Annotated in this window: 218 protein-coding genes, 7 tRNA genes, 3 rRNA genes, 2 pseudogenes, 1 riboswitch and 1 other annotated feature (2 of these 232 only partly in view); of the genes and pseudogenes, 21 read left to right on the top strand and 209 right to left on the bottom strand. The window is 40.1% G+C overall.

Annotated features, from left to right (window positions below; translation table 11 throughout):
• From BPR_RS03435 to acgA, 28 genes are all read right to left on the bottom strand, one after another.
• Positions 1 to 230, bottom strand: the 5' portion of a protein-coding gene (locus BPR_RS03435; protein ID WP_013280067.1) for an ABC transporter permease. 571 nt of this gene lie to the left of the window's left edge; 230 of the gene's 801 nt are visible here — the first part of the coding sequence; the start codon lies at positions 228 to 230; its stop codon lies beyond the left edge, outside the window.
• 42 nt (positions 231 to 272) lie between these two features.
• The gene (locus tag BPR_RS03430; protein WP_013280066.1) at positions 273 to 1,061 is read right to left on the bottom strand and encodes an ABC transporter permease; all 789 of its coding nucleotides are present in this window, start codon (positions 1,059 to 1,061) and stop codon (positions 273 to 275) included.
• Positions 1,062 to 1,128: 67 nt separating this feature from the next.
• Positions 1,129 to 2,094 (bottom strand): ABC transporter ATP-binding protein, encoded by a 966-nt coding sequence (locus tag BPR_RS03425; protein WP_013280065.1) that lies wholly within the window; start codon positions 2,092 to 2,094, stop codon positions 1,129 to 1,131.
• Positions 2,095 to 2,124: 30 nt separating this feature from the next.
• The gene (locus tag BPR_RS03420; protein WP_052301785.1) at positions 2,125 to 2,919 is read right to left on the bottom strand and encodes a class I SAM-dependent methyltransferase; all 795 of its coding nucleotides are present in this window, start codon (positions 2,917 to 2,919) and stop codon (positions 2,125 to 2,127) included.
• A gap of 65 nt (positions 2,920 to 2,984) precedes the next feature.
• Positions 2,985 to 3,617, bottom strand: coding sequence for a methylated-DNA--[protein]-cysteine S-methyltransferase (locus BPR_RS03415; protein ID WP_013280063.1), 633 nt, complete (start codon positions 3,615 to 3,617; stop codon positions 2,985 to 2,987).
• Positions 3,618 to 3,778: 161 nt separating this feature from the next.
• Positions 3,779 to 3,901, bottom strand: a complete 123-nt coding sequence (locus BPR_RS21440; protein WP_275450175.1) for a hypothetical protein — start codon at positions 3,899 to 3,901, stop codon at positions 3,779 to 3,781.
• Positions 3,898 to 4,098: a hypothetical protein gene (locus BPR_RS03410; protein ID WP_013280062.1), complete on the bottom strand. Its 201-nt coding sequence runs from the start codon at positions 4,096 to 4,098 to the stop codon at positions 3,898 to 3,900. The genes BPR_RS21440 and BPR_RS03410 overlap by 4 nt, the downstream gene beginning before the upstream one ends.
• Before the next feature lie 331 nt (positions 4,099 to 4,429).
• On the bottom strand, positions 4,430 to 4,888 hold the full coding sequence (locus BPR_RS03405) for an NUDIX domain-containing protein (RefSeq protein ID WP_013280061.1): 459 nt from the start codon (positions 4,886 to 4,888) through the stop codon (positions 4,430 to 4,432).
• A gap of 27 nt (positions 4,889 to 4,915) precedes the next feature.
• On the bottom strand, positions 4,916 to 5,149 hold the full coding sequence (locus BPR_RS03400) for a hypothetical protein (RefSeq protein WP_013280060.1): 234 nt from the start codon (positions 5,147 to 5,149) through the stop codon (positions 4,916 to 4,918).
• Complete coding sequence (locus BPR_RS03395; protein WP_013280059.1) at positions 5,133 to 5,684, bottom strand: flavodoxin domain-containing protein; 552 nt, start codon at positions 5,682 to 5,684, stop codon at positions 5,133 to 5,135. The genes BPR_RS03400 and BPR_RS03395 overlap by 17 nt, the downstream gene beginning before the upstream one ends.
• A complete protein-coding gene (locus BPR_RS03390; protein WP_013280058.1) occupies positions 5,681 to 6,160 on the bottom strand; it encodes a MarR family winged helix-turn-helix transcriptional regulator in 480 nt (159 codons plus the stop codon). Before BPR_RS03390 ends, BPR_RS03395 begins: the two co-directional genes overlap by 4 nt.
• Before the next feature lie 100 nt (positions 6,161 to 6,260).
• Entirely contained in the window at positions 6,261 to 6,815 is a 555-nt protein-coding gene (locus BPR_RS03385) for a GNAT family N-acetyltransferase (protein WP_013280057.1), read from the bottom strand.
• Positions 6,816 to 7,051: 236 nt separating this feature from the next.
• Positions 7,052 to 7,174, bottom strand: coding sequence for a hypothetical protein (locus BPR_RS21435; protein ID WP_275450174.1), 123 nt, complete (start codon positions 7,172 to 7,174; stop codon positions 7,052 to 7,054).
• A 21-nt stretch (positions 7,175 to 7,195) separates the two neighbouring features.
• Positions 7,196 to 8,260, bottom strand: coding sequence for a DUF3795 domain-containing protein (locus BPR_RS21560; RefSeq protein ID WP_013280056.1), 1,065 nt, complete (start codon positions 8,258 to 8,260; stop codon positions 7,196 to 7,198).
• Between the two features lie 92 nt (positions 8,261 to 8,352).
• On the bottom strand, positions 8,353 to 9,702 hold the full coding sequence (locus tag BPR_RS03375; RefSeq protein WP_013280055.1) for an MATE family efflux transporter: 1,350 nt from the start codon (positions 9,700 to 9,702) through the stop codon (positions 8,353 to 8,355).
• A gap of 61 nt (positions 9,703 to 9,763) precedes the next feature.
• A complete protein-coding gene (locus tag BPR_RS03370; RefSeq protein WP_143754261.1) occupies positions 9,764 to 10,552 on the bottom strand; it encodes a hypothetical protein in 789 nt (262 codons plus the stop codon).
• A complete protein-coding gene (locus BPR_RS19565) occupies positions 10,473 to 11,024 on the bottom strand; it encodes a GNAT family N-acetyltransferase (protein ID WP_013280053.1) in 552 nt (183 codons plus the stop codon). The genes BPR_RS03370 and BPR_RS19565 overlap by 80 nt, the downstream gene beginning before the upstream one ends.
• A 31-nt stretch (positions 11,025 to 11,055) precedes the next feature.
• Positions 11,056 to 11,571, bottom strand: coding sequence for a DUF2441 domain-containing protein (locus BPR_RS03360; RefSeq protein WP_013280052.1), 516 nt, complete (start codon positions 11,569 to 11,571; stop codon positions 11,056 to 11,058).
• Between the two features lie 416 nt (positions 11,572 to 11,987).
• Positions 11,988 to 12,320: a GNAT family N-acetyltransferase gene (locus BPR_RS03355; RefSeq protein WP_042256446.1), complete on the bottom strand. Its 333-nt coding sequence runs from the start codon at positions 12,318 to 12,320 to the stop codon at positions 11,988 to 11,990.
• A 32-nt stretch (positions 12,321 to 12,352) separates the two neighbouring features.
• A complete protein-coding gene (locus BPR_RS03350; protein ID WP_013280050.1) occupies positions 12,353 to 12,985 on the bottom strand; it encodes a helix-turn-helix domain-containing protein in 633 nt (210 codons plus the stop codon).
• Positions 12,986 to 13,314: 329 nt separating this feature from the next.
• The gene (locus BPR_RS03345) at positions 13,315 to 14,136 is read right to left on the bottom strand and encodes a helix-turn-helix domain-containing protein (protein WP_013280049.1); all 822 of its coding nucleotides are present in this window, start codon (positions 14,134 to 14,136) and stop codon (positions 13,315 to 13,317) included.
• Positions 14,137 to 14,433: 297 nt separating this feature from the next.
• Positions 14,434 to 16,062, bottom strand: a complete 1,629-nt coding sequence (locus BPR_RS03340) for an IS1182 family transposase (RefSeq protein WP_042257490.1) — start codon at positions 16,060 to 16,062, stop codon at positions 14,434 to 14,436.
• A gap of 580 nt (positions 16,063 to 16,642) precedes the next feature.
• A complete protein-coding gene (locus tag BPR_RS03335) occupies positions 16,643 to 17,140 on the bottom strand; it encodes a DUF6680 family protein (RefSeq protein WP_013280047.1) in 498 nt (165 codons plus the stop codon).
• A 27-nt stretch (positions 17,141 to 17,167) separates the two neighbouring features.
• Positions 17,168 to 18,562, bottom strand: coding sequence for an ATP-binding protein (locus BPR_RS03330; RefSeq protein ID WP_013280046.1), 1,395 nt, complete (start codon positions 18,560 to 18,562; stop codon positions 17,168 to 17,170).
• Between the two features lie 255 nt (positions 18,563 to 18,817).
• Positions 18,818 to 19,288: an IS200/IS605 family transposase gene (gene tnpA / locus BPR_RS03325; RefSeq protein WP_013279565.1), complete on the bottom strand. Its 471-nt coding sequence runs from the start codon at positions 19,286 to 19,288 to the stop codon at positions 18,818 to 18,820.
• Positions 19,289 to 19,666: 378 nt separating this feature from the next.
• A complete protein-coding gene (locus BPR_RS03320; protein WP_013280045.1) occupies positions 19,667 to 20,638 on the bottom strand; it encodes an alcohol dehydrogenase catalytic domain-containing protein in 972 nt (323 codons plus the stop codon).
• 18 nt (positions 20,639 to 20,656) lie between these two features.
• On the bottom strand, positions 20,657 to 21,709 hold the full coding sequence (gene acgM / locus BPR_RS03315) for a radical SAM/SPASM domain protein, ACGX system (protein ID WP_013280044.1): 1,053 nt from the start codon (positions 21,707 to 21,709) through the stop codon (positions 20,657 to 20,659).
• A 106-nt stretch (positions 21,710 to 21,815) separates the two neighbouring features.
• Positions 21,816 to 22,007: an ACGX-repeat peptide gene (acgA, locus tag BPR_RS03310; protein WP_013280043.1), complete on the bottom strand. Its 192-nt coding sequence runs from the start codon at positions 22,005 to 22,007 to the stop codon at positions 21,816 to 21,818.
• Positions 22,008 to 22,232: 225 nt separating this feature from the next.
• Between acgA and BPR_RS03305 the strand changes: the two genes are divergently transcribed.
• Positions 22,233 to 22,559, top strand: coding sequence for a winged helix-turn-helix transcriptional regulator (locus BPR_RS03305; RefSeq protein WP_013280042.1), 327 nt, complete (start codon positions 22,233 to 22,235; stop codon positions 22,557 to 22,559).
• A gap of 201 nt (positions 22,560 to 22,760) precedes the next feature.
• Here BPR_RS03305 and BPR_RS03300 read toward each other — a convergent pair whose 3' ends face one another.
• Entirely contained in the window at positions 22,761 to 23,840 is a 1,080-nt protein-coding gene (locus tag BPR_RS03300) for a plasmid recombination protein (protein WP_013280041.1), read from the bottom strand.
• Between the two features lie 207 nt (positions 23,841 to 24,047).
• A pseudogene (locus BPR_RS21595) lies at positions 24,048 to 24,164 on the bottom strand (complexin-2); the annotation flags it as partial.
• Positions 24,165 to 24,270: 106 nt separating this feature from the next.
• Here BPR_RS21595 and BPR_RS03295 point away from each other — a divergent pair.
• Positions 24,271 to 25,389 (top strand): IS110 family RNA-guided transposase, encoded by a 1,119-nt coding sequence (locus tag BPR_RS03295; RefSeq protein WP_013280040.1) that lies wholly within the window; start codon positions 24,271 to 24,273, stop codon positions 25,387 to 25,389.
• Positions 25,390 to 25,776: 387 nt separating this feature from the next.
• On the opposite strand, the gene BPR_RS20940 is transcribed toward BPR_RS03295, so the two are convergent.
• From BPR_RS20940 to BPR_RS03280, 3 genes are all read right to left on the bottom strand, one after another.
• Positions 25,777 to 25,929 carry a hypothetical protein gene (locus BPR_RS20940; RefSeq protein ID WP_167531139.1) on the bottom strand — a complete coding sequence of 51 codons (153 nt, stop codon included), beginning with the start codon at positions 25,927 to 25,929 and terminating at the stop codon, positions 25,777 to 25,779.
• Between the two features lie 107 nt (positions 25,930 to 26,036).
• On the bottom strand, positions 26,037 to 27,011 hold the full coding sequence (locus BPR_RS03285) for an AAA family ATPase (protein ID WP_013280039.1): 975 nt from the start codon (positions 27,009 to 27,011) through the stop codon (positions 26,037 to 26,039).
• Between the two features lie 130 nt (positions 27,012 to 27,141).
• On the bottom strand, positions 27,142 to 27,378 hold the full coding sequence (locus BPR_RS03280) for a hypothetical protein (RefSeq protein ID WP_013280038.1): 237 nt from the start codon (positions 27,376 to 27,378) through the stop codon (positions 27,142 to 27,144).
• Positions 27,379 to 27,540: 162 nt separating this feature from the next.
• Between BPR_RS03280 and BPR_RS03275 the strand changes: the two genes are divergently transcribed.
• From BPR_RS03275 to BPR_RS03265, 3 genes are all read left to right on the top strand, one after another.
• A complete protein-coding gene (locus BPR_RS03275; protein WP_013280037.1) occupies positions 27,541 to 28,065 on the top strand; it encodes a helix-turn-helix domain-containing protein in 525 nt (174 codons plus the stop codon).
• Between the two features lie 84 nt (positions 28,066 to 28,149).
• Positions 28,150 to 28,359 (top strand): hypothetical protein, encoded by a 210-nt coding sequence (locus BPR_RS21205; RefSeq protein ID WP_013280036.1) that lies wholly within the window; start codon positions 28,150 to 28,152, stop codon positions 28,357 to 28,359.
• Positions 28,337 to 29,173 carry a tyrosine-type recombinase/integrase gene (locus tag BPR_RS03265; RefSeq protein WP_013280035.1) on the top strand — a complete coding sequence of 279 codons (837 nt, stop codon included), beginning with the start codon at positions 28,337 to 28,339 and terminating at the stop codon, positions 29,171 to 29,173. Before BPR_RS21205 ends, BPR_RS03265 begins: the two co-directional genes overlap by 23 nt.
• Before the next feature lie 156 nt (positions 29,174 to 29,329).
• Here the strand turns inward: BPR_RS03265 and rpsI are convergent, their stop codons facing one another.
• The 6 genes from rpsI to BPR_RS03235 form a co-directional block, all read right to left on the bottom strand.
• The gene (gene rpsI, locus BPR_RS03260; RefSeq protein ID WP_042256441.1) at positions 29,330 to 29,728 is read right to left on the bottom strand and encodes a 30S ribosomal protein S9; all 399 of its coding nucleotides are present in this window, start codon (positions 29,726 to 29,728) and stop codon (positions 29,330 to 29,332) included.
• A 26-nt stretch (positions 29,729 to 29,754) separates the two neighbouring features.
• Complete coding sequence (gene rplM / locus BPR_RS03255; RefSeq protein ID WP_013280033.1) at positions 29,755 to 30,183, bottom strand: 50S ribosomal protein L13; 429 nt, start codon at positions 30,181 to 30,183, stop codon at positions 29,755 to 29,757.
• Between the two features lie 317 nt (positions 30,184 to 30,500).
• Positions 30,501 to 31,289 carry a tRNA pseudouridine(38-40) synthase TruA gene (truA, locus tag BPR_RS03250; RefSeq protein WP_013280032.1) on the bottom strand — a complete coding sequence of 263 codons (789 nt, stop codon included), beginning with the start codon at positions 31,287 to 31,289 and terminating at the stop codon, positions 30,501 to 30,503.
• A 70-nt stretch (positions 31,290 to 31,359) separates the two neighbouring features.
• Entirely contained in the window at positions 31,360 to 32,163 is an 804-nt protein-coding gene (locus tag BPR_RS03245) for an energy-coupling factor transporter transmembrane component T family protein (protein WP_013280031.1), read from the bottom strand.
• Positions 32,157 to 33,008: an energy-coupling factor transporter ATPase gene (locus BPR_RS03240; protein ID WP_013280030.1), complete on the bottom strand. Its 852-nt coding sequence runs from the start codon at positions 33,006 to 33,008 to the stop codon at positions 32,157 to 32,159. The genes BPR_RS03245 and BPR_RS03240 overlap by 7 nt, the downstream gene beginning before the upstream one ends.
• Positions 33,009 to 33,023: 15 nt before the next feature.
• Positions 33,024 to 33,881 carry an energy-coupling factor transporter ATPase gene (locus BPR_RS03235; protein ID WP_013280029.1) on the bottom strand — a complete coding sequence of 286 codons (858 nt, stop codon included), beginning with the start codon at positions 33,879 to 33,881 and terminating at the stop codon, positions 33,024 to 33,026.
• A 178-nt stretch (positions 33,882 to 34,059) separates the two neighbouring features.
• On the opposite strand from BPR_RS03235, the gene BPR_RS03230 reads away from it, so the two are divergent.
• A complete protein-coding gene (locus BPR_RS03230; protein WP_013280028.1) occupies positions 34,060 to 34,953 on the top strand; it encodes a M15 family metallopeptidase in 894 nt (297 codons plus the stop codon).
• Positions 34,954 to 35,055: 102 nt separating this feature from the next.
• On the opposite strand, the gene BPR_RS03225 is transcribed toward BPR_RS03230, so the two are convergent.
• The 7 genes from BPR_RS03225 to BPR_RS03195 form a co-directional block, all read right to left on the bottom strand.
• On the bottom strand, positions 35,056 to 35,592 hold the full coding sequence (locus BPR_RS03225) for a bL17 family ribosomal protein (RefSeq protein WP_013280027.1): 537 nt from the start codon (positions 35,590 to 35,592) through the stop codon (positions 35,056 to 35,058).
• A 202-nt stretch (positions 35,593 to 35,794) separates the two neighbouring features.
• A complete protein-coding gene (locus BPR_RS03220; RefSeq protein ID WP_013280026.1) occupies positions 35,795 to 36,754 on the bottom strand; it encodes a DNA-directed RNA polymerase subunit alpha in 960 nt (319 codons plus the stop codon).
• A gap of 188 nt (positions 36,755 to 36,942) precedes the next feature.
• Positions 36,943 to 37,536, bottom strand: a complete 594-nt coding sequence (gene rpsD / locus BPR_RS03215; protein ID WP_026662976.1) for a 30S ribosomal protein S4 — start codon at positions 37,534 to 37,536, stop codon at positions 36,943 to 36,945.
• 309 nt (positions 37,537 to 37,845) lie between these two features.
• Complete coding sequence (gene rpsK, locus BPR_RS03210; RefSeq protein ID WP_013280024.1) at positions 37,846 to 38,253, bottom strand: 30S ribosomal protein S11; 408 nt, start codon at positions 38,251 to 38,253, stop codon at positions 37,846 to 37,848.
• Between the two features lie 104 nt (positions 38,254 to 38,357).
• Positions 38,358 to 38,726, bottom strand: coding sequence for a 30S ribosomal protein S13 (gene rpsM / locus BPR_RS03205; RefSeq protein WP_026662977.1), 369 nt, complete (start codon positions 38,724 to 38,726; stop codon positions 38,358 to 38,360).
• Between the two features lie 193 nt (positions 38,727 to 38,919).
• On the bottom strand, positions 38,920 to 39,033 hold the full coding sequence (gene rpmJ, locus BPR_RS03200; protein WP_013280022.1) for a 50S ribosomal protein L36: 114 nt from the start codon (positions 39,031 to 39,033) through the stop codon (positions 38,920 to 38,922).
• 134 nt (positions 39,034 to 39,167) lie between these two features.
• Positions 39,168 to 40,475 (bottom strand): transglutaminase domain-containing protein, encoded by a 1,308-nt coding sequence (locus BPR_RS03195; protein WP_013280021.1) that lies wholly within the window; start codon positions 40,473 to 40,475, stop codon positions 39,168 to 39,170.
• A gap of 307 nt (positions 40,476 to 40,782) precedes the next feature.
• Here BPR_RS03195 and mgrA point away from each other — a divergent pair, with 307 nt between their 5' ends.
• On the top strand, positions 40,783 to 41,781 hold the full coding sequence (gene mgrA / locus BPR_RS03190) for an L-glyceraldehyde 3-phosphate reductase (RefSeq protein WP_042256439.1): 999 nt from the start codon (positions 40,783 to 40,785) through the stop codon (positions 41,779 to 41,781).
• A 101-nt stretch (positions 41,782 to 41,882) separates the two neighbouring features.
• Here the strand turns inward: mgrA and infA are convergent, their stop codons facing one another.
• From infA to rpsJ, 25 genes are all read right to left on the bottom strand, one after another.
• Positions 41,883 to 42,101 carry a translation initiation factor IF-1 gene (infA, locus tag BPR_RS03185; protein ID WP_013280019.1) on the bottom strand — a complete coding sequence of 73 codons (219 nt, stop codon included), beginning with the start codon at positions 42,099 to 42,101 and terminating at the stop codon, positions 41,883 to 41,885.
• A 15-nt stretch (positions 42,102 to 42,116) separates the two neighbouring features.
• Positions 42,117 to 42,875: a type I methionyl aminopeptidase gene (map, locus tag BPR_RS03180; protein WP_013280018.1), complete on the bottom strand. Its 759-nt coding sequence runs from the start codon at positions 42,873 to 42,875 to the stop codon at positions 42,117 to 42,119.
• 17 nt (positions 42,876 to 42,892) lie between these two features.
• The gene (locus BPR_RS03175) at positions 42,893 to 43,537 is read right to left on the bottom strand and encodes an adenylate kinase (RefSeq protein ID WP_013280017.1); all 645 of its coding nucleotides are present in this window, start codon (positions 43,535 to 43,537) and stop codon (positions 42,893 to 42,895) included.
• Between the two features lie 177 nt (positions 43,538 to 43,714).
• Positions 43,715 to 45,034, bottom strand: coding sequence for a preprotein translocase subunit SecY (secY, locus tag BPR_RS03170; RefSeq protein ID WP_013280016.1), 1,320 nt, complete (start codon positions 45,032 to 45,034; stop codon positions 43,715 to 43,717).
• Positions 45,034 to 45,474: a 50S ribosomal protein L15 gene (rplO, locus tag BPR_RS03165; RefSeq protein WP_013280015.1), complete on the bottom strand. Its 441-nt coding sequence runs from the start codon at positions 45,472 to 45,474 to the stop codon at positions 45,034 to 45,036. Before rplO ends, secY begins: the two co-directional genes overlap by 1 nt.
• A gap of 119 nt (positions 45,475 to 45,593) precedes the next feature.
• Positions 45,594 to 45,779, bottom strand: coding sequence for a 50S ribosomal protein L30 (gene rpmD, locus BPR_RS03160; RefSeq protein WP_013280014.1), 186 nt, complete (start codon positions 45,777 to 45,779; stop codon positions 45,594 to 45,596).
• Positions 45,780 to 45,795: 16 nt separating this feature from the next.
• Complete coding sequence (rpsE, locus tag BPR_RS03155; RefSeq protein WP_013280013.1) at positions 45,796 to 46,305, bottom strand: 30S ribosomal protein S5; 510 nt, start codon at positions 46,303 to 46,305, stop codon at positions 45,796 to 45,798.
• 18 nt (positions 46,306 to 46,323) lie between these two features.
• Entirely contained in the window at positions 46,324 to 46,692 is a 369-nt protein-coding gene (gene rplR, locus BPR_RS03150; RefSeq protein WP_013280012.1) for a 50S ribosomal protein L18, read from the bottom strand.
• Positions 46,693 to 46,711: 19 nt separating this feature from the next.
• Positions 46,712 to 47,251 carry a 50S ribosomal protein L6 gene (rplF, locus tag BPR_RS03145; protein ID WP_013280011.1) on the bottom strand — a complete coding sequence of 180 codons (540 nt, stop codon included), beginning with the start codon at positions 47,249 to 47,251 and terminating at the stop codon, positions 46,712 to 46,714.
• A 15-nt stretch (positions 47,252 to 47,266) separates the two neighbouring features.
• Positions 47,267 to 47,668: a 30S ribosomal protein S8 gene (gene rpsH / locus BPR_RS03140; protein WP_013280010.1), complete on the bottom strand. Its 402-nt coding sequence runs from the start codon at positions 47,666 to 47,668 to the stop codon at positions 47,267 to 47,269.
• A 244-nt stretch (positions 47,669 to 47,912) separates the two neighbouring features.
• Positions 47,913 to 48,098, bottom strand: a complete 186-nt coding sequence (locus BPR_RS03135; protein ID WP_013280009.1) for a type Z 30S ribosomal protein S14 — start codon at positions 48,096 to 48,098, stop codon at positions 47,913 to 47,915.
• 21 nt (positions 48,099 to 48,119) lie between these two features.
• A complete protein-coding gene (rplE, locus tag BPR_RS03130; protein ID WP_013280008.1) occupies positions 48,120 to 48,659 on the bottom strand; it encodes a 50S ribosomal protein L5 in 540 nt (179 codons plus the stop codon).
• A 22-nt stretch (positions 48,660 to 48,681) separates the two neighbouring features.
• A complete protein-coding gene (rplX, locus tag BPR_RS03125) occupies positions 48,682 to 49,011 on the bottom strand; it encodes a 50S ribosomal protein L24 (protein ID WP_013280007.1) in 330 nt (109 codons plus the stop codon).
• A 12-nt stretch (positions 49,012 to 49,023) separates the two neighbouring features.
• The gene (gene rplN, locus BPR_RS03120) at positions 49,024 to 49,392 is read right to left on the bottom strand and encodes a 50S ribosomal protein L14 (protein WP_013280006.1); all 369 of its coding nucleotides are present in this window, start codon (positions 49,390 to 49,392) and stop codon (positions 49,024 to 49,026) included.
• A gap of 24 nt (positions 49,393 to 49,416) precedes the next feature.
• Entirely contained in the window at positions 49,417 to 49,671 is a 255-nt protein-coding gene (gene rpsQ / locus BPR_RS03115; protein WP_013280005.1) for a 30S ribosomal protein S17, read from the bottom strand.
• A 28-nt stretch (positions 49,672 to 49,699) separates the two neighbouring features.
• Positions 49,700 to 49,909, bottom strand: coding sequence for a 50S ribosomal protein L29 (rpmC, locus tag BPR_RS03110; RefSeq protein WP_013280004.1), 210 nt, complete (start codon positions 49,907 to 49,909; stop codon positions 49,700 to 49,702).
• Complete coding sequence (gene rplP / locus BPR_RS03105) at positions 49,899 to 50,336, bottom strand: 50S ribosomal protein L16 (RefSeq protein WP_013280003.1); 438 nt, start codon at positions 50,334 to 50,336, stop codon at positions 49,899 to 49,901. The genes rpmC and rplP overlap by 11 nt, the downstream gene beginning before the upstream one ends.
• Positions 50,336 to 51,007, bottom strand: coding sequence for a 30S ribosomal protein S3 (gene rpsC, locus BPR_RS03100; protein WP_013280002.1), 672 nt, complete (start codon positions 51,005 to 51,007; stop codon positions 50,336 to 50,338). The genes rplP and rpsC overlap by 1 nt, the downstream gene beginning before the upstream one ends.
• A gap of 19 nt (positions 51,008 to 51,026) precedes the next feature.
• The gene (gene rplV / locus BPR_RS03095) at positions 51,027 to 51,422 is read right to left on the bottom strand and encodes a 50S ribosomal protein L22 (protein ID WP_013280001.1); all 396 of its coding nucleotides are present in this window, start codon (positions 51,420 to 51,422) and stop codon (positions 51,027 to 51,029) included.
• Positions 51,423 to 51,452: 30 nt separating this feature from the next.
• Positions 51,453 to 51,743: a 30S ribosomal protein S19 gene (gene rpsS / locus BPR_RS03090; protein WP_013280000.1), complete on the bottom strand. Its 291-nt coding sequence runs from the start codon at positions 51,741 to 51,743 to the stop codon at positions 51,453 to 51,455.
• A gap of 11 nt (positions 51,744 to 51,754) precedes the next feature.
• Positions 51,755 to 52,597 (bottom strand): 50S ribosomal protein L2, encoded by an 843-nt coding sequence (gene rplB, locus BPR_RS03085; RefSeq protein WP_013279999.1) that lies wholly within the window; start codon positions 52,595 to 52,597, stop codon positions 51,755 to 51,757.
• Positions 52,598 to 52,692: 95 nt separating this feature from the next.
• On the bottom strand, positions 52,693 to 52,992 hold the full coding sequence (gene rplW, locus BPR_RS03080) for a 50S ribosomal protein L23 (RefSeq protein WP_013279998.1): 300 nt from the start codon (positions 52,990 to 52,992) through the stop codon (positions 52,693 to 52,695).
• Positions 52,992 to 53,615 (bottom strand): 50S ribosomal protein L4, encoded by a 624-nt coding sequence (rplD, locus tag BPR_RS03075; protein ID WP_013279997.1) that lies wholly within the window; start codon positions 53,613 to 53,615, stop codon positions 52,992 to 52,994. The genes rplW and rplD overlap by 1 nt, the downstream gene beginning before the upstream one ends.
• 27 nt (positions 53,616 to 53,642) lie before the next feature.
• Positions 53,643 to 54,326, bottom strand: coding sequence for a 50S ribosomal protein L3 (gene rplC / locus BPR_RS03070; protein ID WP_013279996.1), 684 nt, complete (start codon positions 54,324 to 54,326; stop codon positions 53,643 to 53,645).
• A 169-nt stretch (positions 54,327 to 54,495) separates the two neighbouring features.
• Positions 54,496 to 54,807 (bottom strand): 30S ribosomal protein S10, encoded by a 312-nt coding sequence (gene rpsJ, locus BPR_RS03065; protein ID WP_013279995.1) that lies wholly within the window; start codon positions 54,805 to 54,807, stop codon positions 54,496 to 54,498.
• Positions 54,808 to 55,438: 631 nt separating this feature from the next.
• Between rpsJ and BPR_RS03060 the strand changes: the two genes are divergently transcribed.
• Positions 55,439 to 56,305 carry a class I SAM-dependent methyltransferase gene (locus tag BPR_RS03060; protein WP_013279994.1) on the top strand — a complete coding sequence of 289 codons (867 nt, stop codon included), beginning with the start codon at positions 55,439 to 55,441 and terminating at the stop codon, positions 56,303 to 56,305.
• A 196-nt stretch (positions 56,306 to 56,501) separates the two neighbouring features.
• Here BPR_RS03060 and BPR_RS03055 read toward each other — a convergent pair whose 3' ends face one another.
• The 4 genes from BPR_RS03055 to BPR_RS03040 form a co-directional block, all read right to left on the bottom strand.
• Complete coding sequence (locus BPR_RS03055; RefSeq protein WP_013279993.1) at positions 56,502 to 57,266, bottom strand: GTP pyrophosphokinase; 765 nt, start codon at positions 57,264 to 57,266, stop codon at positions 56,502 to 56,504.
• A gap of 174 nt (positions 57,267 to 57,440) precedes the next feature.
• Positions 57,441 to 58,676 (bottom strand): AfsR/SARP family transcriptional regulator, encoded by a 1,236-nt coding sequence (locus BPR_RS03050; RefSeq protein ID WP_013279992.1) that lies wholly within the window; start codon positions 58,674 to 58,676, stop codon positions 57,441 to 57,443.
• A gap of 31 nt (positions 58,677 to 58,707) precedes the next feature.
• Positions 58,708 to 58,983 carry a hypothetical protein gene (locus BPR_RS03045; protein ID WP_013279991.1) on the bottom strand — a complete coding sequence of 92 codons (276 nt, stop codon included), beginning with the start codon at positions 58,981 to 58,983 and terminating at the stop codon, positions 58,708 to 58,710.
• Positions 58,984 to 59,087: 104 nt separating this feature from the next.
• A complete protein-coding gene (locus tag BPR_RS03040; RefSeq protein WP_013279990.1) occupies positions 59,088 to 60,824 on the bottom strand; it encodes a GGDEF domain-containing protein in 1,737 nt (578 codons plus the stop codon).
• 275 nt (positions 60,825 to 61,099) lie between these two features.
• On the opposite strand from BPR_RS03040, the gene BPR_RS03035 reads away from it, so the two are divergent.
• Positions 61,100 to 62,860 carry a glycosyl hydrolase family 28-related protein gene (locus BPR_RS03035; protein WP_013279989.1) on the top strand — a complete coding sequence of 587 codons (1,761 nt, stop codon included), beginning with the start codon at positions 61,100 to 61,102 and terminating at the stop codon, positions 62,858 to 62,860.
• Here BPR_RS03035 and BPR_RS03030 read toward each other — a convergent pair.
• From BPR_RS03030 to BPR_RS02880, 31 genes are all read right to left on the bottom strand, one after another.
• Positions 62,836 to 63,435, bottom strand: a complete 600-nt coding sequence (locus tag BPR_RS03030; protein WP_013279988.1) for a DUF402 domain-containing protein — start codon at positions 63,433 to 63,435, stop codon at positions 62,836 to 62,838. The two genes, BPR_RS03035 and BPR_RS03030, sit on opposite strands and share 25 nt — an antisense overlap.
• Before the next feature lie 44 nt (positions 63,436 to 63,479).
• Positions 63,480 to 65,240, bottom strand: coding sequence for a threonine--tRNA ligase (thrS, locus tag BPR_RS03025; protein WP_042256433.1), 1,761 nt, complete (start codon positions 65,238 to 65,240; stop codon positions 63,480 to 63,482).
• 97 nt (positions 65,241 to 65,337) lie between these two features.
• Positions 65,338 to 65,551, bottom strand: a binding site (T-box leader).
• Positions 65,552 to 65,621: 70 nt separating this feature from the next.
• Complete coding sequence (locus tag BPR_RS03020) at positions 65,622 to 66,008, bottom strand: NUDIX hydrolase (RefSeq protein ID WP_013279986.1); 387 nt, start codon at positions 66,006 to 66,008, stop codon at positions 65,622 to 65,624.
• A 2-nt stretch (positions 66,009 to 66,010) separates the two neighbouring features.
• The gene (locus BPR_RS03015; protein ID WP_143754259.1) at positions 66,011 to 67,201 is read right to left on the bottom strand and encodes a MerR family transcriptional regulator; all 1,191 of its coding nucleotides are present in this window, start codon (positions 67,199 to 67,201) and stop codon (positions 66,011 to 66,013) included.
• A 113-nt stretch (positions 67,202 to 67,314) separates the two neighbouring features.
• A complete protein-coding gene (locus BPR_RS03010; protein ID WP_042256431.1) occupies positions 67,315 to 67,794 on the bottom strand; it encodes a DNA-deoxyinosine glycosylase in 480 nt (159 codons plus the stop codon).
• A 294-nt stretch (positions 67,795 to 68,088) separates the two neighbouring features.
• The gene (locus BPR_RS03005; protein ID WP_013279983.1) at positions 68,089 to 68,583 is read right to left on the bottom strand and encodes an NUDIX domain-containing protein; all 495 of its coding nucleotides are present in this window, start codon (positions 68,581 to 68,583) and stop codon (positions 68,089 to 68,091) included.
• Positions 68,584 to 68,608: 25 nt separating this feature from the next.
• Positions 68,609 to 69,199 carry an HD domain-containing protein gene (locus BPR_RS03000; RefSeq protein WP_026509781.1) on the bottom strand — a complete coding sequence of 197 codons (591 nt, stop codon included), beginning with the start codon at positions 69,197 to 69,199 and terminating at the stop codon, positions 68,609 to 68,611.
• Positions 69,200 to 69,239: 40 nt separating this feature from the next.
• Entirely contained in the window at positions 69,240 to 70,049 is an 810-nt protein-coding gene (locus tag BPR_RS02995) for an SDR family oxidoreductase (protein WP_013279981.1), read from the bottom strand.
• Between the two features lie 104 nt (positions 70,050 to 70,153).
• The gene (locus BPR_RS19560) at positions 70,154 to 70,753 is read right to left on the bottom strand and encodes a GNAT family N-acetyltransferase (protein WP_013279980.1); all 600 of its coding nucleotides are present in this window, start codon (positions 70,751 to 70,753) and stop codon (positions 70,154 to 70,156) included.
• Positions 70,754 to 70,785: 32 nt separating this feature from the next.
• Complete coding sequence (locus BPR_RS02985; protein ID WP_042256423.1) at positions 70,786 to 71,544, bottom strand: class I SAM-dependent methyltransferase; 759 nt, start codon at positions 71,542 to 71,544, stop codon at positions 70,786 to 70,788.
• Positions 71,545 to 71,590: 46 nt separating this feature from the next.
• Positions 71,591 to 72,232 (bottom strand): HAD family hydrolase, encoded by a 642-nt coding sequence (locus BPR_RS02980; protein ID WP_013279978.1) that lies wholly within the window; start codon positions 72,230 to 72,232, stop codon positions 71,591 to 71,593.
• Positions 72,229 to 72,759, bottom strand: coding sequence for a cysteine hydrolase family protein (locus tag BPR_RS02975; RefSeq protein ID WP_013279977.1), 531 nt, complete (start codon positions 72,757 to 72,759; stop codon positions 72,229 to 72,231). Before BPR_RS02975 ends, BPR_RS02980 begins: the two co-directional genes overlap by 4 nt.
• Positions 72,760 to 72,913: 154 nt before the next feature.
• Positions 72,914 to 72,999: transfer RNA gene (locus BPR_RS02970), tRNA-Leu, on the bottom strand.
• A 57-nt stretch (positions 73,000 to 73,056) separates the two neighbouring features.
• Positions 73,057 to 73,129: transfer RNA gene (locus BPR_RS02965), tRNA-Val, on the bottom strand.
• A gap of 36 nt (positions 73,130 to 73,165) precedes the next feature.
• Positions 73,166 to 73,239 (bottom strand) — tRNA-Ile (locus BPR_RS02960).
• A 5-nt stretch (positions 73,240 to 73,244) separates the two neighbouring features.
• Positions 73,245 to 73,316: transfer RNA gene (locus BPR_RS02955), tRNA-Glu, on the bottom strand.
• A 41-nt stretch (positions 73,317 to 73,357) separates the two neighbouring features.
• Positions 73,358 to 73,430: transfer RNA gene (locus tag BPR_RS02950), tRNA-Asn, on the bottom strand.
• Between the two features lie 78 nt (positions 73,431 to 73,508).
• Positions 73,509 to 76,369 (bottom strand): 23S ribosomal RNA (locus BPR_RS02945).
• A 258-nt stretch (positions 76,370 to 76,627) separates the two neighbouring features.
• Positions 76,628 to 76,745 (bottom strand): 5S ribosomal RNA (gene rrf, locus BPR_RS02940).
• Between the two features lie 69 nt (positions 76,746 to 76,814).
• Positions 76,815 to 78,359: ribosomal RNA gene (locus BPR_RS02935) — 16S ribosomal RNA — on the bottom strand.
• The 16S, 23S and 5S rRNA genes sit together here with 7 tRNA genes alongside, the layout of an rRNA operon.
• 158 nt (positions 78,360 to 78,517) lie before the next feature.
• Positions 78,518 to 78,606: transfer RNA gene (locus tag BPR_RS02930), tRNA-Ser, on the bottom strand.
• A 59-nt stretch (positions 78,607 to 78,665) separates the two neighbouring features.
• Positions 78,666 to 78,751, bottom strand: a tRNA-Ser gene (locus BPR_RS02925).
• Between the two features lie 134 nt (positions 78,752 to 78,885).
• Complete coding sequence (locus BPR_RS02920) at positions 78,886 to 79,359, bottom strand: acyltransferase (protein WP_042257468.1); 474 nt, start codon at positions 79,357 to 79,359, stop codon at positions 78,886 to 78,888.
• Between the two features lie 111 nt (positions 79,360 to 79,470).
• Positions 79,471 to 80,574, bottom strand: a complete 1,104-nt coding sequence (locus tag BPR_RS02915) for a glycosyltransferase family 4 protein (RefSeq protein ID WP_013279975.1) — start codon at positions 80,572 to 80,574, stop codon at positions 79,471 to 79,473.
• 1 nt (position 80,575) lies between these two features.
• Positions 80,576 to 81,283 (bottom strand): 2-C-methyl-D-erythritol 4-phosphate cytidylyltransferase, encoded by a 708-nt coding sequence (ispD, locus tag BPR_RS02910; protein WP_013279974.1) that lies wholly within the window; start codon positions 81,281 to 81,283, stop codon positions 80,576 to 80,578.
• An 85-nt stretch (positions 81,284 to 81,368) separates the two neighbouring features.
• Positions 81,369 to 82,469, bottom strand: a complete 1,101-nt coding sequence (gene tsaD / locus BPR_RS02905) for a tRNA (adenosine(37)-N6)-threonylcarbamoyltransferase complex transferase subunit TsaD (RefSeq protein WP_042257465.1) — start codon at positions 82,467 to 82,469, stop codon at positions 81,369 to 81,371.
• A gap of 43 nt (positions 82,470 to 82,512) precedes the next feature.
• Complete coding sequence (locus tag BPR_RS02900) at positions 82,513 to 83,088, bottom strand: DUF6715 family protein (protein ID WP_013279972.1); 576 nt, start codon at positions 83,086 to 83,088, stop codon at positions 82,513 to 82,515.
• Between the two features lie 70 nt (positions 83,089 to 83,158).
• Positions 83,159 to 84,079, bottom strand: coding sequence for a ribonuclease Z (locus BPR_RS02895; protein ID WP_013279971.1), 921 nt, complete (start codon positions 84,077 to 84,079; stop codon positions 83,159 to 83,161).
• 30 nt (positions 84,080 to 84,109) lie between these two features.
• Positions 84,110 to 85,351 carry a bifunctional tRNA (adenosine(37)-N6)-threonylcarbamoyltransferase complex dimerization subunit type 1 TsaB/ribosomal protein alanine acetyltransferase RimI gene (locus BPR_RS20935; protein ID WP_013279970.1) on the bottom strand — a complete coding sequence of 414 codons (1,242 nt, stop codon included), beginning with the start codon at positions 85,349 to 85,351 and terminating at the stop codon, positions 84,110 to 84,112.
• Positions 85,352 to 85,371: 20 nt separating this feature from the next.
• Entirely contained in the window at positions 85,372 to 85,809 is a 438-nt protein-coding gene (gene tsaE / locus BPR_RS02885) for a tRNA (adenosine(37)-N6)-threonylcarbamoyltransferase complex ATPase subunit type 1 TsaE (RefSeq protein WP_013279969.1), read from the bottom strand.
• A 155-nt stretch (positions 85,810 to 85,964) separates the two neighbouring features.
• Positions 85,965 to 86,747, bottom strand: a complete 783-nt coding sequence (locus BPR_RS02880; protein ID WP_013279968.1) for an ECF transporter S component — start codon at positions 86,745 to 86,747, stop codon at positions 85,965 to 85,967.
• 101 nt (positions 86,748 to 86,848) lie between these two features.
• Positions 86,849 to 86,966, bottom strand: a riboswitch (FMN riboswitch).
• Between the two features lie 112 nt (positions 86,967 to 87,078).
• Here BPR_RS02880 and BPR_RS02875 point away from each other — a divergent pair.
• Positions 87,079 to 88,158 carry an HD-GYP domain-containing protein gene (locus tag BPR_RS02875; protein ID WP_013279967.1) on the top strand — a complete coding sequence of 360 codons (1,080 nt, stop codon included), beginning with the start codon at positions 87,079 to 87,081 and terminating at the stop codon, positions 88,156 to 88,158.
• 53 nt (positions 88,159 to 88,211) lie between these two features.
• Here the strand turns inward: BPR_RS02875 and BPR_RS02870 are convergent, their stop codons facing one another.
• From BPR_RS02870 to BPR_RS02700, 36 genes are all read right to left on the bottom strand, one after another.
• Positions 88,212 to 89,501, bottom strand: coding sequence for a UDP-N-acetylglucosamine 1-carboxyvinyltransferase (locus BPR_RS02870; protein WP_013279966.1), 1,290 nt, complete (start codon positions 89,499 to 89,501; stop codon positions 88,212 to 88,214).
• 123 nt (positions 89,502 to 89,624) lie between these two features.
• Positions 89,625 to 91,214 carry a M23 family metallopeptidase gene (locus BPR_RS02865; RefSeq protein WP_013279965.1) on the bottom strand — a complete coding sequence of 530 codons (1,590 nt, stop codon included), beginning with the start codon at positions 91,212 to 91,214 and terminating at the stop codon, positions 89,625 to 89,627.
• A gap of 46 nt (positions 91,215 to 91,260) precedes the next feature.
• Positions 91,261 to 91,758 carry a hypothetical protein gene (locus BPR_RS02860; RefSeq protein WP_143754258.1) on the bottom strand — a complete coding sequence of 166 codons (498 nt, stop codon included), beginning with the start codon at positions 91,756 to 91,758 and terminating at the stop codon, positions 91,261 to 91,263.
• Positions 91,759 to 92,254: 496 nt separating this feature from the next.
• Positions 92,255 to 92,905: a GTP pyrophosphokinase gene (locus BPR_RS02855; protein ID WP_013279963.1), complete on the bottom strand. Its 651-nt coding sequence runs from the start codon at positions 92,903 to 92,905 to the stop codon at positions 92,255 to 92,257.
• A gap of 33 nt (positions 92,906 to 92,938) precedes the next feature.
• Positions 92,939 to 93,868 carry a glycosyltransferase family 2 protein gene (locus BPR_RS02850; protein WP_013279962.1) on the bottom strand — a complete coding sequence of 310 codons (930 nt, stop codon included), beginning with the start codon at positions 93,866 to 93,868 and terminating at the stop codon, positions 92,939 to 92,941.
• 90 nt (positions 93,869 to 93,958) lie between these two features.
• Entirely contained in the window at positions 93,959 to 95,353 is a 1,395-nt protein-coding gene (locus BPR_RS02845) for an LCP family protein (RefSeq protein WP_013279961.1), read from the bottom strand.
• 172 nt (positions 95,354 to 95,525) lie between these two features.
• The gene (locus tag BPR_RS02840) at positions 95,526 to 96,932 is read right to left on the bottom strand and encodes an undecaprenyl-phosphate glucose phosphotransferase (RefSeq protein ID WP_013279960.1); all 1,407 of its coding nucleotides are present in this window, start codon (positions 96,930 to 96,932) and stop codon (positions 95,526 to 95,528) included.
• A gap of 22 nt (positions 96,933 to 96,954) precedes the next feature.
• Positions 96,955 to 97,914: a glycosyltransferase family 2 protein gene (locus tag BPR_RS02835; protein ID WP_042256415.1), complete on the bottom strand. Its 960-nt coding sequence runs from the start codon at positions 97,912 to 97,914 to the stop codon at positions 96,955 to 96,957.
• Positions 97,914 to 99,365: a glycosyltransferase gene (locus tag BPR_RS02830; RefSeq protein WP_013279958.1), complete on the bottom strand. Its 1,452-nt coding sequence runs from the start codon at positions 99,363 to 99,365 to the stop codon at positions 97,914 to 97,916. The genes BPR_RS02835 and BPR_RS02830 overlap by 1 nt, the downstream gene beginning before the upstream one ends.
• Before the next feature lie 30 nt (positions 99,366 to 99,395).
• On the bottom strand, positions 99,396 to 101,135 hold the full coding sequence (locus tag BPR_RS02825) for a phospho-sugar mutase (RefSeq protein WP_034475636.1): 1,740 nt from the start codon (positions 101,133 to 101,135) through the stop codon (positions 99,396 to 99,398).
• Between the two features lie 219 nt (positions 101,136 to 101,354).
• Positions 101,355 to 103,403, bottom strand: a complete 2,049-nt coding sequence (locus BPR_RS02820) for a glycosyltransferase family 2 protein (RefSeq protein ID WP_013279956.1) — start codon at positions 103,401 to 103,403, stop codon at positions 101,355 to 101,357.
• Positions 103,404 to 103,426: 23 nt separating this feature from the next.
• The gene (locus BPR_RS02815; protein WP_013279955.1) at positions 103,427 to 105,541 is read right to left on the bottom strand and encodes a glycosyltransferase family 2 protein; all 2,115 of its coding nucleotides are present in this window, start codon (positions 105,539 to 105,541) and stop codon (positions 103,427 to 103,429) included.
• An 11-nt stretch (positions 105,542 to 105,552) separates the two neighbouring features.
• Entirely contained in the window at positions 105,553 to 107,712 is a 2,160-nt protein-coding gene (locus BPR_RS20280) for an SAM-dependent methyltransferase (protein WP_013279954.1), read from the bottom strand.
• A gap of 35 nt (positions 107,713 to 107,747) precedes the next feature.
• Positions 107,748 to 109,118 (bottom strand): ABC transporter ATP-binding protein, encoded by a 1,371-nt coding sequence (locus tag BPR_RS02805; RefSeq protein WP_013279953.1) that lies wholly within the window; start codon positions 109,116 to 109,118, stop codon positions 107,748 to 107,750.
• A gap of 54 nt (positions 109,119 to 109,172) precedes the next feature.
• On the bottom strand, positions 109,173 to 110,174 hold the full coding sequence (locus BPR_RS02800) for an ABC transporter permease (protein WP_242662188.1): 1,002 nt from the start codon (positions 110,172 to 110,174) through the stop codon (positions 109,173 to 109,175).
• Entirely contained in the window at positions 110,171 to 110,716 is a 546-nt protein-coding gene (gene rfbC / locus BPR_RS02795) for a dTDP-4-dehydrorhamnose 3,5-epimerase (protein ID WP_013279951.1), read from the bottom strand. The genes BPR_RS02800 and rfbC overlap by 4 nt, the downstream gene beginning before the upstream one ends.
• Positions 110,717 to 110,740: 24 nt before the next feature.
• Positions 110,741 to 111,280 carry a hypothetical protein gene (locus tag BPR_RS02790; protein WP_013279950.1) on the bottom strand — a complete coding sequence of 180 codons (540 nt, stop codon included), beginning with the start codon at positions 111,278 to 111,280 and terminating at the stop codon, positions 110,741 to 110,743.
• Between the two features lie 29 nt (positions 111,281 to 111,309).
• Positions 111,310 to 112,179 (bottom strand): glucose-1-phosphate thymidylyltransferase RfbA, encoded by an 870-nt coding sequence (rfbA, locus tag BPR_RS02785; protein WP_013279949.1) that lies wholly within the window; start codon positions 112,177 to 112,179, stop codon positions 111,310 to 111,312.
• 12 nt (positions 112,180 to 112,191) lie between these two features.
• Entirely contained in the window at positions 112,192 to 113,277 is a 1,086-nt protein-coding gene (gene rfbB / locus BPR_RS02780) for a dTDP-glucose 4,6-dehydratase (RefSeq protein WP_013279948.1), read from the bottom strand.
• A gap of 89 nt (positions 113,278 to 113,366) precedes the next feature.
• Positions 113,367 to 117,044, bottom strand: a complete 3,678-nt coding sequence (locus tag BPR_RS19550; RefSeq protein WP_013279947.1) for a GH25 family lysozyme — start codon at positions 117,042 to 117,044, stop codon at positions 113,367 to 113,369.
• 376 nt (positions 117,045 to 117,420) lie between these two features.
• Complete coding sequence (locus BPR_RS02770) at positions 117,421 to 117,762, bottom strand: DMT family transporter (protein ID WP_013279946.1); 342 nt, start codon at positions 117,760 to 117,762, stop codon at positions 117,421 to 117,423.
• Positions 117,755 to 118,210 carry a DMT family transporter gene (locus tag BPR_RS02765; RefSeq protein ID WP_013279945.1) on the bottom strand — a complete coding sequence of 152 codons (456 nt, stop codon included), beginning with the start codon at positions 118,208 to 118,210 and terminating at the stop codon, positions 117,755 to 117,757. The genes BPR_RS02770 and BPR_RS02765 overlap by 8 nt, the downstream gene beginning before the upstream one ends.
• Before the next feature lie 84 nt (positions 118,211 to 118,294).
• Complete coding sequence (locus BPR_RS20695) at positions 118,295 to 118,465, bottom strand: hypothetical protein (protein ID WP_013279944.1); 171 nt, start codon at positions 118,463 to 118,465, stop codon at positions 118,295 to 118,297.
• Positions 118,462 to 119,262 carry a hypothetical protein gene (locus BPR_RS02760; RefSeq protein WP_013279943.1) on the bottom strand — a complete coding sequence of 267 codons (801 nt, stop codon included), beginning with the start codon at positions 119,260 to 119,262 and terminating at the stop codon, positions 118,462 to 118,464. The genes BPR_RS20695 and BPR_RS02760 overlap by 4 nt, the downstream gene beginning before the upstream one ends.
• A gap of 6 nt (positions 119,263 to 119,268) precedes the next feature.
• Positions 119,269 to 120,414, bottom strand: coding sequence for a hypothetical protein (locus BPR_RS02755; RefSeq protein ID WP_013279942.1), 1,146 nt, complete (start codon positions 120,412 to 120,414; stop codon positions 119,269 to 119,271).
• A gap of 45 nt (positions 120,415 to 120,459) precedes the next feature.
• Complete coding sequence (locus BPR_RS02750; RefSeq protein WP_207636489.1) at positions 120,460 to 121,791, bottom strand: MBOAT family O-acyltransferase; 1,332 nt, start codon at positions 121,789 to 121,791, stop codon at positions 120,460 to 120,462.
• A gap of 249 nt (positions 121,792 to 122,040) precedes the next feature.
• Entirely contained in the window at positions 122,041 to 123,006 is a 966-nt protein-coding gene (locus tag BPR_RS02745; protein ID WP_013279940.1) for an ornithine cyclodeaminase, read from the bottom strand.
• 7 nt (positions 123,007 to 123,013) lie between these two features.
• The gene (locus BPR_RS02740; protein WP_013279939.1) at positions 123,014 to 124,825 is read right to left on the bottom strand and encodes an aminotransferase class I/II-fold pyridoxal phosphate-dependent enzyme; all 1,812 of its coding nucleotides are present in this window, start codon (positions 124,823 to 124,825) and stop codon (positions 123,014 to 123,016) included.
• Positions 124,825 to 125,619, bottom strand: coding sequence for a LicD family protein (locus BPR_RS19545; RefSeq protein WP_013279938.1), 795 nt, complete (start codon positions 125,617 to 125,619; stop codon positions 124,825 to 124,827). The genes BPR_RS02740 and BPR_RS19545 overlap by 1 nt, the downstream gene beginning before the upstream one ends.
• A 73-nt stretch (positions 125,620 to 125,692) precedes the next feature.
• Positions 125,693 to 126,484, bottom strand: a complete 792-nt coding sequence (locus BPR_RS02730) for a hypothetical protein (RefSeq protein ID WP_013279937.1) — start codon at positions 126,482 to 126,484, stop codon at positions 125,693 to 125,695.
• A 58-nt stretch (positions 126,485 to 126,542) separates the two neighbouring features.
• The gene (locus BPR_RS02725; protein ID WP_013279936.1) at positions 126,543 to 127,799 is read right to left on the bottom strand and encodes a DUF6077 domain-containing protein; all 1,257 of its coding nucleotides are present in this window, start codon (positions 127,797 to 127,799) and stop codon (positions 126,543 to 126,545) included.
• Between the two features lie 27 nt (positions 127,800 to 127,826).
• On the bottom strand, positions 127,827 to 128,459 hold the full coding sequence (gene udk, locus BPR_RS02720) for a uridine kinase (protein ID WP_013279935.1): 633 nt from the start codon (positions 128,457 to 128,459) through the stop codon (positions 127,827 to 127,829).
• Between the two features lie 90 nt (positions 128,460 to 128,549).
• Positions 128,550 to 130,043: a hypothetical protein gene (locus BPR_RS02715; protein WP_013279934.1), complete on the bottom strand. Its 1,494-nt coding sequence runs from the start codon at positions 130,041 to 130,043 to the stop codon at positions 128,550 to 128,552.
• Between the two features lie 12 nt (positions 130,044 to 130,055).
• Complete coding sequence (locus BPR_RS02710) at positions 130,056 to 131,531, bottom strand: MBOAT family O-acyltransferase (protein ID WP_013279933.1); 1,476 nt, start codon at positions 131,529 to 131,531, stop codon at positions 130,056 to 130,058.
• Positions 131,532 to 131,546: 15 nt separating this feature from the next.
• On the bottom strand, positions 131,547 to 132,485 hold the full coding sequence (locus BPR_RS02705; RefSeq protein ID WP_013279932.1) for a glycosyltransferase family 2 protein: 939 nt from the start codon (positions 132,483 to 132,485) through the stop codon (positions 131,547 to 131,549).
• Positions 132,486 to 132,603: 118 nt separating this feature from the next.
• Complete coding sequence (locus tag BPR_RS02700; protein ID WP_042256409.1) at positions 132,604 to 134,184, bottom strand: NAD(P)/FAD-dependent oxidoreductase; 1,581 nt, start codon at positions 134,182 to 134,184, stop codon at positions 132,604 to 132,606.
• 200 nt (positions 134,185 to 134,384) lie between these two features.
• Between BPR_RS02700 and BPR_RS02695 the strand changes: the two genes are divergently transcribed.
• Positions 134,385 to 135,626: an SGNH/GDSL hydrolase family protein gene (locus BPR_RS02695; protein WP_013279930.1), complete on the top strand. Its 1,242-nt coding sequence runs from the start codon at positions 134,385 to 134,387 to the stop codon at positions 135,624 to 135,626.
• A gap of 182 nt (positions 135,627 to 135,808) precedes the next feature.
• On the opposite strand, the gene BPR_RS19540 is transcribed toward BPR_RS02695, so the two are convergent.
• The 14 genes from BPR_RS19540 to BPR_RS02625 form a co-directional block, all read right to left on the bottom strand.
• Positions 135,809 to 137,011 carry a lipopolysaccharide biosynthesis protein gene (locus tag BPR_RS19540; protein ID WP_013279929.1) on the bottom strand — a complete coding sequence of 401 codons (1,203 nt, stop codon included), beginning with the start codon at positions 137,009 to 137,011 and terminating at the stop codon, positions 135,809 to 135,811.
• Entirely contained in the window at positions 137,004 to 137,945 is a 942-nt protein-coding gene (locus BPR_RS02685) for a glycosyltransferase family 2 protein (RefSeq protein WP_042256408.1), read from the bottom strand. The genes BPR_RS19540 and BPR_RS02685 overlap by 8 nt, the downstream gene beginning before the upstream one ends.
• Positions 137,946 to 137,967: 22 nt before the next feature.
• Positions 137,968 to 138,987 (bottom strand): radical SAM/SPASM domain-containing protein, encoded by a 1,020-nt coding sequence (locus BPR_RS02680; protein WP_013279927.1) that lies wholly within the window; start codon positions 138,985 to 138,987, stop codon positions 137,968 to 137,970.
• Between the two features lie 21 nt (positions 138,988 to 139,008).
• Positions 139,009 to 140,571, bottom strand: coding sequence for a glycosyltransferase family 39 protein (locus BPR_RS02675; RefSeq protein WP_013279926.1), 1,563 nt, complete (start codon positions 140,569 to 140,571; stop codon positions 139,009 to 139,011).
• A 3-nt stretch (positions 140,572 to 140,574) separates the two neighbouring features.
• Positions 140,575 to 142,116: a DUF6056 family protein gene (locus tag BPR_RS02670; RefSeq protein ID WP_013279925.1), complete on the bottom strand. Its 1,542-nt coding sequence runs from the start codon at positions 142,114 to 142,116 to the stop codon at positions 140,575 to 140,577.
• A 28-nt stretch (positions 142,117 to 142,144) separates the two neighbouring features.
• Complete coding sequence (locus BPR_RS02665) at positions 142,145 to 143,239, bottom strand: DegT/DnrJ/EryC1/StrS family aminotransferase (protein WP_013279924.1); 1,095 nt, start codon at positions 143,237 to 143,239, stop codon at positions 142,145 to 142,147.
• A gap of 79 nt (positions 143,240 to 143,318) precedes the next feature.
• Positions 143,319 to 144,059, bottom strand: a complete 741-nt coding sequence (locus BPR_RS02660; RefSeq protein WP_013279923.1) for a glycosyltransferase — start codon at positions 144,057 to 144,059, stop codon at positions 143,319 to 143,321.
• Positions 144,060 to 144,068: 9 nt separating this feature from the next.
• Entirely contained in the window at positions 144,069 to 145,007 is a 939-nt protein-coding gene (locus tag BPR_RS02655) for a glycosyltransferase (RefSeq protein WP_013279922.1), read from the bottom strand.
• A gap of 78 nt (positions 145,008 to 145,085) precedes the next feature.
• The gene (locus BPR_RS02650) at positions 145,086 to 146,222 is read right to left on the bottom strand and encodes an FAD-dependent oxidoreductase (RefSeq protein WP_013279921.1); all 1,137 of its coding nucleotides are present in this window, start codon (positions 146,220 to 146,222) and stop codon (positions 145,086 to 145,088) included.
• Complete coding sequence (locus BPR_RS02645) at positions 146,215 to 147,342, bottom strand: NAD-dependent epimerase/dehydratase family protein (RefSeq protein WP_013279920.1); 1,128 nt, start codon at positions 147,340 to 147,342, stop codon at positions 146,215 to 146,217. Before BPR_RS02645 ends, BPR_RS02650 begins: the two co-directional genes overlap by 8 nt.
• Before the next feature lie 41 nt (positions 147,343 to 147,383).
• Positions 147,384 to 148,811 (bottom strand): sugar transferase, encoded by a 1,428-nt coding sequence (locus tag BPR_RS02640; protein WP_013279919.1) that lies wholly within the window; start codon positions 148,809 to 148,811, stop codon positions 147,384 to 147,386.
• Positions 148,808 to 150,286: a polysaccharide biosynthesis protein gene (locus BPR_RS02635; RefSeq protein ID WP_013279918.1), complete on the bottom strand. Its 1,479-nt coding sequence runs from the start codon at positions 150,284 to 150,286 to the stop codon at positions 148,808 to 148,810. Before BPR_RS02635 ends, BPR_RS02640 begins: the two co-directional genes overlap by 4 nt.
• A 139-nt stretch (positions 150,287 to 150,425) precedes the next feature.
• Positions 150,426 to 151,838 (bottom strand): WecB/TagA/CpsF family glycosyltransferase, encoded by a 1,413-nt coding sequence (locus BPR_RS21200; RefSeq protein WP_242662186.1) that lies wholly within the window; start codon positions 151,836 to 151,838, stop codon positions 150,426 to 150,428.
• Positions 151,839 to 151,843: 5 nt separating this feature from the next.
• The gene (locus BPR_RS02625; RefSeq protein WP_013279916.1) at positions 151,844 to 152,941 is read right to left on the bottom strand and encodes a radical SAM protein; all 1,098 of its coding nucleotides are present in this window, start codon (positions 152,939 to 152,941) and stop codon (positions 151,844 to 151,846) included.
• A gap of 258 nt (positions 152,942 to 153,199) precedes the next feature.
• Here BPR_RS02625 and BPR_RS02620 point away from each other — a divergent pair, with 258 nt between their 5' ends.
• Entirely contained in the window at positions 153,200 to 154,297 is a 1,098-nt protein-coding gene (locus BPR_RS02620) for an ATP-binding protein (RefSeq protein WP_013279915.1), read from the top strand.
• A 52-nt stretch (positions 154,298 to 154,349) separates the two neighbouring features.
• On the opposite strand, the gene BPR_RS02615 is transcribed toward BPR_RS02620, so the two are convergent.
• Positions 154,350 to 156,431, bottom strand: a complete 2,082-nt coding sequence (locus BPR_RS02615) for a LicD family protein (protein ID WP_013279914.1) — start codon at positions 156,429 to 156,431, stop codon at positions 154,350 to 154,352.
• A gap of 6 nt (positions 156,432 to 156,437) precedes the next feature.
• Complete coding sequence (locus BPR_RS02610; RefSeq protein WP_013279913.1) at positions 156,438 to 157,163, bottom strand: ribulose-phosphate 3-epimerase; 726 nt, start codon at positions 157,161 to 157,163, stop codon at positions 156,438 to 156,440.
• A gap of 149 nt (positions 157,164 to 157,312) precedes the next feature.
• Between BPR_RS02610 and BPR_RS02605 the strand changes: the two genes are divergently transcribed.
• Positions 157,313 to 158,239, top strand: a complete 927-nt coding sequence (locus tag BPR_RS02605) for a LicD family protein (protein WP_013279912.1) — start codon at positions 157,313 to 157,315, stop codon at positions 158,237 to 158,239.
• A 12-nt stretch (positions 158,240 to 158,251) separates the two neighbouring features.
• Here BPR_RS02605 and BPR_RS02600 read toward each other — a convergent pair whose 3' ends face one another.
• Genes BPR_RS02600 through BPR_RS19535 form a run of 3 tightly spaced genes read right to left on the bottom strand, consistent with a single transcriptional unit; the run spans position 158,252 to position 162,463 of the window.
• Positions 158,252 to 160,213, bottom strand: a complete 1,962-nt coding sequence (locus BPR_RS02600) for a LicD family protein (RefSeq protein ID WP_013279911.1) — start codon at positions 160,211 to 160,213, stop codon at positions 158,252 to 158,254.
• Positions 160,214 to 160,242: 29 nt separating this feature from the next.
• Positions 160,243 to 161,394: a CgeB family protein gene (locus BPR_RS02595; RefSeq protein WP_013279910.1), complete on the bottom strand. Its 1,152-nt coding sequence runs from the start codon at positions 161,392 to 161,394 to the stop codon at positions 160,243 to 160,245.
• Between the two features lie 49 nt (positions 161,395 to 161,443).
• A complete protein-coding gene (locus tag BPR_RS19535; RefSeq protein ID WP_013279909.1) occupies positions 161,444 to 162,463 on the bottom strand; it encodes a glycosyltransferase family 2 protein in 1,020 nt (339 codons plus the stop codon).
• Between the two features lie 152 nt (positions 162,464 to 162,615).
• Here BPR_RS19535 and BPR_RS02585 point away from each other — a divergent pair, with 152 nt between their 5' ends.
• The 3 genes from BPR_RS02585 to BPR_RS02575 are packed head-to-tail and all read left to right on the top strand — an operon-like array spanning position 162,616 to position 165,454.
• Positions 162,616 to 163,389: a class I SAM-dependent methyltransferase gene (locus BPR_RS02585; protein ID WP_013279908.1), complete on the top strand. Its 774-nt coding sequence runs from the start codon at positions 162,616 to 162,618 to the stop codon at positions 163,387 to 163,389.
• A 7-nt stretch (positions 163,390 to 163,396) separates the two neighbouring features.
• Positions 163,397 to 164,467 carry a glycosyltransferase domain-containing protein gene (locus tag BPR_RS02580; RefSeq protein WP_013279907.1) on the top strand — a complete coding sequence of 357 codons (1,071 nt, stop codon included), beginning with the start codon at positions 163,397 to 163,399 and terminating at the stop codon, positions 164,465 to 164,467.
• A gap of 33 nt (positions 164,468 to 164,500) precedes the next feature.
• Entirely contained in the window at positions 164,501 to 165,454 is a 954-nt protein-coding gene (locus BPR_RS02575) for a hypothetical protein (protein ID WP_013279906.1), read from the top strand.
• Here the strand turns inward: BPR_RS02575 and BPR_RS02570 are convergent, their stop codons facing one another.
• The 6 genes and pseudogenes from BPR_RS02570 to BPR_RS19520 form a co-directional block, all read right to left on the bottom strand.
• A complete protein-coding gene (locus BPR_RS02570; RefSeq protein WP_013279905.1) occupies positions 165,455 to 166,345 on the bottom strand; it encodes a hypothetical protein in 891 nt (296 codons plus the stop codon).
• Positions 166,346 to 166,886: 541 nt separating this feature from the next.
• Positions 166,887 to 167,061: pseudogene (locus tag BPR_RS21620) on the bottom strand (DapH/DapD/GlmU-related protein); the annotation flags it as partial.
• A 320-nt stretch (positions 167,062 to 167,381) separates the two neighbouring features.
• Entirely contained in the window at positions 167,382 to 168,404 is a 1,023-nt protein-coding gene (locus BPR_RS19525) for a glycosyltransferase family 2 protein (protein WP_052301783.1), read from the bottom strand.
• Positions 168,405 to 168,414: 10 nt separating this feature from the next.
• Positions 168,415 to 170,199, bottom strand: a complete 1,785-nt coding sequence (locus BPR_RS02555) for a glycosyltransferase (RefSeq protein ID WP_013279902.1) — start codon at positions 170,197 to 170,199, stop codon at positions 168,415 to 168,417.
• 9 nt (positions 170,200 to 170,208) lie between these two features.
• Positions 170,209 to 171,012, bottom strand: coding sequence for an alpha-1,2-fucosyltransferase (locus BPR_RS02550; RefSeq protein WP_013279901.1), 804 nt, complete (start codon positions 171,010 to 171,012; stop codon positions 170,209 to 170,211).
• On the bottom strand, positions 171,009 to 172,097 hold the full coding sequence (locus BPR_RS19520) for a DUF268 domain-containing protein (protein WP_013279900.1): 1,089 nt from the start codon (positions 172,095 to 172,097) through the stop codon (positions 171,009 to 171,011). Before BPR_RS19520 ends, BPR_RS02550 begins: the two co-directional genes overlap by 4 nt.
• 91 nt (positions 172,098 to 172,188) lie before the next feature.
• On the opposite strand from BPR_RS19520, the gene BPR_RS02540 reads away from it, so the two are divergent.
• Complete coding sequence (locus BPR_RS02540) at positions 172,189 to 173,646, top strand: glycosyltransferase family 2 protein (RefSeq protein WP_042256406.1); 1,458 nt, start codon at positions 172,189 to 172,191, stop codon at positions 173,644 to 173,646.
• Positions 173,647 to 173,656: 10 nt separating this feature from the next.
• Here BPR_RS02540 and BPR_RS19515 read toward each other — a convergent pair whose 3' ends face one another.
• Genes BPR_RS19515 through BPR_RS02520 form a run of 4 tightly spaced genes read right to left on the bottom strand, consistent with a single transcriptional unit; the run spans position 173,657 to position 179,248 of the window.
• Positions 173,657 to 174,637, bottom strand: coding sequence for a glycosyltransferase family protein (locus tag BPR_RS19515; protein WP_013279898.1), 981 nt, complete (start codon positions 174,635 to 174,637; stop codon positions 173,657 to 173,659).
• Positions 174,634 to 176,865, bottom strand: coding sequence for a glycosyltransferase family 2 protein (locus tag BPR_RS02530; protein ID WP_013279897.1), 2,232 nt, complete (start codon positions 176,863 to 176,865; stop codon positions 174,634 to 174,636). Before BPR_RS02530 ends, BPR_RS19515 begins: the two co-directional genes overlap by 4 nt.
• 35 nt (positions 176,866 to 176,900) lie before the next feature.
• Positions 176,901 to 178,082 carry a CgeB family protein gene (locus tag BPR_RS02525; protein ID WP_013279896.1) on the bottom strand — a complete coding sequence of 394 codons (1,182 nt, stop codon included), beginning with the start codon at positions 178,080 to 178,082 and terminating at the stop codon, positions 176,901 to 176,903.
• Positions 178,079 to 179,248 (bottom strand): CgeB family protein, encoded by a 1,170-nt coding sequence (locus BPR_RS02520; RefSeq protein WP_042256404.1) that lies wholly within the window; start codon positions 179,246 to 179,248, stop codon positions 178,079 to 178,081. The genes BPR_RS02525 and BPR_RS02520 overlap by 4 nt, the downstream gene beginning before the upstream one ends.
• A 76-nt stretch (positions 179,249 to 179,324) precedes the next feature.
• On the opposite strand from BPR_RS02520, the gene BPR_RS02515 reads away from it, so the two are divergent.
• The gene (locus tag BPR_RS02515) at positions 179,325 to 180,503 is read left to right on the top strand and encodes a glycosyltransferase family protein (RefSeq protein ID WP_013279894.1); all 1,179 of its coding nucleotides are present in this window, start codon (positions 179,325 to 179,327) and stop codon (positions 180,501 to 180,503) included.
• A 196-nt stretch (positions 180,504 to 180,699) separates the two neighbouring features.
• Here the strand turns inward: BPR_RS02515 and BPR_RS02510 are convergent, their stop codons facing one another.
• From BPR_RS02510 to BPR_RS02415, 20 genes are all read right to left on the bottom strand, one after another.
• Positions 180,700 to 181,524, bottom strand: a complete 825-nt coding sequence (locus tag BPR_RS02510; protein ID WP_042256403.1) for a flagellin N-terminal helical domain-containing protein — start codon at positions 181,522 to 181,524, stop codon at positions 180,700 to 180,702.
• A 260-nt stretch (positions 181,525 to 181,784) separates the two neighbouring features.
• Positions 181,785 to 182,651 (bottom strand): flagellin N-terminal helical domain-containing protein, encoded by an 867-nt coding sequence (locus BPR_RS02505; protein WP_013279892.1) that lies wholly within the window; start codon positions 182,649 to 182,651, stop codon positions 181,785 to 181,787.
• Positions 182,652 to 183,025: 374 nt separating this feature from the next.
• Complete coding sequence (locus BPR_RS02500; protein ID WP_013279891.1) at positions 183,026 to 183,505, bottom strand: hypothetical protein; 480 nt, start codon at positions 183,503 to 183,505, stop codon at positions 183,026 to 183,028.
• A gap of 69 nt (positions 183,506 to 183,574) precedes the next feature.
• The gene (fliS, locus tag BPR_RS02495; RefSeq protein WP_013279890.1) at positions 183,575 to 184,012 is read right to left on the bottom strand and encodes a flagellar export chaperone FliS; all 438 of its coding nucleotides are present in this window, start codon (positions 184,010 to 184,012) and stop codon (positions 183,575 to 183,577) included.
• Positions 184,013 to 184,072: 60 nt separating this feature from the next.
• The gene (gene fliD, locus BPR_RS19510; protein ID WP_013279889.1) at positions 184,073 to 185,617 is read right to left on the bottom strand and encodes a flagellar filament capping protein FliD; all 1,545 of its coding nucleotides are present in this window, start codon (positions 185,615 to 185,617) and stop codon (positions 184,073 to 184,075) included.
• 108 nt (positions 185,618 to 185,725) lie between these two features.
• Entirely contained in the window at positions 185,726 to 186,205 is a 480-nt protein-coding gene (locus BPR_RS02485; protein WP_013279888.1) for a flagellar protein FlaG, read from the bottom strand.
• A gap of 247 nt (positions 186,206 to 186,452) precedes the next feature.
• Entirely contained in the window at positions 186,453 to 186,752 is a 300-nt protein-coding gene (locus BPR_RS02480) for a hypothetical protein (RefSeq protein WP_013279887.1), read from the bottom strand.
• A 91-nt stretch (positions 186,753 to 186,843) separates the two neighbouring features.
• Entirely contained in the window at positions 186,844 to 188,055 is a 1,212-nt protein-coding gene (locus BPR_RS02475; RefSeq protein ID WP_013279886.1) for a glycosyltransferase family protein, read from the bottom strand.
• Between the two features lie 82 nt (positions 188,056 to 188,137).
• Positions 188,138 to 188,356: a carbon storage regulator CsrA gene (gene csrA / locus BPR_RS02470; RefSeq protein ID WP_013279885.1), complete on the bottom strand. Its 219-nt coding sequence runs from the start codon at positions 188,354 to 188,356 to the stop codon at positions 188,138 to 188,140.
• A gap of 70 nt (positions 188,357 to 188,426) precedes the next feature.
• A complete protein-coding gene (gene fliW, locus BPR_RS02465) occupies positions 188,427 to 188,885 on the bottom strand; it encodes a flagellar assembly protein FliW (RefSeq protein ID WP_013279884.1) in 459 nt (152 codons plus the stop codon).
• Positions 188,886 to 189,032: 147 nt separating this feature from the next.
• Positions 189,033 to 191,144 carry a flagellin N-terminal helical domain-containing protein gene (locus BPR_RS19505; RefSeq protein ID WP_013279883.1) on the bottom strand — a complete coding sequence of 704 codons (2,112 nt, stop codon included), beginning with the start codon at positions 191,142 to 191,144 and terminating at the stop codon, positions 189,033 to 189,035.
• 13 nt (positions 191,145 to 191,157) lie between these two features.
• A complete protein-coding gene (locus BPR_RS19500; protein WP_013279882.1) occupies positions 191,158 to 193,005 on the bottom strand; it encodes a flagellar hook-associated protein FlgK in 1,848 nt (615 codons plus the stop codon).
• Between the two features lie 323 nt (positions 193,006 to 193,328).
• On the bottom strand, positions 193,329 to 195,002 hold the full coding sequence (gene flgK, locus BPR_RS02450; protein ID WP_013279881.1) for a flagellar hook-associated protein FlgK: 1,674 nt from the start codon (positions 195,000 to 195,002) through the stop codon (positions 193,329 to 193,331).
• Between the two features lie 152 nt (positions 195,003 to 195,154).
• On the bottom strand, positions 195,155 to 195,673 hold the full coding sequence (locus BPR_RS02445) for a flagellar protein FlgN (RefSeq protein ID WP_143754254.1): 519 nt from the start codon (positions 195,671 to 195,673) through the stop codon (positions 195,155 to 195,157).
• A gap of 143 nt (positions 195,674 to 195,816) precedes the next feature.
• Positions 195,817 to 196,101, bottom strand: a complete 285-nt coding sequence (gene flgM / locus BPR_RS02440; RefSeq protein ID WP_013279879.1) for a flagellar biosynthesis anti-sigma factor FlgM — start codon at positions 196,099 to 196,101, stop codon at positions 195,817 to 195,819.
• A gap of 837 nt (positions 196,102 to 196,938) precedes the next feature.
• Complete coding sequence (locus tag BPR_RS02435; RefSeq protein WP_143754253.1) at positions 196,939 to 198,231, bottom strand: hypothetical protein; 1,293 nt, start codon at positions 198,229 to 198,231, stop codon at positions 196,939 to 196,941.
• Positions 198,232 to 198,589: 358 nt separating this feature from the next.
• Positions 198,590 to 200,128 carry an ArnT family glycosyltransferase gene (locus BPR_RS02430; protein ID WP_143754252.1) on the bottom strand — a complete coding sequence of 513 codons (1,539 nt, stop codon included), beginning with the start codon at positions 200,126 to 200,128 and terminating at the stop codon, positions 198,590 to 198,592.
• 122 nt (positions 200,129 to 200,250) lie between these two features.
• Positions 200,251 to 200,862: a thymidine kinase gene (locus BPR_RS02425; RefSeq protein ID WP_042256399.1), complete on the bottom strand. Its 612-nt coding sequence runs from the start codon at positions 200,860 to 200,862 to the stop codon at positions 200,251 to 200,253.
• Between the two features lie 47 nt (positions 200,863 to 200,909).
• Positions 200,910 to 201,692, bottom strand: a complete 783-nt coding sequence (locus BPR_RS02420; protein WP_013279875.1) for a mechanosensitive ion channel family protein — start codon at positions 201,690 to 201,692, stop codon at positions 200,910 to 200,912.
• A 54-nt stretch (positions 201,693 to 201,746) separates the two neighbouring features.
• Entirely contained in the window at positions 201,747 to 203,120 is a 1,374-nt protein-coding gene (locus tag BPR_RS02415; RefSeq protein WP_242662183.1) for an MBOAT family O-acyltransferase, read from the bottom strand.
• Between the two features lie 419 nt (positions 203,121 to 203,539).
• Here BPR_RS02415 and BPR_RS02410 point away from each other — a divergent pair, with 419 nt between their 5' ends.
• On the top strand, positions 203,540 to 204,031 hold the full coding sequence (locus tag BPR_RS02410) for an Hsp20/alpha crystallin family protein (protein WP_013279873.1): 492 nt from the start codon (positions 203,540 to 203,542) through the stop codon (positions 204,029 to 204,031).
• A gap of 391 nt (positions 204,032 to 204,422) precedes the next feature.
• Positions 204,423 to 205,040, top strand: coding sequence for a superoxide dismutase (locus BPR_RS02405; RefSeq protein ID WP_042256398.1), 618 nt, complete (start codon positions 204,423 to 204,425; stop codon positions 205,038 to 205,040).
• Positions 205,041 to 205,144: 104 nt separating this feature from the next.
• Here the strand turns inward: BPR_RS02405 and BPR_RS02400 are convergent, their stop codons facing one another.
• From BPR_RS02400 to BPR_RS02360, 9 genes are all read right to left on the bottom strand, one after another.
• Positions 205,145 to 205,351 carry a hypothetical protein gene (locus tag BPR_RS02400; RefSeq protein WP_042256396.1) on the bottom strand — a complete coding sequence of 69 codons (207 nt, stop codon included), beginning with the start codon at positions 205,349 to 205,351 and terminating at the stop codon, positions 205,145 to 205,147.
• An 88-nt stretch (positions 205,352 to 205,439) separates the two neighbouring features.
• Positions 205,440 to 206,567, bottom strand: coding sequence for a bifunctional glycosyltransferase family 2/GtrA family protein (locus tag BPR_RS02395; RefSeq protein ID WP_013279870.1), 1,128 nt, complete (start codon positions 206,565 to 206,567; stop codon positions 205,440 to 205,442).
• Positions 206,564 to 208,012: a DUF6020 family protein gene (locus tag BPR_RS02390; RefSeq protein WP_013279869.1), complete on the bottom strand. Its 1,449-nt coding sequence runs from the start codon at positions 208,010 to 208,012 to the stop codon at positions 206,564 to 206,566. Before BPR_RS02390 ends, BPR_RS02395 begins: the two co-directional genes overlap by 4 nt.
• Before the next feature lie 105 nt (positions 208,013 to 208,117).
• The gene (locus BPR_RS19495) at positions 208,118 to 210,244 is read right to left on the bottom strand and encodes an adenylyltransferase/cytidyltransferase family protein (RefSeq protein WP_013279868.1); all 2,127 of its coding nucleotides are present in this window, start codon (positions 210,242 to 210,244) and stop codon (positions 208,118 to 208,120) included.
• A gap of 8 nt (positions 210,245 to 210,252) precedes the next feature.
• Complete coding sequence (locus BPR_RS02380) at positions 210,253 to 211,749, bottom strand: hypothetical protein (protein ID WP_013279867.1); 1,497 nt, start codon at positions 211,747 to 211,749, stop codon at positions 210,253 to 210,255.
• Entirely contained in the window at positions 211,750 to 213,048 is a 1,299-nt protein-coding gene (locus BPR_RS02375) for a hypothetical protein (protein WP_013279866.1), read from the bottom strand.
• Positions 213,045 to 214,064 (bottom strand): hypothetical protein, encoded by a 1,020-nt coding sequence (locus BPR_RS02370; RefSeq protein ID WP_013279865.1) that lies wholly within the window; start codon positions 214,062 to 214,064, stop codon positions 213,045 to 213,047. Before BPR_RS02370 ends, BPR_RS02375 begins: the two co-directional genes overlap by 4 nt.
• 11 nt (positions 214,065 to 214,075) lie before the next feature.
• Positions 214,076 to 215,398 (bottom strand): MBOAT family O-acyltransferase, encoded by a 1,323-nt coding sequence (locus BPR_RS19490; RefSeq protein WP_207636487.1) that lies wholly within the window; start codon positions 215,396 to 215,398, stop codon positions 214,076 to 214,078.
• Between the two features lie 74 nt (positions 215,399 to 215,472).
• A complete protein-coding gene (locus BPR_RS02360; protein ID WP_143754251.1) occupies positions 215,473 to 217,920 on the bottom strand; it encodes a glycosyltransferase family protein in 2,448 nt (815 codons plus the stop codon).
• Between the two features lie 160 nt (positions 217,921 to 218,080).
• Between BPR_RS02360 and BPR_RS02355 the strand changes: the two genes are divergently transcribed.
• A complete protein-coding gene (locus BPR_RS02355) occupies positions 218,081 to 219,979 on the top strand; it encodes a DUF6020 family protein (protein ID WP_013279862.1) in 1,899 nt (632 codons plus the stop codon).
• A gap of 50 nt (positions 219,980 to 220,029) precedes the next feature.
• Here the strand turns inward: BPR_RS02355 and BPR_RS02350 are convergent, their stop codons facing one another.
• From BPR_RS02350 to BPR_RS02310, 9 genes are all read right to left on the bottom strand, one after another.
• Complete coding sequence (locus BPR_RS02350) at positions 220,030 to 221,010, bottom strand: glycosyltransferase family 2 protein (protein WP_013279861.1); 981 nt, start codon at positions 221,008 to 221,010, stop codon at positions 220,030 to 220,032.
• Positions 221,011 to 221,073: 63 nt separating this feature from the next.
• Positions 221,074 to 222,198, bottom strand: a complete 1,125-nt coding sequence (locus tag BPR_RS19485) for a glycosyltransferase family 4 protein (RefSeq protein ID WP_013279860.1) — start codon at positions 222,196 to 222,198, stop codon at positions 221,074 to 221,076.
• 70 nt (positions 222,199 to 222,268) lie between these two features.
• Complete coding sequence (locus BPR_RS02340; RefSeq protein WP_013279859.1) at positions 222,269 to 223,231, bottom strand: glycosyltransferase family 2 protein; 963 nt, start codon at positions 223,229 to 223,231, stop codon at positions 222,269 to 222,271.
• Positions 223,232 to 223,237: 6 nt separating this feature from the next.
• Complete coding sequence (locus tag BPR_RS02335; RefSeq protein WP_013279858.1) at positions 223,238 to 223,939, bottom strand: PIG-L deacetylase family protein; 702 nt, start codon at positions 223,937 to 223,939, stop codon at positions 223,238 to 223,240.
• A 59-nt stretch (positions 223,940 to 223,998) separates the two neighbouring features.
• Positions 223,999 to 226,461 (bottom strand): CotH kinase family protein, encoded by a 2,463-nt coding sequence (locus BPR_RS02330; RefSeq protein ID WP_013279857.1) that lies wholly within the window; start codon positions 226,459 to 226,461, stop codon positions 223,999 to 224,001.
• Complete coding sequence (locus BPR_RS02325; protein WP_013279856.1) at positions 226,462 to 227,139, bottom strand: DUF4956 domain-containing protein; 678 nt, start codon at positions 227,137 to 227,139, stop codon at positions 226,462 to 226,464.
• Between the two features lie 2 nt (positions 227,140 to 227,141).
• A complete protein-coding gene (locus BPR_RS02320; RefSeq protein ID WP_013279855.1) occupies positions 227,142 to 227,837 on the bottom strand; it encodes a polyphosphate polymerase domain-containing protein in 696 nt (231 codons plus the stop codon).
• 25 nt (positions 227,838 to 227,862) lie between these two features.
• The gene (locus BPR_RS02315; protein WP_013279854.1) at positions 227,863 to 229,407 is read right to left on the bottom strand and encodes a glucosyltransferase domain-containing protein; all 1,545 of its coding nucleotides are present in this window, start codon (positions 229,405 to 229,407) and stop codon (positions 227,863 to 227,865) included.
• 12 nt (positions 229,408 to 229,419) lie between these two features.
• On the bottom strand, positions 229,420 to 230,686 hold the 3' portion of the coding sequence (locus tag BPR_RS02310; RefSeq protein ID WP_042256392.1) for a hypothetical protein. The gene runs 635 nt beyond the window's last position; 1,267 of the gene's 1,902 nt are visible here — the last part of the coding sequence; the start codon falls outside the window, past its right edge; its stop codon occupies positions 229,420 to 229,422.

Genomic DNA, 230,686 nt, shown 5'->3' with positions numbered 1-230,686 from the left:
AGCTCCGTGAGATAAAAAGATACTGACATTATTCCGAAAAAGAAATACAGATTTCCACCGCTCCATCCCTTCAAACTCTCGAATCTGTCGACAATAAGAATAACCACCATCATCTCACCGCCTTCCATAACAAGCTGTGCGAGAGTCTGCATGATAAAAGAGCTTGGATACTGAAGGTGGCTTTTTAACAGCATTCCTATTGACTTAAAATATAATCTCAAAGTATTCATATATCTTCCTTTTTACTATCTATGTGCTCGCCACGACTTTCTTTAGCCACCCTGAACAATCATCCGTCTCTTGTTGGCGTTCCACATTGCTACGCCAAGCGCAATAAGAATTACTACCCAAAAAGCCTGCAAGGCATAAATCCTGAATGCCTCGTAAGGTAAATATCCGCCCGTATACAGTCTGATGGGGGCATCAAGAAGCTGTGCATAGGGTAAAAAAGTAATAACCTTCTGCCAACTTTCAGGAAAAAGAGTCAGTGGGAAAAGATTTCCTGAAAAAGTCATCATCAAAAGATTAAGAAGTCCCTGCATTCCTCTTGGATCAAGGGTTTTCATGGTAAATGCCACAGTGATATTTTCAAGAGCGCAGACGCACAATAGTCCAAGCAACAGAGCGGGTATCGCATATAATAATCCAGGCAGTGATGCAGGCAGGTTCATTCCCCACCCTTTTGGCAAAAGAAATGCCATTACCAGCATCGGCACTGCCCGCATGAGACTTCCCATGAACTTCTGCGCCATTATCCTGGCATAGTAAAAGCCGTACATATCCACAGGGCGGCACATATCATAAGCTATATCTCCTGATCTTATCTTGTCCACAAGTTCTGAATCAGATGCCAGCATCATCCGGAAAAAAGCCTGTTGCAGCCAGACATAGGTAGCTACACTTTCAATTGGAAGTGTCTGAGGCTTACCTGCATAAAGCGCCCTGTAAAGAGCTACCAGAATAAGGCCAAAGAACATCTGACAGGCAATTCCTCCAATCATTGCCCCTCTATATTGGAGCTCCATTCGAAGCCTCATTTTAAAAACTGTAAAGTATGACATATTATTCCTCTTTTTTGGGCCTGGGGAAGGGGGTTGCGGTCTATTTTTACCACAGTATGATTATCCTTCATAAATCCAGTTCTTTGTACATGGCTGCAATCATATGATCAGTATTCTCAGGCTGCAGGGTAAGCTCACTGATATTCCCCGCTTCCTGTAATAATCCCAAAAGCTTCGAAGTAGAAAGCTTAGATGGATCATAGCTAAGTTCTATCCCATCTTCTGTGCGCCTGAAGCTGGTCCCCTCAGGAAGTCTTAAATCACTTATTTCTCCGTCATATTTAATATTTACATTGCGAACTGTATCATAACGCTCAAGAAGATCCTGAAGCTTTCCGTCAAAGAGTTTCTTGCCATGACCAAGTACCATAACTCTAGAACAAAGTGCCTCGATATCTTCCATATCATGTGTTGTTAGCATGATTGTTGTGCCATACTCATTGTTTTCCCACTTAAGGAACTCCCTGAGAGCAAGCTTACTTACCGCATCAAGTCCGATGGTTGGCTCATCCAGAAACAATAGCTCCGGCCTGTGGAGAAGTGATCCGCACAGCTCTGCTCTCATTCTTTGCCCAAGGCTGAGAAGCCTTAAAGGCGTCCTCATGAGAGGCTCAAGCTGGAGTGCGCCAGCCAGCTCTTTTAACCTGTCTTCATAATCTCCCTTGGTAATTCTGTAGATGTCCCTAAGAAGCGAGTAGCTGTCGACTATGGGAACATCCCACCAGAGCTGGCTTCGCTGACCAAACACTACTCCGATGTTCTTAACATGCCTTTTTCTCTCTTTCCATGGCACTATGCCTCCAACTGTTACTTCTCCGCTATCCGGCGTCAGAATTCCTGAAAGGACCTTGACTGTAGTTGACTTACCTGCCCCATTAGGGCCGATATATCCTACAAGTTCTCCCTTTTCAACAGAAAAAGAAACTCCTTTAAGGGCATTCACGATTTCTTTTTCCCTCAAAAGTTTCCCTTTTTCATGTTTCTTTTTTACAATAAAATCCTTCTTTAAATTATTAACTTCAATATAGCTCATAAATGCTCCTTGCTGTTTAGACTATTGCTATTACTTAACTCCGCGAGCTATAAATGTTCCATATTCCTTCTGCAGATTGATGACGCCATTTTCTTCATGGGCTGACAACATCCTCAGTATCTCATCTCTTCCCATAGTTCCGATTCCGTGAAGGGCCTTGAGACTCTGAAGGTAATCCGCAAGGTCATCCACATTAGTCACATGAAGAGAATCCTCGTAGCGACGCACCTCTATTTCTGCAAACTCTTTTCCCAGAACATCTCCTCCATTCTGAAGGGTAAAGAGATGGTTAGGATCATAGCTCTCACCAATAAGGCCAAACCACTCAGCTATAATATCGTTGAAATTGTGCTCGCCGTATGTAGCGCTGTAGAATACGCCATCGTCCCTAAGGACTCTTCTGATCTCGCTGATTGCCTTACCTATATCCGGCACGTGATAGAGCATCATATTAGCAATTACTATGTCAAAAGAATTATCTTCGAGAGGTATATTCTGAACGTCAATCTGCTTGTATTCTACGTTTGCACGCTCTCCAATATTCTTTCTGGCTGTATCAAGCATTCCTTCGGAAAAGTCTGATAAAACCAGCTTATCACACTTTGTAATAAGGTCGTCATGTCCATTCCACATGTCGCCTGTGCCAGCGCCAAGCTCGAGAACTCTCATTCCCTCTTTTATCTCATAGTTAGATATGAGCCAGGGGCCAAAGCCCATCTTATTGGTTGAATACATGTTGTGAAAATTGATCCTGGTATCGAGGCTTTTGGATGATGCGTACTGAGCCTTTACTGCTTCTTTATCGTTACTGCTTCCCATCTTCATACTGTTTTGTCTCCTTATGTCTAATGATTGTCTCGTTAAGAATATTGTATGCCCTTGGGGCCAGGTCAAGTGTTTTTTCTAAATCTGTATTTTTCCAGATTCACCTTATTTCCAACGATCTCAACGCCTTCACTTTGAAGTATCTGCCCCTGCTTCCATGCTCCGCCAAAGGCATATTCACCTGCAAGTTCACCCTTTGAATTGACAACTCGATGGCAGGGAATTGTGCTCGGATCAGAATTTTTGTGAAGAGCATTTCCAACTGCTCTTGCCATTTTCCTATCTCCCGCCATCTCAGCAACATCAGCATATGTAGCAACTTTCCCTTTGGGAATTTTCTTGACCGCTTCATAAATTCTTTTGGTAGGTGAATCTGTGACTAGATCGTAGCTCTCTGCGATCATTCTTTTTATGACATCATCAGGAATCGATCCATCCAAAACAACAGTGTTCCAGTGCTCCTTGTTCTGATGATATGCAGGAAGTACAGCTGTATATGTTTTCCTCCAAAGGTCTCGCCACTGTGGATCCACCTTCAGATTCAAATTGATAAAACCGTCTTTTTCATATGTCCACAGAAAGGCTTTCCTGGATTTTTTTACCCTGATAAGCTGCCAATTACGGTCATGAAATGGTGCCTCCTGATATGTGTCAGGAAAAGACAAGCCGTAGCTTAATGCTTCTTCTCTTGTTTTCATCAGACTATGCCCTTTCTTAATTTTTGGGAATAAAACTTACGTATCACCCGTCATTTTTTAGTTCAAAGCTATTTTTAGCATTTTCCAATATTACGCGCATCTTAAAGTAATCTTAATGCTGAATCAATTTATTACACCGTCAGCGGCCAACTTATTGATCGTCAAGCTCCGCAAAGATACAAAATATAGAGAAGCGGAAAAACATTACCAACTATCAACGAAAAAGCAAAACTTAAAATCAGTGATAACGGTTTCCCCTTAGTCAGATCCCGATCTTCATTCATACGTCTGTTCCTCCAAAATTATAACTGCATAACTCCTCTGCAGTTATTCCATAGCAAAGAAGCACATCGTTATAGTACATTAAGACATCTGCCCCAGGATATTTATCATCGACATTATAATCCTTGAGAAATCTGGTTACCTCTTTTGGGGCAGATTCCTCCTTGTCATTTATAGTTCCAATAGAATCGACTATCAAGATATACTGCCTATATCATGGACATCCCCAATAGAAGCAGTGTTTTTATTACTAGTCATTCTGCCACTATCCAGCTCTCAACTAATATAGGCATTGCAATTATCAATAGCGGTTCTGCCAATATCCAGCCCGCCCACAATATAGGCATTATTTTGGGGCAGCTATTTACTGCTACAAAATGCCACTCCCGGCATAAAGGCAGTTTGCCCTACGTAAAATCAACTGCCTCTAGTGGTAATACCCGAAATATAGGCAGAACTTCGGCCACAAATTGAACTGCCACTATTCGCAACATTCTATATATAGGCAGTTTTGCACCAGCTCCAGTTGTTCATATTCTTTGAAAATATCTTACTTGTGCAAGTTGTACCGCATCATCAATCATTTCATTGCCTGCACGATCAGAATACTTAAGGTAATCTTTTACCCTATCAGCAGCTACCAGCTCTCTCCCATACACTTTTCCTGTAGCCGGATCAATATGACTCTCATAAATATCTTTTATCTTCGCTATCATTCTTACCTGAGCATACTTATCCGAATTATCCTCCACCAATAAATACCCAAGATAATGGATATCTTCCAGTTCAATATTTAGTTCTTCAATATATTCCCGTTTCAATGTCTCTTCAAAAGTTTCAGCATTTTCAGGCTTTCCACCGGTCAATTTGTATTTTCCGTCCTCAATCCTCAAGACAACCAGGTTATCTGCTGAAAATGCTATTCCATAAACCTGTTTTACCGGTAACTGGTCAGGAACAGAATTCTTAAGCCATGTAAAGTCAGCCATAATGCAATCCCCTATATACTTCGCCGATTATCTATCTTCTATTCTCCCATCAGCTACTGTTACTTGAACATCAACCTTGACCAGATCCGTCTCACTATGACCATTATATACACCATCAGCAACATGGGACAGATCAATTCCTGATTTGTCGAAAGCCTTGACCTGTCCACTCATCCTGACACTAACAATTGCGACTGCAGATATGATGATCACCACAATTACGATTACTATTGCAAGCAGGGTTTTAAACAGCCTTTTCATTATCTTTCTCCAACAGATAAGCCACTATAGGTTCTATATATTTGACATCAGAAATATCATAGGATGAAGCCATCTTCTCGGCCATGACCTTTTCTTTCTCAGTAGCATCTTTTTTATTCCTGAGAGTTGATACAAACATCTTCATTGCAAGTCTGGATGGTGTCTTCATCTTTTCATAGTTAAAACCGCCCTGACAGTAGAATATTTTAATATACTTATGCTGCTCCTTAGTGAGTGTATTCTGAAGAAAAGTATCTATATCAGGATTGTCATTAGGGCTGCCTCCTACACAGAACAAAGCAAGACGTTTATTCTTCCAGTTATTGGCCTTTTCAAAGAACCATTTAACCTTAACAACATTCGCTGCCATAAGCCAACCGCCGTAGCAGATTGCATCAAAATCCTTGAAGTAATCATCACTCTTCTTCTGAGCATCCTTAAGTTCAAGTAAATCTCCGCCCGTTTTCTCTGCAATCCACTCTGCATATCTTTTAGTAAATCCTGTCTGTGATGTGTAAATGATCAGTGTTTTCATAACTCGCTCAAATTCCTTTCCATTTTCATGATAGTTTGTATGGTAGTCTGAAGGCTCTTTTCATCGATTCCATCAAATATTCTTCCGATGACATATTGGCTCTGTTGGCCGTTATTGTCATTCTGTTCCAAAAAAGTCCTGCATTTATCTGTGACAAAGATCCGTTGCTTTCGCTTGTCTTTATCATCAGGAACTGCAGAGACAAACCCCTTTTTCTCAAGCTTAAGTAAAATCTGCTTCACATTTTGATGAGAACTTCCCATTACATCAGAAAGCTCATTTAACGTCGGAGGTTCCTTGCATAGGTTGATACAGATTATTGCAAAGAACTGTTTCCAGGTAATCTCCTTGAAATATGCATCTGCTGCAGCCTGATATCTGTTATCAAATGCACTGAGTAATCCGAGTAAAAACGGCTGTGGAGGCATATCTCCAAACGTTACTTTTTCGATATTCATTGCTTCATCGTAATTCATGTGAGCTCCTTTTATAATATGTAATATATTACCTATATGAAACAATGTAATATGTTACATATTTTTTGTCAACACAATTCCAAAGAAAAAGCTTCGGGATTTAACCCGCAAATATATTTGCCATTATAATCTCATCTCGGTATGTTCCGTCCTTTAGCTTGAAAGCTCTTGGATTCATCCCATATTCCTTGAATCCCATCTTCCTGTACATATGCCTTGCTCTGTCATTATCGCTGTAAACTCCCAGTTCTACCTGCTCAAAACCATTTGCCTTCGCCTGATCCAACGCAATCTGCATCATGAAGCTTCCGAGTCCCATTCCTGTGTACATTTGGCGAATTGACATCCCAAGATAGGCGCGATGAAGGTATTTAACATGTGGCCTTATGAGGGTTACGCCAAGATCCCCAACCAGCTCATCTCCAATATAGGCATTTACCATGAAGTCTCTGTCACTTTCTGCAATGCTTCCAAGAATCTCTGTGATTCTCTCAAGACATAACTGACCATCTTCAGGTTCTCTTGCCATAAAATGTGTTTCATTAGCAGTTGCTTCCCTGTGAAGCTTTATCTTCATAGCATCCTCCGGGCCTGCACTCTTAATGATAACCTCTCGTCCATCCGGTAATAGATATTTCTGCTCCTTTATTCTCATAGCAACCTCCTAATATTCTGATTATTCATGAAAAAAATAAGCCCCATCAAACTATTGCTTGATGAAGCTCTGTAAACTATATCAGTTATAAAGCAATGTCTATGCCTTACAAATCACCTTAACCTCATCACACATATCAAAATCATACCCCTGAATCATATTCACGGATGTCTTATTGACTCTATATGTTGTGACGAGATTTAATCTTACCATAGCGTCTCTCTTTCTGAAAATTGTTAGTTGTAAGTATAATTGACAGAAAACTCGCTGTCAACCGGAACTTCCTGCTTTCTATAATTTGTAACAATCATTTCTGCAATTCTAGAAGCATCCGATGGCTTAGCTTGCCTTATATTCATGTCCAGTCTCCTTCCAGTTCCTTATTCCATATAGCTTTCCTCCAGAATTCTCAGTCCTTCCCTATAATCCTGTCCTAAAACTTCCTGTGTCTTTTGGAAGTCATATTTCTCATGTAGTCTGTCATGAACCTTGAGGAACGCCTTCTTTCCGTATTTCCTTATATATAATGCCTGAGCCTTTGCTGCATTTGCTCCGTCATTTGATGGAATATAGAATCCTTTATTGCATTTTTCGAGCTCATCACACTCATAACATCCGTCCAAATTTTTTTCCTTACAGCATTTCACATTCGGACATGTTCTGTCCTCAGCACAGGTGGCAAAAGAGCAGACATTGTACTTCGTTCTGCAGGATCCGCACCACTCTGAAAGAAAACAGTGATTACAGGAAAAGCCACAATAAGCAACAGGATCAACACCCTTTCGTGCTATCTTGCAGAGTTTATTCTTGATGCGGCGCATGGCTTCGATATGCATGATCCAGTGACGGCAAAATGGCATCTGAATCAGTCCTTTTATATCCTTACCGCACCAGTAATCAATCAGCCAAAAGGCATTCTCATTCTCACTGACACATTTACTGCGGATAAGTTTTTCCTTTACATCGTCGCCGAATTTTTGCTTTAAATCCTTGTATGTCAAATCTCCAAGAATCTGATCCGTAGATTCCTTTACAGCTTTTACATACAGATATAGTTCTTTAATATTCAGTTTTTCTGAAAACTCTGCAATCTCGTTCCCCTGAAGTTCATTACCCGTAGTAATAATAGGTGCGCCAATGCGATTATGAAAGTCATTTGTAAAAAGAATTTGACTATCCCCTGCTATCATCTCATGGGCAACTATATCTTCAATCCTGAAAATATGCCAGATAGAATAGGCAAGGGTTTTACTGTGATATCCGTCCGCACCCGCAAAGGGCATTTTAGCAAAGGCCTCATCCGGATATCCACTCACAATCTGAGTGATCTGCTCGAACATTTCCTCTCGGAAAGCCAAAAGCTTCTGAATAGCCTCTTTAAAGGTTGCTTCCTTCATCAACAATTTCTGTATTTCTTTATTGTTTTCTGACCATGATTTGTCCATAATCTATCTTCTCTCCTCGGTTAATCCAATATTATTCCATGGTGCTTTTTTACATTTTAATAAAAAATCCAGGGAGTCTTTTTATTGCTACTTTATGCTATTGCTTTAGTTCTTTTGCCAATTAAACAATAGTATGTCACCATGAGCATCAGAAAAGCGCCTATCCATGCAGATACTTCAGAAATGGCAATTCCCTTAAATCCGTTCCTTCCTACCAAAAAGCCAAAGATCAGTCTCATAATGACTTCGAGCCCGCCTGAGAGCATTGGTATAAAGGTATTGCCCAACCCCTGAACAGAGTATCTGTATACAAAAAGCCATCCCAGGGCAAAAAAGCTTATTCCCATGATCGGCATGAAATCGGTACAATAACCGATTATCATGTTGTCAGTCAGCAGCATCCTTGCCAGGCTTCCGGGCACAAATATCATAAGGAGCGATATAGGCACATTCACAAGTGTAGAGAGCATCAGGCCCTGTCTTACTCCTGTGCGTATCCTGTCATATTTGCCAGCGCCCTTATTTTGCCCCACAAAGGTCATCATGGAAAGACCTACGGACATTCCGAACTGCTCAAAGAGTGATGCAAATTTCATGCAGGCTGAATAGGCTGCCACATATGCGCTTCCCATAAGATTTACGAAGTACTGCAATACCATGGCCCCTGCAGCTGTGACCGAATTCATAAGTGCCACAGGAAGTCCTATTTTCATCAGTTCAACCAAAATATTCTTTTCATCTGCTATTTCTGACGTGTCTTTTCCCAGACTCATAAAATCGATGGTTCTAAGCTTTTTAAGGCACAAAAGGTATGATACAAACTGAGAGACCACTGTTGCCACTGCTGCTCCGACAACTCCTGTGCCAAAGGCCATTATGAAAATAATATCAAGCATGATGTTCACGAGTGATGAACAGATCATAGCAGTGAGGGGCGTTCTGGAATCTCCCATTGACTGGAGAATTGTAATCTCAAGGTTATTCATAACCGTCACTACAATTCCCAATAAGATCACAGCAAAATATCTATACGAATCGTCAAAGATATCTTCAGGAGTGTTCAAGAACGTCAGCATCTTATTGAGCAAAGAAACGCATACAACAGTAAAGGCCATTCCAAACATGATACTGAGCTTCTTGGCTGCTCTGATGTATGCATTCAGCATAGCCATATCGTTTTTTCCAAAGCTCTGGGCAAAGGTTATGCCAAATCCTCTGGTCATCCCCACAACAAATCCAAGTATAAGGAAGTTAAGTGTCCCGGTTGCCCCAACAGCAGCCAGCGCCTGATCCGAGATTCCCTTGCCAACTATAATGCTATCCACAAGACTATATAGTTGTTGGAAAAGATTTCCCCATAATAAGGGCAAAAAGAACAGTATGATCTGTTTCATACTGTTTCCAGAGGTCATATTTTGTGTGGTCTGTTCTATATTTGTCATGGTCGCTCTCTTTGGTCTTTCTCTTGATGTTAATTATTTATATTACGAGAGAACGTTCTATTCACCCCTTCAAAAACATCTTAATTTCAGTGAGTGATTGCTCTCGCACTATATCGTCAGTGGTTATATTCACATAAAACTTTCCGTCCCGCCAAGAAGAATACTGCATAAAAAGATCCTGCGAATACATGGTCTCAAACTTGCGAATATCCTCGTATCTGCGGCAGAAGATCTTATCCTGGTATGTATCGTAAAGGAATGGAGCTGTTGTGAACAGTCTGAAATTCACTCTGCTATCCAGGGCCGCCAACATCATAGGGATCGTTCCCATATAGCCCGATTCGATCACCACAATCCTGTTCTGTTTAATGGTTCCGAGCATATCAGAAAGAATCTTTTTCAATTCCGGGTATTCATCAAGTGCTTCGAGTATTTCTTCTCGGCAGAAAGGAAAATATCTATCATACGAAACATGGCCTTTTTCAAGCGCCCCATAAAGAGGAATACGGATATCATCATCCATGTCATCTATTTCTGTAATTTCCCTCAGAAATTTGCGGCTGATCAGCCACGGATAGAGATTATCCCGATTCTTACTGCGGAAGTATATATACGGGAGCAATGCATCCCTCATCAAAAATACATATGCTGTATATTCATCATATCTGATCCATTCACTGTACTTGTATATTTCTTCAAGGAACGGATTGTCGGAAACGCTACCTACCTTGCCTGCTTCTGATAATAATTGTCCAAGCAGTTCTTCAAGTTCATACTCCTCCTTGCTGTAAACAGTATCCGCTAACCGCTTTCTTCCAAACGCTCTTACTGATTTCATATACTCCGTCATGATATGGACCTTCTCCGGTAAAAAAGGTTTCGAATCCACATTTTTCCAGAACTCTGCCTGATGCTTTATTCTCTAGAAGGCGAATACCATAAACTTCTGAAATACCAACTCGTTCTGTTATCACTGGGAGGAAAGCGTTTACTGCCTCTGTAGCATACCCCTTTCCGGTGTACTGTTTTGCTACATGATATCCAATTTCCCATTTACCATCACCGATTGGAACCAACTGCACATAACCTATATTCGTATCTTCTTCCTTTGTAATCAGCGCGTAGATAAGCGGTCCTTCAGTAGCGTTATACTGTGACATTATGAATTCTATAGTTTCCTTTGCATCTTCAAGTGTCTCAAAAACTTCATCAGGAACGAATCTTCTAATATCCTCATCCAATGAGTTTTTGTGAACATCCATTGCCATATCCATTGTCATTTCTGTTATTTTTAATCTATCTGTTTCCAATAAAATATGCATTTTGTTCTGAACTCCCTAAAGAATCTATATCTCAGATATTAGCATTGATTTCTTTTACTATCTCAACAACCTCAATATCCCCATCTGCAAGAATCTCTAAAATTACCCTATGGCCGTCTGCATTTTCTCCATTGCTCCAGTATGCTTCAGCCATTTTAAGATTTTCTTCTTCGGAGACGCATCCATCAAAGCACTTATATGCATCGCCTTCATAGGTATTTCCATTAACATTGATCTTTGCAATTCCATACGTTGGACGACCAAGTTTAGCAAAATAATCACCCCATTGTTCTGCTTCTTTAAACGATTTTGAAACATAAATCGATGCCATCCTTGAAGGATACTGCGGATACTTTTGCTTTCTTACTTTCTCAAGTGCAAGTTCTCGAAGCGCAACCATTACTGAATAGTCTAGCTCTACATCCTTGTATTTATCCGGATTGTTGTATATGTCTTCAACTGTCTTGATATGGTCATATACTCTCTTATGAACACCATTAGGATGGCTCTTATCTAGTACTATATGCTCTCCTGCTTTCTTGGGCATATCTGATATTACATGATAATAGAATTGTTTCTGCTTTAATATAGCTCATAAATCCTCCTATTCTTTTAAGGATTCATCTGAGCTTAATTATTCATTGTATTTTAAGCTCAGATTACTGAGCGATTACATATCTTTTCATACACCTTCTCCTTTCAAATATCATCCTATTGATGATAACATCTATCCCCTTCATATAACAATCTCAACTTTGTTTATAATAAAAGTTGAGAAAAACATCCTTCAGAATATCGTCTTCCAAACGAGATGCTTGTCCCCATTATTCAACCTTCCAATTTTCTTAAGAAAAGCTACCTGCGATTTTAAATCAGGACATGTTTCTTCATCATCTTGGACATATTCTTTGTATCCGTGTTTTTTATAGAACCGCCCACTCCATTCTGCCCATTCAAGGTAGTTTACTGTAAGTAAAGAAAAGCGTCTTTCTCGTGCTCTTTCTTCAGGAGTTCTCTTCCGATACCCTGATATTGGCTTTTTCCTAAAACAAACAACATTTTCAGATGATATGCACATGGACCAAATTCTGTCCCAGCAGCCATACCGACTATATTTCCGTTATCTTCTACAACCCAGACATCGCTCTGCGGCTCATTCAGCAAGGAGTGTATTTCTTCACGGGTATATGTCGGAATACTGATATCGCAGATTAAGTCATCATATGGTGTGTAGGAATCTTTTATCATCTGTAATATTTCGCAAATATCCGCTTCGTGGCCGTTTCTAATAAGCAATTACTCTCATCTCCCTATTATCTTTATCTATATTACCAAATGCCTTCACCATCACCTAAAACAATATTCTTAATATTTTCATCAATTTCAGAATTTCTTAGCCCTTGCTGTATAAGTGGCTGAATAACCTCTCTACTCTCTCGCATATGAGGTAGCTGTGATGCAAGCTTATTTGCCTTATCTTCTCTTCCTGATTTCAGATAGAGGAAGCATAGTGTAGCCCTCATGGTCGCCTTTTGTTTCTCATTTATTGAAATAGGTAATCCTCTTTCCATAAGCTCTATAGCTTCTTCCGTCTCTCCTTTTAATGCCAATGTACTTGCAAGTCCTAATATCATTCCCGGTTTATTTGGATATATCAGAAGTGCTTCTCGATATGTCTTTTCCGCCATATCATAATTACCACTTCTCTGAAAACTGATGGCCTTCTTATGGATGTCCAAGCGAGTCTGCTCAGCCCGGATTGTATCCATACCAAGAAGCAGATCAACGCTAGTTTCAAATATATTGGCAAGAGCAGGTAATAGCGTTATATCAGGATAACTCTCACCTCTCTCCCATTTAGAAACGCTCTGAGCTGTTATACCAAGGAATTCCGCAACATCCTCCTGGGTTAAGTCTTTTTGTATTCTATATTTTTTGAGATTTGCAGGTAAATAGTTCATGGTAGTATTCCTCTCATTTTTAGATTTCAGAACGTTCTATTATGATGATACCATGAACTGGCGCAAATCCAATGGCGTAATAGTTGAGGCTGGCTCAACCACAAAATGACACACTCCCCCGTCCCTCAGGTTCACTTCGCTCCTTCATGTACAAAAAACCCACAACATTTTGGTTGTGGGTTTCTGAAATCTGCAACAGCAGATGATCATCTCTTTGAGAACTATTAATGAAGTGAAAGATCCGTATTTTAGGCATTTCTCCTTCAAGTTGCTGTTTACCTGCTGCGTACGCAAGAAAGCTCAGGGTTACTGTGCAAGGCTGGTGGCAATCAAAAATACTGCCTTTTGTATTCTTCACTTAGCTCATTTTGAAGCATGGTAAAAAATTCAGAATATCTCAGAGCTGTTCTGCCCTCATAACATATTACTTTAACATACAGTGAGAGTGGGATTTCTTTTTTCTCCCAGAATATAGGCTCATCATTATGACTTATAATTTCTTCACATATACTATTCGAATAATTTTCTTCTTTAGAATTTGTAAGAATAACAAATTCATCTCCGCCAATGCGAAAAACTATATCCTCAGCGCCTGCAGCCTGTTCCATGCGTTTCATAGCAGTTATTATCGCCAAATCGCCTGCCTTATGAGAAATCTCATTTATAGGAATAAGGCTCTTGATATCACCAAGCACCAGATAGCAGCCTTTTCTTTCTCTAATGCAGTCATATAGCTCACTTATATCAATCTTCTTCCTGTCATCCATCGTCTTTTCCTCCATTAGCTCCTGGTCAATTCTATATCCGGGAAACAACTCAAATTTAGAGGGATTCTTTCTAAACTCCGAAGGCGATACCTGCCACACGCTGCAAAAGGCTCTTGAAAAAGCTTCATTACTGCCATAGCCATATTCCACAGCTATATCGAGCAGAGACTTTTCCGGATTACTTACAATTTCTCTCGAAACCTTACTCATACGCCTTCGAATTATATAATCCCTGATACTGATATTGTTAATGTACCTGAAAAGCTTTTCAATAGTGGATTTCGAGCAATGCAGCTTATCAGCAATGTTCTCTGTTTTTATAGGCTCAGTGAGATTATCTTCGATATATTCCATTGCTTCTATAAGCAGCTGAAAATTTTCCATGCTCAAGGTCCTTTCTACTACGATATCGTAATCATATTATACAAAGGCATATAGAATTATTCTTGATAAAATGAGTAAAAATGGTCCACTAACCCCGTCCCCCTGGTCCACTTTCGGGCGCCAAAAAAGGGGCTGTCGCTCTAGATGATAAAATCATCTGGGCGAGGCCCCATTTTTATGCCTTAAATAGTGGATTTGAGAAGTCGGTATCTTTCCTGCTGTCAAAAATAGAGTACTTTAATAAGCCGATGTGCTAATCGGTGCATTGTTGCCTTTTCTGCTTTGAAGTTTCAAAAATTATGAAACCTTTTTTAATTCAAACAGATGCGTTCCTGTTCGCTCATCAGCAATTTTATGATGCAGCTTATTTATGTCATAGCCGATTGCCAAAAGTATGCTCTGTGTAAGAACATTTTCTTTTCCACGGTACAGATATCTTCTGAAGTTCATGTCTTCTTTCACATTTGCGAAGGATCCTTCTGCCTGGATGCTTCGGTTCATCCTCAGCTGTGTTCCGTAATCACTGGTTATCCGTTCAAGACATTCTGCTCGTTTTTCTTCCATTTTTCTTGAGACAGAAAGCTTTTTATTTCTATCTTCAAATGCGGTCTTACAGTTATTCCCTTTAATGCAATCTTTCTTGTAGGGGCAGTTATTGCAACTACTGCATTCATATATCGTAACTTCACGCTGATATCCGGTTGCTGATTTTTGTGTTCTTTTGGATACTGCAGGGAGCTGTTGACCATTTCTGCATGTGTAGCAGTCTGACTCAGGATCATAGTCCATGTTTTCACGCCTGCTTATGTCATTCCTGAACTTCCTTGTTTTTGAAAGTTCGTAGTTTTGAGGCTTGATGTACGCGGCCTGCTCGTTGGACTCGATGAATATGTAGTTTTCTTCGCTTTCGTATCCTGCATCAGCAACGATGTTTTTATACTTGAATGTAAGATGTGACTCCATGTCTTTCAGAAATGGTATCAATGTAATGGTATCTGTTGGAGCCGGAAAGACATCCAGCCATGTGACATACTCTGAATCCACGCCATGCTGCAGATTGTATGCTGGCTTAAGCTGGCCATTGAGCATGGCATCTTCCTTCATTCTCATGAATGTTGCGTCGGTATCAGTCTTTGAATAACTATTTCTGGTGCCGCATACATAAAGCTTATGGTTGTATTCTTTGAGTTTTTCTATGTATTCTTCAAGAGCTTCCAACGAACGTTGCAACTGAGTTTTCCTTTTGCCAATTCCATGAACGAATTCAATACCTTCATCCTCCTTGAGCTTGTACAGTTTCTTTCTAAGACGCTTAAGGGTATGTAATGATATCTGATCGTTATAGACTACTTTTATTCCATAAAGTTCTTCACATCCGGCGCAGAAAACACATATCTTTTCAGTGAGCTTTATCATGTTTTTGGACACAGCTTTTTTCCATACAAAGGTATACTTGTTGGCTACTGACTCTATCTTTGTTCCATCGATAAAGATGTTTTCGCCTGATATTTCTCCCAGTTCGAGCAGTATGGTCCCTACCTGTGCTATGATCTGCTTAGCGCATTGTGAAAGATGCATTGATATAAATCTTGCTATTGTGGAATGGTCTGGAGCAGGTGCTCCATCCAGAAGGTACATGAAATTGATGTCTCTTTTGCAGGCGGACTCAATATCACGACTTGAATAGATTCTGTTCATTGCTGCATAGATAACAATCTTAAGCATCTGACGCGGTGAAGCCTGGCCTTTTCTGATTCTGTCATAAGTTTTATACAGATCAGAAAGATTCATTTCCTCCACAAATGCACTTAACAGGCGCACCGGATCATCGGATGGGATAGAAATTTCTATGTCGAGCGGAAGTTTGATTTGATGATGCAAGGAAGAAACTGTATAATCTCCTTGTAAGATTTTGTTTAGTCGCATAAACATATTTTACAGTAAAAACCAGGCTTTTCGAAGTCTGGTTTTTGCTTTATGTGAAGATATTTACTAGCAGCCCAGCCCCTCAGACATCTGCATGGAAATGTGCAGTTCTCGGACGAGGATGATGATTTTCAAAACGAAGAAAGCATCAAATGCCGATTTCTCTGAGCAACGTCGAAATGAGGCAGTTGATGCTTAATGAGTTTTAGAAAATCACACCGCAGACGAAAACAATCATTTCTGTGCGGATGCCTGAGGGGCTGGGCGTTAAAAAGGCTGTCACACTAAATTAGTGCGACAGCCCCTTTTGAAATCTGCAATAGCAGATGATCATCTCTTTGAGAACGATCAATGAAGTGAAAATGCCGTATTTTAGGCATTTCTTCATCAAGTTGCTGTTTACCTGCTGCGTACGGTAGAAAGCTCAGGGCTACTGTGCACAACTAGTGGCAACAAATCTACCTTCTAAATACACCGTACGTTGTCATAATTATCTGTTCACAAGAACTAATTTCTGAAATTTACATAGTTAAATATTTTCACTTTATACCACAATACCTCAATCTCATTTTGTCCTCTCCTATTTTTGACTTTCATTTTTCATCTGCTGAAAATATATACTAGCAGCGTTCATTATATCTAACTGTGCACTTTGGTATTGCTGCTGTTGAATAATATTATCCGATAGCCCTTTGGGAATATATGGTTTCTGTATAGTCTCCCAGGTGACTTTTTCTTTATATCCCAATGATTTCGCCATAACATCAAGGAGTTTATCCCCTTCCGTTTTAATCTTTGAAAGCTCCATTTCATTTGGATTCTCTACACACAATCTATCATAATAAATCTTCCACTGATTTAATACAGATTGATCATCACTAAAAACAACCTCAATAATGTTCAATGCCTTAACACTTTCTGTAGACCAGCCCAAACCTCTACTTATCATTAGTGTTTTAAAAATCTCCATCTTATCAGAGCGCTTCTTTCTCCTGTCTTGTAAAATCTGGCCAACAACTACTGCAACAACCGGGGAAACTATTATTGCAATTATATTAATTATGTCTATTGTTCGCATATGCCACTCCTCATTTCATAGTATTTATCATTTTAAAATCCATGTTCCCTGTTTCTTAGATCCAAGTCTTTCAATAGCATCATCCTCTATCAGCTGCTTCATCAGCATCTGTACTGATCTTCGTGACTTCCCCATAATATTTGCCAATTCTTCTTGTGTTATGGTTGGATTCTCCTTAATCAGGAGCAATATATAATCTCTATCAGATAAAGTACCTCTTTGCGCTTTAATTTGCGCTTTAATTTGCGCTTTAATTTGCGCTTTATTTTGCGCTTTATCATAAGCATAATTCAAGTTCCATAGAGTAAGAAAGAAATTATAACCATCAGTATAAAACTCTGGCTTTAAACTATCTGTATATCTTTCTTCAGATTCATAGGCATCAAGTATCTTCTTGAATCCACTGCCTCTTCTCTCCATCAAACGTAAGCGTCCAAAAACATCGGCCAGTATTGGATTTCTAAGCTTAGAAGGGACATGTCTCAAATCTAGTAATTGAACCTCAGAACCATCATACATTCCCCCTGGATTAGTAATAACCATTCGATCATCATAAATATCAATCTGGCTATGAGCTCCTGTTTGCAAATAACTTCTATGAATGAGTGCATTGACTAATCCTTCTTCTACTGCACGTTCTGGATAATCCGGCAATTCTACTCTTTTATCTTTGTCTTTTCTCCATCCTTTTTTTGAGTTTTTTCTAACAAAATCCATTGCATTATCAAAGAGTGATAATAAACTACCAGTGATTTCCAGATCATCCAGAGCATCTTGGACAGAACCCGCTTTATCCAAACCATTCCATCTTGTACAAAACATTCTTGAATGATGAATATTCCATTGATCAGCAAACAAAACACCTGCGTTTGTCATTTGTCCGTCTTCTTGCATTAATCTAAAGCTAATAAGATCTTCTTCAAAATCGTGATTACCAGACAGTACATCAAGATATCTTTTTTTGAACGCTTCAAACGTCAGCTTATCACGAGTTATGTCTGAAACCATAGCATCATATGACGTTCCTGTGCTTTTTATAATGAATTCAGTTAGTTCAAATCCAGTAATCTCCTTCTTTACACTTCCAGTACGGTAATAATATCTTCCGTGGAGATTTAAAGGTAATCGCGATTTTTTTACCTCAACCTGAATATACTTCTTTTTATCTTTTGACTTGAGATTCACATCACAAGTTATTCCAAATGCTGCAGTAATTTTATTTGGAATATCCTCTAATAGCTTCTTTTGTACCTTTGAATCTAATCCAATAACGTTGCCATTATCATCAACTCCTATGTAGAGAGTCCCACCCTGGGCATTGGCATAGCCACAGATCCACTCTAGATACTTATCCTGCCATGACTCTTTCCATTCAACCACCTGATTTTCGTCATCTTCAATTATTTTGTCTATATCTCGCATAGCCTCGTCCTTAGTTTTTTATTTAACAATATCATTGTTGCGCTTTAATTTCAATCCTAAAGCGCAAACCGTAATATCATTATTGCGCTTTACTAGCCAACTACTTAACAACATGAGGACATAATCAGAACCACCGGCTTAGCCGGTGGTTTGTTCTGGCCCTATAAGGGCCTGTTGCCGGCACTGAGTCTAAAGACTCGCCGAATGGTTTGCCAGCCGCAACATCATTTTTCTACAGAGCCCCCTGGGCTCATCTTATTTGTTTTGCTTTACCGGCTCACCCGTGAACGGGTCGATATACTCTTTTAGTGTCATTTGGTCGTACTCTAAATCCTCTTTTAACTGATTCTTTATGTACTCCTCTATTTTCTTTGCATTTTTGCCTACTGTATCGACATAGTATCCTCTACACCAGAAATGCCTGTTACCGTATTTGTACTTGAGGTTCGCATGCCTTTCGAATATCATAAGCGTGCTCTTTCCCTTTAAGTACCCTACGAAACTTGATACACTCATGCTCGGTGGGATCCTTACCAGCATATGTATATGATCCGGGCAAACCTCTGCCTCTATGATCTCCACGCCTTTCCTCTTGCATAATGTACTGAGAATATTTGCAATATCCTGCTTGATCTGACCATATGCAACCTTTCTCCTGAACTTAGGTGCAAATACTATGTGGTACTTACACTCCCATTTAGTGTGTGATAAACTATTCATGTCCATTTTGGACTACCTCCTGTGCTTTACTTTGGTTGGCGAACCGTAAGTAATTCTAGCACGGGAGGTTTTCTACTGTAAGCTAAAGCAGCTGTTATCCCCCTGCATAGCAGGGGGTTTATTAAAAGATGCTACACAACAAAAACACCCCAGAACTGTTGTCCTGAGGTGCAATAAGTCGTATATGATTGTCCAAAGACGTAATACGTTGTAAAACGATTATCTCTTTGAGAACTTTTTCATTGCCTTAAGTGCCTTGTTTTGGGCATTTGTAAGGCGAGTTGCTGTTTACCTGCTGCGTACGGTAGAAAGCTCAGGACTACTGTATGCGGCTGGTGGCAACTTGAATATTATGTTCTAAAGCTTTATCTTACTTTTGTTAGATTATCTTTCGATAAAGACAATTATCTTACCGCCTGCTTTTCCTGATTCCTGCATAAGCATTGCATCTTTGATCTTTCCAAACGTATATACAGGCCCATGTATTGGCTTTAAGTCATGCTTATTAAAGAATGAAAACATGTCATCCACTATCCCCTGTGTCGGAAAGTTTGAATAAAACCCTGTGAGATACACTCCATTAGGTATGTGTTTGATCGGATCAAAACCATTTAATGCATACACTCCTCCAAGGATTCCCGTCTGGCAAACAATAGCTCCTTTTTCCACTGAAGCCATTGTGTCCAAAAGAAACTTTGGTCCCACCAGATCAAGGGCTTTAGTCACACCTTTTACTTTTCCGGTAAGCTTTCCGTCATCAACGATTCTTTCATCTGCACTCATTAGCAAGTCCAGATATTTTTCTTTATGAGTTGTTGCAATAACTTTGCATCCAAGTGTCTTTGCAATCTGAATCGCAGCAAGTCCAAGTGCACAGCTTGCTCCTCTTATTAGCAGCGTGTCTTCTTTTCTTAGCTGCAAACATTCAAAAAGCGATCCCCAGGCTGTGAAATATGTCTCGGGTATAGCTGCAAGCTCAGACCACTTTAGATTACTTTCAATTTTAAAAACATGATGCGCAGGAAGAAGAGCATATTCAGCATAGCTTCCGTCAAAAGACCTTCCCATTCCGCCCATCATCGCAATGACTTTATCACCGGCTTTAAAAGAGCTGTTTGATGGATCTGCTATTTCTCCAACGCACTCTATCCCCGGGATGATCGGCTTTTTAATATAGTCGTATTTTATTTCTTCATGACGAAGAATGAGTTCGGAATGATTCATTCCAAAGGCCTTAACTTTAACAAGTACCCAGCCTGGAACTACCACTGGTACCTCTTTTTCTTTTAAAAAAATATCTTCCACGTTGGTAGGACCATCAAGTACCACTGCTTTCATTGTATTTGTATTATTCATAGGTATTTCCCTCAGTCCTTATGATACGAACAGATCACTGTTTACATCGGCCCAGCACTGCGGATCATCTGAATAAAAGCTTCCATTAGTTCCACATGCAACAGCAGGACATCCTCTGCACCATGCCTTTAGCTTGCACTTACTGCACTTTTCAAGCTTGTCATACTCCCTGTAGTCTTCAAAACTTGTCTCCCACAGATCCGCAATCCTGTCTTCAAATACATTTCCCACCTTGCTGTCAGCCACTCTCCTGCAGGCATATATATCACCTGTAGGAAGGATTGTCATATGACAGTTGGCACAATTGCATCCACCATAGATCATGTTAGGGTCCACATTTTCAGGAATCTTGAAATCCCCGATTTCATATTCATAAAGGATCCAGAGATGATCTTTTTTGTTAAAATAGGTTTCACACCCTTCGGCCTTGTACTCCTTAAATTTCTTGTCACAGGCAGCAAGAAGTTCTCTGTATTCTGTTGCTGTCATGGAAGCATCAAGGTCTCCGCCGCTTGGTACATACCTTGCAAAAGCAAATACATTTGCACCTGCAGCCACGACCGCATCAATGATTCCAGGTACTTCCATCCGATTTGTCTTAGAGACCGTAGTCATAATTACACTTCTGATTCCCGCTCTGTTAATGCATCCTATTTTTTCAAGTGTACAGTCATAGGAGCCGGTCTTTCTAAACCAATCGTGAGTTTCCCTAAGGCCGTCAATGGAAAGCTGATATTTCTCACAGCCGTACCACTTAAGCTCTCTGCAAACCTGATCATTCAAATGAAAAGGATTTCCGAGAATTGTAAATTTTATGTCATGATCCTTCATAAGCTGCAGAAGCCTCCAGAAATCGGGATGTAGGATTGGATCGCCGCCTGTTATGTAAAAGTAAGGTGTTCTTCCATACACTTCACAGAAGTCCAGACAGTTATAGAATGTATCCTCCATCTGTTTCCAGTTCATTGAAAATAGACATGTATGCTCTCCGCTTGAGTATATATAGCAGTGCTTACATCTCTGATCACATTCATCTGTAATATGCCACTGAAATGAAAAATATGGCTTCATTTCCCTTACCTCCAATTTATGTTCTATCTTAAACAGCGTATGCTGATTATCTACTAATTGACCTCCGGTATTTTACCGGAGGTCTGATGATTTGCAGTGGTTTATATTACTTGTTATCTCCTGCTCCACACGCACTTCCGCAAGCTGCTGGCTTCTCTTCAGGCTTAGCATCTCCTGCCCCGCAAGCGCTTCCGCAAGCCGCAGGCTTCTCCTCAGGCTTAGCATCTCCTGCTCCACATGCAGCAGTTGCAACCTGTGCCTCTTCGTTAACCCATCCGTTAAGATTTGATAATGCCATGACTAATTCCTCCTTCAAATTAAGTGTTTTAAAAAGCGTTTTTGCTTTCTGTGACTTCAATATAAACCCTGTCCAAATGTAAAAAAAGTACGCACTTTTTTATTACTCAGTTACCTTTTTGTAACTAATAGACAGACGTTTTTTCAGATGTTATATTGGAGTTAAATCAGAGTGTTGCATTCGAATTTGAACTTATGGATATTTTCAGTATAGAAAGGAGTTCTTATGAAAACAAAAGATGAATTACCTGAGTGCCCTGTTGCAACAACAGTAAGTCTTATAGGAAGCAAATGGAAATTACTGATTATGCGAAACCTTCTTGTAAGACCATGGCGTTTTAATGAACTAAAAAACAGTCTTGAAGGCATCAGCCAGAAAGTTCTGACAGATTCCCTTAGATCAATGGAAGAAGATGGGATTATAACAAGAACAGTTTATCCAGAAGTCCCTCCAAGAGTTGAATATGCCCTTTCTGATCTCGGTGAATCCATGCGACCTATCATAAGCTCTATGGAATCATGGGGAAAAGACTATAAAAAATCATTAGAATAAAAATAAAGGGGCTGTCGCTTAGATGTGATCACATATCAATCAATCTGGGCGACGCCTCTTTCTATCTTAATGGTGCATAATACTTAAATTTTTACTTTGTAGCAACTGTTTATAATTATACCTATATCTACCACCCTGTTCAATATTATGTGCATAAAACAAGGGCGTTTTCACGCCCTTGCCTAATGCACTATCAGTTATTCATCTCTCAGACATTAGATTATTCCTATTAAGATTAGGGACTTGTTGCTCTTTTCTCTGATCAACTATTGCCTGGCTTTCTCTTAGCTTTTGTAAAATGCTCGTTTTAGCCTTTTCAGCTATCTCAGGCTTCTTAGTCTTGTCCCACCATTCCTTGAATGTTTTAAAAGCTTTTGAGACTATTTTTCCCAGTGTAGTCTTTGGATTTTCAAGTGTTGCGTATCTCATGAATTCCTTTTTCATTTCAGAATTCACTACTGAGTCCACATATTGGTCGACCTTACTTTCGATATCCTGCTTCATTTCTTTAGCTGTATCATCCAGAGCTTCAATCTGTGTTTCCTTCTCTTGGCACTTATCTTCCAGCTTTTCATATTCTTGCTGCTTTAGCCTTAAGTAGAATTCTTTTGAGAAGTCACTATTCCTGCCTTTTTCTTTTGGCTTAAGTGTTTCATCTCCAAAGATCTCCGGATGGTCCTTCATCTGCTGTTCTACAAAATCGTGCATCTGATCCTGTATCGTTTCTAATCTTTTCTGGTCGAATACTTTTGTTTTTGCCACCTGTTTGCTTAGTCCTCGTTTGTATCCTGTTGCTACCGGAACTCCTACTACGTGCATATGAGGTGAATCCTCATCCAAGTGTGTTACTGCTGAAGCGATTTTGAATTCCGGAACTATCTCTTTTACATATTCAAGCTGTTCCCTCAAGAGTGGCTTCATTGCATTCCACTGTTCTCTCGTCTTATCCGCCCAGAATTCCTTATCCCCTACTTGGAGAATTACCTCCGTAGCCACATCATTCTTTTTACTTTCGGATACATACTCCAGATAGTCATGAATCTGTCTGTCACTTCTTTTACCTTTGTTGTATTCTGCAAGTACCTCAGAGAATTCCCTTTCATAAATCTCTTTTACATCATCGAGAATATTTACTTCACTCCCGACTTCCACTTCGATCATTTCTTCGTTATACTCTTCGCTTTGAAATAATCGGAGATTGTGCTTGCTCACCGAAACCACATCTCTTGTTTTGGTGAGCGAATGTTTCTTACATGAGATGTGAAATGTTACTGTTATCATAAACAAACTCCTTTCATAATATTTTTTTGCCGCCGGCAGGCCCCTCGGAGAGCCCCCGGATAATGATGTGTAATGTCATTATCCATAGGGGGTTACCCATAACGACACGTTATGGGGAAGCTCGCTCCGCTCGCCTGCCAAATCATTCATTCCTTGGCTGATTATTACCGGAGCGTGTCACGCTCCCGTTCAATCCATCAAGGGAAATCACCATCTAAAATCCTTGTGCATCCCCACCATATCGAGGTAGTCCTGACGAGCTTTTTCCTTCTCCTCTTCTGTGGGTGCTGTCTTGAACTTTGAATAGATTTCATGCCTCACTAGACAATATGTAATGACCTCCACTATGTAGCAACGTGGATTTACCTGTATACTAAAGATGTTGAGTCAATGGTAACAGGGATTACCGCATACAAAGGGAGGTCACTAAATGAATAATATCACAGTTTACGTAGGAATGGATGTACATAAGGAAAGTTTTACTCTCTGCGATTATTTAATCGAAACAGAGAAGGCGTCTCATACAAGGCGCACCCACGCTGATTACAAGGAAGTCCTAAAATATCTGGAATTCCTTAGAACCATCTACGGAAATGATACAAACTTTATATGCGGTTATGAAGCCGGATGTCTCGGCTATACTTTATATCATCAGTTAACTAATCATAACGTTAACTGTGTGATACTTGCACCAACCACTATGCTTGAACCGCGTAGTGGCAAAAGAATTAAAACTGATAAACGTGATGCTGAATTGATTGGCAAATGTCTGGCTCAGCACAATTACAGTCCTGTTCATGTTCCTACTTCTACAGATGAAGAAACAAAAGAGTTTCTCCGTATGAGAGATGATCATAAGCTTGCACTCAAGAAAGTGAAGCAACAAATACTTTCGTTTTGTCTTCGCCACGACTATCGCTATGAAGGAAAAAGTCACTGGACAGAAGCTCATGTGAACTGGTTAAAATCATTAAAGCCTGAGGCACTGTATAAAGAAATACTCGATGAATATCTGCTGACCTACATAAACTTGAGAGATAAGCTTGAACGTTTAGACAAGCGAATAGAAGAACTTGCTTTAAAAGATGAATACAGAGAGCCTGTTAAAAAACTCTGCTGTTTCATCGGGGTTCAAACTCACACAGCACTATCTGTATTGGTTGAAGTAGGTGATTTCAAACGTTTTGCATCAGCCAATCAGTTTGCTGCATATCTTGGACTTGTGCCTGGTGAAGAATCCAGTGGTGATGAAAAGTCAAGGCTTGGAATCACAAAAGCCGGAAATCGTCATGTTAGACAGCTTCTTATAGAATCATCCCAGTCATACAGCAAAGGACAAATCGGACATAAATCAAAAGCACTTAAATCCCGTCAGATTGGCAACTCACCTCAAGTCATTGCATATGCTGATAAAGCTAATGAAAGGCTAAGACGCAAGTTTTACAAAATGGTTCTTGGTAAAAGCAAGAAACACAATGTGGCTAAAACTGCAATAGCAAGAGAACTTGCCTGCTTCATGTGGGGCATGATAACCGATAATATAGCATGATCAGGTATAACATCGCGCCTCCGATATCAAGGCCAAGCCGCCGTGGGCGGTGCTTCGCAGCCTTGACATCTTCACCCCGCTGTTATAGCGGGTAATCAAGCAGATGTAAGATGGCTTACGCCATTTACATCTGGCCACCAACAAGTACCAACTGAAGACATCTTGAAAGGGCTTCGGCCATTTCAAGGTTAGAGCTATCTACGATAAAACTATGTTGGCACAGAGAAATTTGTGATCCACGCAACTAGACGGTAGAGCTCACGGCGGACCATTGACCTGTCGGTAACCAATCCACGTATATCAGAGTGGCCAATGCCGGGAACTGATACCCCGAGGCTCTTTCAAGGTGCCTTCAGCAACAATTAAATATGTTTGTGGTGATTCCAGTCATTTTTTGCTTGACAGGAGGTCATTACATATCAGTTTTTCCATCTTGTCTTCAAGTTCTTTTTTGATCAGATCAGTATCTTCATCAAACTCAAAGACCAGTAATCGTACCAGCCTTATAAATAATTCCTGTGATATCTGTACGTTTTTCATTCGTCCCTTTCTTCTAGTCCGCAACAATGCAGTGTCTTTATCTTTTTACAACCTTGCAATCTTAAGAGTGTAACTTCAGATACCTTACATTGTTGCGGTCTTGATTATCATTCGTTCTCTTTCAATATCCAGTACCAGGTATTGTTGATTCTCCTGGCTTTTATCCCAAGTTCATTTTTGGCTATCTCCAGAGTTCTTTTTGATATATCCTCTTCTTTAGCCAGTTCTACTGCCTCGTTACTTAGGATCATATTATGGTCTTCAGCCAATTCTCTCAGAAGAGCTATCGCCTTTTCCTGCTTATTCGCTTTCGGTGCAATTCCTCCGAGAACTTCGTCAGCGGTTATTTCATAATCTCCAATCCACTCGAATCCCTTTTCTGATAATCTGAAGGCCTTTGAATGTCCAAATGCTGCTAAGTTGTTCTTTATTTGGACTATTGCCCTTAGTTCCGGTTCTCCTTCTATCCTTCCTACCAGCAGGACACTTCTTGCTACTGCGTAGAAGTCAATTGATCCCATCCCTCTATAGGCTGCCTTGTTTCCGGAAGCCTTGTTCATGTGTCCGATTAGGATGATTGCACATTTGTACTTCTCTGCCAAAGCTCCCAGCTTCTTAGTCATATCTCTTGCTTCGTTAGCTCTATTCATATCCATTCCGCCTCCGAGATATGCCTGTAGTGGATCCATAATCAAAAGTTTTGCTCCAGTCCTTATGATTGCCTGTTCAACTCTCTCATCTACCATTGATAGCGATTTATCACTCTCATCTATCACATGGATTTTGGAGCAGTCAGCCCCGGCACCTTCAAGTCTTGGCTTTACCGTATCAGCCAGTCCGTCTTCTGCTGTCTGATATATGATGTTTATTGGTTCCTCACTCTGCAGACCTGTATCTAACGAAATTCCTTTTGATAACTTCGCTGATGCATTTAGTACAAAAGTTGTTTTTCCATCCCCGGGATCTCCCTGAATGATGGTAAGCTTTCCATATGGTATAAACGGATACCATAGCCAGGAAACTTCTTCAGCTTCTACATCTGACATCTGGATAAGCTTTAATTCTGGTTTGCTTGTTTCCATTTAGATTCCTCCAATCTTACTTTTTTTGTTGAACTTGGCCGGAACCCTTGCTATACTTTATTTAATCAAATTTACAAAAGCTCCGGCTTTTCATTTACTCTCTTGTTACCGGCAAGAGAGTTTTTTCATTTTAGACTGCTTCTGGACTAAAGTATCCAATCTCTTCCCATACCTTTCTGTCTGGACAATAGTAGTTGTATTCACTGGAATTCTCTTTCTTCATGGCATATCCAAATTTGAATATCCCCTGCTGGATTCCAATTCTTACGAACTGTGCATCCTTGTGCATTGCCTCGGCAACCTCAGTTATAGGAACATTTCTACCGGTAAATCTTGGTAGTTCTACATATAACTTTTTGTCTTCCATACTTTTCACCTCCCTTCTTTCAAAATACGAATTATTAGTTCGTATTTTGATAATACGTCTTCATAATTCATTTGTCAACAATAAATATGTATTTTCAATTCGTAATGCGCTCTTGTAATTCGTGTTACTACGTGTTACAATTCACACAAGGAGGTCAGTACAATGAATAATGGATCTGATATAGGAAATAGAATTAAAGAAGCCAGAAAAGCTCAGCACCTCAGTCAAACTGAACTGGCTAACAGACTAGGTAAAACCATGCGTACAGTACAGAAATATGAAAGCGGTGAAATAGAGCCTTCAATAGGTGTACTGAATGAGATAGCAAATAATCTTAATATCTCTCCTGCTGAACTTATTGGATATCAGAAGAAGAACATCACTTTAAATACACTCTCAGATGTCCTCTATGTTCTAAACGAATTAAATAAAAAAGCAGGTCTTCACTTCAATATAGACGTAAATCGCCCGCCAAAAACTGAAGAGTGGAGCTGTAGCCTTAAATTCATGGGAAACGATGAAATAGCAGAAAACAACGCAGATCTCTGCCTTTTTCTGGAAAGATACGCAGATGAACGAGAAAGCCTTGAACAAGGCCTATCAAATAAAGATAGATTTAATCACTGGTTTGAAACAGAGCTTGCATACTACGCAAATGTAGCATTGCCCGATAAGAAAGGTGATTAAGGGATTATCCCCTTTTTCATAAATTACCTGAGCATCAAAGGAGGTCGATATTATTCGAAATTACCAAACGGATATGGAAGTGTTATGAAAATGTCCGGAAAACGCAGAAAGCCCTATATGGTAAGAGTAACCACCGGATGGACCATTGATCCGGAAAAAGGTACCAAAAAGCAGACGTACAATGTCATAGGATATGCTGAAACCAAGCAGGAAGGCTTGCAAATGCTATCAGATTATCATCAGAATCCATTTGATACAAAAGCTGCCAAAAATGACATTCACAGACGTATATAATGCCTGGTCTGAAGCAAAGTATCCTACCATCTCTAAATCCAATGTGCATGGGTATACAGCCTCATATAACGTATGTGGAACCCTTTACAACAAAACTTTTAGAGATATAAGGCTGGCAGAGCTTCAAAATGTCATTGATACCTGCGGAAAAAATTATCCTACACTCCGTAAGATCAAAGTCCTTTTCAATCAGCTTTACGATTACGCCCTTAAGAACGATATCTGTAACAAGGACTATTCCGAATTTGTAGATATCCTCAAGTATAAGGACAAAAATCCAAATAAGGTTGAGAGAGATATCTTTTCAAAAGCTGAGATTGACAGGCTATGGGAACTCAAGGATGATCCGTTCTACCAGACAGTACTGATGCTGATTTACAACGGCTGTAGAATATCTGAACTACTGGATTTGGAAAAGAAAAATGTTCATCTTGAAGAACAGTATTTCGATGTGATACTAAGTAAGACTGAAAATGGTATCAGAAAGGTTCCTATAGCAGATAAGGTTCTACCATTCTACAAAGCCTGGTATGAATCCTCTGACTGTGAATACCTTCTTCACACAGATGACAACAAAAAATTCACCTACAGGAACTATAAAGACAGCTACTGGACACCACTAATAGAAAACCTTGGTATGGAGCACAATCCTCATGATACTAGGCACACCTGCATATCAATGCTGGCGGAAGCTCATGTGGATCCTACAATGATCAAGAAAATCGTAGGACACTCCGGAGCAATGTCTCTGACCGAGAAAGTGTACACACACCTTGATATCCAGTCTCTGGTAGAAGCAATTAACAAAATCTAAGGCTTGAGAATTTTGCTGTCTACCTGCTGTTTACTCGCTGTTTACGGTACAAAATTTTCTGCGTTTCACCACAACTGAATACAATTATAGATAAAAGAAAAACCCCAGAAACACTGAGTTCCTGAGGTTTGTAAATTCTTTTTGAATCTCGAAAGATTATCTCTTTGAGAACTGAGGTGCTCTACGAGCTTTCTTGAGACCGTATTTCTTTCTTTCCTTCATACGAGGATCTCTTGTAAGGTAACCAGCCTTCTTAAGTGTAGGTCTGTACTCATCTGAATCAGCCTGAAGAAGAGCTCTTGAAATACCATGTCTGATAGCACCAGCCTGACCTGTTGTGCCGCCACCTCTTACTGTAACTACAACATCAAACTTATCTGCTGTCTCTGTAGCAACGAGTGGCTGTCTAACGATAACCTTGAGTGTCTCAAGTCCGAAATACTCATCGATAGGTCTCTTGTTAATTGTTATATTTCCATTTCCGGATACAAGGTATACTCTTGCGATTGACTTTTTTCTTCTACCTGTTCCGTAGTAACTAGCTGACTTTGCCATTTTATGTTCTCCTTTCAACTACCCGATTAAAATGTTAATACTTCAGGCTTCTGAGCTGCATGTGGATGCTCAGCTCCTGCGTATACATGGAGTTTTGTGTACATCTCTCTACCAAGAGATCCCTTAGGAAGCATTCCCTTAACGGCATGCTCGATAACTCTCTCAGGCTTGTCCTGGAGCATCTGACGAAGTGAGAACTCCTTGTGATGTCCAACATAATCTGTGTGGTGCCAATACATCTTCTGATCAAGCTTCTTACCAGAAACCTTAATCTTCTCAGCATTGATAACGATTACATAGTCTCCTGTGTCGATGTTAGGAGTGTAGATTGGCTTGTTCTTTCCTCTAAGTACATTTGCAACGTTAGAAGCAAGACGTCCAAGTGTCATATCTGTAGCATCAACTACATACCACTTCTTCTCAACTGTAGTTGCACTAGGCATATAAGTTTTCATTGTGTTTCCTCCAGTAAATAATTGCTCATTAAATTGATACTGTGCAATGACCCTTCACCTGATCAATGCATTTATAACGATGTACATATTGCAGCTTACCGGGACAACAATATGACATTACCAAAAACATCAGTCATCTGACTGATAAATGTGCATACGGATATACCGTCACACAGTAAGATATTATATGACCTCAGCCCTCGGATTGTCAAGGTTAAAATTGGAATAAAAGCATAAATTTACCAAAATTTAATCTTCTGAAAGATCAAACGATTTAAACTATTTATTGATATTCATTTAAACCGCTTATCGATATCTTAATTGCTTTTGCAATCCGTATCAGGGCCGGGTATTCCATCCAAAAATTTATATTCTACCAAAAATAAGCCTTCTGCAGGTGCTGTTGGACCTGCCGCTCCTCTGTATTTCTTATCAAGGATGTCTTTTACCTCAGCCGGAGTTCCCTTTCCGCGGCCTATCTGCATAAGTGTTCCGGCAATTATCCGTACCATATTGTACAAAAAGCCGTTTCCGGTCACAGAGATAACAACTTCATCACCATTTCTGGTAACTCTGATATCTTTTATTGTTCTGACATGGCTAAGCGCCTGTGATTCTACATTGCAGAAACTTGTAAAATCATGCTCGCCCACAAGGTAATGAGCTGCCGCATTCATACGTCCGATGTCTAATGGCATACTAAAGTGACAAGTATAAAAGCGCTTTGTCGGATCCATGATCTGCGAGTTGAATATCCTGTATTCATATGTCTTTTCCGTATCACAGTGTCTCGGATGAAAAGAAGTTGCTACTTCCCTTGAATTAACAATACGAATATCCTGAGGAAGTTCATGATTGAGGGCAAAAACAAATCTGTCTCCAGGAATTGAACTGGCAGTATCAAATACCGCCACATTTCCATAAGCATGCACTCCGGCATCCGTCCTACTGGCTCCAATGACATGCACTGGTTCACCTGTAAGCCTCTCTATTGCCCTATTCAGCTCTCCTTCTATGGTGTTAGGGGTGCTGGTCTGCTCAGCCCAGCCGTTATATGCTGTTCCATCATATGAAACTGTCAGCATAATCCTACGGATATTATTCATTACTCAAACCTTTATATATCAATAAATATCAAATATCCTGATATTTTTTGTATCATAACATAATGCAAAATCAGAATAGAATTCTTCCGAAAACTACTATAACCACCAAGTAAAGTATTATAACCAAATACGCCAGTCTGTCTCTCTTTTCGTAGATAAGAGGTTTCATCTTGGTTCTGCCATCGCCGCCTTTATAGCATCTGGCTTCCATAGCCATTGCTAAATCATTGGCTCTTCTAAATGCTGATATAAAAAGAGGCACAAGAAGGGGCACAAGGCTCTTGGCTCTATTGATCAAAGATCCACTCTCAAAATCAGCTCCTCTGGCCATCTGCGCTTTCATGATCTTGTCAGTTTCTTCCATAAGGATTGGGATGAATCTAAGTGCAATAGACATCATCATTGAAATCTCATGAACAGGAACTTTGAACAGTCTAAGCGGCCTGAGGAGTCTTTCCAGACCATCTGTCAAATGATTAGGAGTTGTAGTAAGTGTCATAAGAGAGGAGCCTGTTATCAGAAATATCAGCCTTACAGCCATCATCGTAGCCATTCTGATGCCCTCAATTGTAATCGTGATCTTCCAGAAACTCACAATCGGTGTTCCCGGTGTGAGGAACAAATTGAACACCATAGTAATTAGCAGCAGGAAAAAAATAGTCTTCATTCCTCTGAAAATATACTTTGGTGGTACCTTCGATTCATAAATAGCAAAAGCCAGAAAAAGTGCTGCTATAATATAGCCCACAAAATTATTGGCAACAAACAGTGAAATAATGAATGCAAATGTTGCTACAAGCTTGACTCTGGGATCAAGCGAATGTATTACCGATTCAGTTCTATAGTATTGTCCTAACGTAATATCTCTTAGCATTTTCCAAACGCCTTTAATATCTCTATTTTTGCATCTTCCAGTGTCGTAACATCTGTATCAACCGGAATTCCAGCTTCGTGCAGCTCCTGCATCACATACGTAACCTGTGGTGCAGCAAGTCCAATTTCTTCAAGTTCCTTATAATGCCTGAAAACTTCTTTGGGTTCATCATCAAAAGCAACGCGCCCTTTATTCATAACAATTATTCTCTGAACGTAATTGGCAACATCATCCATGCTATGGCTTACAAGAATAATTGTAATTCCCATTTCCTGATGAAGCCTGGATATCAGATTAAGTATATCCTCACGTCCCTTTGGATCAAGCCCGGCTGTAGGTTCATCCAATATCAATACTTCCGGCTTCATAGCAAGGACTCCAGCTATTGCCACTCTTCTCTTTTGCCCACCTGATAGATCAAATGGTGACTGGTAAAAATAGTCATCATCAAAGCCAACCTGTTTGAGTGCCTCATATGCACGAAGTTCAACTTCTTTTTGAGATAGTCCCAGGTTCTTGGGACCAAAACACACATCTTTAAAACAATCTGTCTCAAAAAGCTGATGTTCAGGATACTGAAAAACCAGCCCAACCTTGGCTCTCAAACTCTTTTTATCATAATCAGGATCATTGATATCCTGTCCATTATAAAAAACACATCCACTTGTTGGTTTCTCCAGGCCATTCATATGCTGAATAAGTGTTGACTTGCCAGAGCCGGTATGCCCTATAAGGCCAACAAACTGTCCATCAGGGATATTAAGACAAACATCTATGAGGGCAGCATGTGCCATGGCTGTATCTTCATCATATATGTAATTAACGTGATCAAGTATTATTGACATTTATTTTCTCCAAGACTATCTGGCTGATTTCTTAATCTTCTTGAGTTCCTCAACCAGCTCTTCTCTGCTAAGTACACCATCCGGAAGCGGAAGGCCGGCCTTTTTGAGCTCATGTGCTAAAAGAGTCACCTGTGGAACACCAAGTCTCAGCTCTTTTAACTTATCAACTTGTGAAAAGATCTCTCTTGGTGTTCCGGTCATCTCAACATGACCTTTATCCATAACAAATACTCTGTCCGCATAGATAACTTCTTCCATGTAGTGAGTAATGAGGATTATTGTGATATTCTCAACCTGATTAAGAGCTCTGGCAGCCCTGATTACCTCTTTTCGTCCATTTGGATCGAGCATCGCGGTTGGTTCATCAAAAATAATGCACTTAGGGTGCATCGCTATAACACCGGCGATAGATACCCTCTGCTTCTGGCCACCGGACAAATGATTGGGAGATGATTTCCTGAATTGAAGCATACCTACTGTTTTAAGGCTCTCGTCGACTCTTTCCCATATCTCGTCAGTTGGAATTCCCATATTTTCAGGTCCAAATCCAACATCCTCTTCTACAACCTGACCAATTATCTGGTTGTCAGGATTCTGAAATACCATTCCTGCTTCCTGCCTGATATCCCAGAGATGGCTCTCGTCCTCGGTATTCATACCATCTACGAAAACCTCTCCCTCTGTAGGATACAAAAGAGCATTAAAGTGCTTGGCAAGTGTAGATTTACCTGACCCATTGTGCCCAAGAATAGCTATAAATTCGCCCGGCTTAATATCCAGATTGACATTATCTACTGCTCTGGTAATGCCCTCTACGTTGCCCTCTTCATCTCTTCTAATATATTCAAATACAAGTTTATCTGTACGCAGCATGTTCTTATCCTTATAAAAAAGCTGACTAATCAATCTATAACGCTTGTCAGGTTTTTATTCAATCCCCGACACTGCATAATTTTACTAGAGTTCACAGGCAAATACAAGCTATTAGTGGTATTATAAATATATTCAAATTGAGTAAATTATATATAACCAATTCGGGGGAAAAGAAAAATTGAATAATAAATATACTAAAGATTTTGTTTTGCTCGGTGCAATTATTATCGGTTGTTCGATAGCAGCAAGATTTATGGCAAAAGGAGAGACCTTGGCAGAATATAACGAAAGCAGAAGTGTAGTTTCTGATGCTTCATCTACCAGTGTTTCGGTTACTGCAGATGCTTTTGATGCTTCATCGTCTACAAGTGCTTCGATTACTGCAGGTGCTGCTGATACTTCATCATCTGATAGTGCTTCGGTTAATTCAGATTCTTCTGTCAGTTTCTATACCAGTGAATCCAACTATGCTTCAGATATAGTAACCTATGCTGATGGTTTTTCTTATGGATCATTGCCTCTGAACATCATAGATAAAATCACTGGTGTGTCTTACGTTGAAAACGATAACATAAGTATTGACGATCTTAGATACTGCAGTCTTCTATATAACGATTTTGAGGGAAATACTCAGCATGGAGAGCTTATATGTAATAAATCTATAGCCCAGGATATAGTAGAAATCTTCTATGAGCTTTATTCAAGCGGTTATCAGATTGAGAGCGTTAAGCTGATTGACGAATATAACGGCGATGACACAGCCTCCATGGAAGCCAATAATACTTCCTGTTTTAACTACCGTGTAGTTGATGGTACCAAGAAATTGTCCAAACACGCTTATGGTCTGGCCATTGATCTAAATCCTTTTTACAATCCATACATTACTTATAACAAGGACGGGACTACGAATGTGTCTCCCGAAGGTAGCCGGATCTATGAAGATAGATCATCAGCGTTTCCATATAAGATTGATGAAAATGATCTGGCTTGCAAGTTGTTCAAAGCGCATGGATTTAGATGGGGCGGTGATTGGAATTCCGTCAAAGATTATCAGCACTTTGAAAAGAAATAATAACGCAGTTGCCGCAACAACTAAAATAAAAAAACAGAGTTTATTGGATGTAAACATCCATAAACTCTGTTTCATTATTTTTTATCTGACGTTTCTCGCTGCTTATACAAGCTCAAGAACAACCATCATAGCTGCATCGCCTTTTCTCTGGCCGATCTTGATCATACGAGTGTAACCACCCTTACGATCTGCATACTTTGGTCCATACTCATCGAAAAGCTTAGCTACAAGATCAACTTCCTTAGTGTTCTTCTTTCTTCCAGCCTTCTCAGTAGGAACTTCAACTACTGGATAAAGAGTCTTAAGAAGCTGACGTCTAGCGTGCATTCTTGAAGGCATATCCTTCTTGATTTCCTTCTTAACAGTTGTGAACTTTGTAACCTTCTTGCCGTCAACAACTTCCTTTACTCTCTTACCGTCTTTGTCCTTCTCAGGAACCTTGCAATCAACAGTAAGTGTCTCGTAGTTGTCTTTCTCCTTAGCTGCAAGAGTGATCATAGGCTCTACGATCTTCTTGATTTCCTTAGCTCTAGCCTCAGTAGTAACAATCTTTCCATTGTAAAGAAGTGCTGTTACCTGGTTACGAAGAAGTGCTCTTCTAGGTTTTGTAGCTTTTCCAAGCTTTCTGTACATTGCCATAATGTTTTACATCCTTTCTCATCTGCAGGATTCCTCCTGCTGTGGTGCATCATGAAATGCGCTTTGGACTTACTTTCAAGATGTTGTTAATGTTAACCATGAGAATCCGCTTCAGTACACATCGGATTTACCTTCTGCGAATAAACCATATCATACGCGACAGGAACAAGTCCTGTCACATAATAATGTCTCACTAGTATGATTACTGTTCGCCGTCCTGTCTAAGTGAGAGACCAAGCTCATCAAGCTTAGCAAGAACTTCCTCAAGTGACTTACGTCCAAGGTTACGAACCTTCATCATATCGTCAGAAGTCTTGTTTGCAAGCTCCTGAACGGTATTGATACCAGCTCTCTTAAGGCAGTTGAATGAACGAACTGAAAGCTCAAGTTCATCAATTGACATCTCGAGAACTTTGCCCTTCTCGTCATCTTCCTTCTCTACCATAACTTCTGCAGTCTTAGCATTTTCGGAAAGATCGATGAAGAGGCTAAGATGCTCACTAAGAACCTTAGCAGCAAGGCTTACAGCCTCATCTGGAGCTAATGTTCCATCTGTGTGAACATCAAGTGTTAATTTATCAAAGTCAGTAACCTGACCTACACGAGTATTCTCTACAGTTACGTTTACTCTCTCTACTGGTGTGTAGATAGAATCGATAGCGATAACTCCTATTGGAAGATCGCCACCCTTATTCTTATCAGAGCTTACATAACCTCTTCCCTTTGTGATAGTAAGCTCCATGTAAAGCTTAGCATCCTTGCCGGAAAGTGTAGCGATAACCTGATCTGGATTCATGATCTCTATATCCTGGTCAACCTGGATATCAGAAGCCCTAACAACGCCTTCGCCACTATACTCAATGTATGCAGTCTTAGGCTCGTTTGTATCAGAAGAATTCTTGATAGAAAGGTTCTTGATATTCATGATGATCTCAGTTACATCTTCCTTAACACCAGGAATTGAACTGAACTCATGCAGTACGCCTTCGATTTTGACCTGACTTACTGCTGCTCCAGGTAAAGAAGAGAGCATAATCCTGCGAAGGGAATTGCCCAGTGTAATACCGTAACCTCTCTCAAGAGGCTCAACTACGAATTTACCATACTTCTTATCATCTGAGATTTCAGCAACTTCAATATTTGGTCTTTCAAAATCAAACACTGATATACCCTCCTTATGTGGTTTGTTAACAAGTTATATTATATATGATAATGAATTGTCACGCAATTCACAGCCATTCGGATTATGCATTAACATGCTTCATCCTCATATCTGTTAAGTCTTCAAGGTCATAAATCATTATGCACAAGTGCATAGATTTATGACTTTGAATCCTTTTATCACTCAAATTACTTAGAATACAACTCGACGATAAGCATTTCGTCAACTGGTACATCAATAACTTCTCTTGAAGGAAGTTCCTTAACTGTACCCTGGAGATTGTCCTTGTTAACATCAATCCACTCAGGAACGAGTCTGCCAGCTGTGATCTCTGTGATATCCTTGAATCTCTGGATATTCTTAGCAGCTTCCTTGATTTCGATTGTATCGCCAGCCTTAACAAGATATGAAGGAACGTTGATCTGCTTGCCATTTACAAGAACGAACTTGTGAAGGACAACCTGTCTAGCCTCTCTTCTTGTTCTAGCGAATCCCATTCTGAATACTACGTTGTCAAGTCTTGACTCAAGAATTGTCATAAGGTTTGCACCTGTCTGACCCTTCATTCTGTCTGCTCTGTCATAGTAGTTTCTGAAAGGCTTCTCAAGAACGCCATAGATGAACTTAGCCTTCTGCTTCTCGCGGAGCTGAAGTCCATACTCGCTCATCTTCTTACCAGCTCTAGCTGATGTTCTCTTAGACTTCTTGTCATATCCAAGGAATGTTGGATCTAAATCAAGTGATCTGCATCTCTTTAAAACGGGAACTCTGTTTACTGCCATTTTAGGCTCCTTTCTTTTACTCAAAATGAACATCTGTCATTTTGATGTTGTTTACAATGTTTGCTGATAACTCAGCATTCGCACCTTCGTCCAACGTAATTTCACATATATTATATGCACATGTAACTACATTGATTGAATATACTACTTTGTGATACCCATGATTGCTTCACTACGTTCTCGCAATCATGCATACATTCGGAATCCGAGCTATTGCTCTACTTCCTCATGTATGTTCGGTCTCCAAGGTTATATTTTTCTCTGTGCAAGCACAGAAAAATATAACTTTGTATCCCTATATCACTCAGATTATACTCTACGGCGCTTAGGTGGGCGGCATCCGTTATGTGGTACAGGTGTTACATCTGTGATAGATGTAACTGTAAGGCCGCTTGCAGCAAGAGCTCTGATTGCAGCTTCTCTTCCTGATCCTGGTCCCTTAACGAATACATCAACAGTCTTAAGGCCGTGAATAAGAGCAGCCTTTGTTGCTGTTTCTGCAGCTACCTGTGCAGCATAAGGAGTAGATTTCCTTGAACCCTTAAATCCCAGACCACCAGCACTTGCCCAGCTAAGAGCGTTACCTGCAGCATCTGTCAATGTAACGATAGTGTTATTGAAAGATGACTGGATATGTGCCTGTCCGTGTTCAACGTTTTTCTTGACACGCTTCTTTGCAGCTGCCTTCTTTGCAGCTGATGCTTTCTGATTTGCCATTTTAAACTAACCTACTTTCTTCCTAATAAATCTATTGATATTGTTACTCTTTGAACCTGCCATGCACAAGCTCAACATTGATACAAAAGCTATGTTAAAAGAAATTATTTCTTCTTGTTAGCGATTGTTCTCTTTGGTCCTTTTCTTGTTCTTGCATTTGTCTTTGTTCTCTGACCACGGCAAGGAAGTCCTCTTCTATGACGCATTCCTCTGAAGCATCCGATCTCTGTGAGTCTCTTGATGTTCATGGCAACTTCTCTTCTAAGGTCACCCTCTACATCGTAGTCATTACCGATAATCTCGGCGATTTTCTTAACTTCATCATCTGTAAGATCACGAACACGTGTGTCCGGATTTACTTTTGCAGCTTCAAGAATCTTGTTTGAGCTTGTTCTACCAATTCCGTAGATGTATGTCAAACCGATCTCTACTCGCTTATCTCTAGGTAAATCTACACCTGCAATACGAGCCATTTTAATTCCTCCATTTACAAATAAAAAATTGTTACTATTGAGAAGCTTTACTCCTCTTGCTCCAACCTGTTTCGTCAGAGCTGTTACTTGTTTGATTGGGGTCATTACAAATAATAAGACCCAACCGGACAAAGTATAATCCGATCTTTCCAATACACATTGGTATCAAAAAGTAATCCGAAAACGGCTCGAATTATCCCTGTCTCTGTTTGTGCTTAGGGTTGTCACAGATAACTCTGATAACGCCCTTTCTCTTAATAACCTTGCACTTTTCGCACATAGGCTTAACAGAAGACCTAACTTTCATCGTTACTCCTTTCCTGCATGGTAAAAACAGCATAATGCTTAAAGAAGGGCATAAAAATCCCCTCTTCTAAAAAGACCATTTAACATCATAGCACATGCCAAATCAATTATCAACTATTTTTTTACAAAATTTCATTATTGATTAGACGTAGGCGATTTAGCATATTTTTTTCCATTACAAGCTGGCAGATACTGTGAATTAAACATGCGTATATGCCTGTGAAAGTCCGAATCAGTTTGATTGAAGTAGTTATAGTTAACGGGATCCTGATCATCCCACGTAACATCCAAATTATAATAGTCATTTCCAAGTTTGATTATGTCCCAAGCATGCATATCACCGGATATCAGACCTCCGCCCCATCCAACAGATAAATAGGTTGGTACATCCATCTTTTGCATCAGTAATTGAAAAGCCTTTGAGTACCCTGCACAAACCGTTTCATTTCCAACAATTGCACTATAAGCACTCTGATCCAGTGGATTTTCTTTATATGTTAAACGTTCTGCCAATTGATCATGGACATAAACTTCTTTGTCATAGTCTGTTTTAAACTTCTGCTCATTCGCCTGAGCAAGGAAACTATCAATCATCAGATCAAATGTATCTCTCGCTGCCTTAATATCTCCAAGTTCATCTTTATAGAAATATAGCTGAACTTTTACAACACTACCTTTATAATCGTATTCCGTGTACATTCTGGTATTTAGCCAGAATAGCTCAGGATGATCAAAGATCACGCTCATAAGCGCATTATTCCATTCATCAGAAGTAGCCTTTGTCACCGGCAAAAAAGTTGTTCTCTCTGACAAGGTATTAGCATATATCTGCTTGTAGAGCTGTTTACATTTATCCGTCAGCATATTGTAATAAGGATAATAATTAGCACTAAAAGTATAATCAGATCCGGTGCTTCCCATACTGATATCACTGATAGCTTTCTGAACATCGTCAGAAGTTTCAAGGTTTATAACATTCTTCTGCGTCTGAACAAGACCTGACATATCATCTGTAATATTATAGTAGGTAGTGTCGTCTGTCGGATCCTCGCTAAGATCCTGATTAACAAGCGGTTCTACTGCTTCTTTAACTACATCTTTATCTATTCCGGAGCTGCTCCAATCGCCCTCGTACTCAGCAAATTCTTTTTCCTGTACCTCGGATACGGTAAAAGAGCTGACATAAGATGCTGCATCCGCAAGATCTCCAATGGCATCAGCCATCATATTTCCGTCTGAATTATCGGTTGACGTATTAGCTGTAGACGATTCACCAGTTGCCTCAGCTGCGGCCTGAGAACGAATGTAATTTCCAAGTCCCTTGGAGACCTCTGAGGCTCCTTTAGCCACGTCCGAATTAATTCCGCATAGCACAATAAAGCCACACGCAGCAATTACGATGGCCAGAATTAAACCTAACAGTTTTCCCAATAATTTCTTCATAGCGATTCCTTCCTTGTCTATACGCACATGAATTCTATATCTATATCGTCATATTTATTGATAACATTAACGCCTTGTAAAAATTCTTTTTCTATAAATATTTAATCAGATAGCTTTTTTGGACAAATAATAATGATTTTCGATCTTTATTAGTAAATAATATTGACCGGACTATCAACCTGGCTTACGCTAACTACATAGGATTTAGAAGCGTATGGTTCATATATAGCTATAACCAAGTATTCCCGAACTATAAAGCTTAGGCAACTCGTTAAAGTTATCAATACATAAACGGAGAGAAATGAGTATGTACACTTCCAATGAAAAAAGATATGAAAAAATGCAATATAATCGCTGCGGCAAAAGCGGCCTGAAGCTCCCTGCTATATCCCTCGGCTTATGGCATAATTTCGGTGATAATTCAGACTTTAGCAACATGGAGCAGATGTGCTTCACCGCTTTCGACAATGGTATCACACATTTTGATCTTGCCAATAACTATGGTCCAGCCGAAGGTGCAGCAGAGATTAATTTCGGTAAAATTCTAAAAGAAAGTATGCACAAATACAGAGATGAAATGATCATCTCAACAAAAGCCGGTTACTACATGTGGCCAGGGCCTTATGGCGATTGGGGAAGCCGCAAGTATCTTATTGCCAGTCTTGATCAGTCACTTCAAAGAATGGGACTTGATTATGTGGATATCTTTTACCACCATAGAATGGATCCGGAGACACCACTTGAAGAGACTATGGAAGCTCTCGCACAGATAGTTAGAAGTGGCAAAGCCTTATATGTTGGTATCTCCAATTATGATGGTCCTACTTTAGAAAAGGCTTCTGCAATTCTGACAGAACTTCATGTTCCATTTATCATTAACCAGAACCGTTACAATATTTTTGATCGTACCATTGAGAAAAACGGCCTGAAAGAAAAGGCCAAGGAATTAGGAAAGGGAATTATCTGCTTTTCTCCACTTGCACAAGGCCTTCTTACCAACAGATACCTTAATGGAATTCCTGAAGATAGCAGAATTCGTACAGATGGAAGATTTCTGAAAGAGAACCAGTTAAGTGATAATAAGCTAAACTGCATTAGAAAGCTTAATGATATAGCCCAGAAGAGAGGACAGACTTTAGCTGAAATGGCACTTGCATGGATTCTTAAAGATGACTATATTACTTCAGTGATCATTGGCGCTTCCAAGCCAAGTCAGATTCTTGATAATATTAAGGCTATTGAAAATACAACATTCACCGAATCTGAACTAAAAGAAATTGATTCAATTGTTGCTTCATTTGAGTAAAATGCTCTATCAAGCAGAAATTAGTGTCTAAGTATCGTCACAGAAAAGAAGCCAGAACCTTTCACAGTTCTGGCTTCTTACTTATTAGTCTCAAAAGTTAATTACTTATCTCTCCAGATAATTCTTCCCTTTGTAAGATCATATGGAGAAAGTTCAAGTGTTACCTTATCACCAGGTAAAATCCTGATAAAGTTCTGTCTGAGCTTACCACTAATATGTGCTAAAACAACGTGTCCATTCTCAAGTTCAACCTGGAACATTGTGTTTGGAAGCTTCTCAATTACTTTTCCTTCAATTTCAATTACATCAGCCTTTGACATTCTTATCCTCCTTGTTCAAGACCTTTCCAATGTTAGTATCTCTGGTTCGCCATCTGTTATGGCAATAGTATTCTCATAATGTGCTGCAAGTGAGCCGTCAACTGTCACTACCGTCCAATCATCATCAAGCCACCCAACATAGCGCTCCCCCATCGTGATCATAGGTTCAACGCATATTGTCATACCTTTTCTAAGTTTAACTCCTCGGGTAAACTTTCTATAATTTGGAACAATTGGATCTTCGTGAAGAGAAGTTCCAATACCATGACCTGTCAGTTCCCTTACAATGCCATATCCATAGGGCTTAATATAAGAATCAATTGCCCTTGATATATCATGCAATCTGTTACCAGCCTTAGCTTTCTTGATACCTTCAAAAAAACTTTGTTTAGTAACATCTATGAGTTTCTGAGCATCATCGCTTATCTTACCAACGCCCCAGGTTCTGGCAGCATCGGAATGATACCCTTTATATATAAGTCCTGTATCAAAAGTAACTATGTCACCTTCTTGCAGGATTCTATCGGCACTTGGAATTCCGTGAACAACCTCGTCATTCACAGAAATACATACAGAAGCAGGAAAACCCTCATAATTCTTACAATTGGGTATTCCTCCCAGAGCACGGATAGTCTTCTCACCTATCTCATCGAGCTCAAGTGTTGAGATACCGGGACGAACAGCAGCATGGAGCTCTTCATGAACCTTAGCCAAAAGCTGTCCAGATTGTCTCATTAAATCAATTTCTTCATCTGTTTTTATTGTTATAGCCATATATAAAACACCAAATTTTATGCATTAAGAATATTAACTATATCGCTAAATACTTCCTGCATGTCCTTTGTACCGTCAACTGTCTTCAAAATATTCTTCTTATCGTAGTATTCGATAAGAGGCTGTGTCTGCTCATGATAAACGGCAAGTCTGTTCTGAACTGTCTCAGGCTTATCATCATCTCTCAATACCAGTTCGCTTCCACATTTATCACATATCCCCTCAGTCTTAGGTGGAATATGTTCAATATGATAGGTCGCACCACACTTAAGGCATGCTCTTCTTCCTGACATTCTGTGTACAATATTCTCATCCGGCACATCAACGTTAACCGCATAATCTACTTTATCACCAAGCTTAGTAAGCTCACTGTCAAGAACATCTGCCTGAGGAATAGTACGTGGGAAACCATCAAGAACGTATCCATTCTTACAATCTTCGTTAGCTACTCTGTCAAGGAGAAGCTGAACTGTAAGCTCATCAGGAACAAGCAGTCCCTTATCCATATACTCTTTGGCTTTCTTGCCAAGTTCTGTACCATTCTTGATATTAGCTCTAAAGATGTCTCCAGTGGAAATATGCGGAATATTATACTTATCCGCGATCATCTGAGCCTGAGTTCCTTTGCCTGCTCCAGGCGCACCCAACATAATAATTTTCATACTTAATAGCCCTCTCAAGTAATATTTGTTTTATCACACAACCTTCATTATAAAACATTAGCAATAAATCTGCTAGAAAAATCTTGGTTATGAGGACATTCTTTTAAAATATCAGAAATTTAAAAAGAGGATATAGTAAACGCTACAAGCGAATACTATAACCTCTTTACACTAATCTTAGTCTTCTAAGAAGCCCTTGTAATTACGTACCAACATCTGAGATTCAATCTGCTTGATAGTCTCAAGAATAACACTTACCACGATGATAAGGCTAGTTCCACCAAATGAAACGCTGGCACCAAATACACCATTAAAGAAGATAGGCAATACACCAATAATTGTAAGGCCGCAAGCTCCAATGAAAATGATGTAATTCAAAATGCTTGTAAGGTAATCACTTGTAGGCTTTCCTGGTCTGATACCTGGGATAAAGCCTCCCTGCTTCTTCATATTATCTGCAATCTCAAGTGGATTGAAGGTAATTGACGTATAGAAATACGCAAAGAAGATAAGCAACAAAATGTATACTACTAAACCAATTGAGTAATTCCAGTGATTAGGATTACACCAGTTACTCTGGTTAAGATATGCAATAAACTTGCCCCAGAATCCTGAACCATTATAGCCAACTAACTGGCTGATAATAATTGGGAACTGGAATAAAGACATTGCAAAAATAATAGGCATAACGCCTGCTGTATTGACCTTGAGAGGAATCTCTGAACGGGCACCACCGTATGTCTTCCTACCCTGGATCTTCTTAGCATACTGAACAGGAATTCTACGCTCAGCGCCATTAAGAAGAACTACCAATACTACCATTGCAACTATAACAGCAAGTATGATTATAGCTGATACAACTCCCCTAGCAATAGCCTTGCCGCTTACGAACTGCTCGTAAAGGGCCTTCAAATCTGACGGCATTCTTGAAAGAATGTTGATAGTCAGAACAATTGAAATACCGTTTCCTACCCCATTGTCTGTGATTCTTTCACCAATCCACATCAGGAATGCACTACCAGCTGTAAGGGCTGCCACAATCTGAATTACAAGGAAAATAGACTGTTCTGTAAGGAAGCCTGTGTTCCTGTAAAAACCGATTGCCATTGCAATGGATTCGATAAGAGCTAACGCTACTGTTACATATCTTGTAAGAGCTGTAAGCTTCTTTCTTCCATCCTCGCCATCTCTCTGCCATTCCTCAAACTTAGGAATTGCAATTGTGAGAAGCTGAATGATAATGGAAGATGTAATGTATGGTGTGATATTGAGTGCCAGGATTGACATATTCTCAAATGATCCACCAGTAAATCGATCCATGAAGCCAAAGGAATCACTTTCTGTAAGACTCTTAAACCAATTCTGGAAAACTGAAACGTTCATTCCAGGAACAGGAATAGCAGATCCTAATCTGATCACACCAAGCATACAAATGGTGAAAAGAATCTTATTTCTCAATTCCTTGACTTTTAATGCATTCATTAGGGACTTAAACATTAGATCACCTCTGTTGTTCCACCAAGAGCCTCGATCTTCTCTTTAGCTGATGCACTAAAAGCATTAGCTTTAACCGTAAGCTTCTTAGTAAATTCTCCGTTGCCAAGAATCTTCACGCCGTCAAGTTCCTTCTTAACGATTCCCTGGTCCTTGAGTGCCTGAATATCTACAACTGCTCCGTTGTCAAATACTTCAAGTGCGCTAAGATTGATGCCTACGATATTTTTGTGGTTGATGTTCTTGAAGCCTCTCTTAGGAAGTCTTCTGAAAAGTGGCATCTGACCACCTTCGAAACCAAGTCTTGGAGCTCCTGAACGAGCCTTCTGTCCCTTGTGTCCCTTACCAGCAGTCTTGCCGTTTCCTGAACCATGACCACGGCCTCTTCTAAAATTATCGCTCTGCTTTGAACCCTCAGCAGGTCTTAAGTTGGATAATTCCATGATATTCCTCCTTATAAAACCCGGAGCTCGTACCGCTAAACGCAGCGCACTTCTTTATTATACACCACTCGCGCGTACATGGAACAGCTCCGGTAACAATTTTTGCATCTTTTTCGAGATTAGATCTCTTCTACCTTAACGAGGTGTCTGATCTGCTGAATCTGACCTCTTGTTGCAGAGTTATCAGGAAGTTCAACAGAACTGTTAAGTTTCTTGAATCCCATTGATTTAACTGTTGCTACCTGCTTAGGAATAGCACCGATAGTTGACTTAACCAATGTGATCTTAAGCTTCTTATCTGCCATTGATTTTCTCCTTCTATTAAGCGGTTACTTCTGCTACAGACTTACCGCGCTTTGCTGCAACTTCTTCTGGTGTCTTTAACTGAGCAAGGCCATTGATTGTTGCATAAACAACATTCTGCTTGTTGTTTGAACCAAGTGACTTTGTTCTGATATTTCTGATACCTGCAAGCTCACATACAGAACGAGCAGGACCACCAGCGATGATACCAGTACCTTCTGGAGACTTCTTAAGTAATACTTCAGCTGAGCCGAACTTACCTACGAAATCATGTGTAATACTGTTGTTCTCATCAAGAGGAACAGTAATGAGGTTCTTTGTAGCATCTTCCTTACCCTTACGGATAGCATCTGGGATTTCAGTTGACTTTCCAAGACCAACGCCAACGTGACCATTGTTGTCACCAACAACTACAAGCGCTGTGAACTTCATGTTACGTCCACCCTTTACAACCTTTGTAACACGCTTAATGGTTACAACTTTATCTGTCAATTCGAGCTGACTTGCATCTACGATATTACGCTTCATTTTGTGTTTTCTCCCTTCTTAGAATTCCAAGCCAGCTTTTCTAGCAGCCTCGGCCAATGCTTCTACCTTACCGTGGTAGATATAACCGCCTCTGTCAAATACAACGGCCTTGATGCCCTTTTCAAGAGCTCTCTTTGCAACAACATCACCAATCTTTGTTGCAGCATCAATATCGTCTGTATTCTTAAGCTCAGCCTTGATATCTTTTTCAAGAGTTGAAGCAGATACAAGTGTCTTGCCGGCAACATCATCAATAACCTGTGCGTATACATGATTATTGCTTCTAAAAACAGCGAGCCTTGGTCTCTCAGCTGTTCCGCTAAAACGCTTACGGATCTTCATGTGCTTCTTAGCACGAATTTCCTGTCTGGATTCTTTACTAACCATTTTGCACTCTCCTTATCTATTATTTCTTACCGGTCTTACCAACTTTACGTCTGATAACTTCATCAGCATACTTGATTCCCTTGCCCTTATATGGCTCTGGAGCTCTCTTCTCTCTGATGATAGCAGCGTGCTGGCCAACCGCCTCTTTGTCGATACCCTTAACTGTGATTACCTGACCCTCTACAACTGTCTCAACTCCTTCAGGATCAACAAGTTCTACTGGGTGAGAATAACCAAGTGTAAGAGAGAGTGTCTTGCCGTTTTTAGCAGCTCTGTAACCTACACCGTTTACTTCAAGCTTCTTCTCGAAACCTTCTGTTACACCAACAACCATGTTGTTAAGAAGGCTTCTTGAAAGACCATGTAAAGCCTTTGTCTTCTTCTGGTCGTCAGGTCTCTTAACTTCGATCTGACCGTCTTCCTGTGAGAAAGAAATCTCAGCAGGGAAAACTCTTGTAAGGGTTCCCTTAGGTCCCTTAACAGTCACCTTATTATTTTCTGCAACTTCTACTGTTACTCCAGCAGGAACTGCGATTGGCATTTTTCCAATTCGTGACATGCCCGTACCTCCAATTTACCAAATAAATGCAAGAACTTCGCCACCTACCTGAAGTTCTCTAGCTTTTTTATCAGTTACAACGCCCTGGTTTGTAGAAATGATAGCAATACCAAGACCGCCTAATACTCTAGGAAGCTCATCCTTGCCTGCGTATACACGAAGACCAGGTTTTGAGATTCTCTTAAGGCCTGTGATAACCTTATCGTTTCTGTCAGCACCATACTTAAGAGTAATATGAAGATTCTTGAATGCTCCATCTTCAACTACGTCTAACTTCTTAATATATCCCTCTTCAAGAAGAATGTTTGCAATAGCAAGTTTCATCTTAGAAGAAGGTACATCAACAGTGTCATGCTTTGCAGTATTTGCATTACGAATTCTTGTAAGCATATCTGCAATAGGATCGTTCATTGCCATTTTAAATTGCCTCCTTAATTATTTTTGCTTCGCCTTACTACTCCCCGAATTGAGCAGAGACACGAAGCCGCAATGCGCGCTTTTGTGTTACTTTCGAAGAATAATAAATATTATTATTTTTAATTAAGTGGTCTCCATCCCAGACCACCATGTTCAGCTAATGAAGTTCTGCTCTCAGGATATCTCCTTTGAGAGAACAAACTAGTACGCTAAGTTCGATAGAATCTCACTTAAACGATTAGTTTTACCAAGATGCCTTACGAACACCTGGAATCTCGCCCTTGTATGCAAGTTCACGGAAGCAAATTCTGCAGATTCCGTACTTTCTAAGATAAGCATGAGGACGACCGCAGATCTTACAACGGTTGTAAGCACGTGTTGAGTACTTTGGTTTCATCTGCTGCTTCAACTTCATGGATAATTTAGCCATGTGTTATATTCCCTCCTATAATTACTTTGCAAAAGGCATATTGAACAGTGTAAGAAGCTCACGAGCCTCTTCGTCTGTCTTAGCTGTTGTTGTGAAAATGATATCCATACCTCTTGTCTTGTCGATCTTATCGTATTCGATTTCAGGGAAGATAAGCTGCTCCTTGATACCAAGTGCATAGTTACCTCTTCCATCGAATGAGTTAGGGTTGATTCCTCTGAAGTCACGTACACGAGGAAGTGCAAGGTTTACAAGACGATCAAGGAAATCGTACATCTTGTCACCACGAAGAGTTACCTTACATCCGATAGGCATACCCTCTCTCAGTTTGAAGTTAGCGATAGACTTCTTAGCCTTTGTAATAACAGGCTTCTGGCCAGAAATAATAGCCATATCATTTGCAGCGTTCTCAAGAAGCTTAGCATTTTCCTTAGCTTCTCCAACACCCATATTGATAACGATCTTGTCAAGCTTAGGAACTTCCATTACATTCTTGTAACCGAACTTCTTAGTCATAGCATCAACGATCTCGTTCTTGTATAAATCCTTATATCTACTCAAAGTTACATACCTCCTTTCTTAATTAGTCGATAACCTCACCAGTCTTTTTAGCGATGCGGCTCTTCTTAACAACCTTACCGTTCTCATCTTTCTCAACCTTGAATCCGATCTTGGTAGGCTGTCCGTTATGAAGATACATAACATTTGAGATATCAAGCGCAGCTTCACGCTCAACAATTCCGCCATTAGGATTCTTTGCAGAAGGCTTCTCGTGGCAGATGGCCTTATTAACGCCCTCTACGATAACCTTTCCATTCTTCTTATCAACTGAAAGGACTTTACCTTCCTTGTCGATTTCACCACCGGCGATAACCTTAACCATATCACCCTTTTTGATCTTACTTGTTGACATATGGGCGCCTCCTTATAATACTTCCGGAGCAAGAGAAAGGATCTTCATGAACTTTTTCTCACGAAGCTCTCTAGCTACGGGTCCAAAAATACGTGTTCCCTTAGGCGTACCATCTTCATTGATAACAACAGCAGCGTTCTCATCAAATCTGATGTAGGAACCGTCCTTACGACGTGTTTCTTTAACAGTACGAACGACAACAGCTTTAACAACATCACCCTTCTTTACAACTCCACCGGGTGTTGCTTCTTTAACAGAAGCAACTATAGTGTCGCCGATTCTCGCATATCTTCTTGTAGATCCACCCATAACACGGATTGTAAGAAGCTCTTTAGCACCTGTGTTATCAGCGACCTTCAGTCTACTTTCCTGCTGAATCATGATATTTCTCCTTTATTTTTTGTATTACTTTGCACGTTCAATAATGGATACAAGTCTCCATCTCTTATCCTTGGAGATAGGCTTTGTTTCCATGACCTTAACTGTGTCACCGATACGGCACTCGTTGTTCTCGTCATGAGCCTTAAGCTTGTAAGTTCTCTTTACGATCTTCTTGTAAAGAGGATGCTTAACATGGTCCTCAATGGAAACTGTGATGGTCTTATCCATCTTATCGCTTGTTACTTTACCAACACGCGTTTTTCTTAAATTTCTTTCCACGATTATTTCTCCTTATTTAGTGTGAGGCTTAGTTTGCAGCCTTAGCATTCTGTGTGATTACAGTCTGGATTCTTGCAATATTTCTTCTTACTTCTTTAATTCTTGCTGTATTATCCAACTGGTTTGTAGCGTTCTGGAACTTAAGGTTAAAAAGCTCTTTCTTTGCAGAAACAAGCTCTGTCTGGAGCTCTTCAGCAGACTTAGCCAGAAGCTCTTCTACATACTTATTAGTTTTCATTAGATACACCGCCTTCCAAATCAGCCTTAGAAACGATCTTGCATCTGCAAGGAAGCTTATGTGTCGCAAGACGAAGAGCTTCTCTAGCATCGGCCTCGGCAACTCCGCCGATTTCGAACATTACACGACCAGGCTTAACAACAGCTACCCATCTATCAGTTGCACCTTTACCAGAACCCATACGTGTTCCGAGAGGCTTTAATGTGATAGGCTTGTCAGGGAAGATTTTGATCCAAACCTGACCACCACGCTTGATGAAACGTGTCATAGCTACACGGGCTGCCTCAATCTGGTTTGAGTTGATCCAGCAAGGCTCAAGCGCAACAATTCCGTACTCACCATAAGTGATCTTGTTACCACGAGTAATTTTATGAGCCATCGAACCGCGGAACTGCTTGCGGTGCTTAACTCTCTTTGGCATTAACATTATTTATCGCTCCCTTCCTTATCTGAATTCTCACCTGCTTTAGTTGGAAGTACTTCACCCTTGTAGATCCATACCTTTACACCAACCTTACCGTAGGTTGTATCTGCTTCAGCAAAACCATAATCGATATCTGCTCTAAGAGTCTGAAGAGGAATTGTTCCCTCGCTGTAGAACTCTGAACGAGCGATATCAGCACCGCCAAGACGGCCAGAGCAGCATGCCTTGATACCAAGTGCATCTGTCTTCATTGTTCTGCTCATGCAGGACTTCATAGCTCTTCTGAATGATACACGATTCTCGAGCTGCTGAGCGATATTCTCTGCAACAAGCTGTGCATCCTTATCAGGCTTCTTGATTTCCTTAATGTCAACAAGAACCTTCTTGTCTGTGAGCTTTGAAAGCTCCTTCTTAGTTACTTCGATTTCAGCACCGCCCTTACCGATAACAACACCAGGCTTAGCTGTGTAAACGATAACCTTAACTCTATCTGATGCTCTTTCGATCTCAATCTTAGAAACACCAGCTGCATATAACTTCTTCTTCAGAAATTTTCTGATATTGTAATCTTCTACCAGATTATTGGCGAAATCAGCAGACTCAGCATACCACTTTGAGTCCCAGTCAGCGATAACACCAACTCTGAGGCCATGAGGATTAACTTTCTGTCCCATTTCTAGGTTCTCCTTTCAATTATCTCTCGTCCAAAATAACAGTCAGATGACTCATTCTCTTGTTGATTCTGTATGCTCTGCCCTGTGCTCTAGGCTGAATTCTCTTCATAATAGGGCCGTTGCTTGCAGTGCACTCAGCAACATAAAGATTAGCTCTGTTCATACCTTTGTTGTTCTCTGCGTTAGCTACAGCGCTTGCAAGAAGCTTGTAGATTACGCTAGAAGCATATCTAGGATTGTACTCGAGAATTGCAAGTGCAGTCTCTACATCCTTACCTCTGATAGCATCCATGACAAAGCATGCCTTCTGAACAGGTATTCTTGCGTAAGATAACTTTGCAAAAGGTCTTGTTTCTTTATTGTCACGATTTCTTTCTCTTTTGATCTTTGATCTATGCTTGATCTCCATCTCCATGGAAATTTCCTCCTTTCATCGAACGAATAATTAGTTTACGCTGCTCTTTCTCTCTGCGGGAGAATTTCCAGCATGTCCTCTGAATGTTCTTGTAGGAACAAACTCACCAAGCTTGTGTCCAACCATATCTTCAGTAACATATACAGGAATATGCTTTCTTCCGTCATGAACAGCAATTGTGTGTCCAACAAAAGACGGGAAAATTGTAGAACGACGTGACCATGTCTTAACTATCTGCTTCTGGCCCTCAGCGTTCATAGCATCTATCTTCTTAAGCAGGCTTGCGTCTGCAAAAGGTCCCTTTTTAAGTGATCTAGACATTTTATTCCTCCTTATTTGATAGCCTTACCGTTTCTTCTTCTTACGATCAGCTTGTTAGAAGCCTTCTTAGCCTTACGTGTCTTATAACCAAGAGCTGGCTTACCCCATGGTGTGCTAGGACCAGAACGTCCAATAGGTGCTCTACCTTCACCACCACCGTGTGGATGGTCGTTAGGGTTCATAACAGAACCACGAACTGTAGGACGAATACCCATGTGACGAACACGACCAGCTTTACCATAGTTAATAAGGTTGTGATCACCATTTCCTACAACACCGATTGTTGCACGGCACTCGATAGGAACCATTCTCATTTCGCCTGAAGGAAGACGAAGTGTTGCATACTTACCTTCTTTAGCCATAAGCTGAGCAGCGTTACCAGCTGATCTAACCATCTGGCCACCCTTTCCAGGATAAAGCTCGATATTATGTACATTTTCACCGACAGGAATCTGTGAAAGTGGGAGGCAGTTACCAACACGGATTTCTGCGTTAGCACCGTTCATAACTGTCATGCCATCTGTTAATCCGTTAGGTGCAAGGATATAAGCCTTTGTGCCATCCTCGTACTGGATAAGTGCGATATTAGCTGATCTGTTAGGATCATACTCAATTCCGATAACCTTTGCAGGCATATCGTCCTTGTTTCTTCTGAAATCTACGATTCTGTACTTAACTCTGCCGCCACATCCGCGATGTCTAACAGTGATCTTACCCTGGTTGTTACGACCAGCTTTGCTGTTCTTAGAAACAATGAGGGACTTCTCTGGAGATGACTTTGTGATCTCTGAGAAATCTGATCCAGTCATGTTTCTTCTGGATGGGGTATATGGGCCGTATTTCTTAATTCCCATGATTATTTCTCCTTTTTATTTATCACGCATCGAATGATTGCTCATTTGAATCCCGGACTCAATCTGGATTCGTGCGTATAGTTATTGGTTGTTAATTAGAGTCCCTGGAAGATTTCGATGTCCTTGCTGTCTTCTGTCAGCTGAACGATTGCTTTCTTAGTCTTAGCTGTGAAACCAACGATCATGCCACGTCTCTTTCTCTTACCAGCGGCGTTGATTGTGTTTACCTTAGCAACCTTTGTTCCTTCGAACATCTTCTCTACAGCTTCCTTGATCTGTGTCTTGTTAGCTTCAGGATTAACAAGGAAAGTGTACTTCTTCTCTGCCATGCCGTTCATGCTCTTCTCAGTAAGAACTGGCTTAAGGATTACGTCATAATACTGTAATGCTGCCATTAGCAATACACCTCCTCAATCTTTGCAACTGCATCCTTTGTAAGGACGAGTGTTCTAGCGTTTACGATATCATACACATTAAGTGTGTTTGTAAGTGTTGTGTTAGCCTCAGCAAGGTTTCTTGCAGAAAGTACTACGTTCTGATCATTGTCAGCAAGTACAACAAGTGCCTTACGTGTAGCATTGAGGTTGTTCATAACCTCTGCGAATCTCTTTGTCTTGATCTCATCAAACTTGAGCTCGTCTACAACAACGATGTTATTGTTCTGAACCTTATCTGTAAGAGCAGACTTAAGAGCAGCTCTCTTCTCTTTCTTGTTCATCTTGAAAGAGTAATCTCTTGGAACTGGAGCGAATACAACTCCGCCGCCCTTCCACTGAGGTGCTCTGATAGATCCCTGTCTAGCATGACCTGTTCCCTTCTGTCTCCAAGGCTTTCTTCCGCCTCCGGAAACTTCAGAACGTGTCTTTGCTTTCTGTGTACCCTGGCGGTTATCAGCGAGCTGCTGAAGAACAGCCATGTGTACGAGATGTTCATTTACTTCAACTCCGAAGATAGCATCGCTTAAATCGATCTTGCCAACTTCTTTGCCTTCCATATTGTAAACAGATACATTAGCCATCTGTATGGTTCCTCCTTTCGCGTTCTATTAGCCTACAACCTTAACGGTTTCCTTGATTGTAACAAGTCCCTTCTTAGGTCCAGGAATAGCGCCCTTAACAAGAATAAGGTTCTTGTCAGCATCTACTCTAACAACCTCAAGATTCTGAACTGTTACTTTTACACTGCCCATGTGACCAGGCATTCCCTTGCCCTTGAATACGCGGCTAGGATCTGAACTGGAGCCATTAGAACCCTGATGACGGTGGAACTTGGAACCGTGTGCCATAGGTCCTCTGTGCTGACCATTCTTCTTAATAGCACCCTGGAATCCTTTTCCCTTTGAAATAGCTGTAGCATCAATCTTGTCGCCCTCAGCGAAAACATCAGCCTTGATTTCTGCACCAAGTGCATAATCAGCAGCGTTCTCAAGTTTGAACTCTCTTACATATCTCTTGCAAGAAACTCCAGCCTTTTTGAAATGTCCCTGCTCAGCCTTTGTTGCACCATGACGGTGATAGATTGTCTTGTTACCATTCTTGTCCTTGTTAACAACCTTTTCCTTCTTGTCAACAAATCCAACCTGAACTGCGCTGTAACCATCATTCTCAACTGTCTTGATCTGTGTTACTACGCATGGTCCTGCCTGAAGAACAGTTACAGGAACCAGTGAACCATCTTCCTTGAAGATCTGGGTCATTCCGACCTTAGTAGCTAAAATAGCCTTCTTCATGTGTTTTACCTCCTTATTACGTCTACAGCGGATGCTTACTTCATTCGCAATGTCGCTTCAATTGTCCTCATTCGGCAATTCTCCAGTTATCACGGCATCATGCGTCTCGCATCATACTAGTAGAGGTGAATTGATTGTTTCTATTAATGAACAACAACCTGATTGGTTATTATTTCATCTTGATATTGATGTTTACACCAGCAGGCATCTCGAGTCTCTGAAGAGCCTCAACAGTCTTAGATGTTGGTGTAATGATATCGATAAGTCTCTTGTGTGTTCTCTGCTCGAACTGTTCTCTAGAATCCTTATACTTGTGAACAGCTCTTAAGATAGTAACAACTTCCTTCTTAGTAGGAAGGGGAACTGGTCCTGAAACCTGTGATCCGTTCTTCTTGACTGTCTCGATAATCTTCTTGGCAGATGCATCAACAAGCTGATGATCATAAGCCTTAAGTGTAATTCTCATTACCTGATTTGCCATAAAAAAAAGTCGCCTCCTTTTCGCACTTTTTGAATTAAGTACGACAAGCGGTGACTGTACACTCTCCCGTGTGTGTCATGAACCTCAATACATAGTAAAGCTGTTCCAACTTCTACACGTCGTTTCTGCCTTGGGTTAGTCGGCAGACTTCTATTTACTGTACAGTGACTTGTCGTCAGTTTGTTTGGCCTTTAAAGCTGGCCTCTAGACATTCGCTCCACGGAAAACCTGCTCAACTGGATAAGCAGCAACCTCACGCTTCATAGCTATCATGTCACAGCGTTATTGAGTATAAATCATTTCGTTCTGATATGCAACAGNCTTTTTTNAAAATTAATCACTTTTATCGCAAAATCAGNCGTTTTTCAACAGTAAAACTTGATCTTTTTTAATCTCTTATCAATTCTACTGCCTTAACTAATGACTTACAAATACCTAAGTAGTAAAATGTGATTCGTTGTCTCAAAATATACTATATAATATAGTAGAAATGAGATTAAATTATCGGCATCACTTTTACTGCCAAACCCAAGTACAGATAATAGCACAATGTTTTCAGCATGACTATTATCTATCTATAAATAATTATTAACAATTTATAACCAGAATTATATAAGGAAGGAATTAAATTATGTGGCTTGCAGACGGATGGAAAGATTACGAAGTCATAGATACTTCTAGCGGCGAAAAGCTTGAGCGTTGGGGCGATTATATGCTTGTTCGTCCGGACCCTCAGGTCATTTGGAATACTGAAAAAAAACATTTTGGATGGAAGAAGTTCAACGGCCATTACCATCGCAGTAACAAAGGCGGCGGTGAATGGGAATTCAAAAATCTTCCTGAAGAGTGGACGATAAACTACAAGGGACTTACCTTTAATCTTAAGCCTTTTAGTTTTAAGCACACAGGACTCTTCCCTGAACAGGCAACCAACTGGGATTGGTTCTCTTCATTAATTAAGGAAGCAAACAGCCCTATCAAGGTTCTTAATCTCTTTGCATACACAGGTGGAGCTACAGTATCTGCTGCCAAGGCCGGAGCAAGTGTTACTCATGTGGATGCATCAAAGGGAATGGTAGGATGGGCCAAAGAGAACGCTGCTTCATCAGGGCTTTCCGATGCCCCTATCAGATACCTTGTTGATGACTGCGTCAAATTTGTAGAAAGAGAGATCAGACACGGAAATAAATACGATGCCATCATCATGGATCCTCCTTCCTATGGAAGAGGTCCTAAAGGCGAAATCTGGAAGATTGAAGAATCTGTTTTCCCATTTATCAAACTTTCAGCTCAGCTCCTATCCGATGATCCTCTTTTCTTCCTGATCAACTCATATACAACAGGTCTTCAGCCTGCTGTTCTGTCATATATGCTTCACACCGTTCTTGATCCAATCCATAAGGGTTCTGTCGAGGCTCAGGAGATCGGGCTTCCGGTAAAGAGCAATGGACTTGTTCTTCCATGTGGTGCCAGTGGCAGATGGACAGCTCAGAAGTAACGCACTTCATCTCGCACCGATGCACATCCATAATAGAGCATTTTGTTACTGGAGTGAGCTGTAAGCGAGTGAACAGTAACAGCGTTTTATATATCAGGTAATTCTGAGAAATTTCCTGATATATAAAAAATGAGTATCTTCTATAATAATTATAGAAGGTACTCTTTTTTATAAAGCTACTCTACATTCACATCACTTATTGTGTATCTTCACTTGCATCGATCTTCTCACGGATCTGCTGCATTCTGAGATCAAGTTGGTTTATAAGATCTGCACTGAACTTAAGATCATCGGAAATAACTTCCTGATTCTCAATATTCTTTTTATATTTCATCTTGTGTTCGAGGCTGGCCCAGAAATCCATCGCTATTGTTCTAAACTGAACTTCAACCTTCATATACTCTTTTTCCTGAGTAAGAAAAATAGGTATCTCAATTATGAGATGAAGGCTTCTGTAGCCACTATCCTTGGGAGTCTCAATATAGTCCTTGCGCTGAAGGACAGTAATATCATCCTGCTGAGCAAGGCAATCAGCCAACATATAAATATCATCAACAAAAGAGCAAATAACTCTGATTCCTGCGATATCAGACAATTGGTTTCTAACATTTTCAAGGGTAAAGTCTTTGTTCCTGCTGCGCAACTTCTTGTAAATACTGACAGGGGTCTTTATCCTCATCTTAATAGATTCAAAAGGATTTCTGTTATTCCTAAGAGATAATTCTTTATTCAATACATCAAGCTTAGTTCTTACTTCAGATAAAGCACATTCATATTTCATCATGAGAATCTGGAAGTCTCTAACCTGATCTTTCATTCTAAGGATTCTCTCAACTTCATTCATTGATATGTCTTTGTTATCCACAAGACCATCAAGTTCTTCCAGCTCCTCTATGTCATCTATGTCTTCTGCCAAAGCAGCAAACTCTATATTTGAATAGTCTAAATGCTTAACCGCCATAGACTCCACTTCCTTTCCAACACAAAATTCTAATCATAGTATATCAGCATTCTTTAAACGTTGTGTGAAGTAAATATTAAGTTTTTCTAAGAGCCCAAAATTCCGCGTAGCAAATTGCCACGCGGAACCCTCATAGTGAAAACCACAATACCCCCATTGTGAATTTTGCGTATTTTATTTTGCTTCCGCCAGTTTCTCCGGCAGATCAGCAAGAGATACAACACTATATTCTATCTCAGCTCTAGGACCAGCAAGCATCTTGTACTTGTTGAGAATTCTCCTGTAAACTATCTTACAGCTCTCCTTACTGGTACCAACAAGGAGTAAAAGAAACTGTGAAGACGAGTATTTACAGTATGTATCTCCCTGTCTGAGTGTAAGAGAAACAGCTTCCTGAAGAAGTTTTCCTTTTACTTCTAATTTATTCTGATTGGCGATCTTCTTGCCTTCGTAATCCACAAGTGTGAGAAGCATCATATAAACAGACTGTCCGCTTCTCTCCATATTACGGCTAAGAATATGATAAGCATCAATGAAACTGGGGTATGAGCAGTCGTAAGCAATACCTTCGTTTTTGGAAACACTCTCACGTCTCTCAAGAATATCATCTCTGATCTGAAGAATCTTGCTGGGCATATTTGTTATCTGCCTGCTCATCTTGTCATAACATTCCAGAAGGTCCTTACTGGGAGTTATACCTAATTCATCGGTATAATATCTTACCGTTTCATCATAGATTCTATAGGCTTCTTTATAGTTATCCATCCCGATAAGGGCATTGATCTCGCCAATCTGCCACTCATCGTCCGGATAAAGATCTGCTGCCTTCTTATAAACTTTGTAGGTAGCATCAAAATCTTTTCTCTTCTCGTAGTATTCACCAAGAGCAATTACGCATTCCGAATACATTTTCTGAAGCTGTACACTCTTGATGATTACCCATTCCTGGGTTGATAATTCAGGGAGAAGCTCTGATCTGTAGAGATCAAAAGCAGCTCTGTAAAGCTTCATCTGCTCGCTCTGATCTGTGGCCTCTCTTGCCTTTTCAACAAAATCCATGAAACTTCCGGCATCTGACTCAACCTCTACATTATCATCAACATAAAAATATCCATCTCTGCTAACAATATACTCGCACTCAGGAAGTCCGGATTTCTTGAGCTGTTTATGCATCTGATAAATAAGATTATTAAAGCTATTGTTGATATTAGACTGTTCTTCGCGATCATAGAGAGTATTTACCAGATTGTCTCTGGACACTCCATCCTTGCCACTAAGCCATACAATCTCCAACAGCTGAATATATTTGGAAGTCTTGTTCTTGCCAATGGAAATACTTCTTCCTCCATAGTTGATCACAAGGCCTCCGAATAATTGAATTTGAAGTTTAACCTTATTCCCCTGAGTCATATCAATACCTCTACTGATCCACACTGATTACTCAATTAATTTCCTGACTGGCTAGTTCTGATCTGTTCCCGCTGTAGCAACATATTCCGATGCTATCGCTCATAAGGTTGTTATCAGCTCTAAACTTAGACCATTTGCAACACCAACACTCCCTCATAGGTACCAGTGCTCCATCATCAGGCTCCCAATGCTCACAATAGTGATTCTCCTGAACTATCAAGTTGCCATCTTCATTATATCTTGCATCCATACCAGACTCCTCATTTACAAGAAGATATAAATACATCTTACAATTATAATCTAGCATGAAAGTTTATTTCATTATCTCTAAATGTCGCGGATTGCACATTTTTTGTCGTAGATTGTATCAAACTTGATAAAACAGATGATTTTTCCTCCCAAAAATCTCATTCATTCGCCGATAGAGTATAGTGATAAAAGATCCGTAAATGCCCTGTAATACTTGAAATGTGTACGATTCCACACAATTTTCGTTCCAACTGCAGAAATCAAAAGCACACATTCTCTGTGATCTTTATCAAAAAATCTGATCATAATAAAAGAGTACACTTCTCTATTTATCAAAAAAGATCTGATACTATGAGCATGAGGTGGCAATGAATCAAGCTCATTGATCACAACAAAATCTCCAAGCGAGAAATATTTATCTTTGTCCTTACTGTTAAGTACGCTTATTACTAATTCATTGGCTTCTTTATCATCAATAGGGGTACTTCCTGCTGAACTTACGAATCTATAAGGCTCTCCGGCAAACAATAACACATTCTGAAGTTCGAAGGTATCAGCAAATTCATTCATGAAGTAGTCCAAAGACCCTTCTCCATCGTGAAGCGCCATATCAAACATCCGGACAATAGTTTCACCGTAAGAAATGCTTCTCTCATTTATCTTTTTGGAAATCAGATGCTTTTGCTTCACATCCTCAAGCGTCCCATGTTTATCCTGTCTATAGAAAATGTATCTATTTCTTCCGCCTGCCTTAGCAAGGTACAGGCAATGATCCGCAAGCATAAAAAGATCGTCATAATTGTCAGCATCCTTAGGAAAAACAGCAGCTCCAATAGATACAGAAAGAGGATTATCCTTATCAAGTCCTTTGTCCTGAAATGTTGCACTAACCTTGTTCTTGATTCCCTTAAGTATTGCTCTTAATTCTTCTTCAGTCTGTATGTTATACAAAACAACGAAGAACTCATCTCCTCCAAATCTACCGGAAATACCGCTCGTTCCAACCTCGTTGGATATTATATCCGCTATCTTTTTAATTACTACGTCTCCAAACTGATGCCCAAAGGAATCGTTGATATTCTTAAAAAAGTCAAGATCGATGATTACCAGAGTAGTTCCTTCCAGTCTTCTATCATCAATTCTCTCCCTGGCTATCCTGATTATGTCAGACTTATCAATCATTCCTGTAAGAGAATCATACCTGAAAACACTAAACTTTGATGATCCACCATCTCTTTTTAACTGAATGTGACCTACAACGCCCTCAGTATCAGCTCCATAAAAAGCATAAGCCTCATCGAGAACAGTTTGTGTCACGCTGGGATCATCATTGAGCAAATTTCCATCAATTACAGTTGTGCTCCTGCCAACACCTGATTTTATCTGAAGGAAAAAACCTTTTACCGCCTGTTTCTGCTCATCATCTACTCTGCTGATCAGAAAATTCTCAAATTCGTTAATCGAGTACACCCCGGCATCAAAATCAGCAATTGCAGTATTATAAACATTCACAGTCTCTTTTGCCACATCATACTCAAAGAAAACATCTTCGTACAAATTCAGTTGGGCATTAAATGTATTGATTGTCTTCATAAGTGAAGAATGTGCATTTAAAAGGTCATGTGCATTGACAACCGTCAGCCTTATATGCTTGCCGTTATCAGCCGCCCTCATATAAGTGTAATACATAGTGTCAGGACTCAGTATCTTACTAGGATACCAGTTTCCATCGCAGTTCTTAATATTATTCTCATATATTTCCATATCTTCTGATGCAATGAGTTCATTCATGGGTTTAACCGCAAAACTCCCCAGGGCATCATAAACCTTTGAATCAGCCGAAACAATCTTCTGGTCATCTTTGGTTATGATTATTTCGTGGAAAGTGACATCCTTCATACATTATGCCTTTCTGACGGCTATTCAAGCTTAAAGCCATCTATCCAAAGCTTATATTCTCCTAATATTTTACCACTCCTTTATTATCCAATGCCACACTCACATATTTGCCCCCACCAAGTCATATCTCAAGCAGCCGAACAATTGTAGCCATAAATATGACACCTTAGCATAAAATCCGCCCTACAATCGTTTCATAGCTTCTTTTATCATAGACTGTATCTGCTTATGGTAATTATGATGCTAAATAAACTGTTCCGGGAGGATTCTTTAACATGATAAAAAAGAAATATCTATATTTACTGGGGTTGGCTGCCCTGGCAGGAATACTCACAGGTTGTGGAAAAAACAAAATAGAAACCAAAGATTTTCACTCAGATATTTTCGGAGAAAACGTCTATATCTTTACGCCTCAAGATGATACTGCCAAAGTGCAGGAAACTCTTGATAAAATCTATTCGCGGCAGGAAACTGCACAGTTTGGCGATGAAAGATATGCAGTTTATTTCATGCCCGGAACATATGATATATCGACAAATGTTGGCTTTTATACTCAGATGTCTGGACTTGGCTTACTTCCTACTGACACCAAGATCAAAGCCATAAATACCTACGCCCGCTGGCTATCCGATGATCCAAAAAATCACAATGCAACCTGTAATTTCTGGCGCAGTATAGAAAATCTCGAAATGCAATCAGACACTGTATGGGCTGTGTCACAGGCAACAGGAATGAGAAGGGTTAAGGTTGACGGAAATCTAGCCCTTCATGATAATTATGGCTGGGCTAGCGGAGGTTTTCTTGCAGACTCGCAAATTGAAGGAATTGTCGACTCCGGAAGCCAGCAACAATGGCTTTCACGGAACAACAGTTATAATTCCTGGACAGGTCAGAACTGGAACATGGTATTTGCAGGCGATGCCCCAAGTGGTGTTCCAGTGAAAACCTGGCCTGAAGCTTCCTATACTTCTGTTCCGGAGACCGAAATCATAAGAGAGAAGCCATTTCTTGTATATGATAAAAAAGATGGATTTGGAGTGTATGTTCCTGACTGGAAAAAGAAAAGTGTATCCTTTGGGTGGGAAAATGGCAGCAAGGAAGGCAAATTCCTTCCGCTTGATGATTTCTATGTAGCCAAAGCCGGAATAGATACTGCCGGTACCGTAAATCAGGCTCTGGCTGATGGTAAGAACATTCTTTTTACACCAGGAATTTATGAGTTTAGCGAAACACTCACAATAAGCAAGCCAGGAACCATAGTCCTTGGAATGGGGCTTGCAACCATTCGCTCATCAGCAGGAAATACCTGCATCACGACAGAAAATGCTGATGACCTCATTCTTGCAGGCCTTCTCCTTGATGCCGGAGCAAGCGAAAGCGACAACCTGCTATACTTAAGTGCCAAAGATAATGCTGCTCCATCTCTTCTTGCAGATATGTATTTCAGAATTGGCGGAATTCCCGGAGATAAACCTGCCAAGGCAAAGGCCTGCATAACAATAGACCTTGATAATACAGTCGGAGATAATCTCTGGGTATGGAGAGCAGACCACGGTGATAACGTAGGATGGGATCTCAACACGTGTCCAAACGGTATCATAATAAATGGCGATAATGTCACCATGTACGCTCTTATGGTTGAACACTTTAATGAATATCAGACAATGTGGAACGGCAATAACGGAACCTGCATAATGTATCAAAGTGAAGTTCCCTATGACGTTCCCGATAAAGGCAAATGGATAAATCCTGATGGAAAAAGATTTGGCTACGCATCCTTCAAGGTTTCAGATAATGTCAGCTCTTTTACCGGAACCGGAATAGGAATATATCTGTACAACAGGGACAACACTATCCCAATGTACTGTGCAATGGAAGTTCCTGATGTTCAGGGAGTCCGCGTTCATAACATAATAACCGTCTGCCTTAATGGATTCCCCGGCTTGAAGTGCGTCATCAACGAAGCCGGCGACTCAGTCATAAATGCCGGTCAAACATCTAAGATACTAGACTACGAAAACGGGGAGTGGAAATAACTCCCCGTTCTTTCGAGTCTTTCAGGTAACTTCATATTATCAGTATTAGTGATGAACTTTAGTCTTCCATCTACAAACCTTATAAATTTATCATAGTCGCGAAAGAATGTTTGTCTCAACTTTTCAGCTGTTTGCAGAGCCCTGTCGTATTGTTCTTTACTTATATCTCCATTTTGAAGAGCTTCGTCCAATTCATCCCTGTCATCTTCTTTCACATATCCATCAGGATATACTACAAGATCAAGGTAACAGTCGAAAAAAAACGGAACGCCATCCTCATCAATGCCCTGACTATCAATCATATCGATATAGCTTACCTGTATCTTGTAATCACTGTCCATCATGACAGTAATGCAATAATAGTCATCTTTGGGCATTATAGTCAGCCACTTGTAACCATTATCACAAACAGTTATTGTTTCATCCTTATATTTCCATTCCTGTTTTTGAGATACCTCTTCTATTGAGAGAAGTCCAACATAACCATTGAAATCAGATGAGTTTTCAAACGTACCTTCTCTATGCTTTTTGATCATTGACTTCCATTCATCATAACCCACTCTACATTTGTACATTTAAGCTATCCTTTCTGTATCTTTTTCCTTAGTCTATGTACTTCTCAACTTCTTTTCAGCAAATCAATGAAGTCTGCCATATCCATCTCCCCAATTTCCTGTTTATCCTGTTCAGCGTCACGCTGTCTGACAGAGACAAGACGGTTATCCTTTTCTTTTTCCCCGACAATTATCATGTAAGGAACCTTCTGCATTCTTGCTTCGCGAATCTTAAAGCCAAGCTTTTCATCACGATCGTCTAGTTCTGCACGTATTCCCTCTTCATAGAGCTTTGCCATGATTTCTTTTGCATAATCAAGGTATTTATCAGATACTGGCAACACCTTAACCTGCACAGGTGAAAGCCAGACAGGAAATTTACCGGCATAGTGTTCTATCAATATACCCATGAAACGATCTATTGAGCCAAATACAACTCTATGAAGCATGATTGGGCGATGCTCCTTACCATCTTCGCCTATGTACTCAAGATCAAATCTCTGCGGAAGCTGGAAATCAAGCTGTATTGTTCCGCACTGCCATGTTCTTCCAATAGAATCCTTCACATGGAAATCAAGCTTAGGCCCGTAGAATGCGCCATCACCTTCATTTATCTTATATGGTTTTCCCATTCCCTCTACTGCTGCCTTAAGTGACTCTGTTGCCAACTGCCAGTCTTCATCACTTCCGATGGAGTTCTCTGGTCTTGTAGAAAGCTCTATCTCATATGGAAAACCGAACTTAGAATAAACTTCATCTATAAGCCTCATTACACCCTGAATCTCAGAAAGAACCTGGTCTTCGCGCATAAAGATATGTGCATCATCCTGTGTAAAGCATCTTGCGCGCATGAGTCCATGCAGTGTCCCGGACTTCTCTGCTCTGTGGACAATTCCAAGTTCTCCGCATCTGATTGGAAACTCCCTGTATGAATGAGGCTTAGACTTATAGACCAGCATTCCTCCCGGGCAGTTCATCGGCTTAATGGCATAATCCATATCATCCACGCTTGTTACATACATGTTATCTCTGTAATGATCCCAATGGCCTGACTTTTCCCAAAGCGCCTTTGTCAGCATTATAGGTGTGGATATTTCCTGATAACCCTCGCGAACATGTATTTTTCTCCAATAGTCAATCAGAAGATTTTTAAGTACAAGTCCCTTGGGGAAGTAGAAGGGAAGTCCTGGCCCTTCATCCATCAGCGCAAACAGTTCAAGTTCTTTCCCCAGCACTCTGTGATCTCTTGCCTTAGCCTCTTCAAGCTGGTGAAGATGATCATCCATCAAAGATGCCTTAGGAAAAGAGATTCCGTAAATTCTTGTAAGCATCTTATTGTGCTCATCTCCTCGCCAGTATGCCCCTGCTACCGATAGAAGCTTAACCGCCTTAATGTGACTTACATTGACGATATGTGGACCTGCACAGAATTCCGCATAATCTCCCTGTTTGTAAAAAGAAATCACTTCACCTTCAGGTAGTTCTCTTATCATCTCAAGTTTGAATGGTTCGTCCGCCTTTTCCATATATGAGATAGCATCCTTCTTTGACATCTCATAAACCTGTAGCGATAAGGATTCCTTGATAATCCTTCGCATTTCATCTTCTATAGCGCCCAGGTTATCTTCATTAAAAGAAAAACCAAAATCAAAATCATAGTAGAAACCATTTTCAATTGCAGGTCCTATGGCGCACTTTGCCTGCGGATAAAGACGCTTTACAGCCTGTGCCAGGACATGAGCACTTGTATGCCAAAAAGCTTTCTTTCCATCATTGTCATCAAAAGACACCTCCATCACCTGACCATCTCTTTGTAATACTTTCATAATGTGTTGCTCCTTTCTAGAATAGATTATTAGTCTCTGCAACAACATAAGAAATAGTGTTTTTCAAACTAAAAAAGCACCCAAAAGATCCATTGATCTTAAGGGTGCATGATGCACGGTTCCACCTTAACTTTTCACTTCAGATTCTAACAAATCCTATCCTTTGACGCAGGCATACGATAACGCTTACTGATGTTCAGCATTACAGCTCAGGAATGGTTTTCGTCTGTTATCTTCATAAATGACTTCCACCAAATGTCATTCTCTCTGGATGATTCATCGCAAACTACTCTTTCCGTCAACGCTTTTCTTATGTTATTGAAATGATTCTATCAAAAGTCATCTGATAATGTCAACATACGTTTTTACAAACCTGTCATTTTATTGATATTGTCCATTCATCGCCATTAACAATATACTGAAACTCGGTAAGCTCTTCACTATCCATAAGTCTTTTACTGTGCATCCGGTTTCTTCCATAACCTCTCTTCTGGCAGCTTCTTCTATTGACTCTCCATCTTCTACTCCGCCCGCAGGTATTTCCCACTCCAGATGTCCCACAGTATATCGCATTTCTCTGATCATCAATATCTCATCTTTATCATTAAAGACAACTATTGAAACACCCTCATGATGGTGATGAATCTGGTGATATTTTTCAATGATATACCCACTTGGAAGCTTGACTTTATCTGTATATAACGAAAATATCCCACATTCATATACTTTGTTTCTATCAAGTCTCTCCGGAAAGAGCTTATTATCCATCCTTAACCCTCTCTCTTATAACAATGATAAAATGTGCTATCCATATCTACAGTAACAGAGCCATCTTTCAGCAACACAGTTGCAAAGTATTTTTCTATAGCATCCCTGTTGTCCTCAAGATATTTTCCGCCCTCGGGGTATTTCATTTGCATTCTGTCAAAAAGAGCATCAGTGCTATCGAATGCTAATGGCCCCGGAAGCGCTATCTTTTCTACTCTATCGAAGTTCTCTGATAAAAGCGCCTCAAATTCTGCGTCTGCCTGCCTTCTTTCTTGTCTCTTTTTAAGGGCAAAAGAAATATCTAAACTAGCTTCAGTTAAACACTTTTCCCAGAAATTGTATTCCTTCACTGCTTCCCCATAATGATTAACAGAAAACATACCGCCTGGTGCCAGCACTTGCGCCACATTTTGGATAAAGTAAGCATCATCATGCAGATAAGATAATAGATAATGTGCAATAATCTTATAATACTTCTTCTCTCTAATCTTTTCCCACGTCTCATCTTTTTCAAGATTACTGAAAAAAATCTGAATATCAGATCCTTCCGGAAGCGTCTCTCGATTATCCTCCAGATAATTGTAGAGATCAGCAGCCCAATTTCCGTGAATGTCTACACCTAATACATTGAAGCCCTTGGGAATACGATCCCAGTTCTTTCTCCACAAAAGGCCGTAGCTGCAACCAAGGTCAAGAACAGTATCATTTTCTTCAAATGATAAAGAATTAAAAATCTTTTCATACCACTCAATTCCGTCTGCAGCATGTTCCGCAGCATACCATCTGCGCTCATCCGCCCCCTGACTCATTTCCATTTTTCTTATAATGTCTGCAATATCGTCCCAGTCAGGATTTTCATCAAACCTTGCAAGCGCTGATTCTATGCACTTTGCAGCCTTTTGAAGTTCATATATTTTCTGATCCATCATTTCAAGCTGTTTCTCGAGGATTTCTCTTATAGAACTCTGTTCATAATTCTCAAGACTGCACTTGATCTCTTCAAGACTAAATCCAATATGCTTGAGCGCAATAATCTTTTCAAGAATTATCAGTGAGCTTTTGTCATAGAGTTTGTAATTGCCATCGGAATGCCCAACAGGCTTAAGCAGCCCTTTTTCATCATATATACGAAGCGCCTTAGTTGATACTCCTGCCTGCTTTGCAATTTCTCCCGATGTCATTTTTTCCTTCATATTGATGCCCTCCTTTTTAGGTAAATGCATTTTTAGAAACTAAGTAATACAGATGATTCGTACGTACTTCATCCTTTGATTACTTAATGGTAAGGGCTGCCCCAAGGGCAAGGTCAATACTTTTTTATAATCTCCCAAGCACTCAGAAGCTTTTCCTTATTCCAGGCAGCATTGGCGGGACTTGTAGATGGAAGACATATTGCAGGCCTTTTGATGACAGGCCCTGTATACTTTTCATAATACTTAAGTGCCGTTTTACCATTGACATATATTGTCTTGATATCCGCTGTGTTTAATATACGGCTTAAGTCGTTTGGCACTACATTAGTGATACTGGAGTCCGACGAACCGACAATATCGCAAGACTGTATCACATCCCATAATGCAATCTTGTTCCTTATCAAAAGAGCTTTCTTCTCCTCAATCGTCCCTGGCTCTTCCTCTTCGAATACTCCGGAAACCACCTTCCAAAATCTATTCTGCTTATGCCCATAGAAAAATCCTTCTTCTCTTGATTTAACAGAGGGAAAACTTCCCAGAATAAGTATTTTTGAACTCTTATCATATATTGGTTCAATTGGATGTATAACCATAATTAAGTCACCCCTTCCTCCATCCATCCAACATATATGCACACTCTTTTATAGTACAAGATGGCAACAAAAAAGAGAACCGCAAACTAATGCGATTCTCTAATGTTTACTGCCGGCGACCGGGATCGAACTTTTAGTAGTCTCGTAAAGCCGCAGAGAAAGGGGTCTCGCCGACCACGCCTCTTTTTTGTACCAAATTTGTACCACTTTTGTATGATAAAGGATTCACATATTTACTGAATATTATCGGTTTTATAAGCGCTGTTTTTTGGGACCTTTATCGGCTTTTTCGACTTATTTCAAAAAGTTCTTACACATATCAAAATGCATACCCGAACAATTATTTTCTCTTGCAATCACTTCATCAACCTCACTAATCTTGTACCATTTATGGTCGTCCACCTCTACAGAATCAGCAAATTCTGATTTCTTTACATATGCTATAAATCCAATCATTATCAGCTGCTTCGGCTCAAAGTAATAGCTGGACACATATTGGCATTCTGTTACTATCTGCCCTGTTTCTTCTTTAACTTCCCTGGCTACGGCTTCTTCAATTGTTTCACCCTCAACCATATATCCCGAAACAACTGTCCATTTATCTTCAGAAATATAGTTCTGTTTTAAAAGCAGAATTTCATTAAGCTCATTCACCACCAGAACTTCTACGACAGGGATTGGATTTCTTCCATAAATCCGCTTGCAGGAAGGACAAATCTTACAGTCATCATCACCGCATTTTATATCTTGAAGCTCATGTCCACATTCTGCACAGAATTTAAATAGCATTTCTTGTCTCCCCCATCAGTCTGCATTAGTCCAGCGTATAACTGTCTTTTTCTACCAAATCATATATATCTTTGGATGCTTTCTCTTCAAAATATGCTTTCAGACGCATATTGGAATCCCATTTTGCCTGAGGATAATTTCCATGGCGGCTTTTGACATCATTCATGCGTTCTTCGATGTTCATCACACCTTTACTTCCGGCCAATGCATCACAAAGTTGGATCAGTCTGTCATAATCATCAGCTGAAAGTTTCCCCAACTCAGTCTGAATCAGCTCATACTCCTCATCTGAAGTATCAACCTTACCAACATACTCATCAACTCTCATGTTGTTGAAGGAATGTGTAAGGCACACTCTGGCAACTTCATCATATCCCAAGGACATCATGTATGAATATCCATCAGAAACATGTTTCAAATAGCTTACTCCAAACTTTCTTCCAATATCATGAAGGAGTCCTAAAATATAGGCTTTCTCCGGATTCATCCCCTCACAGCCTAAAGCAATCTTCTCTGCACAATGCGCAGCAACACGGCTGTGATTCCCCCATGGTCCAGGATTATACTTCTCTGCTTCCTCTAAAAGTCTTTCTGCTTCCATTCTTGTTGGTAGCATATTTCCTCCCATTACTCGGAATTATAAGTCTGCTGCAAAATCACCCTTTTCCCGAATTATTCTTAATTTCAAATCCATTGTCTTTTGCGCATTTCATCAAAGCTTTAGAAACATCACTAAAAATGACACCATATCTCTTTGCTTTACTGCAGTCCATCCACAAATTGTGCCTTGCAGGTGCATCTTCTAGCCGAATTTCTAACCCAAGTTCTTCTATAAACTGACTTGTTATCTCATACATGGATTTTGTAGTTTCACTGCCAAAATTATAAATTCCGCCCGGCAATGATATTACATTTTCCATGTTTTCAGCGACTTCTTTTACGTAAGTGATGCCTCTATATTGCCGAGAACTAAACGCAACCGCATCCTTAGCATTTACAATGTTCATGTAGTAATTGGACTTTTTTACGTAATAGTCATACATCCATTCAGCGCGAAGCATAACTGCATCAGGGCAGATATCAAGCACCCTCTGTTCCATTTCAAGTTTATACTTTGCATAAATGTTTGCCGGATTAACATTTTCTTCTGTATAAGGCCCATTGTCTTCAAGTCCGCCATATACCTGATCAGAGCTAAAGCAGATAAGCTTTCTCCCTTCGCATGCTTTAGCAAGAAACACCGGCAGCTGAACATTTGCAATATATGATGACTCCGGATTTTTCTGGCATTCTCCAATATCTGAAATAGCTGCAGTATTCACAATAGTATCTGCACCGCTCTCACTAACAATTCTCTTGATATGATCCAAAGATGCATTTCTAAGTGATGGTGCGGCCACCACATCTTTGCAGATTTTCATTAATTTACTGCCAACAAACCCTGTTGTTCCTGTTACAAGTATCATTTATATGTCGCTCCGTCATAATGATAAACTATGCCCTAAGGGCAAGGTCAATTATCTTCGTCAAAACACTTATCCAATGTTAAAGAAAGTACAATAGCCTCTGCTTAGTTTCCTAATTTTCTTCTTGCAATGATTCTGCTCCCGGCATGGCCAATTTGAAATTCTCTTTTAATATACATTGAATCCGTTCCACCGCAATTTCTTGCATCAAATGCTCCATCAGATGGATAGCCTTCGATATAATCAAAGCCATTTTCTTCTGCATAACCGCAGGCATATTCCAATAGTGAGTCTGCTATTCCCATTCCCCTCATATCAGGGGCCACGATATAGCATACTATAGCTAACACCTTGGAATCCGAATCTATCCCCTCCCAGCTTTCAGGATCATTTTCTCTACTGTGCCTGAAGTAGTTTTCTTTTAAATCAGCATTGCAGAATCCAACAATCTCTCCACCAGAAATTGCAACAAATCCGTTTAATCTACCGTTCTTAACCAATTCATATGCATAATTTCTTTTACTGAAAGGCCGTTCATTTTCTGGGAGTGCGCTTCTTTCTGCTTCCTTCTGCTCAGTCCAATGATGCCAAACACAATAACAACCTTTTTGCTCACTACCATCTGAAAACGCTCTATTATCAAAATATGCTACATATTGCTCTGCCATATCAGGCGTCAATTTGTGTACACTAATATTATTCATATATCTTTATTCCTCCATACCCATGCCTCTTATTAGTTACACTTAATTCCAATCGCCGTAAACTCACCAGGCAGCCTTTCATCTTCCCAGGAAGGGTGCTCATCAAACTGTTTTAAAGAAAAACCATTTCTTAGCATAGAATTTATGATTTCGCTTATCGTGTATTTTCTATAACTGCATTTGGGGATGCTTTTTCTTATTTCTTCATCGTAAAATCTGGCATGTGCCATTTCACCTTCAAATATATCAGTAGAGAAATAGCTCCCCGTAGGCTGTTCCAGCTTTAAACTATCATAGATTTTTGTAAAAGGATGAAAATCACTACAGATTATCTTTCCGCCTGGCTTAAGAATAGCATTCATCATTTTCATAAACTCATCTATATTGTGAAAATAGTGAAGTATTCCTCCCTCCATAAAAACTACATCAAAGTATTCAGCATACCTACCAAGGTCTATTTCAAGCACATCCCCAACTTCAAAAGTAATCTCAGTATTTGCAGCAGCAGCTACTTCCATAGCATACTTTTTGTTATCTTCAGAAATGTCAAAAATAGTGACATCTGCCCCAAGAAGTGCCAGCGGAATTGCTTTCTTTCCGCAAGATCCGCAGATATTTGCAATCTTTATACCTTCAAAGGAATCAAAATATACGGCATATTTTTTGAGCATTCCTATAGGATCCGCTATATCCTTCTGTGCTCTTTCTTGTGGTGTTCCGCTTGCCTTAACCCAAAAGTCATAGGCATCATACTCCCATGCTTTTTTATGCAGCTCACTATAATCCCGCATCGATACCCCTCCCATAAATAATTATGCTTTGGTTCTTATCCCCTAACTAATTATTCTCAAATTTCCATCCAAACAGCTCTATTACCGCGTTCAGATCATCCACCTCAAAATCTGCCTGTTCCTCTTCGCCAAGAGCATCCCAGTATTTCCACATCCCTTGCTTCACACGAACAGTCTTCATACCTATTTTCTTTGCAGGTATTATGTCATTATCAACCCTATCTCCGATCATGACAGCATTCTCAGGCTTACAACTAGCTCTTGATAAAGCAAGTTCAAATATTCTCCTGTCCGGCTTCTCTAATCCTTCTTCTGCAGAAGCAATAACAATATCTATGAACTTTAAAACACCATGCTTTTCTAATCTGGCTGCTGTTCCCGGAAGCTGATTAGCAATGACTCCAATTTTATATTTCTTACTCAATCGCTCAAGGCACTCATATGACTCCGGAAACAATTCCTCATCTTCACTTCTCCAGCGAGGTCTTTCTATTCCGTATTCTTGAATCAGCACTTGTTCTCCCTTTTTCTTTTCCTTATAAAGCTGAGTAACCTTATTCTGTATCGCATCAAAAGGTTCATTAACAGCATCAGCAATTTCGTATAGTCTATGTAAAAATGGCTTTTCCTCACTTACCAAAGTTGAGCCAACATCAAAAAAGAGCCATTCTATGTTATCCAGCTTCATCGCAAATCCTCTATCATCTTAATTGCATCATCAACAGAGATGCAGCTTGCAAATCTTTCCGGCCACATCATATCGTTGTAATACTTGTAAGTAGTTTCTCTATCCATGTAATCATTGTCGAAAGTAGAATTGGTACCTTTCGGAATTATTACCTTGTATCCCCTTTCAAAAGCTGATTTCACAGAGGCATCAATGCAAAAGTTCGTCTGCAATCCGACTATCATCAAATCTTTTTCTTTGGATTCTCTGAGATAATTTGCAAGATCATTATTACCAAAGCAGCTGTTTATCGTCTTTATGAAAATCTTCTCATTTTCCTTTGGAGCCACCTGATCAGCTATCTCAAAATCCTTGTCACCAAAAGAAAAGCCTGTTCCAGGGCCATCATCATGCTGAACATAAATAACCTCAACATTATTCTTCCTTGCAGCATCAATGATATTTGTCACATTCCTTATGAATCCGTCAAAATCATATAGTCTTTCATCAGTAATTCCTTTTTGTACATCTATAACAATAAGCTTCATCGAACACTCTCCAACAAAACATATTTTTACTATAACAGAAAAAGAGCCATTTAACAGTAATTTATTCTGCTAAATGGCTTTTTAATGCAGTAGTACAGGAAGGTTCCGGGCAAAAGAAAAAGGACAACACTGAAAATCAGTATCATCCTTATGCTGCCGGCGACCGGGATCGAACCGGTACGGGTATCGCTACCCACGGGATTTTAAGTCCCGGGCGTCTGCCAGTTCCGCCACGCCGGCATCTATCATATTAAATGATAAAAAATACGCGATATGCTTTATGGGACATATCGCGAATGGGGCCTACAGGGCTCGAACCTGTGACCCTCTGCTTGTAAGGCAGATGCTCTCCCAGCTGAGCTAAGACCCCTAATTAAACTGGGTATATTCGGTTATAAAAACCTAGTGGAGCTTCAGGGACTTGAACCCGGGACCGACCGGTTATGAGCCGGTTGCTCTAACCAACTGAGCTAAAGCTCCTGAAATGACTCCGACGAGAATCGAACTCGTGTTACCGCCGTGAAAGGGCGATGTCTTGACCGCTTGACCACGGAGCCGTAATACAATTGATTCAACATCAAAGTTATTCTTTGATAAGCTCCCCAAGTAGGACTCGAACCTACGACACTTCGGTTAACAGCCGAATGCTCTACCGACTGAGCTATTGAGGAATATCGGTACTTTTTTGTACCTTCAAAACCGAACACTGATAATCTAAATCCTAACCTCTTTCTTGTTCCTAACCTTCTTTGGATAAGCCCTCGACCTATTAGTACACATCAGCTGAACACGTTACCATGCTTACACCTTGTGCCTATCTAACCTCATACTCTCTAAGGGGTCTTACTGCCGAAGCAGGGATATCTCATCTTGAGGGGGGCTTCACGCTTAGATGCCTTCAGCGTTTATCCCTTCCGGACGTGGCTACCCAGCCTTATGCATCTGGCGATGCAGCTGATACACCAGCGGTCCGTCCATCCCGGTCCTCTCGTACTAAGGACAGCTCCTCTCAGATATCCTACGCCCGCGCCGGATAGGGACCGAACTGTCTCACGACGTTCTGAACCCAGCTCGCGTACCGCTTTAATGGGCGAACAGCCCAACCCTTGGGACCTGCTACAGCCCCAGGATGCGATGAGCCGACATCGAGGTGCCAAACCACTCCGTCGATGTGAACTCTTGGGAGTGATAAGCCTGTTATCCCCAGGGTAGCTTTTATCCGTTGAGCGATGGCAATCCCACTTTCATACCACCGGATCACTAAGTCCTACTTTCGTATCTGTTCCACCCGTCGGTGTCACAGTCAGGCTCCCTTATGCCTTTACACTCTTCGAATGGTTTCCGTCCATTCTGAAGGAACCTTTGAGCGCCTCCGATACCCTTTCGGAGGCGACCGCCCCAGTCAAACTCCCCGGCAGACATTGTCCCCGGACCTGTTTCAAGATCCTTGGTTAGAAGCCCAGCATCATAAGGGTGGTATCCCAACAGCGACTCCGCAGCAACTGACGTCACTGCTTCAAAGTCTCCCACCTATCCTGTACATATGGTACCGGACCCCAGTATCAACCTGGAGTAAAGCTCCATGGGGTCTTTCCGTCCTGGCGCGGGTAACCAGCATCTTCACTGGTACTTCAATTTCACCGGGTGCATTGCCGAGACAGTGCTCAAATCATTACGCCTTTCGTGCGGGTCGGAACTTACCCGACAAGGAATTTCGCTACCTTAGGACCGTTATAGTTACGGCCGCCGTTTACTGGGGCTTAAATTCAAAGCTTCGATTGCTCTAACCTCTCCTCTTAACCTTCCAGCACCGGGCAGGCGTCAGCCCATATACCTCACCTTTCGGTTTCGCATAGACCTGTGTTTTTGCTAAACAGTTGCTTGAGCCTCTTCTCTGCGGCCTGATTTCTCAGGCTCCCCTTATCCCGAAGTTACGGGGACATTTTGCCGAGTTCCTTAACAATGCTTCTCCCGTCGGCCTTAGGATTCTCTCCTCATCCACCTGTGTCGGTTTACGGTACGGGTTATGTATACGCTATAGTGGCTTTTCTTGGCAGTCATATCTGTCGCTTCTCTACTTATTTTCGTTCCCCCTTGCGGGACCGGTTCTTCCTTCCCCGGCTCGACCCTTTTGCCTGCGTCCCCACAGTTCTGATATACATAAGTGCAGGAATATCAACCTGCTGTCCATCGCCTACGCCTCTTCGGCCTCAGCTTAGGTCCCGACTTCCCCAGGGCAGATCAGCTTTACCCTGGAATCCTTGGATATTCGGCCTGGAGGATTCTCACCTCCATCTCGCTACTCATTCCGGCATTCTCTCTTCTATACACTCCGCTGCTCCTTTCGGTACAGTTTCTATGCAGTACAGAATGCTCCCCTACCGATCAGATGTACCCGTAGATACATCCAATCCCTAGGCTTCGGTGTCGTGTTTCAGCCCCGGTAATTTTCGGCGCAGGACCTCTCGGCTAGTGAGCTATTACGCACTCTTTGAATGTGTGGCTGCTTCTGAGCCAACATCCTAGCTGTCTATGAAATCCCACATCCTTTTCCACTTAACACGCACTTTGGGACCTTAGCCGTAGATCTGGGCTCTTTCCCTTTTGACTACCCAACTTATCTCGTGTAGTCTGACTCCTGCGCTCAGCCTATATGGCATTCGGAGTTTGATAATCTTTGGTAAGCGGTGAAGCCCCCGCGGATATTCAGTGCTCTACCTCCATTAGGCATGCTACAGGGCTAGCCCTAAAGCTATTTCGGGGAGAACCAGCTATCTCCGAGTTCGATTGGAATTTCTCCCCTATCCACAGCTCATCACCACCCTTTTCAACGGATGTGTGTTCGGACCTCCACAGCCTTTTACGGCCGCTTCATCCTGTCCATGGATAGATCACCCGGTTTCGGGTCTATGTGAAGTGACTTATCGCCCTATTCAGACTCGGTCTCCCTTCGGCTATTTACCTTAAGTACTTAACCTCGCCTCTCCACATAACTCGCCGGACCGTTCTACAAAAAGTACGCGATCACCCTCGTATGGGGCTTTCGCAGCTTGCAGGCACAGGGTTTCAGGTTCTCTTTCACTCCCCTCCCGGGGTTCTTTTCACCTTTCCCTCACGGTACTGTTTCACTATCGGTCACCAAGTAGTATTTAGCCTTACGGGGTGGTCCCCGCGTGTTCAGACAAGGTTTCACGTGTCTCGTCCTACTCTGGATACTGTCTCGCTTTGACCGCTTTCGGATACGAGGCTTTCACTCTCTCTGGCTGGCCTTTCCATGCCATTCTTCTAGCAGTCTCCATCGATTTTACAGTCCTAACCCCAGGAAGCAAGCTCCCTGGTTTGGGCTCTTCCGCGTTCGCTCGCCGCTACTTACGGAATCACTTTTGTTTTCTCTTCCTCCGGCTACTTAGATGTTTCAGTTCACCGGGTTCCCTTCCTTAACCTATGGATTCAGTTAAGGATGACAGAGGTCTTCTCTGCCGGGTTGCCCCATTCAGATATCTGCGGATCAAGGATTATTTGCATCTAACCGCAGCTTTTCGCAGCTTATCACGTCTTTCATCGGCTCTTGGTGCCAAGGCATCCGCCCTGCGCCCTATACAGCTTAACCATTTTCAGTCAGCTTATAGGAACTGTCCATTATCTTTCGATAATCTTAGTTCTCATTTCTTATGATGTATAGCGTTACTCATAAGAATGATTTATTTTTTCTTGTTTTGGATTTTCGATGTCTTTTAATCGTAGATTATATCTGGATTAAAATATTTCTCAGTATTCGGTTTTCAATGTACAAACTTCTGACCGCTTTAGCAGTCATCAGAGACCAAAAGCTTTCTGATCTCTGATCATTGTTAAAGCTTTTTTATTGATCCGGCAGCCACCTATCCTCCCATACCGTTGCCAGTATAGTACTTTCGGCCGCCCACGTCTTAACCGTCGTGTTCGGGATGGGAACGGGTGTTTCCCATGGGCGCATCGCCACCGGAAATTTCTTGATGCCCTCGGCATCTAAACAGTAATACAACTCCCTACTTCATTCCTTCTCTTTTCCTTAGAAAGGAGGTGATCCAGCCGCAGGTTCTCCTACGGCTACCTTGTTACGACTTCACCCCAGTTATCCGACCTGCCTTCGACGGCTCTCTCCTTACGGTTAAGTCACCGGCTTCGGGCATTTCCGACTCCCATGGTGTGACGGGCGGTGTGTACAAGACCCGGGAACGTATTCACCGCAGCATGCTGATCTGCGATTACTAGCGATTCCAGCTTCGTGCAGGCGGGTTGCAGCCTACAGTCCGAACTGGGTCGTTATTTTTGAGATTTGCTCCGGATCGCTCCTTCGCTTCCCTTTGTTACGACATTGTAGCACGTGTGTGGCCCAGATCATAAGGGGCATGATGATTTGACGTCATCCCCACCTTCCTCCAGGTTATCCCTGGCAGTCTCCATAGAGTGCCCATCTTACTGCTGGCTACTATGGACAAGGGTTGCGCTCGTTGCGGGACTTAACCCAACATCTCACGACACGAGCTGACGACAACCATGCACCACCTGTCTCAGATGTCCCGAAGGACTAAATGCATTACCACTTATTCATCTGGATCTCAAGATCTGGTAAGGTTCTTCGCGTTGCTTCGAATTAAACCACATGCTCCACCGCTTGTGCGGGTCCCCGTCAATTCCTTTGAGTTTCATTCTTGCGAACGTACTCCCCAGGTGGAATACTTACTGCGTTAGCGACGGCACTGAATGCCTATGGCACCCAACACCTAGTATTCATCGTTTACCGCGTGGACTACCAGGGTATCTAATCCTGTTTGCTCCCCACGCCTTCGAGCCTCAACGTCAGTTGCTGTCCAGTAAGCCGCCTTCGCCACCGATGTTCCTCCTAATATCTACGCATTTCACCGCTACACTAGGAATTCCGCTTACCTCTCCAGTACTCTAGTCAAACAGTTTCCAAAGCAAGCCCACGGTTGAGCCGTGGGGTTTCACTTCAGACTTGCTTGACCGTCTGCGCTCCCTTTACACCCAGTAAATCCGGATAACGCTTGCCCCCTACGTATTACCGCGGCTGCTGGCACGTAGTTAGCCGGGGCTTCTTAGTCAGGTACCGTCATCTCTCTTGCGAGCCTTTCTTCCCTGCTGATAGAGCTTTACATACCGAAATACTTCTTCACTCACGCGGCGTCGCTGCATCAGAGTTTCCTCCATTGTGCAATATCCCCCACTGCTGCCTCCCGTAGGAGTTTGGGCCGTGTCTCAGTCCCAATGTGGCCGTCCGACCTCTCAGTCCGGCTACAGATCGTTGCTTTGGTGGGCCGTTACCCCGCCAACTGGCTAATCTGACGCGGGCCCATCTCATACCACCGGAGTTTTTCACACTGAGTCATGCGACTCTGTGCGCTTATGCGGTATTAACAGCCGTTTCCAACTGTTATCCCCCAGTATGAGGCAGGTTGCCCACGCGTTACTCACCCGTCCGCCACTAAGATACAACAAGCTTTGACCGAAGTCTCTGCAGCGTTATATCTCCGTTCGACTTGCATGTGTTAGGCACGCCGCCAGCGTTCATCCTGAGCCAGGATCGAACTCTCACGTTTAAAAGTTTGATCAGGCTAGAACTAAGCTTGGCTTTTGTTCTGTCCGTTATTTACTAATTCTTTGTTCTGAATAATTCTCTTGGAATTTTTCAGGGTTGCATTACTGTTTATTTGTCAAGGTACTTATAATTATGAGCCTTACTAGTTGCATAAGGCAACGCAGAAGGAGGGATTTGAACCCTCGCGCCGCTATTAACGACCTGCACCCTTTCCAGGGGTGTCTCTTCAACCACTTGAGTACTTCTGCAAAATAGTTGATCCACAATAATTATTATATTGCTGTATAGCAGCGTGTTCATAATTAAGCGGAGCGAAAGGGATTCGAACCCTTGTGGCGTTGCCGCCAAACGGTTTTCAAGACCGCCTCGTTATGACCGCTTCGATATCGCTCCGAGTGTCTTATTATTAAAATAAGATTCGCTCTGTGTGAGTGTCTGTGTCGCTCACCGCAGCGCAAGATATATACTACCAAAGCCCACCATACATGTCAAGCATGTTTTTCAAATTTTTTAAAAAAATTATATTTTCATCTTTTTTGAACGATTTTTGATTTAGGTTCTATATTGCCTTTTATGACGCAACCCGCGCCAATAACGCAATCGTCGCCGATTGTAGTACCTCTTAGAATAGTCACGTTGGCTCCAACCCAAACATTGTTTCCAATAACGATTTTACTTGAAATAAACTCTGCATCACCTATTTTTTTATAATTATGATCATGATCTACAACTACAAGATTGTTTCCAAACTTACAATTATCGCCTATCTTAATACTCTCAAGTGCAGTCAGACAGCAGCCTGTATTAAAAAAGCAATGGTTTCCGATCTCAAGGGTTCCATTTTGCGCAACAAGATAGAGATTTCCTCTATTCTGATTATAAGAGCCCATCTTGATAGAGCCATTCCCATATATTTCCGTATGAAGATGATCAAATGTCTGAATTGCTCCGGCACTAAATCTGCTGCCAAATCTTATTTTCCTTGCAGCAATCCCTAACATATTTTTAATATACAATACTGGTGAACGCATATCCTATCCCCGCTTTTTTCAACTCCATCAACAATACACAATATACTTCTGCAGTGTTTAAATGTATTACTTACAAGCAGCTTATTTCCCACTTATTCCGAGTATCTCATCATACACAGCTTCTAGCTTATCAAGATGAGCTTCAAATCCAAATTCATCTTTGGCAGTTTTATAGCTCTCTTCCGAAAGTTTCTTATAGACATCCGCATTATCAAGAATACAGCATATCCCATCAGCAATAGCCTCGCAGTCTCCAGGCTGAGCCAGATAACCATTTACTCCGTTATTTATGAGCTGTGGAATTCCGCCCACATAAGTAGAAACTACAGGAAGGCCGTAAGCCATAGCATCAAGGATAGCCATAGGCAGCCCCTCCTGATAGGACGGAAGCATAAACACAGCAGATTCCTGCAAAAGTCTGTCTTTCGCTTCATCCCGAACCCACCCCGGGAAAAGACATTTCTCTGATAGTCCCTTTTGCTCCAGCATTTCTTTTATCCTGTTCTCATCCTCTTTGGATCCGCTTCCCGCAAAGACAAACCTGACATCAGGACATTTTTTTACAGTATTCTCAACTATTCCTGCAAAATCATATCCGCCTTTACGCTGTCCGAGTTCTCCCAAAAAAAGCACCTGTTTCCCGAAAAATCTGCCATCACAAGCAGTCTCCACCTCATTTTGAGGCTGAGGCTTACAATAATTATTTATGACAGTCATTTTTTCTTTGGGTAAAAAAGCACTTAATCTTTCTCTCCATTCATCCGAAAGCACAATAACTTTCGTAAAACGCCCAAAAACTTCCTTTATGCGAGCTTTTTTCTTATCAGAAGCATTGACATAAAAAGTTTCGAAGTCAGCTCCATGACAGTGGTCGAGGACAGGAATACCTCTTTTACCCGCCATATAAATAAACGGCTGCATCCTGTAAAAGCTTCCTCCGAAAGAAGAATGAATATGCACAAGCTCCGGCTTAAATTCATCAAGGACTTTCCGAAATTCCCAATAAGCAAAAAGCGCTTTGAGTACCATTCTGACCTTTGAAGTATCACAATATGACTCAACATAGCGCATTTCGTAGTCTTTCTCTATTCTGCTGTTATAATATCCGTTAGTAACTGCTGCAATTCCGCCCTTAACATCTCTTTGCTGAACGATCATGCAGACTCTTCTCTTTATGTCCCCCATATCATCTATTCCTCAGAATTGCTTCTGCAGTAGGAATATCCTCCGGTGTTGTAATCTTAATATTTGTATATGAACCCTCTACAAGCTTGACTTTCTTGTCGGTAAAGTATTCGACAACCATCGCATCATCAGTTATATTGACGCCTTTGGCCATCAGATCTTCCTCCACGCGGTCAAGCTTTTGATAGAGTTCCAGTATCATCTTATAGGAAAAGACCTGTGGAGTCTGGATCATCCACGTATGAGCCCTGTCCGGAGTCTCCCTGGCAAAGCCCTCATCGTCAGAAATCTTGATCGTATCTTTTACCGGCATACCAACAACACAGGCTCCATGCTCCTTGACTGCACGCAAGGCTCTCATGATTATTTCATCATTAACAAACGGCCTTGCACCATCGTGAATGAAAGCATAGTCACAATCAGGAGCTGCTGCCATAAGCCCTCTTCTCACACTGTGATAACGGTACAAGCCACCCTCAACAATTGCTGTAACTTTATCGAAATGATACTTATCCACAATTTCATTTCGGACATATTCTTCATCGCCCCTTGAAACCACAAGGACAATGTCATCAATAATACTTTCCTCAAAAGCCTTTAAAGAGTAGTATATAAGCGGTTTCCCACCAATTTCCATATATTGCTTTTTAACATCCGACTTCATCCTGCTGCCGCTTCCGGCTGCAAGAACAATAGCAACGGTTTTCATGATAATTCCTCCAGGATTGCACTTCTAAAAATGCTTGTATTGCCCCACTTAGAAGGTTATACACTTAATTCATCATGCAATCATTTTATCCTCTTCCGTGGAACTTCCTCTCCCTGTCCCCAAGAGGAAGATTTGGAACAGCATTCATATCAAGCCCGAATCTCACACCTTTTTTGTACTCATAATATGCTGCAGCACCAATCATAGCCGCATTATCTGTACAAAGAACAGGTGACGGCCTATAGAATTTGATTTTATTTGCCGCACACTCTTTTTCCATGAGTTCACGGAGGCCTGAATTAGAGGCAACACCTCCCGCAATAGCAAGCTTATCATAGCCATATTCCTTACAGGCCTTGATCGCATGTCCGACAAGAACTTCAACTACCGCTTTTTGAAAAGAAGCAGCAACATCATTCTGGTCAAGCTCCTGTCCCTGCATTTTGGCCTGATTGATATAGTTAAGTACTGATGATTTTAATCCGCTAAAAGAAAAATCGTATTCCGCATCCGGGATCTGCGCCTGTGGAAAAGTAAATGCATCAGGATTTCCTTCTTTGGCAGCCTTATCAATCTTGGGGCCTCCTGGATATCCCAGGCCTATAGCCCTTGCGACCTTGTCAAAAGCTTCTCCTGCCGCATCATCTCTGGTCTGTCCGATGATCTCATATTCGCCATAATCTTTAACAACGACAAGATGTGAATGCCCGCCGGAAACAACAAGGCACACAAACGGAGGTTCAAGATCCTTGTTCTCAATAAAGTTAGCGCTGATATGGCCTTCAATGTGATGCACTCCGATAAGAGGCTTACCTGTAGCAAAAGAGATAGCCTTGGCCTCAGATACTCCTACCAAAAGAGCACCAACAAGCCCGGGCCCGTAGGTAACTGCTACAGCATCAATATCATCAAGAGTCTTACCTGCTTCCGAAAGAGCTGCCCTGATGCATCCATTCATCTTTTCAACATGTTTCCTTGATGCAATCTCCGGAACTACGCCGCCATAAATAGTGTGCAGAGCTATCTGTGAAGAAATGATATTTGACAAAACCTCTCTTCCATTTCTTACGACAGCAGCTGCAGTCTCATCACAAGAACTCTCTATAGCAAGAATTGTTACATCTTCATCATTCTTTTTATCTTTGTTCTGATCTTCTATAGCGTTTTCTTTATCCTTGATGGACATGAAAATAACGCCATCTTCTTCTACATTTTTATTGATTTCCATTCTATTCTTCCTCTGGTTTCACTGCCCAGCCAAATATCTTCCATTTGCCTTCATCATCTTTTCTCAAAATGAACTGGTAAATATAGTTGCTGCCTACAGTGCCATGCCTTAACAATATCTTACACTCGATCATCTGAGTCTTCTTGCCGTCAAGTTCCCTGATAACCGGATCTCTGGTAATAACAGTATAAAGAGGAATTGAATAATCCTCATCCCTCTTCTGCTTAACATCAAGCTTCATCACACCTTCAAAATTCGCATTCTGCGCAAGAAAATCCTCATCCATAAGGCCCCTGAGAACCTTAAGCATGTCATCCTCCTGCTTCTCCGTGTAAGTCTCTTTATACAGAACCTGCAAAATCTTGGTGTACAGCTCAACAACCTGTATTCCGTCTGATGGATATTTCTTATCCAGATCCGTCGTTGTAATTCCGTCAACAACGGTAAGCACATAGTCATCCCCGGTCTTGGGCTTTTTATTTCTGACAATCACCAAAAAGATGCCTCCAACAAAAATAGCACCAAGAAGGCATAATACAATTGATTTTATTATAGCTGACTTTGTACTTTCTTCCATTTCCCCTCTTTTCTGCCGTCAATCTTTCTTCCTCATCAAAAGACATAACGACATCACCCTCATAAAATCATTAGTCCTCAAATCTAAGTTCTACGCTTCTTCCATCCTTGGCTGCCTTGGTATTTGCAAATATCTTTCTGGTATCAGGCAAAAATTCTGATGGATTTACAAGTGACGGGCTGTAGTGAGTAAGCCACATCTCTTTTACCCCGGCATCCCTCGCCATTTTGGCAGCCTCATAAAACGTCATATGCTTATATTCTCTGGCCTTGGCCTGCTTATCAGGCTCGCCATACATTCCCTCGCAGATGAAAAGATCTGACTCTGCAGCGTTACGTACAATACTGTCTGTAGGTCTTGTATCAGTAGTATATGTGAGCTTAATACCCTTTCTAGCATCCCCAAGAACCATGTCAGGAGTAATTACCCTGCCATCATCAAGAGTATATGTTTCTCCCTTCTGAAGGCCATTCCAGTAACGTTTGTCGATTCCTGCAGCCATCGCAGCTTCAACATTAAATTTACCCTGTCTCTTAAGGCTCATGCTATAGCCATAACAGGTAATATTGTGATTAACCTTAAATGCAGTAACTGAAAAGCCAGGCATTCCCTCTATTTCAAAGGTTTCCTCATCCGTAGTCAGTTCTTTAAACTTAATTTCAAAAGGAAGTTCAGGTGCAATAACCCTGAGCGCATTAACTATTCTCTCAACTCCCTTGGGTCCAACTATCAAAAGAGGTTCCGTCCTCTCTGCATTTCCCATTGTAAGAAGCATTCCCGGCAAACCACTTACGTGATCAGCATGAAAATGAGTAAAGCAGATAACATCAATAGGCTTGGAGCTTAGCCCCTTCTTTTTCATTGCTATCTGGGTAGCTTCTCCACAGTCTATAAGTACACATTTTCCGTTGTATCTCACCATAAGTGAAGTGAGATATCGGTTTGGAAGCGGCATCATTCCGCCGGTTCCAAGTAAACAAACATCTATCATAAATCTTATTTTCCTTACTAATAAATCCTATTACTGTTCCTGTTCAAGACGCTTCCAATAAATCGCAGCATCCTCCTTGGGCTCGTCATAAAATCCCGGACGAATTCCTTCACTCTTAAAGCCAAGCCTCTCATAAAGTCTTATGGCATGCTCATTGCCGGCTCTAACTTCCAGTGTATAATCCTTGATGCCTATTCCTCTGCCTCTTTCAAGGAGTTGTTTGAGCATCTTGTAGCCAATTCCTTCTCCGCGACAATCTCTTGCAACTGAGACATTTGTAACTTCACCGTCTCCGGAAATATTCTGTACTCCGCACATTCCGACAACTCTTCCGGCTTTCTCAGCCACAAGATAAAAAGTGTCATCCCTTGTAAGCGCGTCAAGCAGCTGCTTGCCATTCCATGCCTCCTTGCCAAGGTTCTCTTTTTCCAAAAGAGCTGCATCATCAATATCCTCAGCAGTCATAGGCCTGATCCTGACAATTCCCGGAGTTTTACGCGATTCGAGCTTTCTCTTTTCCCTGTCTTCTGCTATCTTCCCGCTATCCTTCTCTTGAGCCTCTCTCTCAGCCTGGGATAATCTCAGGTACTCAGGAGCAAACTCGTCACCGGAAATCATGCGTCCCTGAGCCGCATACTGCATTGCGAGCGCCACAAGGGCTGCTCCACTCTGCCTGTTCTGATGCATAGGTGCAATAGAATACGGCACCTTGAGAAGTTTCTCAAGCTCATCGTGGTACGCCGGAATTCCGTCTCCCAAAAGGACTACAGGCTTACCTATTTCATTGATCCGTCCTACAATATCCTCTATTGATGTTGCAAACTGCTCATGAATAACCTGCATATCAAAGGTTCTCTCGAAGCTCTTTCCTTCAGGAGTATTGGGCACAAAGGTATAGAGCCCGGTATAGACTTGCTTCCTCTTAGCGTCCATCATAGGGCATATTATCTTCTCAACGCCATAGAGATTATATGCAATTGCGTCAACTGTAGGTATAGGAATGATCGGCTTATCAAGTGCAAGTGCAAGTCCCTTGGCCGTAGCACTTCCTATACGAAGCCCGGTAAAAGACCCCGGTCCCTTAGCCACAGCTATCGCATCGATGGTTGACAGGTCAAGATTGATCTTACTTCTGATGTCTTCCATCATAGGCATTAAAATCTCTGAATGTGTTGTTTTGTACTGGATTGAGAACTGGGAAACAAGCATATCGCCATCTGCAACAGCCACAGCTCCCACAAGTCCAGATGTATCAATTCCTAATATTTTCATACTCAACTCTTATCTATTATTTATTTCTTGGTCATGGTTATCAAACGATAGTCAAAACCTTTTTCCAGATTCTTCTCTATAACAATTTCAGTATAATGTTCAGGCAATAGCTCTTCTATAAGATTGGCCCACTCAACAAAGCAGATTCCATCTCCATAGAAATAGTCCTCATAGCCTATCTCATCCATCTCGCTTACATCACCAATTCTGTAGACATCAAAATGATAGAAAGGTATTCTGCCCTCATCATACACCTGTAATATCGTAAAAGTAGGGCTGCTGACAGGTCCCGTAATACCTAGTCCCTTCGCAACTCCCTGCGTCAGCACGGTTTTGCCGACACCAAGGTCACCAACAAGTGTATAAACCATTCCCGGTTGGGCGTTCTCTCCTATTCTTCTGCCTATTTCAAAGGTTTCCTGCGCGCTGAATGTCTCATGCTTAGTTACAATTTCCATACAAACCTCGCTAAAAAACTATTTTTCCACTTGTAGTATACCACAAAACACTATACTCTGACTTCTTATAAAAAAGGCGATGAAAAAGGCGCCCATCAAGGACGCCTTATCTGTAAGTCAAATATTCTAATTATCTCCCACTCTTGATTGCAGACTCAAGCTTCGTTGTTTGCTACCTTCTTGGGAACTGCCATCTGATCAGCCTTAAGGATTGGGCTGAGCTGCTTATATACAAGGAATGTGATGGCTGAATCCGCAACTCCTTTAACAAGGTTAAATGGTGCAACTGCAAACAAACAGAATGTAAATACATTTGAAATTGCAGGATTTATCGCTGCTCCCATTTGAATAAATGCATCAATGCCGCTTCCAAACATTATCGCATAAGCAGGAAGAAGGAAGAAAGCATTAAGTGTTGAGCCTACAATAGCAATTGTAAGTGTACCTACAAGGCAGCTGATAAGTGCAACCTTTCTGGTTTTCTTGAATCTGTAGATGATAGTTGCAGGAAGAATAAAGGCAGCACCAACAACAAAGTTAGCAATTTCACCAACAAATCCTGATGTTGTTCCCTGAATGATAATGTTAAGCGCTACCTTGATAAACTCGATCATAACACCAACCATCGGACCGGCAGCAAATCCACCGATAAGCGCTGGAATATCACTAAAATCAAACTTATAAAAAGATGGTGCAAATGGAAGCGGAAACTCCAGGAACATAAGAACAAATGCTATGGCAGAGAATACGCCGATAATGGCCACTCTCCTGATGCTGAACATTTCCTCGCTTCTTCCGGTTCTCTCTTTTTCCCTCTTGCTTGCAATCTTCTCAACAACTACTGTAATAGCAATAGCTCCTACAACCAGTAGGACAAGTGCCAGGAATGTACCAAGGTTTCCCCTGATCGTGTCAAATAGTGTCTGTGTTTCTTTCATTTTTTCTCCTTTTCTCCATCGGGTTTGGAATTCAAGGGAAAAGAAAAAGCTCCAAGTCTGCAATACCTAGACCCGGGGCTACCACAAAATAAATAATATTTCGCATTCTTCTCTCATCCAGACTCTACTGTCGGTTTTGGAATCGCACCAAATCAGCCACTTAAGTGGGTCGCGGACTATACCGCCGGTTGGGATTTTCACCCTGCCCCGAAGAATTATATTTTATATAATTTATATTATGCTTTTCCTACTCTACTTGTCAACACCAAAACGCTAAAATATAATATGAATTAAATTAGCGTGCTTTTTTGCGCGCAATAACGGAGCGAATATGAAAAAGATTTTTACCAAAGATCTACTTCCCGGCATGGTTCTTGCTTCAAAAGTAGTCACCGAAAATCTTAATATAATTTTAAATAAAGGAGCAGTCCTTGATGAGGCTGCGATTGCAAAGCTTACCTTCTATTCAATATATGAAGTAGAAGTTGAAGATGAAAGTATCTATTCAGATCCCGATGATCCGGAGTATGTCGGACTCACATCTTCTGAACGTCTTCGCAGATCACCTGAGTTCAAATCTTTTAAGCATGACTTCGAGCTTTGTGCACATAAATTCGAAAATGCGATGAAAGACATTGTTGCTGGCAACACCGCAATAGACACAGATTTGCTGTTAGCTCCCGTGTACAGTCTTCTTAAAAAGGGCAAGACCACTTCCGACGTATTTATTATGCTCAATAATCTTAGAGACTATGATGATGCCACTTACACACATTGCATCAATGTTGCTCTTTCATCTAATATTCTCGCTCAATGGCTCAGATGGAGCGATGAAGAAATTGAGACAGTCACATTATCAGGACTCTTTCACGATATTGGCAAAATATGTATACCGGAGGAAATAGTTACCAAGCCCGGAAAGCTAAATCCCGAAGAACTCGCAATAATGAGGACTCATCCTCAGAAAGGATATGATGCCATCAAAACTCTGGACATAAGTGTACATGTCAAAAATGCTGCTCTTATGCACCATGAAAGATGTGATGAATCCGGCTATCCCGCCAAATTAACAGCTCCTCAGATAGATAAATTTGCCAAGATTGTTGCAATTGCCGACGTGTATGATGCCATGACAAGTGCCAGATACTATCGCAAGGCAATGTGCCCTTTTATAGCGCTTCAGACTCTTGAGGATGAAGGTCTTCAGAAATACGATGCAGAAATGATCATCTGCTTTTTGCAAAACATTGTCAATACATATCTGCAGTCAACTGTAAGACTTAACACAGGCGAAATCGGAGAAATAGTTTTCATAAACAAGACTTTTCTTGCTAAACCGACAATCAAAATCAGCGATGATTACATTGACCTGAGTAAATGCCCAGGAGTTTATATTAAAGAATTATTGTAAGCTAAAAACCTGCTAACTGTCATATGACAATTAGCAGGTTTATTATTCTTTATTTATGCATGTTTCATTTTAAATTTCTGTTCGTCTCTGTCAGAATCAACCTTCTCGATAATACCACCAAGATCTCTAATCTTCTGATCAAAATCTTCATAGCCTCTCTCAATGTATTTGATATCTTCAACAGTAGAATAACCTTCTGCAGTAAGCGCCGCAATTACAAGTGCAGCTCCTGCTCTAAGGTCAGGTGCTGAAACTACAGCTCCTGTATATTTGTCCACACCCTCAATAATAGCAGTGCTACCTTCAACCTTGATACAAGCTCCCATTCTGGTAAGCTCATCTACGTATTTGAATCTATTCTCAAAAATACTCTCTGTTACAATACTGATACCACTTGCAAGTCCAAGTGCAACTGTAATCTGTGGCTGCATATCTGTCGGATATCCAGGATATGGAAGTGTCTTGACATGAGTATTCTGAAGTCGTCTGGTCGCCACTACTCTAACTGCATCATCTGACTCGTGAACCTGACATCCCATCTCAATAAGCTTGGCGCTGATTGATTCCAGATGCTTGGGGATAACATTCTTGACAGTTATATCTCCCTTGGTAGCAGCCGCTGCAAGCATAAAGGTTCCTGCCTCAATCTGATCGGGAATAATAGTATATTCCGTTCCATGAAGTCTCTCAACGCCCTTGATCCTGATAACATCAGTACCTGCGCCCTTAATATTGGCACCCATACTGTTGAGGAAGTTTGCAAAATCAACTACATGAGGCTCCTTGGCTGCATTCTCGATAATAGTCTTACCTTCTGCCATAGTAGCCGCCATCATAATGTTGATAGTAGCTCCAACACTCACTACATCAAGATAAATATGACTTCCAACAAGTGCATCAGCATGTGCATCAATAATGCCATGCTCAATATTAACTGTAGCTCCAAGAGCTGTGAATCCCTTAATATGCTGGTCAATAGGACGAAGTCCGATATTACATCCGCTTGGAAGAACAACTCCTGCCTGCTTGTATTTACCAAGAAATGCTCCAAGAAGATAATAAGATGCTCGAATCTTCTTGATGTAATCTTCGATTGTAAAATTGCGTACTGCAGAAGCATTGATCTTGACAGAATGTCTGTCTACTCTGTCTACATGTGCTCCGGTACTCGCTATAGCCTGAAGCATCGCGTTAGTATCTGACTCATCAGGCATATTATCTATATAGACGGTCTCATCAGTCATGGTAGCTGCTGCCAGAATAGCCAAAGCAGCATTTTTGGCGCCACCAATCTCCACTTCACCTACAAGTGGATTGCCGCCCTTTATTACATATTTTTCCATAAGCAACCTCTCTGTTGCATCCGTATCAATTTATAGTCAAACAAACATTAGTTATATCACAAACATATTCATTTGTAAAACTTGTTGCATTTACCCAATAAAAAGCATACAACTTATTTTGTTTTAATTCAAATAATTAAGCGGATTAACCTGTGATCCATTGATCAAAATTTCAAAGTGAAGGTGCGGTCCGGTTGAAACACCTGTGTTTCCGGACAAAGCAATCTTCTGTCCCTGTGAAACCTTCTGCCCAACAGAAACAAGGACTTTGGAAAGATGGCCATATCGTGTTTCTCTGCCATCTGCATGTCTGATATAAACACAGTATCCATATCCGCTTCCCCATCCGGCACGTGTTACAGTTCCGGAAGAAGATGCAACAACAGCTGTTCCGACAGGCGTAGCCCAATCGACACCCTTGTGGTAAGTACTTGCTCCCTTCTTTGGCGCACTTCTGCGTCCAAATCCCGAAGTCAGTCTTCCGCCGGAAATAGGCTTAATATATGTTGGAGGCACTATTGTTCCTTTTTCTACAATCTTAGGAACAGCAGGGTAAGTAACTTCCTCTTTTTCTATTTCTCTTGAAACTTCACTATTATCTGTGTAACTTACCAGCGCAACTACCTTACGATGACCTGCTGACGGTTCCTGTATAACCTTGGACTGAGTAGTATACCACGAATCATTATCGATATACTGAACTTCAGCTTCATAATCTTCCTCGTAGTAATCCTGTACAGTATACTCTACCGAAAGTTCAGGTTCAGGAACTGTGACAATAAGCTCATCTTCAGTACGGATTCTGGTAAACTCGTCGGTAAGAGACTCATTCATAGCTATAAGATCTGCAACAGTAAGATTATACTCAAGCGCGATTGAACTAAGAGTATCGCCTGATTTAACTTCATATATCTGATTGGTCTCTTTATCCTTGGTCACTTCATCGATAGCTGTAGATAGATCTGTGAGCTCTTCAGAAGGAAGATAGCTTTCTACTATCTCAACCTTGTCTGCAAAATCTATAGATTGAAGGCCAAGCTTGTAATCACTAAAGTCCTTGTCATAAGCAAGTGGTGTTGCTTCATTTACAATCTGAGAAATGGTTTCAAAAAAGCCTGCCTCAGGCATACTGGTCTGGGCCTGCTCCTCTTCTCTTTTAACTTCTTCCTTACTCTGAACAAGGGTAGTTAGAACATTAACCTCTCTGCCCGGATCCATTACAAGCTTAACATCATACTGATCCTCAGTATCGTAGTGAGAAAGAGCTGTCTCTAAGAGCTCCATTACCTCATCTATACTGGCAAGATTTACCGCAAACTCATTAATCTTAATGGAATAAGCTCTGTTGAGCGTGCTCTTCTTGTTATTATCAAGAACAGCCTTCATTCTGTCTGCTACAACATTTGGAGACTCAACAGTTCCCCAGATTACATTGCTGCCTTCGACCGAAATGTTGGATGTAGCAAGAGTCAGTTCATCTGTGCTGTCAGATATTGCCTTTCTGGCAATTCTAAGAGCACTATATGCATCATTTCTAGATTCTACAGTGCCAACCTCTGTGCCGTTCAATATGACCTTGAAAATGTTATTTCCACCCTTTTGATACTTAACCAGGCTTGGCATGAATAAAATCCACACAGCAATGATCACCAAGGATGAATGTAAAAACCATATTTTAATCTTGTTTCTAAAAACAGTATTACTCAAACCCATAAATCAAAAAATCTTTCTAACATAATATACGTATAAAAGCCGTTCTTTAGATGATACCAAGAAAACGGAGAATATTAAATACCAAATCTGCAATTACAAGAACCATGGTAATAATTGTTAGTGGTAAAAGTGCACTATTCTTAGTCTCTACAGATACCTGTAAAGTCTCAAGTCTATTCTGCAGATCCTTAATATCTTCCTTACTCTTATCCTGGCTCTTTTCAATAACAGCCTGAACATTTCTATATACCTGAACACCTACATCATGAATCTTGGTATCACTCTCTTCAAGTTTCTGCTTGTATGCTTTGTAATCTTCCTGCATCTCTTTGAGCTGATTCTTATAATCATCAGAATCATTTCTCATTTCTTCAAGAATAGCCTTGTATTCTACAGAAGCCTGCTTGATTTCTTCAAGCTGCTGCCTATAATGCTCAGCCTCCTGCTTGATTCGCTGCGCTTCTGCAGCCTCTGCCTGTGAATTGGCTCTGATGATATCCTGTGCGCTGATCTTCTCAGCAAGCTTGTTCATGAAGTTCTCCACTTTATTATTCCTCCCAGCAAAGCGCCTACGCGGCTTATTATTCAGTAATTTCCCCATTTCGCAGCGTGCGCAAAATTAGCAACAATGACATTGTACAGTTTTTATGCAATATTAACAAGTTTATAGCTACGTTTTATCGTTTATTGTACAATTTTACTATTCGTTCATTCTTTGTTCATAATTTGTTAATAATTAAATTGTATAGTATTTACATAGCCGAAAGCAATACGGCTACTGACAAACGAAAGATAGATTTTTTCATAATAGGGTAGGTGCGGGCGACTGTATCTACCCACTCCTCATTTTGTGACCCTTTTGAGTCAAGCGAATAAAATTCAAAAAGCAGATAGCAAACTTGTTTAGCTAGATGCTTTTTTATTTTATTCATTTGGCGAATAGCTCAAACGAGGAAATGCTCTGCATTTCCGAGTCTTGACTCAAAAAGGCCAATTCATTTTCTTACGCACTCAGCAGCAAGTGCTTCGCCCATTAATCTTCATTTCCCCTCAAGTGCCAGAATTTCCTCATTAAGAGACAGCATTCTCGCGTCGAGGCTTGCAACCATCTTGGCACATTCGTGCAGCTCAGAATTTATATGAGTCGGAGCTTTACCCTCAAACTTATATTGAATTTTATGCTCTAAAGATGCCCAGAAATCCATTGCAACAGTTCTGATCTGTATCTCAACCTTAACGTTAACAATCCTGTCGGACAGATATACCGGCAGAGAAACTATCATATGATAACTCCTGTATCCACTGGGCTTAGGGTTCATGATGTAGTCCTTGACTGTAAGGACCTGAATATCCTTCTGATTACTGATCATCTCAGCAATCTTGTAAATATCAGATGTAAATGAACATATGATTCTAACGCCTGCTATATCATTGACGTAGCGGACCATATTGCCGATAGTAGACTCGTAGCCATTTCTCTTGAGCTTTTTAACTATACTCTCAGGACTCTTGAGTCTTGCCTTGGTATGCTCGATCGGGTTATATTTATGTACCTCCTGAAATTCCTCGTTGAGAATCTCTATCTTGGTAGTAATCTGCTTGAGTGCAGAGTTATAAAGGAGGTTAACTTCCTCCCAGGTGTTAATATCATCAGAAATCTTTATATTGCTTCCTGCAAGATCCAGTTCCATAAATACCCCCGCTTGTAAAACAATTACTGTTTATCAATTCCAATATTCCTTGTTAAGACTACAAGCTCTGACAAAGCCCTTAGGCAGTTTCTTATAGTTTCTTCCCAGCTTGTAACCAACAAATCTGCAACCGCACATAATAATATAATGTGGGATCATATAAGCCTTGCCGATATGTCTGAAATGCTGAATAGTCTGAACCACCATCTTTTTGCCTTCTGATTCAGAACTGATTCCTCCAAATACTTCCGGGTGATCAGTCTGTGAAACTCCAAGATCAAAATTACGGTGAAACTGCTGTGCACATGAATAGTTATGTGAATGGATCACCCCGGCTTCCGGCACATAGCAAATAGCATATCCTCTCTGGCATGCATTTCCAGCATAAACCATGTCCTCATTAAAAATAGTCTTATGAGTAAACCCACCAATCTCGTTATATATATCACGTCTGTACATGGCACATACATTTGAGCAAAAGTAAGTCTTGATGCCAAGCTTTTCAACATCCTTCTGAGTCTTCTTCATGGGCTCATTCGGATAATTGAATTTTCTGGAATAACGTTCTGCAAGATTACAGTCAGTTTTGGGATACTGTCTTGCATAAGCTGCTGCCACATCGTCATCCAATGCCTTGATAAGACTTGAGATAAGCATCTTATCCTTGGGGAAGGCATCCTGAGTCATCATAAGGAAACAATCCGCATCAGATAATAAAACACCCTGATTTCTGGTCTCGCCATGGTCAAACTCCGCCTTAGTAACATGTTTGACTATGATATTGTCGTACTTATCCTGAGGATTTTCTTTGCTGGAAGTAATCAGATCTGTCCAGTATTTTTCCTCAGTATTCATTATAATGATATGCTCTGGTCTGACAGACTGTCTCTCCAGATCATCAATCAGCCTAAATACAGATATATCAGGTTTGTAGGTGGGAATAATTACATCTACAGTTTTCATACACACTCCAAAATTTAATTTATGAAAAAAGGAGCGAGGTCATATAAACCCAGCCCCTTTTATTTTATCAATTTTTGCAAAAAATTTCAGTTAATTAAGATAAGAACTTGTATCAGAATGAATTTTTTCACTGTACTTCTTAACATCATCAGAAACAGTATATTCTGAATCCTCGAAAAGGAACTGGTGAAGCCACTTAACATTAGACTCAAGATCTACAGCTACAACGCAGCTACCCTTCTTACCAATTGTTCCTGTTGCACGCATTGATTCCTCAGGGAATCCATTATTGTCAACAACTTCATAATTGGCAATATTCTTGAGAAGATCAAGAATCTCACTAAGATCAAGTGAAGTATAGGTCTCTCCAAATGCCTTGTTGGCAACAGTCTCAAGCTGTGAATAGCTCATGTTCTTGGCCTTGTCAAGACAAGCCATAAGTACTGTTCTCTGTCTCTCAGCACGTTTGAAGTCATCGCCTGCTGTATATCTGATACGGCAGTAAGCAGTAGCCTGAAGTCCGTTAAGAGTCTGAAGTCCTGCACTCTGAACAGGTGTGTAATCCATCTTGAGTTCCTGAGCCATAGTAGCCTGGTAGTTATTAAGATGAGATATCTCAGCATCTGTTACCTCGATTGGCACACCTCCAAGAGCATCAACTACATCTGTAAGTCCTCTGAATCCGATAGTGATAAAGTCTGCAATATCCATATCAAGGTTCATGTTGAGCATTGAAATAGCCTGCTCAGGACCGCCTTCTGCATAAGCCGCATTACACTTTGTGTACTCATCATTACTAAGGTTAAGATATGTATCACGATAAACTGAGCAAAGCTTAACTGCACCTGTATCATTGTTGATAGAAGCAATGATGATCGTATCTGTTCTGGTCTTCTTGGTAAGTTCTCCCTCACGTGAGTCAACGCCAAAGAGCGCTATGTTGGTATAGCCCTTCATCTCTTTGTTCTCTGCTACCGTCTCACTGATACTCTTATTGATCACTTCTTCATTCATGTTAACCTTACCAACCTTGGTAACGTCAACCTTGAAGAACACCTGGTATGCTACAAATAATAAAACGCATGCTACAGCAACTTCTGCTAAAACAAGAATAATTCCAAGCTTCTGATTCTTCTTTTTCCTGCCGCCTCTTGATCCGCCATTTCCTGAAGATCTTCCTGATCTTGATGAAGAATTTCTTCCAGAAGATGTTCTACCGGATGAGCTTCTCGATGAACCGTATGAAGCACTTCTGCTGCCTGATGCACTTCTTGATCCGTTTCTGCTACTTGAAGAGCTTCTTGATGATTCTGATGATCTTCTGCGAGCAGGTCTGTCATCATAATCATAGTCATCCTCGTAGTAGTCATCTCTGCGTCTACTGTCTCTACTATCTCTGTTGTCCCTGTATCTATCGTCTCTTGAACTTCTCTGAGATGGTCTTCTGTCATCTCTATCGTAGTACTCGTCGTCACGATTTCCCATTTAAAAATCCTCCCAACAAAAATAAATGTTGCTTGTATGACTTTCTAATAACACAGCCACCAAGCCTAGCCATAATTCATTTCCTAAAAAAGAAAAGGTGGTATGACAATTTCACACCACCTTACATTTTGCCACAACTATTCAAATTATACAAGAAATCTTTGACGACCGGTCAATAAGCATTTTTATTTACGAAGCCATATCTGATAGTTCCCAGTATTATCTTCATATCAAAAGTCATAGACCAGTTCTCTATATAATAAATATCATAGTCAATTCTCTTCCTGATCGAAGTATCGCCCCTGTATCCATTGATCTGTGCCCAGCCTGTAAGTCCGGGTCTTACCTGATGCTTGACCATATACCTTGGAATCTGTTCCTTGAACTTCTCAACAAACTGAGGTCTTTCAGGCCTCGGCCCTACAAGACTCATCTTGCCAAAGAAAATGTTAAAGAACTGAGGCATCTCATCGATACTTGTCTTTCTCAGAAGAGCTCCAACCTTTGTAACTCTAGGGTCATTCTTGGTTGTCCAGCCTTTCTTTTCCTCAGCTTCTGACTGAACCTTCATAGTCCTGAACTTGTACATCATAAATGGCTCGCCGTTAAGCCCTATCCTCTCCTGCTTGTAGATTATAGGTCCTTTACTGGTCGCCTTAACAGCAATAGCCGCAGCCAGCATAACCGGTGAAAAAAGAATGATTGCAAGAAGCGAACCAACTATATCAACCAGTCTCTTGGACATTCTGTTAAAGGAATTAGTGAGCGGCACATACCTGATATTGATAACAGGAAGTCCCTGAACATCCTCAGTATACGGATTACTCGGGAAAAGAGATGAATAATCCGGAATAAACTTGGTATGAACACCGGATTTCTCACACTGGGCAACGAGCTCTTCAAGCCTGTCGTAATCATTCAATGGAAGTGTGATAGTGATCTCATCATATCCTCCGTTTGCAAGATAATCGCCGAGCTGGTCTATCTTGCCGACAACCTTGACGCCGTGATAGCTGGTATCCACCGGCACAAAATCATCAAGAATACCCGCTACATCATATCCCCATTGAGGATTCTCAAGTATCCTGCTGATATATCCTTCCGCAGCCCTTGAATATCCAACCAGTAGAATATGCTTGATATTATAACCTTTTTTCCTGATATACCTGAGAAACTTACGAAGAAGACCATGTGCTATAGTCGTAACTATCACATTTATTATCGCAAAGATGGCGATCATGGTTCGCGAGAAGTCGTTCTGCTTGAGCATGAACAGTATTACGTAGAACCCGATCACACCCACAATATTAGCCTGAACTATATCAACAAATTCATCCCATAGCTTGAGCGCTCTTCGGGATGTATACAGATTTACAAGATAATACAGAAAAAGAAATCCGGGCACCAAAAAATACAGCGCAGAAAAGTAGGTCTCCATCGCAAGGTGACCAGCTGGATTTCTGTCGCCGATAAATGACTCGAACTTGATATAATATGACAACATGTAAGAACCGGCAACAAGCAGCCCGTCCACCACAACATGTGCCCTATTCAAATGTGTCTGGTTGTCTTTGATCATCTATATGCCCCAAGTCACAGGACTACTGAAGACGCCTCACGCAGTTAGCCCATAGTTCAAGCTGCAGCCAAAGGCTATTTACAATCTGTCTGCCGCCGAACCTGACTCTTTTATCTGAATTAGTAATAATCTTGGAAAATCCTTTAGAAAGGCCTCGTAAATGAGCCTTCCCCAACCCTTTTCTCACATAGAAAATATGCTTAATTATAACACCTGCCAGAAATAATGGAAGATTTATTATTATCTGGAGGGCATTCATGTTTTTATAGATAAAGTATAAGTTATTAGCTGCAGTTAATTCAACCTTAAATGCATTGTGCCTTGAACCACTGCTGCCGCTTCCAACATGATAGACTATCGCCCCCGGTTCCATCACATTGTCATACCCATATAATCTTGCCCTATAGCCTACATCAACATCTTCCAGATAGCAGAAGTGCGCTTCATCAAAGTATCCGATTTCCTCAAACACTTCTCTTCTGTACATGGCAGCACCTGCACAGGCGCTTGTTACATTTATTCTTCTGGAATACCTGGAATTGTCCTTATCCTTGGAAGGCGCAAAGGCCCAGCCAAGTGCGCAGTAATAGTCTCCTGCATCGTCAATAAGATGTGGTTCCTTTATCTGAAGCATCTTGGCCTGAACACTAAATACAGATTTCTTTTTATCAAGAACCTTCACAAGGGCTTCTATAACGCCCTCTTCGCATACAGTATCATTATTCAAAAGAAACACATATTTAGCTCCGGTCTCTTTAATGCCGACATTCACAGCATTTGCAAATCCTGTATTATCTGAAAGGCCTATTATCTGAACCTCCGGGAAATCTCTTTTAACTACAGAAATACTCCCATCAGAGGATCCATTATCCACCATGATAACTTTAAAGTCCTGAAATGACTGCTTTCTAAGACTTTTTAAGCAATCACCCAGATACTTTTGTCCGTTATAATTCGGAATTATGACCGCAACAGTTTCCATCAATCAATCCTCTGAACAGCCCTTGGGTCCCACACAACCCTATAGCCCTTTTTCCTAATTTCTTCACATAATCTATAGCTGAGTTCTACTATCTCTTCCTGGTTAAAAGAGATGAATCTGTCATCCGCAGCCTGCCAGGAAGCGTGCTTACCTGCCTCTTTACTCAACTTAGCTTGAGATAAGGCTTCATGAAACTTATCTTCATATTTGATACCGGTGACCTGCTCATAAAGTGGGATGAGCTCCGGTCTCACAGAAAGGCATCTGATATCAACCGCTGCACAATCCTGCTGAAGAACAGCCCTGTGCTGAATTCCGCCGCTATAGCCTTCAGGAAGATTAGCATACATCAATGTTTTATCCTTGGCATATGCCCCACCAACAATCCTGCCTCTTTTGCTGAGGATCTTACCTCCTATGCAGCCCACATCTCTCCTTCCGGCAAAGATATCAGGTACATAATTTATGCGGTAAAAGCCCAAGTGCTGCAACGGCTCAACCTCAGCACTTATACCATATCTTTTCATAAGATCCGCCAAGGCATTCTTGCCTGCTTCATAAGCGTAAGTCTTACTTGCAGGATTAGCTGCCGTAGAATTCTTATGACACCTCCAGTGGTACAAAACCTTTCCTATATGTACTATCTGCCCGGAGGCCATAGGCATTTCAAGAGTGGCCTCTGCTGTAGCTCTGAGGAATAAGTCAAAATCCTGAGCTCCGTCATATTTTGAGCGAAGCTTGAGACGCTTTATAACATCTGACCTCATCACAGTAAAATGGCAGATATAATTGTTGGACATGAGATAGTCCATATTAAAAGATGGCTTGGGATTATGCTCAAAATAGCTGTTTCTATCGCCATCATATTTATCTTCATCAGAATAGATCAGACGAACCGGACAGTCCTGATATCTTGATAATTTGTTCTGTTTCATACTCTTTCTGATAACACGCGACATTTCATAAAGAGCATCAGGTGTCAGAATATCATCGTGATCCAAAAGACCTATATAGTCTCCCTGAGCTTTCTCAAGCCCTCTGTTAGTATTCTCGGATATCCCATCATTCTTATCCAGATGATAGTACTTGATCCTCGGGTCCTCATCTGCATATTCCCTTGCAACATCTGAAGTGCCAAGTGAAGCATCAGCAAGAACCAGTTCCCAGTTTCCATAGGTCTGAGCTATAACAGAATCAATCATCTCCTTGAGATATTTCTCCGGAGTATTAAAAAGAGGAACTACTATACTAAATCTTACGCAGTTCCCCGCCTCAGCAAGGAGCTTGTACTCCCGCTTCTGTTCCTGAAGCACCTCTTCAGAAAGAGGTACATAATCATATTTATCTTTAATGTTGTCTGAAACACGTTCAAGGGCAGCAAAAAATGCGGCCCTTGTACCATTGCGTTTCTGATATGCAATTGTCTTGCGGACCGCATTTCTTATACCCATAAATATTCCTCGCTTAATAAGCTATTATTCTCAGCCAATTACAGCCTTTACAGCATCTGTAAGTTCTTTCTGAAGCTTGTCAGCATCCTCAAGTCCTGTTCCCTTAACGCCCATGTAGAACTTGATCTTAGGCTCTGTTCCTGAAGGTCTTGCGCAGCACCATGCATCGTTATCAAGAGCAAAGTACAGAACGTTTGATGTAGGAAGCCCTGTCTGTCCTTCCTTGCCGGTAGCCATATCAAGAGTCTTGCCTGTCTTGTAATCTCTGAACTCCACTACCTTGAATGAACCAAATTCCTTAGGAGGATTGCTGCGAAGTCTGTCCATAAGTGCGGCGATCTGTTCAGCACCCTCTTTGCCCTTCATAGTGATTGAATACTGGCCTTCCTTGTAATAGCCGTACTCCTCGTACATGTCGATCATGGCATCCCATACGCTCTTGCCCTGCTTCTTGTAGAAAGCAGCAAGCTCGCACAGCATCATAACTGCAACAACAGCATCCTTATCTCTTGCATGTGTTCCTGCAAGACATCCATAAGACTCCTCAAGACCAAATACATAGTTGTGAGACTGGCCATTCTGCTCAAACAGCTTGATCTGCTCACCGATGTACTTAAATCCTGTAAGTACTTCGATATAATGAAGGCCATATTTCTCAGCAACGACTCTGGCCATGTTTGTAGTAACAATAGTTGTAACAAATGCAGGATTAGCCGGCATTGTGCCTGTAGCCTGTCTCTCACGAAGAATATAATCTCCGATGAGCATTCCTGACATATTACCTGTAAATGCTACATATTCGCCTGTCTTGTTATCTTTAGCATAGATACCAAGTCTGTCAGCATCAGGATCTGTAGCAAGAACGATATCAGCATCCTTCTCCTTGGCAAGCTTAAGAGCAAGTTCGAAAGCCTTAGGATCCTCAGGGTTAGGATATGCAAGTGTTGTAAACTCAGGATCAGGAAGCTCCTGCTCAGGAACTACGAATACATTCTTAAAGCCAAGCTCTTTGAGAACACGTCTGACAGGAAGGTTACCTGTTCCATGGAATGGTGAATAAACGATTGTAAACTTATCAGCCATCTCATCGATAACATCCTTGTGGATGATCTGCTTCTTGAGCTCAACCATATACTTATCATCGATTTCTTCGCCAAAGGATACATAAAGTCCTGCTGCAATAGCATCTTCCTTGGACATAGTCTTAACATCATGGTAATCAGTAATTGCCATTACCTCTGAAATGATTCCTGTATCATGAGGTGGTGTGATCTGAGCGCCATCCTCCCAGTATACCTTGTATCCGTTGTACTCAGGCGGATTATGAGAAGCAGTGATCATTACACCTGCAATACATCCAAACTCTCTGAGTGCAAAAGAAAGCTCCGGTGTAGGACGAAGAATATCACTTACATATGCCTTGATTCCGTTAGCTGCAAGGCAAAGTGCTGTCTCATCGGCAAATTCAGGAGAAAACTTTCTGCAGTCAAAAGAAATAGCAACACCTCTCTTTGCTGCGTCAGCACCACCATTTTTCTTGATATAGTTAGCAAGACCCTGTGAAGCCTTACGAACTGTGTATTTATTCATTCTGTTAGTACCTGCTCCGATAACACCACGAAGTCCGCCGGTACCAAACTCAAGCTCTCTGTAAAATCTATCCTCTACTTCTGCCTCATCATTTCTGATAGAAAGAAGTTCCTGCTTGGTCTCCTCATCAAAATATGAATCACCAAGCCAGTATTCAAGCTGTTTCTTAGCATCACTCATTATTTTATCCTCCTCGTTATTTAAGATATCTGTAATCAAATATACACTGATATCATTTTCCTATATTCATTTCCCATACAAGATGATGCAGATGTCAAAATTATGTTTTGACATCTATATCATAAGATAGATTATATCATATATACAGGCCATTTATCAGTAACCCTTCACCGGTACTTGGCCTGTCCTGATAACACTTATAACTCTTATCCCCATATTTTACTGAGTTCTGAGGCTTGAGTATCCCTCAACATTCAGTGAGAAATCGCTGCGGTCAAGTGAGAAGTTCGGGTTGTAATATGGGTCTCCCTTATCCAGAACCTCTTTCCATTTGCTCCTGAAGTGCTCTGACTCTTTTTCATAGCGCTCCGCGTTCTTACCTTCCAGATCAAGTCCTCTTGAAAGTGACTCATAATGGAACAATTCAGCAAATGGTGTAAAGACATTAAGATAGCCTTTTTCTCTAAGCTTCAAGCAGAAGTCAACGTCATTTAGGCTTACAGCAAAGCCCTCATCAAGGCCTCCTACTTCATCGTACTTGGCACGGCTGATCATAAGACAGGCTCCTGTAACAGCACTCACATCCTGAGCGTAGCACAGTCTTCCCATGTATCCTAAGTTCATTCCTGCCTGTCCATAATGAGAATGTCCTGCAGTGCGATGAGCACCCAGCTTGAGAACAACACCTGCATGCTGGATCTTGCGGTCAGGGAAGTAAAGCTTACCGCCGACAGCGCCTACATCAGCCCTCTGAGCGTACATGAGTAGTTCTTCCATCCAGTTAACTGTAATAACCTGTGTGTCATTATTAAGGAGAATAATATACTCTCCGTCACTATGCTGAACACCGTAATTAACTACAGCAGAATAGTTAAATGGCGGTTTAGAACCATCCGCATTTAAGTGTGCACCATTTTCATAGAAATCAACGACTTTGACGATGTCCTTGAGCGAGCCGGTCTTAAGCTCCTCATAATAACCTTTGATCTCTGAGCCGGTGCTGCCGTTTTCTACAACAATGATCTCATAATTGTCATAGACAGACTTCTCATAAATTGAGCTTATGCATCTCCTTAGGTCTTCTGCATGTTCACAATTAGGGATCACAATTGAAATCTTGGGTGTTCCCATAACTTCATAGGTGATCTTAAAGATCGTCTCAAAAGCTCTTGTGCTGGTAATCTTGAAGTGATCATATCCATGGCGCCTCAAATGATCAGCAACTGCACCTTTGGCTGCATCTATCGCATAAGGCTTGGCATTGATATCGGAAGCCACGCTTCCTGCATGAGATCTCCAATAGTACAAAAGCTTAGGCACGTGAACAATATGCTCAGCCCTGTCTGTAAGCCTCAGTATCATGTCATGATCCTGGCTGCCATCAAACTTGGTCCTAAAGAGCTCTGTACCATCTAAAAGAGTTCTCTTAAATACACTGAAATGGCAGATATAATTATTTGCCCTTAAATTATCAATTGCATAGTCAGGCTTAAAATGCATTGTGATCATCTTGTTGATGTCATCACCCTTGAAGGTAGTCTCATCGCAGTAGATATAATCTGCATTTTCCTCATTTATTGCCTTAACATACCAGTACAGAACCTCTGGATGAAGAATATCATCATGATCGAAAAGACCTATATACTCACCCTCTGCCATTTCAAGACAATGGTTGGTATTTCCAGATATACCTTCATTCTTCTCAAGCTTCATGTAACAGATTCTTCCGCCATTTCTGAAACTTTTTTCTTTTTCCTGATATTCCCTGACAATCCTGCTGACAAGCTCAATATGCTCAGCATCTGAGCCATCTGCCAGGCACAACTGCCAGTTTGAATAAGTCTGAGCTATTACAGACTCTATCATGTCACGCAGAAACTTCTCAGGTGTGTTATAAAGAGGAACCAAAATAGAAATCAGCGGCATTTTCTCAAATACAGCACTTTCCTGAGCCTTCCTCGTCTCTTCACTTGGAAAACTCTCAGTTCCATAATGAGTCATAGCTTTTTTCTCAATCTGCTTGTACTTGATCTTGGCTACAACTCCGCGAAGAGATCCCTGGTTTCTCACTCTGTCTCTCTGTCTTATAACCCAGTGCATCGCATTTCTGGCAGGAGTACTTGCCTTCCAGATTGGGTTATTCTTGATCCTGTCCAGTTTAAACTGCAGTTCCTGATTCTTATCCTCAAGCTCTGCAATCCTCTCAGCCAAATCTGCGCTCTTTAGTTTTTCACGCTCATAGGCTGACTTATAATCCATTTCACTCATTACTTATAAAAACTCCTGAAAATTTATCTCTTTACATGCAAAATATTAGGCACCCAGTTTACCAGTTTGAGCCTGCTGGTCCTGTCTATTGCAAGCATACCGATCTGATAGAATCCCGGTTCAAGCACTTCTTTTTTTATCTTGAGCTTGTAGCCTGTAAGATCAACATTTACCTGATCCTGAAGCCTTACCCTGATATCAGGTCTGTACCAGGTATAAATAGGAAAACTGTATACTTTAGGCCCTATAGGACCTGCTCCGCTTTCATTCCGCTCAACCTTTCGCAGAAGAAGCTTTTTATCAAAAAGAGCATTGTCAGAACCTATGACAAAGCTATATCCCTTCAGATAATAGCCTTCGTCCTGTCCCTCAGCTGTAACTCCATACAGCCAGTTATCAAGACTTCCATTATACTCGCAGCCAACTCTCAGACATTGATCCTCTCTTGCTCCACGGATACCTTTGTCATGAATAGTTACATTCGAGTATGCTATATCCTCAACAGGGACATAATCTTCCCTTGGGATAATAGCTGAAATAGTCTCATCTTCAGTAAGGTGCGGACTGTAAAAAGGATCCTCATTATATAAATACGCATGCCTTCTCATAAGGGTATCACCCTCAACTGCCAGTCTCTCCATCTTCTTGGGGTCAAGATTATCAAGACCTCTTGAAAGAGACTCATGATGTCGCAGGTAAATATGATTACAGCAAACGTTGTAATATCCCTTTTCAAATAGTGAATAGCAAAAATCCACGTCATTGAAGGCAACCTTTAGTTCTTCAGGGAATCCTCCGATCGCATTGAACTTCTGCCTGCTGATAAGAAGGCACGCCGCAGTAACACCAATATTATTGTGGATACCTCTGTTGTAACCAAAGTAATGACTCTTATTGTCATGCATCTTCTGAAGCTTATGCACAGGGCCTCGCCTTACATTGGCAATTCCTGCGTGCTGAATAAGATCAGTATCCGGATAAATAAGCTTGGCTCCAACCGCTCCAACATGCTTGAGCTGTGCCTGGGAAACAAGCTCTCTTAGCCACCCATCCTTGACGCACTCAATATCATCATTCAGGAAAAGAAGATAATCTCCCCTTGTATTCTTGGCGCCCTTGTTACACATAGCTGAGAAATTGAACTCTTCCAGCTTGTATAGATAGTTTATTTTAGTAAGACCGTTCTTAGCCGGAATCTTGCCTATGAAAACACCGTATCTTACACGGTTCTTGGCCTCTGAACCATTATCCAGAACCACTATGTCATAAGTAATATTGTCTTTATCACTGGTAGTTTCAACAATAGACTCAAGGCATCTCTTCAGAACTTCAGGATGATCCTTGGATGGGATAACAATGCTGACCGTAGTTGGTTTTAACAGCATATGCCTTGAATTGTGGAAGTTTCTGCCATAAAAAACATCCTGCTCGGGATTTCTGTGGAATAGAACCTCTCTTATGTGTCCAATCGGGAATTCTACTCCGGTTCTCTTCGCAAAAGCATGTTCATGAATTGCCAGCATGCAGAAAAGAACATCCGCTGAGAGCAAGGATGCTTCCAGTCCCACCTGTTCCGGTGAGTTTTTCTTATTGGATGTGCCGCCAAGCATTCTGACTGCATTGTCATATTCACTTCCGGCACCATGCAGAGTCTGTGACCTGCAGGCAAAAAAGCTGCCAATATAAAAAGCATTTAAATATGAATCAGGTGACCAGTCCGGTTTAAAGAAAGGATGAATATACTTGCCTCCCTTTCCGGTCTCGTCCTCATCACCGTAAACCACATTATGTTCAGGATGAGCAATAAAATACTGTTTAACAACTTCTGTTGCTCTTTTTGTAAGCTTACCTTTTGGACTTACAAAAAGATATACAACATTGTCATCACTCTTATCATCAGATACTTCCCACACTTTGGCGTAAGGAATAACTTTGATTTTGGGTTCGGGAAGCTTATGGGGTACAATCTCACCGGTCTCTAAAGTCTCATAGCTAACAGGAGCCTCTGCTCTGATAACAGGCTCTTTTTCAATAGTCTTCTGCCACTTGTCGTAGGCTGAAGACTTAGCTTTCACTATCCTGTTGTATTTCTTTACTCTCTTTCCTACAAGAACTGACTTAGCTATGTCCTTTAGCATTTCCCCAATCGTCACTCCTCTTCGTCTCTGTAATATCGCTCCTCGCGCTTTTGCGCTATCTTTTTACCAATCTTCTTGATAATGCTTACCTTGGGCTGTGGTATATCTGCCTCTACATTGAGTGAGTCCACAACAGCCTCAGCAGCATTTCTTGGCAAAAGAGTCATTATCATTTTAACACACAGATGATTTCTCTCCTGAACGCTGAGTTTGTCAGAAGTAAGGCCAAACTCAATGTTAGGATCATCTGTATTAAATATCATCGAATCATCCGAAATCCAATTGCCGTTTACAGGATGAATTGAAACATCGGATACATTATCTGAAAATGCCTCGCCATTCCATGTAGCGCTTAAAAGGGTTACCATACATGGAGCAAAAGCAGGGTCAATTCTGATAGTCTTACACTTGGAATCAACTCTAATATCCAGACTTACAGTATTCTTCTCATCGTACTGCTCCTCAGGGAAAATAGAATCATCCTCTGAATAGCCTTCGCCCTCATCCAGATAAATCTGTATACAGTCATCAGGTCTTGCACCCTGAGTAGGATGTACCATCTCCTTGGGCACGATCACCTTGCGGCCTATCTCTTTCCAGATTTCAACCATAGACTTGCGACTTCCTGTCACATACTTCTGGAACGCGTATTCTTCATCCAAAAGAACCTTGATTTCATCCTCAGAAAGTCCAAGTTTATCAAATACAGGCTTAGGATCAAATTTCTCTCTTTTCCTGTCCTCTAACCTATAGCAATAAAGAGCTCTCCAAACCTGTTCTCTGGCTGGAATACACTTACCATAAGTCCACTCATAATCTATTATAGTCCAAATAGGGCCATTAACCATAATATTTGAGAAAATCAGATCATAATCCGATACCGGATAATCAGGCTTGTAGCTTATTCTCCTAATATATTCATTCAGAAGAGCATTAAAGCCATCCATATCATCTTTATCGAGACACTCGTCTAACAGCGCAGCAAGCGGAACTCCGTTGACAAAAGAAAAAATTGCGCATCCTGACTTCTCATCAAGCTGACAGTCGTTGATCTCCAGATCTCCGCCACGGTATTTCTCAACAAGACCTGCATATGCATCTCTCATTCCGAAAACATGCTCTTTGGCAGCCTCTGTAAGAGGGAATTTCTTGATGATCTTCCTTCCGGTCCTGCTGATTGCAATATCTGTTCTTATCTTGAATTCATCAACTCTGTCATTGCTGTACTTACTATAAATTGTATCAAAACCGGGACCAATAATAACCTCGAATGAATTGGCAAAATCAGGATACATTCCATCTTTTACCAGATCCTCATATGCATGTTTCTCATTAAAGAGAACCATTCTGTCCCTGTCATAGTTTCTGACATTATCCTGAAGCTCACCAAAACCCGGAAGATAATAATCTGAATGTAAAAGAGTCATCAGCTTATAATCAGGATATGGATAATAGAAATGGTACTCCTTCATTCCACATTTCTTGAAAATGTTAATGAGTCCATTTCTGGTAAAGGTCTTGGCTACGCTGTCTGAAGAATAGCCTTCGATTCCTGTAAAATAGCTTCCAAGATGATCCTCTGCACAACCGGCAAGATATTTAAGGCCCAGCCTGTTCTCAATAGCGATTACAATTCTTCCGCCTTTTTTGAGGTGACGGTTCATCATTCTAAGGAACTTCTCATACGGATTCTCTGTTCCTATATACCCCTGGGCATACTCAAAAACGCCGATCAGGAAAATATAATCAAAATCCTTGGGAAGGTCAGGCTCAACATCTCTAAAATTACCGATGTGGATAGTTACGTTGTCACAATCCTGATTTCTCGTTGCATTAATTTCAGAACGTCTCCTTGAAAGGTCACAGGCAACAACCTCGCCTGCCTTCTGAGCCAGCATTCCTGTGATGGCTCCACAGCCGGAGCCAACTTCCAGAACTTTGGCATCTTTTTCCATAGGGATCCACTCAACAATATTGGATCTCTGCTCAGACAAATGATAGAGAATTGGCCAATTGCCCCTCTCTTCAATTACCTTGGAATATTCTTCTTTTTTATATTTTTTGACAATTTCAAGAAGGTCATTCTCTATAGCTCCATCGCTATAAAGATCAACCCCTGAATAATGCTTGAAATTAAGCGTTACCTTGCCAATCTTTACTTCTTCCTGCATCTGCTCGTTCCTCTCAGGTGTTATACATAGACGTCTTATTTAGCATCTTCAACTTTGCATACAGAATTCATATCGTAATATCCAACTGTATTCTTGTCTGATACTACTGTAATGTTAAGTGCGTCATATAACCTGTGATATACAGTAAAGTCATTCTGTTCAAAGCCTGTAACACCAAAGCTTATAAGGTATTCTCCGCCCTGAAGTGACATATTCTGTGTAAAAGAGATATCCTTGACATCTCCGGCTTTGACCGGCTCCAAAAATGCCTTCTCAACCATTGAATTGGTTCCTGTTATCTCGATACCCAAAATATTCTTGAAGGTAAAGGCAAAAATAGGAGCTGCTACGTCCCTGTTAAACTTAACCCTCATGTGAACAGTAAAATCTGTTCCCTTGATTATTGAGCTGGCTCTAAGTCCGTTTGCATCTGTTACATAGAACTCATCAATAGTTGCAGCACCATCGCCGTACTCGAGAGTATCGGGATTCTCGCCCATAGCTTTCTTATCAGCATGAGAATTATTACTCTTAGCATTTTTGCCTGCAGCTGATTTATTATCTTCCTTTTTAATCTTGGAGTTTGCCTTCTCATCTGCGTCAGCAGCTGCGGCGCGTATCTCATCATCATCCAGAAGGTTTTGTACATCACTTGAAGGAAGTGGATACTGTCCAACCAGAACCTGCTTGTAAATATCTATCATCTTCTTGGGAGTTCCCTCGCCAAGTAAAACTCCCTGATTTAGCAGAATTGCTCTGTCACAGTACTTACTGATACTGGACAGATCATGAGAAACAAAAAGAATAGTCTTTCCCTGCTTCTTGAACTCTTCAAACTTGTGATAGCACTTAGCCTGGAAGAATACATCTCCTACGGAAAGAGCTTCATCAACGATCAGTATTTCAGGATCAATATTGATTGCAACAGCAAAGGCAAGTCTTACAAACATACCGCTTGAGTAAGTCTTACATGGCTGATAAACATAATCCCCGATGTCAGCAAACTCAAGGATTGCGTCAAGTCTTCTTGTTATTTCTTCCTCGGAAAAGCCAATCATCATACCATTCAGGTAGATATTGTCAATTCCGTTATACTCCATGTTAAAGCCTGCGCCCAGCTCCAAAAGAGCTGAAATATGGCCATCTACATTAACTTCTCCGGAAGATGGTGACAATACGCCTGTTATGATCTTGAGGATTGTTGATTTTCCTGAGCCGTTTGTACCGATAATACCTACAGTCTCACCTTTTTTTACAGAAAGGCTGACATTATTAAGTGCCAGGTGTTCCTTGAATCTCTTTTTACCTGCAAGTCCAAGGGAGTCTTTGAGCCTGTCCATGGGCTTGTCATATAATTTATACGATTTGGTGAGGTTCTTAACCTCAATCGCCACGTTTTTATCCATTTAAATCTCCACTTGCCAGAAACATAACTAAGATATACGAATTACTCCACAAGATTACAGCACATCTGCAAAATGTGGTTTGGAGCGCTTGAATATCAATGTTCCGATACTAAATGCAGCCACAACGAAGAGCCAGAAATAAGTAGAGGAATAGAAATGCTCAAAGAACCACGTATCCCCCATGATAGTATTTCTGTAGCCCTCAACTATATAGGCCATTGGATTAAGCTTGATTATCCATTTGTAATCATCCGGAACAATAGCTATATTCCACAAAATAGGAGTAAACCACTGGAACAACTGAAGACCAATGTTGATAATCTGAAGTAAATCTCTGAAAAATACAACGATTGCACATGTAGCATAGCTCAGAGACAATACCAAAAGAAATTCACATCCTATATAGTAAATAAACTGAATCCAATAAATATTTGGATAGTATCCGTAAACGCAGGCAATTACAAGCATCACACAGATAAAGAACACATGGATGAACATTGCTGCTATTATCTTAACGATAGGAAGGATACTAATCTTGAACAATACCTTTTTAACAAGGTAGTTATACTCAAGAAGTGAAGTCGTTCCATTTGTAAGTGCCTCCGTAAAGAAGAACCATGGAACAAGTCCGGCAGTCAGGAATAAAACATAAGGCATCTCAATGCCACCAGATACAGCCTGAGCTCTTGACTGAAAGATCACATCAAAAACAATATAATACATGACAACAGTGACCACTGGCTGTGCCAGTGCCCACACTATTCCCATGTATGATCCCGCATATCTTTTCTTAAAGTCATTGATAGAAAGTCTCTTAATGAGATTTCTGGAGTGAAATAACTCTACCGGTAAAACAGTTAATTTGTCGTACCAGGCATAGCCTAAGATACAACTAACTCCAATCAAGACGCAGCCACATATTTTTTTGAGGAACTCAGTATGCGGATCTGCCAGCGGGTTATTATGAAACACCAGTAAAAGTGCCAATGCAAGCGCTAATACATAGAAAATGCCCAAGCCTGCTCGCTTGGGAAGTTTTCTTAAACCCTTATTCAAAACTCCTTGATTCCTCCCCATTTTGTATCCTTATCTGAGAAGATAAGCTCAACACCATCCTGAAGAGGCCATTCTACACCTATATCCGGATCATTCCAGATAAGTCCGCCCTCATCATTAGGGTGATAGAAATCTGAGCACTTATAAGCAAACTCAGCATAGTCAGATAATACTAAAAATCCATGAGCAAATCCCTTAGGGATAAAGAACTGCTTCTTGTTTTCAGCTGAAAGAACTACACCAAACCACTTTCCAAATGTCTTACTATCTCTTCTGAGATCAACAGCTACGTCAAAAACCTCACCATTTATACAGCGAACAAGCTTATCCTGTGGGAACTCCTTCTGAAAATGAAGGCCTCTTAATACGCCTCTTTTGCTTGCAGACTGATTATCCTGAACAAATTCACAGGTAATTCCTGCCTCTACAAAATCATTCTTGTTGTATGTTTCAACAAAATATCCTCTTGAATCTCCAAAAACCTGAGGTGTAATAACTTTTAGTCCCTCTATTTCACATGTTTCAACTGTAATCTTACCCATTTTATTACTCCAATTATTATTTTATTATCGAGGATTTCCTACTGGAGTTCCTCCAATAGTCTCAGAACCCTTTATGGGCCCTTGCGGTATTCCATTGTCAGAAGGTGCTGCACCTGGATTTGTTGCAGGAGTATTACCTGACGATCCCAATGAAGCCGAATTATCAAGTCCGGCAACAGATGAAAGTGCATCAGGATTATCAAGCTGTCCAACTACAGCCATTCCTGATCCGTCCTCATAATCCTCGTCATTACTTGATGAATCTGTGCTGCTATCAACAGTCTTGGTATTCTGCTGTATTACTACTACAGCAGGAACTTTCTCAGCTTCATCAAAAAAATCTTCATCATAAAGAAAACTTTTTAGATCATTCCCGATCTGCTGACCATAGATTTCCTGAGAAGCAGATACTTCTTCAGCTGATATTTCCACTGAAGAACTACTACTCTTTTTCCCCAGCATCTTGTTTATCTTGTCTGCATTCGTGGCATAAATAATAACTACTACCAGGATAAAAGCGCTTATTATGGTCATCAGGGCCATTGTGAATACTTTTTTATCCATGTGTCATCCCCCACTTTAGGATCTGGTCCTTATAATCCGTTGGCAACCTCCACAAGGTATTTGCCATAGTCTGTCTTCATGAGAGGTTCAGCAAGCTTAAGAAGCTGCTCCTTGCTGATAAATCCACGCTTGTAGGCAATCTCTTCTATACAGGAAATGTAAAGTCCCTGTCTCTTCTGGAATGCACATACAAAGTCAGAAGCATCAAGAAGAGAATCATGGTTGCCTGTATCAAGCCAAGCAAAGCCTCTTCCCATTGTCTCAACAGAAAGTTCTCCTCTTCTGAGATACTCATTGTTGATGCTGGTGATCTCAATCTCACCTCTTGCTGAAGGCTGTACATTTGCAGCTATATCAACAACCTTATTGTCATAGAAGTAGAGACCCGGAACCGCATAATTACTCTTAGGATTCTCAGGCTTCTCCTCGATACTGATAGCCTTGCCGTTCTCATCAAACTCTACAACGCCATAAGCTCTGGGATCTCTTACATAATAACCAAATATAGTTGCTCCGCTCTCTCTTGAAGCTACTTCTCTGAGGAGCTTACTAAAGCTCTGACCATAGAAGATATTATCTCCAAGAACAAGTGCAACTGAATCTGAGCCGATAAATTTAGCTCCGATAATAAATGCATCAGCAAGCCCTCTTGGTTGATCCTGAACTGCATATTCAAAGCTCATACCAAGCTGCTCACCGCTTCCAAATAGCTCTTTAAATGCAGGAAGATCTCTAGGCGTAGAAATGATAAGAACTTCTCTGATTCCAGCAAGCATAAGGGTTGAAAGTGGATAATAGATCATAGGCTTGTCGTAAACCGGCATCATCTGCTTGGACATAGCTCTTGTGAGCGGATAAAGCCTTGTTCCGGAACCACCTGCTAATATAATTCCCTTCATGGTTAAATCTCCTTACTTATTTCCGTACATTTTAGAATAATACTTCTCGTAATCGCCGCTTGTTACATGCTCCATCCAGTCATGGTGCTCAAAGTACCATTTGATTGTCTTGCGGATACCTTCGTTGAACATTGTCTCAGGCTCCCAGCCAATCTCAGCCTTGATCTTATCAGGAGCGATAGCATATCTTCTGTCATGACCCTTTCTGTCAGTTACATATTTGATAAGGTCATATGACAGATGAGCCTTTCTTGGATCTGAATCATCAAGCTCTTCTCTGAGTACATCGATGATAGTCTTAACGATCTCGATGTTCTGCTTCTCATTGTGGCCACCTACATTGTAAGTCTCAAAGAGTCTTCCCTTTTCCTGAACCATATCGATAGCCTTGGCATGATCCTCAACAAAGAGCCAGTCACGAACGTTCTTGCCATCTCCATAAACAGGAAGATCCTTGCCTGCGAGAGCATTATTGATAATAAGAGGAATAAGCTTCTCAGGGAACTGGTAAGGTCCATAGTTATTAGAACAGTTAGTAATGTTGGCAGGGAACTTATATGTATCCATATATGCCTTTACAAGCATATCTGAGCTTGCCTTACTAGCTGAATATGGGCTGTGAGGTGAATATGGTGTTGTCTCATAGAAATATGCATTTGGATCATCATCAAGTGAACCATATACTTCATCTGTAGAAACATGAAGGAATTTCTTACCTTCCTTGAAGCTTCCATCAGGAAGCTCCCAAGCCTTCTTGGCAGCGTTGAGCATTGTAGCTGTGCCAAGTACATTAGTCTGTACAAAGACCTCTGGATTAACAATTGATCTGTCTACATGACTCTCTGCAGCAAAATGAACTACTCTGTCAATATCATTTTCTTCGAAGATCTTATTGATAGCATCTCTGTCGCAGATGTCTGCCTTAACAAATGTGTAGTTATCTCTGTCCTCTACATCACGAAGGTTCTCAAGATTTCCCGCATAAGTAAGCACATCAACGTTGATAATGCGGATCTCGTTATCATACTTCTTAAACATATAGTGAATATAATTAGAGCCGATAAAGCCTGCTCCACCTGTAACTAGGTATGTTCTCATATTTTTTTCCTCATTAATTCTAAAAAATTTCAAAATTTTACTGACATAGTATACCACAAGAATAAGTCAAGTAGAAGTGTAACGGTTTATCAATAGCAAATGTTCAAGTCAACGTTACCATTAATACCTGTTACTCTTCCCTTGGAAGTGTACTGCCACATGTCATATCTGCTTGCTGAATATGTTACAGCCTCAGCATACTGTGCAAGCCAGATCTTGTAATTTGTAATCTGTGAAGTATTGATATAGCTTGTAAACCATGTCTTATTAGCATAAACACCGGCTTTATAACCTGCATTCTGTATTGTTCCACAGAAAGCCTTGATATTAGCTGTTCTCTGCGCTGCACTGATTCCATCACCACGTCCGTGACTGGCCTCTACATCAAGGTAAACAGGATATGAAATGTTATAGCCCTTGATAAGATTGATTACCATGGAAGCTTCTTCTACGGCCTCAACCTCATTTACAGCCTGGGTAAAGAAATATACTCCAACTCTTATTCCGGCATTCTGTGCTCCCTGAATGTTTCTCTTAAATGTAGGATCCTCAATAAGCGCTCCGGCTGATGATCCTCTGTATCCACATCTTATGATTACAAAGTTTATACCGGAATTTTTAACTGCAGACCAGTCTATATTGCCATTCCACTTGCTGACATCAATTCCTCTTCCGCCGGCGTTGTTAGCAAGTACTCCGTCAGCACCAAAAGAATACTTGGCTCCCTGAATTACCTGTTCGCCGGTTACAAAGTTTCCGTTTTTATCAAAGAAATATGTCTTTCCATCAATAGTCTGCCAACCGGTGTACTTATATTCTGTAGCAGCTTTCTTCAGATAGAATTTACTTCCTTTATAGTAATCATCATATGTTGCCTCTCTGTAAGAGCCATCATCATTCTTGACGTATACTACATTTCCGTTCTTATCCTTAAGAGTCTTGGACTTGCTAACTACATTTACAGCTACTGTATTATCTGCATAACCTGTTGCAGAAACTGTAATTGTTGCATCACCTGCGCCCTTACCTGTAATTGTTGTATCAGAAACTGCTACCACATTTGTGTTGCTTGAAGCTAGTTTAATAGCAACATTTGGCTCTGATGAAGCAAGCTTTACTGACTGACCTTCAACCAGTGTAACCTTGCTGATCTTCATAGGAACCTTGTTGCCAACAACATTTACTTCAACTGTTTTTTCCGCATATCCATCTGCCGTAATTCTTATTACTGTAGGGCCAACGGATTTACCAGTAACTTTTCCATCTGCAGATACAGTCGCAATCTCCGGTTTCTCCGAAACATACTTAACGCTTGATGCTGCTGGTCCTTCGACTTTAAGGCTCACTTCTTCATTCACCTTAAGTGATACCTTGTCAGGCTTAACAGTCATTGTTTTAGCATCCGCTTTAGCAACTATAATACTTACTGTAAAGTCTTTATAACCATCAGCAGATATAGTGATCTTAGTGGTTCCTTCTGCAATACCCTTTACAGTACCATCAGCTGCAACAGATGCAATCTCTGGATTTTCAGGCTTATATGTGACTGAAGAAGGTTCAGTTACAGCTATCTTCTGAGATTCTCCAACCTTTACTGTCAAAGTGCTTGTTCCACATTTAATTTCCTTAGGATCTGCCTTGGATACAGTAACATTTACTAGGCCATCTTCATAACCATCTGCTCTAAGAGTGATCTTAGTGCTTCCTTCTTTAACACCTGTAACTGTTCCGTTTGAAACTGTTGCGATAGAAGTATCTGCTGAAGTGTACTCAATACTTGTTGAAGCAGTAGCACCAATTGACTCTGATGCTCCTACCTTAATATTTAAAGTCTCTCTATAACCTTCAAATTTCTTTTTCTCAATAACTTTTTCTTTTACCGTAACAGTAATTGTTGCTGAATTACAATTCTCAGCTGACGCTGTGATTGTTGCCTGCCCTGCTTTTTTACCTGTTATGGTTTTACCATCTACTGAAACTATGCTTTCATCACTTGTGGAAAGCGTTATATCTTTGTTAGTGCCGGAAACAGAAAGAGTTTTTGACTGATCAACATCAAGTGTAATATTGCCTTCATTGATCGTGATATTCTCTTTTTCCTCTTTATTCTCTCCGCTACTTCCACCAGCCCCAGCATTCGATTCACCTGTGCCTGGATTGTCAGGTAATGATGAATCCGCTGATGAGCCAAGTGACAAAAACATCCATGACCTAATACCTATCATAGAAGAACTTGCAGGATCCGGAATAGAATCTTTGTTTATTTCCTCATAAGTTGCCTTTCCATCAGAATTTTCTCCAATTGCAACCTTAGTACTCTCAACCCACTCGACAGTATCTTTTAGCTGAGATTCAACCTCAGTCTTAACTGCAGTATCTTCTTTTGCAGCGTTGACCTGTGATTCTTTCTTGACCTCGTTGCTGACATCAACTGCCTTCATCTCGACCTGATCCTTAACTGTAAGGCTCTGGGTCTTGATCTCAAGCTTATAGTTCTCATATCCGCTTGGAAGTGCCTTAGGTGTTATCTTATATACACCGGCGGTAATGTCCTTTTTATAAATGATTCCGTCCTGATCGTGATCATTGTAGGTCACCTTGGAACCATCAGGAGTTTCAACGTCAATTTCCAGAGGCAGATTTGCTACAAGTTTGCCTGTCTGAGAATTGATGAACTTAACCTTCATATCACTCTTGATACTAGTAAGTGTCATCTTGATTGTCACATTCTCAGCATCATCGGGAACTTCTTCCTCCTCTTCCTCAAGGAGTGCGTCCTCAGAAACAAGTTCTGCTGCTATAGCTCTTGCTTTCTCTGCATCAGCAACCGCAATAAGTCCGCTCTGGCCCACGATTGTTTCTTCGCCCATATTGGCACCGATTTCTGCAAAAGATTCAAGCTGCTGCCTGTTTCCCATAGCTTTAGCATAGAAAGATGCCGTTGCGATACCTCCAGCAAGAATTACGATAGCAAAAATAGCTGCAATTCTCTCTGTTGCAGATGTATTAGCAAGAAAATTCAATATCTTGGCTGGTATTGACTCTCCTCTGTCTCTCCTATCGCGATCTGCTCTCCTATTATGTCTGTCTCTTCTATCGCGTCCTCGTCTCTCGTCATATCTGGAATCCTCAGGATAGTACTCGCTGTCATCCTCGTCCTCTGGATATTCCTCGTAATTATCTTCCGGGTATTCTTCATCCTCGTAGCGATCATCTATATCTTCATCAGGATAATCTTCTTCATCCTCTGGATAATCATCTACTTCATCTTCAGGATAATCGTCGTCCTCATAGCGATCATCTATCTCATCTTCCGGATAGTCATCTTCTTCATAGCGATCATCTATCTCATCTTCCGGATAGTTATCTTCTTCATAGCGATCATCTGCTTCTTCCGGATAGTCATCCTCATACTGACCACGTCTCACATCATCTGCGTAGTCTCTCTCCGGATAATCCTCGTCCTCAGGATAATCATCCTCATAGCGATCGTCTACTTCATCCTCCGGATAATCGTCATCTTCATACTGACCACGTCTTACATCATCTGCGTAGTCTCTCTCAGGATATTCATCTTCCGGATAATCATCCTCGTAACGATCATCCTCTTCATCCTCTGGATAATCGTCATCTTCATAATCATCTTCTGGATAACCCTCATCTTCATAATCATCGATTTCTTCATCATCCAGGTCGATGACATCCTCTCTGTACTTGCTAAGATTTCTCTTATCTCTAGCTTTAAGCCCAAACAATCTTTTTTTCATACTTTTCCCCTAAAAATCGCGTGATTAACTATATATAGTGCAATTCTACCACTATGCACGCTATATCTACAACTTAATTATTTCTCGGTAGTTGTGATCCTCTGTTCCTACTGAACTGACATTAGGCAATTCCTAATGTCGTTTACGAGAACTTACAATTCAGTTGCCTGCCATAGTACAATGATGCAGCCATAAATGTGCAGTTCTCGGACGAGGAGATAATTCATTAGATAAGTATACATGAACCAGCTGATTGTTTTGAGCAACGTCGAAAGAAAGCTGGGTCATGTATAATTATCTTTTTGAATTACGACGCAGACGAAAACAAACATTTATGGCTGCACATTATATCTAGCGGCAACTGCTTATTCACAATTTATGGCATATAGAATACTGCAATACCAACAATAATAAACAAAACTCCAATAATCTTCTTAGTAGTAAATTTCTCTTTAAAGAAGATCCTTGACATGATCATAACCAGAATATAGTTGATGGGCTCCATGACAACTGTCCCCATATAGCCAAGGCCGCCATAGCACACAATAGTGATGATCATTGATACTACAAGAAGTCCATATCCGCTTATTACCAGTACATTCAAATACTCTCTGATAAAAGAGGGATACTCTTTGCCTGCGCTTTTTTTGAGAAGCATCTGAGAAGAAGCCGCCACAAGCTCAGCCAGTATCATGAGAAAGAAAAACATATTAATCATTATCTTTCCCCTCCTCTATCATCTCATTCACAGTGCTATTACCCGCGCCTGCATTCTCGATCACTGTGCTTTTATTACCTGCATCCTCGCTTTCTGCCTCAGAATTCATGATGATAACACCAATGATAACAAGGCCTACTCCAACGACCTTCCAGACAGTAATACCTGTCGAGAAAATAATGAAATTCCACAGCATAGACCACAAAAGAGTCAGCGCTTTATTGGCACACGCAATTGATAACTGAAACTTCTTGATCATCTGTTGCCATATGATGGCATACACAGCAAGGATCACAAACTCAAGGCCAAAAAACAAAATATATTTAAATGATAAAAATGGATGATCCGATGCAAGTTTTCCTGCAACAGTTGAAAGAGAATACACTATAACTGCACCCTGAAGCTGCAGGATATCCACGATTCCTATTTTCTTTTTCTTACTATTCATCTTAAGTCTCACAAAACAACTTTCTCATTTTTTCATTACGCCATTGGTTTAACGCAATGATCAATCTATTTAATCTGATTCTTCTCAGATTCCGTCTGGATATATCACATTTACAAAATGCTGGGCCACATGCTCGTTGCAGGCCGCATTGACATGAATATTATCAAGAAGCCACTCTGTACTGTTATCCTCATGGATTGTTCCATAGTAGTCATCGATAAAGGTAACGCCTCTCTCACCTGAAACATCTATCATAAACTGAAGATATGTGTGAGCTTGCCGTTTCCAAAGTCCACTCTGTCTCCGCTCACAATCTGTCCGTTTGAATCATACGCGTAGCACATGGTAAAAGACAAACATACAATCCTTATGTATGGATATTTTTCCTGAAGAGCCTTGATCCCTGAATTAAGTGCTCCTCTGTAAGTCACAGGATCGTACTCGTTATCAGGATTCATACCAACTCTCATATTCAGATAATCCTGCGCATTGTAGTAGATAACGATCGTATCTACCTTGTTCATATCCACATTTTTAAGTTCCCAGGATGTAGAAGTATATGCATAATCATCAAAAGAGGATGCACACTCTTCCATTCGGCTAAAATCCCCGGAAACCATGCTGTTAACCACGTTCACAAAGCTATATGCATCAAGCTTGTAATCATCCGAAAACTCCGTATTCTTGTTGGCAACTGTCGATCCCGGAAATCCGCAGTTAATAACCGTTGCACCCAGCTTACTTCCTATCTGATTAGCGACTCCGGTCTCACTTGCATCATAAGTCAGCGCATCGTTTCCAAGAAACAGTATTGTTTCCTCGTCATCATACTCATGCCCTGCTTTCTTATCATCTGTCAAAAGAAATACCTGATCCAGAACCTCTACTTCAAGGCTTCCTGTATCTGAGGTATCAAGTTCGGCAGTTCCCATATTCCAGCGTACAAGCTTAAATATAGAAAAAGCTATCACAAGTACAATGATTCCAATAAATACCAAATGCACCCAGCCGGGAATATCTTCAAAACTAAATTTCTTATTATCTCTACTCATTTTTCCTCACCACTCCTGTGAAAACAACTCATCAAAATCAAACTCATCTATTATACCACGCATTTTGGTAAGCTCTAAATCCATCTCCTCTGAAGATGTGATCTCATGCTCTCCGTTTGCGAAACACTCAACCATATACCTGTTGATCTCAGGCTTATAATGCGAATAATCCGCATAATTATTAAGATCCGTAACTTCTTCCATATTCTGAAAATAGAATAAATGGACATTATCATACTGCAAAAGTCTATCCGCAACATATCTATACTGCGCCATTGTGGCATTTAATGAATTATCCTGCATCACATTATGCCAGTACAAAATGCTATATGGCGGGAAAAAGAAATAAAACTCTGTCTCAGGATGCTCCTCTACAAAAGGCAAAATGTTCACATCAAGATTAACTCCCGACTGAGCTATCATCGCATCTGCAGGAACTTCTTCAAGGGCCTTATCCGGTTCTTCATAGGTATGCATTACCCACTGAATATTGTAATAATCAGGTGTCCACCAGCTAAAGTAAGCCTCCGACAGGTCAGTACCCTTTTTCTGCACGATTGGCCTGAATATATACTGCATGATAACATCCTTATTAAGGACATATTTCACATCATTAAATATATTATTATCGTAGAGATATTCAGGTCTTTCATACTTGACTGTCTCTTTATCCGCAGCCATTACAGGAATATCCATGGCAAAAAACACAGCGTCTACCGGACTGTTTTTTCTGGCAAGGCTTTCTTCATCAAACACAATGGACAGAATATTACTGTCATCCTTGGGATAAGCTCCGCTATAGCTAAGCTTTAATGTGTCCAGCCCCATCAGCTCTTTAAAATCATCCGTATCAAAATTGACAGTCATTGATGACCCGATAATACAGGAATTGTAGTTCATGTTTCTGGCCATTCCCGGATTCTGGCTCAGCTGATTATCAACCACATAAGGAAATCCCTCAAGTGGCCTGTGATAGTGAAAAAAAGGATCCACATACACAACAATTCCGCCCACCACGACTATAACTGCTATTAGCACAGCCCAAAAAGCAATAAACAATTTCCGATATCTATTTTTTTCTCTAGTCACGTTATTCTTATCTTCCATATTTCTATTTGATCCACTTACCTGCCTGTTTTTCTTTCCAGGCATTCTCGATTTAACGCCATAGCATCACCTGGTAGATTCTGGTTTTCATCAGAAATTCATATACAGGAATGTGCTGACTCCGCCAAGGCTTACAACGCTCCACACCAGTAAAAGAACTGTCAAAAGCGTAGTTCCAATTCCAAGCCTGCAATTCTTGCACCTTCTCACAGCATTTGGGAAAAAGAAAATCATAACAAATGAAGCTATCAGGAAAATCCAAACACAGATCTCCCAGGCGTTATTGAGCTTCATTACTGGAGTTACCTTGAGAATGTACCACAGTTCATCTATCTGAAAAGCTGCCGAAAAACTATTGGCAAAAGGTCTTACGCCGCCCTTAAATATCTGGCCAAATAAAATGAGCGCATCTTCTATAGTCTCTGCTCTAAAGAACACCCAGGCTGCTGTAACATAAGTGAAAGTGAGGATTGTCTTGACCACCCTTTCTATTCCATGTCTTATATTGCCCGCGCCTGCCTCTTTATGCACATTTTCTGTCAAAATAGCTTTATCTGATTCTTTCTGATCACCACCTGCTACAAGTGCCTCTTTCCTGTTTCTCTCATACCATCTTGTGATAACATACAAAACTCCGTGCATTGCACCCCATATGATAAAGTTCCAGCCTGTTCCGTGCCAGAAACCACTCAATAGGAAAATGATCATGAAGTTTACATAGGTTCTGGCCTCCCCTTTTCGGTTTCCGCCAAGAGGAATATACACATACCTGGTAAAAAACTTAGTGAGAGTAATATGCCATCTTTTCCAGAAATCAACGATATTGACAGCTTTGTATGGAGAGTCAAAGTTAATTGGAAGCTCAATTCCAATGAGATTACTTACAGCAGCCGCCATATCGCAATATCCGCTAAAATCAAAATACAACTGGAATGAGTAGAACACTGCTGTCAGCACAGCTTCAAGGCTTCCCATTCCAACAAGCCATGAAAAGTTAGCATCAACAGCCTTTCCTATGGTATCTGCCATGATCACTTTCTTGAACAGACCTATGGAAAAGAGATACATTGCCCTTAGAAAGGCCTCATAGTCAAAGCTTTTATCCAAAGCCTGTGTGAGTTTTGTTTCAAACTCACCATATCCCATGATTGGTCCCTGCAGAAGTTTAGGAAAAAAGAGTATATAGGTAAGATAGTCCAATATCTTAAATCTCTCGATATCCCCTCTCTCCAGGTCAACTATATAGGAAATCTGATTAAAGGTATAAAAACTGATAGCTATAGGAAGAAAAACTCCCCACAGTTTAAAGAACAACAAAAGAACTATGTTAAAGATTATTCCAAAGGAAAGCCAAAGCTTTTGAACAGCTATCTTTCTGCCAAATAAAGGTAGCTCTACGCTGTGCTCTCTCATAAAGCTCATTGGAATCGAAGTACATATATTAAAAGTAATACTTATCAGTATAATAGCCAGATTGTGCATCCCGAAAAGGGCATAAAAACACAAGGATCCCAGTATGATACACAGATCAACCAGCATCCGTACGTTTCCCTTTTTACGGCCGATGCTGCGAACCATATTATATATGATCAGAAACACCGGTAGAAATAAAAGAACAAATTCATAGGAATTAAAAACCATAAAAAGCTCCCCAAAAACTCTCCGCCCTTATCACAGCCAAAACTTCTCAGTTGGTGCCTGCATATCAGCATCTACAAGCTTATCAAAAGAGTCCCTGTCAGCAATAAGCTCCTGATAAATATGTGCCGCATAATTTACATCATGGATAGAAACACCAATATTATACGCAAGAATACGCTCCCTGTCGTTTTCGCGCCCTTTGGCTCTTCCATTAACTACATCACTCATTTCAGCAAAGTATCTGAACTTAGAGAAGTTCTTAAAATGGTCTACATGTCCTGTATCGTCGGCATAAACCTTATCAAAGAACAAGTCACAATTTGTAAAGCCTCTCGTATGAACAGGTACAACCAAAACTCCCTCATCAAACCACTCATCAAGCGCTATATCATCTTCAAAATAAGTAGCACAGGAGATCACAACATCTGAACCCTTGATGCAATCCTTAACTGAATCTGTTATTACAAACTCAAGGTTATGGAAATCCTTGAATCTCTCTATAAAAAGTTCTGCCTGATCCTTGTATTTTAAAAGCTTAACGGTAAGCTTTTTATCCTTGCAAACAGATGCCAGCACCAGAAGACTGCTGCGTGCCACATTACCAAGGCCAATCATTCCGATCGTCTTAAAATCTTTTTTGGCAAGCGTCATTACAGAATGAGCAGCAACAGCGCCTGTTCTCATAGCAGTGATCCAGTTCCCATCCATAAGTGCAAGGAAGTTGCCGGAATCAGCGTCAAATAGAAGTATCTCGCTGTCAAGGGAAGGTTTTCTCTCAGGATAGCGGGTAACCACCTTGATCCCGCCAATCTTGCCCTCAGCATTCTCTATTATTGATGGCATAACATTGCAAAAAATATTCCCTGGCATGTTAAGGTGTGTCTTTGGCGGAAGCATTGCCTTATCTTTGGCTTCAATCATCTCCAAAACCCACTCATAGCACCTTGCAGGTGAAATATTCATATTCTTAATAGCTTCAAAACCAATTATCTTCATTAACTCTTTATTCTCCAAGCTCACATTTAAGCGCAGCGATCAAAATATCGTTATCTTCAGTATTTCTCACTGCAAGGCGCAGATAATTCCGTCCATTAGTCTTGGTTGTCAGCTCTTTTATCAAAAGATTGTGCTTAATAAGGAACTTTTTGAGAAGTTCCTTGGGAGAAATCTCAGCATCGAGCTCAGTCATAACAAAGTTTGCCTGAGATGGAATAACTCTTATCCCCTTGATCTCTGAAAGTTTTTCTTCAAAACGCGCTCTCTCTTTTCTGAATTTATCAAGAGCTACAGCATAGTCCTTTTTATACTTCTCTTCAATCTGCATATAGAACTCGCCAAAGGAGTTGATATTCCAGATAGCTACATCTTTTTTCATAAGATCGATTGTAGTGCTATCACCTGAAGCAAGAACGCCAAGTCTAAGTCCCGGAACTCCGTAGGACTTGGATATACTCTTCATGACAAAGAGATGTTTGTTATCATCCAGTATTTCCTGCTCGATCAAAGTGTTATCAGGTTCATCTGCAAAATCCACAAATGACTCATCAATAACGATTCTGACATCTCTGTCTCCGCACCATTTAACAAGCCTTAAAAGGTCTTTCTTGTGAATATAGTTGCCGCTTGGATTATCAGGATTGACTAGAACCAGATTACTGATGTCCTTATCTGCAAAATAGTTCATGATATCATCCGCAGTATATGAATAATCAGCATTTTCAGGCACGAAATCCACTGAAACTTCTCTGTCGTAACGATTAGGATACTCATCAAACGTCGGACGGATAAATCCTGTCTTACCGTCAAAGTTCTCCATAAGACTCTTTATCAGCTCTGCTGCGCCATTTCCGACAATTATATTTTCCTGATGAACTCCAAAATTCTTGGCAGCAAGAAGGCTGTTAACCCTCATTCCTGAAGGATATTCAGTAAGAAGTGTATCAAAATTAGCCCTGATCTCATCCTTCATCTTCTCAGGTGGAAAATAAGGATTAACAAGATAGCAGAAATCGAGGAGTTTTGGGTATCTCCAGTATCCACCGTAGCGCCTCTGAAGAAGTCTTACCTTCTCATCTTCATCCGGAGTAAAAATAGACTCTGCTATATCAAGATCCTGGATATCATCAATTTCATACCAGCGCTGGCCATCAAGTCTCTTGGCTTTGATCTCAGGATCATCCAGCATTGTGATCACCCTAAGGACCTGCTCATAGTACTCATTCTGGCCAAGTGCAGACTGATAAGCTTTGAGGAAAGGCACGTAATGTGTCTCTGAAAAGTGTCTGCTGAATTTATAAATATTTACAGTCTTATAGTATTCCTTGATCTCATCAAATTTGAATTTCTTACCCGGAACAAAGGCTTCTATGCTGTCATCAGAAGATAGTTTTACACATGTTCCATCCATCCATGACTCATACTTATCCACAAGTGCAAGCGTATCTCTTGGATCCTCCAATAGTACATCAAGAACTGAGTCCTCAAAAATCAGATCAGACTCAAACAAAAGAGTATCTTCTTTTACCAGATAATCGCTTGCAAGAGAAAGAGAATAGATATTGTTGGTCTTGTCGTAGATTGGATTATCAATATATTCAATAGGTGTAGTTATACCAAGGGTTTTAATGTATTTCTTAAGCTTGTCAGCCTCGTATCCCACAACTATAACTATTCTGGATAAATTCTTCTTTTCAATCTGGTGAAGCATTCTGTCTATCAGCGATACACCGTTTACCTTCACCATACATTTTGTATTGTTCTGGGTGAGCTCTTTAAGTCTCTTGCCCATTCCTGCTGCTAATATTACTGCCTGCATTACTCATTCTCCTCAAAATGAACTATTCCCATTTTCCTGGGTGTCATGTAATCCCCGTAAACAAGTCTAAGTTCCTCGTCATACCTCTCCGGACATGGAAATTTATCCCTCTCAAGAACTACCTCAGTGGCTCTTTCGTAGATATCAAAATCGTACATGGCCTGAATACCAAATGCAAAGTTGCTGGTAAAACGAAAAGGCGTAGTCACATTCTCATATTTCCTCTGCTGTCTGTCATACATCCTGATCAGTTTCTCAAGGGAAAAGAGATTTCCTATGCCACCAAGAATAATGAGTCCTGCCCTTGCTATAGCCCCATAGCTCTTATAATCAACATGCTTTCTCTTGGAAATTGCAAGTGCATGAATGAGCTTCAGTTTAAAATACATTCCTTTTTGAAAAAACTTACCCGCAGGTACATGATCTACCAGAAAGACATCTATAGCCGGATGATTCTGAAGATTATTGGGGTCATCACTCAAAGTATATTCTGTATTTATGATCCTTGGTACAAAATCAAAAAAATAAGGCTTTTCGTCAATCGGTTCTTTAAACTTAAGAGCTCCGCCAAGATTCTCTTTCATAGCGGCCTTGAAACTCTCGTAGTCTTCTCTCATCACCTTAATATCTATATCATCATCCCAAGATATAAAAGCGTGATCTCTAACTGCGCCGATTTCCGTGCCAAATGCCAGGAAATATCTGATGTTGTTCTCTTTACATATTCTGTCAACTTCGAGCAGCATATCATACAATATGCTGTGAAGATGCTCAATTGACTTAGCTTTCTCCATTACAAAAATCTCTTTTCAAATACATATTTCCCCGATACATTTCCCCAATAAAAATACTCTATATAAACCCAGATCACAATCCGGCATTTAATACCTCAGGATCAGCATAAATATTATAGCCATGAAGTGTATTCACAAGTTTAAGCCCCATTTTAACAAGGTCGCCATCAATCTTGCGCTCCTCAGACAGAACAATATAACTGCATTTTGTCTCCCTTGTAGCTTCCACAAGAGCCTTGGCATCAATAACCTCAGGCTTCTCCATAACTTCATAGACCGGATTATAATAATCCCACTGAGTTACAACCATCTCTCTTCCAAACGGAAGAAGAATGTCTGTGTCATACTGCCTCACAAAGTGAACCAACTCCGACGGAAAAGCAGCACGTACTCTTGCCTCTCCTTCTGCAGGCGCAATCTCATCACAGATGTCTATAACATGCTGTGGTATATGATACAGGTTCTCAGCCACATTTACATGACCGCTCGCATAAACAAGTGAACCTGTAAGCGCAATAAAACTAAGCACTACAACAAACGCTATCATCTGATACATGCTCTTATTAAACGAAAAAATAAGCTTACAAGCTGCAAATGCTATAGTCACATAAGTAGGTATCAGCCATAGCAATCTGTAATAAGTATCGCTTCCCTCATCAAATGCCGCCACATAGGCAATCTTGGTAAAAGGCAAAAGAAATCCAATAAGGATCAGGATTGGAATGATACCAAGCATTATTTTCTTTTTGATGCTCTTCTCGGCCACGATCAGATAAATCGATGACGCTATCAGGAGAAGCAATAATACACCGTTTCCTCCATACAGCTTAAGTGTGACCCAGCATTGCATAAAAATACCGTACATACAAACCTCTTATAATAATGTGTGTTGTGCAAGACTCATATAAAATGAACTCAAAAGATCAGCTGTGGAAAAGTCCCAAATAAACAAGTAAATACAGGGCATTTGGAATAACACAGCATATAGCTCCAATTACAACTCTTAAATTTCTCTCAAACAATAGCAGCACCAGTGTAAACAGAGCAACAAGCCCTGTTCCAAAAATTACTCCCATTGAAGTACATACTCCTGATAGCATATTTATAAGTGTCAGGAAAATCCATGGAGAAATCTTATAAATAGTCTTATGTTCCTTGTATTCCTCATAGGATTCTGTACTGTTATCAACCTTGGGCCCAAAGATAGGTCTTTTCCTGCTATCTTCCAGCATCCACAGAAACACCCACATAATAAGCGGAAATACAAGACTGTTAACAATTGCTTTCCCCTGCCAGGTTCTGGTCAGGAAAAAAGTTGCCGGAGTGTAAATTGATATATTTCCAAACATCATCAGGAAGGAAACAATTATCATGAAAACAGGAATAACCTCCTGCCTTCTCCTAAAGAGTATTCTCGCAATCTCCACATATACAAGATAAACCAGCGGAATGATCAGAACAGGTACTACGGAATGTGACATGATCGTCGCATGAACTCCGCATATTCTCGCCATATAAGCTATCCACATAGTTATAACTGCAAGTGCATGTCTGATATCAAGAGAAGTAGATGTTCCTGTATACGGAAGAATCGTATTCATGACATCTGCCTGCTGAGCAAGAAGTGATTCAACAACATAGTAAGCATCATCACCGTCAAAGCTTGACATCACAACTGCCAATATCATTTGGACAAGTAAAAGCGTAAAGAATATTCCCCAATAAATCCTGCTCTCAACAGAGTAACTAAGCTTGAGCATTCTTGGGTCAGACCTTGGGCTTAAGAGTTCATGAGCTGTCGCATGCGTCTCCCCTGGGAAAAGAGTCAGATAATCCATTCCATGTTTCCTGAGAAGATAAACTGCTTTGACAATCCCGGCAAGTGCAAGTAATAAACTGATCACAAGATAAATATATGTACAATAGCTAAAGGCATTGTAAACATAATGTAACATGCAGGGTATAGCAACAAGTTCGAACACTGCAAAATACACCACATATCCAAAGATAAAAGTAATTCCGACAGTTCTCCTGACAACAGGAAGTATCCCATTAAGTAAAACGCCTATACAAAATGGGACTATGAACATAAAGAATATTATTTTTATTACCGCTAAAATTCCTGAAATCAAGTCTGCTTTCCGTCCTTTGTATATCTTTCCTTCGACATGCTTACTCATGTCTTATCAAGTCACAAAAATAAATCTTTAATGGCCTGCTCCATTGCTCAGCACAAGGTTCAAATGCTCCTGTAAGATGCTGATACCTGTAAGGTTCTCTCCACCTCTTGGAATAATGATATCCGCATATTTTTTGCTTGGTTCAACAAACTGCTCATGCATAGGCTTAACAGTTTCTGAATACTGAGTAAGGATAGAATCAATAGATCTTGCTCTTTCAACCATGTCACGACGGATTCTGCGCATAAGCCTCTCGTCTGCATCTGTCTCAACAAAAACCTTGATATCCATAAGGTCTCTAAGCTCTTTATTCTCAAGAATGAGGATACCCTCAACAATGATCACCTTCTTGGGAACTACATGAACAGTAGCATCTGACCTGTTATGAACTGTGTAATCATAAACAGGCATATCTATCTCTTCGTTATTCTTGAGTTTTTTAACATCAGCGATCATAAGATCTGTATCAAAAGATGCCGGATGGTCGTAGTTAAGACGTGACCTGTCTTCATATGAAAGATCATCATGTGCCTTGTAATATGAATCATGGTTGATAACTACAATATCATCCCCAAACTTCTCCTTGATCCTGCGCACAATGGTAGTCTTACCAGATGCTGTTCCTCCTGCAATTCCTACTATACAAACCTTTTCGCTCATATTATTATCCTTTCAATTAAAACTAATATTACTATCTGCTCGCATAGAGCTTACTTGAGTAACCAATTCTCAAATACTACTATCAGGTCATCAGTCCTGACGATAATTATTCCCATAAGATCTGTAATACTTGTGAGATAAGACCTCTCCTGAATTCTTGTCATAAGTGATGATCTGAATATCATACCAGATATGATCATCATCATAGAGGTAATTAAGTTCTTCATTCTCTCTGGCATACAGGAGTCTGAATCTCTGCTCCACAGGCTGATATACCATAGAGCCCATAACTGTAGCTACTCCGTCAAGAGCCTCATCTCCGCATGCTTCATATACATTTCCCGAAGCAGCATCATTTATCATAATATACGGCCCATCAGTATTTCTGATCTTATCAGTTCCTGATATCTGTGATACCAGCTCTCTGACGCTTTCATCAGTAAAAGCTCCTGAGCCCTGATTGAAGTATACTACTGAACCAACATTTCCAAATGATAGCATTTCCAGCTGAGTATAGAGATCATCTGCACTACTGCTCAAACTGCGCATATCTTCTGCATATTTGTGCGCGCATTCATCGTAATACTCATAGCCCGCCTCTCCTCTGTGATCAGTAAGATCAGCGTTTGCAAGAAGCCAGTTACCAATATAATCAGTAACCTTTCTTGCTCCTGAAGCATTAAGGTGACCAGTATCATTTAAATCAGTATATAGGTCTATTATACCTAAATTTAACATATTTATATAGGGAACATCGTACATCCCAGCCACCGCACCGGCACTGTTAGCAGCTATCTTATCATCAGTTGTCGGGCAAAATGGAAGGTATGTCACAAGAACGCCTATTCCTCTTCTCTGGCACTCATCGATTATCTTCATGAGATATTCCTGGCCTACAGTATGCTCAGCAAGTAACTGCCCCTCTTCAGGATCCGGAGACACCGAAGGCTTGATCTCAACACCATATCTAAGCTCAGCTCCCAGAAGGCCGCTTGTTTCATTATTACCTGTAAGAGCAGAATAGTCCTCTTTGGTCAGTTCGTTCCACCTGGAATGATATACAATGAAATCAAACAAAAACTCTTTTCTGATCTCTTTATCCTCAATAAGGTCAGACACAGCTGCAAGCTTGAGTCTGTTAAGAGGCCAGCAGTCCATATTAAGATGTAGCTGATCTATAGATGAATCGATATCCTCCTGAGGAGTATTCTCATTCATCACATCAAGATACTGATAATTCTTCTCAAGCATATAGGCATCAACCACAACCCATTTGGGAGTGCAGTAATCAAGTGCCTCAATAAGTTCCCAGTAAGTAGCCTGCATTACTGACCCATGGCCGCCCATATTATAGGATGTAAAGCCATAATCATGATACAGGCTCGCAGGATTAATACCGTTTATCACATGGGACGAGCCCATAAAAAGAACGTCTATATTGCCTTCTTTGGCCTGTGTAAAAAAGTCTGAGTATTTATCTGCGCTTTCCTTCCTGCGCACAACCACCGCAGCAGCTACAATGCACACTGTGACCACGGCAGCAAATAAAGCTATTCTAATAAGATTTATTATCCTCTTCTTCATATCTTTCTCCGGTTAGAACTGCTGATAAATAAAGCTTGAAGCATTGTATCCGGGTCCCCAGATACCGCACACCGCAATCACCAAAATAGCTGCTATCATAATGAGCCATCTAAGCCACCATGACTGTCGTGCTATCTTATCCCTGATAACTGTCCCCTGATTATTCATAAGGTCTGTTATAAACACGATCACAAGGCCTACAACAAGAAGCAGCATATTAGCTTCATCAATGCCATGCTTAAATAGTTCGCCGTTTGTCAGAACCCATGGGGTAACAGACAAGCTCTTAACAATTATGCTAATAGCATCTATGACTGAATCTGCCCTAAAAAATACCCAGGCAAGATTGACAAGTAAAAAAGTAAATACCGTCTTGAATAATCTGTGAGCAAAAGATTTCCTGTCAACCTTAAATGTATTTGCCAGGAAATTCCTGATTGGCATTAGAAGATAGCCTATCACCTGATACAATCCATGAAGAAGTCCCCATACGATAAAGGTCCATCCAGTTCCATGCCACAGTCCACTTACTGCAAAAACGATCAGTATATTGAGATACTTGCGCCATACTCCCTTCCTGTTTCCGCCAAGAGGAATATAAACATAATCCTTGAGCCAGCTAGATAAAGAAATATGCCATCTGCGCCAGAACTCTGCTATAGAGCCCGAAAGATACGGAGCATCAAAGTTATTGCAGATATCAATTCCAAGTATTCTCGATGCGCCTATAACAATATGTGAATAGCCGGCAAAATCACAGTAAATTTCAAATGTATAGAAAAGAGTCGCTATAAAAGTAATAGTGCCTGCAGCAGGATTGTCATAGACATCTTTAACAAAAATTGCAAGTCTGTCAGCCAGAACCAGCTTCATGAAGTAGCCCCACAGCATCTGCATAAAACCATCTCTTAGTCTGTCGAGGTCGACTGTAACCGGATAGTTGAACTGAGGAATAAGGTTTCCTGCTCTGTCTATTGGGCCTGAAACTATCTGAGTAAAAAATGATACATACAGGGCATACTTGGCAATATTCTTCTCAGCTCTGATCGTGCCTCTTTTTACATCGATCAGATAAGAAACAGCCTTAAGGATATAAAAAGATATTCCTATAGGTGCCACTATACTGATAGCCGAATCCTCTCTGCCAAAGAAAAATCCCAGATACTTAAAAGCTGCCAGGATCGCAATATTCAGGATAATGCAGCCTGCAAATATGATGTTATCAGAGGTCCCTGAACTGCTCTTGTGATCTGCATTATCAGAGCCTTCTGCATCCAACCGGCTTGTATTCTTATCCAGCATAAGTCCTGCAGCGTATGTAGTCAGTATTGAAACAAGAAGTACAATACAGCCAATTACATCCAGACTTACATAAAAACCAATACTCGCAAGCAAGAGCAGAATATATCTGAATTTACGTGGCAAGCAGTAACACAGAGCTGCTATTATAAGTACAAAAAACAGAAACGAAAAAGACGTAACCTGCATAAATCCCCCATTATCTTAGAAATTGATTCTCTTTTCCTCAACTACAAGTGGTCTTCCGATCACACGGGTATTGATGTTCAAAATGTACTCTCCCATAAGTCCTATGAAAAAGAGCTGAATAGCGCCAATCAGGAACATGCCGATTATCATTGGCGCGTAACCTGCATGGAAACTGTACCAATGAGTCAGTTTAAGTACCAGATACACAAAAGCCACAATAAGGTCAACTAGCGCACATATAAATCCAGCAATTGTGCAAAGGCGCAGACCTACCTTGGTGTAAGAAGTGATGCTCAGCATTGCCGCATCATACAAGGTGTAGAAATTGTTGTGAGTAACACCTGCACGGCGCTGAGGCTGTTCATACTCAACAGTTGTCATATTGAAGCCTTCACCGTACTCTGCAACAATTCCTCTGATAAAAGGGATCGGATCATCAAGCTTTCTCAGAAGCTGGATGAAGGTCTTATCATAAAGTCCAAAGCCTGTGAAATGCTCGATCATTCTAACGCTGGACATATTCTTGATAGTCTTGTAATACACAGTTCTGAGGAAATAGATAAATCCATTTTCCTTGCTGGAAGATTTGATTCCACTGACAATCTTGTGACCCTGCTCCCATTTCTCAACAAATACAGGAATGAGCTCAACAGGATCCTGGAAATCAGCACAGATGGGAATAACGCAATCTCCATCAAGGCTGCACATTCCATGAAATGGTGAATTGAACTGTCCAAAATTAGTCACGTTAAAGATAGCTTTGATCTTGGGATTGCCTGCGCAAATGCTCTCTATCTTATCCCTTGTTCCATCAGAAGATGCATTGTCGATAAAGACTATCTCATAGTCATAGTTTGACAGTTTCTCTTTTAACACATTTTCTACTGCTGCAGAAATTGGTTCAACGTTCTCCACCTCATTAAAACATGGAATCAAAATACTTATTTTTTTCATAAATTACCTTTCAAAAATACTACACTCTAAACAACACTAATGCGGTGCATCAAATAAACTGCACCGCATCAACATGCATTTCCGAATAATGATCGGTCATGCATACCATTATACATTATTAGTCAATCTCTACTTCATCAGCTTCCTCAGAAGTATTGGTCTCGTGATACTCTTCCTCAGTGTTGACATTCCAAATATTGCTACGGTCAGTAGCACCACTTAAGATATTATTGACAACTTCGAATGAAGTGCACATTGAATGATCAATGTTATTGTATCTGTGCTGACCATTACGTCCTACGCAATACAGGTTATCAATTGTATTGAGGTAGTCAACAAGCTTATCCATCTCGTCATATGTATCAAAATAAGCAGGATATGCCTTCTTAACTCTCTCCATATGATAATCAATTACCTCAGAAGCATTGTCGATAAGACCAAGTTTAACCATCTCATCGATAGCCATCTTGGCAAACTCATCCTCTGTCATATTCCACATTGAGTCACCTTCAAAGCAGAAGTACTCAAGTCCAACCCATACTGTATGCTCAAGATCCTTGACAAGATAAGGTGACCAGTTGTTGTAAATCTGGAATCTTCCCATCTTGACAGTTCTGTCCTGAACGTATACCCAGTTATCAGGAACGATATTGCCCATAGTTCTGATATCGGTCTTGTTCTTGAGGTTAAGCTTGGGCACAAGGACGCCAAGTGTCATATAATCACGGTAAGGAAGACCTGCTGCGATTCTTGCAGGCTCTGCAGGAACATCATTCATACCTGCAACAAGATCCTTGACCGGCATTGAGCTGATAACTACATCACCGTCAACATCAATCTTCTGTCCATCCTGAAGGTAAGTAACACCCTTGACGTGGTCGCCATCCTTGCGGATGCCTACTACCTTGGCATTCATGATGATAGTACCGCCAAGCTTCTTGATTTCATCAGCTGTGACTTCCCAGAGCTGACCGGGACCAAGCTTTGGATAACTGAACTCTTCAATAAGAGATGTGTTAACCTTACGATTCTTGACCTTAAAGAGTCTTCCGAGATAATCTCTGATAATTCCAAAAATTGACAGGCCCTTTGTTCTCTGTTTACCCCAGGATGCATCGATCTCGCTAGGATGTCTGCCCCAAAGGTTCTCTGTGTAATACTCAAAGAACATTGAGTAAAGTTTCTTTCCAAAGTTGTTGATATAAAGGTTCTCAAGGTTATCTTCAGGTCTCTTATGGAATACAGAACCCATATAAGAGAAGCCGACCTTAAGAGTAGTAAGAAGTCCAAAGTTCTTGAAGGTTTCAGCCTTAAGTGAAATAGGATAATCATAGAACTTGGAATCGAAGAGGATACGTGAAACACGGTGTCTCCTCAACATAACTCTGTCTTCTTTTTCCGGGTCAGGGCCACCCTCTGCCATCTTCATAGGACGGTCGAGAACTATATCGTCATAGGTCGGTGCTCCCTGGAGTGGTAACATCTTCTGCCACCAGTCGTTGACTTCAGGTACCTTGGAAAAGAACCTGTGTCCACCCATATCCATACGGTTACCCTTATAATTTACAGTTCTGGAAATTCCTCCAAACTGCTCTGTCTCTTCAAAAACTACAACCTGATAATCATCTGATTTGGTCAATAGTTCATAGGCTGCAGTAAGGCCTGCAGGACCTGCGCCGATGATCAACGCCTTTTTCATACGCATTCCCTCTGTTTTCATAATATTGTTAAATTAACAACATAAGTAGTATATCCTAAATGGTCTATTTCTTCAATAAAATGTAATTAACGATATTACGTCTATTCTTTAAGACTTTCTTAAGATTGTCCCCAAACTCTTCACATGGTAAAAAATGATGTTTATAATTGCAAGTAGTTTAAAAAAGCGAGGTTTATTACATGAAGAAAAAAATATTGACGTTAACTGCCACCATTTTAGCCTTTTCTACTATAGTTACAGGCTGCTCTTTTGGTCAGGACGACACCAAAGAGGCCACAGAATATATTAATGATGAAACTCTTAATTCAACAGATGACAGTTCCGCTCTTGAGAGCACAGGAAATATAATTGTTGCAGATGATCTGGCAACACCTGATTTCGAAGATTACACAACTGCAGCAGCTACAGCCGAGGCATCAGCCGCACCATCAGTTGATGAAACTCAGGAAGAAGACAAAGTTGTTATGGTTTTCTTTGGAGATAGCCAGATTGCTAATGGTAGGAATGATGGAACAGATATTCCTACACTTGTACAACAAAGAGTTCCCAATTCAGTAGCTATCAACCTTGCAATAGGTGGAACAACTGCTTCTCTTGAAGCATCAACAGCCGATTATGAAGATTACGAGAACTGGTCATCTAACTGCTTTGTTGGAATGGTACACGCTTTTACCGGCAAGGTAAAAAAAGAGAATGTCCTCAGCAGTAATCCTGATCTTATGACTGCAATGGATTCAGTTAGTCCTTCTGATGTAGATTATTACTTTATAGAATATGGTGCCAACGATTTCTTTTCCAAAGTTCCACTTGATAAGTTCAACACAGACCAGAACTATGACGACATTCACACCTATTATGGCGCTCTTCGCCTTGGAATCTCAGAGCTTAGACAGTCAAGTCCAAACGCAAAGTTTTTCCTGATTTCTCCTGTATATGGTATTTACAAGGACAACAGCGGAAATTATCTTGGAGATTCTTATGTTGTCAGTAACGGTTTTGGAACACTTTCGGATTATGCCAAGAAAGCCGGCAATGTTTCAGCAGATGAAGAGAATGCCTTCCTCGTTGACGCAATGTTCATGTCAAGATTTGACCTGTACCTTGATACCGCTGATCAGTACCTGATGGATAATGTCCACCTGACTGAAACCGGCAGACGCATTCTTGCAAGAATCGTTGCCCACTGGCCAAACGGATTTGAATTCAACGAGCCAAAGGCTTACAGAGAATCTGACTATATCAATATCGCAACCTTTGATCCAGATGAATTCTATCGTCTTGATGACGGAGTTCTTATGGATGCTTTCCCTGATCAGTTCGAACTTCTGGTAAAGGGAGAGTACAAGCTCGTTAAGCCTAATGAGAATACACCTCAGTTACCAGATAGTTCCTCGCAGGAATCAACTCAGGAGAACGGTTAAGTTTTTAATATCCAATCAAAAATGCTTGTTTTCGTCTGCGTTGTGATTTTCTAAAACTCATAAAGCAGCAAATGCCTCATTTCGACGTTGCTCAGAGAAATCGGCATTTGCTGCTTTTTTCGTTTTGAAAATCATCGCCTCGTCCGAGAACTGCACATTTTTGATTGGATATCTTATTCTTTTTAGAGCTTCGAGATTCCAAATAACATAGTAACAAGCAAGCGAACCAGAGATACAACTACAAGTCCCACTGCCATACCATCGAGTCCAAACATCAATGTTGCAGGAACTACTACAACAGCAAACACTGCAATGTATATAATGTTGATAATAAGCTGAAGCTTTTCTTTGGTAAAGCTCATGACAATTACCATAAGTGACCCTGAAATAAAATACAGTATCTGGCCCAGATTAGCCAGGAAGAAATACTTTCTGGTTTCATCATATACATCCGGATACATGATCTGTACAAAGATCATTGATACAAAAGTACATGCAAGTGCACCAACAATTGATAATATGATCATTCCAAGGCTGATAAAGGCAAATTTCTTTTTATCCAGCTTGATCCTATAGTTAGTAAAATAACTAATTATCACTCCATTAAGCGGTGTTGTCAGCATAGCTACTATCTTGCCTATAAGGCTTGCTGTATAAAACACCGTAACTTCTCTGGCTCCAACAAGGAGTCTTAATAAAATCCTGTCAGAATTTAATATTAGCGCTGAAATGAGGTTACTTGCAGATATCACCCATGCTGACTTTAAATTCTCATGAAAGGATGCCGAAAGTCTTGTAAACGGAGCTCTGAAAATGCTGCCTCTTATTACTGTATAAAGTATTCCAAAAAGCTCTCCCATCAGGATTGTTATAGCCCAGCTTCCGGTTAACGGAAACAATATAAGACCTATAACATATCCCAAAGAAACAACTGCAAAGAATGCAAAATATCTTACAAAACGGATATTCATACGGTATTCGACATCTGCATAATACCTAAACACCGTCAAGATCATCAGAACAGCAAGTTGCATATATGCCAGTACCGATAGCTCTTTCAGCACCAAAAGAGCCACAAAGGATACTACAAGCGATATTCCGGCAATCATAGCAAGAAAAAGATTATAGTCTCCATTTTCTTGTGTCCTGTCCTTTTTAGCAACCATTCTGGAGTAGCTGGCTGCCGTACCGAAACCTGAACCCATTACTGATACAACCGAGATCAAATATAAAACGGTGCCAAAAGCCTCTGCACCTATCCGGGCATTGAGCCCGGGATAGATGACAAGCTGCAGGACACCGTTATAAATCACCAGCGCAAGAACGCTGAATATAAAATCTTTGGAAGCATTAAGTGCCAGGCTTTTCCTCTTAGAATCAGCCATTATAATCATTCTCCTTGTGTCTCTGGAGCATGTTGAGCTGCATTTCAAACTGACGTCTGTCCCCAATTGCCATAGTAGAAAGGATTACACCGGCAAAAAATGCCTGAACAGCTGACAGCATAATAAAGCAGCAGACAATAAGTGTCGGGAATCTTGGAACCATATGTGTTGTCCAGTACTCCTGAAGAATTGGAATAAAGAATCCAATTGAAACAAGGGCCAATACTATAGCAATCATGAGGAAGAACCAGAAAGGCTTATAGCTTCTGTAGAGTCTCATGATAGTGCGGAGAACCTTGAATCCATCTGAATAAGTATTCAGCTTACTAACTGATCCTTCAGGACGATCCCTGTAATCAATAACAACATTTTCAATCTGCATGTTGTTATAAACTGCATGAATAGTCATCTCTGTCTCGATTTCAAATCCCTTGGACAGAACAGGAAATGTCTTAACAAATTCATAGCTGAAGGCTCTAAAACCAGTCATGATATCCCTGATATTACAGCCAAAGAGCTTGTTGATACTGCCTCTTACAAGGTTGTTACCAAAGTTATGGAATGGTCTCTTGTTCTCCTGATAGTAAGTCGATGACAATCTGTCGCCTACTACCATATCAGCATTGCGGTTCAGAACCATATCTACCATCTCTCTTGCTGATTCCATAGGATATGTATCATCACCGTCAACCATAACATATACAAGGGCATCAATTTCGCGGAACATACGTCTGATAACGTTACCTTTTCCCTGCATATATTCATTTCTCACAACAGCTCCGGCCTCGGCAGCAATCTCTGCTGTTCTGTCCTTAGAGTTATTGTTATAGACATAAATTGTAGCTTCGGGAAGAGCTGCCTTAGCATCTCTGATAACCTTCCCTATAGTTTTTTCCTCATTGTAGCAAGGAATAAGTACAGCTATTTTATCCATTTGATTTCCTCCGGCCCCGATATCATTTGATGTTGTCATCTACATTATTCTTGTTGCCGATCTTCATGCGCTCATGTCCGCCAAGTCTATTGGCTGCATCCTGATCTCCTCTGAGAATAGCATTAACAAGCTGCATACGGAAACCTGCGTCAATGAAATCACAGTGCTTACAGAATGGATAATTCTGACGGCCTTCTGCGATCTTACGTCTAACTGCCTGGAACTTCTCAGATCCCCAAGCCTCCTTGAGTGTCATCTTGGTAAGATCACCAAAATCAGTTGTCTCAAAATTATCACAGCAGCAAAGTCCCATCTTGCCATTAGGCATGATCCACATATCTGTGAATGGAAGGAGACATGTCTCCTTGATCACTTTCTGAGTTTCCTTCTTGTTAGGAGCACTGCCTGCTCTGTTAGTAAGAACTTCCTGAAGATATCTCATCTGGATCTGGATATCGAGATCCTTGAACTCATCAGGATGAGCCTTAACATAATCATAGAGTTCCTGAATATTCTTATGAAGCTTCATCTCCATTGAGTAATTGTTGATGATAAGCTGATTAATATAAGGAGCTACCTCTTTAACCTTATCGATAGTAAGGATAAGACCATTGGTAGACATGAAAATAAAGCTGTTAGGAAGCTTCTCCCTTGCATATTTATGTCTCTCTACTATCTTGGTATCAAGGAGCGGCTCGTTATTACCATAGAGAGTAAGATGTCCCTTGTATCCCCAATCTGCAAGCTGATCAATAATGCTCTTGTACAGATCGTCATCAATCTTGGCAAGTGGTCTGCACTCATCATGAACATTGGCTGTACAGAAGGAACAGGTTGAATTACATCTGTTGATAGTCTCGATATTAACAACATTAGGCATTGGAACTTCCTTGGAATTAAGGAAATAATCACAATAAGCCTTCTGTGACTTACTTCTTGTTACAAACTGCAGTTTCAGATAAGCATTACTTGCAAGCATTGGAAAATGCTTCCTGGCAAACCATCCAAATTTTCCCATGAAACTATTAACTCTAATTGGCATTTCTAATTTCTCCTCAAACTACTATTTACTTCTTTTGCTCCTGCTACCGACAAAGTCAAGAATCATCTTCATTCCGCAGGCAGCATAAGGCATCCAGTACACATAATATCTCATAGTATAACGGGATGACCCTTCCCAAAACTCATGGAAGCAAATGCCTCCGAATATAAGTATCAAAAGAAGCATTTCCTGCTCAGATACATCTCTCTTTCTGAGCACAGATACCAAATATACAAATACACACAGATAACATACGCTCATAAAAACATTCATTATCTGACTGATGATAATATTACCATCACCAAAAACAATATAATACATCAAATCCGTCGGATTCTCAACATGTCTGCTCACAAGGTCCAGATTGTGGGTTGAAATACACACCGGATCTGCCCACTGGGTGAGAAACTTTCGGAAAAAGAATTTAAAGGCATAGCCAGGATGATGTACAAAAGTATCTACTCTTTCCCTGATATCTGCCAAAGCTACTTCTTTAGCCTTTTCTGTATCATAACCATTATCAATAAAGGTCTGATAGTTGTAACCGCTATACCATCCATTTTCCAGCTCAAATTCCTGGATTCCCATAGCTATGTGAGAAACAGAAGGACTACCTTTTGGAACAGCTGCAATTCCTGCTCTGTCACAGTAATACGAATTGATAGCATTTTTACCCACAAACACGGTAAATATTATAAAGGCAGATACGAGAATTCTTATCACCAGCCTATGCATAAACTCGTAGGTGTAGTAGTTCTCCTCCCCTCTCTTTTTCCATGCGCTCAATATCAGGATCATCACTATGGCAATCAGAGTAATCTCACTGTTGGTCTTGATGATTACTGAAACAGCTATTCCTACCGCTGTCAAAAGAGCATACACAAGCTTTTTTCTTTTTACAAATAAAATAGTTGTATATAATGCTATCGTCTGAGGTAAAAGGCTGTAAATATCGCCATATACAAAAGTAGAATAATTATATAAAAACAACATTCCAAGGCTCATAAGAGCCATGATCCCACATACAGCCCTGTCAGCAAAAATCTCCCAGGTTATCTTATACAGAAAAAACACAGTGACAAGGATTGATATCAAAAGAATGATATCCCATGCAAGGTAATTCCCATGCCCAAAGATATGATCAATAATCTCTCCAAAGAAAACATAGCCCAGCTGAAATGGCCATATATATAAATATCCCCATTTCTCGGTAAGATTACTGTAATCTCCATGTTCGAATTCATCGAGAATCTTATCAAGTGTCATTGAATCCGTCACAGGAAGCGGCTTTATAGATAAGATGAGCATAAGGCAATAGGCTGCACAAAAAACAAGTGCAAACACAAGTAATCCCCTGCTCCGTCTCTTAAAAAAGTCTCTATTGTGGAGTAGAATAAAGGCCACAAATACAATTGTCATAAAAAGCAAAAGAAGTGGAATATTCTCTTTAGCATAATGGGGAAAATCCACATCCTCGTGCATATCATAATATATTGTTGTCAAAAGGCTTGTGACAAACACTGATCCGGCAGCAATAGCCAGAAGAGCCACAACAATCTTGTATAAAGCATTCTTAAATTTCATAGATTAGTTTTTCCTAAGAACAACTGAATTCTTGTGATAATATCTGGCAACAACCTGATTGATCCAAAAATCCTTATCTTCCTCTACATCGCTGAAAAACAGCATTTCCGGCTTAACTGTATATTCAGGCAAAACTGCATCTGTCACAGACTCATCTTCAAGGATTTCAAGTCTTTCAAGGCTTTCTCCTTTATATGTACCGGCATCACCTGAAGTAATGTCCGCAATAGCTGATGTAGCACTATAATAATGAGGATCAGCCTTAATACACAGAAGCGATCCGACAGATAAAACCAATACAAGTGAAAAGACAAGGCTTGAAGACTCTACTGTCATTGAAAGCTCTTGAGCCTTATCAGTTTCTATAGACTGACGTATCCATGCCGTAATATAAAAGACAGTAAGAACTATCATCACAACATACTCAGCCCAGAAAATAGACATGATCCTTCCGGCCTCGATATTTCCTGTAGCAAAAAGCGGCGGAACAACATTTGATGCCGACATTCCAAGAGCAAATAACAAAAATATAAATGGATGTTCAAAACGGTGCTCAATATTCCCGGAAAGTTTCCAAAAAATGATAGCTAACATGAGCAGTATCACTGCAACTTCCCATCTTGAATACTGATTGATGCAGATATCAAACACATCATAAATAGAGATCAGAATTGACTTTACCGCTCCAAAGCCTTCAACCTGAGCGCCTCTGGCCCTGTTTCCAGGTGCAAGACAGGACACCACAAAGCCAAGCAGGTTTAGACAGGCCGGAATCCATAAAAGATATATGTATTTCTTTTGTTCAATATCCGAGGTCTCAAATTTGATAAAAGATATTTTTCCAAGAAGAAGTATTATCAAAACCAATACTGATATAATAGCAAGCTCAAGTGCAGTCATGTAATTGGCGCCGCCAAGTAAAAAGCCCAAAATGCAAGCCCAGACAAGCTTAGCTTTTCTCTTAGAAGAAAGATCATAAACAGACCGAAGAAGAAGTCCTACCCAGAAAAGGCCAAGTCCCAACATGAACATATAGTTGATTGCACCACTATGCCAGTAAAATGCCTCAACTCTGGGCATTTTCTTTGGCATACTCTGGATCATCAGTATAAGTGTCAGCATCGCTGCTGCATTAGTTAGGTGCTTATCAGCCTTAAATACATGCACAAAAAGCGCATTGAAAAAATAACAAACTCCAAGTGTCAGGATAAATATGATCTCGTAGACAACAAGAAAATACAATCTCTCATTAAAAATACCCGGGCTGAGACTGGATAAGGTAGCTGAAAAGAAATATCCAACCCAGGTCATATACTCGTCATAAGTAACCTTTAAGATATAGCCCAGAAGTCCAATTACATTTCCACTATTTATGTAATACTCGTGAGCCCTGTAAGCCATAGACATATCATCTGCAGACATCCAGTTAAAATGTCCCAGAACAAGAAGAGGAAGCACACTGATAGCATACAATACAGTCATGACTACACTAAGCCTTTTGGTATTAATTTGTCTTGATAGTCTCTTAATATTGTAGCTAAACATTATCCGTGCCCCTCAAGCTATTACAATTTCAATATGCGTTAACCGCATCAATTACTCTCTGAACCTCTTCATCAGTCATCTCCGGGAAAAGAGGAAGTGTTGCGCAGTGCTCTGCAAGACGCTCTGCGTTAGGACAATCTCCCTTGTGGTATCCAAGATCAGCATAAGCCTCCTGAAGATGGCATGGAACAGGATAATGACGATTGCACTCAATATCCTGAGCCTTCATGTATTCCAGAAACTTCTCCGGATCACCTTCAACCTGAACTTCAAAGAGATGGAAAACAGGCTCTGTATTATCGGGATGAGCCTGAAGTGTAAACTTAGGATTCTTGATCTCAGCCATATATCTTCTGCCGATTTCCTGTCTGCGCTTTGTCCACTCAGGAAGATATTTAAGAGAAACAGAAAGAACTGCTCCCTGAATGCCTTCAAGACGATAATTGTAACCGATCATCTTGTGATAATATCTGACTTCGCAGCCCTGATTCTTCATAACATTCATGTAGTGATCATACTCAGCATTATTAGTGCTTACAGCTCCGCCCTCGCCAAAAGCATACAGGTTCTTGCCAGGATAAAAGCTAAAGCAGCCGATATCACCAAGAGTTCCAACCATTTTGCCCTCTACCTTGGCGCCATGAGCCTGAGCGCAGTCCTCAACAATATAAAGCCCGTGCTTATCAGCTATCTCTTTAACTCTTGGAAAATCAAAAGGCTGTCCATACAGATGAACTCCAACGATAGCCTTGGTCTTGTCTGTTATCTTCTCTTCAATCCTGTCAGGATCAATTTCCCAGGTATCTGCTGTGCAGTCAACAAAAACAGGTGTTGCTCCTGTATAAGTAACTCCCCAAGCTGATGCAATATAAGTATTGGCAGGAACTATAACTTCATCTCCCTCGCCTACTCCAAGTGCCGCAAGTGCGCAGTGAAGAGCTGATGTGCCATTATTAAGTCCCTGAACATACTTAACTCCAAGGAAATCAGCAAACTCTTTATCAAATTTGTCTGCATACTTACCGCCTGAAAAAGCTGTCTCTTCGCAGCAGGCCTTTATGGCAGCCAAATACTCGTCTTCGTGTTTCTTGTAATCTCTTGTAAGATCAATTCTCTTTAACATATTATAACCTCTTGTATCACGTATCTATGAGCGTACTCAAGCATTGACTGATCATTTGCTTATTATCATCACCGAACGATCATTTGCTCAATGTCGCGTATCTGCGCTCTTTTCTAAACATCTTCTTGAGCTTGTAAATCCTGATAATATAGTTCTTGATCGTCTTAGGAACATTAACTGTAGTATCGTAATCCTCAACCCATTCAATAGGCATATCTACAATATTTATGCCGCCTCTCTCTGCTCTGAGTAAAAGCTCAACAGTATAAAACCAGCCCTTATCATCAGAGCACTGTTTAACAAGCTTCTGCGCAACAGAAGTTCTGAGGAAGGTAAAGCCGCAAAGAGCATCTGTTGCCTTCATTCCAAACATTGCCTTTAAAATAAACACAAGACCCGCAGATGTGATCTTACGATACCACTTTCTGCCGTGTGTCTTGGAATCTTTGCTAAATCTTGACCCGTTTACATACTGAACATTTTTCTTTTTCTCAAATATCTCGATTGTCTTACTGAGGTACTCAAGGTCTGTAGAAAGATCTATATCCATATATCCTACAATATCAGCCTCGCAGCGAAGCACGCCAGTCTTGAAGGCGATACCAACACCTCTTTCCTCTATACGGACATATTCAACTTCATCGTATTTGTCAGCAAGGCGTCTTCCAATCTCAGGTGTATCATCATCCGAGCCGTTATCCACAATAGTGAGCTTATAGGGAATATGAACATTTTTCCTCATATAAGCTACGCATTTATCTATACCTTTCTCCAGCCTGAGATGCTCATTCAGAACCGGAAATAAAATATTAATATCCATACTTGATTATCACTTTCCAACTATTTTCTCTATATCTGCAACCATGTATCTCTGCTGTCTGAATACAAGATTCAGAAGGACAGATAAATACTTGAGCACGATCGTCAAAAGAGCAAACACTCCAAAAAAGCCAATTGACATAAAGCTCATAAGTGAAGGCCAGCCCGAAGCAATATCCTGTCCCATGAAATGATCTGCAACGGAATAAATAAGACATGCAACCGTAGCCAGAAGAAATACTCCGCTCAAAACAGCAGACGCTTTTTCCATGATATTGGTGAAATAAATAAAGGTATCAAGAGCAAGTCCACCTCTTTCAGAAAAACTTGCCTTGGAGTCACTTCCGGCAGAGCCTGTAACCGGTGTGTATTCAAGTGTTGTCATATTGAGTCCGCAGTTGGCATATACCGCTTTTCTGTAAGGAATGTGACTTCCTATAGTCTTGATCCTGTTAATTGCGCGCCTTGATACAATCCTGAATGTCTCAGGTCCAATCTTGGCAAAAGACTTACTGAATCTGTTAAAGAGTCCATAGAAAACCCTGGACGTCAATCTGTGAGCCTTGGAATTAGATGCTGCAACTATATCATAGCCCTTGACCATCTCGTTATAGACATCTTCTATAAGACTCTTATCATAATCCACGATCACATGGTCAAACTCGTAGACAAGATCACCGATAGCAATGTCTCTGCCGGCATTCATGGAAGGCTCTATTCCCTGATAAAAGCCCATATGAACAACAGAAACAATTCCCTCAAGTTCCTTGTCAAAAGCATATTTTTTGATATTCTCAACTGTCCCGTCGCTGCAGGCATCATCTACGCAGATAATCTCGTACTTCTTAAAAAGACCACCTATCGCATCCACTGCAGTGTCCAGGAATGGTATTATGTTTTCCTCTTCGTTGTGAAGATAAATAACCATTGATACGAATTTATTTTCCATATCTTTCCCTTTTAAAATTATTGAAATGTTCTACCCATATGATATACGAATTGCCCCATTTCTAAGAGACTTACAATTCTACAAATACTCATCAAGATCATAAACCGTATTGATCTTCCCTGACAGAACACTTATGAATGTAGGTTCTGTTGAATGAACCCTGATGGCTGTAGGCCTGGAATCATCAATCTCTGAACTCTTCAAAATTGGTTTCATAGAAAAGAGAGATTCTCTGTAATAAAAACCATATTCAGGCTTCATGTATTTCTGCGCAAGGTGACTCATATAATCCCAGGAAGACTCAGGCTTTTCCGGACATCTGTTACAGTTGCCAAGACACTCCGGAATACATTTATATCCACCTTTTTGGGCAAGACGCTTCTGGCAGGTAAAGGTCGGAAGCTCGTCATAGCTTGTAACATGCGGAGTAAATGTAACCGATGTCAGCGAATGCTTACCCGTAAGGCCAAATGGCATTATAGAGAAGAATGGACCATCCATTACAGTAAGTCCTGTATTCTTAAGGTTATCATCCACATCACACAGAATTATCTCACAGAGCTCATATTTGATTGCAAAGCTCTCATCAGGAAATACCTTCTTGAGGATCTGGTTGACTGATGCATAAGTTGCATTCAGCACAAATCCAGATGAGAATGCCTTACCATCTGTAAGGCCAACCTTGTACTCTTCGCCATCTCTTTCTATTGTATCAATATCAGCGCCAAACTTAAGTGTCACATTGGACAGCTTACTGATCTCATCAAGAAAAAAATCACGAAGAACATGAGCATCATAGGTATACTCTTCTGTCAGAAAAGCTCCATCACACATCTTGTTCTGAAACCATCTCCCGGCAGGAACTTCATCACATTTAATTCCGGCAGCCTTGCAGAAATCCACAAACTGTGCGGCGTTAGTCCAGCTGAAATTCTCAGAAGTAGCATATATCTGTTCAAATTTATCATGAATACAGAATTTATAATCGTCTACAAATCTCTTGAAATATCCTGCTGACTTCATAGCCGTCGACAAGCTCCTTGGGTAATGATACCCCATATGAACTCTTGCCTGATTGATATAAGTGGCTCTAGAAAAAGAATCCGGTTCTTTTTCTAGTACAAGAACACTCAGCCCTTTTTTTCCACAAAAAAGCGCTGAGTATAAACCATAGAGACCTGCTCCGATTATTATTCTGTCAAACTTTTCAACCATAATATTCCTTGTACCACTTGGCAAATTTACGAAGGCCTTCGCGAAGTGGTGTGTTTGGCTTAAAGCCAAAATCCTGCTGAAGTGGTGTTACATCCGCATAAGTAACTTCTACATCTCCGGGCTGCATAGGAACAAGCTCCTTGTGAGCCTCGAAATCATAGTCCTTGGGAAGAACCCCTGCACTTATAAGCTCCTGCTGAAGGATATCCACAAAATCAAGAAGATTTACAGGATCATTGTTACCGATGTTATAAACCTTATATCTGACTCCGTTCTCGTTCTCATCCGGAGCCTTCTCCATAACATTGATAACACCCTCAACAATGTCATCAACGTAAGTAAAGTCTCTCTTACAATTACCAAAGTTAAATATCTTGATAGTTTCGCCCTTAACAAGTTTGTTGGTGAAACCAAAGTAAGCCATATCCGGTCTTCCGGCAGGACCATATACTGTAAAGAATCTAAGTCCGGTGCTGGGAATTCCATAAAGCTTGGTGTAGGCATGTGCCAGAAGCTCATTGGATTTCTTGGTTGCAGCATAAAGAGAAACCGGATTGTCTACCTTGTCATCTGTGCTGTATGGGATCTTCTTGTTAGAGCCGTATACACTTGAACTTGATGCATATACAAGGTGCTCAACTCCCTTATAGTCATCGGATGCCTTTTGGGAATCATATGAATGTCTGCAAGCCTCAAGGATGTTATAGAAGCCGATAAGGTTAGCCTCAATATACGCATCAGGATTCTCGATAGAATAACGAACTCCTGCCTGAGCCGCAAGGTTAACTACAACCTCAGGCTTAAACTCATCAAACGCCTTGTCGATAACAGCTCTGTCAGCAATGTTACCCTTTATAAATACAAACCTGGAATCTCCAATTGTCTCAGAAACTCCGTATTCACCTGCTGTTCCAACCTTGTCGCCAAGAATCTCAGCAATTCTCTTAAGTCTGTCCTTCTTGATACCAACGTCATAATAATCATTCACATTATCGATACCAAGAATCTGTATGTCTGAGTATCTCTTAATGAGCTCCATGCACAGGTTTGAGCCGATAAAGCCGGCCGCACCTGTAACGATAACTCTTTTGCCACTTAAATCTATATTCTTATCAAGCATTATAAAAACCCTTTATTCCCCTAATAATATCTTAAGTCTTATTACTTGGCTCCCTTGCCAAAAAGAACTACTCCTACTGTCTTGAGCAAAATCTTGAAGTCTTCTGTAAGGCTCCAGTTATCTATATATCTAAGATCAAGCTTAACAACCTCATCAAAGTCCTCAATATCACTTCTACCACTGATCTGCCATAGTCCTGTAAGACCCGGAGTCATAGAAAGACGTCTTCTGTAATGCTCGTTGTACTGCTTGAATTCGTTCTCTGTCGGTGGTCTTGTTCCAACAAGGCTCATATCCCCCTTGAGAACATTGAGGAACTGCGGGAATTCATCAAGACTTGTCTTTCTGATGAACTTACCAACCTTGGTAACTCGTGGGTCGTTCTCCATCTTGAACATAAGTCCGTTCATCTCATTCTGAGCCTCGAGTTCTTTTTTGCGCTCCTCAGCATCTATATACATAGATCTGAATTTATAAATCTTGAATCGTCTTCCGTTCTTACCAATTCTAACCTGTGAGAAAAAGATAGGTCCGGGTGAATCAAGTTTGATAGCAGGTCCTAAGAAAACAGTAATAATACCTGTAAAAATAAGTCCTACAAGTCCACCAAGTATATCGATGATTCTCTTGATAAACAGTCTCTTGTAGCTGCTGCGGAACATGCTGTAAGAAATAACTGTGTAATCAAGGAAATCTCCAACTTCAGTAACAGCCTTGCCCACATCCGGAAGCTCGAGATTATAATGAGTTGTAACACCCATTTCTTCAAATCCCATAATGATATCTTCCATCTTGCGCTGCGGAATATTAGGTGTATTGATGAACACTTCGTCAAATGGATCTGTTATAAGTCTCTCTGTCAGGTTCTGGATACCATGATGAACATGAACTCCCTCGATGTACCAAGGCTCTGATGAGGAAGTGTTTTCGTCATCAACACAATAAGCTCTGACAATCTTGTAGCCGATTCCCTTGCTGTTCTTGATGAGCTTTTTGACAGTGCTCTCCATGAGCTCTTTCTCAGCAACGACTACAACTCTCTGAACATTCATATCGCTGGAAATATAGCCTCTGAAAAAATTCTTGAATATAACTCTCACAATCAGAGTCAGCAAAATGTCTGCCCAGATAAAATTCAAAACAACAAATCTTGAAAGTATCCTTGCCCAATCAAGGAAATAGACAACTGCAATAGACGCAAGCATCATAAATGCCACGAATCTGACCACATTAAGGAACTCGATTATGTATCCTCGCACGATAAAATCTCTGTTCCAGTCTGCCAGGAAAGTATATCCTGTACAAAAGAGAAGGAACAATACGCATACCATATAATGAAGCGTTTTGTCGCCCCAATCGTTATTGTCCTTGAATCTCAGCCATGAAAAGAACATGTACGACACGATAATGCACGCCATGTCAATTCCCCACAACACATAAGTCTGTAAAGTCCGGTATTTGTTACTCATTTTTCCCCATTCCTGTTACTAATTTTTCTTTTTTCAAATAAACATTGTACCATAATTATAAACATTGCCAAGTATACTGCAACAGATAATCCTCGTCTTTCGTATTCCATTCCTGCAATGTGGCTGTCATACTGATACATAGGCGTTTTGTCATCAACATAACCGATGAAAATATCACCTTTACTCTGAAGATCTGATACCTCCTCGCCAGTCAGATAAACGGCCTCCATACCAAGGCTCTTTCCGGTCTCATCCGCCTCTCTGTTTCCATATAGTGCAGATGGCTCATTTGTGCAAAGATAAAAGAGCATCATTCCGCAAATACCTGCTATGACGCCAATTGAAACAATTCTTCCAAGCTTTTTGGCAGTAAGGCTAGATATCTTAACCGAAAAAAGTTCTAACTGAAAACTGTTAAGCATCATCGAGCCCATAAATACATAAACAAAATTCTTAAAACCAAGATTATATAAAAGAGGCTCCCATATACCTATAAAAAGCATCCCCATAAGTACTGCAAGTTCCTGCATGTGGCCTGCCTTAAGGCTATTGTGGATAAACCACATGGTAAGAGCACTTATGACCAAAAATGCCACAATTCCCAGCTGTAAAAAGAGATACAGATGGGCCATATCAAGTCCATAAGTCTTCATAAGATGATGAGGATTATTCAGCCTAATGCCAAATAGAGAAACTGAATTATTCTCCCAGAAATATCTTGCGATAGAAAATCTTGTAGTAAAAAAAGTCCTATCTATCAGGTCAAATGTTTCATAAGGAAGAACTCTGTATAAGAGCTCCGGCATTACTATTGCCATGAGGCAGACAATAGGATATGAAGCATAGCAAACAATCTTTTCAAAAAGCCTCGGTCTGTCTAGTGAAGAAAACCAGTAATTAACAATCAAAAAGGCTATAGAGCCAAGCAGTCCTGTTCTGCTCCCCGAGAACTGAAAAATATAGAGATTAAACAAAAGCGCCAGAACTGAATATATAAGCAGTCTTATCTTATCTCCCTTAAGAGCTTTACTCACAAAATACATACACAGCATAGTCAGCATCAAAACGTTCATATGGAGAGTATTGGGATGGGCGTAACCGAGAGATTCCCTGAACATCAGGCCGACGCCTTCTCTTTCCTGCGGATAATAAATGCCATTAACAAATCCGAAAGTTCCGGTAAATACTCTGGTGAGGACAATAACACCTGCCACGATGATGCCGGTCTTAATAACCTTCATTACGCTGACACCTTTCATTCCAAGCATCATTGTAAAGCACACCAGAAGCCCTTTTTCACCGGTCTTTGCATAAACGATTCCAGAAAGCAGAAGAAATGCTGCACATATTGCATACTCTTTAAGGCTATACTTAGTAACAACCATCTTAAGAGCAAAAAGAAAAAGTCCCAGAAGCAGCGAAATATTATATACGGTCATCCCCTCGTATAATCCTGCCGCTCTGGCACCTATCATAATAGCAAATAGAGAAGGTATATGCCTTCTCCTATCTGCTGTCTGTTATCAATGAATCTCCCGGATAATCCAGTTCGTTCCATATTCATTTCCATCCCCAACCAAACACTTAATATCTGCTGTCGACTGCATAAGTCTTTTATCTAAATTTCTCGAGCAACATATAATACATGTACTTAACATTAGTTACAAAATATCTTTTCACAAGACGCCCAGGATCCTGGAACAATCTGTAAAGCCATTCAAAACCGATATTCTGGATCCACTTTGGAGCTCTTCTGATCGTACCTGCATGGAAATCAAAACCTGCTCCAACCCCCATCATCACGCCGTGGATCTGTCCCTTATGATCACGCATCCACTTCTCCTGCTTGGGTGCTCCAAGACCAATCCACACAATATCCGCATTTGCAGCATTTATCATATCAACATTGGCCTTATCCTCTTCAGGTGAAAGAGCTCTAAATGGCGGAGAATACATACCTTTTATATTAATATCAGGATATTTCGCAAGAAGATTTTCCTTAAGTGCATCAAGAGTTTCCTGTGATGCGCCGTAAAAATAATGTGAAATTCGGCCATCTGCAGTATTCTTGAACATATGATCCATGAAATCAGGACCTGCAACTCTCTCAGATAACTCAAAGCCCATCTTCTGTTGAAACTGTGCAATAGGATTTCCATCAGGAAAAGTAAAAGCAGAAGCATTCAAAACTCTTCTATAATCCTGATTCTCTTTACCCATAACAGAAGTATGTACATTTGAAAAACAGATATACTCTCCAGAAAGCTCATGGATATGGCGAATTACATGAAGAACAGCTTCCTCGGTTCTTGCCACAGCATAGTGAATTCCAAAAAGATCACAATGCTCACTTCGAACAGCCACAGGAATCGAAGCGTGATCATTAATATCACTTACAATTCCACTTCTGACCATGTATCCCAGACTATCAAGTGCCACATAAGGGTGAATGCCGTTTTTTTCCAGAATTTCAATGATCATGTTAGTCTTAGTTTCATCCGCTCCCTGTGGATAAATAAGAGCTTTCTTTGTCTTGCCATCTGCAATAAGTTCTATGATCCTGCTCTCCTCAGGATATGGAGCCCTGATCTCAAGAACCTTTTCCGATCCATCTCCATATTTATTAATGTAATGCCTTTTTAGGAGCATTCTGAAAACAAACTCGTAAACTGCGTCAATAACTACGATAGCAGGAATAACAAACCTTGATGAGTTAGTAGCCTGCTGGATAACATAAAGATAGATGATGATCGCTATAAACAATAATATTCTTCCCTTGATCACGGAAAAAACATTCTGGACCTTGTCCTGAGCCATGATTGAAGCACGTCTTGCATCGTACCCCATGAAAATAATAGCCTGGACAAGCACAATAAATACAAGAAGCGATACATATAAGCCATCATAAAAAGTAGTCCAGATACTGAACATTCTGGTATATCTGACGATGAGCGCAGTAAAGAAAGCCAGCACCAGTGCCAGCTCATCAAGTACAAATAATTTTTTCTTGGAAAAACGTCTTCCCATGCCCATCACTTCTTAAGTCCATCATTAGCGACAGCACACATATCGCAGGTGCTGCACTTATCCAATTCTTCCTTGGTAACCTTGCCATCGCGAAGGTCTCTTACTATCTTGTTCTCATACATAGAGTAAGGCTTCTTCATGAAAAGAGCCTTGAATTTGTGGCGGATAACCCACCAGGCAGGAACCCAGATATACTTGTGCATTGCAGGAGAAACAGAACCAATCATCCAACAATCCCTGTCACAGTGTCTGACTACGCTTCTGACTCTGTCAGCCTGTTCTGAATTCCACAGCTCATCCCAGCTCTGATTATTAAGATTACCCATTACCTCTTTATCCTTGGTTCCGTTACATGGCATAACATCTCCGTAAGGATCAATAAAGAAAGTATCGAAACTCATATCACATGGAAGAAGTCTCTTCTGGCCATAGATATAGTTGATAAGTCCGTGATTAAAATATGCCCTGAACCACTTCTTGGGGCTCTTTGACTTAAGGAGCATGTTGATAAGTTCCTCAAAGTGCTCTGCCACCATCGGTCTGTCGTGGATGATATTCTTGGCTTCAACGAAATAAAAGCTGTTGTGAAGTGAAGCTGTAGCAAACTCCATATCAAGCTCGTCAGAAAGCTTATAAAGCTCACACAGATCAGGTGCGTTCCTATCCTGAACCGTCATACCAAAGCCTACATCCTTAAGTCCCATTTCGCGGAGCTTTTTAAGAGTTGTGTATCCTCTGTTAAAGCCATCCGGAAGGCCTCTTATCTCATTATTAGTCTGCTCAAGGCCCTCGATTGATATTCTGATACCAACATCAGGGAATTCCTTGCACAGATCGATTATCTTATCTGTAAAAAAACCGTTTGTAGAAATAACGATCCTATCACTCTTTTTCCTGAGTTCTCTTACGATATCCTTGATATCCTCACGGATAAATGGCTCTCCGCCAGTAATATTTGTAAAATACATTGGTGGAAGCTTCTTGATCGTCTCTATTGAAATCTCGTCCTTAGGGTCAGATGGTGCCTTATATCTGTTGCACATATTGCAGCGGGCATTACATCTGTAAGTGACGATAACTGTTCCATTTAACTTCTTGGGCATTGCTATTCTCCATTACATTTCCATAAACTTACGCGCACACGCCATGCGCGCACATCCGCCTCCATTATAAAACAAGCGCTCCAACTTCTCAACATCTGTATTATTGGGAGTAATTCCTTCAATTGTGGAGAATTGTGGAAGAAATTTTTAATTGTGGAGAATTGTGGAGGATTGTGAAAGGTTTTTTTAATTGTGGGGAATTGTGGAAGATTGTGAAAGGATATTGTATAATACTTATAAAAAGATGAGGTTGTAATAATGAGCAAATTTGTTGAGATTAAAAATCCATACACATTGCAATTTAGCTATATTCCACCACAGTTCATAGAGCGAACTCTTATCACAAATGAGATAATCAATAACTTCATTCGCGACATTCCAACCTATCGCGGAATGTTTATAACCGGGGTCAGAGGATCCGGTAAGACCGTAATGTTAGGCGACATTCGCAACAAAATCGGCGAGCAGGATGACTGGATCACAGTAGATTTGAATCCTGAGAGCAATCTATTAGATTCTCTTGCACGTAATCTGTACCTGATTCCACAGTTAAAAACAATGTTTGTGAAGGCAAAGCTGGATTTCTCAGTTTTAGGGATAGGCGTCAGTATAGAAAGAGCAAGTCTTATAGCTTCCAACGAAGAGGATGCTCTAAAAATGATGCTCGATGTACTAAAAAAAGCTAAAAAGAAATTGCTAATTACAATCGATGAAATAACATACAGTAAGGATGTAGCCAAGTTTTCTCATGCTCTTTCATCCTATGCCGGAATGGACTACGATATTTACCTTTTAATGACTGGACTAAAAGAAAACATCAAAGCTATCAAAAACCAGAAATCCCTTACCTTCTTGTACAGAGCTAAGGTTACAGAACTTGAAGCCCTCAATGTTACTGCCATATGCAATGACTACCAGAAAACTCTTGAAGTAAGTCGTGAAAGAGCTGAGCAACTCGCTTTTAAAACAAAGGGATATTCTCTTGCATTTCAGGCACTTGGTTATCATTATTGGAACGAGATCTGCCGAGGGAGTAAACCTGATGATGTTGACATGAAGCATCTTGACAGCGAGTTAGATGAATCCTTATCAGAATTGTCCTACGACAAGATATGGGATGAACTGTCTGAAAGTGACAAAAAGGTCCTGTGGGCTATGAAGAAATTACATACCAATCTTGATTCTGCTCTGATAAAGGTAGAAGACATCAGAAAAGCTGCTGCCATGACATCCAATACTTTTACAACTTATAGAACGAGACTAATAGATAGCGGAGTTGTTGATGGTAAGCAGCATGGTTACTTATCCTTCAAGCTTCCACGTTTTGAAGAATTCATGAATCTAAAATTATATTAATCTAATAGATACGATATACGAATTGCTCACAGGCTTTATTATCTTCGCAATTTTATATATCTATATTTTCAATCATCACCGGAATCCCTGCTTGTACGCACTTTCTTACAAGCGGGGAGGCATCACCGTAGTAGCCGCTCCACTTATCCATGTAGCCAAGAGAAAATCCCTTTTCATCATAAATGCAGTTATCCGTAGTCTTTATTTTTTCTACAAGGTCTGTAAACTGCTTCCAAAGAGCTTCATCTATATTGGCAAGATCATTTAATATCTGCTCCTGAGGCACTATTATGGCACAGACTTTATCTCCTGAATCAGAAAATGTATCAAGAGCTCTTCTTATTTTTCCTATGCTCTTTCCTGTATCCCTTAAAAGAAATGCAATCGTTATATAATATATGATTGTTTTACGCCCAGCATACTTACCAAGAAACTGATTCCAGGCATTCATATCTGATTTGTCATCTTCATTGTTTATTCTGCCTGAATCATCCTCCGTTTCTGCACTTTTCTCAAAGCTCTCCACCTTCTGCTCCCAGTACATTCTGGTCTCGTCACCGCAGAGTTCTATCATCTTATCCACATAGAAACTGCGCATAGCATCTGAGCTGACTATAACTTTGTCAGCGTTAACAACTGCTTCCTGCTCAACCATAACAGACAGAGCTGTCCAGGCCTTGTCTCCCTTCTCAATAGGGGCATCAGCCTCAAAATAAGGAATATAAATAAGTTCGTCAGTAAAGTGCTGAAGATTTCCCGAGTAAAAGAACTCATGAACAGTCATGAAGGTACTAAAGCCATCATAAGGAACCTGAGTCACAATAACCTCAGGGTGAATAGTCTCAAAGTCAAATTTCTCGCAATCCTCTACCTGCACATACTCAGGGAAAAGAGCCCTCTCATCATGCCTCTCTCCTATATTTCCGTTGTAATCACTGTCATAATAGAAGATTGAAAGAACATGAACCTCATAGCCAGGATCATCCATATACTTCTTCCAGAGAGGCTCCATAGTTTTCCACCATTTAGCCTTACAGGGAAGAAATACAGCTTTTTTCTTAATTACCGCCCCACTATCTGCACAGCTTCCGCCTGCCATACTCTCAGCGTTGGGTAATGTATCTTTATCTACTGTCCTAGTCATGCGCATTATATAGCGCTGCACAGACCTAAGGAGTTCATTGGCATCAAGTGTATACCTGTAAGGATTGCGGCCAATATGCTCAGCCAGAATACTCTCCTGCCCGGAATAGACCGGATATTCGTGAACGCCTCCGCTCTTATTTACCCGCAAAAAATCTCCATATTCAAGGTCTAACAGTTCATCATATCTGGCATTAACGTTAAGATAAACATTTTCGAAAGGTAGTTCGACAATATCCTCATATAATTTTCTAGGAAAAATATGATCATTGTTGGGAATATAAAAAGGCATCAATGCCACGTTTCCACATTCCGTCACATCACATTCTGAATAAAGTCTTTCTGCCAAAAGTCTCAGTTTATTCTTAAGCTTATCATTTAGTGGAAGAACAACTTTATTTTCTTTTTCTATTTCTTTTAGCAAAAGATATAGCTCATGATTATTTACATCGGCCAGCTCAGCCAGTGTTAGAGCCTTTAACACTTTTCTTGTCCTTGCAACTCTGTCTTTTTCCTTATCTTCGTCTGGGTAAATTCCATCAAGAGGAAAAAGATCAATTCCAACAGTATATGGACAGCCATAATATTTCTCCATATGTTCAGGCCCAAAGTCAATAACATTGCAGTTTACTACTCTTCCGATAAGCTCCTCATATTCCTCATTATTAGAAAGTGTCAATACCTGAAAACTTTCAGGCAACTCTTTTTTAGCAACCTCAAAAAACCTGTTCCAATCATCTCTCATCATGCAAATGTCAAAGTCATCATCCCAGGGAATATATCCGCCGTGCCGCACGGTTCCAAGCAGTGTCCCATATTCCGCATACCACTTTAAATTATATTTATCACAAATCTGCACAACAAAAGAAAGGACCTTTAGCTGCGATGCCCAGTAGCGTTTCATCATACTGGTAACCAAAAAGCCCTCTCTTACCTCATCTTCAAAAAAAGATGCCGGAAACTTCAAATTGTCCAGATAACTTTTATCCATTATTTTCTAACTCATATATGAGTCACATTTGACAGCTGCCTCATTTTTCAGATAATCAAAATTCAATCTTTTGGCTGAAGATATGATTTCATCATAAGGTGTCTTTTTTCCAAACAGCAATGTAGTACCAAGAACAAAGCCGTCTACTCCATGAGGGGCATATTCTAACAGCCTTTCCGCTCCACATGCTCCATCCCAATATAATTCAAACTTCATTTTTGATCGAAGTTTTATCAGCTGTTCTATTTTTTCACCTACATAAGGTAAAAAGACCTGACTGGCATTTCCAGGATTTACCGCCATAACAAGAACTCTGTCAACAATCCTGAGCATTTCCTTGATTGTTTCAACACTAGTTCCAGGATTGATTGCTATACCAGGATGCATCTTGGCATCTGTAATCTTCTGAAGAGTAGTTGATGGATGATACTCTGCCTCCGGATGGATATAAACAGTGTCGCCCGGTCTAAGTCTTTTTAGGAAAAGTTCTATGTTCCTTCTAGGATGTTCAATCATAAGATGGACATCAAGTGGCTTCGTACTTACTTTGGCAATATACGCCATGTCATAAAGTGACATGGCAAAATTATCAACATAACGGCCATCCATGATGTCAATGTGAAAGGAATCAATACCAGCTTCCTCCAAAGTCTTAACTTCCCGCTCCAGATTACCATAGTCAGCACACATCATGGACGCACATAATTTGAAGTCTTTTTTTGTACCACCCATAAGCCAGTTCCCTCTGAGAAAAAATAGCATTTTGAACTTTATGTCCAAAAATGTATAATCAATAATAGAAACATCCTTATTCGTTATTAAGTATATTTTACCATATATTTTGTACACTTGGTAACTATTAGAACTGGGAGACAAACACTATGATTCAGATTCCAGAAAGCTTCTTTAGCTCAGAAAAAAGACTAGACTTTGAAATATCGGAAACCATGAAAAAAGCCTGGGCAATTCAGCTTACAGTTCTTGATAAGATACTTGAAGTAGCTGAGCATAACCACATTAAGGTATGGCTTGACTACGGCTCACTTCTAGGAGCAGTACGTCACAAGGGCTATATTCCCTGGGATGATGATATAGATATTTGTCTCATGCGCAAGGACTACGTTATTTTTCTAATGGCACTAAAGCGAGAGCTTCCTGAATATTTCAGAGTGTACAGCATATACACTACTCCTTCTTACAATCAGCCCAAAGCCTTCGTAGCAAACAGGGCTCATGTCGATAACGGAAATGATCCAAAAGAAAAAGAAATAACTGATATATTCTTTGGCCTTCCATATGTTGCCGGCGTTGACGTATATCCTCTTGACTACGTGCCTAGTGATCCTGACCAGGCAAATCTCATCAGAAACATATACATAGCAGTATACGACCTGGCTTTTTCTTACGATCAGTACAAGGAAAGTGGAGAACTTGAAAGCTATATCTCTCAAATTGAAGAACTCTTGGCAGTTTCTATTCCAAGAGATGATAGTGCAAAAGAGGCCCTTTGGAAACTGGCAGATGGTGTTGCTACCATGACAAAGAAAAAAGAAAGTGACTCTATTCTCTGGTATCCTGACATGGCAATGCGAACCACTGATATGAGAAGGCCTCTTGAAGCCTACAGTGAAACAATAATTACAGATTTTGAAATGTTAAAAGTCCCTATTCCCAAGGGATATCATGATGTTCTTCTTGCTGGTTATTACGAAGACTATATGACTCCAATACAGCAGCCGCCTGCCCATGAGTATCCTTTCTACAAAGAGCAGCAGGACTGGATTGATAGATGCAAAAAGCTCAGCTAATTCACTGAGCTTTTATATATCATAATTTGCTATCATAACTGGTTTCTTTTGTGCGATAAATTCCTGAACTATAGGAGAGGAACTGCCATAATAGGCATCAAACCCGTACACTATATTTCTCATTCCAATTTCTGTTTTAAATTCTTTAGAATGATCACAAATAGATATATTGAACTGCTCAGCAAGATTATTCACCAGCTTGCAATCTACGGAATTTGCATCTGAAAATATTGATATCTCAACTTCTATTTTATCTGAATTATCTTTAAATATCTGCAATCTTGAACGAATGGACTCTTCGAAGTTCATTCTATGCTCATAATATTCATATGGTGAAATACCATAGAGTATTCTTTTGGGCTTTGGTCCACGCTGCCCATTGGGAGTCGCTTTCTTCTGACAAATATATGCTTTCCTTACAATAACTTTCTTTTCCCAATATGACCTGTCTGTTCCCTCTGCAAATCTAGTCAGTACGTCCACATAATGCTTTTTTATGTTTTCCGACTGAACATAAATTGTATCTGCATATATTGGTGCAGGCATTGTCACATAAAAGTCCATAATGCGCATATCAGGCAGATCATCATCAGAATACTCACTCACAGGTCCAAGTGGAATGTAAATAAGCTCCTTGGTAAATTTACGCAGATTCTCCGAATAATAATATGGCGAAACAGTAAGTAGCGGATTCCATGCATCATATGGACTCTGAATGTATATTCTGTCAGGATAATGATCCTCAAGGTTATAATCTGTAAATCCTGTCAAAACAACATTTTCAAGGTTTAATCTGCTGCCTTCACTGGCATTTCCGTTCTTTTCTAAATTTTCAAGTATATTAACATAGTCCTCAAAATGCTCAGCTTCAATGATTTCTTCATCAGAAGCAAAAACCCGTCCGTAAATATCCTTGTGCATAAGAGGCAGTGGTACCACATACACATCTGTATCAGGGCTCTCACACTCTTTTACAAAAAAATCCTCAAGACTTCTCCATTCAGATACACCAATCGGCAAAAAAAGGACTTCTCTTTTACCATTTGCTCTGGTCAAAGCCTCTGGCCTTGCAAGCATCTCCTTATCAAAAGAAAATACTGGTAGCGTGGCACCCGTTTCTTCTTTAAAGGCTTTCCTCTGACTATCAAATGAAGGATAATCATGTCCTGCAACGCCTTTTCTTATGACATTGTAATCACCGTAGCGAGATGACAAAATCCTATTATATTGCGCAGGCACAGGAATAGCTGTATCTTCAAAGGGAAGATACACCACCTCACTATATAATTCCTTATCCTCTCCTGGCACGCCTTTAAGTCCCCAGGGAAATAGCTGGCTAACCTTGTCACTCTCTTCAGGAGGCACTTCAGCCATTTTTGCTTCTGCTTTTTTATATAGCGCGATTGCCTTTTGTCTGTTTTCTTCGCTTATAGAAGCTGTGCCTTCATTATCTGTACCTCTGATATAGCTCTCAGCCTCCACCAAAAGATGCATGATCTCATCACATCTTTTCTTTTCCCTTTCCGGATCTTTGTACAAATAATCTTTAACAAAAATATCAACACTTGAAAGCCACGGAAAATTGTAGGTCTCTGTAAGAAAAGTTTCATCAAAGCAGATATGCTGGTTATTAACTACTCGAGACAAAAAAAGCCAATGATTCTGGTGGCTTTCGTAGTCATGAATACAGTAGTTACTGGGAAGCTCACTGTTACACACCTTCCTGAAACGAACATAATCATCTCTAAGCATGCAGATGTCAAGGTCATCATCCCAAGGAACAAATCCTCCATGACGAACTGCTCCCAGAATACTTCCCCAATCAGCAAAATACTTAATATTATATTTACGACATACTTTATCAATCTCCGATAAAACATCCAACGCCGCTGCCCAGGACTGTTTTACCGCAGTTGGTATATAGAAGCCATTTCTTATTTCGTCTCTAAAGAAATCTATACCGTGTTTAATCATTTATCCTCTATTGCCGTCACCTGTCATTATCAAAAATCCAATAACACCCTGATTCTATCCTCATACCTGAAAGCATCCTCAATTCTGGCACGTCCAGCTGCTGCAATCTGCCGACGTAGTTCCTCGTGAGACAGATAGAAGTTTGCCTTGGAAATCGCATCTTCTATAGATTCGTACATTACGCATTCATCTCCATCAAGGAAATACTCCGCAAGCTCGCTTTGATAGCTGGACAAAAGAAATCCTCCACAGCCCATAACATCCAATGCCCTGAGCGGAATTCCGGAACGATTGGCCTTAAGGACAGGACAAAGATTTACCTTACTTGCTGCAAAAACCTGAGGCATTTCTTTTAGATAATCTACGGGCCCACAAAACTCTACATTTCCAAGGAGTCTCTTTTCATCCTCAGATAACTCAAACGTGTAGAGCCTGACCTGATGCCTTTTACCAAGAATTGATAAAAGAGTCATTCTCTCAAGATGTGTAACATGCGAAGCCACCGCCCAGGCAAGTTCCTGTTTGCTGATCTGAATGGCCTTATCTGACAAACTCTTATAGCGCTTTCTCACGCTCTCTGCAAACTCTTCTGTTATCACATCATCAACAATATAACCTCCATATAGTTCCATCTGAATCTTGACTACGCTGTCAATGAACCCCTTCTGATAATCGTCCATGTGGGCCATAAGTGCAGGCAGCATTGATTCATAGAGTTTCCCAACAAAAGAAATCTCACAGCAATACTTCTTTTCATCGACCTTTATCTGCCTAAGCCTGTCCACATTTACAGCAAGAGGTAAATAATAAACATTGTCCAGCCCTAATGCTTTGTACTTCTCATAGTCTGCTCTTGCAAAAAAATAGATTTTATTGCAGGAATAATCCATGCACTCAGCTGTTGGCAGATTAGGCGGAGAATCAAAGAACCAGGAGACATATTTTATATCATGTTTTTTGCATACCTTGGACACAACAGGCCAGAAGTTCGTCGTAATCACCAGATCGTAACTGAAGCTCCTAAGATCTCTTTCCATACGGGTTGCAAATCTATCATCATCATATTTGTCCACGCCCTCTCTATAGAGCACATTAGTACAATGATGTCCCATCTTCTCAAGATAGTACACCAGATCACTTTGGATATATGAATTTAGGAAGTCGTAAAGTAGGATGTTCATTGTTTTACCACGCTAGTTATATCTTTGCATTTTTTATGAAGCTGCATCATCATGGCGAGGCTACTCCATATCTCCTGTCACATTCTTTTAATATTTCCAGATCCAACCCAGAAATTCTATCCACAATATAATTATTCGCATCATAGGGAATTGTAATTATCTGCTTTTTTAAAGCTTGCAAATTGCTTAACAACTCTCTTTCATGCATTCCGACATTATCAAAATATTTTTTTATATTCTTCTTATCCGCTCCAAGGCTTGCAATCTGGTCATACAGACACCGATTAACTGCATAAGAATAGACATTTACCATCATAAATTCACAGGCAGCCTTACATCCTTCGTAAGCAGGTAATTCATGGCACTTCTCATAAGTGCCTTTCATCGCTCTATATACCGCATCATAGTACTTATCCATATCCATCATCTTGGTATTGGAACCGGCAGTATCACTGTAGTTGTAAAAGATTTCTTTAACTGTCTCTATCCTTTTCCCCTTAAGAAGCAGATAGATAAATACCTCAAGATCTTCAAGGGCAGCCATATTCTTCTGCATCCGCAGGGGCGGATTCTCAAAAAGCTCGCGCCTGAAAATCCTGGTTACCAGATACCCTCCGGAAGCTATCAGTATTGACCTCTTACTATCATCAAGCTCTCCCGTAAGATCATCTCCTGTTTTCAGCAAAGCCTTATCTGTAGCCTCAGCATAGAACCCCGAATCCACCATGTCTGCTCCGGTTTCTATTGCCCTGTTATAAAGCTTTTCGTACATAGTGGGTGCCACAAAGTCATCCGCGTCAGCCATGCCTATAAATTCGCCAGTAGCTGCGTCCAGGCCAAGGCTCCTTGCACCGCCGCATCCAAGGTTCTCTTTGCTGTCAACAACTATAACCTTGTCCGGAAATGCAGCCTTACAACGATTGCAAATTTCAAGCGTATCATCCTTGGAGGCGTCATTAACCACAATAACTTCGATATCCTGAAGAGTCTGATTTACAAGACTTCCAAGGCATCTTGCAAGTGTATCGTGACTATTATATGCAGGAACTACAACGCTTACTTTCTTCATATATGTCCTCACTTATATATGACATGCATTTGAACATATCTTTCTATCTTATATTTTATCATATTATCATTATTGAATTATCGTATTTTTAAACATCGCTTAATCTGCTATTATTAATATATAGTCACCAATTATTATTTAGGAGAATATCTATGGATTTGGAAGAAAGATTATCGCAGCTTGAAAATCTGGTTTCAGCTCAAAGTAATCTAATGATTGAAAATCATGGAAAGCTATCAGAATTATTGTGGGCAAATGTTTATCATGATTCCATCAGGGGATGCTCATGGTTTCCTGAAGGAGGTCTTCCATGTTGGCCAGGTAGAGGTGCAGTTGGCTATCAGTATATGTATGTCATGTTCAGAATATTAAATGAGTTACAACCGCAAAGTATTCTGGAACTTGGAATGGGTCAATCCACAAGACTTATAGGCCAATATATCAAAACTCGCGATAATGCCAAAGACTATATTCACTACTGTGTTGAACACGATGAAAACTGGGCAAATATCTTTTCCACCCAATTTGAGCTGGATAAATCCCGTTCAGAAGTAGTTATTCTTCCTCTTGATAAAGTATCTTTCACAGATGAACAAAATAATATCCGTGATACCATCATATACAAGGGATTTTTTGAACACTTCAATAGTAAGACTTTCGACATAATATCCATAGACGGCCCATTTGGATTCGGTGATCCTCTTTTTTCACGTATAGATACTATAGACATCCTCCCACATTGTCTGAATGATAACTTCTGCATAATAGTAGATGATTGTCAAAGAGATGGCGAACGCAATACCGCAGAAGCTATGATAGCCAAGCTACAGGAATATGGCGTTGACTGTGAATATACTGTATACGCAGGCGAAAAAGAGATGTACATAATAACATCCAAATCCTGGTCATTTCTATGTAATATGTAAAACACCTTTGGCAAGAAAGGATCTACTCGTGAATCTTGGAGAACTCATCTTTCAAACTCATGAACTGACAAATTCTCTTTTATCAGGCAGTACTGTTCTAGATAGTAGTGCCCAGAGGGAAGCTGCGGTCGTGATTGTCTCCACCATCAAAAACCATCTAAGTAATGCTCAGAATCAGGAAGAACTTGCTTCTCTTGAAGGTCTATTGCAAGACACAGAGCTTAATATCTCTGATTTTTATGTACTAGCAAACTCTGCGCTTATCAAATATGCAGCTACAATTGCTGGCCAAATAGATTCCTACAAAAGCCTTATTACCGCCAAAGAAAAAACAATAAGTAGCCTGAATGAACATTTAGAATACATCAACAATATAATTTCCGCATACCATCTTCGTTATCCGAATGGATCTGACAGATTTAAAGGAAAAGGCGTTATATACACAGCTATTACCGGAGGCTATGATTCTGTCATAGAACCTATAGCACTTGATAGCTTTGACTATATTCTTCTCACTGATCATGAGCATTATGGCTATCAAGGGAAATGGCAGGTCAGAGTTGTGGATAATTCCAATAATCTGTCGCCCAAGATGTTTGCACGTTATCTCAAAATGCATCCTCACGAATTCCTATCAGATTATGACTATTCCATCTATGTAGATGGCTGTATGAAAATCATAGGCAACTTTTCAGACTTCATCGCTACCTATCGAAAAAAAAGCGGAATGATCTGCTTTCCTCACCATGAGTCCAAAGACCTCCTGGAAGAAGCTGCAAACATCATAGACAACAACAGAGGCTCTCAGGATGAGTTGGTAGCACAAATCCATAGATATCAGACCGAAGGCTACGTAGGAAAAGGATTTGTAATAGAATCCGGATGTTTGGTTCGTGAGCATTATGACGAATCATTATATAAAGTAATGGATGATTGGTGGAATGAGCTTTGCAAATATGAACATGGAAGAGATCAGATGAGCTTCGACTACGCATGCTGGAAAAATAGCTACGAATATGATATTTGTGACCTTCCCGTATACAAAAACCCTTTCTGTGAAGTCATGCAAGTCCATTAGTTAATAACTCTTTTCGGATTGGAGCGTTATCAAATGACAATATACATACTTGCTCCTCAAAATAGAAAAAGCGGCGGAGCTGAATTATCTCATCAATTATGTAGTGCCATAAACAAACTAAGCGATATTCAGGCATACATGTGCTATGTAGACCTGGAGGCTCCCTTCGACAAAGCACTGGGAGTAGACGTGCCAGCACCTGATGCCTATGAAGTCTATGAAACTCAGCATATAACAGGTGACTCAGAGCTCAATAGTCCGGACAGCGTCATTGTTTTCCCTGAAGGTCTCACCCTTAGTATGCCCTATTATCCTCTTGCCAAGAAAGTCCTCTGGTGGATGAGTGTTGACAACTATATCATTTCTACGAACGAATCCAATATGCCATTTATCAGAGACAACATACTTCTTCACCTGTACCAGTCTTACTATTCCAAGGATTATGTTGAAAAGAAAATCCCAAACGCCAATGGTCTCTATCTCTCTGACTATATAAATGATCAGCATGGCAAATTCATATACCCAGCAGAGTTTAGAGAAAACATCGGGCTCTACAACCCAGCCAAAGGTTATGAAGATATAAAACCACTGCTTGAAAAAGCCTCATGGCTTAGATGGGTACCACTGACAGGCCTAGATATCCCTCACATGGTCCTCATGATGGAAGCTGGTAAGGTCTACGTTGACTTTGGCAATCATCCAGGAAAAGACAGAATTCCCCGCGAGGCTGCTGCCGACGGATGCTGCGTAATAACCAATAAAAAAGGAGCCGCCGCCTTTGAAGGTGACGTCCCCATTCCTGAACAATATAAATTTGAATCTCCAGCTGAAAGCTTAGATGAGATCGATGCTCTTCTACATGACATCTGTGACAATTTCGCTGACCATCAGTCTCGTTTCGAAGATTATCGCAAAATGATAGCATCTGAAAAAGATGCCTTTTATTCTGATGTCTCAAGCTTTATAGAGCACTGTAAAAATCTATAACTAGACCATTTCAGCTATCATCTTGGATAGCTTTATCGCTCCAGCTGTATTAAGATGATCGTAATCCTCGAAATCTTCTATATCAAACATTTCCTCATCGTTGAAATCCACATAATTAATCTCATGAGGCATTTCATTTAGTATGCTCAAAGTTTCTGTTTTATATCTTGTGTCAATCTTATTAAGGTACTCTTTTGTCGCAGGCATAATCATAACATATATCTTTATTCCGCTGTGAGCAAGGATATTAAACGCCTTATATAAAAGTTCCACATTTTCTTTAAAGGTTTCAACATGTTCAAGATGCTTGTTCTGTAATCTTGCTCTTTCTCCACCGTAGTAATCACGTTCTTGCTGCGAGATGTTAAGCCATCCTCCTGCTTCTTCTATCACACCGCCCTTTTCTTCTCTTTTGACACATTCATTATAGTATCGCGGATTATTCATAAAAAACTCATGGTAATACTCAATAAACTCAGGATCTGACACCCGCGCCACAGCGCTCTCCTTCTGTTCTTCAGTAGCGCTATAATGTCTCAACGCCTTAAATAATGGATAATAAATGTCCAGGCAGCGATTCCCAAATTGTGTGTGTGACAGATCATAAAAAAGGCTGTAATAGCCAAAGACAAATATCCACTTTTTAACTATATGATTTTTATCATTCTGTAGTATTTTCAGAAGATGATGAACATCATAATACAAATCCTGTGAATGCATAGCAAGATTAATTGTAGGTTCTTTTATGTAATTAGTCTCAATAGCATCCAGGCCATAACTCAGTCCGCATATTATATTAGAAGCCTTAACCTTACCACTTGAAAAAAGCCAGTGCATACTTTCAAGATAACAGTAATCATAATTTTGGGACAATCTTTCATCAATTATCATTTTACCTATTTCTCCGCTATCTAATCCCAATTTATAGGCTCATTGACACCTGATATTATTCGCGTTCTATGCTTGAATGCATAACTGATTCGCATAATGTTCTTACGATCACGCCCCAGGATAAAACAATCTGCTTGTGCTATCATTCTCTCGTCATCGTTTTCTTCTATTCCGCATAACGCAATACTGAGATTTCTTTTAGCACAAAGTCCGTCAATTATTTCACTAAGCGAAGCAGCAAGAATCTCTTCATCGGATTCACACCTATAGTAGCAAAGAGTTAGTTTGGCTGCACCATCCGAAAATCGCGCAACAAACTGTTCAAGAATCTTCCCAAATGTAGAATAATCTGTTTCAATATCGAAAAATGCCAAATAACTTGGCTGCAAATTTTGCTTTGGGCTTTTTTCCCAATTATTATTCCAGTACTTTTGGACAAAAACTTCCGGCTCTCCCTGCATATCCTCCTTTATCTCAAGAAGTCTCTCTTTAGAGAACTCCCACCAGGATATCTCCTGCAATTTCTGAGCTGTATCTTCATCAAATCTGTTTTTTATCTGCCTGGCGGGATTTCCAGCCCAGATGGTGTATGGTGGAACATCCTTGGTCACTACACTTCCCGCGCCGATAACTGCACCATTACCTATAATCACGTCAGCAATGATTGTTACATTATTTCCAATCCACACATCATTGCCAATTATGACCATTCCTTTTTCCTTCATAAATCTATGGTTTTGTCCCACTTTTTTTCTATAGTCATTGGGATCACTAGCATCTGCATAGCCTGGGATAACTCCCATATAAACCGATCTGTAATCATGATCCATATTGCACAGTATCCTGATATCTCCTCCCATTGAGGTATATCTGCCAACATATACTAGATGAACCTCATTACCTCCTCCTGTCATTACAGCTTGTGATCTGATATCCAGCTCGCTGGAATAACTTCCCATTCCAAAATAGAGCATGGGAAATCCATGATCATCTAAAAGGACATAATCGGAATTATCAGTCATTTCTTTAGTTATCATCAGCCCTGACATTTTTCACCATACCTCCTGTCACACTCCTGCATGATTCTGATATCAATCGGTGAAATGCGTTCTAAGAGAAATTTATTATCCTTATAATCTGTGGTGATAACTCTCTTTTTGAGAAGAGCAAGTTTTTTTAACTTATCTTCCACATCTTCATTAAGCCCCTCAAAATATCTTCCCACCTTAGATTCATCTGCGCCAAGCCTTGCAATCTGATCATAAATGCATCGATTTATTCCATAGGAGTACCAAACAAGTTGCGCAGATTCGATTACTTCTTTGGCCGCTTCATAGGTAGGAAGATTATGACAAAGATTGTATGTTCCCTCCATGACCCCATAGATACTCTCATAGTACTTATCAACATCTATGATTTTAGTATCAGAACCAGGCGCATCACTGTAATGATACAAAACCTCCTTAACCGTCCATATATCTTTTGCATGTAGATACATGTATTTGAGAACATCATTGTCTGAAAGCACTCTTACATCATTGCGCATTTTAATTTGTGGATCATAAAACAATTCTCTTTTAAAAAGCTTACTCCAAAGATATCCGCCCTTGATGATAAGTTTTTTTCTTTTATCGTCATCCAGAATACCTTCCGCTTCATCTGGCGTAGAAATTGTAGATGCGTTAGCGGCCTCAACATAAAAGCCACAGTCCACAATATCTGCATCTTTCTCTTTGGCCTTGTTATATAGTAGTTCAAACATGTTTAAAGCGCAGTAATCATCACTATCACAAAAGCCTATGTATTCCCCTGAAGCTACTTCCAAACCAGAATTCTTTGCGCCTCCGCACCCCATGTTCTGTTCATTGTTCAGTATCACAACCTTATCTGGAAACTGCGCTTTGCACCTTTGCATTATTTCCCAGGTATCATCCTTAGAAGCATCGTTTACCACGATTATTTCTATATCTTCCAAGGTCTGATGAACAAGACTGGTAAGACACCTGGCCAGGGTGTCATGAGCATTATATGCACCTACTATTACACTGACCTTTTTCATTAACTCTCTCCTATCCTTCACCTACCTTAAAGGAGGTCTCAATACTATACTTCTTCCTATCTTCCACAAACTTCTGATCTATTTCATATAAAGACTTAAGGACTTTACTTCTATGCTCTGAATCTTTATTGGATATAAGAGTTCCACTCCTCTGGTAGTAGTCATATAATGGTTCCCTTACAAAGGCCACTTCATATTTCCTGCTTATTCTAAGGTATATGTCCCAATCCTCATAGGCAAAGAGCTCCTCATCGTATAGCCCAACCTCTTCCATATAGTCTTTCCTCATAAGAGCTGCTGTTGATGTAATGAAATTTCTGGATAGAAGCGCGGGGAAAATGTAGCCCGACTTTCTGACATCGGACATTTCTCTTGCAGGAATAATGATAGCCGGAGCTTCTGTATTACCAGCCAGTCTCCTTGCATGGTTGATTGATTCGCAGTAAACCATTCCGTAGTCATCAGAAAGACTCATAAATACATTTAATGTTTTCTCTAGCTTATCAAGTCTGCAATAATCATCATCATCCTGGCAGACCACATATCTTCCGCTTGTCTCCCTTATTCCCACATTTCTGGAATAACATAGGCCTCTATTCTCACTGTTTTTGATAAACTTTATTCTCGGATCATCAAAAGACTTAACAACACGCTCTGTTTCATCTTCAGAGCCATCGTCAACAATAATATATTCAAAATACTGATAGCTTTGCCTGAGAATACATTCTATAGACTCTTTTATGCGATCACATCTGTTGTAAGTAGCTGTGATAACGCTGATAAATGCATTCTCCTTAAGTCTGTCATTTAGCGTTTTCGCCGACTCAAATTTTTCATTAACAAGAAGCATAAGCTTCCTGTCATCTCTATCAAGACCAAAAAGGTAATCATTCTCAATCCACTTAGGCACAAGATTTAACGTCACATACTGCATTACTTCAAATGTAGGAAGTGGAAGTTCCAGCTCTAAACAAGAACCTCTTGCAAGCTTAAGATTCTTAATAAAGTATTCCTTCACAAAATGTGCATCTATAACATCCTTGTAGGTGTCATATAGTTCACCTGTTCCAAGGAGTAGTTCCAAAAGCCTTGTCTGGGCAGCCATTCTCCCAGTGATCCTATTAATGAGATTTTCTTTATCATCATCTACATAAGCGCAGTATCCGTGGTCTTTGGTAAAGCTTATGCTCTCAGCCAAAAGAAAAAGTGGATACGCAAAGACCATATCCTCATCTTTCGCTTCATCCTCAAACTTTACTCCAACATCTTCTATGAGAGCTTTAGAATAAATGTGACATAAAAAGCTATCATTCACATTTCCGCCCATCAGAAATGCCTTTTTCTCTGATACATCGCTAAATGTCAGATGCCTAAAATCCTCATAAGAAATTGGATCATCCTCAAACATATCGAATTTATCATGGGCAAAAGTCATTTCGTAGGAAATAAGTTCAGGCTGAACATCATCTATGAGTTTACATGCGTTTTGCAGTAAATGGACATTTATTGCATCCCCAGCCCTTACAAACATAATGTAATCGCCGCTACTATATTCCATTCCTGTATTTAGAAGCTGCGCTCTGGAGATATCCTCGGGAACATTTACAATCGCCACAATATCAGGCGCTTTTTCTTCTATTTCCATTAATCTGGACTTAGCTTTTTCATCCTCCAATGAGCTGACAATAATAAGCTCATACTGCCCAGCTACTATATTCTGTGCATCTATGAACCTTATAGTTTTCTCTATATCTTTTTTCGGATTATCAAAGGGGATGATGATGCTTATTTTCATAGGTTTTCCTCAGATTGAGATCCAGTTTCTCAAATACAGATCAGGAGTACGACCATCCACATACCACTTAGCAGGAGCTATGGTTATTCCACTTTCGGTATCTCCAAGGGCCGCTCCCCACCAGCTAAAACTCGAATTAGCAATGATATGGTGTCTGGCACACGACATAAGATATAAATCCTCGTAATCTTCTCTTACCGGCATCAGCTTAATATCGATACTACCAAGTTGATCTATGATTCCTGATACATATTCAGGTTCATCAGTAAAAATATAGCCTTTGAGGTCAGCGCCATTTCTTTCTGCTAACTGTGCTATGGCTTTTTGGTAATAATCTACTGATAGAGAAGTAAATATCTTTTTGTTCTGCTCACTCAGATAATCACCACGTCTGAAATGAATAGCTACAGAATCTACAGCCCTGAGCTCTTTGGCTAGCTCTTTTACTTCATCCTGAATATTCTCATCCTTAAGAAGAAGATCCTTACGGATATCATCCATAACTTCTAAAAAGAATCTTTTATTTTGCCAATAGCCACTATAAAAGACTTCGTCCTGACTTAACATGCTGTCTTTATAATCGCTTTCTTTTACCAACTTTTCACAGCTAATAAAACCAGACACAGCAACAAAATCACAGTCAAAACGATCAAGTCCAAGTTTTCTTTTTGTGGCTTCTTCAAAGGAATCTATATTCTTAAAAAAATCAGTGTGAAGAAGTACCTTATGTCCTGACTTTTTTTCCAGATACTTATAAAAAGTGTACTGAAACAGCTGATTACCAAGGCCTCCCTTTACTTCAACATAGTTCATAGACTGGTCCTCTCAAATACAAAAATTCCGCAGTCATACTCACCCATCTTATTTTCTGCATATTCATCAAGTATCTCTTTGGTCTTCTCAAACTGCTTGTTATTGCTAAAATCAATAGTTGAAACCTTTCCACCACGGATATTTGCATATTCCAAAAGCCTCATTTCAGGGCACAATTCATTTACTATAGTCATAGGCCTGAATATCCTGTGAGCATTAAAGCAAACTCGCTGCGTTTTACCGACAGGAACACTAAGAAAAAGAAGTCCTTTATTCTTAAGCACTCTTTTATATTGCGTAAGGGCATGCTTCCACCCAAAATAATCCATAGGATCTCCATATCTTCCAAGTCCAAAGTGCTCTAGCGCGTGAAGGCATGACATATATTCAAGAGAATAATCCTTAATAGTCGAAAGCTCTGTTGCGTTTCCCTGTATAAAATCAAGGCCCTTAACCTCGTAATCAAGTGGCCTTACATCTATCATTGTCACAAAAATCCCCATACTTAGAAGATGGGAAATATAGCCATCAACTCGTGATCCAATATCATAAATGTGCCTTATCCCCAGTTTTTGTACTTTAGAAGCCACATAAATATCCTGATAGAAATAATGCATATCAATATGTCCAGCATTATCCCTATAATCTGCAAGACACTGTTTCTCATATTCTCTCATATAAGGAAAAGCACCATCGCCACTACCAAGGAGAATATAAGTGTATTTATTTCTTATATATTTGAAATTATCTTCATCACAGATAGCTGCATCATAAAGGAGCTTATCAAAGGGATTCTCATCAATCCTGAATTTATCATCAATTTCCAGAAAACAAGCTCCACCGGCATAGCCAAGCATGATTTCCTGAGGATTCGCAGCTGTAGCATCACATTCAACCAACATGACATTTTCAGGATATTCCTGCTCAAAAGCCGCAATCTTCCCATAGCTATCATCTATTGATTTGATAATAATCACCTCAAAGTCATCTTTGTTATAAAATATCCGCATAAGTTCCCTTAAAGTATCTATCTTCTTATAAGCGGATTCTTCAAAAATGTGTGCCCAGAAAGTAACTTCCTTCATTTATACTCTCCATGATTCAGTATTATGTTATTATTATATCATAATACCGATTATCTTTTATCATCACCGTGCCAATGGCAAAGGAATCCCTATGAACAAAAAGCTCGTCTCTATCATTATTCCAATATATAATGCCGAAAAATATCTGGACGAATGCCTTGAGTCTGTCACAGGTCAGACCTACGATAACCTGGAAATAATTCTGCTGCCTGGAGCTTCAAATGATAACAGCATTTCTATATGCAAAAAGTGGGCCCAAAATGATAGCCGTATTCTTATTACTCCTCAGGATAAGAATTGTACAGGCTATGCAAGAAATAAAGGAATTTCCGCAGCACACGGGGAATACATCGCCTTTTGTGATGCCGACGATAAGATGCTTCCTGAGTTTGTCGAAGAAATGATAAGCTCTGCCATAGAAAATGATTCGGATATAGTTGAGTGTGAATACTACAATGCTTCTGAAGACTTATCTTCCCTGAGTCCATACACTGTTCCTGAACTTCTGTCAGATTTTCCTCACAGCTTTTATGAACGCTTTGGATCTTCATCAGTATGGAAATACCTGGTCAGAAGAAGTTTCTGGACCAGTAATGAATTGAGATTCCCTGAATCGAATCTCATGGAGGATCTGGCTGTATATTCACTGCTTTTTGCTGCAGCATCTAAAGTAAGCTATGTGTACAAACCTTTGTACATATATAGAGCTAATCCTCACTCTGTCATGCACACTCTACCTGATATACAGATGCGCTTCGATAATTTTATGTTTATTGCAAGCTTTATCGTAAATGAACATAAACGCCTTGGGTGTTATTCTACAAGCAAAAATACCACCTTAAGCCAGTTAGAACACCATGCAGAGTATTTCTTCCAAAAATTCCCCAACTCCATGAAAAAAGAAGTACCGCTCTGGGAAGCTCGGTTTACAGAAGAATTCAAAAAACTGTTTGACCACAAAATATCTGTATTTGAAATAAGAGCTTTTGGATGGGGAAGTGTAGGAACTGGAAAACTAAGCAGTATTATGACAAAAACTTCATCAATAGATGGAAAATTCATTTCTCAAATGACTTTTAGGGGAGTGACAAGCGAAAACATAAGATTACAATTGGAAGAAATCCTGAAAGCTTATAAACCAAACATTATCCTTCTGGATCTTTTAGAAGAAACAGACTATATCGTTAAATACAACGGTGATATAGAGGAATACCTTAAGCAGTGGTTCCTTGGAGTAAGCATTTTTTCTGGCATCATACACAGTCTATGCCCAGATGCCCATATATTTGTAGTAGAAAAATATCTTGCCCATAAGCACCTTGAAGCTGAAGAAATGAAAGAGTTCGAAAACACCGATGACATCAATATACTAAATGAACTACTTGGAATTATGTATAAAAATATATCTGCATCTATTGCCGAAAGCATATTTATCCCTTCAATTCCTGATAGTTCAAGATATTCTCTCGATAATGATCCAAAGGGCGGGCATACCTTCGATGAAGCCTACTACTACGAAGAGATCATAGATATAATCCATGATCTCTAAAACAATTTAACTATGCAAACAACTCATCTATCTGGTCAGCGACTTTTTGAGGATCTAGACATGCATGGGCAGCTACAAAAAAGAGAAATGTAGGAGTAATCTTTTTTTCCAGAATCCAGTTCTTAAGGCATATCCAGCCCTCTTTAGGAAAGCCAAACTCCATGCGTCTTACCGGGAATTTAACATTACAGTATTCTTCCCAGAAAGACTCTATTGTCATGTTCTCATATTTGGAATGTCCATAGTTTTCTTTTTCAGAAACAATAATTTCATCAAAGAGCTTGTTTAGAGACACTTCATCGTCATCAAACTGTGAAGGGTCTCTTTCTATATTCTTTTTCTCATAAAAGCATTCCGGATAGTATTCAAATAGTTTTTCCCTGTAATCATCATATACTGAAAGGTCACAATACCCCGAATCATGCAACGTCCAACTATCGTCATTCATTGAAACACAAACCTTGTAGCCTGACTGTCTGAACCTGATAGACTGAGTTACATCATACATATGAAACCCTGTAAAACGCAGGTCCCAATCAATGTCGTACTGTGTTGCCATGAACATTCCATCCACAGCATCCACCTCTTCGTATATAGGCATCTGGCCGAATTTATACTGCTCTACAAAAGAATAATTGGCATTGAGCGTTGATCCCTTATCCCAATATAGATGCACATCTCCATCAGGATACAAGCTTCCTCCAAAAGTTCCTATCAGTCCTATAGATTCATCAGAAAAGATATCCAGCATTTCATGAAGCATTTTCCTGTTGATAAGAAATACATCTTGATGCATATATATTTTGTATTTGGCATCAGAGGATTCCATGGCAGTCTGATAGCCTGAAGTCATGCTCTTTGCTTCCCGAACTTCAATGATATCCCTTTCAAAGCCTTCTGGCATTTCAAGCTGACTTATATAGTATCTGCACTCATCCATATATTTTTCATTATTCACGCAGATTATAAAAGTTATCTTCCTGTCATTCATCCCAGATCCCTTGCTACAAAATCAAACTCTGATAAATCAAGTGGCAACTCATTTATATCTTTATAAACATCAACGCAGGATATAGTAAACTTTCTTACATCATCATTAGGCTCTACTCCATAGAGCCTGGCATTGGGATAAAGCAAATGAATTCGTCCCAGCATATTTCCGCAACCGCAACCTATATGCAGAAACTTAAAAGAGCTGTTTGTATCATACCCTTTTTTCGCAATATTACTTATGTATGCCAGCTCATTTTCGCTCATTACAGCATACTTAGAGGAATCAAAGCTCCACTTCCTAAGTAATATCTCTCTGTGCTTTAAGAACAGTTCATTGGTGTCATTTCGCTTGATAAAGCTCTGGCTTCCAGCATGATAAATATAGGCATTATGACATACCAGAAGCTTGTAGCCCAGCTCTCTTACTCGTAGACTCAGATCGTCATCCTCCAGAAATCCCGGATTAAACTGCTCATCAAAGCCTCCTGTCGCCTCGTAAACCTTACGTCTTATCATCATGGCAAAACCGCATAGCTTACTCTGTTCCTCAAGATAAATATCCATAGGAACATTGTGTGATGCTCCAAACTCCACATACTGTTCTGGCAGATCAAACTTAACATCCAAAAGCTGATCAGCATCAGCATAACTTTGTAAGCCGCCAACGCCGCCAACATCATCCGATGAGTATAGTCCCATCCTCATCCAAAACAGTGCATTAGCTGGCATTCTGGTATCATTATTGAGGTAAAAGATATCGTATCCTTCTGGAACATACTGACATGCAGCATTATTCCCAGATGAAAAACCCAGATTCTCTTCATTAAGGATTATCAAAGCTTCATCGTGATCATCGCCCCACTTGGCAAGCCACTCCTGACTTCCATCTGTAGAGCCATTATCAAAAATAACAAGAAGGTAACTATCCGGATTGCAATTGGTGTAAATACTCTCGATACATCTCTGTGTGAAATACAGATTGTTGTAGGACAGCACAACAAACGCAGTTTTGTTCACATTAACAGCCCCTGACTCTACAAGCTCTTGCTTTTTACTGCTAATATCACTGCGTCCATTCTCATCCTGACATAAAAACTCTGCATTTTCGTAGCACAGATAAGCCTGATTCACATTCCTATCAGTAAGCTCATCTCCAAGTGCCTCATATATCTTATAGGTATCCCTATCAAGATACTTAAGCGGGCTCTCAGGTACTACATCGCCAGATAAGAAACTACCACTTGTTGTATTTGCCTTGGCAGCATCCATGTCATCTGCCCAGACTTCCTTATATCCGTCCTTATACTCCATCTGTGCCGCCTGTAGCATCTGCTTGGGGGTAAGCTTTTCCTGATAATATGGATTATCAAAAAGATTGGCATTATCTTCTCTGACTTCATGTCCCTTTTCAAAGGATATTGCTTCAAAATCCTGAGAAAGCCACTTAAAATCTCTATCCGAAATAGTTTTGTAGTCAAAAAAATTACCGCCCTGTCTGAAGGAATGCCACTCACGAAGCTTGTAGACATCCATAAATTTTAGTGCTGTATAGGTTCCGTAGGTTTCAAATTCACTAAAAGCTGAACTCTGAATCTTGTCCTCAGGAATAGCATTTATTATCTTTTCCCAGAATTTAGTTCCAGGTATGTTATTGTTTTTCTCTATATCTTCTATAAGCTTTCGCATGATATCTACGCGAAACAGCATGTGCTCTGAGATAAAAGATCTCTCGATAACCTTGCCAAAGCCTGGCAGAATCACTCCCATTGTCTCAAAGTATTCAGCATGGTATTCATGCTTCATATCAAGATAGGGTTTACCTGATTCTTCCTGAAACATGGATATCTGCTTACAGGGAATAGTATCTCCATCCCAGACCATGTAGTATTCATCCTTACACAGGTATGCATACTGCATCTTGAGAAACTGCTGATAATACCAGCCCGTAATACCTCTTGGAAGGTCTCTGCCTGCAAGGATATTCTCCATCTTCTTTCTGATGCACTCGTGAACATCATCAAATGAGATAAGACTATTCTCATCCACGGCCCACGCCTTGTCCTTCAGTGAACTATTAGCAATTATCTCGCTGGTCTCAGGCGCGCTGACAAACATCACCTTTCCATATGGAAAGCTGTCTATCAGTCTTGGATATAGATCAATGAGCCTGCTGAAATCCTTTGGAGTTATCACAACAAGCATGTCGAATTTATGCTCATTATCCATTAAAGTGCTGCACCTCCGTTCAATCTAATATCAGATCATCCCATGACTACATTTATGATTTCTGCAAGTCTCTGTTCATAGGTATGATCTGCAGCGACCTTCCTATGACCATTTTCTGCAATCCTAAGCCTCTCATCCTCATGAGCCAGGTAGTAATCAATCTTATCCATCAAGTCCTGTCTGCTCTCATAGTAAACAAAGTCCTCGCCGGGAACAAAGAAATCAAGCATATCTTCCTGATAATTTGTAAGAACAAATCCTCCGCAGCCCATTATGTCCATGATTCTAAGAGGTATTCCCCTTTGGATACTTCTAAGGGTAATATTCAGGTTGATATCAGAGTTCTTGAACACATAGGGCATGCTCAGGTAATAATCTACTTCACCGTGATTGGTGACGCCCTGTGGCTTAAAGCTGGTGTTAGAAGTATAAAGCTCTACAGGGTATTTTTTTCCTATCTCAGTCAGAATCTCACTTCGTTCCAATGATGTTATCTTTCTGTTGATAACATAATTCGAATATAAATATTCATAGGTAGCCACACTGTCGTATGAAGGCTTGATTCCCAGAATATCTACCATTTCCTGCATTGCCTGTGGTGGGAAAAACCTGTCTACCAAGTTTACCCCTTGGATTTCCATTTGGAATCTGATGATTCCCTCAAGGTATCCTTTGAGATAATCCGATGCCTTTTCCATCAATCTGTCATAGTAATTGTGGTTCTCACTATATAAATGACCAACAAAAGAAATCTTTCCTGACAGCTTCTTTTCTTTTTCCGGATCAGCAGGAAGTGCATCATAGCGCCTCACAGCTGCTGCCATTGGAAGATAATGTACTGTCTTTATTCCCTGGCTTGCAAAAGTCTCATACATCTGCGAGTCAAACACAAACACATAATTGCAGTCATTTACAAGAGTGTACGAGAAAAGCCTTACTGCCGGATTATCGTAAACCCAGGCAGCGTACTTAACGCCGACTTCCTTACAAGCTTTTGATACTAGTGGGAAATAGTTAAAAGACATGACAAAGTCAGGAGATTCCTTCTTAATCTCCTGTGTGAGCTTATCTGCAGCTTCTTTGTCATCATCCTCGATGTGATTATCAAATGGATATAAACTTATTTCTATCGAATACCCATTTTGATTAAGATACTGCGCAGCACTGACTATATCCTCATTTCCGAGGCTCTTCCAGTCCAGAAAAAATATTTTCATCCTAATCCTATATGCCTCATGATCTTTTCAAATCCTGCATCATAACTGTATTTCTCGGAAACCGTGTGATAACCATTAATAGCAATCCTGCTTCTTGCCTCTTCGTGAGAAAGGTAGTATCTAACCTTATCTTCGAGTTCATCAATGTTTCGGTATACTTCTATATCCCTTCCTATTTTGAACAACTCCTCAATCTCCGGTTGGTAGTTACTAAGCATAAAACCACCAACTCCCATAATGTCAAATACTCTAAGGGGAATTCCGGATGTAATGGAATGAAGAGTAATATTCAAATTGATCTTACTAAGATGATAAGCCTTAGGAAGTGATTCATCGTAGCTAAGAGCCGGCCTTACATCCACTCCTTCAAGCGCAAAATTCTCTGTATTGGTATAGAGCCTGAAGTCATATTTAGATAATCTTCTGGCTATCTCTTTGCGTTCAAGTTCTGTAAGTCTTATAGCAAGGATTCTTGTTCCAAGGTACCTATCCACTGGCATGGCAAAGGGATTGCTCTCATAAAATCTATAACCAGATGCTTCAATCAGTTCGCTTGTAGCCTCAGGACTTAATCTTCCATATATTCTACTTTTACCATCCCAAACTCCCATGGCATCAGCCATAATATCATCGAGTTCTTTTTGGATATTGTTGGAAACCTGTGCATAAACCTTGTCATAAAAATCATCTACATACATATTTCCAATAAAGGAAACATCGCAGGCAAATCTCTTCTCATCTTCTTTATCAACAACCAGAGAAGTATTCCTATAAACATTAGTACCAAGCGGTAAGTGCCTAGCATCCAGTGCACCAAGCTCTAACGCCTCACCTGTCTGATCTCTATCAAATGAAAAGATATGATTACAACTGTTAGTGATCTGCTTGTTGTATAATGCCTGCTGAGGCGCATCATATACCCATGCGACATATTTTATTCCCAGTTTTTCGCATGCATCTGAAATTGCCGGACAAAAGTCCATGGATATAGCAATATCTATTCCATTTTCTTTTAATAGCCCAACTACCTTTTCTGTATCCTGATTACTAGTGCTATTTATTGAGATTTCCGTATCGATTACTTCTCCATCAATCCCTTTTTTTACTATTACCCACACTAGCTCGTCATATTTTATTTCGTTCAAATATAGTATTCCTATTTTCATATGCATTCTTCCTCAAAATAATTATACACCATATAACGTTATGTTTTTGGTATAATATCATTAAAGAGGGCATTTTATGAACATAATCTTCTACCGTTACAAAAGCATATGTGAACCAGATTTTATAGATGCTTATAAAGCTCTGGGTGTAGATGTCATAGAAGACACAGACGGAATGAACAGTTCTCTTGATATCAGCCAGAAAATAAACAGACTTGGAAATATGATTTACGACAACAAGCCTCTTTTTGTCTTTTCTATAAATTATCTTCCATTTATTGCTATTCTATGTGAAAGACTGCACGTCATCTATATTGCCGTTACAGTAGACTGCCCTGTATTTGAGATATTTAATACATCAATACGAAGTAGTTATAATCGCATTTTTCTTTTTGACAAAGCTCAATACGATGCGATACATACTGAAAATCCTCAGTGTATCTATCATCTGCCACTTGGAGCTGCAACAGTCAGATTAAATGACACCTTAGGCGATACCAACGGCTATAGATACGACATATCTTTTGTAGGATCTCTTTATAACGAAAAAGATCCTATGCCTGATACTACTCTTTTTTCTGCAGCTGTATCATCCAAACTTGACCAGGTTTTCGAAAACCAACTTGCTAGTGACGTATATGGCATGAGTGAACTGAAAAAGAATGTAGATAATAAGCTTATTTCTGAACTAAAGAATCTTAGTGACAGCTTCTATCCCTCCGACATGAGTGTTTATGATATCTCAGACTATGTTGCATTAAATGACTATTTGGGGCCTCATATCACGTATTTAGAAAGAGTCAAACTATTAAACCTCATTGGAAAGTCTATAGATAATGCAGAACTTCACTTTTTTACACAAAGTGAAACAGGTGATCTTTCAAGGAATATCCATGTTCATGGTGGTGTGGATAGTCTAAAAGAAATGCCATTTGTCTTCAGACAAAGTAAGATCAATTTGAACATTACCACCCGTTCAATCACAAGTGGCCTGTCACAAAGAATATGGGATGTTCTTGGCTGCAGAGGTTTTCTTATCACAAATTATCAGCCTGAAATAGATCAGTTTTTCTCAGATGGGAATGACCTTGTAACATACAAGAGCTATGAAGAACTGATTGATAAAATTAGCTATTATCTTGAAAATAATACAGAAAGAGAAAGCATTGCTCAAAATGGCTGGGCGAAAGTTAATGAAAGCGGATCAGTTCTTAACAGAGTCATCGAAATACTAAGGATTGTTACATCTCAGTGATGAATATTTGTCCTCCAGTGTGACTGTTCCTTGTTCATTCGGTTCCACCTGCCCCTGTAATAATTTTAATTCCCTCCGATATCTGCTATTTTTCGTTAATATCATTATATCAGAAAAAGGGCCCCGGTATAACCGGAGCCCTTTAAGGTAGTTGCAATGTTTCAAACAGATGTTTTAAACATATATTGCAGATATATTAGCCGAGAAGTGAAAGAACACCCTGGTTAGACTGATTAGCCTGTGCCAGCATAGACTGACCTGCCTGTGCAAGGATGTTATTGTTAGAATACTTAACCATCTCGGTAGCCATATCTGTATCACGGATAGCAGATTCAGCACTCTGAGTATTCTCAACAACGTTATCAAGATTCTTGATAGTATGCTCAAGTCTGTTCTGGATAGCACCAAGATCAGATCTCTGAGTTGAAATTGACTCAAGAGCTGCCTTTACGGCTGTGATAGTATTCTTTGCATCAGCATGTGATGTAACCTTAATGTCTGATGTTGCAACACCGATTGATGTAGCTGACATACTCTTAATGCAGATTTCAATCTGGTTCTTAGCTTCTGTCTCAGAACCAACCTGAAGATTCTTGTTTGTGAAAGAACCATCGAGAAGCTTCTGGTTGTTGAACTCTGTTGCTTCAGCTGTTCTTGTGATCTCTGTTGAAAGAGCATTCATCTCAGACTGGATGTATGTACGGTCTGTAGTTGTCAGAGTATCGTTTGCAGCCTTTGTTGCAAGTTCGTTCATTCTCTGAAGCATATCATGAACTTCGTTAAGAGCACCTTCAGCTGTCTGTACTGCTGAGATACCATCCTGAGCGTTAGCAGAAGCCTGTGTAAGACCTCTAACCTGACGTCTCATCTTTTCTGATATAGCAAGACCTGCTGCATCATCTGCTGCTCTGTTGATCTTGTAACCAGATGACAGTTTCTCACTTGACTTTGCCTGAATACCAGTTGTGATACCAAGCTGTCTGTTTGAATTCATCGCTGTAATGTTGTGTTGTACTACCATAATTTTATCCTCCTTGATAAATACGGTGGCTTCCATGCCACTCGTTTGCTTTGTTATTTGAGATCCGTTTTATTGCTGGCATAAAACATCTCTCTTGTTTATTTACACCTTTATTATCGACTATAATTCTAAAAACTTAACACTCAATTTTATAAATAAAATATAAATTTTGTGTTTTGAGTTTCCAGAACCATTAATCAAAAAGATGACTTCCGATTTGTTTATCGGAAGCCACCCTGTTTTTCTTTAGTCTTTTATTTTTACTGAAGGAGTGAAAGTACACCCTGATTTGTCTGATTTGCCTGAGCAAGCATTGACTGACCTGCCTGAGCGAGGATGTTGTTGTTAGAATATCTAACCATCTCCTCAGCCATATCTGTATCACGAATCTGTGATTCAGCTGCCTGTGTATTCTCTACTACGTTATCCAGGTTCTTGATTGTATGCTCAAGTCTGTTCTGGATAGCACCGAGGTCTGATCTCTGCTTTGAAATAGAGATAAGAGCCTGCTTAATATTCTCAATAGCTAACTTAGCATTTGAGTGGGACATAACGTCCATCTGGTCATTACCAGTGCCAGTAATACCTGAATTGGTCTCCTTAATTACTGCACCAACACCGATACTTGTTGCACTAAGTCTCTTGATGCAGATATTGATCTGGTTCTGTTCGTTAGTTTCCGAACCAACCTGAAGGTTCTTATTAGTAAATGTTCCATCCAGAAGATGCTGGTTATTGAATTCTGTAGAAGCAGCTGTTCTTGTGATCTCATCAGAAAGCTGTGTAATTTCCTGCTGGATATAGGAACGATCCTGTGTTGTAAGTGTATCATTGGCAGCCTTAACAGCAAGCTCATTCATACGCTGTAACATATCATGTACTTCGTTGAGCGCACCCTCAGCAGTCTGAACTATAGAGATACCATCCTGTGCATTAGCAGAAGCCTGTGTAAGACCTCTTACCTGTCTTCTCATCTTTTCGGAAATCGCAAGACCTGCAGCATCATCAGCTGCTCTATTGATTCTGTAACCAGAAGAGAGTTTCTCAGAAGATTTAGCCTGGACATCAGTTGTGATGCCGAGCTGTCTGTTAGAGTTCATCGCAGTGATGTTGTGTTGTACTACCATATTCTATTCCTCCATGACCGGGGCCCGCTTCCCTGCTGCCTTTCCATCTAATTTTATTGTGCAGACCTTTTGCGGAGTCCCTTCCATGGCTGCTTTGTTTTTCTTTTCACTAATAGTATCGGCACATAATTTGATAACTTAACCTTTTTTGAAACTTTTTTTTATATTTTTTCTACAATTTGAAATTTTTTTTAAAAAGTTTTACTTTTGCTATTAAGTTTTTGAACATACTTGCCGATATAGCGAATTTCCTGGCCTGGAAGAATTGATATTTAATTCTTAATTGTTCACACAAAATATAGAATGGTTATACTCAGACAAAAAGAACACTTCACCTGGATTTAGTGAAGTGTTCTTATCTTTATTCATGATCTTTAGTTTTTATTATCCAAAAACTGTGGCGGAATATCTTTGAAATTCGTCATAGTCTGGTAATAGTTAAAAGCTACGGCAGAGGAGCGTTTACCCTGTGCCATCTTTTGCCTGATGGAACTGAAGTACTGCTCTGCAAGTCGTTTATTTCTGTGTTCGGAAGCTTCTATAGAAGCGCTTTTGCCGGTAATTTCCTCGATCAGCTTCTGCATTCTTTTTATCTGCTCTTTGTACTGATCTTTATTTGCTCCAATTTCCTCTTTTACCCTGTCAAAAAGAGATTGGAAACCGTCATCCAGAAGTCCAAGCTGGTCGATAAGTTCTGTCTTCTTATCTATAGTAGCATCAAATTCTGCTTCTCTCTCTTCATCCATACTGGAGAGAACTTCTCTTTGTTTCTCATTCTCATCTTCAATCCTGGTGAGAATATCAATCTTCTTAACAAGACTTTCTTCCAACATATCAAGACTGGATGTCAGCATTTTCCCCCTCCTACTTTCCAGATGGCAATCGCTATATAGATTAATTATACACCATGTTTTGTTTATGCGTCACGCATCCTTAACATACACATGATTAGCCTTCATAACTTCTATCCAGTTATCTCTTATCGCATGCATATGTTTGTTGACTTCTGCTATGATCTCACGATCTTTTCCTATATTAGCTTCAACAAGTCTTCTTGCTATATAAGAGTACATGTTCTCAAAATCCTGAGCAACCGCATACTTCATATCCAGAGTATTTCTCAAGTAATCGATTATCTTCTCAGTCTTTACTATATTTTCATGTGCCTTATATATATCGTTCTTCTCAATAGCAAAATCTGCAATATTGAGGAACTTGATAGCTCCATCATATAGCATCAGTGTCAGTTCAGGGCCTGACGCAGACATGACCTTATTATTTTTGTACTGTGCATAAGCTCTTTGTTGTGATGAAAGTACTGGCATATACGCTCCCTCGCATTCTTTTTTTGTCATTTCCATTCAGTCACCTGTGTGACCTATTTTGTCTAAACAGCCTTTTAGCATGTGCACTCACATCTATCAGCTGCCTCCTCCACCAAAGAAGCTGGATAATGATCCACTTGCACTGTTAACCTTGGCAAGTGCTGTCTCCATCTTGGAGAACTGTTTGTAATATTTATCCTGAGCAGCCTCAAGTGCTTTCTGAGCATCTGATATCTTGGTGTTGTAAGCACTATACTGTGAAGCCATCAGCTTATCTTCATAAATTGTGAAAGAACTACTGTATTCAGTACCCTTCATTAGATCTGAAAGTTTACCATAGAGACTCTTGGACAATTCGGTAAAGAAATTCATTACCTTATCAGGATCAGATGAAATTGCTGCTTTCAAAAGGTCAGTGTTGCCACTTACTGCCGAATCATCAGAATCACCATCGATATGAAGCATGTCCCTTTCATTTTCCTCTGTGGTAAAATAACTTCCTGTTGAAATTCCAAAGCTTGCAAGCGAAAGTGACTGAGTACTTCCATCCTTAAGTGTAACTTCAAAGGAAGAATTCATTACATCTCTAAGAGCAGTCCTTACATTTCCAACTGTATCGTCCTTGGCAAGAAGACCATCTTTGATCTTTTTCTCCCAATCCTCAACCTCAGAATCACTCATGGCGTCTTTTTCATCGTCAGTGAGCATCTTGTATTTCTTGGCAGGATCTGCATTATAAAGAGTAGCAAACTCCTTCATGAGGTCGTTGTACTCTTTGATCATCTTCTTGATGTTATCATAGATGCCGCTTGTATCCTGCTTGGTTGTAAGAGTTATATTATCTGCAACCTCATTGGCAGTTATTGTAAGGCCGTTAATTTCAAATGTATTGGATTTGGATGTAAATTTTTCTCCGTTAAGTTCAATTACTGCATCTGCTCCTGCTATGTAGTTAGATCCGTCAGCTTTCTTGGAAAGCCCAAGTGCTGTCATGGCATCTGACTCTACAAGATCAAAGGAAGCATCTGCTCCGGTTTCCTTGGAAGATATGAAGAATCTTCCGTTTTTCTCATCATAATTAACATTGAGAGAAACACCGGATTCTGTGGTAGCAGCGCGAAGTTTACTAACAACGCTTTCTATTGTATCGCCTGCCGCAACATCAACGGAGAGAGTCTCTCTTGTATCTTCTGCACCATTCTCAGGAGCTTTACCAATCTTAAAACTAAGAGTTCCTCCGGAAGATAGGCCTAGCTGTTCCATTGTAGTGCTATTACCGGCCTTTTCATCTCCAACCTTAACTTCCTGACCTGTAAGGTATCCTGACTTGGCAAGACTCTTGATATTAAGATTCTGAGTAGAATCCATAGCACTTTCACCAGTTATAACTGTAGCAGCATTTGAATTAGATACTGATGTGGTCTTCTTGGAATATGCTGTAGAAAATCTCATATTGCTCAGCATTCCATTATAAAAAGAAACAACCTTTTTATTGAGGTCTTTCCATTTTTCCTGCTTCCAGGTCAGTTTCTTCTGATCACCCTTGGCAGTATCAAGTTTAGTCTTTTTAGTACTGGTAAGAGCAGTAATAATGCTCTCAGTATCAAGACCTGAATTCATTCCTGTTATTCTGATAGGCATAGGCTTTCTCCTTTCTCATTCCGTGAGTGTGTTAAGTCGACGTCCCTGTCTGTTTATCACATTATGTGATCCGGCTACAATGCTGGCTTTTGCAGCCCATATAAATACTCAGCGTTTCTCGTCTACCATTATTCCCGCAATTTCCCAAACCTTGGCTATCATATCCAAAGTCTCATCCGGTGGGAACTCCTTGATAACTTTCTTGGTCTCTTTATCAACCATTTTAATAGTTACGCGGTTTGTCTTTTCATGTATTCCAAAGACTGCCTCAGCACTTGACTTGGCATTTTTGGTCATCTCGGTGATTGCCTGTTTAACCTTGGCATTATCTGCCTGGATCTGCTCTTCTGTCTCAGCCATTTTGGTCTGGGCCTGTGTATAACTCTGAGCACCATTCTGGGCATCACCATTAGAGCCTGATGAATTATCAGTGGCTTCCACCTTGAGTTCAATATTCTGGCCAGCTCCGGTTGCCTCAGCATGTGCAATCTCAGAATGTGACTGGCTCTGTTCCTGTGTTTGTGTTCTAACCTGTGGCTGTGTCTGCTGAATAAGCGGACTAAAGCCGTTAATTGCTTCGATTCCCATAATCCTATACCTCCATGTCAGAATCAGGAAAAACCCTATTTATACGTTTCTAACGTTATGTTACTGTCAAATCTATGTAATAAAGGCCGAATGCTATGCTATATAGTCAAAATTTATGCATAGGTATCTTACAGTCTTTCTTATCACATATATCGGATATAGACTTATTTTCTTTATAGTACAAGAAACAAAAAATCCTAAAATTTATAAAAATTTTAGGATTTAAAAAACAAATTCATTTCATATATCAAAAAATTGCCGAGAAAAAGGAATTCCAATATGACATTATGCTATTTTTGTTATTCTTATATTTATTTGCACTGAAGTAATCATTTAATTCATCTTCGACAATACTAATTTCTTCGATTCGATTTTTATTCTTAGGATCATTCTTAGTTAAGTCTATCCAATCAAGTGCTTTATTTAAATAGCTCTTTGCAAGATCCATTTCATGTCTTTCTTTTCTATCTACAGCTCTTTGAACCTCGCCTCCAATATTTAATATTTGTTCGCTTATACTCATCTTATTCCATCTTGCACTATCCATAGTAAATCCCTCACCTTGCTATCCACCTATTAACAATATCCTTTAGTATCATTTTACTCTGTCTCCTTACTAGTTTAAGATACCATACTTCTTATAATTTTAATATCTCAGGCAATAGCCTCGTATACGCAAAATTTTCCAGTACTTTGCGCTGTCCATTTAGAGCAATCTCTTTTCTCTCATCTTCATGGACAAGATAATATGCAGTCTTATCAAGCATATCTTCAGGCGTATAGGCAATAACCAGATCCTGCCCATCAACAAAGTACTCTGCAATTTCTTCCTGGTAATTAGTGATGAGAAATCCTCCTGCTGCCATAATATCCACAACTCTAAGGGGTACTCCTGACAAGATCGATCTAAGAGTAATGTTTAGATTAATCTTGCTGCGTCTAAAAACCATCGGCATCTTATTTGTATAATCAGCTCGTCCCAAATTGCTGACTCCCGGAATATCTTTTGTCCCGGGGTGAGTATATAAAACTGTGTCAAAGCGCTTTCCCATCTGCTCTAAGATATGATGACGCTCATTAACAGTTACTTTTTTCCTCAAAATATCACGAATAACATTGTCATAATTTATCTCATATTTACCGGTTTCTTCAAACTTTATAAATTCCCTCAGCTGCCTTACGTGATCATCAGAAAAAATAGAATCCATGGTAAAAAAATCTGCTCCAAAAACTCGCTCCTGTGCTGCAATCACTGCATCTACATAGCCCTTAAGATATGGGGGCAGATATTTGACCTGATCGTAGAAATTGTATTCATTATCATACAAACTTCCAAGGAAACATACATCGTGCTGATAGACGATCCTGCCACCAGACTCAGCATCCATGTCCTGGCATAACTTCGATAATCTCTCAGCGTTAACAGCCAGTGGTGAATATCTGAAAGTTTTCGAAGTACTTTTTGACATCATCTGATCATAGAGAATCTTATCAAAAAGATATATGCGGTTCATTGGATTACTGGTCACATGTGAATCAAGGGTGTAATGAGGACAGTCAAATACCCATGAAACGTATGGAATTCCATACTTTTGGCAGATTTCAGAAATATTAGGGAAAAAGTCAAAGGAAAAAATCATGTCGTATCTGCAATTACTTGCACTTCCATCTAAAGCTACCTGTCCTTCTCCTATCCCAAGTTTTTCTGCAAAAGCTCTCTCAATTTCAGGAGTAAGGTCATAGCCATTCATAGTGACCTTGATCATATCGACCTGATGCCCGAGCCGTGTCATAGCATCTCTGCAGTCTTCACCATTAAATTCATCCCAGTCATAATACAGAATATGCATATATCTTCAACTCCTATGCATGCTATTACGAAAAATGCAGGTGCCAAAACAGCACCTGCACCAAGTATCAAGATTAAATATATCACAACAGCTTCTTGAGTTCTTCGATTCCGGAAACATCCACTGTTGCCTGCTTATTTTCATTTTGAATCTGAATATAAACTTCTTTCCTGTAGATTGGAATCTCCTTAGGTGCAGCGATTCCAAGTTTAATCTGATCCCCCCTAATATCCAGAACGGTTATCTCGATGTTGTTGTTAATTACAATTGCCTCGTTCTTTTTTCTAGATAATGCTAACATATGTCCTCTCCCTCCATGGTTAAACTACTATTAATCATAATACAAATAAACACAAAATGGTATAACTATATTATGAATTAGCCTCTTTATTCTTCTGCAAAATTTCATAGATTGGGAATTTTACAGGGTAGTCATCATTATCAATAATTGTCTGCGCAGCCTTTTTCTCTTTAACATTGATAATGAAAGGTCCCATGAGGTTGACTGTCATCTGCTTGAGATCATGAGGAACAGTCACAGTTACAAGAACCAGGAGGTCATCATTCTGCAGATCACCGATTTCCTGTGTGATGCTGACATCAACTTCAGGCTTGTAGTCAGGGCACACAATAAGTGGGTCCATTACAGGCATCGCAAAACTTGGCTCGTCGATTGACTGCAGCCACTTGATCGTATCTGTTCCCTTTTCCTCATCAAACATAAGGGTGAATTTCTTGAGGTCCGGAAATCCGATTATGCCGTTAGGAAAAGAAATAATCTTGCTATCATCAATTTCAACTTCGCCAAAGATTCTAGTTGTTAACTTCATTGCTAAACCTCCATCATCGATAATGATACCCATTACAAATTAATTATATACGTTATTTCGACATATATCTATTAAAACTTTATAACATTACAAGGTCATGCATAAGAATGTGAAAACAAATCTTATGCATGCCTTTTCAAATCTATATCATATGAAGTTTATAAGAGAACTCTGACTAATCTTACCGGTTGCCATAAGGCTCGCCTCATAGGTAACCTGAGCTGTTGTGAGCTGGGTTGCAGTCTCTGCAAGATCAATGTCCTCATTCTCAGACTGGAGGGTTTTGAAGGTAGTTGTCTGGTTCATGAGTCTCTGGTTAATAAGGTCTAGTCTCTTTGATCTGGTTCCGTTGTTTGTGACAGCTATATTAGCAACATCAAGTGATTTCTGGTTTGATGTTATCTTGTGCTCAAATTCCTTCTGCATCTCATTTCTGAGATAATTGTAGGCTTTTCTTGCAGAATCTATTTCTGCGTTAATAACAGATTTCTGTTCATCACTTGTGGCAACACCAAGCTTTTCCTTGAGAGTTTTGATTGTTCCGTCGATCTGCTTAAGTTCGCTCAGCATCTTGGAGAGGTCCTGGACATCTCTTTTAACACTTGTTGTGAAGACTTCGCTTGCTGTAGTATTTACTACAACTGACTGAGCAAAACCTACATCATAGGCTATATCGTGTCCGGCGCTTCCTCTGTTGTAGAGGATGTTCTTACCATTGGCATCGGTATAGGTGCAGTTAAAGAGATTCTCAGGGCGAATGTCGCCTGAAACCCATTCCTTCTTGTCATACACGACGTCAATTGACTTGGCATTTATAAGATCCGGAAGAGTTGAAAGCTTGTCTTTTAACTTATCATTTAAGAGAATTTCGCCGGTGGCTGCATTTAAAACCGCCATTACTTCTCCGTTATGGAGTTTCTCATAGGCCGCGTCGATGTCAGCTTCTTTGCTGGTTGCGTAAATAATGTTGTCATCTTCGCTTGTTATAGCAATTGTCGTCTCTTTATAGGAAGAATTCACACTTCCGTTTGCTGTAACATTTATAACTTCATTGCTGTAAGAGCCATCAGTATTCTGAGTATTTCTGGTGTTCCTGACAGTGTAGGTTCCATCACTGTTAACTGTTGCAACAAAGCCTTCTTTATCAAGCTCGATCTCATAGGTCTGACCAATTGCCGGTAAAAGAGGAAGTCTCATGCTGACAGTTTTGTTGGAATCATCTGTATATGTAAGAGTTGAAACCTGCTTGGTCTCTATGCTGGTATCTCCTGACTGAATGCTAAGTGTAGGATCAAGATCTCCCATAACACCATCTTTGCTGACAGGGATCTTGCCCATGATATTTCCTGATATATCCCTTACAGTTACCATATATGAGCCATCAAGCTCTGTTGTTGCTGTGTAGGACACGCCATCCTCTTCATTGGTGATCTTGTACTGACCGTCATCATTGATAGGAATAGTTGCTGTTCTGGTTACTCCGTCAACTGTTTTAAATGTGACATTTATAACATCAGTTGTGCTGCTGACGCTGCTGGTTGCAGGCTGAACAAGGTTTTCTCTGTACTTGAGCATTGCCTCGTTGGTTATGCCATTAGCATTATTGGGTTCAATGTAATTGAGGTTATCATAAGATAAGCGGATTCTTCCTACAGTTCTCTCTACAATGCTGTTCTCAAGGACTGCATCGGCCTCTGTCTTATCAAGAACTGTTGCTGAATCCAGCTTGTATTTTCCAAGAATTCTCTTAGAATCGCTGATTATAGAAGCATTAAACTCATCATTGATATCTGTATAATCTGCAGTTGTGGTCTTATCAAAGGTGAGGGCTGTATCTGTTCTGTAGCCGGTAAAGACATATCTTCCTGCGTAATCAACATTTCCTGTAGAATAATACTCTTTTGCCAGAGCATCCATCTGTGTGATTATTGTGTCAAGGTCATCAAGTGTCAGGTCCATTCTGGAGCCCTTGGTAGCCTGCTTGACACTGTCTGTCAGAACTGCTGTGATAGTAGAAAGAGCATCCGCTGTAACATTCAGCCAGCTCTCAGCATCCTTGGCATTTTTCTCATAGTACTGAGAGAGCTGAGTCACATTACTACGAAGTCTCAGAGCTCTTATGGCAATGACAGGATCATCAGAAGGTCTTGTCAGCTTTTTTCCCGTGGACATCATGGTGTTGAGCTGATCCTCAGTGATCTTGTTATTATTGATGTTATACAGTGAATTGTTCTGCATGATCTTGTTGGTAATGCGCATAAAAGAACCTCCGTTATACTCCGGTCTGGAGAATGAGTCTGTCGTAGATTTCTGAGAGTGTCTGTATCATTTTGGAAGAAAGAGCGTAAGCATTCTGGTACTTAACAAGGTTTGAAGCTTCCTCGTCTTCATCAACTCCTGAGTCTGAAAGTCTCTGATTGTCGATAGTATTCTCAAGAGATTTATAGGTTTCTTCAAGAGTATTGGAGTTACTCTTATTAAGTGCCACATCTGCCAGAACCTTGGTGAGGAACTCGCCTGATGTTGCGCCTCTGAATATCTTCTTGGTATCAAACATCTCTTTTAACTTCTTGAGATTCATGAACTCTGATTCGCCCTCTGTAACATCTGCCTTGGTTGCAAGTCTGTCGGCATTATCGAGAAGAACTGCATTTACGGCGAAGTTACCTCCGGTCAGGAAGTAATAGCCTTTGTTCTCAGAAAGAGTTGTGAGCTGCTCGTAGCTGTACTGGGCTAGTGAGTTGGTATCCATGGTTCCTGTGAGGATATTGATTCCTTCAAGGGAATCTGAAGTGTAACCGTTTACCATGATCTCGTTTGTCGCATCTGAAAACTGGCGAAGCCATTCATTCATCTGAGCCATGTAATATGGAATTCCCTGATAGCTGTTGGCATAACCGATCTGAACGCCTCTGCCAACATCGGGAACAGATGTAAGTGTTTCTTTATCTATAACAAATGTGTAGGTTGAATCTCCGTTATAGGTCCAGCTGTCGTACTTGTAATCCTTGGGGCCAATGTGGATGTTTCCTTCCTTAGGAATTGTGCACTTGGTCATGTCCTTAAGGTAGGTGGCATCGACCTCAACCGTGACAACCATCTGGTCGCCTACCCACTCTGCGTTTGCACTCTTTCCATGGAAGTACTGGCCGTTATTGCCATCTCTCATAGCAAGGAGTCCCTGTAGTTCGCCGCCTATGAGCTGAGAATCAAGTGTAAAATCAGAAAGCTCATTAACATTGTCGCCATCCTTGTAGCTTCCGTAGCCCCACTTGATATCAAAGAGGCCCTGAATATCGTTCTGGTCTGTACTGCCATCTTCATCTCTTGCTACGCAGATCATTTTCCTGAAATCATAGGTATCAACAAGTTCGTAGGAACCTGCGATCCAGATCTGATATCTTGTTGCACCTGTTACTCTTGACGGATTGTTTTCATCAATTACAGGTGTTTCCTTTGTTTCTATCGAAACCATCTTGGAGAGTTCATCCACCATGGTATCTCTTTTATCTCTTAGTTCATTTGCCTTGGCGCCTGTCATTTCGATGACATTGATCTGCTTGTTGACGCTGGCAATTTCCTGGGCTATCGAGCTGATCCTGTCTGCGCAGAGCTTAATCTCTGCATTTATGTCTGCCTGCTCATTCTGAAGATTGTTATATACGTTGTTAAAATACTCTGTGACTGACTTAAGCTGTGATATATATGTTGACTTGGTCTCTGTAGTTCCTGCTGCCGTCATTACTGACTCAAGGGATGCTTCCATCTTGTTAAAAAGAGTTGAGAAACCGGAATTTCCATCGTCATCCAGATACTTTTCCACAAGCTGATTGTAGTAGTTCTTCTGCGATGCATTTCCAAGGAGCTGCTCATTGTTTCTGAACTTAACATCGTAGAAGCTGTCTCTTACTCTGTCGATAGCAAGGGTATCAACACCTGCTCCTGCACAGCCGTATGTAGCAAATACCCTTAGTGCGTTGCTTGCAGCCTGTGTGACTTTCTGGCGGCTGTAGCCATCTGTGTTGGCATTTGCTATGTTATTTGCAGTTGTGTTCAGGGATGCGTTAGATGCTCTAAGTCCTGATGCTGCGATATTTAATCCGAAGAATTGAGATGTCATTGCGGTTCTCCTTATATGTGTGCAGGACGAAAATGCATATGTGTGATATCACAGCTCTCACTGTGCTTACGCATTTTCTGTACTACTTCTCATAGAATATATCGGCAATTGCACTAATATTCTTAGTAGGATGCTCTAATTTCATCTTGAATTCGGCATTTAAAGAACTAGCCTTGGGGTTATGTAAGAATATGTGTAGAGTCAGAGCGATTTTAGCACTATGGAAGTGAGACTGCCCTTTGCAGGCTCACTGAAATGTTTAGTGCTACGAGCACTGACCTACACATATTGACATAAACTCGTAAAACAATAGTATGCAGTTATCATGATCCAAGTGTGCTTACGAGGTGCTCGAGCATTTCGCTGACAACGTTGATATATCTACTTGATGCGTTATAAGCATTCTGGAACATGATCATAAACTCGAGCTCTTCATCACTTGATACTCCAACGATCTGCTCTCTTCCTGAAGAAACCGCTGAAACTGTTTCTTCCTGTGCCTGTGAGATTGATTTATACACATCTCCTGAGTTGGCGACCTGTGAAACAAGGCTGTTATAATAAGTTACGAAGCTGTTTCTTGTTGAAACGTTTGGATTTAATATGTACTCTTCTTTTGTAAATGCCTCTTTTAACGCGGTCATAGTAGCTGTGTCTTCGCCGCCGTCAATCATCCTGAAGGTGAAAAGAGTAGGATCCTGAATGAGTTTAGGATTAACCTGAGTGTTCATGATGGTAAAGCCAGTATTGATCGATCCTGCAGGCTTATCCTCGCTTATTTCATAGGTCAGCTGATCCGTAGGATTGGCTTCCACAAAAAGAGCAAAATCAGCAGGGAAGCCTACCGTCTTATCAAGTGTCGCCGGGTTGGATTCTGCATTTATCATAACTTCGTTGATCTTGGTCATGATCGCATGTATCATCTGGTCGAACTCAGCCTGAACGTTCATTATTACTGACTGGGCTATATTGCTGTTATAGTAATTCTCATCCTCAACGATATCGTGGTAAGTTGCGTTGTGATCACCTCTTGCCAAAAGAACTGCTTTGAGCTTACCGATATCAGTATTGGTTGTAGTTGAGATTGTTGTCTGAAGGTTATATAAGTGTCCGCCTGCAATTGATGTTATGATCTTATTGCCTTCCGCATCAACTTCTGTCTTGGCTGCGTACTCCCAGTAAGGAGTTGCATATCCTACAGGGCTCTCCGGCGGCTCAACATGTTCAGTTGTGATAAGTCCTATGTGATTGACGTGGTCTGTAGTTACAAATGAAGATCCTTCAAAAAGAACTGAAACATTTCCAAATATATCTTCGTGATATTCAATCTTTCCGTATTCTCCAAGCTTGTCTAACAGGCCATTTCTCTCATCTCTTAGGTCATTAGCTTTTTCCTGCTTGCCTGACTCTATATAAACGATATCTTCATTGATCTTACGAATTCTGTCGCCGATATCGTTAATCTCTTTTACCATTACAGATACTGTAGAATCTAGATTTTCCTGATAAGATACAAGGCCGTTATATACGCTCTTGGCTCTTGTAAGGAATTCATTTGCACGTGTCACCATGGCACTCTGGTTAACTGCTGAGCAAGGATCCTTGGCCAGCTCCTGCACAGATACCCACAAATTGTTAAGCGAATCAGCAAACTCTGTTCCGTTCATTTCCTGAAGCTGATCTTCAATCTCTTCAAGTGCTTTGGTAGAAACATCATAAAAAGCGTATCTCCCTTTTTCCTGTCTATAGGAAAGATCGAGAAATTCGCTTCTGACCTGCTTACAGTGATTGTAGTTAACGCCTGTTCCAATCTGCTTGGGAGCAATGGTGTCATAACGCCTCTCAAGAGTCTGATAAGCTCTGGTTCCCTGTGACACCTGCTGCCTTGTGTAGCCTTCAGTATCAACATTCGCCATATTATGTGCCGTTGTATTAAGGGCATTTTGTGATGTCTGCAGTCCGGATTGGCCTACATAAAGGTTCGCCATAAGTGACATGGTGTATTCTCCTTTTATCCTAAAAAAGGCAAAATTAAAGACACTATCGGGAAATTGTCTATCCCGGGTGGGTTATCTACATGCTTGGTAGCCTCTCATCTGATCCTCTAATCTTGGTATTTCCTCGTTAAATGATCAGATGAAATACTACATTACTGCTTTGCATCAAACCCGCCCGATGTGTAACCTAGACAATCGCCTGTAGTGTCTAAAGCTCTGGAATAATTTGCTGTCTGTGGAGCTCTTCTAGACGCCTGGATGATGTTCATCTCAAATCGAACCATTTCGAGGGAGCTCTTTAAGAGTTCCTGGTTCTGTCCGTTTACACGTCTGACATTTTCAACTACGAAGACTAATCTGTCGCGTTGCGTTGCCAGACTCTTCTGATCTTGTGGTCTCTTTTCCAAAATCTCGATCAGATCGGTCAGTTTTAATGAATCAACATCCTTGTTAAGTACGCAGGCAATGTTCTCCATCGCCACGATTCTCTCTTTTTCAAGGCGCTGGATCTTGCCTATCACGCACTGCTCTTCATCCGTGATATCCGCAAGTGCCTTAAGATCGCCTGACACGATAATAGCGGTCTTTCGGCTCGACAACCCCAGTAATTGCTCGTACATGGTGCATTCATCGTCGAGAACCTGCACCAAAGTTTCCATCAAACTAGCCACTGGAATTATCCTCCTTATTCTTTGATATATTCAATTTGTAATATGGCTCAGGCTATTCATCCTGTATACCTGCTAAATTAGCCATTTTGGTTTACCTTTTTCAGTCCCACCCGCGATGAGTCATCACGAACAGGGCCGTTTTATCATAAACCTTCGAAAGCTTCGTAGTTAGCAAGCATTTTATCTGCAAAGGCCTCTCCACTCACATCATAAGTTCCGTTCTTGATAGCAGCTTTGTACTTAGCTACAACGTCCTCCCTGACATCTGGAGCTGCGCTTACAGCCTGTTTAGCAACCTGAATATCCTTACCTATAGAAGAAAAAGATACAGTATCCCTGATATCATTTGTCTTCTTGGTCGGCTGTGCCTTACCTACTTTGTTGTTTGAATAAACTTGCTGAACCTGACTGTATGCTTCTATACGCATATTCTTTTCCTCCTTCCCTGGAGTATTTTGTTATCTACTTCTTTTATCGGTAGATTGGTCTACTAACTTTAGTTTGATCACTCTAATCTGATCTCGTAGATTTTTCTACTCTTTTTATCGGTAGATATTCATATTACTTTAGTTTCTAAATGATATATCAGAAACAATTTGCTGAAGGTCTTCCCCTAGTCCTCCATGCCCGTAATATGTGCTTTCTCCAAGGATTTCAACACTTTTTATTGGTTTCCGTTATTTATATCGGTTATTCTTTTCAAAAACTTTAGAGTTATTTTAGAAATTTTTTTGTGAACTTTTTGTGACTTGATCTTTTTAGTGTACTGGTCTTTTTCTTAATGCGCTTTTTTATTCTTAGCAAAAGGTTATGCACCCCTTTATGATTCTATTGTTAACGTAGGAATACTGTCTTGGGACCGATGTTTTATACTCAAGACACTGATATTAACATTTGCGGCTAATGTAAAATGATGCCTTTTAGAATTCTATCAGCCTAACATGCTTGGAAAAGACTATTTCGGCTAATATTAAAATCTGCCATCAGGTCCATATGTTAGCCGAATTTTCAAAAATAGGTCCTCTTCGGCTAATCACTTGTCACTGTAGTCGTTAAGTTTATTAGCCGAAATCCATCATTAAAGGCCTTTGCGGCTAGTCTCTTACAATTCTAATCACATTCTACTTACCCGAAAACCTCATTTCATTGTCATTGCGGCTAATAGCGCGCTATTATTCTGCGTATAGCCATTAGCCGCAACCAATCTTTTCATATGTTTTCGGCTAAGATTACTCAAAGATTGTCGTAGATCATTGCTCCCTCTATCACATTCTCGCAAGATCTATCTGGTGCACTGTACCTACGCCGCCGCTCTCTCGTAGAAACAACCCGCTAGCTCGCATCATCGCTGTAACTGCCATGCTTGAAGCAATATCTACGCTTGCTGGATTCACCGCAATATTTGCATCTGCTCCATTATTCACATCCGCTCCATTGTTAGCATATCCCTCTTCATCATGCTGACTTGCGTAGCTTGCACCTCCTGATAGCCTTGATGGATCATGCACATCTCCCTCATCCCCGTAATAGGTGTACGCTGTCGGTGCGCTTCCAAGATAGATTGCCCCAACATCAGCTTCCTGTAGGGACAAAAGAGTATCCTCGCCATCCTCACCCCTTAGCCAGACCTGAAGTTTACCGTAAACCTCGTCGTTTTCATCGATCCAGCCATTTCCATCACTGTCATACCGGGCAAGATCCTTGAATCCATCACCACTCTTTGTACCAAACAATTCGCTGCCATCATTGATGATGCCATCCCCATTCATATCATAGGTCAAAAAACCTGTTCCAGGCCCAAGGCCCCTTATCTTATCCTCCTTGCCATCGCAGTCAATATCAAAGTAAAAGCTCTGATCGCTTATACTTGTGACATTGCTTCCAACATTGATAACAAGCGGATCTATCAGATTAGCCGCTCTTGCCATGGTAACTCCAGCGTAGGACTCAAAACGCCTGGATAAACTGAAATTCACATTAAAATCAATCTGTCTTCCATCCTCTGTCAGCGCTATCCCCTGACCGGAAAAACTTGTTGCCTCTTCCTCCACATGGCTTGTTTTAATAGATGTCACACTGACAAAGCTATTCTCATTCAGCATATTTGCTGTTTCTCCAAGTGTCTCTTTGTACCTGGATCTTGCCTTATCCCCTCCAATAAGCTGCAGGAAACTTAATAGGCTCTCCAAAAGATTTGCCCTTATCCTTGCAATCTGCTCGTGAAGGCTCTCCTCTGAACTTGTAAGATAAGCTGATCTTGCGGACTTCAAATTATTATAATTGTCGCTCCCCATAGATATCTCAGACTGATTTCCGTTCATCTCAAAAAGATCCGACAATTTGCTTCTTTCTGTCCCACTTTTTACATTAATCTTTCCTTCAGCATTCTTTGCACTGCTCTCTTCTATCTTATCTTGTCCTGTAACTACCTCGCCCTGCCTCTGCAGATTGTCCAAAAAAGACTCCCTCGTCATCACCCCACTACTTATCGATACCGTGTTTTCCTCGTAATAGTGACTACTTGACACTAGATTAACGTTACTTTGTGCAATTTTCATGGTGCCTCCTTGATTATGAAGGTCATTATTTCGTAGCATTTTCCTTCTACTACAAAAATAAAAAACCTCCATGTAAAAGATTTACTCTTCCATGAAGGATCACGCTTTCCTTAGCTTATTCCCAATTCAGAAATATTCATTTGTTACCCAATTTCTGCTGGTGGCCAGAGATAACAAATACACAGTCAAATTACTGATTGCTGGTGGTGGTATTGGTTACCCATCAATAATCATCGTGTCCTTATTGATATCGGCACAGACCAGTCTCCAATTAAGGTAAAAGAAAAAAGACTAAATATTCAGATTTTTTAATATAAAATCGAAAAGCGGCCACCATACGATGACCGCTCTAAACATACTACTCTCCATACCTATCATGTGACAGCACATAAAATGTATTCTGCTCAAGGAACACATAGCCTGTCAGGACACTTGCATACTGATCCCACAACCCGCTATCGAGAACCAGCAGTGAATCCTCATCCGCAAGGAATCCCTCTACGCCGCCATCAAGGCAGTTTAAATTTCCCTTAGTGTTACAGGTAAAAACATAATCAAGTTCCCAGTGACCTCTGTCACCAACATATCTACCTCTGTCATAGGCAATATACGCATCACATCCGGCATATTCACCGCTGGTATTATCACAGAACTCTGTCATATCATGTCCAAACTGATCAACCGGATTACCGCCCTCACCAAGATCCTTGTACTGATATATTTGAACACTTGAATAAAAGAGGCAGGCCAAAGCAACAAGGAGAACAAAAACCCTTTTCTTCATTGTCTTGCCCAGCATATCTGAAATCTCAATAGCCTCTATCGAGACAATCCATATTACTGCAATATATGCCGGATCAATGTACCAGGTCATGTAATGCCCTGCCAAAGTGTAAACTCCAATAGGTACACAGTAGGCCAGAATGGATAGATATCTTCTTTTTATAAAAAAGAAAACATCTCTGCCAAATATTCTGAACCAGTTTCTAAGATTTCTCTTTTCCGGAAGCCCGGCTCCCTTATAGGAATCATCCGTTACTCCGTGTACAAAATACATTACAAGCCTTACCAGCAAAAGAGCTGCGAGAAGCCAAGTTACCTTCTCTCTTGAAATATCTCTTAGATAATCAAGAGTTATTCCGCTTCTGGTCTGATCTCCGGCTTCTCCAAGGGTAATACAGCGAATATATTTAAATCCATCAACCTGATAACGAGCCGCTCCCCACACTACAGTTGGTAGAAGACCTGCCAATATTCCAAAGACGCTGTCCTTGACATTAAGCTTTTTGTAAATAACAGGTAAATACAAAAATCCAACAAGCAAAAATACCACGACATGCATACTCTTGGTCATAAAACCAAGCCCCACTGCAGCCCAGTACACAACTATCATTCGCGAATCGCCCCTGGCAATTTCAGACAGAGCAAAAATTGCTATCGCGTAGAACAAACCAAACAGAGCATCCATATCGCCAGCTCTGTACATATGCATGTCAAAGCACTGCCACAAAACAGGGAAAACAGCTGCCGCTGCCAGAGCATATCTGTTATCAAACCGCTTATACAAATAAATGCAGATAACGATTATAGTCAAAAGACCTGCCACAGCCGAATAGAAACGAAGTCCCATAAGGTTTGTTCCAAAAATCTTAAACCCTATAAGAATTCCCCATAGTCCAAGAGGCGGTTTAGAGGCATAGTCAATTTGTCCTCTAAGGGTCGGAACAAGCCAGTTACCACTCTTGAACATTTCAAAAGCATTTATACCGTACCAAGCTTCATCAGTAACATTTATCGTACCGACATCCAATTTGTAGAAAAGCCTGATTATGATCACCGTAAAAAATGCAATCAACAAACAAATCTGTCTTGTTCTGTAAACATTAATATTTCTCATAATACCAAATCCCACTTACAATACTTCTACTAGTACAATTCTTCTAATACTACCAGTAATTCAAATCGCAAAAAGAATTACAAATATGTAACTCTCGTAAAAACCACTATGAATATCCCTGATCACTCCTCAACGTCCCTCTCTCTCGGGCCGCTTACTTCTCCTGATATAAAATGTCTCCTACATACGGAAACATAAGACTCATTGCCACCCATCATGATCTGCTCACCGCTTCTGACGATCTTGCCATTATGAACACGGGCATTAAAATGAGCCCTTCTGCCGCACCAGCAGACAGTAGGGACTTCCTCTATATAATTGGCAATCTCCATAAGTCGCTTGGAACCTGTGAAAAGATGACTCGTAAAATCAGTACGAAGTCCATAACAGATAACCGGAAGGTCATACTTATCCACAACAAGAGCCAGCATATCAACCTGCTCTTCTGTCAAAAACTGCGCTTCATCAACAATTACGCAGTCCAGTTCCTTCCATGAATCAGATTTCCCCGTGAGCCATTCATTCTGAACAGTCTCTAAAAACTCCTCAACAAATGTGCACTCTGCACTAAGTCCCATGCGGGATTTGACAGTTTTTTCCCCATCCCTGTTCTCTGTCTGAGGTTTCAGAATAATAGCGTTCTGCCCCTTCTCATAGTAATTGTAGCGCACCATCAGCGCATTTGCTGTCTTGGAGCTTCCCATTGCTCCATACCTGAAATATAACTTTCCCATACTTTCCCCCAATTATTTCTTGATTTGTATTATTACAGATCTTCTCCTCAAGACTCCCCTTGCAATACAACAAGCTTATTATATGGAATCTCGATTCCGGCATCTGCAAATCTCTTCATGATCTCAACAAGGCAATCTGAACATGTAGTTGGATTATCCTTGAAATCCCGGGTTTCCACTAGAACCCTCAATGTAACTCCGCTGTCCCCGCAGTTCTTGCACAGTACTTTGGGCCTTGCTCCATAATGGTTTGGATGCTGCTCAACAACGTCAGCCATGATATCCATAGCCTTCTGCATGTCAGTTCCATAGGCCACAGATACAGTTATAGGAAAAGAATAAGAGCGGTCCTGAGTGTAATTGATGACCGTAGCGCTTCCTACAACTGAGTTTGGCACATATATTCTCTCATTCTGATAAGTCTTGATAACAGTGTGACGAAGAGTTATATCCTCAACATAACCGGGATCAATAGAATCAATGGCAACTCTGTCTCCAATATCAAAAGGCCTTGACCTTGACGCAGAAAGGGCAATACCCGCAAACACGTTACTAAGCGTAGACTGGGCTGCAAGACCTATTACAACCGCCGCAATTCCTGATGATGCAATAGCTGTCTCCCAGGTCTTACTAAAGGCCGGAATTCCGCTAAGCGCAGTAAGAACCGCAACTGCCCAGAAAAATGCCATTATAATACCTTTTAGGAAAATAAGATGAAGCTTACCACGAAGCCTCTCCTTGCTAAAGAGTTTGTTCATCACTACATTAAGAATATAAGCGATGACAAACGGCAGAATATACTTTAAGAAAACATCCAAAACTTCTTTCATACTAATAATTCATACTCCCACAAATTCTTTTTCCATAAATTCTATTACATATACTCAGAAATTAAAATAAATAAACGGATTGTGCGCCCCAAGTATAAGAAATGAAACAGCCCACAAAAAGACAAATCCCACACAAAGAGGAGTTATAATTGCTGTCGCATTACCAATCTTAGTTTCACCAAGCTTTGCCCCCAAAACTTTAACTACAGGTGTAGAGAAAAGGACTCCAAGAATAAGAAAAGCTCCATATTCCCTCATGTTATATATCACTGTGTCATCAATAGTAAATCTATTGCCGTAATAGCCAACCATAGCAAGGCAATATTTGATTCCATAGGACAAACTTGATGAATTAAAGATTACCCATCCGAAGTTCACACATAAAAGTGTTACTATCTGCCATAAAACCTTAAAAGCAACTAGTTTTCTTTTATCCGGTTTGATCAGATATTTTTCAACTACCAGTAAAACGAAATATCCAAGCCCCCATGCTATAAATGTGTAATTAGCCCCATGCCAGATACCAGTCAAAAGCCATACTGCAAGCATATTTAGAATATGCCTCCAAAAAGGAACTCTTGATCCTCCGAGAGGAATATACACATAATCTCTAAACCAACTGCTGAGTGAAATATGCCATCTGCGCCAGAATTCTGTCACAGACTTTGAAACATATGGATAATTGAAGTTTTCAAGAAAATGAAAACCGAACATCTTACCCAGACCAATAGCCATGTCAGAGTATCCTGAAAAGTCAAAGAAAATCTGCAAGCTAAAGCATATTGCTCCCAACCACAGGAATGTCGGATTCGCTGTAGCTACATCAGTTCCAAAAGAGCTCGACGCAACCTCAGAAAGATTATTGGCTATGATCACTTTTTTTCCAAACCCTATCATAAAACGCCTAGCGCCATCAGCAAATGTCTCAATATCTGACGTTCTGTTAAGAATCTGATCCTCTATCGTAGAGTATCTGACTATAGGTCCTGCAATCAACTGCGGAAAAAAAGAAATATAAAGTGCCACATAAAGCGGATTCTTCTGAACCTTCACCGTTCCCTTATAAACATCGATCACATAGGACAGTGCCTGAAAGGTGAAAAAAGAAATGCCTATGGGCAAAGCTATTCCCTTAAGCTGCAGACTTGCGCCGCTGACTTTGTTAGCAATAGTAATTGCGAAATCAAGGTATTTGTACACAAATAGAATTCCTATGTTAAGAACAACATCCAAAACCATCAGAACTTTAGAAAACGCTTTATCTCTTTTCTTATCTATAATAAGTGCAAACAGATAGTTGAGCGCAATTGAGCCTATCATAACAAAAACAAATTTAGGCTCGCCGTATGCATAGAATCCAAGACTAGCTACCAGTAATATGTAATTTCTATATTTATCCTTAGAAATATAATACAGTACTAAAACCAAAGGCAAAAAATAAAACGTAAATAATAAACTTGAAAAAACCATTTTTTCCCAATTATCCTTAATTATTTCACTTTTTCGTTCTACCTATTGTATCATTTTTCTCCCAAAATAATAAGAGGCAGGAACTCCAAGTTCCTTAAGTGGCTTTAAGAGTGCGTTTTTTCTCCCTGCGCAGTTACTCTTGTAATGTAATCAACAAAGATAGCTCGTCTTAATTGGATACTTTTCCACTTCATAAATTTTTTAGAAAAAAGAATGTTGACATTCTGTTCCACATGTTCTATAACATACTTAAACAAATTGTTAGCAGTCTTTCAAGGTGAGTGCTAATTACATTTTGCACAAGGCTTGCGGATAGCTAACAACTTTCACAAAACCAACACTACAACAAATAATTATAGAAAAGGAGCGTGATTTTTATGTTGATGCCTATGCTTTGGAGTAACAATGATATTTTCGATGAGATGGATGATCTTTTTAACAGAGGATTCTGGGGATGGAATGATGACAGTTGCCGCAGAGACGGCACAAACCACGTAGATGATGCTCGCAGAAATGCTCTTGCAGGTAGCAGCCTCATGAGAACAGACGTGATTGAGAAGGATAACTGCTATCAGCTAGAAGCTGAGCTTCCCGGATTCAACAAGGAAGATATCAATATTGATCTCAAGGACAACCTGCTGACAATCAGCGCTTCCCACAGTGAGAACAAAGATGAGAAGGACAACGATGGCAAGTATATCCGCCGCGAGAGAAGATCTTCATCTTACCAGAGATCCTTCCGCGTAGAAGGCCTTAAGCCTGAAGATATCATCGCTCAGTACAGAAACGGAGTTCTGACCGTCAATATTCCCAAGAAGGAAGCACTTCCTGAGAAAGAGGAAGTTCACAGAATTGAGGTTAAGGACTGATGACCAAGTTGCATCCAGCTTTAGTTGATGTCATACTGGTAAATAATAGGTAAATGGATATTTATAGCTACAGCCCGGGAAATCCCGGGCTGCTTTTTTGCACTCAATACTGTTAATTTATATTAACTGTGCATCTATATAATTCTATATAATTACATCGCATCTATATAATCCTATATAATTCTATATAATTATGTCATATCTATATAATACGATATAATTCCATTTTATCTAAATAATCCTCATACCGTATATAAAAAGTCTTCATTCCATGTTAAAATATATTCACTATATCGTATATCATAATATAGTAAACAACTAAATATTTATCTCAATTATTCCTCGCAGTTCCTGGATGTTCTGCGAGGCTAACGCGAAAGGGGATGTTACAATGTTCGAACAGGTTAAACTTAGTTATGACGCAAATGCACTTGAGCCCCATCTTGATCAGCTGACCATTGAAACTCATTATGGTAAGCACCATGCTACTTACACCAAGACCTTTAACGAACTTGCAGAAAAAGCCGGTGTAGCAGGCAAATCAGTGGAAGAAATCCTTGGATCACTGGATCAGATTTCTGACGAGACACTTAGAAAAGGCCTTCGCAATCAGGGCGGCGGCTATTACAACCACAACCTGTATTTTGAAGCATTTTCTCCAAATCCTGCCAAGGCTCCTACAGGAAAACTCCTTGAAGCCATTAACAGAGACTGCGGAAGTGTCGAGAACTGTATAGATGCCCTGTCCAAGGCTGCTGCCGGACAGTTTGGCTCTGGCTGGTCATTCCTTTCTACAGATAAATCAGGTAAGCTCTATGTGAGCGCATCCCCTAATCAGGATAACCCTATCAGTGAGGGAACAGGCAGAACACCTATCCTGGCACTTGATGTCTGGGAGCACGCATACTACCTTAAGTACAAGAATCTCAGGCCTGACTACATCAAGGCATTTTGGGAAATCCTTGACTGGAAAGTAATAGAGGCTAACTACGAGAAAGCAATTGGATAATTCTGATCAGCGCTCGAGATAATAACGAAAATCAAGCCTGCAGGTATCGTCATGATACTTGCAGGCTTTTCAATAATAAATAGCTATATACGTCATATACTATTTTATTCCTCATCCTCATCATCCATCTCATCAAATGCAATGATCGAATCAATAATATCTTCAAAGTCCTCCTGGAGTTCTTCAAGAGTATCCCCTTCATAGGTATAAATATGACCGTCAATTTCCACTTCTCCTGTGTAGAAATCAAGCTTCTCATCATATTCTACTGTTCCGATGTATCCTTCGTATTCTAATTTTTCTTTTGACATTTCAATCCTCCAAAAAAGTGGGAAGTGGGAAATTTCTGGTATCTTCATTTCCCACTTTTTATAATCTATTTCCCACTTCACTTCCCACTTACTTATAAACTATTTCCCTCTGCACCACGAAGCTCAATAGGAACAGCACGCAGTCCACCGGAATCTTCACAACAAACTCAGGCACCATAGGTAGTAACCCGGTAAAAAATGTTACGAGTCCGCCACTAAGAAGCATTATGCAAACCGCAAGCACAAAATACTTGATCGCTGCCTGAGATTTACTGCCCTTCCCTTTGAACACAACCTTATAATTTATGAGAAAGTTATAAATTGCAGAAATCACTCTTGCAAGAATCGTTGCCAGCATTACATAACCTATAGCCACAGGTACATTTCTAAACATACTGCAGAAAATACTGAACATCACGATATCAACTATGCTAGATGAAAGTGATGAGAACAGAAACTTCACAAACACCGCATAAATCCTGATTGAATCAAGTATGGGATTAAAGTGACTGGACTTATTCTCCTCAAGGTAAATAGTCTTGATCGGCACTTCCACAATCTTAATGCCAAGTTCCTTGGTGGCAATCAGCATATTTGTCTCAAACTCAAAGCGTTCGCCCTTCTCTGTTAAAAGATATTTCATAAACGGAACGCTGATTCCGCGAAGCCCGGTCTGAGTATCGCTGATAGATAGTCCCAGTAAAAGCTTCATAACGCGGCTCGTAGTCTTGTTACCAAATACAGATCTGGCAGGAATTCCGGATTCGTTGAAATTGCGGCAGCCAAGGACAAGAGTCTCGCCTTGACATGAATCTACTTCATCCACTGCAACCAATGTACTACCGACATCTGAAGTAGTAGCATTATCTGACTTCCCAACGCATGCCTCAATCAGTGCCTTCTTACACTTCTCTATATCTTCCGTAGTATGCTGTCCATCTGAATCCGCAGTAATTACTCCCAAAAGATCCTCATAGGTATTCAGGCAATAGTTGAAAGAGGTCTTGAGTGCACGCCCCTTTCCCATATTCACAGCATGAGTCAGGACAGTAGCGCCTTTCTCAGAAGCACCTTCAAAAATCTGTCCAAACCTGGCCTTATCTGAGCCATCATTAACAACTATCACCGGGCCAAGCCCTGCATTATTAAGTTCATCTATTAGCCCTAACAGCTTCTCATCCGGCTCATAGGCCGGTATAATAATCGGTATTGTCATACTTTCTCCTCTACTTCAGCGTATAAATACAAGAAATACATTGGCTTTAAGATAAACGCAGCGTACGTGTACCTAAAGAGTGACGCATAGGAAAACAAAATCAGGCCTACTATAATGATCAGCGGCGGAAGGTACAAGATATTCCTCCCGGATTTCTTTTCCAAAGAATTAATGATCATGCATAGAATTATCAGCCACAGCGCTGATGCACTAGATGTGATCAATCTGAATCCCGGGATCACCTTCATTTTATCGTATAACTCTCCGCCAATATCATGTCCCAGAAATAGCTTGGAACTACGTGCAATCCCATAATCATTATCATAAATCCTGTTATCCCATATCCATTTTGGTTTAACGGGCCACCAGTACAGAATAGTATGATCTACAAAAGCATCTAAATACGCCTTAGGATGAGCTCTCATCATATCAAAATACAGCTTTGAGAAGTTCCCCCCTCGATTTGAAATCACGTCAAAATCAAATATACTTTTTAGTGGATCTATAATAGTCGGATCATAGTTTTCAACAATATCGTTCAAGCCTTTGCCTGTCTGCAAAAAGTCTTGAATACGCTCTTTTTCAGTCTCTGTTATCTCATTGTCCTGAACGGATCTGGCTATCTGCTGAACCTGAAGGGAAAGAGCCCTCGAAGCACTTACATTGCCAACTCCAAATGAAGGGTATATCACCGACATAACTATTACAGACATTACAGCTCCAATTACTACTGTTAGTCCTACTCTTCCAGACGTGCCCATATTTTTCAATAATGAGCTTACAGCTCTACTTTTACTATCTTTCCTATTTCGTATAAAGCCCTTGGCAAACAACACCACGCCAAAAATCAAAAGCGCTGTCCAGGAACTATTTCTCGTCAAGGAAGTAAATAGTACCAGAAGGAAGAGTAACACCTTATTCTTCGCATTCCACTCTCTTTCACCGGTCAGACACAGGTAGATCATGACACTACATGCAAGAAAAGTTACTGCAAAGAAGGTATCTTTCCACATCCCAACAGAATATAGCAGGTTAACAGGATTAATCGCATAAAACGCCAGGACAACTGCTACAACTATCAGTTTGAAACCTTTCTGGTAAAAGAGATATGTGATAAAGCTACCTACAGCTGCATATAAGCTAAACTGAAACAATGTATACAGTGCAATTCCAACGTTTATATTTCCGGCAAGAAGCCCTATCTTCACAAACAATGTAACAACAATTGTATTAACAAAAGGATTATAGTTCGTAAAGTGATTGTACCCCAGCGCCTCAGCCATCTGAGCAGAAGTATCTGTTGAATATGTTCCCGGAAAAAGATTGAGAAAAACTGCAAAACATGGTAGCCAAATCGAGCCAAAAATAAGCAGCCTGATCAACACACTGTCATTTCTCTTTTCTCCAATGAACACTCTTTTTATCTTATCTATATTTGCTTTCATCTACTCCTCAATTCCTGTTATCATTTCAAAACACTCAGAAGCAGGCAGTATGAGGGTAATCTCATTTTCTCATGCCTTATCTGCATCAATAATGCTCTGACTCACTTATTCCTTAATCATATCCAGTTTGTCCCCCAGATAATTGTAAGTTGTCTCAGGCACGATTTCCTTAACGCCAGCATAATCTCTTTCTTCAAGGAGCTTTCTAACTCTTGATGCGCTAATTACCACATCACTACCTGATGCTACCGTTTTTCTTGGTATCTCAATAAACTCAAAACCATACTTAGGCAGGGTGTTTCTCATGCTGTCATTATACTGCCTGGTGTACTGATCTATCGGCTCTTCTCCAACAAAACGTACTGTAATATCAAGTGCTGAAGCAATCTGCATGAAAAATTCAAGGTCATCGCTTGCATTTAGGTAAGCATCCTTAAACTCCGCTTTAGTAAAATATCCGGGAAGTGTCTGTGATGACAGAATAAATCTGCCACTTGGCAAGACGCTGACATTACTAAGGTCCGCAGTTCCTTGTTTAACCATTTCCAACCTATCTGAGAATTTGAAAATAGATTTATCCTCTTCCACGACAAAAACATATAAATGATCAACCATTCCAGCTGCAGTCTCAATTAAATAGCGATGCCCAAGTGTAAAAGGATTGCAATTCATTACAATAGCACCTTTTTTGCCAGGAGACTCTACCTTATTCACTGCCATTTCATCAAGGCATTTGAGTAGCTGTGGATCAGTCAGCAGCTCTTTACCCGGAATCCTCTTATGCTCAGGGCCAAAAGAAATAACATCGGCCTTACTCTGCCTATTTTCAGACGAACTTCTATCTACACATACCGCGCTTCTAACAGTCGCAACGATCTCTTTGACAACCTCATTCTTGACTGTCATGTCATAATGATTGATATCATCAAAAATATGTTTATGAAGCTCCGGAACACGCTTATAAGCAGGCGTCAGATCGCAGTAATGGACTCTGGGAATCTTATGCTTGATCTTCTTGATATTATCAAGTGACCACCATATTATCACATCGCCAGGCTTATAATCCAAAGTCCTCATGATCAGGTTGGTTGCGTGGATCTCACTGCCATAATTCTGAACATTATACTCACTGCCTATTTCCTTTTTGATCAGGGATGCAAGTGTATGATCATCATCAGCTCCAAGATCTCGAACCACACAAGCCCCAAACATATATATATCGTTATGTGCTCCAACTCTATTGCCGCTAGTCACTCTAAATCCATTAAGGAAATTAATGTATTCACCGTTTCCATACATCTGAGAAAATCCCTTATCATAGCTATGGATCAGATTTCTCTGATTTGGCAAAAGATGCGTTGTTCCCCTAGCCTCGTGACGCTTTTTGTTGAAGGCTTCTGAATCTTTGTGCCTTAGCTTATCCCATGATTCAATAGTTGCAACAAGTTCCTGATCACCTTTAAAATCTGCATAATCAGCAGAACAAACAGTGACAACGGTCACTCCCTTATCAATAAGGAGCTTCAAAATATTATCAATGTCACGCCTATATGTTTCCACAGGCTTATAAAAGCTTCTAAACATATTGTTTGCAAAAAAGACATTAGCCTCGTGCTCAGAATTGCCGTAAAAAAGCGGAAACTGTGGCATTGGATCCATGATCATCACAAGCTCATCATTACTTTCTGCAACATCTAACCTATATATGCCATCAGAAAAAGAAACGCTGTCTCGTCCAAGTAACCTTACATCAATATTCTTATTTCCCGCGTAATACTCCTTCATCTCGCCCGCAAAAGCGCAGTCACCAACTATACAAAGAGATGAATAACAGTTTTCAAGTGTATTGTAAACCTGAGTTTTAGGCACCAGACGTTCTTTTTCCAGCATAAACATTCTGGCAAAATCTTCTGTAGACAGTCCATTAAAACCATTTTGAGCAACAGCCTTAAGTCCCTCATCTTCAGAAACAAATAAGATAGAAGACTTATCTTCACTCGCCGCATAATTCTTAACAGCATTATCCATTGAATGATTTTTTCTAAGTGAATTGATTGAAGAGGTTTTAACCTGTATCCCACTCATTTTTAGAAATAATCTGATATAAGTGAATATAACTTTTTCTTTTGCACTGATAGGACATAAAACCACCTCTTTTAACCCGAAGTGATCCATATACCATTTAAGCTTATATATGTTTTCCTTTTTAATCCCTTTATATCTATCTAGCATATCTGATCCTACTCCCAGATTGTATAATCCTTATCAAAGACATAAACTTTAAAACTGCCAATTTCTTCTCTGCGAACAACATTCACATTATTATCTGAAATGAACTGCTTAAGATCTGCTTCTTTACTCTCAGAAGCAATATACACAGTCTCGCCATCCACGCTTTTAACCGGTGGATACCATGTACTGTCAGTAAGCCACTTGCAGCCCTTAAGCTCATTCATGCTATTTACTGCCCTTACCTTAACAGCATTATTACTGTCAACTGTAATGAAGTTAGCAAAATCAAAAGTTGAATAGCCATATTCATAGCCATTTTCCTGCATCCAAGCGCCTACCAGATATTCAGAACTCTCGGCGCTCCTATCTCCAATTACAAGCTGATCATAGTAATATCTTCCGGCTATTATGCCTAGAATAAGGACCAGCGCAGCCCCAATAAGCGCCAGCTGTTCCCTAAATTTTCTCATGAATAGAGCTACACCAATTCCCGCAATGAATAACTCAGTTATAAAATATCTTGGCGTTGACTCAACTGTAGTAAATGTGAGGGCTAAAGCACATATTCCAAAAGAAACTACTGGGGCCCACAGCCCTATATCTGTCTCTTTCATTTTTCTTACAAGAAGAACATAACCGATTAAAGCTATAATACATACCAAAGCGCCTATAACTTTAACATCACCAAAATAAATAACACCTAACATATCAGGCAATACATTTCCTATAAATTTCTCGCCTGCATGTCTTATATTCCTGGATGCTCCCATTCCAAAAGAGCTTGTGATTTCTGTAGTTGCATAACTAATAGCCGTAATAACAAACAACCATATGGTAATCATCCAGCTACTTTTATTGTCTTTTTTAATAATAAAATATAATCTACGAATTATCTCTATACCTAGAACAGGGAAATAGCAGTACAGGTCAGCATGAAGTCCTTGCATACCATTAAGCACAGCCAAAACACACGTTATCAGGATTACAGGCAACGTAACCGTATTTTTTTCAAGGCTCTTATTATAAAAGATCAAGATAATAAACAATGCTATAAAGTGGCTGGCGTAATAAGCAGCCCACAAAAACAGCATGCTCTGATTCTCTGTTCTAATATCAGATAGAGAAAAAAGAACTATCAGCGAAGCCAGTATTTCATTCCAGTTAAAACCTATTTGTTTAAAATACACCATCATAACAGCCAACAGCAACAGCATCATAATGCTACAGGCTATTCCCATCGACAGATTCATATTCTGTCCAACTAACGGGTAAATAAAAGCAGCCAAATTTGGCGCAGATATAACGCAAACTTCGGTAGAGCCCACCCATGTATCAGGCGTAACAAAGCCATTATCATATAGAACCTCCGTCAGTATCGTATCAGAGGCAATATCTGCATCCATCTGCGCAAGGTAATGATTCACATTTATATCTATATGAATAAAGACAAGCGCTATAAATACTGCTGCAAGTAAAGTTGTGATCACAATACTAAGTTTCTTCATTTATATAATCCTATTTTCGTTTCCTATATTCATAATTTCTCTATTATACGAGAAGCTTTCCAGCAAGATCATCCCCGCCATTATAGTTCCGGCAAGTTCTCTATAAGCAAATGTATGAAGAGAATGTTCTCTTACAACAAAATACCACGCAATAGGGATAGCCATCATCATGATCATTGCAAGAATAAAATCTTTACACGGCGCTACCACCTTTTTTCTGACAACAGCCAGAACAACTTTTATGATCAAATATAGCAGACAAATCGCAAAATAAACTATCAATGGCTTGATCATCAGCACTTTTATCTTCTCGATGACAACTTCAATAAATGACACTTTCCCAACTCCGGATCTGTAGCCAAGCTCATACAACACATATCCAAGTCTGTTGTCGCCAACCAGAAGAGGTAAAAACCATTTACTTCCCCACATTCCGATATATCCAATGCTCCAATAAATTCCCGCTCTCAGAACCGCGAAAACTCCGTTAGTAGATTCCTTCTCCCTGCCATTTTCTTCATTTTGCATGACAAGATACATCATAAGTGGCATGCAAAGAGCAATCGGCGGATATGTAAGGAAATCAAAATAAGCCACAAATATCCCCAAAACAAGGAAAAATAACGAATAATTATGCCTGTTAGCAGTAAGCATGGGATACTTGAGCACTAATATCATTCCTATAACTGAAATATAAAAAATACTCGAATACTGAAGGCACATAGCAGTTGATACAGTATTTATCACGATAAGTCCAGATATTACTGAAAGAGAATACTTACCGCGAAATCTCAACGCCAGTATCTGCATCAGATATGCAGTAAATACAAACTGCAATATCATGTTCATAACTCTGATATTCCTAGGATGCATGAAAAGAAGAAGTGGCTTGAGCCATATCAAATACCCATGCCAGTACACCTCATAGCTGATTGGTCTGTATTCTCCCTCTGAATCAGTAGAATAGTATGCCACATCCATACCATCCTCATACCACATATCAATGTGACGATTCATAAGTGCTTCATTGAGCACGCTTTCATCATTAGGATAAATAGCAGTCCCATACATCAACATATCTGTATAGCCATCAAGCCTTGTGTATTCTACATCATTAGACCAGTCATGATATACTCTCTCATCCATGAACAGGTCATAGGCTGCCGCCACATTTGATTTCATTTTATCTGTAGGAAGCATGTAAACAAGACATAGCATAGCCACACCCAGCACCACACTCATCAGCAAAACAATAATCGTATGTATAGCAAGTTTCTTCCTGGAAAAAACCTGGTTCATTCCACTATCTCCTCTTCCAAACGAGCTATCAGATCATCAACGTTATCTTTAGAAACATATCCGCCAAAAGATCTAACATCCCTATCTACTGTATCTGCAAAAAGACATTTCTCAATCAAAATTCCAACGTATGGCCTATAGTGAGAAGCATCAAAATAAAATCTCATGTCTGTTGTATACTCATTAAGGCCAGAGAAATTGTAAAATTCAGTACAATCTGCTACATCCTTAAGATAATGCAAATATCCCTTATCCACCGCTTCCCGATAAGTTGTCTCAAGGATTGGTGTAGTAAATATTTTAAGCTCGATATCGTTATCCTTGCAAATATCAACAATTTCTCTAATAGACTCCACACTCTCATCAGGGCCATAATATCCACATCCAAGGGATGATACCATATTTAAACTACCTTCCGGAATAGACAAATCAGTACTTGACCTTTCTACTCCATATTCATAGAACAGTTTAGTATCAAGCTTATCTTGCTCGCTCTGAGAAAGGGCTTCTTTTAACAATGCAAAATCAGGCTTGACCTTTAAATATGAATAGTAGAAAGAAAATGGTGACCTTTCATACTCTTGATACTGGGTGTATATCAGCTCAGCAGAATTATCCTGATAACTTCTATACATCGAAATCTCATCGATTCCAATAACCACATATTTAATATCTACGCCATGATTCAAAAAGGTCTTGATTGTCTCTAGATTATCTCTTGGACATCCCATTGGGTACGTCATATTGTACCATGATAAGCTATCCCCATCATACTGCTCGGGGAGCCCTTCGATAGGTAAATTGCCTACTCTCGATGATCCCAAAATAAATGCATTGAATTTATCAGGATTATCAAGGATATATCTTGTTTTAATATAGTTTTCATCACTACTTGCTGATATCTGCCTTATATTATCATAATGAAACACATTAAAAATATCATTAACATATACCACAAACAAATATATGAAAAGAGGCAAAAATAAAAGCGGCAGCTTACTAAATAGTTTCTTCATTTATTATCCTGTCAAAACTTGTTATAGATAAAACTAACCTGTGTAGATGCTGCGAAAAACAAAACACCAAGAATCAGTAAATAATACAATCCCCACCTTGGCACAGAAGGTATCCTTCTGATCAGGCCAAGTCCATCCCTATTGTAAGTAATAATGCTTAACAGAACAAATACTACAATTCCAATAACAAGCACTACCATATTCAAATCCTGCGGAATCAGCAGTACATCCGAAATCATGAGTTTTCCATTAAGTACTTCTGCAATCTCACTTGGAATAATCACAAAAGCTCTGATCTTGTCAATCGTAGTGCTTACACTTTTCTCAGAGAAAAACATCCAGGCAAAAGTAACCATGATAAAAGTCAATATCCTGCTTCCCTTGTATTTTCCGCGAGAAAAAGACTTTAACATTCTCTCTGCACATTGAAATAATCCGTGAAGTAGTCCCCAAACCAGGAAATTAAAGCCATTCCCATGCCACAGTCCACTGATAATAAATATAATCACAATATTAATGTATGTCCTAAAAGGCCCTTTTCTGCTACCTCCGAGTGGAAAATAAATGTAATCCCTGAGCCAGCTGCTAAGAGAAATATGCCACCTTCTCCAAAACTCTGTAATAGTCCTTGCCAAGTAAGGGTGATCAAAATTCCTGTCAATCTCAAAGCCCAGCATCTTGGAACATCCAATAACAATATCTGAATATCCTGAGAAGTCAAGATACAACTGTAAAGAATAGAATATTGCAGAAGCAAACACCGCCAGCCCATATATATTTCCATTTACAAACTGATCATTGACGCTCTGAATATAGATTGCCATGTTATCTGCAAGTACCATCTTCTTAAATAATCCAAAAGCATACAGCTTCATGCCATCTGTAAACAGATTGTAATTGAAAGCCTTAGGCTTTTTGAATTGCGGGATCATTTTAGATGCCCTAAGTATCGGACCTGAAGAAACTGCCGGAAAAAAAGATACAAAAAGAGTCACTGTCACAAAAGATTTTTCTGGCCCAATTTCTTCATTGTATACACTATTCAGGTACGAATAAGCCTGCAAGGTAAAAAAGGATATTCCAAGCGGAATAATATAATCTCCCTTATTCCACTGAACGACCTTATAAACTATTAATGGCGCAAACAACAGAACACAAAAGAGTGGTAATAGCTTTTTTCTCTTTTCCAGCAAAAGTCCGCCCACATATGTAACAATAACCACGTAGAGAAGTGCTGGTATAAACGATAGTCCAGCGTAGGCATAAAAAAACAAATCTGCGCCCATCAAAAGTGCTCTGCTTACTATAGATCTTTTGTCAGAATTCCTGATCATATATGCCAAACAATAAAAAGCAACGCATATTATCAAGAAAAATAAGCCATAAAGTTTAGTATATACAGGCATGTCTACCTCTTTATAAAACTGGCTTCCTCAGTTAATAATCTGACACCCACTATCAGCACAATTATAGTCAGTAACGATATAATCTCGCACATCCTCCACAGCACAGGCTCTTTATAGAACACTTCCACACTTCCACTGTAGCCAGCACCGAGTCTTAACTGAGCAAAACCGGTATCATCCTTAACAACTTCAATTGCCCCTTTAGTTGCTGCATCAACAGCCCTGTAACCTCTGTAATAAATAAATGGAACAGATACTTCTGCAATATCATCCGTACCATTCGTTACATCAAGATAGATTCTTCCCTTTTCTCTCTTCCAACTATTTATAACAGCTGTTTCAGAATAAGGCTCATTGTAATTAGCATTGTAGTCCTCGGCTGTTCCGCTTGGAAGATACTCAGCTCCCATAATGCCGCCTTCCTCGAACTCATCTACGATATAGGTAAACTCATCACTAGTTCCCTTTTCTGTCATATAGTAGCTGGCAGATATCACGCTCAAGGTAACAATAACTATGCTAAAAATCGCCATAATAGTTTTGGCATTTAATACGACAATAGAGTTCATTTCCTTATCATACTCGGAGATGCCCTTAATAGTAAGCCCAGTCAGAAGTGCAAGGCACAATGTCGCTACGCTCAAGAATCTAAAAGGGAACTGAACATTAGTTATCAGCGAATTCATAACGCCTGATATACGTTTTAATCCATCCCACGGAAAATATGGTGTAGCCATAAATACTGTAAGAAGTGATATGGCAAATAAGGCATTCATGACACCACTTTCTGTATTAGAGTTATCATGCTCATCCTTTCCATTTGAGGCCATATCTGCATTTCGCTTTTTCCCGATCAATCCATATCCCTTCATAACAGCATATGTGACCAGCGTTATTAGTCCGGCTCCAATAGTTACCACCATCTCCATAGGCCTTGCTTCACCTATAATTTCCTCAGAGCTAAGAGATATTCCAGTTCTAGGAAACAGTGATAATATCTGCCACAGATATGTTCCATTAGATCTGAATCTTCCGTTTTGTCTAAGTCCCATAACTCCGATTCCATCAGCCATTACCTGGATAAATGGAACTATATACCACAGATTAAGTAGAAGAACTGCCACAGCTGTCAGACCAATTCCTGTAAGAACATCCTTAGTGAATGTCTTCTTCCAATTGATAAGAGCAAAACCAGTAACAAATATCGCCACAATTATTCCAGATAGCACATGGCAATTGATAATTCCAGTAACGCCGATTACAAGAGGAAGAAGCCTCACAAGCAAGCCATGAAGTCCATTTCCATCTATTCCACTATCTTCAACATTCGCACAGCCAGTCACACCACCATTCATTCCAACACTGATGCCATAGAGCCTCATAAGTCCCAGGAACACAAGTGGGTAAAAGATAAGCGCTGTATACTCACCAACTGCAGCTCTTGAGTACAGACACAGAAGCCTATAAGGAGCCAGAACGTATACTATACTAGCAATGATTGCTCCAAGCCTGCTAACAATTAGCTTCCTGAAGCAGTACATACTTACAGCAACTGTAACAGCATTTACAACGAAAATGTATGTCTTGTACGCCAACTGTACTGATGCACCAAGAATTCTCAAAAGAGCTGGAATCAACAGGAACAGATCTCCATAGAAAATAGATGCTGCGTATCCTTTACCATTTAACCAATCAGCTGATATTCTTGACGGGAACTGTCCAACCTTAAGATTGGCAGCCAGAGCTTCAATTCTCTCAAGGTGGAAGCCCATATCATGACCTGTCATAAGATATGGATCAAACAAAGGCAGTGATACAAACACAGCAAGAATAGCTGCTACAACAAAATCGCCGCGAACTTTTTTATCTTCGCACTCAGAAAGCGCCATACATCCGTTAACAATAAGACTTACGCTCAATACAACCAGTAGCAGATATATCTTCCACCAGTTAGTTTCCTGAATCTCCATACCATATACATACAGATATCCATCACCACTGAAGTTATATTCAACTCTGTACTCACCTACATTCAGCGCAGAATTAAGCTTGATAGTCATGCCACCATCTGAAGTCTCAACTCTTTTAAGTCCAGCCTTGGTTCTGCCAAGTGTTACAGGCATTGTATTCCAGGCAGATTCGCAGGAATATGTATTTCCAGTATTACTGGCCATATATTTGATAGTTACATCGTAGCTTCCGAATCTCAGATTTGTCGCTGGTGAAACCACAACCTTCTCAGAACCAGCCTCAGCTACCGTATTATCAATATAGTATCCTGGCTCAGCTACATCCAGCAGCCCTTCCATATAGATACCATTTTCTGATTCAAAATCAGCACCAGCATATTCGAAATGCGCACGTGGTATAAACAAAGTAAGTAAACATACCACAACAAGCAGTATTTCTATTCCATAAATAATCTTCTTGGTATTCATCAGACCTTTCAAATCCCTCTCCCCATTTTCCATAGTCTAAACCACATTAAATTATATCGTTTTTCGCCGATACATGCCACAATTATCAAGCCTTCAGCCACTTCTTTTTTATACGCTTATCAAGTATACTGATATATGGCTATTAGAATACTAAAAGGAGCTTTTTTCCTATATGAATAAAAAATATATCAAGTCCTTTATATATGGACTATTAACTGCATCAGCATTCTTTATAACTCTGGATACACCTGACCCATACGAAGCACATATTACAAGAGGCGCTATTAATGCTATCTTCAAACTGTTTGAACAGCTCCATAGCACCTTTGCTGGCAATGGCTTTTATATCCTTGTTATAGCCAGTGCTCTGGCATTTATCTATTACAGATTCCTTGTGGATTCTGAGCACAAGCTGGAAACTATTAAGGGTGACAAGGTTCTATCTGCATTCCTATCCATTATGTATGTTGGTGGCAGAGCCTTCGCTTACTCAGATTCCCTGTCATCACTGTGGACACCCAAGTTTAATCTCATCAAAGATCTGATTTTCTTATTTGGCTTCTATTACCTGTATTTACTGATCATAAGAGGCCTTAACTACATACTTGGATCATTTAATCCGGCTATGGAGTCAACCAGATTCACTGGGCTCAAGCGCAGGTACCACGCTCATCCATGGCTCTTTTCATTTGCTGTTATCTATCTCTCATGGATAATACACCTGATATTGAGATATCCTGCAGCACTCAGCGCAGATAACTGGTACGAACTCAATCAGTACTTTGGCATATACAGATATGACAACGCACAGCCCATCTTCCACACCTGGATCACAAGCCAGTTTGTTCTCATGGGACGTGCTCTCTTTGGAACCGGAAATGTAGGCATTTTCATCTATGTTTGCATCCAGTCCGCTATCATGGCACTGGTTCTTGCTTACACACAGGTCATGCTGCGCAAATGGAACACACCTAAGTGGCTTCGCATTCTGGTATTCTTCCTGTACTGCTGCACTCCTTACTTTATGGGCAACGCAGCCTGGGCCATCAAGGACTATCCTCACATGATAGGCTACGTTATCATCGCACTTTGCCTTATCACAATTGTTGTAGAGCACAAGACCACATTCAGTATCAAAAAGGATTACAAGCTCATCCTCGTATGGATCGCCGGAACCATGATGCTGACACTCTTTAGGAAGAACGGCCTTCACATTTACTATGCAACCTGCGCAGTTCTCGTTATAACTTACATAATCCTTATTGTAAAAAAGAAGGCTAAATTCAGCCCTCTTCCATTCATAGTTATGGTTGTTGCGCTTCTCCTGTCTAACGCAGCTGATCAGGCCGTAATCGCAAGTCACAACGTCGTAATCGAAAGGCAGAAGGACGCATATTCATTCCTGTTCCAGCAGACAGCCAGATACGTAAGGGACTATGGCGATGAAGTAACTGCAACAGAAAGAGAAGCTATCGACGGAATCATTGAATACGACAAGCTTGCAAAGGCATACACTCCTCACTGCTCAGATAATGTAAAGAGTCTGTTCCGTAGCAAATCTACCGACGAGCAGCTAAAAACCTATTTCAAGACATGGTTTAAGATGTTCTTCAAGCACCCAATGTGCTACGTGGAAGCTACCTGGAATCAGAGCTATTACATCTTTATGCCTGATTTTGACAACATCGTTTACAATCAGGATGTTGATGCAGGAAAAGGAATTACAACACCAGAACTTATCGAGTATTTACAGCTCTATGTACCTGATTCCATGCAGGGTCTCCCCATCATGATATGCAGCTTCTATCGTATGGTTAACAGCCTGCCAATCATCTCATCACTTAACAATCTGGCGCTGTACGTAATTGTAATGCTATCAATCATGCTGTTTATGACAAATAAGAAGCTTGGCAGATACCTTATTACCTTTGTACCTGTGTGGCTATGCATTGCCTTCATTTTCCTGGCACCAATGATCAAGGATCAACCAAGGTATTCCTGGGCCGTGTTCTACATCATGCCTACACTTGTGGGAATGTATTTGCATCTATCTTCCACGGTAAAAGAATAAAAACATAGCGCACAGTCACGTTTAATGCATGGCTGTGCGCTTTTTATCAGCTATTTCATATATAATTTAACCATCATCATTTTCAATCTGGTCTTTAATTTAGAACCACCATTCTCCTGAGAAAAGATAGCTTGAAGCGTTTCTCTCTTATCCATCAGGAATAGTTCATCCCACTTAAACTTATGCCAGAAGCCACATTTAAAGCCAGACTTCACATCAAGCTTGATCTGATCTATAACCTGACTCAGCATACGTGCAGATGCATAGTAATCACCTTCCGCCACGAGGCCGTTTTCATGGGCCATTCCTCTGATATTTCCAAGAGTAGTCCTATAATTACCCATTTTCTCGTCATTAATAGTATGTATTACAGAACCTGACATCTGATAATAATTATATAGCTTATCAGACACATAGCTGACAGCTTTACAAGCCGAAATCGCCCTAAACCAAAGGAACATATCAACAAAAGCCTTCTGATCCTCAGGATATCTGATTTCACCATCTATCAAAATGCTCCTTCTAACAAGCTTATTCCAGGAAAAGCCTTCAATCTTAACCTTTGTGAGGAAGTCCTTCTGGGCTTCTATAGAACTAACTCTAACCCTCTCAAGTTCTGGTTCGCTCCATCCCAGCTTCTGGCCCTGCTCATCCACATAATTAAAAGAGCAGCAGGCAAGATCAGAGTCATCAACGCAGATTGCGCCATACATCTTTTCCATAAAATCTGGATACATGTAGTCGTCACAGTCCATAAAGGTGATAAATACGCCTGTAGCAGCCTCAAGTCCCCTGTTTCTGGAATGAGCATGTCCAACATTTTTCTTGTGGATAACCTTAACTCTCTCATCAACCTCAGCATATTCATCCAGTATTCCAGGTGTTGAATCCGTTGAACCATCATCCACCAGAATCACCTCAAGATTACTGTAACTCTGAGCAAGGATACTATCCACGCATCTTCTTATGTACTTTTCAGCATTGTAAATCGGCACTACCACCGAAATCAGCTCATTTCTAGTTTTTTCCATACATCACTATCCAAATTATTCTCGACACTTTATACACGATTCTTTTTCATATTTAGCATCGATTTATATCAGCACTTCTAATTCACCGACTGATTTTTCAATGTCAAACTCAGCTGCTCGCTCTATTATCTTTTCGCGATAATCCTCATAAAAATCGGCACTGCATCTCCTCTGCGCTTCCACAATGGCATCAGCCAGAGCACCAACACTACCTGCCTCAAACAAAATCCCCTGCGAATCATCACTCATGATCTCCGGAATTCCACCTATTCTGGATGCAATACATACAAGCCCTTCATTCATTGCCTCAATAACAGAAATTCCAAAGGCCTCAAGACAGGTTGATGGATATACAAATATACCTGCCGCCTTATAATAAACCTCTTTTTCCATTACAACTCCATGGAAAACCACGTTTTGGGAAATTCCAAGATCTGTAGATAGCTTCTCAAGAGATGTCCTTGCATCGCCATCACCCAGTATATCAAGCTGAGTTTTAACTCCCCTGTCCTTCAAAAGAGCCATTGCCCTTAATAAAACTTCCAGGCCCTTTTCCTGAACCACCCTACCAATGTACAGAAGGTGACTACTATCGCGACTCGCATCCTCAGCACCAAGGCTATCTGTTTTTTCTCTGAAAGCACTCTTTGTCACATCTATCCCGTTATATACTACCTTGATTTTTGCTCCATCTATGCCATACTCATCAACATAGGAATCTCTTGCAAATTCAGACACCGCAACAATATGATCAGAATCATTTAAGGTCCTGCCCAGCATAAAATGATGAATTCTGTCCTCAATCCAGTTTCCTGTATAAAACACACCCTCATCAAAAGCGCAGTGGAGATACTTAATAAAGGTCACTTCCAGGAGCTTTTCTCTTTCTGCAAGCCTGATGAGCATCTCATACAGATAATAAATCTTAACACCCTCATGATGCACTACGACCGCATCGTAACCACCCTCAAGAAAAGTCTCCTTAAGGCGACTACGCTTCCCCATAAAACCTTCACTGCTCAGGTCATATGTAGTTATCCCCTTCTCTTTCATCCTGTCAGCAATAATCCCTGCAGAAAAGAGAAAGCAAAACTCATGGCAGTACTCTCCGCGAAGCCCTATCTGCTCGCACAAAACCTCTATTCCTCCGGCGCCTCCGCCACTAAGTAAATGAAGAACTTTCTTCATGCCATTGCCCCTTACTATTTACTACATGCAATGAATTATTCTCACTAAAATAATTAAAGATTACATAACACTACTTTTTCAGAATTCCCTTAAGTCCCGGCATATACCTCGCCATCCAAAGAGAAACCTTCTTCTTGGCACTGATATGCTCCGCTTTCCAGATTTCTTTCAGATTCGCCCTGAGGTCTTGCTCTATCTTATCAATATAGCTATCCTTGTCCTCAACATCTGATTCCTTTAATTTCTTGAGATTCTCTATCTCAGTTGTGCATAAACCAAGCTTGGCCAGCTGATACAGCTCTTTTTCCCCAAGATCCTTGAAAAACTCACATCTCTCCTGCCTTGCATACACCGCATCTAGGTGATTCAGGCTATAGCCAGAATGTGTGATGCTTCCTTTTCTCTTGGACCTATAGTAATAAACTATCTTATCTGTAAGCGCCACTTGACCGGCATTCCAGTACAGCTTATATACCAGGTACTCATCCTCGTGAATATGACCAAGTGGGAACTCCAGCTCATCGAATAAGCTCTTTTCGAACATCTTGGTCATGACAATGCCCCAGCCCATCTTGTACTCACTCATAAGAGTCTTGCACATGTCATAGCCAGAGACCACTCTGCGGTCATCACGGCTGACAAAACCAGCTATATCCTCTTCCTTAAAAAAGTTCTTGGATAAGCCCTGAGCCATTCTCGTGCCATTTTCTGTAATACAGCTATACAACGTAGATACATAGTCAGGTGCTATCATGTCGTCAGAATCGATAAAAGATATATACTTACCCTTAGATGCTCTGATTCCAGCGTTCCTCGCCCCAGAAAGTCCCTGATTTTCCTGATGGATTACCTGAATCCTAGCATTGCGCCCAGCCCATTCATCACACTTAGTACCGGTTCCATCCGTTGCTCCATCATCAACCAAAATAATTTCAATATTCTCATAATTCTGATGACAAATACTGTCTACACATTTGTCTATATAGTCCTCCACATTATAGGAAGGCACTACAATTGATATCAAATCACTCATATCGCTTCACCTAAATCTGACAGCTATGTCTTTACTCCAATGCCTAATAGCATCTTTCACATTAGCACCAAGCCTTGCAATTCCTGATGGCTCCAAATAAAACAATTCAGCATACTGGCATTTCTTATCATAGGTCTCAAGAGCCTTGTAATAATCTCTTGCCTTAATTCTGTCACAATACGGAAGTCGTTCTTCCTGGCTCTTGTAGCAGAGCATCAGCTTTTCTTTCTCATCAATTACATCTGATATATCCAGATAATGAGTCGCATCTGACAATGCTCCCCACATCTCATATTGTAGTATCGTGACACCCTTTTTGAGTGTCTTGGATTTCCTCAACGCACGCAGTACACAGCTATGATCACCATGTTTGTCCTTCCTGTTAGGAACAAAAATATAATCATACTTAGAATAATCAAAATTGGTTATCTGTCCAAGGTTCTCAGAAACTCTCCTATTGGCAATTCCAAATTCAGCTACAATTGTAGCACCAGCCATCTTCATAGCAGTTCGGAATTCTTCTCGTCTTACCCGAAGGGTTCTGTCCTTGGTCCAATTGGGATTCCCAGTCTCGCCGTAGGCCAGAAGCACAACATCGCATTGTCCCTTGTATATCGATAAAACTCCTCCACAGCCATAGGTCTCATCATCCGGGTGTGGTGCTATGACTAATATTTTATTGTTTGAACCAATCTGTAATTTTATCATTTTGTTTTTCTATATCTCCACATGTTACAGATCTTACTCTGGCATCAACGTCTGATTCATTAGTTCACGTCTATCCTCGCAATGAGTATCTGATCTTTTTCAAGCGTCATAGATAATTCAGGTTCTTCAGATATAATATTTCCAGTTTCATCTGCCCAACCAATGAATCTATATCCACTTACCGGCTCACATTTTAGAGTTATCGGATAATCCGAATAATATTTCCACGTCAAACCATGTTCAACATTCGAAATAGTATTTAGTGAAACGCTGCAATGCTCCGGGTCTGAAATATATAAAGTCAACTCATGAAGATCCCCATTCAATTGAAGCTCAGTCTTCAAGTATTCTACTATATATTGATATCGTTCTCTAAAAAAATCATCTATAACCTGAACATCTGCATCAAACAAAGTCTCATCGTATACACCATCATACATTTCATCTATAGAATAATCTGGAGCTTTATACTGTCCTCTGAATCTATTCTGAGATGCAATTACCCCATATCTATACTCATTTGCCATTTCTGTAATAATTTCAGACACTTTCTCATACCTAAAATTATTATTAGCCAAATCCATAAATGTTGTAACAAATCTCTGTTTAAATCCTTCATTCTGTATGAGCGCTCCAAAAAAAGGATCTCCATATTCACCTAAAGGTGTTACTGACCAATGACCGTCTATAAAGGAATTGGTATGAGCCTGAGATAGATTTACAACCATTCCTGCCGAATCATCAGTATCATAAATCAAATATCTCCACTTACAATCTCCATATTCACCTTTTTCAGGAACAATCGTCCGCCAGTGTGAATAGTTATTACCTATGGAATCGCAATTAGCAACATATATTTCAAATGCCATATAATCAATATAACTTTGAATATCAATATGACTTTCTATGTATTTATAATTGTCATCATTTTTTAAATCATTTTTTTGTGCATACTCCTGCAATTCAGAATATGAGTCTATAGCATCCCCTATAATATTAGATGTGCCATTTTTTATAATAGCTATGTTATTGTAATCAACATCATAATTCTCGGCCACATAACTGCTTCCAATATTCTCCTGGAGATTATATAATCCCCAATACTCGCCATTAATAAATACCACACAAGGCATTCCCTTCTGCGTACCTATTAGCCTATCCTCAACCAATCTCTGATTAAGTACATCTCTCATCTTGGTATAATAGGTATCTCTATATCCTCCAGACCTCAGCATCAATTTATTATATGACCTGCCAAAGAAATCATATAGAAATGAATCATTCCCATCATATTCTTCTCTAGCATATAAATTAAAACTTTTTTGATTAAAGGATGTAGACCAACCTCCATGAATACGTATACCTATCCTCTGATCAAAAACATATTCATGATTACTATTAAAATATTCTATATTGGCTAATCTTTCCCAGCCCCTATCTTCTTGAGAATAATTCATATGCGCATTGAGCACCATAAATGGCAAATCAGACACGTCATATTTAGCTGCATATACGTCGTATACACTACCTTTTACATAAATTCCATTATAATGATCAAAAAGCGCAGCTGGATCTACTGTAATTTCCATTACAGGCAACTCTCTATATGCCAATTTATCACTAAGACCGACAAAATATGTATGTGATATCGTTTGACTTCTCACACCATTTTTAATCACAACAGCTTTGACTACTGTGCCTTTATCTACCGGAGTCTCAGGAAGATAATCATTATTAATCGATATCTGTCCAATACTAGCATATATATTTTCCTCTTCGGATCTATTATCGATTAAAATGCTTCCTGTATACTCTTTTGAGTTTTCATCTGGCTCACTTCCGTCAGTCGTATAGTAGATTTTTCCAGACTTACAACCTAGTTTTAGATAAAAAGGCTCTGAATACCACCCACTCTCAACTGAGAATCTCGGATTAATAGAAGAATCTATTCTATATTCTTCATAAGATTCCAGTACTTGATATGGAGACGGATTCATAACGCTAAATTTTTCATAATCGTCCTTTAAACATGCATATACTTTCCCATCAGGAATGTGCTGAGGAATCCCTACATAATCCACAACTTCATTGTCTTTAGACAAAATGACTTTCTCTCCGCCACTTAACGCAAAAAAAGTCTGATATACATCTCGACTAACATAACTATCTCGGCAAGTTTCATAATCTCCGCTTGGGGCGCTCCATACAATAATTGCTTCTCCAGGTCTTATGGATATATTGTCCAACTCGCATTTCCGAATATTGCTAGCATCATCGGATAAATAATATCCACTTAAGTCCATTTCTTCACTTGAGCTATTATACAACTCTATGTAATCTGCTCCATATCTTCCACAATCATCATGTGCATTTACATCATTTTTTATACATACTTCTGTTATGTGTAAATAATTATCTGCCTTCTCAGGTATTCGTGCGCCAAAGGCAGCAACCACAAACAAAAAGATGGTGAACACGAAAATAACAATGTACAATGAAGCCTTATGAAAATCCTTCTTCATTTAAAAAGTCACCTCTCCATCATGTGACAGCAACGAAACGGTTGAAACTCCAGAAATAGAATTCAAAGCATTTACAAGTGATTTTCCATCATTTGTTCTTAATTCATAAATAAGATTCATATTCCCGTCATTAACTCGCCTTGTCTTCTCTTCAAATATCTTAGTATTGCTTCGTATAGCATTCTGAATACTGTCGTCAACTTCGATAGAATCTGTAGCGTTAATAACAAGAATCTTTGGAGCCTTCGCAACTGGAATCTTATTGAGCGCTACAACGAGTACAGTAACAAGAATTGACAGCGCTATCGCTATCTCTACTAGTCCAGCTCCACAAATAATACCTACACTTATGGACCAGAATAAAAATACCAGGTCCATTGGGTCTTTAATAGCCGTCCTGAATCTAACAATAGACAACGCACCAACCATACCAAGTGAAATAACTACACTAGACTGGATTGCCAAAATTATAGCAGAAGTAATAATAGCCATGGCTACCAAAGAAATATTGAAATTCTTAGAGTAAAACGTTTTTCTAGTCAAAACCCTATAGCAAAAGAATATATATATTCCCAATAGACCTGTAAAAAGAAGAACTATAATAATCTGAGCAGTTGTAAGCTGCGTTCCGGAATATCCTTCCAAAAAAGATTTCTTAAAAATATCTGAAAAAGTCATTGTTATACCATTCCTTCCATTTTTCTACATAAATAATATTTTGAAAAAGTTTGCTGTCGCATATTCTTTAACTGTACAGCCCTAAATATTTCATCCGGCAAAAATTCATCGTATTTTACTTCTAGTAATTGTTTTTTTCCTTCCTGAATCGGCCTCAGACTGAGCTCTTTACTAAAAAAGTTATTGTAATCCTTTGAAGAAGAAATATTACAATCCATTGTTATACGAACATTTCCTTCCTTACAAACATACGGATACCTTACATACTGAACTATAACAGCTGGTTCAAAAAGCTTAGTACTTCTAAAAAGTTTAAAACGATTAAATACTTGTCTATCATCAAAATCTAATAACAATTTCCCAGCTATTATATCTTCGAACTCCTTTTTAGTTATCTCATCACTCTTCTTATTAATCTTTCCACGCTCTTTTCTTTTACACTCAAGAAGAATTCGACTATCATCATTATTATAAATTCGAATCCTCCACTTTTCTCTCGGGTCCACACCTGATTCATTGCCATAATATGAGCTGTTGTAATAATCATCAAAGTACAAACTTCTTATTATGTAATATCCTCCATTAGCATGCTTATCCGGATCAGCCACTGTAGAAACTCGAATCCTAATCTGCTCTAATTCCGCTTCAGAACAGATATATTTAATCTCATGCCGATAAACTTCAATATTCCCTTCCATCCACTTATATCTCTTCTTTCTGTGACTAGAAATTCACCACCAATGTATCATTAATCACCTTGATAGAACCGTCGTCAGGATAGTGTGGCATTTCTTTTACTTCATCCATTTCCGCAAACTCATTAGCATCAACTCTTTCCGGTGCAAATCCACACCACTGCCACATGAACGATTTCCAAGAATAACAATTTACATATCCATATACATCGTAATATGGTTCAAGAACAATATCCGCCAAATGCCTATTGTCTCCTGTATTCAACATTGCATCCTGTATCTGACCTTCATTTACATATGCAACTGGCATATCTTGCCTATAGCCATCAGTTTCCTTGATCTGTGTTATCAATGTATTAAAATAAGAAATCGCTTCAGACTGCACATATGTCGCCTTCAGATAACACCTGTTATCCACGCGGCTAAACATCAGTACCAAAAGCACGGATATTACAACGGTTGCCCATGACAAACCTTTTCCAATAAGATCATTATCTATTTTTGAATGTTCTATCAGCCATATAAAAAAGATAAATGGAAATAACGCACCATAAACCATCAGTGAATAAACCTGAGATTTATCTACCATAACAAAAATAAGATTAGTACTAAGCGGTAAAAGCATCAGTAATATACCACATATACAAGCTCTAACCTTACTTTTTTTGAACACGTTCATAATTATTCCAACGCATAACAGCCCCCCAACAAATAACACAAGTCTATATATATTTACTATATTTCCCAAATACATATAATATCCAGCGCCCTCTGTTGGTGTGAAAAATTCATTATATGCAAATAATAATCTGTTCAAATACTCACTTACAGAAATTGATCCGACTGAAGAAATTCCTCTATAAGAAGTCAGCACTTCGCCTGTGATAATCAGTGAAATCTTCATTACAATAAAATATAACGCCATAAACAAAACGCATCCCAAAGCCGTTTTACCAAGCTTTTTCCACACGTTTAATAGATTATCATCAGTATCTATTTGTCCCAATAAATAAATCAACATTATTGTTGTTATCACAGGCAGATAGGCTTGATACATACCAATAGACGCGCAAATAAGTAATACCCCGATAATAAAATGAATCCGCTTATCTTTTCTTACAAGAAAAAAAGCCCCTAATGCCCCTATAAAAAGAGAAAACATATAATGTGGAGCAACGTACATATATGCAAACGTACAAGTTACAACTGGAAACGAAACCATCAGACTTGCTACTACTGTGCACAGAAACAAATCCTTAATTTCAAGCATTTCAACAATAACGCAAGTCGTAGCTGCTATAAAAAACATGGCCATCGCCCCATTAAAGGTCGGCATACTATATCGTTCAGCACCAAAAAGCCAAAATTCCAGTTTGCCTACCAGTGCAAGCATCCATCTTCCAAGATGATATGAATTCTTAAAACCATCATATGTTACCGGATCATCAAGAACAGAATACTTGTTAAAAAGCCCCATCCCTTGCGCCAATAATCCACAAAGAAAAGTACTCAAAAACACTACTTTATATCTAGTATCTATTTTTCGAACTAACTCACGAAAATCAATATTCATAAAAACCTCTTGCTATTCAACTACTGTGGTACGAATAAGACCATCCTCATTCTCAACCTTATATAATTTACCCGGAGCTATCACATTTTCTGATTCGAATGCATCTTCATATAAGTCCTTAAAACTTTCATCATACGAAAAGAAATAAATATATTCATGCTCTGTAATCTCATCAACAAATTCATCTATGGGAATTTGTTTGCTCCATACATCCTCATCATACAACTGTGTACCATAGACATTAGATGTAAACTGTATATCTGGACAGTAAAACGACAATCTGCCTGCCTCCAAATCTGCTAAAGAAGTAATAAACATAAGATCTGCTCCTTCCGGCAATGAACCATTCAGATAATCAATATGTCCCTCATTCCATATTTCGTCACCCGTTAATACTCCTGGCAATAACTGATCAGCGCCAAAGAGAACTACAATGTTCTCTACAAGTATGGCTGCAACAAGAGCTGGAATGAATCTGGCTCTGGAAACAGTATAGCGAATAATAACCATAGCCATAATTAATAGAGTAGTCAGCACAAACGTTGACATATATCTACTATAGCTTGCCAACCCAGCTGCCTCATATTCCGAAAACATTACCATATACATAAAGTACATTACTATTGCATAATATGCGCCTACCAGTAATATCCATAGTGAAATAAGCTTGAGTTTACTCTTATTTTCTCTGTCATCTTGTAGAAGCATTAGAAGAAAAACTATTGCTGATGCTCCTAATATAATCCATATGTAAGACAACTTTCCTATAAGTCCATCTGTAGCAAGAGCTCTTAAATATTCTCGGTCTACAACTGCCTGATAAGCAATATTACCATTATGTGTAATAACATCAACTATTTTCTTCAAACTGATAGAACTATACCCCTGAACAGCACTCCCGCCTATATTATACTTATCTAAATAGAACCCATATAATCCATAAGGAACAATAGACAGCACAACAGCTATTATTGTTCCAAGCCAAATATTAATTCTAGAAATAGATTTAGAAGAATACTTATGGTGATAAATTGTATATAAAAGGAAAAGGACAGGAACAAATGCAACCGCAGTAAGCTTACACATTATCATATTGCAAAGAGACAATCCAAACACAAAAAGACTATAATTAGAAAACTCCTCTGAAACAACAATCCATACGCAGTAGAATACAAATACACCAAGGATAAGATCCTGGTAAATTGTATGATAGAAAGGCACTTTAGAAAACAATGGTATTCCAAAAACAATAACAGAATTAACTATAAGTTTTACAATC

It is taken from the genome of Butyrivibrio proteoclasticus B316 (assembly GCF_000145035.1).
Taxonomy (GTDB): Bacteria; Bacillota; Clostridia; order Lachnospirales; family Lachnospiraceae; genus Butyrivibrio; species Butyrivibrio proteoclasticus.
This window is presented reverse-complemented; position numbering and strand designations above follow the sequence as displayed.

Bases quoted from the DNA above. Each gene is read 5' to 3' on its own strand.
- rpsC (WP_013280002.1), bottom strand. From the start codon at position 51,007: ATGGGACAGAAAGTTAATCCTCATGGCCTCAGAGTTGGTGTTATCGCT.
- BPR_RS02350 (WP_013279861.1), bottom strand. From the start codon at position 221,010: ATGGAAAAAACTAGAAATGAGCTGATTTCGGTGGTAGTGCCGATTTAC.
- BPR_RS02655 (WP_013279922.1), bottom strand. From the start codon at position 145,007: ATGGAAAATAAATTCGTATCAATGGTTATTTATCTTCACAACGAAGAG.
- BPR_RS19545 (WP_013279938.1), bottom strand. From the start codon at position 125,619: ATGGAGAAAGCTAAGTCAATTGAGCATCTTCACAGCATATTGTATGAT.
- BPR_RS21440 (WP_275450175.1), bottom strand. From the start codon at position 3,901: ATGAATGAAGATCGGGATCTGACTAAGGGGAAACCGTTATCACTGATT.
- BPR_RS02585 (WP_013279908.1), top strand. From the start codon at position 162,616: ATGGATTTGGAAGAAAGATTATCGCAGCTTGAAAATCTGGTTTCAGCT.
- BPR_RS03405 (WP_013280061.1), bottom strand. From the start codon at position 4,888: ATGGCTGACTTTACATGGCTTAAGAATTCTGTTCCTGACCAGTTACCG.
- BPR_RS03035 (WP_013279989.1), top strand. From the start codon at position 61,100: ATGATAAAAAAGAAATATCTATATTTACTGGGGTTGGCTGCCCTGGCA.
- BPR_RS02705 (WP_013279932.1), bottom strand. From the start codon at position 132,485: ATGAAAAAAATAAGTATTTTGATTCCATGTTTTAATGAGGTGGAGAAC.
- BPR_RS02895 (WP_013279971.1), bottom strand. From the start codon at position 84,079: ATGATAGATGTTTGTTTACTTGGAACCGGCGGAATGATGCCGCTTCCA.
- BPR_RS03340 (WP_042257490.1), bottom strand. From the start codon at position 16,062: ATGCGACTAAACAAAATCTTACAAGGAGATTATACAGTTTCTTCCTTG.
- rpsD (WP_026662976.1), bottom strand. From the start codon at position 37,536: ATGGCAGTAAACAGAGTTCCCGTTTTAAAGAGATGCAGATCACTTGAT.
- acgA (WP_013280043.1), bottom strand. From the start codon at position 22,007: ATGGCATTATCAAATCTTAACGGATGGGTTAACGAAGAGGCACAGGTT.
- fliD (WP_013279889.1), bottom strand. From the start codon at position 185,617: ATGCCTATCAGAATAACAGGAATGAATTCAGGTCTTGATACTGAGAGC.
- rplC (WP_013279996.1), bottom strand. From the start codon at position 54,326: ATGAAGAAGGCTATTTTAGCTACTAAGGTCGGAATGACCCAGATCTTC.
- BPR_RS19525 (WP_052301783.1), bottom strand. From the start codon at position 168,404: ATGAAAAAGGTCAGTGTAATAGTAGGTGCATATAATGCTCATGACACC.
- BPR_RS02805 (WP_013279953.1), bottom strand. From the start codon at position 109,118: ATGGATAAAAACGTGGCGATTGAGGTTAAGAACCTCACCAAATCGTAT.
- BPR_RS19490 (WP_207636487.1), bottom strand. From the start codon at position 215,398: ATGATCAGGAATTCTGACAAAAGATCTATAGTAAGCAGAGCACTTTTG.
- rpsK (WP_013280024.1), bottom strand. From the start codon at position 38,253: ATGGCAAATCAGAAAGCATCAGCTGCAAAGAAGGCAGCTGCAAAGAAG.
- BPR_RS21205 (WP_013280036.1), top strand. From the start codon at position 28,150: ATGAAAATGTCCGGAAAACGCAGAAAGCCCTATATGGTAAGAGTAACC.
- udk (WP_013279935.1), bottom strand. From the start codon at position 128,459: ATGAGCGAAAAGGTTTGTATAGTAGGAATTGCAGGAGGAACAGCATCT.
- BPR_RS02855 (WP_013279963.1), bottom strand. From the start codon at position 92,905: ATGGAACTGGATCTTGCAGGAAGCAATATAAAGATTTCTGATGATATT.
- BPR_RS02315 (WP_013279854.1), bottom strand. From the start codon at position 229,407: ATGAATATTGATTTTCGTGAGTTAGTTCGAAAAATAGATACTAGATAT.
- rplO (WP_013280015.1), bottom strand. From the start codon at position 45,474: ATGGAATTATCCAACTTAAGACCTGCTGAGGGTTCAAAGCAGAGCGAT.
- BPR_RS02380 (WP_013279867.1), bottom strand. From the start codon at position 211,749: ATGAAGAAACTTAGTATTGTGATCACAACTTTACTTGCAGCAGTATTT.
- BPR_RS02980 (WP_013279978.1), bottom strand. From the start codon at position 72,232: ATGAAGCTGGATAACATAGAATGGCTCTTTTTTGATGTTGGCTCAACT.
- BPR_RS02640 (WP_013279919.1), bottom strand. From the start codon at position 148,811: ATGAGTAACAAATACCGGACTTTACAGACTTATGTGTTGTGGGGAATT.
- BPR_RS02475 (WP_013279886.1), bottom strand. From the start codon at position 188,055: ATGCATATTCTGTATTATGACTGGGATGAATTTAATGGTGAAGACTGC.
- BPR_RS03415 (WP_013280063.1), bottom strand. From the start codon at position 3,617: ATGAAAACAAGAGAAGAAGCATTAAGCTACGGCTTGTCTTTTCCTGAC.
- BPR_RS19550 (WP_013279947.1), bottom strand. From the start codon at position 117,044: ATGAAAAAAAGATTGTTTGGGCTTAAAGCTAGAGATAAGAGAAATCTT.
- rplR (WP_013280012.1), bottom strand. From the start codon at position 46,692: ATGGTTAGTAAAGAATCCAGACAGGAAATTCGTGCTAAGAAGCACATG.
- BPR_RS03385 (WP_013280057.1), bottom strand. From the start codon at position 6,815: ATGAGAATAAAGGAGCAGAAATATCTATTACCGGATGGACGAGAGGTT.
- BPR_RS02985 (WP_042256423.1), bottom strand. From the start codon at position 71,544: ATGCGGGATTATAGTGAGCTGCATAAAAAAGCATGGGAGTATGATGCC.
- BPR_RS02515 (WP_013279894.1), top strand. From the start codon at position 179,325: ATGAACATAATCTTCTACCGTTACAAAAGCATATGTGAACCAGATTTT.
- BPR_RS02425 (WP_042256399.1), bottom strand. From the start codon at position 200,862: ATGGGAAAGTTATATTTCAGGTATGGAGCAATGGGAAGCTCCAAGACA.
- BPR_RS02405 (WP_042256398.1), top strand. From the start codon at position 204,423: ATGTTCGAACAGGTTAAACTTAGTTATGACGCAAATGCACTTGAGCCC.
- BPR_RS02485 (WP_013279888.1), bottom strand. From the start codon at position 186,205: ATGGGAATCGAAGCAATTAACGGCTTTAGTCCGCTTATTCAGCAGACA.
- BPR_RS02395 (WP_013279870.1), bottom strand. From the start codon at position 206,567: ATGACAATACCGATTATTATACCGGCCTATGAGCCGGATGAGAAGCTG.
- BPR_RS19565 (WP_013280053.1), bottom strand. From the start codon at position 11,024: ATGCATATTTTATTGGAAACAGATAGATTAAAAATAACAGAAATGACA.
- BPR_RS02820 (WP_013279956.1), bottom strand. From the start codon at position 103,403: ATGAGTGAAATGGATTATAAGTCAGCCTATGAGCGTGAAAAACTAAAG.
- BPR_RS03020 (WP_013279986.1), bottom strand. From the start codon at position 66,008: ATGGATAATAAGCTCTTTCCGGAGAGACTTGATAGAAACAAAGTATAT.
- BPR_RS03390 (WP_013280058.1), bottom strand. From the start codon at position 6,160: ATGAATTACGATGAAGCAATGAATATCGAAAAAGTAACGTTTGGAGAT.
- BPR_RS02725 (WP_013279936.1), bottom strand. From the start codon at position 127,799: ATGAGTAAGCATGTCGAAGGAAAGATATACAAAGGACGGAAAGCAGAC.
- BPR_RS02760 (WP_013279943.1), bottom strand. From the start codon at position 119,262: ATGAGTAGAGATAATAAGAAATTTAGTTTTGAAGATATTCCCGGCTGG.
- BPR_RS19535 (WP_013279909.1), bottom strand. From the start codon at position 162,463: ATGAAGAAAGTAAGCGTTGTAGTTCCTGCATATAATAGTCACGATACA.
- rpmD (WP_013280014.1), bottom strand. From the start codon at position 45,779: ATGGCAGATAAGAAGCTTAAGATCACATTGGTTAAGTCAACTATCGGT.
- ispD (WP_013279974.1), bottom strand. From the start codon at position 81,283: ATGAAAACCGTTGCTATTGTTCTTGCAGCCGGAAGCGGCAGCAGGATG.
- BPR_RS02400 (WP_042256396.1), bottom strand. From the start codon at position 205,351: ATGTCAAAAGAAAAATTAGAATACGAAGGATACATCGGAACAGTAGAA.
- BPR_RS02605 (WP_013279912.1), top strand. From the start codon at position 157,313: ATGATTCAGATTCCAGAAAGCTTCTTTAGCTCAGAAAAAAGACTAGAC.
- BPR_RS03430 (WP_013280066.1), bottom strand. From the start codon at position 1,061: ATGTCATACTTTACAGTTTTTAAAATGAGGCTTCGAATGGAGCTCCAA.
- BPR_RS03060 (WP_013279994.1), top strand. From the start codon at position 55,439: ATGTGGCTTGCAGACGGATGGAAAGATTACGAAGTCATAGATACTTCT.
- BPR_RS03335 (WP_013280047.1), bottom strand. From the start codon at position 17,140: ATGCGAACAATAGACATAATTAATATAATTGCAATAATAGTTTCCCCG.
- BPR_RS20935 (WP_013279970.1), bottom strand. From the start codon at position 85,351: ATGAAAATATTAGGAATTGATACATCTGGACTTGTGGGAGCTGTGGCT.
- BPR_RS03005 (WP_013279983.1), bottom strand. From the start codon at position 68,583: ATGCTATTTAAATTCTGTGCAGAATGTGGACATGAGCTTCAAGATATA.
- rplP (WP_013280003.1), bottom strand. From the start codon at position 50,336: ATGTTAATGCCAAAGAGAGTTAAGCACCGCAAGCAGTTCCGCGGTTCG.
- csrA (WP_013279885.1), bottom strand. From the start codon at position 188,356: ATGTTAGCATTATCTAGAAAAAAGAACGAGGCAATTGTAATTAACAAC.
- rfbA (WP_013279949.1), bottom strand. From the start codon at position 112,179: ATGAAGGGAATTATATTAGCAGGTGGTTCCGGAACAAGGCTTTATCCG.
- BPR_RS19520 (WP_013279900.1), bottom strand. From the start codon at position 172,097: ATGAAGGAAGTTACTTTCTGGGCACACATTTTTGAAGAATCCGCTTAT.
- BPR_RS02355 (WP_013279862.1), top strand. From the start codon at position 218,081: ATGAATAAAAAATATATCAAGTCCTTTATATATGGACTATTAACTGCA.
- BPR_RS03195 (WP_013280021.1), bottom strand. From the start codon at position 40,475: ATGAAGAAATTATTGGGAAAACTGTTAGGTTTAATTCTGGCCATCGTA.
- BPR_RS19515 (WP_013279898.1), bottom strand. From the start codon at position 174,637: ATGAATGACAGGAAGATAACTTTTATAATCTGCGTGAATAATGAAAAA.
- tsaD (WP_042257465.1), bottom strand. From the start codon at position 82,469: ATGTCCATCAAGGATAAAGAAAACGCTATAGAAGATCAGAACAAAGAT.
- BPR_RS03370 (WP_143754261.1), bottom strand. From the start codon at position 10,552: ATGACGGAGTATATGAAATCAGTAAGAGCGTTTGGAAGAAAGCGGTTA.
- BPR_RS02500 (WP_013279891.1), bottom strand. From the start codon at position 183,505: ATGCTGACATCCAGTCTTGATATGTTGGAAGAAAGTCTTGTTAAGAAG.
- BPR_RS02510 (WP_042256403.1), bottom strand. From the start codon at position 181,524: ATGGTAGTACAACACAACATTACAGCGATGAATTCAAACAGACAGCTT.
- BPR_RS20940 (WP_167531139.1), bottom strand. From the start codon at position 25,929: ATGAAAAACGTACAGATATCACAGGAATTATTTATAAGGCTGGTACGA.
- BPR_RS02520 (WP_042256404.1), bottom strand. From the start codon at position 179,248: ATGAAAATAGGAATACTATATTTGAACGAAATAAAATATGACGAGCTA.
- BPR_RS02770 (WP_013279946.1), bottom strand. From the start codon at position 117,762: ATGATTAATATGTTTTTCTTTCTCATGATACTGGCTGAGCTTGTGGCG.
- BPR_RS03235 (WP_013280029.1), bottom strand. From the start codon at position 33,881: ATGCTGCGTACAGATAAACTTGTATTTGAATATATTAGAAGAGATGAA.
- BPR_RS02700 (WP_042256409.1), bottom strand. From the start codon at position 134,184: ATGAAAAAGGCGTTGATCATCGGCGCAGGTCCTGCAGGCCTTACTGCA.
- BPR_RS02710 (WP_013279933.1), bottom strand. From the start codon at position 131,531: ATGCAGGTTACGTCTTTTTCGTTTCTGTTTTTTGTACTTATAATAGCA.
- infA (WP_013280019.1), bottom strand. From the start codon at position 42,101: ATGTCAAAGGCTGATGTAATTGAAATTGAAGGAAAAGTAATTGAGAAG.
- BPR_RS02595 (WP_013279910.1), bottom strand. From the start codon at position 161,394: ATGAACATCCTACTTTACGACTTCCTAAATTCATATATCCAAAGTGAT.
- BPR_RS03360 (WP_013280052.1), bottom strand. From the start codon at position 11,571: ATGCCCAAGAAAGCAGGAGAGCATATAGTACTAGATAAGAGCCATCCT.
- BPR_RS02915 (WP_013279975.1), bottom strand. From the start codon at position 80,574: ATGGGGGACATAAAGAGAAGAGTCTGCATGATCGTTCAGCAAAGAGAT.
- rpmC (WP_013280004.1), bottom strand. From the start codon at position 49,909: ATGAAAACTAATAAGTATGTAGAAGAGCTTCTGGCTAAGTCTGCTGAA.
- BPR_RS03330 (WP_013280046.1), bottom strand. From the start codon at position 18,562: ATGCGAGATATAGACAAAATAATTGAAGATGACGAAAATCAGGTGGTT.
- BPR_RS19505 (WP_013279883.1), bottom strand. From the start codon at position 191,144: ATGCGCATTACCAACAAGATCATGCAGAACAATTCACTGTATAACATC.
- BPR_RS02920 (WP_042257468.1), bottom strand. From the start codon at position 79,359: ATGTTAGGGATTGCTGCAAGGAAAATAAGATTTGGCAGCAGATTTAGT.
- BPR_RS19500 (WP_013279882.1), bottom strand. From the start codon at position 193,005: ATGACATCTCAATTCTTCGGATTAAATATCGCAGCATCAGGACTTAGA.
- BPR_RS02765 (WP_013279945.1), bottom strand. From the start codon at position 118,210: ATGAATAGTAAGAAAAAGAAAATAGGAATCGTGGATATCCTGCAGCTT.
- BPR_RS03175 (WP_013280017.1), bottom strand. From the start codon at position 43,537: ATGAAAATTATTATGTTGGGTGCGCCTGGAGCAGGCAAAGGAACTCAG.
- BPR_RS19560 (WP_013279980.1), bottom strand. From the start codon at position 70,753: ATGAATAATATTAGTGTACACAAATTGACGCCTGATATGGCAGAGCAA.
- BPR_RS02665 (WP_013279924.1), bottom strand. From the start codon at position 143,239: ATGTTAAAGAGAATTGATCTTACAAGAGATTACAAGAAACACGAAGAC.
- BPR_RS21435 (WP_275450174.1), bottom strand. From the start codon at position 7,174: ATGAATATAAGGCAAGCTAAGCCATCGGATGCTTCTAGAATTGCAGAA.
- BPR_RS02850 (WP_013279962.1), bottom strand. From the start codon at position 93,868: ATGAAAACTGTAGATGTAATTATTCCCACCTACAAACCTGATATATCT.
- BPR_RS02685 (WP_042256408.1), bottom strand. From the start codon at position 137,945: ATGGATAAAATAGCTGTACTTATTCCTTGCTACAATGAGGAAAAAACT.
- BPR_RS03345 (WP_013280049.1), bottom strand. From the start codon at position 14,136: ATGGAAAATTTTCAGCTGCTTATAGAAGCAATGGAATATATCGAAGAT.
- BPR_RS02340 (WP_013279859.1), bottom strand. From the start codon at position 223,231: ATGAGTGATTTGATATCAATTGTAGTGCCTTCCTATAATGTGGAGGAC.
- rplD (WP_013279997.1), bottom strand. From the start codon at position 53,615: ATGGCTAATGTATCTGTTTACAATATGGAAGGCAAAGAAGTTGGCAAG.
- BPR_RS03225 (WP_013280027.1), bottom strand. From the start codon at position 35,592: ATGGCAATGTACAGAAAGCTTGGAAAAGCTACAAAACCTAGAAGAGCA.
- BPR_RS21200 (WP_242662186.1), bottom strand. From the start codon at position 151,838: ATGGGAAGACGTTTTTCCAAGAAAAAATTATTTGTACTTGATGAGCTG.
- flgM (WP_013279879.1), bottom strand. From the start codon at position 196,101: ATGCGTATAGAAGCATACAGTCAGGTTCAGCAAGTTTATTCAAACAAC.
- BPR_RS03400 (WP_013280060.1), bottom strand. From the start codon at position 5,149: ATGAAAAGGCTGTTTAAAACCCTGCTTGCAATAGTAATCGTAATTGTG.
- secY (WP_013280016.1), bottom strand. From the start codon at position 45,034: ATGTTTAAGTCCCTAATGAATGCATTAAAAGTCAAGGAATTGAGAAAT.
- BPR_RS02375 (WP_013279866.1), bottom strand. From the start codon at position 213,048: ATGAACCAGGTTTTTTCCAGGAAGAAACTTGCTATACATACGATTATT.
- BPR_RS02755 (WP_013279942.1), bottom strand. From the start codon at position 120,414: ATGCCTGGAAAGAAAAACAGGCAGGTAAGTGGATCAAATAGAAATATG.
- rfbB (WP_013279948.1), bottom strand. From the start codon at position 113,277: ATGAGAACATACCTAGTTACAGGTGGAGCAGGCTTTATCGGCTCTAAT.
- BPR_RS02555 (WP_013279902.1), bottom strand. From the start codon at position 170,199: ATGAAAATAAGCATCATCATCCCCTTTGATAATCCGAAAAAAGATATA.
- rplM (WP_013280033.1), bottom strand. From the start codon at position 30,183: ATGAAAACTTATATGCCTAGTGCAACTACAGTTGAGAAGAAGTGGTAT.
- BPR_RS02830 (WP_013279958.1), bottom strand. From the start codon at position 99,365: ATGGGTATAAGAAATGCGGTCCGCAAGACAATTGCATATCAGAAACGC.
- rpsE (WP_013280013.1), bottom strand. From the start codon at position 46,305: ATGAAGCGTAATATCGTAGATGCAAGTCAGCTCGAATTGACAGATAAA.
- fliW (WP_013279884.1), bottom strand. From the start codon at position 188,885: ATGAAGTTAACAACTAGAATCTTTGGCGAAGTTGAAATTGATGATAGC.
- BPR_RS03295 (WP_013280040.1), top strand. From the start codon at position 24,271: ATGAATAATATCACAGTTTACGTAGGAATGGATGTACATAAGGAAAGT.
- BPR_RS02995 (WP_013279981.1), bottom strand. From the start codon at position 70,049: ATGATACTTGTAACAGGAACAACAGGGTTTGTTGGCAGTAAATTAATG.
- BPR_RS02530 (WP_013279897.1), bottom strand. From the start codon at position 176,865: ATGGATAATGAGCATAAATTCGACATGCTTGTTGTGATAACTCCAAAG.
- BPR_RS02730 (WP_013279937.1), bottom strand. From the start codon at position 126,484: ATGTACGGTATTTTTATGCAATGCTGGGTCACACTTAAGCTGTATGGA.
- rplX (WP_013280007.1), bottom strand. From the start codon at position 49,011: ATGTCAACAAGTAAGATCAAAAAGGGTGATATGGTTAAGGTTATCGCC.
- BPR_RS03305 (WP_013280042.1), top strand. From the start codon at position 22,233: ATGAAAACAAAAGATGAATTACCTGAGTGCCCTGTTGCAACAACAGTA.
- flgK (WP_013279881.1), bottom strand. From the start codon at position 195,002: ATGTCACTTATGGCGAACCTTTATGTAGGCCAATCCGGACTGCAGACA.
- BPR_RS02815 (WP_013279955.1), bottom strand. From the start codon at position 105,541: ATGCTAAAGGACATAGCTAAGTCAGTTCTTGTAGGAAAGAGAGTAAAG.
- BPR_RS02435 (WP_143754253.1), bottom strand. From the start codon at position 198,231: ATGAAAATTGCACAAAGTAACGTTAATCTAGTGTCAAGTAGTCACTAT.
- BPR_RS02845 (WP_013279961.1), bottom strand. From the start codon at position 95,353: ATGGGAAATCGTGACGACGAGTACTACGATAGAGATGACAGAAGACCA.
- BPR_RS03425 (WP_013280065.1), bottom strand. From the start codon at position 2,094: ATGAGCTATATTGAAGTTAATAATTTAAAGAAGGATTTTATTGTAAAA.
- rplB (WP_013279999.1), bottom strand. From the start codon at position 52,597: ATGGGAATTAAGAAATACGGCCCATATACCCCATCCAGAAGAAACATG.
- BPR_RS02505 (WP_013279892.1), bottom strand. From the start codon at position 182,651: ATGGTAGTACAACACAACATCACTGCGATGAACTCTAACAGACAGCTC.
- BPR_RS02975 (WP_013279977.1), bottom strand. From the start codon at position 72,759: ATGAAGCTTATTGTTATAGATGTACAAAAAGGAATTACTGATGAAAGA.
- BPR_RS02325 (WP_013279856.1), bottom strand. From the start codon at position 227,139: ATGACTTTTTCAGATATTTTTAAGAAATCTTTTTTGGAAGGATATTCC.
- BPR_RS02430 (WP_143754252.1), bottom strand. From the start codon at position 200,128: ATGAGAAATATTAATGTTTACAGAACAAGACAGATTTGTTTGTTGATT.
- BPR_RS02675 (WP_013279926.1), bottom strand. From the start codon at position 140,571: ATGAAATTTAAGAATGCTTTATACAAGATTGTTGTGGCTCTTCTGGCT.
- BPR_RS02740 (WP_013279939.1), bottom strand. From the start codon at position 124,825: ATGCAGGCAGTAATATTAGCAGCAGGAATGGGCAAGAGACTTAAAGAG.
- tsaE (WP_013279969.1), bottom strand. From the start codon at position 85,809: ATGGAAATTGTAACTAAGCATGAGACATTCAGCGCGCAGGAAACCTTT.
- BPR_RS03030 (WP_013279988.1), bottom strand. From the start codon at position 63,435: ATGTACAAATGTAGAGTGGGTTATGATGAATGGAAGTCAATGATCAAA.
- rplF (WP_013280011.1), bottom strand. From the start codon at position 47,251: ATGTCACGAATTGGAAAAATGCCAATCGCAGTTCCTGCTGGAGTAACA.
- acgM (WP_013280044.1), bottom strand. From the start codon at position 21,709: ATGAAGCCATATTTTTCATTTCAGTGGCATATTACAGATGAATGTGAT.
- BPR_RS02575 (WP_013279906.1), top strand. From the start codon at position 164,501: ATGACAATATACATACTTGCTCCTCAAAATAGAAAAAGCGGCGGAGCT.
- BPR_RS02420 (WP_013279875.1), bottom strand. From the start codon at position 201,692: ATGAAAGAAGTTTTGGATGTTTTCTTAAAGTATATTCTGCCGTTTGTC.
- BPR_RS02550 (WP_013279901.1), bottom strand. From the start codon at position 171,012: ATGAACTATGTTGAAGTAAAGGGAGGCCTTGGTAATCAGCTGTTTCAG.
- rpsH (WP_013280010.1), bottom strand. From the start codon at position 47,668: ATGGCAATGAACGATCCTATTGCAGATATGCTTACAAGAATTCGTAAT.
- BPR_RS03350 (WP_013280050.1), bottom strand. From the start codon at position 12,985: ATGAACTATTTACCTGCAAATCTCAAAAAATATAGAATACAAAAAGAC.
- BPR_RS02750 (WP_207636489.1), bottom strand. From the start codon at position 121,791: ATGAGCTTTATGAGAGAGCACAGCGTAGAGCTACCTTTATTTGGCAGA.
- BPR_RS02865 (WP_013279965.1), bottom strand. From the start codon at position 91,214: ATGGGTTTGAGTAATACTGTTTTTAGAAACAAGATTAAAATATGGTTT.
- BPR_RS19495 (WP_013279868.1), bottom strand. From the start codon at position 210,244: ATGCTAGATAGATATAAAGGGATTAAAAAGGAAAACATATATAAGCTT.
- BPR_RS02900 (WP_013279972.1), bottom strand. From the start codon at position 83,088: ATGGAAGAAAGTACAAAGTCAGCTATAATAAAATCAATTGTATTATGC.
- truA (WP_013280032.1), bottom strand. From the start codon at position 31,289: ATGAATAATATCCGTAGGATTATGCTGACAGTTTCATATGATGGAACA.
- rpsS (WP_013280000.1), bottom strand. From the start codon at position 51,743: ATGTCTAGATCACTTAAAAAGGGACCTTTTGCAGACGCAAGCCTGCTT.
- BPR_RS03000 (WP_026509781.1), bottom strand. From the start codon at position 69,199: ATGCTACCAACAAGAATGGAAGCAGAAAGACTTTTAGAGGAAGCAGAG.
- BPR_RS02825 (WP_034475636.1), bottom strand. From the start codon at position 101,135: ATGAGTGATGCTAAGAAACAGCTTGAATACTGGCTTGGTGATTCATAT.
- BPR_RS02540 (WP_042256406.1), top strand. From the start codon at position 172,189: ATGAACAAAAAGCTCGTCTCTATCATTATTCCAATATATAATGCCGAA.
- BPR_RS19485 (WP_013279860.1), bottom strand. From the start codon at position 222,198: ATGAAGAAAGTTCTTCATTTACTTAGTGGCGGAGGCGCCGGAGGAATA.
- BPR_RS03245 (WP_013280031.1), bottom strand. From the start codon at position 32,163: ATGCTAAGAGATATTACGTTAGGACAATACTATAGAACTGAATCGGTA.
- rpsJ (WP_013279995.1), bottom strand. From the start codon at position 54,807: ATGGCAAATCAGGTAATGAGAATTACACTTAAGGCTTATGATCATCAG.
- BPR_RS03275 (WP_013280037.1), top strand. From the start codon at position 27,541: ATGAATAATGGATCTGATATAGGAAATAGAATTAAAGAAGCCAGAAAA.
- BPR_RS02390 (WP_013279869.1), bottom strand. From the start codon at position 208,012: ATGAAAGCAAATATAGATAAGATAAAAAGAGTGTTCATTGGAGAAAAG.
- BPR_RS02715 (WP_013279934.1), bottom strand. From the start codon at position 130,043: ATGAAGAAGAGGATAATAAATCTTATTAGAATAGCTTTATTTGCTGCC.
- thrS (WP_042256433.1), bottom strand. From the start codon at position 65,240: ATGAAAGTATTACAAAGAGATGGTCAGGTGATGGAGGTGTCTTTTGAT.
- BPR_RS02645 (WP_013279920.1), bottom strand. From the start codon at position 147,342: ATGCTTGATAAGAATATAGATTTAAGTGGCAAAAGAGTTATCGTTACA.
- BPR_RS03320 (WP_013280045.1), bottom strand. From the start codon at position 20,638: ATGAATAATACAAATACAATGAAAGCAGTGGTACTTGATGGTCCTACC.
- BPR_RS02680 (WP_013279927.1), bottom strand. From the start codon at position 138,987: ATGCCAATTAGAGTTAATAGTTTCATGGGAAAATTTGGATGGTTTGCC.
- BPR_RS02610 (WP_013279913.1), bottom strand. From the start codon at position 157,163: ATGGGTGGTACAAAAAAAGACTTCAAATTATGTGCGTCCATGATGTGT.
- BPR_RS02570 (WP_013279905.1), bottom strand. From the start codon at position 166,345: ATGATAATTGATGAAAGATTGTCCCAAAATTATGATTACTGTTATCTT.
- map (WP_013280018.1), bottom strand. From the start codon at position 42,875: ATGGCTATAACAATAAAAACAGATGAAGAAATTGATTTAATGAGACAA.
- BPR_RS03265 (WP_013280035.1), top strand. From the start codon at position 28,337: ATGACATTCACAGACGTATATAATGCCTGGTCTGAAGCAAAGTATCCT.
- BPR_RS02650 (WP_013279921.1), bottom strand. From the start codon at position 146,222: ATGGTTGAAAAGTTTGACAGAATAATAATCGGAGCAGGTCTCTATGGT.
- BPR_RS02695 (WP_013279930.1), top strand. From the start codon at position 134,385: ATGAAGAAAAAAATATTGACGTTAACTGCCACCATTTTAGCCTTTTCT.
- rpmJ (WP_013280022.1), bottom strand. From the start codon at position 39,033: ATGAAAGTTAGGTCTTCTGTTAAGCCTATGTGCGAAAAGTGCAAGGTT.
- BPR_RS02635 (WP_013279918.1), bottom strand. From the start codon at position 150,286: ATGATAGGTGCCAGAGCGGCAGGATTATACGAGGGGATGACCGTATAT.
- BPR_RS03300 (WP_013280041.1), bottom strand. From the start codon at position 23,840: ATGATAACAGTAACATTTCACATCTCATGTAAGAAACATTCGCTCACC.
- rfbC (WP_013279951.1), bottom strand. From the start codon at position 110,716: ATGGGTAAGATTACAGTTGAAACATGTGAAATAGAGGGACTAAAAGTT.
- BPR_RS02870 (WP_013279966.1), bottom strand. From the start codon at position 89,501: ATGGAAAAATATGTAATAAAGGGCGGCAATCCACTTGTAGGTGAAGTG.
- rpsM (WP_026662977.1), bottom strand. From the start codon at position 38,726: ATGGCTCGTATTGCAGGTGTAGATTTACCTAGAGATAAGCGAGTAGAG.
- BPR_RS02835 (WP_042256415.1), bottom strand. From the start codon at position 97,914: ATGGAAACTGTTGCGGTCATAATTCCGAATTATAACGGACAAAAGTAT.
- BPR_RS02745 (WP_013279940.1), bottom strand. From the start codon at position 123,006: ATGAAGATAATTGGTTTTGAAGCTATTAAGAATATGAATATTTCACCT.
- BPR_RS02480 (WP_013279887.1), bottom strand. From the start codon at position 186,752: ATGGATAGTGCAAGATGGAATAAGATGAGTATAAGCGAACAAATATTA.
- BPR_RS02625 (WP_013279916.1), bottom strand. From the start codon at position 152,941: ATGCCCAAGAAGTTAAATGGAACAGTTATCGTCACTTACAGATGTAAT.
- BPR_RS02320 (WP_013279855.1), bottom strand. From the start codon at position 227,837: ATGGAAGGGAATATTGAAGTTTATCGGCATGAGATTAAATATATCTGT.
- BPR_RS02840 (WP_013279960.1), bottom strand. From the start codon at position 96,932: ATGATCAAAGACAACCAGACACATTTGAATAGGGCACATGTTGTGGTG.
- BPR_RS02410 (WP_013279873.1), top strand. From the start codon at position 203,540: ATGTTGATGCCTATGCTTTGGAGTAACAATGATATTTTCGATGAGATG.
- BPR_RS03050 (WP_013279992.1), bottom strand. From the start codon at position 58,676: ATGACTCAGGGGAATAAGGTTAAACTTCAAATTCAATTATTCGGAGGC.
- BPR_RS02660 (WP_013279923.1), bottom strand. From the start codon at position 144,059: ATGGATATTAATATTTTATTTCCGGTTCTGAATGAGCATCTCAGGCTG.
- mgrA (WP_042256439.1), top strand. From the start codon at position 40,783: ATGTACACTTCCAATGAAAAAAGATATGAAAAAATGCAATATAATCGC.
- BPR_RS02620 (WP_013279915.1), top strand. From the start codon at position 153,200: ATGAGCAAATTTGTTGAGATTAAAAATCCATACACATTGCAATTTAGC.
- BPR_RS20695 (WP_013279944.1), bottom strand. From the start codon at position 118,465: ATGATAGATGTTTCAGGTGAGAGAGGCGTTACCTTTATCGATGACTAC.
- BPR_RS02880 (WP_013279968.1), bottom strand. From the start codon at position 86,747: ATGAAAGAAACACAGACACTATTTGACACGATCAGGGGAAACCTTGGT.
- BPR_RS03055 (WP_013279993.1), bottom strand. From the start codon at position 57,266: ATGGCGGTTAAGCATTTAGACTATTCAAATATAGAGTTTGCTGCTTTG.
- rplV (WP_013280001.1), bottom strand. From the start codon at position 51,422: ATGGAGATGGAGATCAAGCATAGATCAAAGATCAAAAGAGAAAGAAAT.
- BPR_RS03010 (WP_042256431.1), bottom strand. From the start codon at position 67,794: ATGGTTATACATCCAATTGAACCAATATATGATAAGAGTTCAAAAATA.
- BPR_RS02330 (WP_013279857.1), bottom strand. From the start codon at position 226,461: ATGAAGAAGGATTTTCATAAGGCTTCATTGTACATTGTTATTTTCGTG.
- rplN (WP_013280006.1), bottom strand. From the start codon at position 49,392: ATGATTCAGCAGGAAAGTAGACTGAAGGTCGCTGATAACACAGGTGCT.
- BPR_RS02600 (WP_013279911.1), bottom strand. From the start codon at position 160,213: ATGATTAAACACGGTATAGATTTCTTTAGAGACGAAATAAGAAATGGC.
- BPR_RS03420 (WP_052301785.1), bottom strand. From the start codon at position 2,919: ATGAAGATGGGAAGCAGTAACGATAAAGAAGCAGTAAAGGCTCAGTAC.
- BPR_RS03045 (WP_013279991.1), bottom strand. From the start codon at position 58,983: ATGCTAGATTATAATTGTAAGATGTATTTATATCTTCTTGTAAATGAG.
- BPR_RS02790 (WP_013279950.1), bottom strand. From the start codon at position 111,280: ATGGATAAAAAAGTATTCACAATGGCCCTGATGACCATAATAAGCGCT.
- rplW (WP_013279998.1), bottom strand. From the start codon at position 52,992: ATGGCAGCATTACAGTATTATGACGTAATCCTTAAGCCAGTTCTTACT.
- BPR_RS03395 (WP_013280059.1), bottom strand. From the start codon at position 5,684: ATGAAAACACTGATCATTTACACATCACAGACAGGATTTACTAAAAGA.
- tnpA (WP_013279565.1), bottom strand. From the start codon at position 19,288: ATGGACATGAATAGTTTATCACACACTAAATGGGAGTGTAAGTACCAC.
- BPR_RS03240 (WP_013280030.1), bottom strand. From the start codon at position 33,008: ATGTCAATAATACTTGATCACGTTAATTACATATATGATGAAGATACA.
- BPR_RS02525 (WP_013279896.1), bottom strand. From the start codon at position 178,082: ATGAAAATATTTTTTCTGGACTGGAAGAGCCTCGGAAATGAGGATATA.
- BPR_RS03280 (WP_013280038.1), bottom strand. From the start codon at position 27,378: ATGGAAGACAAAAAGTTATATGTAGAACTACCAAGATTTACCGGTAGA.
- BPR_RS19540 (WP_013279929.1), bottom strand. From the start codon at position 137,011: ATGGCTGATTCTAAGAGGAAAAGCCTGGCACTTAATGCTTCCAAAGAT.
- BPR_RS03285 (WP_013280039.1), bottom strand. From the start codon at position 27,011: ATGGAAACAAGCAAACCAGAATTAAAGCTTATCCAGATGTCAGATGTA.
- BPR_RS03135 (WP_013280009.1), bottom strand. From the start codon at position 48,098: ATGGCTAAATTATCCATGAAGTTGAAGCAGCAGATGAAACCAAAGTAC.
- rpsI (WP_042256441.1), bottom strand. From the start codon at position 29,728: ATGGCAAAGTCAGCTAGTTACTACGGAACAGGTAGAAGAAAAAAGTCA.
- BPR_RS03040 (WP_013279990.1), bottom strand. From the start codon at position 60,824: ATGAAGGATGTCACTTTCCACGAAATAATCATAACCAAAGATGACCAG.
- BPR_RS02670 (WP_013279925.1), bottom strand. From the start codon at position 142,116: ATGTTTAGCTACAATATTAAGAGACTATCAAGACAAATTAATACCAAA.
- fliS (WP_013279890.1), bottom strand. From the start codon at position 184,012: ATGGAAATGACAAAAAAAGAATGCGAGGGAGCGTATATGCCAGTACTT.
- BPR_RS03015 (WP_143754259.1), bottom strand. From the start codon at position 67,201: ATGAAGGAAAAAATGACATCGGGAGAAATTGCAAAGCAGGCAGGAGTA.
- BPR_RS02875 (WP_013279967.1), top strand. From the start codon at position 87,079: ATGAAAAAGATTTTTACCAAAGATCTACTTCCCGGCATGGTTCTTGCT.
- BPR_RS02370 (WP_013279865.1), bottom strand. From the start codon at position 214,064: ATGAAGAAACTATTTAGTAAGCTGCCGCTTTTATTTTTGCCTCTTTTC.
- BPR_RS02335 (WP_013279858.1), bottom strand. From the start codon at position 223,939: ATGATAAAATTACAGATTGGTTCAAACAATAAAATATTAGTCATAGCA.
- BPR_RS20280 (WP_013279954.1), bottom strand. From the start codon at position 107,712: ATGCAGGAAGAAGTAAAGATTGGCAAGGTAACGCTTAATTTCAAGCAT.
- BPR_RS21560 (WP_013280056.1), bottom strand. From the start codon at position 8,260: ATGGACAAATCATGGTCAGAAAACAATAAAGAAATACAGAAATTGTTG.
- BPR_RS02615 (WP_013279914.1), bottom strand. From the start codon at position 156,431: ATGGATAAAAGTTATCTGGACAATTTGAAGTTTCCGGCATCTTTTTTT.
- BPR_RS03375 (WP_013280055.1), bottom strand. From the start codon at position 9,702: ATGACAAATATAGAACAGACCACACAAAATATGACCTCTGGAAACAGT.